Source organism: Streptomyces sp. NPDC046866 (genome assembly GCF_040704625.1).
Lineage (GTDB): Bacteria > Actinomycetota > Actinomycetes > Streptomycetales > Streptomycetaceae > Streptomyces.
Window position 1 is genome coordinate 285,471 of sequence record NZ_JBEYXN010000001.1, and the last position, 221,656, is coordinate 507,126.

Annotated in this window: 206 protein-coding genes, 1 tRNA gene, 2 pseudogenes and 1 riboswitch (2 of these 210 only partly in view); of the genes and pseudogenes, 114 read left to right on the forward strand and 95 right to left on the reverse strand. The window is 73.3% G+C overall.

All coding sequences use genetic code 11. The features are described from left to right. Nucleotides 1–642 carry the end of a PKD domain-containing protein gene (locus AB0953_RS01355; protein WP_366857281.1) on the forward strand. The gene continues 1,008 nt to the left of window position 1, outside the view, so the window shows 642 of its 1,650 coding nt (coding positions 1,009–1,650); its start codon lies off the left edge, out of view; it ends in the stop codon at nucleotides 640–642. Between the two features lie 91 nt (nucleotides 643–733). Here the strand turns inward: AB0953_RS01355 and AB0953_RS01360 are convergent, their stop codons facing one another. Beyond that, nucleotides 734–1,294, reverse strand: coding sequence for an Lrp/AsnC family transcriptional regulator (locus AB0953_RS01360; RefSeq protein ID WP_366857282.1), 561 nt, complete (start codon nucleotides 1,292–1,294; stop codon nucleotides 734–736). A gap of 179 nt (nucleotides 1,295–1,473) precedes the next feature. On the opposite strand from AB0953_RS01360, the gene pdhA (AB0953_RS01365) reads away from it, so the two are divergent. From pdhA (AB0953_RS01365) to AB0953_RS01375, 3 genes are read left to right on the forward strand one after another with little or no spacing between them, the layout of a single operon-like run. Further along, complete coding sequence (pdhA, locus tag AB0953_RS01365) at nucleotides 1,474–2,610, forward strand: pyruvate dehydrogenase (acetyl-transferring) E1 component subunit alpha (RefSeq protein ID WP_366857283.1); 1,137 nt, start codon at nucleotides 1,474–1,476, stop codon at nucleotides 2,608–2,610. Next, nucleotides 2,607–3,605 (forward strand): alpha-ketoacid dehydrogenase subunit beta, encoded by a 999-nt coding sequence (locus AB0953_RS01370; protein ID WP_366857284.1) that lies wholly within the window; start codon nucleotides 2,607–2,609, stop codon nucleotides 3,603–3,605. The genes pdhA (AB0953_RS01365) and AB0953_RS01370 overlap by 4 nt, the downstream gene beginning before the upstream one ends. Continuing rightward, nucleotides 3,605–4,948 carry a dihydrolipoamide acetyltransferase family protein gene (locus tag AB0953_RS01375; RefSeq protein WP_366857285.1) on the forward strand — a complete coding sequence of 448 codons (1,344 nt, stop codon included), beginning with the start codon at nucleotides 3,605–3,607 and terminating at the stop codon, nucleotides 4,946–4,948. The genes AB0953_RS01370 and AB0953_RS01375 overlap by 1 nt, the downstream gene beginning before the upstream one ends. 56 nt (nucleotides 4,949–5,004) lie before the next feature. Here the strand turns inward: AB0953_RS01375 and AB0953_RS01380 are convergent, their stop codons facing one another. Then, nucleotides 5,005–6,135, reverse strand: coding sequence for an FAD-dependent monooxygenase (locus AB0953_RS01380; protein WP_366857286.1), 1,131 nt, complete (start codon nucleotides 6,133–6,135; stop codon nucleotides 5,005–5,007). 101 nt (nucleotides 6,136–6,236) lie between these two features. Between AB0953_RS01380 and AB0953_RS01385 the strand changes: the two genes are divergently transcribed. Beyond that, nucleotides 6,237–6,794 carry a TetR family transcriptional regulator C-terminal domain-containing protein gene (locus tag AB0953_RS01385; RefSeq protein ID WP_366857287.1) on the forward strand — a complete coding sequence of 186 codons (558 nt, stop codon included), beginning with the start codon at nucleotides 6,237–6,239 and terminating at the stop codon, nucleotides 6,792–6,794. 7 nt (nucleotides 6,795–6,801) lie between these two features. Here AB0953_RS01385 and AB0953_RS01390 read toward each other — a convergent pair whose 3' ends face one another. From AB0953_RS01390 to AB0953_RS01420, 7 genes are all read right to left on the reverse strand, one after another. After that, nucleotides 6,802–7,779 (reverse strand): NAD(P)H-quinone oxidoreductase, encoded by a 978-nt coding sequence (locus tag AB0953_RS01390; protein WP_366857288.1) that lies wholly within the window; start codon nucleotides 7,777–7,779, stop codon nucleotides 6,802–6,804. A gap of 101 nt (nucleotides 7,780–7,880) precedes the next feature. Beyond that, nucleotides 7,881–8,951: a potassium channel family protein gene (locus tag AB0953_RS01395; RefSeq protein WP_366857289.1), complete on the reverse strand. Its 1,071-nt coding sequence runs from the start codon at nucleotides 8,949–8,951 to the stop codon at nucleotides 7,881–7,883. Continuing rightward, a complete protein-coding gene (locus AB0953_RS01400; protein ID WP_366857290.1) occupies nucleotides 8,939–10,258 on the reverse strand; it encodes a molybdopterin molybdotransferase MoeA in 1,320 nt (439 codons plus the stop codon). Before AB0953_RS01400 ends, AB0953_RS01395 begins: the two co-directional genes overlap by 13 nt. Then, entirely contained in the window at nucleotides 10,255–11,196 is a 942-nt protein-coding gene (locus tag AB0953_RS01405; RefSeq protein ID WP_366857291.1) for an NTP transferase domain-containing protein, read from the reverse strand. Before AB0953_RS01405 ends, AB0953_RS01400 begins: the two co-directional genes overlap by 4 nt. Nucleotides 11,197–11,713: 517 nt before the next feature. Further along, entirely contained in the window at nucleotides 11,714–12,253 is a 540-nt protein-coding gene (locus AB0953_RS01410; protein WP_366857292.1) for a bacterial proteasome activator family protein, read from the reverse strand. Nucleotides 12,254–12,363: 110 nt separating this feature from the next. Further along, complete coding sequence (locus AB0953_RS01415; protein WP_366857293.1) at nucleotides 12,364–12,846, reverse strand: hypothetical protein; 483 nt, start codon at nucleotides 12,844–12,846, stop codon at nucleotides 12,364–12,366. A 153-nt stretch (nucleotides 12,847–12,999) separates the two neighbouring features. Then, nucleotides 13,000–14,679, reverse strand: a complete 1,680-nt coding sequence (locus AB0953_RS01420; RefSeq protein WP_366857294.1) for a protein kinase — start codon at nucleotides 14,677–14,679, stop codon at nucleotides 13,000–13,002. 229 nt (nucleotides 14,680–14,908) lie between these two features. Here AB0953_RS01420 and AB0953_RS01425 point away from each other — a divergent pair, with 229 nt between their 5' ends. Further along, a complete protein-coding gene (locus tag AB0953_RS01425) occupies nucleotides 14,909–16,528 on the forward strand; it encodes a protein kinase (protein WP_366857295.1) in 1,620 nt (539 codons plus the stop codon). A 55-nt stretch (nucleotides 16,529–16,583) separates the two neighbouring features. On the opposite strand, the gene AB0953_RS01430 is transcribed toward AB0953_RS01425, so the two are convergent. Then, on the reverse strand, nucleotides 16,584–17,246 hold the full coding sequence (locus AB0953_RS01430) for a response regulator transcription factor (RefSeq protein ID WP_366857296.1): 663 nt from the start codon (nucleotides 17,244–17,246) through the stop codon (nucleotides 16,584–16,586). Nucleotides 17,247–17,572: 326 nt separating this feature from the next. Between AB0953_RS01430 and pdhA (AB0953_RS01435) the strand changes: the two genes are divergently transcribed. From pdhA (AB0953_RS01435) to AB0953_RS01455, 5 genes are all read left to right on the forward strand, one after another. Next, the gene (pdhA, locus tag AB0953_RS01435) at nucleotides 17,573–18,787 is read left to right on the forward strand and encodes a pyruvate dehydrogenase (acetyl-transferring) E1 component subunit alpha (protein WP_362169282.1); all 1,215 of its coding nucleotides are present in this window, start codon (nucleotides 17,573–17,575) and stop codon (nucleotides 18,785–18,787) included. Continuing rightward, a complete protein-coding gene (locus tag AB0953_RS01440) occupies nucleotides 18,787–19,767 on the forward strand; it encodes an alpha-ketoacid dehydrogenase subunit beta (RefSeq protein WP_366857297.1) in 981 nt (326 codons plus the stop codon). The genes pdhA (AB0953_RS01435) and AB0953_RS01440 overlap by 1 nt, the downstream gene beginning before the upstream one ends. 30 nt (nucleotides 19,768–19,797) lie before the next feature. Continuing rightward, on the forward strand, nucleotides 19,798–21,285 hold the full coding sequence (locus tag AB0953_RS01445) for a dihydrolipoamide acetyltransferase family protein (RefSeq protein WP_366857663.1): 1,488 nt from the start codon (nucleotides 19,798–19,800) through the stop codon (nucleotides 21,283–21,285). A gap of 422 nt (nucleotides 21,286–21,707) precedes the next feature. Beyond that, complete coding sequence (locus AB0953_RS01450; RefSeq protein ID WP_366857298.1) at nucleotides 21,708–22,391, forward strand: GNAT family N-acetyltransferase; 684 nt, start codon at nucleotides 21,708–21,710, stop codon at nucleotides 22,389–22,391. Between the two features lie 99 nt (nucleotides 22,392–22,490). Continuing rightward, a complete protein-coding gene (locus tag AB0953_RS01455) occupies nucleotides 22,491–23,255 on the forward strand; it encodes a hypothetical protein (protein ID WP_366857299.1) in 765 nt (254 codons plus the stop codon). Between the two features lie 381 nt (nucleotides 23,256–23,636). Here AB0953_RS01455 and AB0953_RS01460 read toward each other — a convergent pair whose 3' ends face one another. Next, nucleotides 23,637–24,053: a PPOX class F420-dependent oxidoreductase gene (locus AB0953_RS01460; RefSeq protein ID WP_366857300.1), complete on the reverse strand. Its 417-nt coding sequence runs from the start codon at nucleotides 24,051–24,053 to the stop codon at nucleotides 23,637–23,639. A 48-nt stretch (nucleotides 24,054–24,101) separates the two neighbouring features. Next, complete coding sequence (locus AB0953_RS01465; protein WP_366857301.1) at nucleotides 24,102–24,989, reverse strand: LysR family transcriptional regulator; 888 nt, start codon at nucleotides 24,987–24,989, stop codon at nucleotides 24,102–24,104. Nucleotides 24,990–25,106: 117 nt separating this feature from the next. Between AB0953_RS01465 and AB0953_RS01470 the strand changes: the two genes are divergently transcribed. Further along, entirely contained in the window at nucleotides 25,107–25,436 is a 330-nt protein-coding gene (locus tag AB0953_RS01470; RefSeq protein WP_366857302.1) for a carboxymuconolactone decarboxylase family protein, read from the forward strand. Nucleotides 25,437–25,446: 10 nt separating this feature from the next. On the opposite strand, the gene AB0953_RS01475 is transcribed toward AB0953_RS01470, so the two are convergent. Next, complete coding sequence (locus tag AB0953_RS01475) at nucleotides 25,447–25,647, reverse strand: hypothetical protein (protein WP_366857303.1); 201 nt, start codon at nucleotides 25,645–25,647, stop codon at nucleotides 25,447–25,449. 88 nt (nucleotides 25,648–25,735) lie between these two features. Between AB0953_RS01475 and AB0953_RS01480 the strand changes: the two genes are divergently transcribed. Continuing rightward, a complete protein-coding gene (locus AB0953_RS01480; protein WP_366857304.1) occupies nucleotides 25,736–27,160 on the forward strand; it encodes a hypothetical protein in 1,425 nt (474 codons plus the stop codon). Here the strand turns inward: AB0953_RS01480 and AB0953_RS01485 are convergent. Together AB0953_RS01485 and AB0953_RS01490 are read right to left on the reverse strand one after the other, a co-directional pair. After that, nucleotides 27,141–28,361, reverse strand: coding sequence for a DUF1266 domain-containing protein (locus tag AB0953_RS01485; protein WP_366857305.1), 1,221 nt, complete (start codon nucleotides 28,359–28,361; stop codon nucleotides 27,141–27,143). The genes AB0953_RS01480 and AB0953_RS01485 overlap by 20 nt on opposite strands. Before the next feature lie 11 nt (nucleotides 28,362–28,372). Further along, on the reverse strand, nucleotides 28,373–28,777 hold the full coding sequence (locus AB0953_RS01490) for an ATP-binding protein (RefSeq protein WP_366857306.1): 405 nt from the start codon (nucleotides 28,775–28,777) through the stop codon (nucleotides 28,373–28,375). Nucleotides 28,778–28,986: 209 nt separating this feature from the next. Here AB0953_RS01490 and AB0953_RS01495 point away from each other — a divergent pair, with 209 nt between their 5' ends. Next, a complete protein-coding gene (locus AB0953_RS01495; protein WP_366857664.1) occupies nucleotides 28,987–29,856 on the forward strand; it encodes a DUF5753 domain-containing protein in 870 nt (289 codons plus the stop codon). Between the two features lie 4 nt (nucleotides 29,857–29,860). After that, the gene (locus AB0953_RS01500) at nucleotides 29,861–30,118 is read left to right on the forward strand and encodes a DUF397 domain-containing protein (RefSeq protein WP_366857307.1); all 258 of its coding nucleotides are present in this window, start codon (nucleotides 29,861–29,863) and stop codon (nucleotides 30,116–30,118) included. On the opposite strand, the gene AB0953_RS01505 is transcribed toward AB0953_RS01500, so the two are convergent. Then, on the reverse strand, nucleotides 30,067–30,783 hold the full coding sequence (locus AB0953_RS01505) for an SDR family oxidoreductase (RefSeq protein WP_366857308.1): 717 nt from the start codon (nucleotides 30,781–30,783) through the stop codon (nucleotides 30,067–30,069). The two genes, AB0953_RS01500 and AB0953_RS01505, sit on opposite strands and share 52 nt — an antisense overlap. Nucleotides 30,784–30,936: 153 nt before the next feature. On the opposite strand from AB0953_RS01505, the gene AB0953_RS01510 reads away from it, so the two are divergent. After that, nucleotides 30,937–31,893 carry an AraC family transcriptional regulator gene (locus AB0953_RS01510; RefSeq protein ID WP_366857309.1) on the forward strand — a complete coding sequence of 319 codons (957 nt, stop codon included), beginning with the start codon at nucleotides 30,937–30,939 and terminating at the stop codon, nucleotides 31,891–31,893. A gap of 9 nt (nucleotides 31,894–31,902) precedes the next feature. Here the strand turns inward: AB0953_RS01510 and AB0953_RS01515 are convergent, their stop codons facing one another. Beyond that, nucleotides 31,903–33,087, reverse strand: a complete 1,185-nt coding sequence (locus tag AB0953_RS01515; RefSeq protein ID WP_366857665.1) for an elongation factor Tu — start codon at nucleotides 33,085–33,087, stop codon at nucleotides 31,903–31,905. A gap of 417 nt (nucleotides 33,088–33,504) precedes the next feature. Here AB0953_RS01515 and AB0953_RS01520 point away from each other — a divergent pair, with 417 nt between their 5' ends. After that, nucleotides 33,505–34,659, forward strand: a complete 1,155-nt coding sequence (locus AB0953_RS01520) for a transposase (protein ID WP_366857311.1) — start codon at nucleotides 33,505–33,507, stop codon at nucleotides 34,657–34,659. A gap of 21 nt (nucleotides 34,660–34,680) precedes the next feature. On the opposite strand, the gene AB0953_RS01525 is transcribed toward AB0953_RS01520, so the two are convergent. Further along, the gene (locus tag AB0953_RS01525; protein ID WP_366857312.1) at nucleotides 34,681–36,609 is read right to left on the reverse strand and encodes a helix-turn-helix domain-containing protein; all 1,929 of its coding nucleotides are present in this window, start codon (nucleotides 36,607–36,609) and stop codon (nucleotides 34,681–34,683) included. A gap of 297 nt (nucleotides 36,610–36,906) precedes the next feature. Between AB0953_RS01525 and AB0953_RS01530 the strand changes: the two genes are divergently transcribed. Next, nucleotides 36,907–37,647 carry a class I SAM-dependent methyltransferase gene (locus AB0953_RS01530; RefSeq protein WP_366857313.1) on the forward strand — a complete coding sequence of 247 codons (741 nt, stop codon included), beginning with the start codon at nucleotides 36,907–36,909 and terminating at the stop codon, nucleotides 37,645–37,647. Nucleotides 37,648–37,670: 23 nt separating this feature from the next. Then, nucleotides 37,671–39,848, forward strand: a complete 2,178-nt coding sequence (gene pabB / locus AB0953_RS01535; RefSeq protein WP_366857314.1) for an aminodeoxychorismate synthase component I — start codon at nucleotides 37,671–37,673, stop codon at nucleotides 39,846–39,848. Here the strand turns inward: pabB and AB0953_RS01540 are convergent. Then, nucleotides 39,775–40,803, reverse strand: a complete 1,029-nt coding sequence (locus AB0953_RS01540) for a transaldolase family protein (RefSeq protein ID WP_366857315.1) — start codon at nucleotides 40,801–40,803, stop codon at nucleotides 39,775–39,777. The genes pabB and AB0953_RS01540 overlap by 74 nt on opposite strands. Before the next feature lie 301 nt (nucleotides 40,804–41,104). On the opposite strand from AB0953_RS01540, the gene AB0953_RS01545 reads away from it, so the two are divergent. From AB0953_RS01545 to AB0953_RS01565, 5 genes are read left to right on the forward strand one after another with little or no spacing between them, the layout of a single operon-like run. After that, nucleotides 41,105–42,277: a 3-deoxy-7-phosphoheptulonate synthase gene (locus AB0953_RS01545; protein WP_366857316.1), complete on the forward strand. Its 1,173-nt coding sequence runs from the start codon at nucleotides 41,105–41,107 to the stop codon at nucleotides 42,275–42,277. Nucleotides 42,278–42,304: 27 nt separating this feature from the next. Next, nucleotides 42,305–43,078: a 2,3-dihydro-2,3-dihydroxybenzoate dehydrogenase gene (locus tag AB0953_RS01550; protein WP_366857317.1), complete on the forward strand. Its 774-nt coding sequence runs from the start codon at nucleotides 42,305–42,307 to the stop codon at nucleotides 43,076–43,078. A gap of 46 nt (nucleotides 43,079–43,124) precedes the next feature. Further along, complete coding sequence (locus AB0953_RS01555; RefSeq protein ID WP_366857318.1) at nucleotides 43,125–43,799, forward strand: isochorismatase family protein; 675 nt, start codon at nucleotides 43,125–43,127, stop codon at nucleotides 43,797–43,799. Beyond that, complete coding sequence (locus AB0953_RS01560; protein ID WP_366857319.1) at nucleotides 43,796–45,679, forward strand: anthranilate synthase family protein; 1,884 nt, start codon at nucleotides 43,796–43,798, stop codon at nucleotides 45,677–45,679. The genes AB0953_RS01555 and AB0953_RS01560 overlap by 4 nt, the downstream gene beginning before the upstream one ends. After that, entirely contained in the window at nucleotides 45,676–46,014 is a 339-nt protein-coding gene (locus AB0953_RS01565) for a hypothetical protein (protein ID WP_366857320.1), read from the forward strand. The genes AB0953_RS01560 and AB0953_RS01565 overlap by 4 nt, the downstream gene beginning before the upstream one ends. Nucleotides 46,015–46,042: 28 nt before the next feature. Here the strand turns inward: AB0953_RS01565 and AB0953_RS01570 are convergent, their stop codons facing one another. Beyond that, a complete protein-coding gene (locus tag AB0953_RS01570; protein ID WP_366857321.1) occupies nucleotides 46,043–46,546 on the reverse strand; it encodes an AtaL-like protein in 504 nt (167 codons plus the stop codon). A gap of 222 nt (nucleotides 46,547–46,768) precedes the next feature. Here AB0953_RS01570 and AB0953_RS01575 point away from each other — a divergent pair, with 222 nt between their 5' ends. The 5 genes from AB0953_RS01575 (at nucleotide 46,769) to AB0953_RS01595 (ending at nucleotide 51,583) form a co-directional block, all read left to right on the forward strand. Next, on the forward strand, nucleotides 46,769–47,470 hold the full coding sequence (locus AB0953_RS01575; protein ID WP_366857322.1) for an SDR family oxidoreductase: 702 nt from the start codon (nucleotides 46,769–46,771) through the stop codon (nucleotides 47,468–47,470). 116 nt (nucleotides 47,471–47,586) lie between these two features. Next, complete coding sequence (locus AB0953_RS01580; protein WP_366857323.1) at nucleotides 47,587–48,174, forward strand: hypothetical protein; 588 nt, start codon at nucleotides 47,587–47,589, stop codon at nucleotides 48,172–48,174. Beyond that, entirely contained in the window at nucleotides 48,171–49,460 is a 1,290-nt protein-coding gene (gene aroA / locus AB0953_RS01585) for a 3-phosphoshikimate 1-carboxyvinyltransferase (RefSeq protein WP_366857324.1), read from the forward strand. Before AB0953_RS01580 ends, aroA begins: the two co-directional genes overlap by 4 nt. 24 nt (nucleotides 49,461–49,484) lie before the next feature. Continuing rightward, the gene (locus AB0953_RS01590; protein ID WP_366857325.1) at nucleotides 49,485–50,681 is read left to right on the forward strand and encodes a 3-hydroxybenzoate 6-monooxygenase; all 1,197 of its coding nucleotides are present in this window, start codon (nucleotides 49,485–49,487) and stop codon (nucleotides 50,679–50,681) included. A 323-nt stretch (nucleotides 50,682–51,004) separates the two neighbouring features. Continuing rightward, nucleotides 51,005–51,583 (forward strand): DUF4291 domain-containing protein, encoded by a 579-nt coding sequence (locus tag AB0953_RS01595; RefSeq protein ID WP_366857326.1) that lies wholly within the window; start codon nucleotides 51,005–51,007, stop codon nucleotides 51,581–51,583. Here AB0953_RS01595 and AB0953_RS01600 read toward each other — a convergent pair. Together AB0953_RS01600 and AB0953_RS01605 are read right to left on the reverse strand one after the other, a co-directional pair. Continuing rightward, nucleotides 51,523–52,176, reverse strand: a complete 654-nt coding sequence (locus tag AB0953_RS01600) for a cysteine hydrolase (protein ID WP_366857327.1) — start codon at nucleotides 52,174–52,176, stop codon at nucleotides 51,523–51,525. The genes AB0953_RS01595 and AB0953_RS01600 overlap by 61 nt on opposite strands. A gap of 3 nt (nucleotides 52,177–52,179) precedes the next feature. Beyond that, nucleotides 52,180–53,127 carry an NADP-dependent oxidoreductase gene (locus AB0953_RS01605; protein WP_366857328.1) on the reverse strand — a complete coding sequence of 316 codons (948 nt, stop codon included), beginning with the start codon at nucleotides 53,125–53,127 and terminating at the stop codon, nucleotides 52,180–52,182. 130 nt (nucleotides 53,128–53,257) lie between these two features. Here AB0953_RS01605 and AB0953_RS01610 point away from each other — a divergent pair, with 130 nt between their 5' ends. Beyond that, nucleotides 53,258–54,289 (forward strand): aldo/keto reductase, encoded by a 1,032-nt coding sequence (locus AB0953_RS01610; RefSeq protein ID WP_366857329.1) that lies wholly within the window; start codon nucleotides 53,258–53,260, stop codon nucleotides 54,287–54,289. Between the two features lie 2 nt (nucleotides 54,290–54,291). Further along, on the forward strand, nucleotides 54,292–55,164 hold the full coding sequence (locus AB0953_RS01615; RefSeq protein WP_366857330.1) for an arylamine N-acetyltransferase: 873 nt from the start codon (nucleotides 54,292–54,294) through the stop codon (nucleotides 55,162–55,164). A gap of 206 nt (nucleotides 55,165–55,370) precedes the next feature. Here the strand turns inward: AB0953_RS01615 and AB0953_RS01620 are convergent, their stop codons facing one another. From AB0953_RS01620 to AB0953_RS01640, 5 genes are all read right to left on the reverse strand, one after another. Continuing rightward, nucleotides 55,371–55,856, reverse strand: a complete 486-nt coding sequence (locus AB0953_RS01620; RefSeq protein WP_366857332.1) for a hypothetical protein — start codon at nucleotides 55,854–55,856, stop codon at nucleotides 55,371–55,373. A gap of 222 nt (nucleotides 55,857–56,078) precedes the next feature. Then, nucleotides 56,079–56,933 (reverse strand): arylamine N-acetyltransferase, encoded by an 855-nt coding sequence (locus AB0953_RS01625; RefSeq protein WP_366857333.1) that lies wholly within the window; start codon nucleotides 56,931–56,933, stop codon nucleotides 56,079–56,081. Continuing rightward, nucleotides 56,930–58,318: an FAD-binding oxidoreductase gene (locus AB0953_RS01630; RefSeq protein WP_366857334.1), complete on the reverse strand. Its 1,389-nt coding sequence runs from the start codon at nucleotides 58,316–58,318 to the stop codon at nucleotides 56,930–56,932. The genes AB0953_RS01625 and AB0953_RS01630 overlap by 4 nt, the downstream gene beginning before the upstream one ends. Nucleotides 58,319–58,344: 26 nt before the next feature. Then, entirely contained in the window at nucleotides 58,345–59,571 is a 1,227-nt protein-coding gene (locus AB0953_RS01635) for an MFS transporter (protein WP_366857335.1), read from the reverse strand. A 57-nt stretch (nucleotides 59,572–59,628) separates the two neighbouring features. Continuing rightward, nucleotides 59,629–61,254: a carboxylesterase family protein gene (locus tag AB0953_RS01640; protein ID WP_366857336.1), complete on the reverse strand. Its 1,626-nt coding sequence runs from the start codon at nucleotides 61,252–61,254 to the stop codon at nucleotides 59,629–59,631. A gap of 279 nt (nucleotides 61,255–61,533) precedes the next feature. On the opposite strand from AB0953_RS01640, the gene AB0953_RS01645 reads away from it, so the two are divergent. The 4 genes from AB0953_RS01645 (at nucleotide 61,534) to AB0953_RS01660 (ending at nucleotide 66,280) form a co-directional block, all read left to right on the forward strand. After that, complete coding sequence (locus AB0953_RS01645; protein ID WP_366857337.1) at nucleotides 61,534–62,343, forward strand: arylamine N-acetyltransferase; 810 nt, start codon at nucleotides 61,534–61,536, stop codon at nucleotides 62,341–62,343. 120 nt (nucleotides 62,344–62,463) lie between these two features. Continuing rightward, the gene (locus AB0953_RS01650; protein WP_366857338.1) at nucleotides 62,464–63,567 is read left to right on the forward strand and encodes a phenazine antibiotic biosynthesis protein; all 1,104 of its coding nucleotides are present in this window, start codon (nucleotides 62,464–62,466) and stop codon (nucleotides 63,565–63,567) included. After that, complete coding sequence (locus AB0953_RS01655) at nucleotides 63,567–64,940, forward strand: aldehyde dehydrogenase family protein (RefSeq protein ID WP_366857339.1); 1,374 nt, start codon at nucleotides 63,567–63,569, stop codon at nucleotides 64,938–64,940. Before AB0953_RS01650 ends, AB0953_RS01655 begins: the two co-directional genes overlap by 1 nt. A 107-nt stretch (nucleotides 64,941–65,047) precedes the next feature. Further along, nucleotides 65,048–66,280: an acyltransferase gene (locus AB0953_RS01660; protein ID WP_366857341.1), complete on the forward strand. Its 1,233-nt coding sequence runs from the start codon at nucleotides 65,048–65,050 to the stop codon at nucleotides 66,278–66,280. 83 nt (nucleotides 66,281–66,363) lie between these two features. Here the strand turns inward: AB0953_RS01660 and AB0953_RS01665 are convergent, their stop codons facing one another. From AB0953_RS01665 to AB0953_RS01705, 9 genes are all read right to left on the reverse strand, one after another. Continuing rightward, complete coding sequence (locus AB0953_RS01665; protein WP_366857342.1) at nucleotides 66,364–67,569, reverse strand: FAD-dependent oxidoreductase; 1,206 nt, start codon at nucleotides 67,567–67,569, stop codon at nucleotides 66,364–66,366. Continuing rightward, nucleotides 67,566–68,972, reverse strand: a complete 1,407-nt coding sequence (locus AB0953_RS01670; RefSeq protein ID WP_366857343.1) for an FAD-dependent oxidoreductase — start codon at nucleotides 68,970–68,972, stop codon at nucleotides 67,566–67,568. Before AB0953_RS01670 ends, AB0953_RS01665 begins: the two co-directional genes overlap by 4 nt. Then, entirely contained in the window at nucleotides 68,969–71,149 is a 2,181-nt protein-coding gene (locus AB0953_RS01675; protein ID WP_366857344.1) for a molybdopterin oxidoreductase family protein, read from the reverse strand. The genes AB0953_RS01670 and AB0953_RS01675 overlap by 4 nt, the downstream gene beginning before the upstream one ends. Continuing rightward, nucleotides 71,142–72,539 (reverse strand): nitrate/nitrite transporter, encoded by a 1,398-nt coding sequence (locus tag AB0953_RS01680; RefSeq protein WP_366857345.1) that lies wholly within the window; start codon nucleotides 72,537–72,539, stop codon nucleotides 71,142–71,144. The genes AB0953_RS01675 and AB0953_RS01680 overlap by 8 nt, the downstream gene beginning before the upstream one ends. A gap of 73 nt (nucleotides 72,540–72,612) precedes the next feature. Then, on the reverse strand, nucleotides 72,613–74,085 hold the full coding sequence (locus tag AB0953_RS01685) for a lyase family protein (RefSeq protein WP_366857346.1): 1,473 nt from the start codon (nucleotides 74,083–74,085) through the stop codon (nucleotides 72,613–72,615). Then, nucleotides 74,082–76,070, reverse strand: a complete 1,989-nt coding sequence (locus AB0953_RS01690; RefSeq protein ID WP_366857347.1) for an FAD/NAD(P)-binding protein — start codon at nucleotides 76,068–76,070, stop codon at nucleotides 74,082–74,084. The genes AB0953_RS01685 and AB0953_RS01690 overlap by 4 nt, the downstream gene beginning before the upstream one ends. Next, on the reverse strand, nucleotides 76,070–77,317 hold the full coding sequence (locus AB0953_RS01695) for an FAD-dependent oxidoreductase (RefSeq protein WP_366857348.1): 1,248 nt from the start codon (nucleotides 77,315–77,317) through the stop codon (nucleotides 76,070–76,072). Before AB0953_RS01695 ends, AB0953_RS01690 begins: the two co-directional genes overlap by 1 nt. After that, nucleotides 77,317–78,912: an AMP-binding protein gene (locus AB0953_RS01700; protein ID WP_366857349.1), complete on the reverse strand. Its 1,596-nt coding sequence runs from the start codon at nucleotides 78,910–78,912 to the stop codon at nucleotides 77,317–77,319. The genes AB0953_RS01695 and AB0953_RS01700 overlap by 1 nt, the downstream gene beginning before the upstream one ends. Nucleotides 78,913–79,126: 214 nt before the next feature. Beyond that, nucleotides 79,127–79,678: an SRPBCC family protein gene (locus AB0953_RS01705; RefSeq protein WP_366857350.1), complete on the reverse strand. Its 552-nt coding sequence runs from the start codon at nucleotides 79,676–79,678 to the stop codon at nucleotides 79,127–79,129. A 206-nt stretch (nucleotides 79,679–79,884) separates the two neighbouring features. Between AB0953_RS01705 and AB0953_RS01710 the strand changes: the two genes are divergently transcribed. Beyond that, on the forward strand, nucleotides 79,885–80,538 hold the full coding sequence (locus AB0953_RS01710) for a TetR/AcrR family transcriptional regulator (protein WP_366857351.1): 654 nt from the start codon (nucleotides 79,885–79,887) through the stop codon (nucleotides 80,536–80,538). 290 nt (nucleotides 80,539–80,828) lie between these two features. Here AB0953_RS01710 and AB0953_RS01715 read toward each other — a convergent pair whose 3' ends face one another. Next, the gene (locus AB0953_RS01715) at nucleotides 80,829–81,755 is read right to left on the reverse strand and encodes a pirin family protein (RefSeq protein WP_366857352.1); all 927 of its coding nucleotides are present in this window, start codon (nucleotides 81,753–81,755) and stop codon (nucleotides 80,829–80,831) included. 237 nt (nucleotides 81,756–81,992) lie between these two features. Here AB0953_RS01715 and AB0953_RS01720 point away from each other — a divergent pair, with 237 nt between their 5' ends. The 5 genes from AB0953_RS01720 (at nucleotide 81,993) to AB0953_RS01740 (ending at nucleotide 88,070) form a co-directional block, all read left to right on the forward strand. Next, nucleotides 81,993–82,571, forward strand: coding sequence for an NADPH-dependent FMN reductase (locus AB0953_RS01720; protein ID WP_366857353.1), 579 nt, complete (start codon nucleotides 81,993–81,995; stop codon nucleotides 82,569–82,571). A 265-nt stretch (nucleotides 82,572–82,836) separates the two neighbouring features. Next, nucleotides 82,837–83,820 (forward strand): NADPH:quinone reductase, encoded by a 984-nt coding sequence (locus AB0953_RS01725; protein ID WP_366857354.1) that lies wholly within the window; start codon nucleotides 82,837–82,839, stop codon nucleotides 83,818–83,820. Between the two features lie 215 nt (nucleotides 83,821–84,035). Further along, nucleotides 84,036–85,532, forward strand: coding sequence for an MFS transporter (locus AB0953_RS01730; protein WP_366857355.1), 1,497 nt, complete (start codon nucleotides 84,036–84,038; stop codon nucleotides 85,530–85,532). A 231-nt stretch (nucleotides 85,533–85,763) separates the two neighbouring features. Further along, nucleotides 85,764–87,677 carry a C1 family peptidase gene (locus AB0953_RS01735; protein ID WP_366857356.1) on the forward strand — a complete coding sequence of 638 codons (1,914 nt, stop codon included), beginning with the start codon at nucleotides 85,764–85,766 and terminating at the stop codon, nucleotides 87,675–87,677. 21 nt (nucleotides 87,678–87,698) lie between these two features. Further along, nucleotides 87,699–88,070 carry a hypothetical protein gene (locus AB0953_RS01740; RefSeq protein WP_366857357.1) on the forward strand — a complete coding sequence of 124 codons (372 nt, stop codon included), beginning with the start codon at nucleotides 87,699–87,701 and terminating at the stop codon, nucleotides 88,068–88,070. On the opposite strand, the gene AB0953_RS01745 is transcribed toward AB0953_RS01740, so the two are convergent. Further along, the gene (locus AB0953_RS01745) at nucleotides 88,027–89,256 is read right to left on the reverse strand and encodes a DUF418 domain-containing protein (protein ID WP_366857358.1); all 1,230 of its coding nucleotides are present in this window, start codon (nucleotides 89,254–89,256) and stop codon (nucleotides 88,027–88,029) included. The genes AB0953_RS01740 and AB0953_RS01745 overlap by 44 nt on opposite strands. Before the next feature lie 145 nt (nucleotides 89,257–89,401). On the opposite strand from AB0953_RS01745, the gene AB0953_RS01750 reads away from it, so the two are divergent. Both AB0953_RS01750 and AB0953_RS01755 read left to right on the forward strand, forming a co-directional pair. Continuing rightward, the gene (locus tag AB0953_RS01750; RefSeq protein ID WP_366857359.1) at nucleotides 89,402–90,085 is read left to right on the forward strand and encodes a GntR family transcriptional regulator; all 684 of its coding nucleotides are present in this window, start codon (nucleotides 89,402–89,404) and stop codon (nucleotides 90,083–90,085) included. Beyond that, entirely contained in the window at nucleotides 90,082–91,443 is a 1,362-nt protein-coding gene (locus tag AB0953_RS01755; protein WP_366857360.1) for an MFS transporter, read from the forward strand. The genes AB0953_RS01750 and AB0953_RS01755 overlap by 4 nt, the downstream gene beginning before the upstream one ends. On the opposite strand, the gene AB0953_RS01760 is transcribed toward AB0953_RS01755, so the two are convergent. Further along, on the reverse strand, nucleotides 91,433–92,263 hold the full coding sequence (locus tag AB0953_RS01760; RefSeq protein ID WP_366857361.1) for a maleylpyruvate isomerase family mycothiol-dependent enzyme: 831 nt from the start codon (nucleotides 92,261–92,263) through the stop codon (nucleotides 91,433–91,435). The two genes, AB0953_RS01755 and AB0953_RS01760, sit on opposite strands and share 11 nt — an antisense overlap. A gap of 149 nt (nucleotides 92,264–92,412) precedes the next feature. On the opposite strand from AB0953_RS01760, the gene AB0953_RS01765 reads away from it, so the two are divergent. From AB0953_RS01765 to AB0953_RS01780, 4 genes are all read left to right on the forward strand, one after another. Then, nucleotides 92,413–93,186, forward strand: coding sequence for a carbon-nitrogen family hydrolase (locus AB0953_RS01765; protein WP_366857362.1), 774 nt, complete (start codon nucleotides 92,413–92,415; stop codon nucleotides 93,184–93,186). Nucleotides 93,187–93,349: 163 nt separating this feature from the next. After that, nucleotides 93,350–94,153 carry a hypothetical protein gene (locus AB0953_RS01770; RefSeq protein ID WP_366857363.1) on the forward strand — a complete coding sequence of 268 codons (804 nt, stop codon included), beginning with the start codon at nucleotides 93,350–93,352 and terminating at the stop codon, nucleotides 94,151–94,153. 28 nt (nucleotides 94,154–94,181) lie between these two features. Continuing rightward, nucleotides 94,182–94,748 carry a DUF4240 domain-containing protein gene (locus AB0953_RS01775; RefSeq protein ID WP_366857364.1) on the forward strand — a complete coding sequence of 189 codons (567 nt, stop codon included), beginning with the start codon at nucleotides 94,182–94,184 and terminating at the stop codon, nucleotides 94,746–94,748. Between the two features lie 34 nt (nucleotides 94,749–94,782). Beyond that, nucleotides 94,783–96,618 (forward strand): NHL domain-containing thioredoxin family protein, encoded by a 1,836-nt coding sequence (locus AB0953_RS01780; protein WP_366857365.1) that lies wholly within the window; start codon nucleotides 94,783–94,785, stop codon nucleotides 96,616–96,618. A 78-nt stretch (nucleotides 96,619–96,696) separates the two neighbouring features. Here AB0953_RS01780 and AB0953_RS01785 read toward each other — a convergent pair whose 3' ends face one another. The 4 genes from AB0953_RS01785 to AB0953_RS01800 all read right to left on the reverse strand — a co-directional run bounded on the left by AB0953_RS01785 (nucleotide 96,697) and on the right by AB0953_RS01800 (nucleotide 102,372). Continuing rightward, nucleotides 96,697–97,773 carry a hypothetical protein gene (locus AB0953_RS01785; protein WP_366857366.1) on the reverse strand — a complete coding sequence of 359 codons (1,077 nt, stop codon included), beginning with the start codon at nucleotides 97,771–97,773 and terminating at the stop codon, nucleotides 96,697–96,699. Nucleotides 97,774–98,177: 404 nt separating this feature from the next. Next, entirely contained in the window at nucleotides 98,178–99,470 is a 1,293-nt protein-coding gene (locus AB0953_RS01790; protein ID WP_366857367.1) for a M18 family aminopeptidase, read from the reverse strand. Between the two features lie 102 nt (nucleotides 99,471–99,572). Next, nucleotides 99,573–100,319, reverse strand: coding sequence for a hypothetical protein (locus AB0953_RS01795; protein ID WP_366857368.1), 747 nt, complete (start codon nucleotides 100,317–100,319; stop codon nucleotides 99,573–99,575). A gap of 226 nt (nucleotides 100,320–100,545) precedes the next feature. Then, nucleotides 100,546–102,372: an acyl-CoA dehydrogenase gene (locus AB0953_RS01800; RefSeq protein WP_366857666.1), complete on the reverse strand. Its 1,827-nt coding sequence runs from the start codon at nucleotides 102,370–102,372 to the stop codon at nucleotides 100,546–100,548. A 184-nt stretch (nucleotides 102,373–102,556) separates the two neighbouring features. On the opposite strand from AB0953_RS01800, the gene AB0953_RS01805 reads away from it, so the two are divergent. Further along, on the forward strand, nucleotides 102,557–103,015 hold the full coding sequence (locus AB0953_RS01805) for an SseB family protein (protein ID WP_361917679.1): 459 nt from the start codon (nucleotides 102,557–102,559) through the stop codon (nucleotides 103,013–103,015). A gap of 818 nt (nucleotides 103,016–103,833) precedes the next feature. Next, the gene (locus AB0953_RS01810) at nucleotides 103,834–104,829 is read left to right on the forward strand and encodes a pirin family protein (protein WP_366857369.1); all 996 of its coding nucleotides are present in this window, start codon (nucleotides 103,834–103,836) and stop codon (nucleotides 104,827–104,829) included. Between the two features lie 106 nt (nucleotides 104,830–104,935). Here the strand turns inward: AB0953_RS01810 and AB0953_RS01815 are convergent, their stop codons facing one another. After that, on the reverse strand, nucleotides 104,936–105,565 hold the full coding sequence (locus AB0953_RS01815) for a TetR/AcrR family transcriptional regulator (RefSeq protein ID WP_366857370.1): 630 nt from the start codon (nucleotides 105,563–105,565) through the stop codon (nucleotides 104,936–104,938). Nucleotides 105,566–105,649: 84 nt separating this feature from the next. On the opposite strand from AB0953_RS01815, the gene AB0953_RS01820 reads away from it, so the two are divergent. Then, the gene (locus tag AB0953_RS01820) at nucleotides 105,650–106,444 is read left to right on the forward strand and encodes an MBL fold metallo-hydrolase (protein WP_366857371.1); all 795 of its coding nucleotides are present in this window, start codon (nucleotides 105,650–105,652) and stop codon (nucleotides 106,442–106,444) included. A gap of 524 nt (nucleotides 106,445–106,968) precedes the next feature. After that, nucleotides 106,969–108,774 (forward strand): aspartate--tRNA ligase, encoded by a 1,806-nt coding sequence (gene aspS, locus AB0953_RS01825; protein WP_366857372.1) that lies wholly within the window; start codon nucleotides 106,969–106,971, stop codon nucleotides 108,772–108,774. A gap of 127 nt (nucleotides 108,775–108,901) precedes the next feature. Here the strand turns inward: aspS and AB0953_RS01830 are convergent, their stop codons facing one another. Next, a complete protein-coding gene (locus AB0953_RS01830) occupies nucleotides 108,902–110,581 on the reverse strand; it encodes a VWA domain-containing protein (RefSeq protein WP_366857373.1) in 1,680 nt (559 codons plus the stop codon). A 574-nt stretch (nucleotides 110,582–111,155) separates the two neighbouring features. Between AB0953_RS01830 and AB0953_RS01835 the strand changes: the two genes are divergently transcribed. Further along, nucleotides 111,156–113,258, forward strand: a complete 2,103-nt coding sequence (locus AB0953_RS01835; protein WP_366857374.1) for a PhoX family protein — start codon at nucleotides 111,156–111,158, stop codon at nucleotides 113,256–113,258. A gap of 69 nt (nucleotides 113,259–113,327) precedes the next feature. On the opposite strand, the gene AB0953_RS01840 is transcribed toward AB0953_RS01835, so the two are convergent. The 4 genes from AB0953_RS01840 to AB0953_RS01855 form a co-directional block, all read right to left on the reverse strand. After that, nucleotides 113,328–114,596 carry a HAMP domain-containing sensor histidine kinase gene (locus tag AB0953_RS01840; RefSeq protein WP_366857375.1) on the reverse strand — a complete coding sequence of 423 codons (1,269 nt, stop codon included), beginning with the start codon at nucleotides 114,594–114,596 and terminating at the stop codon, nucleotides 113,328–113,330. Between the two features lie 16 nt (nucleotides 114,597–114,612). Then, the gene (locus AB0953_RS01845) at nucleotides 114,613–115,344 is read right to left on the reverse strand and encodes a hypothetical protein (RefSeq protein ID WP_366857376.1); all 732 of its coding nucleotides are present in this window, start codon (nucleotides 115,342–115,344) and stop codon (nucleotides 114,613–114,615) included. Between the two features lie 77 nt (nucleotides 115,345–115,421). After that, entirely contained in the window at nucleotides 115,422–117,416 is a 1,995-nt protein-coding gene (locus AB0953_RS01850) for an FUSC family protein (RefSeq protein WP_366857377.1), read from the reverse strand. Between the two features lie 131 nt (nucleotides 117,417–117,547). Beyond that, complete coding sequence (locus AB0953_RS01855; RefSeq protein ID WP_366857378.1) at nucleotides 117,548–118,375, reverse strand: hypothetical protein; 828 nt, start codon at nucleotides 118,373–118,375, stop codon at nucleotides 117,548–117,550. Between the two features lie 199 nt (nucleotides 118,376–118,574). Here AB0953_RS01855 and AB0953_RS01860 point away from each other — a divergent pair, with 199 nt between their 5' ends. Together AB0953_RS01860 and AB0953_RS01865 are read left to right on the forward strand one after the other, a co-directional pair. Further along, on the forward strand, nucleotides 118,575–119,048 hold the full coding sequence (locus AB0953_RS01860) for an Rrf2 family transcriptional regulator (RefSeq protein WP_366857667.1): 474 nt from the start codon (nucleotides 118,575–118,577) through the stop codon (nucleotides 119,046–119,048). A 92-nt stretch (nucleotides 119,049–119,140) separates the two neighbouring features. After that, nucleotides 119,141–119,551 carry a hypothetical protein gene (locus tag AB0953_RS01865; RefSeq protein WP_366857379.1) on the forward strand — a complete coding sequence of 137 codons (411 nt, stop codon included), beginning with the start codon at nucleotides 119,141–119,143 and terminating at the stop codon, nucleotides 119,549–119,551. Nucleotides 119,552–119,661: 110 nt separating this feature from the next. Here AB0953_RS01865 and AB0953_RS01870 read toward each other — a convergent pair whose 3' ends face one another. The 6 genes from AB0953_RS01870 to AB0953_RS01895 form a co-directional block, all read right to left on the reverse strand. Then, nucleotides 119,662–119,919 (reverse strand): hypothetical protein, encoded by a 258-nt coding sequence (locus AB0953_RS01870; RefSeq protein ID WP_366857380.1) that lies wholly within the window; start codon nucleotides 119,917–119,919, stop codon nucleotides 119,662–119,664. A 57-nt stretch (nucleotides 119,920–119,976) separates the two neighbouring features. Beyond that, nucleotides 119,977–120,354 carry a hypothetical protein gene (locus AB0953_RS01875; RefSeq protein ID WP_366857381.1) on the reverse strand — a complete coding sequence of 126 codons (378 nt, stop codon included), beginning with the start codon at nucleotides 120,352–120,354 and terminating at the stop codon, nucleotides 119,977–119,979. A gap of 101 nt (nucleotides 120,355–120,455) precedes the next feature. Continuing rightward, nucleotides 120,456–121,088: a class F sortase gene (locus AB0953_RS01880; protein WP_366857382.1), complete on the reverse strand. Its 633-nt coding sequence runs from the start codon at nucleotides 121,086–121,088 to the stop codon at nucleotides 120,456–120,458. A gap of 139 nt (nucleotides 121,089–121,227) precedes the next feature. Continuing rightward, nucleotides 121,228–121,488, reverse strand: a complete 261-nt coding sequence (locus AB0953_RS01885) for a hypothetical protein (protein WP_366857383.1) — start codon at nucleotides 121,486–121,488, stop codon at nucleotides 121,228–121,230. A 21-nt stretch (nucleotides 121,489–121,509) separates the two neighbouring features. Beyond that, nucleotides 121,510–122,262 carry a CbtA family protein gene (locus AB0953_RS01890; protein ID WP_366857384.1) on the reverse strand — a complete coding sequence of 251 codons (753 nt, stop codon included), beginning with the start codon at nucleotides 122,260–122,262 and terminating at the stop codon, nucleotides 121,510–121,512. Between the two features lie 73 nt (nucleotides 122,263–122,335). Further along, complete coding sequence (locus AB0953_RS01895; protein ID WP_361915548.1) at nucleotides 122,336–122,548, reverse strand: CbtB domain-containing protein; 213 nt, start codon at nucleotides 122,546–122,548, stop codon at nucleotides 122,336–122,338. 38 nt (nucleotides 122,549–122,586) lie between these two features. Next, nucleotides 122,587–122,736, reverse strand: a riboswitch (cobalamin riboswitch). Between AB0953_RS01895 and AB0953_RS01900 the strand changes: the two genes are divergently transcribed. After that, a complete protein-coding gene (locus AB0953_RS01900; RefSeq protein WP_366857385.1) occupies nucleotides 122,736–123,230 on the forward strand; it encodes a histidine phosphatase family protein in 495 nt (164 codons plus the stop codon). Its footprint overlaps the riboswitch before it by 1 nt. On the opposite strand, the gene pucL is transcribed toward AB0953_RS01900, so the two are convergent. Together pucL and AB0953_RS01910 are read right to left on the reverse strand one after the other, a co-directional pair. Further along, nucleotides 123,199–124,116: a factor-independent urate hydroxylase gene (pucL, locus tag AB0953_RS01905; protein ID WP_366857386.1), complete on the reverse strand. Its 918-nt coding sequence runs from the start codon at nucleotides 124,114–124,116 to the stop codon at nucleotides 123,199–123,201. The two genes, AB0953_RS01900 and pucL, sit on opposite strands and share 32 nt — an antisense overlap. A gap of 237 nt (nucleotides 124,117–124,353) precedes the next feature. After that, entirely contained in the window at nucleotides 124,354–125,727 is a 1,374-nt protein-coding gene (locus tag AB0953_RS01910) for an aspartate aminotransferase family protein (RefSeq protein WP_366857387.1), read from the reverse strand. 261 nt (nucleotides 125,728–125,988) lie between these two features. Between AB0953_RS01910 and AB0953_RS01915 the strand changes: the two genes are divergently transcribed. The 3 genes from AB0953_RS01915 (at nucleotide 125,989) to AB0953_RS01925 (ending at nucleotide 131,153) form a co-directional block, all read left to right on the forward strand. Then, on the forward strand, nucleotides 125,989–126,774 hold the full coding sequence (locus AB0953_RS01915; RefSeq protein WP_366857388.1) for an SDR family oxidoreductase: 786 nt from the start codon (nucleotides 125,989–125,991) through the stop codon (nucleotides 126,772–126,774). A 73-nt stretch (nucleotides 126,775–126,847) separates the two neighbouring features. Beyond that, a complete protein-coding gene (locus tag AB0953_RS01920) occupies nucleotides 126,848–129,826 on the forward strand; it encodes a BTAD domain-containing putative transcriptional regulator (protein WP_366857389.1) in 2,979 nt (992 codons plus the stop codon). Between the two features lie 34 nt (nucleotides 129,827–129,860). After that, nucleotides 129,861–131,153 carry an FAD-dependent monooxygenase gene (locus tag AB0953_RS01925; RefSeq protein ID WP_366857390.1) on the forward strand — a complete coding sequence of 431 codons (1,293 nt, stop codon included), beginning with the start codon at nucleotides 129,861–129,863 and terminating at the stop codon, nucleotides 131,151–131,153. 82 nt (nucleotides 131,154–131,235) lie between these two features. Here the strand turns inward: AB0953_RS01925 and AB0953_RS01930 are convergent, their stop codons facing one another. Next, on the reverse strand, nucleotides 131,236–131,907 hold the full coding sequence (locus tag AB0953_RS01930) for a TetR/AcrR family transcriptional regulator (RefSeq protein ID WP_366857391.1): 672 nt from the start codon (nucleotides 131,905–131,907) through the stop codon (nucleotides 131,236–131,238). Nucleotides 131,908–132,015: 108 nt separating this feature from the next. On the opposite strand from AB0953_RS01930, the gene AB0953_RS01935 reads away from it, so the two are divergent. Then, nucleotides 132,016–132,936, forward strand: a complete 921-nt coding sequence (locus AB0953_RS01935) for an alpha/beta fold hydrolase (RefSeq protein WP_366857392.1) — start codon at nucleotides 132,016–132,018, stop codon at nucleotides 132,934–132,936. Between the two features lie 224 nt (nucleotides 132,937–133,160). Beyond that, on the forward strand, nucleotides 133,161–133,637 hold the full coding sequence (locus tag AB0953_RS01940; RefSeq protein WP_366857393.1) for a cupin domain-containing protein: 477 nt from the start codon (nucleotides 133,161–133,163) through the stop codon (nucleotides 133,635–133,637). 47 nt (nucleotides 133,638–133,684) lie between these two features. Here AB0953_RS01940 and AB0953_RS01945 read toward each other — a convergent pair whose 3' ends face one another. After that, the gene (locus tag AB0953_RS01945) at nucleotides 133,685–134,701 is read right to left on the reverse strand and encodes a helix-turn-helix domain-containing protein (protein ID WP_366857394.1); all 1,017 of its coding nucleotides are present in this window, start codon (nucleotides 134,699–134,701) and stop codon (nucleotides 133,685–133,687) included. Between the two features lie 135 nt (nucleotides 134,702–134,836). Between AB0953_RS01945 and AB0953_RS01950 the strand changes: the two genes are divergently transcribed. Then, on the forward strand, nucleotides 134,837–135,160 hold the full coding sequence (locus AB0953_RS01950; protein WP_366857395.1) for an antibiotic biosynthesis monooxygenase: 324 nt from the start codon (nucleotides 134,837–134,839) through the stop codon (nucleotides 135,158–135,160). Between the two features lie 35 nt (nucleotides 135,161–135,195). Here the strand turns inward: AB0953_RS01950 and AB0953_RS01955 are convergent, their stop codons facing one another. Continuing rightward, nucleotides 135,196–135,534: a MerR family transcriptional regulator gene (locus tag AB0953_RS01955; RefSeq protein ID WP_366857396.1), complete on the reverse strand. Its 339-nt coding sequence runs from the start codon at nucleotides 135,532–135,534 to the stop codon at nucleotides 135,196–135,198. A gap of 541 nt (nucleotides 135,535–136,075) precedes the next feature. On the opposite strand from AB0953_RS01955, the gene AB0953_RS01960 reads away from it, so the two are divergent. Continuing rightward, nucleotides 136,076–136,435, forward strand: a complete 360-nt coding sequence (locus tag AB0953_RS01960) for a hypothetical protein (protein WP_366857397.1) — start codon at nucleotides 136,076–136,078, stop codon at nucleotides 136,433–136,435. 460 nt (nucleotides 136,436–136,895) lie between these two features. Here the strand turns inward: AB0953_RS01960 and AB0953_RS01965 are convergent, their stop codons facing one another. Next, on the reverse strand, nucleotides 136,896–137,099 hold the full coding sequence (locus AB0953_RS01965) for a cold-shock protein (RefSeq protein WP_366857398.1): 204 nt from the start codon (nucleotides 137,097–137,099) through the stop codon (nucleotides 136,896–136,898). A gap of 562 nt (nucleotides 137,100–137,661) precedes the next feature. Here AB0953_RS01965 and AB0953_RS01970 point away from each other — a divergent pair. From AB0953_RS01970 to AB0953_RS01980, 3 genes are all read left to right on the forward strand, one after another. After that, nucleotides 137,662–138,120: a hypothetical protein gene (locus AB0953_RS01970; RefSeq protein WP_366857399.1), complete on the forward strand. Its 459-nt coding sequence runs from the start codon at nucleotides 137,662–137,664 to the stop codon at nucleotides 138,118–138,120. 93 nt (nucleotides 138,121–138,213) lie between these two features. Beyond that, on the forward strand, nucleotides 138,214–138,960 hold the full coding sequence (locus AB0953_RS01975; RefSeq protein WP_366857400.1) for a GAF and ANTAR domain-containing protein: 747 nt from the start codon (nucleotides 138,214–138,216) through the stop codon (nucleotides 138,958–138,960). Then, nucleotides 138,953–139,741: a GAF and ANTAR domain-containing protein gene (locus AB0953_RS01980; RefSeq protein WP_366857401.1), complete on the forward strand. Its 789-nt coding sequence runs from the start codon at nucleotides 138,953–138,955 to the stop codon at nucleotides 139,739–139,741. The genes AB0953_RS01975 and AB0953_RS01980 overlap by 8 nt, the downstream gene beginning before the upstream one ends. Before the next feature lie 77 nt (nucleotides 139,742–139,818). Here the strand turns inward: AB0953_RS01980 and AB0953_RS01985 are convergent, their stop codons facing one another. Together AB0953_RS01985 and AB0953_RS01990 are read right to left on the reverse strand one after the other, a co-directional pair. After that, on the reverse strand, nucleotides 139,819–140,580 hold the full coding sequence (locus AB0953_RS01985; protein ID WP_366857402.1) for an STAS domain-containing protein: 762 nt from the start codon (nucleotides 140,578–140,580) through the stop codon (nucleotides 139,819–139,821). Nucleotides 140,581–140,650: 70 nt separating this feature from the next. Continuing rightward, nucleotides 140,651–140,977: a helix-turn-helix domain-containing protein gene (locus AB0953_RS01990; RefSeq protein WP_366857403.1), complete on the reverse strand. Its 327-nt coding sequence runs from the start codon at nucleotides 140,975–140,977 to the stop codon at nucleotides 140,651–140,653. A gap of 213 nt (nucleotides 140,978–141,190) precedes the next feature. Here AB0953_RS01990 and AB0953_RS01995 point away from each other — a divergent pair, with 213 nt between their 5' ends. Together AB0953_RS01995 and AB0953_RS02000 are read left to right on the forward strand one after the other, a co-directional pair. Beyond that, complete coding sequence (locus AB0953_RS01995) at nucleotides 141,191–143,065, forward strand: SpoIIE family protein phosphatase (protein WP_366857404.1); 1,875 nt, start codon at nucleotides 141,191–141,193, stop codon at nucleotides 143,063–143,065. Between the two features lie 38 nt (nucleotides 143,066–143,103). Further along, nucleotides 143,104–143,421, forward strand: a pseudogene (locus tag AB0953_RS02000) (helix-turn-helix domain-containing protein); the annotation flags it as partial. A gap of 79 nt (nucleotides 143,422–143,500) precedes the next feature. On the opposite strand, the gene AB0953_RS02005 reads toward AB0953_RS02000, so the two are convergent. Then, nucleotides 143,501–143,574: transfer RNA gene (locus tag AB0953_RS02005), tRNA-Gly, on the reverse strand. Nucleotides 143,575–144,067: 493 nt separating this feature from the next. Between AB0953_RS02005 and dcd the strand changes: the two genes are divergently transcribed. After that, on the forward strand, nucleotides 144,068–144,655 hold the full coding sequence (dcd, locus tag AB0953_RS02010) for a dCTP deaminase (RefSeq protein ID WP_179172804.1): 588 nt from the start codon (nucleotides 144,068–144,070) through the stop codon (nucleotides 144,653–144,655). Further along, nucleotides 144,652–145,149 (forward strand): phosphoribosyltransferase, encoded by a 498-nt coding sequence (locus AB0953_RS02015; RefSeq protein ID WP_362167509.1) that lies wholly within the window; start codon nucleotides 144,652–144,654, stop codon nucleotides 145,147–145,149. The genes dcd and AB0953_RS02015 overlap by 4 nt, the downstream gene beginning before the upstream one ends. Before the next feature lie 88 nt (nucleotides 145,150–145,237). Here the strand turns inward: AB0953_RS02015 and AB0953_RS02020 are convergent, their stop codons facing one another. The 3 genes and pseudogenes from AB0953_RS02020 to AB0953_RS02030 form a co-directional block, all read right to left on the reverse strand. Continuing rightward, nucleotides 145,238–146,185, reverse strand: coding sequence for a Yip1 family protein (locus tag AB0953_RS02020; protein ID WP_366857405.1), 948 nt, complete (start codon nucleotides 146,183–146,185; stop codon nucleotides 145,238–145,240). Between the two features lie 748 nt (nucleotides 146,186–146,933). Then, nucleotides 146,934–149,141: pseudogene (locus AB0953_RS02025) on the reverse strand ((Fe-S)-binding protein); the annotation flags it as partial. A gap of 110 nt (nucleotides 149,142–149,251) precedes the next feature. Beyond that, nucleotides 149,252–149,827 carry a sugar transferase gene (locus AB0953_RS02030; protein WP_366857406.1) on the reverse strand — a complete coding sequence of 192 codons (576 nt, stop codon included), beginning with the start codon at nucleotides 149,825–149,827 and terminating at the stop codon, nucleotides 149,252–149,254. A gap of 376 nt (nucleotides 149,828–150,203) precedes the next feature. On the opposite strand from AB0953_RS02030, the gene dnaK reads away from it, so the two are divergent. From dnaK to AB0953_RS02050, 4 genes are read left to right on the forward strand one after another with little or no spacing between them, the layout of a single operon-like run. Further along, on the forward strand, nucleotides 150,204–152,045 hold the full coding sequence (dnaK, locus tag AB0953_RS02035; protein ID WP_366857407.1) for a molecular chaperone DnaK: 1,842 nt from the start codon (nucleotides 150,204–150,206) through the stop codon (nucleotides 152,043–152,045). Then, entirely contained in the window at nucleotides 152,045–152,761 is a 717-nt protein-coding gene (gene grpE / locus AB0953_RS02040; protein WP_366857408.1) for a nucleotide exchange factor GrpE, read from the forward strand. The genes dnaK and grpE overlap by 1 nt, the downstream gene beginning before the upstream one ends. Nucleotides 152,762–152,809: 48 nt before the next feature. Beyond that, nucleotides 152,810–153,991, forward strand: coding sequence for a molecular chaperone DnaJ (gene dnaJ / locus AB0953_RS02045; protein WP_366857409.1), 1,182 nt, complete (start codon nucleotides 152,810–152,812; stop codon nucleotides 153,989–153,991). 1 nt (nucleotide 153,992) lies between these two features. Further along, a complete protein-coding gene (locus AB0953_RS02050; RefSeq protein WP_366857410.1) occupies nucleotides 153,993–154,463 on the forward strand; it encodes a helix-turn-helix domain-containing protein in 471 nt (156 codons plus the stop codon). Nucleotides 154,464–154,586: 123 nt separating this feature from the next. Here AB0953_RS02050 and AB0953_RS02055 read toward each other — a convergent pair whose 3' ends face one another. Next, nucleotides 154,587–155,606 carry a helix-turn-helix transcriptional regulator gene (locus AB0953_RS02055; RefSeq protein WP_366857411.1) on the reverse strand — a complete coding sequence of 340 codons (1,020 nt, stop codon included), beginning with the start codon at nucleotides 155,604–155,606 and terminating at the stop codon, nucleotides 154,587–154,589. 102 nt (nucleotides 155,607–155,708) lie between these two features. Here AB0953_RS02055 and AB0953_RS02060 point away from each other — a divergent pair, with 102 nt between their 5' ends. Both AB0953_RS02060 and AB0953_RS02065 read left to right on the forward strand, forming a co-directional pair. Beyond that, a complete protein-coding gene (locus AB0953_RS02060) occupies nucleotides 155,709–155,996 on the forward strand; it encodes a hypothetical protein (protein ID WP_366857412.1) in 288 nt (95 codons plus the stop codon). Then, on the forward strand, nucleotides 155,993–156,307 hold the full coding sequence (locus AB0953_RS02065; protein WP_114053450.1) for a (2Fe-2S)-binding protein: 315 nt from the start codon (nucleotides 155,993–155,995) through the stop codon (nucleotides 156,305–156,307). The genes AB0953_RS02060 and AB0953_RS02065 overlap by 4 nt, the downstream gene beginning before the upstream one ends. A gap of 197 nt (nucleotides 156,308–156,504) precedes the next feature. On the opposite strand, the gene AB0953_RS02070 is transcribed toward AB0953_RS02065, so the two are convergent. Continuing rightward, entirely contained in the window at nucleotides 156,505–156,918 is a 414-nt protein-coding gene (locus AB0953_RS02070; RefSeq protein ID WP_366857414.1) for a TIGR03618 family F420-dependent PPOX class oxidoreductase, read from the reverse strand. A 116-nt stretch (nucleotides 156,919–157,034) separates the two neighbouring features. On the opposite strand from AB0953_RS02070, the gene clpB reads away from it, so the two are divergent. Next, on the forward strand, nucleotides 157,035–159,626 hold the full coding sequence (gene clpB / locus AB0953_RS02075; protein WP_366857416.1) for an ATP-dependent chaperone ClpB: 2,592 nt from the start codon (nucleotides 157,035–157,037) through the stop codon (nucleotides 159,624–159,626). 127 nt (nucleotides 159,627–159,753) lie between these two features. Continuing rightward, nucleotides 159,754–160,299, forward strand: coding sequence for a YbjN domain-containing protein (locus AB0953_RS02080; RefSeq protein WP_366857417.1), 546 nt, complete (start codon nucleotides 159,754–159,756; stop codon nucleotides 160,297–160,299). Between the two features lie 22 nt (nucleotides 160,300–160,321). On the opposite strand, the gene AB0953_RS02085 is transcribed toward AB0953_RS02080, so the two are convergent. Next, a complete protein-coding gene (locus AB0953_RS02085) occupies nucleotides 160,322–161,440 on the reverse strand; it encodes a hypothetical protein (RefSeq protein WP_366857418.1) in 1,119 nt (372 codons plus the stop codon). A 198-nt stretch (nucleotides 161,441–161,638) separates the two neighbouring features. Further along, nucleotides 161,639–162,835, reverse strand: coding sequence for a pyridoxal phosphate-dependent aminotransferase (locus tag AB0953_RS02090; RefSeq protein WP_366857419.1), 1,197 nt, complete (start codon nucleotides 162,833–162,835; stop codon nucleotides 161,639–161,641). A 717-nt stretch (nucleotides 162,836–163,552) separates the two neighbouring features. Between AB0953_RS02090 and AB0953_RS02095 the strand changes: the two genes are divergently transcribed. From AB0953_RS02095 to fbaA, 6 genes are all read left to right on the forward strand, one after another. Further along, complete coding sequence (locus AB0953_RS02095) at nucleotides 163,553–164,095, forward strand: DUF2617 family protein (RefSeq protein ID WP_366857420.1); 543 nt, start codon at nucleotides 163,553–163,555, stop codon at nucleotides 164,093–164,095. Nucleotides 164,096–164,236: 141 nt separating this feature from the next. Then, a complete protein-coding gene (locus tag AB0953_RS02100) occupies nucleotides 164,237–165,886 on the forward strand; it encodes a polyamine aminopropyltransferase (protein WP_366857421.1) in 1,650 nt (549 codons plus the stop codon). A 69-nt stretch (nucleotides 165,887–165,955) separates the two neighbouring features. Then, nucleotides 165,956–166,894, forward strand: coding sequence for an SRPBCC family protein (locus tag AB0953_RS02105; RefSeq protein WP_366857422.1), 939 nt, complete (start codon nucleotides 165,956–165,958; stop codon nucleotides 166,892–166,894). A 21-nt stretch (nucleotides 166,895–166,915) separates the two neighbouring features. After that, nucleotides 166,916–167,704, forward strand: a complete 789-nt coding sequence (locus AB0953_RS02110) for an aldose 1-epimerase (protein WP_366857423.1) — start codon at nucleotides 166,916–166,918, stop codon at nucleotides 167,702–167,704. Nucleotides 167,705–167,794: 90 nt separating this feature from the next. Continuing rightward, entirely contained in the window at nucleotides 167,795–168,337 is a 543-nt protein-coding gene (pyrE, locus tag AB0953_RS02115) for an orotate phosphoribosyltransferase (RefSeq protein WP_366857424.1), read from the forward strand. 258 nt (nucleotides 168,338–168,595) lie between these two features. Then, nucleotides 168,596–169,618: a class II fructose-bisphosphate aldolase gene (fbaA, locus tag AB0953_RS02120; protein WP_366857425.1), complete on the forward strand. Its 1,023-nt coding sequence runs from the start codon at nucleotides 168,596–168,598 to the stop codon at nucleotides 169,616–169,618. A 193-nt stretch (nucleotides 169,619–169,811) separates the two neighbouring features. On the opposite strand, the gene AB0953_RS02125 is transcribed toward fbaA, so the two are convergent. Continuing rightward, a complete protein-coding gene (locus AB0953_RS02125) occupies nucleotides 169,812–171,251 on the reverse strand; it encodes a transposase (protein WP_366857427.1) in 1,440 nt (479 codons plus the stop codon). A 326-nt stretch (nucleotides 171,252–171,577) separates the two neighbouring features. Between AB0953_RS02125 and AB0953_RS02130 the strand changes: the two genes are divergently transcribed. From AB0953_RS02130 to AB0953_RS02145, 4 genes are all read left to right on the forward strand, one after another. Then, nucleotides 171,578–171,991: a DUF3151 domain-containing protein gene (locus AB0953_RS02130; RefSeq protein WP_366857428.1), complete on the forward strand. Its 414-nt coding sequence runs from the start codon at nucleotides 171,578–171,580 to the stop codon at nucleotides 171,989–171,991. A gap of 291 nt (nucleotides 171,992–172,282) precedes the next feature. Then, nucleotides 172,283–173,128 (forward strand): tryptophan 2,3-dioxygenase, encoded by an 846-nt coding sequence (locus AB0953_RS02135; protein WP_366857429.1) that lies wholly within the window; start codon nucleotides 172,283–172,285, stop codon nucleotides 173,126–173,128. Further along, entirely contained in the window at nucleotides 173,121–174,386 is a 1,266-nt protein-coding gene (gene kynU, locus AB0953_RS02140) for a kynureninase (protein ID WP_366857430.1), read from the forward strand. Before AB0953_RS02135 ends, kynU begins: the two co-directional genes overlap by 8 nt. 242 nt (nucleotides 174,387–174,628) lie before the next feature. Next, nucleotides 174,629–175,531, forward strand: a complete 903-nt coding sequence (locus AB0953_RS02145) for an alpha/beta hydrolase (protein WP_366857431.1) — start codon at nucleotides 174,629–174,631, stop codon at nucleotides 175,529–175,531. Here the strand turns inward: AB0953_RS02145 and AB0953_RS02150 are convergent. Beyond that, nucleotides 175,456–175,818 (reverse strand): hypothetical protein, encoded by a 363-nt coding sequence (locus AB0953_RS02150; RefSeq protein WP_366857432.1) that lies wholly within the window; start codon nucleotides 175,816–175,818, stop codon nucleotides 175,456–175,458. The genes AB0953_RS02145 and AB0953_RS02150 overlap by 76 nt on opposite strands. 258 nt (nucleotides 175,819–176,076) lie before the next feature. On the opposite strand from AB0953_RS02150, the gene AB0953_RS02155 reads away from it, so the two are divergent. Then, entirely contained in the window at nucleotides 176,077–176,916 is an 840-nt protein-coding gene (locus AB0953_RS02155) for a helix-turn-helix transcriptional regulator (protein WP_366857433.1), read from the forward strand. After that, nucleotides 176,913–177,152 (forward strand): DUF397 domain-containing protein, encoded by a 240-nt coding sequence (locus AB0953_RS02160; RefSeq protein WP_366857434.1) that lies wholly within the window; start codon nucleotides 176,913–176,915, stop codon nucleotides 177,150–177,152. Before AB0953_RS02155 ends, AB0953_RS02160 begins: the two co-directional genes overlap by 4 nt. A gap of 197 nt (nucleotides 177,153–177,349) precedes the next feature. On the opposite strand, the gene AB0953_RS02165 is transcribed toward AB0953_RS02160, so the two are convergent. Together AB0953_RS02165 and AB0953_RS02170 are read right to left on the reverse strand one after the other, a co-directional pair. Further along, a complete protein-coding gene (locus AB0953_RS02165) occupies nucleotides 177,350–177,634 on the reverse strand; it encodes a hypothetical protein (protein WP_366857435.1) in 285 nt (94 codons plus the stop codon). A gap of 22 nt (nucleotides 177,635–177,656) precedes the next feature. Next, a complete protein-coding gene (locus AB0953_RS02170; protein WP_366857436.1) occupies nucleotides 177,657–178,079 on the reverse strand; it encodes a hypothetical protein in 423 nt (140 codons plus the stop codon). A gap of 113 nt (nucleotides 178,080–178,192) precedes the next feature. On the opposite strand from AB0953_RS02170, the gene AB0953_RS02175 reads away from it, so the two are divergent. Next, nucleotides 178,193–178,666 carry a carboxymuconolactone decarboxylase family protein gene (locus tag AB0953_RS02175; RefSeq protein WP_366857437.1) on the forward strand — a complete coding sequence of 158 codons (474 nt, stop codon included), beginning with the start codon at nucleotides 178,193–178,195 and terminating at the stop codon, nucleotides 178,664–178,666. A gap of 17 nt (nucleotides 178,667–178,683) precedes the next feature. Here the strand turns inward: AB0953_RS02175 and AB0953_RS02180 are convergent, their stop codons facing one another. The 3 genes from AB0953_RS02180 to wrbA all read right to left on the reverse strand — a co-directional run bounded on the left by AB0953_RS02180 (nucleotide 178,684) and on the right by wrbA (nucleotide 180,330). Beyond that, nucleotides 178,684–178,935: a hypothetical protein gene (locus AB0953_RS02180; RefSeq protein WP_366857438.1), complete on the reverse strand. Its 252-nt coding sequence runs from the start codon at nucleotides 178,933–178,935 to the stop codon at nucleotides 178,684–178,686. A 301-nt stretch (nucleotides 178,936–179,236) separates the two neighbouring features. Next, nucleotides 179,237–179,644 carry a RidA family protein gene (locus AB0953_RS02185; RefSeq protein ID WP_366857439.1) on the reverse strand — a complete coding sequence of 136 codons (408 nt, stop codon included), beginning with the start codon at nucleotides 179,642–179,644 and terminating at the stop codon, nucleotides 179,237–179,239. A 74-nt stretch (nucleotides 179,645–179,718) separates the two neighbouring features. Beyond that, a complete protein-coding gene (gene wrbA / locus AB0953_RS02190) occupies nucleotides 179,719–180,330 on the reverse strand; it encodes an NAD(P)H:quinone oxidoreductase (RefSeq protein ID WP_366857440.1) in 612 nt (203 codons plus the stop codon). 97 nt (nucleotides 180,331–180,427) lie between these two features. Here wrbA and AB0953_RS02195 point away from each other — a divergent pair, with 97 nt between their 5' ends. Next, nucleotides 180,428–181,021 (forward strand): TetR/AcrR family transcriptional regulator, encoded by a 594-nt coding sequence (locus tag AB0953_RS02195; protein ID WP_366857441.1) that lies wholly within the window; start codon nucleotides 180,428–180,430, stop codon nucleotides 181,019–181,021. A 57-nt stretch (nucleotides 181,022–181,078) separates the two neighbouring features. On the opposite strand, the gene AB0953_RS02200 is transcribed toward AB0953_RS02195, so the two are convergent. Next, nucleotides 181,079–182,362, reverse strand: coding sequence for an adenylosuccinate synthase (locus AB0953_RS02200; RefSeq protein WP_362167413.1), 1,284 nt, complete (start codon nucleotides 182,360–182,362; stop codon nucleotides 181,079–181,081). A 184-nt stretch (nucleotides 182,363–182,546) separates the two neighbouring features. On the opposite strand from AB0953_RS02200, the gene AB0953_RS02205 reads away from it, so the two are divergent. Further along, nucleotides 182,547–183,362 carry a diacylglycerol kinase gene (locus AB0953_RS02205; RefSeq protein ID WP_366857668.1) on the forward strand — a complete coding sequence of 272 codons (816 nt, stop codon included), beginning with the start codon at nucleotides 182,547–182,549 and terminating at the stop codon, nucleotides 183,360–183,362. Here AB0953_RS02205 and AB0953_RS02210 read toward each other — a convergent pair. The 10 genes from AB0953_RS02210 to AB0953_RS02255 all read right to left on the reverse strand — a co-directional run bounded on the left by AB0953_RS02210 (nucleotide 183,247) and on the right by AB0953_RS02255 (nucleotide 194,364). Further along, nucleotides 183,247–184,635, reverse strand: coding sequence for a hypothetical protein (locus AB0953_RS02210; protein ID WP_366857442.1), 1,389 nt, complete (start codon nucleotides 184,633–184,635; stop codon nucleotides 183,247–183,249). The two genes, AB0953_RS02205 and AB0953_RS02210, sit on opposite strands and share 116 nt — an antisense overlap. A gap of 114 nt (nucleotides 184,636–184,749) precedes the next feature. After that, nucleotides 184,750–185,949 (reverse strand): cytochrome P450, encoded by a 1,200-nt coding sequence (locus tag AB0953_RS02215; RefSeq protein ID WP_366857443.1) that lies wholly within the window; start codon nucleotides 185,947–185,949, stop codon nucleotides 184,750–184,752. Nucleotides 185,950–185,958: 9 nt separating this feature from the next. Beyond that, complete coding sequence (locus tag AB0953_RS02220) at nucleotides 185,959–186,756, reverse strand: MBL fold metallo-hydrolase (protein ID WP_366857444.1); 798 nt, start codon at nucleotides 186,754–186,756, stop codon at nucleotides 185,959–185,961. Between the two features lie 101 nt (nucleotides 186,757–186,857). Next, nucleotides 186,858–187,838, reverse strand: coding sequence for a helix-turn-helix domain-containing protein (locus tag AB0953_RS02225; RefSeq protein WP_366857445.1), 981 nt, complete (start codon nucleotides 187,836–187,838; stop codon nucleotides 186,858–186,860). A gap of 116 nt (nucleotides 187,839–187,954) precedes the next feature. After that, nucleotides 187,955–188,614 carry a response regulator transcription factor gene (locus AB0953_RS02230; RefSeq protein WP_366857446.1) on the reverse strand — a complete coding sequence of 220 codons (660 nt, stop codon included), beginning with the start codon at nucleotides 188,612–188,614 and terminating at the stop codon, nucleotides 187,955–187,957. Beyond that, entirely contained in the window at nucleotides 188,611–189,948 is a 1,338-nt protein-coding gene (locus tag AB0953_RS02235) for a histidine kinase (protein ID WP_366857447.1), read from the reverse strand. Before AB0953_RS02235 ends, AB0953_RS02230 begins: the two co-directional genes overlap by 4 nt. Before the next feature lie 88 nt (nucleotides 189,949–190,036). Continuing rightward, the gene (locus AB0953_RS02240) at nucleotides 190,037–190,717 is read right to left on the reverse strand and encodes a response regulator transcription factor (protein WP_366857448.1); all 681 of its coding nucleotides are present in this window, start codon (nucleotides 190,715–190,717) and stop codon (nucleotides 190,037–190,039) included. 9 nt (nucleotides 190,718–190,726) lie between these two features. Then, nucleotides 190,727–192,040: a sensor histidine kinase gene (locus AB0953_RS02245; protein ID WP_366857449.1), complete on the reverse strand. Its 1,314-nt coding sequence runs from the start codon at nucleotides 192,038–192,040 to the stop codon at nucleotides 190,727–190,729. Between the two features lie 10 nt (nucleotides 192,041–192,050). After that, nucleotides 192,051–193,364, reverse strand: coding sequence for an acyltransferase family protein (locus tag AB0953_RS02250; protein ID WP_366857451.1), 1,314 nt, complete (start codon nucleotides 193,362–193,364; stop codon nucleotides 192,051–192,053). Then, nucleotides 193,357–194,364: an alpha/beta hydrolase gene (locus tag AB0953_RS02255; protein WP_366857452.1), complete on the reverse strand. Its 1,008-nt coding sequence runs from the start codon at nucleotides 194,362–194,364 to the stop codon at nucleotides 193,357–193,359. The genes AB0953_RS02250 and AB0953_RS02255 overlap by 8 nt, the downstream gene beginning before the upstream one ends. Nucleotides 194,365–194,751: 387 nt before the next feature. Here AB0953_RS02255 and AB0953_RS02260 point away from each other — a divergent pair, with 387 nt between their 5' ends. From AB0953_RS02260 to AB0953_RS02270, 3 genes are all read left to right on the forward strand, one after another. Continuing rightward, nucleotides 194,752–195,168, forward strand: a complete 417-nt coding sequence (locus tag AB0953_RS02260) for an SRPBCC family protein (RefSeq protein WP_366857453.1) — start codon at nucleotides 194,752–194,754, stop codon at nucleotides 195,166–195,168. Then, the gene (locus AB0953_RS02265) at nucleotides 195,168–195,596 is read left to right on the forward strand and encodes a MarR family winged helix-turn-helix transcriptional regulator (RefSeq protein ID WP_366857454.1); all 429 of its coding nucleotides are present in this window, start codon (nucleotides 195,168–195,170) and stop codon (nucleotides 195,594–195,596) included. The genes AB0953_RS02260 and AB0953_RS02265 overlap by 1 nt, the downstream gene beginning before the upstream one ends. A gap of 173 nt (nucleotides 195,597–195,769) precedes the next feature. Next, a complete protein-coding gene (locus AB0953_RS02270) occupies nucleotides 195,770–196,255 on the forward strand; it encodes a diadenosine tetraphosphate hydrolase (RefSeq protein ID WP_366857669.1) in 486 nt (161 codons plus the stop codon). A gap of 10 nt (nucleotides 196,256–196,265) precedes the next feature. Here the strand turns inward: AB0953_RS02270 and AB0953_RS02275 are convergent, their stop codons facing one another. Together AB0953_RS02275 and AB0953_RS02280 are read right to left on the reverse strand one after the other, a co-directional pair. Continuing rightward, on the reverse strand, nucleotides 196,266–196,880 hold the full coding sequence (locus AB0953_RS02275) for a LysE family translocator (protein WP_366857455.1): 615 nt from the start codon (nucleotides 196,878–196,880) through the stop codon (nucleotides 196,266–196,268). A gap of 5 nt (nucleotides 196,881–196,885) precedes the next feature. After that, entirely contained in the window at nucleotides 196,886–197,287 is a 402-nt protein-coding gene (locus AB0953_RS02280) for a nuclear transport factor 2 family protein (protein WP_362167379.1), read from the reverse strand. A 242-nt stretch (nucleotides 197,288–197,529) separates the two neighbouring features. On the opposite strand from AB0953_RS02280, the gene AB0953_RS02285 reads away from it, so the two are divergent. From AB0953_RS02285 to AB0953_RS02300, 4 genes are all read left to right on the forward strand, one after another. Beyond that, on the forward strand, nucleotides 197,530–198,894 hold the full coding sequence (locus AB0953_RS02285) for an aspartate aminotransferase family protein (RefSeq protein ID WP_366857456.1): 1,365 nt from the start codon (nucleotides 197,530–197,532) through the stop codon (nucleotides 198,892–198,894). A 106-nt stretch (nucleotides 198,895–199,000) separates the two neighbouring features. Next, nucleotides 199,001–199,681: a GntR family transcriptional regulator gene (locus tag AB0953_RS02290; RefSeq protein WP_366857457.1), complete on the forward strand. Its 681-nt coding sequence runs from the start codon at nucleotides 199,001–199,003 to the stop codon at nucleotides 199,679–199,681. Next, entirely contained in the window at nucleotides 199,678–202,308 is a 2,631-nt protein-coding gene (locus AB0953_RS02295; protein WP_366857458.1) for a glycosyltransferase, read from the forward strand. The genes AB0953_RS02290 and AB0953_RS02295 overlap by 4 nt, the downstream gene beginning before the upstream one ends. Nucleotides 202,309–202,404: 96 nt before the next feature. Further along, nucleotides 202,405–203,061, forward strand: a complete 657-nt coding sequence (locus AB0953_RS02300) for a hypothetical protein (RefSeq protein ID WP_366857459.1) — start codon at nucleotides 202,405–202,407, stop codon at nucleotides 203,059–203,061. 275 nt (nucleotides 203,062–203,336) lie between these two features. Here AB0953_RS02300 and AB0953_RS02305 read toward each other — a convergent pair whose 3' ends face one another. Continuing rightward, a complete protein-coding gene (locus AB0953_RS02305) occupies nucleotides 203,337–204,089 on the reverse strand; it encodes an SLATT domain-containing protein (RefSeq protein ID WP_366857460.1) in 753 nt (250 codons plus the stop codon). A gap of 277 nt (nucleotides 204,090–204,366) precedes the next feature. Here AB0953_RS02305 and AB0953_RS02310 point away from each other — a divergent pair, with 277 nt between their 5' ends. From AB0953_RS02310 to AB0953_RS02320, 3 genes are all read left to right on the forward strand, one after another. Further along, entirely contained in the window at nucleotides 204,367–204,711 is a 345-nt protein-coding gene (locus AB0953_RS02310; protein WP_366857461.1) for a YbaB/EbfC family nucleoid-associated protein, read from the forward strand. A 79-nt stretch (nucleotides 204,712–204,790) separates the two neighbouring features. Then, a complete protein-coding gene (gene recR, locus AB0953_RS02315; protein ID WP_361918066.1) occupies nucleotides 204,791–205,390 on the forward strand; it encodes a recombination mediator RecR in 600 nt (199 codons plus the stop codon). Then, nucleotides 205,383–206,045: a DUF5063 domain-containing protein gene (locus tag AB0953_RS02320; RefSeq protein ID WP_366857462.1), complete on the forward strand. Its 663-nt coding sequence runs from the start codon at nucleotides 205,383–205,385 to the stop codon at nucleotides 206,043–206,045. Before recR ends, AB0953_RS02320 begins: the two co-directional genes overlap by 8 nt. A gap of 61 nt (nucleotides 206,046–206,106) precedes the next feature. Here the strand turns inward: AB0953_RS02320 and AB0953_RS02325 are convergent, their stop codons facing one another. Next, nucleotides 206,107–207,000, reverse strand: coding sequence for a hypothetical protein (locus tag AB0953_RS02325; protein ID WP_366857463.1), 894 nt, complete (start codon nucleotides 206,998–207,000; stop codon nucleotides 206,107–206,109). Between the two features lie 232 nt (nucleotides 207,001–207,232). Here AB0953_RS02325 and AB0953_RS02330 point away from each other — a divergent pair, with 232 nt between their 5' ends. The 4 genes from AB0953_RS02330 (at nucleotide 207,233) to AB0953_RS02345 (ending at nucleotide 211,668) form a co-directional block, all read left to right on the forward strand. Further along, nucleotides 207,233–208,513 carry an aspartate kinase gene (locus AB0953_RS02330; RefSeq protein ID WP_366857464.1) on the forward strand — a complete coding sequence of 427 codons (1,281 nt, stop codon included), beginning with the start codon at nucleotides 207,233–207,235 and terminating at the stop codon, nucleotides 208,511–208,513. Beyond that, nucleotides 208,510–209,586 carry an aspartate-semialdehyde dehydrogenase gene (locus AB0953_RS02335; RefSeq protein WP_366857466.1) on the forward strand — a complete coding sequence of 359 codons (1,077 nt, stop codon included), beginning with the start codon at nucleotides 208,510–208,512 and terminating at the stop codon, nucleotides 209,584–209,586. Before AB0953_RS02330 ends, AB0953_RS02335 begins: the two co-directional genes overlap by 4 nt. A gap of 169 nt (nucleotides 209,587–209,755) precedes the next feature. Then, nucleotides 209,756–210,556: a SigE family RNA polymerase sigma factor gene (locus AB0953_RS02340; RefSeq protein ID WP_366857467.1), complete on the forward strand. Its 801-nt coding sequence runs from the start codon at nucleotides 209,756–209,758 to the stop codon at nucleotides 210,554–210,556. Next, nucleotides 210,553–211,668, forward strand: a complete 1,116-nt coding sequence (locus AB0953_RS02345) for a hypothetical protein (RefSeq protein ID WP_366857468.1) — start codon at nucleotides 210,553–210,555, stop codon at nucleotides 211,666–211,668. Before AB0953_RS02340 ends, AB0953_RS02345 begins: the two co-directional genes overlap by 4 nt. On the opposite strand, the gene AB0953_RS02350 is transcribed toward AB0953_RS02345, so the two are convergent. Both AB0953_RS02350 and AB0953_RS02355 read right to left on the reverse strand, forming a co-directional pair. Continuing rightward, complete coding sequence (locus AB0953_RS02350) at nucleotides 211,634–212,446, reverse strand: SURF1 family protein (RefSeq protein ID WP_366857469.1); 813 nt, start codon at nucleotides 212,444–212,446, stop codon at nucleotides 211,634–211,636. The genes AB0953_RS02345 and AB0953_RS02350 overlap by 35 nt on opposite strands. A 55-nt stretch (nucleotides 212,447–212,501) precedes the next feature. Then, the gene (locus tag AB0953_RS02355; RefSeq protein ID WP_366857470.1) at nucleotides 212,502–214,295 is read right to left on the reverse strand and encodes a prolyl oligopeptidase family serine peptidase; all 1,794 of its coding nucleotides are present in this window, start codon (nucleotides 214,293–214,295) and stop codon (nucleotides 212,502–212,504) included. Nucleotides 214,296–214,396: 101 nt separating this feature from the next. Here AB0953_RS02355 and AB0953_RS02360 point away from each other — a divergent pair, with 101 nt between their 5' ends. The 8 genes from AB0953_RS02360 to AB0953_RS02395 all read left to right on the forward strand — a co-directional run. Further along, nucleotides 214,397–214,567, forward strand: a complete 171-nt coding sequence (locus AB0953_RS02360; RefSeq protein ID WP_366857471.1) for a hypothetical protein — start codon at nucleotides 214,397–214,399, stop codon at nucleotides 214,565–214,567. Nucleotides 214,568–214,691: 124 nt separating this feature from the next. Then, nucleotides 214,692–214,856, forward strand: a complete 165-nt coding sequence (locus tag AB0953_RS02365) for a hypothetical protein (RefSeq protein WP_366857472.1) — start codon at nucleotides 214,692–214,694, stop codon at nucleotides 214,854–214,856. Nucleotides 214,857–214,995: 139 nt separating this feature from the next. Next, on the forward strand, nucleotides 214,996–216,342 hold the full coding sequence (codA, locus tag AB0953_RS02370) for a cytosine deaminase (protein ID WP_366857473.1): 1,347 nt from the start codon (nucleotides 214,996–214,998) through the stop codon (nucleotides 216,340–216,342). Next, on the forward strand, nucleotides 216,323–216,913 hold the full coding sequence (locus tag AB0953_RS02375; RefSeq protein WP_366857474.1) for an HD domain-containing protein: 591 nt from the start codon (nucleotides 216,323–216,325) through the stop codon (nucleotides 216,911–216,913). The genes codA and AB0953_RS02375 overlap by 20 nt, the downstream gene beginning before the upstream one ends. Before the next feature lie 214 nt (nucleotides 216,914–217,127). Next, nucleotides 217,128–218,390, forward strand: coding sequence for an MFS transporter (locus AB0953_RS02380; protein ID WP_366857476.1), 1,263 nt, complete (start codon nucleotides 217,128–217,130; stop codon nucleotides 218,388–218,390). Nucleotides 218,391–218,710: 320 nt separating this feature from the next. Continuing rightward, nucleotides 218,711–219,493, forward strand: a complete 783-nt coding sequence (locus AB0953_RS02385; protein WP_366857477.1) for a hypothetical protein — start codon at nucleotides 218,711–218,713, stop codon at nucleotides 219,491–219,493. Beyond that, entirely contained in the window at nucleotides 219,493–219,783 is a 291-nt protein-coding gene (locus AB0953_RS02390) for a PqqD family protein (RefSeq protein ID WP_366857478.1), read from the forward strand. Before AB0953_RS02385 ends, AB0953_RS02390 begins: the two co-directional genes overlap by 1 nt. 83 nt (nucleotides 219,784–219,866) lie before the next feature. Continuing rightward, nucleotides 219,867–221,656, forward strand: partial view of a BTAD domain-containing putative transcriptional regulator gene (locus AB0953_RS02395; RefSeq protein WP_366857479.1) — the 5' portion only. It continues 187 nt past the right edge of the window; only the first 1,790 of its 1,977 coding nucleotides appear in the window; it begins with the start codon at nucleotides 219,867–219,869; the stop codon falls past the right edge of the window.

Genomic DNA, 221,656 nt, shown 5'->3' on the forward strand with positions numbered 1-221,656 from the left:
GGCGACATCACCGCGGTGGCGCTGAACGTGACCGTCACCAACCCGAAGGAGGCCGGCCACCTGACCGTCTTCCCGAGCGGCCAGTCGGCGCCCACCACGTCGAACGTGAACTTCACCGCCGGCCAGACCATCGCCAACTCAGTGATCGTCCCGGTCGGCCCGGACGGGCGGATCAACGTCCGCAACGGCGCCTGGGCCGGCACCGACGTCATCGTCGACGTCGTCGGCTACTACAGCCCCGCCAGCTCGGGCTCCTTCATGGCGGTCAAGCCGTTCCGCAGGTTCGACACCCGGACCTGGGACGGTCCGATGTACCCGCGCGGGTACATCTGGTCGGCCATCTCCCACGGCGAGGAGGGCATCGCCGGCTACGTCCTGAACGCCACGGTGACCAACACCAAGGACGCCGGTTTCCTCTCGGTCGCCCCCGACACCAACAGCCCGGACCAGTACCAGAACCACACCCAGGTCGAGCAGAGGCGGCCCACCGCGTCGACGCTGAACTGGACGGCCGGCAAGACCGTCCCGAACCTGGTCCAGGCGAGCTCCGGCGGCGTCAACGGCGTCATCGACTTCTGGAACCAGAGCTGGGACACCACCGACCTGATCGTCGACATGTTCGGCTACTACGAGACCAAGTGATCCGCCCGTAGGCGCCTCGCACAGCGCCCCGGAGACGGCCCTTCCAGGCCGGCCCCGGGGCGCTGTGTCGTTTCTTCGCGTGCGCCGCCGGCTACTCCTCGGCCGCGATCGCCGGTGCGCCGCCGGGCGGGCCCGGGTCGAGGAGGTCGGTCTCCTCGAAGACCAGCAGCGTGCGCGTGGAGAGCACCTCGGGGATGGACTGGAGCCGGGTCAGCACCAGCTCGCGCAGGGTGCGGTTGTCGGGGGTGTGGACCAGCAGCAGGACGTCGAAATCGCCGCTGACCAGGGCGATGTGGGCGGCGCCGGGCAGCTCGCGGAGCTTCTCGCGCACCGTGCGCCAGGAGTTTTGGACGATCTTCAGGGTGATGTACGCGGAGGCACCCTGGCCTGCGCGTTCGTGGTTCACGCGGGCCGTGAACCCACGGATCACCCCGTCGTCGATCAGCCGGTTGATCCGCGCGTACGCGTTCGCGCGCGAGACGTGGACCTGCTCGGCCACCGACCGTATCGACGCCCGGCCGTCCGCCTGGAGCAGCCGCATGATCGAACGGTCGATGGGGTCCAGGGGGCGGGGCGGGGCCTGTGGGGCGGAGGGTGCACCGCCCGGTGGGACCGGTGCGGAACCCGCTGCGGCCATTTGTTCATCCGGCATTGCCCACTGCCTCCCTGTCCTGGACGTCCTGCACCCATCCCAGGGCCCCGGCGCCACTTTGTCCACAGCCTGGAGGTGCCTGTAGCCAAATTGCGCCATCGACCGAACAATCGGTTGGTGAGGCGCCTCACAACCGGGGCTGCCGTCTGCCCGCTTCCCAAGAGGAGGTGTACGCCGCCATGACGGTCCAAGAGCTGCCCGGCGCCGGTGCGTCCCACCGATCCACCCCGCCGCCCGCCTGGAGCCCCCGTACGGATGCCGCGCCGCTGCTCCCGGACCCCGAGCCGTACCGGGTACTGGGCACGCCGGCCGCCGAGAAGCTCGACCCCGAGCTGATGCGCCGCTGCCACGCCGAACTGGTGCGCGGCCGCCGCTACAACGCCCAGGCCACCGCCCTCACCCGGCAGGGCCGGCTCGCCGTCTACCCCTCCACGGTCGGGCAGGAGGCCTGCGAGATCGCGGCCGCCCTCGTGCTGGAGGAGCAGGACTGGCTCTTCCCGAGCTACCGCGACACCCTGGCGGCCGTGGCGCGCGGCCTGGACCCCGTCCAGGCGCTGACGCTGCTGCGCGGCGACTGGCACACCGGCTACGACCCCCGCGAGCACCGGATCGCCCCGCTGAGCACCCCGCTCGCGACCCAGCTGCCGCACGCGGTGGGCCTGGCGCACGCGGCGCGGCTGCGCGGCGACGACGTGGTGGCCCTGGCCATGGTCGGCGACGGCGGCACCAGCGAGGGCGACTTCCACGAGGCGCTGAACTTCGCGGCCGTCTGGCAGGCCCCGGTGGTCTTCCTCGTCCAGAACAACGGCTTCGCCATCTCCGTCCCGCTGTCCAAGCAGACCGCCGCCCCCACCCTGGCCCACAAGGCCGTCGGGTACGGGATGCCCGGCCGCCTCGTCGACGGCAACGACATCGCCGCCGTGCACGAGGTGCTGTCCGAGGCGGTCCGGCGGGCCCGGTCCGGCGGCGGACCCACCCTGATCGAGGCGGTCACGTACCGCATCGAGGCCCACACGAACGCCGACGACGCGACCCGCTACCGCGGGGACTCCGAGGTCGAGGCATGGAAGGCGCACGACCCGGTGGAACTGCTGGAGCGCGAGCTGACCGCGCGCGGGATCCTGGACGAGCAGGGCATCGAGGCGGCGAAGGAGGCGGCCGAGCAGATGGCCGCGGCCCTGCGCGAGCGGATGAACGCCGACCCCGTCCTGAACCCGATGGACCTGTTCGAGCACGTCTACGCGGAGCAGACCGGCCGGCTGCGCGAGCAGGCGGACATGCTGCGGGCCGAGCTCGAAGCGGAGGAGCAGTCGTGACGACGGTGGCGGCGAAGCCCGCGACGATGGCGCAGGCCCTGAACCGGGCCATGCGCGATGCGATGGCCGCGGACCCGACCGTGCACGTCATGGGCGAGGACGTCGGCACCCTCGGCGGCGTCTTCCGCATCACGGACGGCCTGGCGAAGGAGTTCGGCGAGGACCGCTGCACGGACACCCCGCTCGCGGAGGCCAGCATCCTCGGCACCGCGGTCGGCATGGCCATGTACGGGCTGCGGCCGGTCGTGGAGATGCAGTTCGACGCGTTCGCCTACCCGGCGTTCGAGCAGCTCATCTCGCACGTGGCGAAGATGCGCAACCGCACGCGCGGCGCGATGCCCCTGCCGATCACCATCCGCGTGCCGTACGGCGGCGGCATCGGCGGCGTGGAGCACCACAGCGACTCCTCCGAGGCGTACTACATCGCCACGCCCGGCCTGCACGTGGTGACCCCGGCGACCGTCGAGGACGCTTACGGGCTGCTGCGCGCGTCGATCGCGAGCGACGACCCGGTGATCTTCCTGGAGCCGAAGCGGCTGTACTGGTCGAAGGCCGAGTGGAACCCCGAGGCCCCGGCGGAGGTGCCGGGCATCGGCAAGGCCCTGGTGCGGCGCACGGGCACGAGCGCGACGCTGATCACGTACGGGCCCTCGCTGCCGGTGTGCCTGGAGGCGGCCGAGGCGGCCCGCGAGGAGGGCTGGGACCTGGAGGTCGTGGACCTGCGCTCGCTGGTGCCGCTCGACGAGGAGACCGTCATGGCCTCCGTACGCCGGACCGGGCGCGCGGTGGTGGTCCACGAGGCGAACGGCTTCGGCGGACCGGGCGCCGAGCTCGTCGCCCGCATCCAGGAGAAGTGCTTCCACCACCTGGAGGCGCCGGTGCTGCGGGTGACGGGCTTCGACATCCCGTACCCGCCGCCGATGCTGGAGAAGCACCACCTGCCCGGCGTGGACCGGATCCTGGACACCGTGGCCCGCCTGCAGTGGGAGAACTGATGCCGCAGGTAATGGAGTTCAAGCTCCCCGACCTCGGGGAGGGACTGACCGAGGCCGAGATCGTCCGCTGGCTGGTGGCGGTCGGCGACGTCGTCGCCGTCGACCAGCCGGTGGTCGAGGTCGAGACGGCCAAGGCGATGGTGGAAGTGCCGTGCCCCTACGGCGGTGTGGTCACCGCCCGCTTCGGGGAGGAGGGCACGGAACTCCCCGTCGGAGCACCGCTGATCACGGTGGCGGTGGGCGTGAGTGCGGGTGCAGGCGCGGACGCGGGCGCGGGTGCGGCCGGGGCGGAGCCGGAGGCTTCCGGCTCGGGCAACGTCCTGGTCGGCTACGGGACGGACCACTCGCGCACGGCGCGTCGGAGGCGGGTGCGACCCGCCTCCGCGGCGGCTCCTGCTCCCGCCCCCGCCCCCGCTCCCGTGCCGGTGCCGGCTCCCGCGCCGGCCGCGGTGGTGCACACCGGCCCCGTGCCGGTCATCTCGCCGCTCGTGCGCAAGCTGGCCCGGGACCACGGGATCGACCTGCGCGCCCTGCGCGGTTCGGGACCCGAGGGCCTGATCCTTCGGGCGGACGTCACGGCGGCGATCGAGGCGCCCGCGGCCCCGGCCGCAGCTCCGGCTCCGGCGGCGCCTGCGGCGCCCGCCGCTCCGGCCGGTGCCGAGCGGATCCCGCTCAAGGGGCTGCGCGGCGCGGTCGCCGACAAGCTCTCGCGCAGCCGCCGGGAGATCCCGGACGCCACGTGCTGGGTCGACGCCGATGCGACCGAGCTGATGGCGGCGCGGGCGGCGATGAACGCCGCCGGCGGCCCGAAGATCTCCGTGCTGGCGCTGCTGGCCCGGATCTGCACGGCGGCGCTCGCGCGCTTCCCCGAGCTGAACTCGACCGTGGACCTGGCGGCGAAGGAGATCGTGCGGCTGCCGGCCGTGCACCTGGGCTTCGCCGCGCAGACCGAGCGCGGACTGGTCGTGCCGGTGGTCCGGGACGCGCAGACGCGCAACCCGGAGTCGCTGACGGCGGAGTTCGCGCGGCTGACGGAGCTCGCCCGGACCGGGAAGCTGGCGCCCTCGGACCTGACCGGCGGGACGTTCACTCTGAACAACTACGGGGTCTTCGGGGTCGACGGCTCCACGCCGATCATCAACCACCCCGAGGCGGCGATGCTCGGCGTGGGACGGATCACGCCCAAGCCCTGGGTGCACCGGGGCGAGCTGGCGGTGCGCCAGGTCGTCCAGCTCTCCCTGACGTTCGACCACCGGGTCTGCGACGGGGGCACGGCGGGCGGCTTCCTGCGGTACGTGGCGGACTGCGTGGAGTCCCCGGCCGTCCTGCTGCGCACCCTGTAGGCCGCTCACGGCCCGGTGGTCCGCCCCGCCGCGGTCACTGCCGGTCCGGGCGCGGGTCAGCGCGCCCGGGCCGGCAGCCGCGGCGGGGTCCAGTCCGCGTGGCGCAGAACGGCCCGGACCGTCGCCGCGGAAGGCGCCAGCCGCAGGGCCCCGTTGCGCAGGGCGACGGCCGCAGGGTGCGCCAGCCGGTGGCCCAGCCGGCCGGCCTGCCGGGCCGCGCGGGCCACGGCCTGGGCCCGCGGCCGGCGCACGGCGTCGTAGCGGGCCAGCGCCGTCTCCACGTCGGGGCCCGCGGCCAGTTCCGCGGCCAGGGTGACCGCGTCCTCCAGAGCCTGGCAGGCGCCCTGGCCCAGGTTCGGGGTCATCGCGTGCGCGGCGTCCCCGAGGAGGGCCACCCGGCCGGCGGTGAAGCGCGGCAGCGGGGTCCGCAGCTCGTGGACGTCGTGGTGCAGGACGTCCGCCGGGCGGGTCGCCGCCAGGAGGCGGGCGGCCGGCCCGTGCCAGTGCCCGAAGCGCCGCCCGAGCGCGGCGAGCGGGTCCGCGTGGCGCAGGCCCGCGGGGGCCGCCAGCACGGCGTGCCATTCCGCCCGGCCGTCGGCGAAGGCGATGTGCCCGAACTCCGCGCCGGGGCCCCAGGTCAGCTCGAAGTCGGTGTCGAGGCGGACCGGCCCGGCGGTGATGGCGCGCAGGACGGTGGAGCCGCTGTAGGCGGGCCCCGGGTGCTCGGGGAAGAGCTGCGCGCGGATGCCGCTGCGCACCCCGTCGGCGGCGACCACCACATCGGCAGCGGCCCGCGCCGCTTCGAGCGAGCCCGTCACGCCCGTGCGCAGAGCGCCCGGCGGGAGGGCTGCGCGCAGCAGGCGGTGCAGGTCCGCGCGGGGGATGCCGGCCATGGGGGTGCCGAGGGCGCGTTCCAGGGCGGCGCCGTCCATCCGGGACAGCCACCGCCCCTCGGGCGTGCGGGTGCCGCCGGTGTACTGGGGCCGGGCGGCCCCGCGGACGGCCGGACCCAGGCCCAGCACGTCCAGGGCCCGGATGCCGTTGGCGGCGAGCGAGATGCCGGCGCCCGCGTCGTCGGGGACGGCGGACCGCTCCAGGACGGTCACCTCCCAGCCGGTGCGGTGCAGTCCGATGGCGGCGGCGAGCCCGCCGATGCCGCCCCCGATCACCAGAGCGGTGCCGTTCATGACCGTCCCCCAGTCTCCCCGGGTGCCTCCGGGGTTTCTACAGATGTAGAAGCCGTCGGGTGCACCCTACTCCCAGGCTTCTACAGGTGTAGAAATGGGGGGTGAGTGAAGAACGACGCACCGTCCTGGCCGATGCCGCCATCGAGGTCCTCGCCGAGGCGGGGATGCGCGGGCTGACCCACCGCGCCGTGGACCGGGCGGCCGCCCTGCCCGCCGGCACCACCTCGGCCTACTTCCGGACCCGCGCCGCCCTGCTGACCGCCCTCGTACGCCGCCTCGTGGCCCGCGACCAGGCCGAGCTGCAGGCGGCCGGGGAGCGCACGCCGCCGCTGCGCACGTCCGCCGAACTGGTCGACGGCCTGGGCGCGCTGGCGCGGGCCCGGCTGACGGGCGAGGGGCGCCGGCGCTCGCTCGCCCGCTACGCCTGCGCGCTGGAGAGCGTCCGGGATCCGGAGCTGCGCGAGATCCTGGTGCCGCGCGAGAACGCCGGCCGGGAGCGCGTACGGGCCTTCCTGGCCGCCCGGGGCGTCCCCGACCCGGACGCCCGTACGCACGCGCTGCTGTCCTGCGTGGACGGCCTGGTCCTCGACCACCTGGTGGCGGGCACCGAGGTGCCCGCCGAGGCCCTGGAGGGGCTGGTGGCCGCGGCCCTCAGGTGACCGCCGCTCACAGGGCCAGCAGCACCTTGCCCACGTGGGTGGACGACTCGACCAGCCGGTGGGCCTCGGCGGCCTCCTGCATCGGCAGGACGCTGTGGACCACGGGCTTGACCCGGGCCGCCTCCACGAGCGGCCACACGTGCTCCCGCACGGCCGCGACGATCGCCGCCTTCTCCCGCAGCGGCCGGGCCCGCAGCGTGGTCGCCGCGATGGCCGCCCGCTTCGCCAGCAGGGTGGCGAGGTTCAGTTCGGCCTTCACCCCGCCCTGCATCCCGATCACCACGAGCCGCCCGTTCACGGCCAGGGCGTCCACGTTCCGGGCCAGGTACTTCGCGCCGATGATGTCCAGGATCACGTCCGCGCCCGCGCCGCCCGTCGCGGCCTTCAGCTCCGCCACGAAGTCCTGCTCGCGGTAGTCGATCAGGACGTCCGCGCCGAGCTCCTTGCAGCGGGCCAGCTTCTCCGGCCCGCCGGCCGTCACCGCGACCGTCGCGCCGACGGCCTTGGCGAGCTGGATCGCCATCGTGCCGATGCCGCTGGAGCCGCCGTGCACGAGAACCGTCTCACCGGGGCGCACGTGGGCCACCATGAACAGGTTCGACCACACCGTGCACGCCACCTCGGGCAGGGCCGCTGCCGTCACCAGGTCCACGCCCGCCGGGACCGGCAGCAGCTGGCCCGCCGGGACCGCGACCTTCTGCGCGTACCCGCCGCCGCTCAGCAGCGCGCACACCTCGTCGCCGACCGCCCAGCCCGACACTCCCGGGCCGACGGCGGAGATCCGCCCGGAGCACTCCAGACCGGGGTGCGGGGAGGCGCCGGGCGGCGGATCGTAGAACCCCTGCCGCTGCAGGAGGTCGGCGCGGTTCACGGCGCTCGCGGCGACGTCGACGAGGACCTCGCCCTCGCCGGCCACCGGGTCGGGTGCCTCGGCCCAGACGAGGGCCTCGGGGCCGCCGGGCTGATCGATGGTGATCGCATGCATGGCCCGGAGCGTACGCCAACGGCGGCCCGGGCAGGCCGACTCGGGCGGCCGCGTCCAGGAGGACGTCCGAGCGCCGTCGGCGGCGAGGCCGTGGAGTCGGTCTAGGCGGGCGGCGCGGCCCGCACGATGGTGATGAGACGGTCCGTCAGCTGGAGCGGGCTCGCGTGCGGGTCGTCGTACGGCAGCAGGCGGTGGCCGCGCAGCACGCTCACCACCAGGTCCTCGGTCTCCCGCACGCTCCTGCCCGCCTCGGACTTCCTCACGGGCCGTTCGACGAGGTCCAGCCCGGTGCCCTGGTGGATCAGGTCCTCCATGACCGTGCCCGCGCTGGGGCTCAGGACCGACAGGCCCAGCAGCCGGCCCGCCGCGCTCGCGCTCGTGATGACCGCGTCCGCGCCCGACTGGCGCAGCAGCGGGGCGTTCTCCTCCTCGCGGACCGCCGCCACGATCTTCGCGCCGCGGTTGAGCTGGCGCGCCGTCAGCGTGACCAGGACCGCCGTGTCGTCCCGCTGGGTGGCGATGATCACCTGACGGGCCCTCTGGAGCTCGGCGCTGAGCAGGACCTCGGAGCGGGTGGCGTCCCCCACGACGCCGGCGAACCCCTCCAGGCTCGCCGCCTCGATCACCTTGGAGCTGGGGTCGACGATCACCACCTGCTCCTTGGGCAGGCCCGTGGACAGCAGGGTCTGGAGGGCCGAGCGGCCCTTGGTCCCGAAGCCGACGACGACCGTGTGTTCGCGCACGCTCTTCCTCCAGCGGTTCAGCCGCCACTCTTCCCTGGTCTTCTCGGTCAGGACTTCCAGGGTGGTCCCCACCAGGATGATCAGGAAGACGATCCGCAGCGGCGTGATCAGCAGGACGTTGACCAGCCGTGCGCTGTCGCTGTACGGGACGACGTCGCCGTAGCCGGTGGTCGAGAGGGTCACCGTGGCGTAGTACAGGGCGTCGACGAAATCGACGCTGCCGTCGGCGTTGTCGTGGTAGCCCTCGCGGTCGAGCCACACGATCAGGACCGTCAGGGCCAGGACGAGCAGGGCCAGCAGCAGCCGTTTGCCGACCTGCTTCAGGGGCCGTTCCACCACCCGGCCGGGCAGGGTCACGCGGTGGGGGACGAGCTTCTCCTCGGCGCCGCGTGCCATCGCGTCCTGGCCGTGGAGTTTCACGTGAAACATCCTCCCGAGACCCACGGAAGGTCCAGGACCTCCAGGTCCTGCCCCGAGCGCGCCCCGCCCGGCGGTACGACGGCCAGCGCATCGGCGGCGGCGACCCCGCGCAGCATCGCCGGCCCGTGGTAGCGCAGCGGTACGGCGTGCTCGTCGGTCAGCAGGACGGGCACGAGGCGGGTGTCGTGCGGATGGCCCGGGACATCGCCCTGGACGGGGACGGCGTACCGGGGGCGCTGGCGGCGGCCGGCGAGGGCCCGCAGCAGCGGCTCGGCGAGCGTCAGCAGGCCGGAGACGGCGGCGAGCGGGTTCCCGGGCAGCCCGACCAGGTGGCGGCCGTCGGTGCGGGTGCCGAGCCGGGCGAGCAGCATGGGGTGCCCGGGGCGGACGGCGACGCCGTCGACCAGGAGCTCGGCGCCGGCCTCGGCGAGGACCGGGTGGACGTGGTCGACGGGGCCGGAGGCGGTGCCGCCGGTGGTGATGACCACGTCGGCGTCGGAGCCGGTGACGGCCTCCAGCAGGGCGGCCGCCCCGGCCGGGTCGTCGCCGATCCGGCGGGTGCCGGTGACCTCGGCGCCGAGCCGGTCCAGCCACGGCCCGAGCATGGGGCTCAGGGCGTCGCGGATCAGGCCCTCGCGGGGGCGGCCCTCGGTCAGCAGCTCGTCGCCGAGGACCAGGACCTCCACGCGGGGCCGGGGGCGGGTGGCGAGCTCGTCGTACCCGGCGGCCGCGGCGAGGCCCAGGACGGCCGGCGTCACCAGGGACCCCGCGGGCAGCAGCAGGTCGCCGGAGCGGCACTCCTGGCCGCGCGGGCGGATGTCCTGGCCGGTCTGGACGGGCCGGTCGGCGTACAGCTGGGTGCCGGCCTCGCGGGAGTGCTCGCTGCGGAGCACCGCGGTGGTGTCGGCGGGGATCCGGGCGCCGGTGGCGATCCGTACGGCCTCGCCGTCGCGGAGCGGCTCGGGCCGGTCCGAGCCGGCGAGGACGCCGCCGCCGGGGCGGACGCTCCACGGGCCGGGGCCGGCGACGGCCCAGCCGTCCATGGCCGAGGTGTCGAAGGACGGCAGGTCGGTGAGGGCTTCGAGGGGCTGCTCCAGCACCTCGCCGAGGGCGTCGGCCAGCGGAACGCAGTGGGTGCGCGGCCGGATCCCCGAGCCGGCGCGGGCAGCGGCCTCCCGGGCCCGCGGCCAGGCGGCGGCGCGGTGCCCGCCGGGGGCACCGCCCGCGCCGGGGCCTTCCCCCGCGGGGGGCCGGCTGACCAGCGCGAGGGCCTCGTCGAGAGCCTTGAGGGCGGGATCTGCGTCGGTGGGGGTCATCCCGGACCGTTCTCCGCGGAGGGGCCGCCTTCGGATCCGGGCTCGGATCCGGCTTCCGAGTCGGCCTTGGCTTCGGAGTCGGCCTCGGCCTCGGCGGCCCAGCGCAGGGCCAGGCCGGCGGCCTTGCGGGAGGCCTCGGCGACGGCGGCGGCCGGATCGGCCCCGGCGGCCTCGGCGCGGGCGGCCGCGTAGCCGACCAGGAAGGTGGTCAGCGGGGCGGCGGGCCGGGCGACGCCGTGGGCGGCGTCACGGGCGAGGTCGAGCAGGGTCTTGACGTCCACGTCGACGTCGATGCCCAGCTCGGACTTGGCAGCGGTGATCCATTGGTCCAGCACGTTTCCATGCTCCCTGATCCTGGCGCGGGCGGATGCGAGATCGTCCCAGGTGTCGCAGTCGAAGGAGGCGAGTGGCGCAGTATCGGTCACGTGGGCCAGCTCCAGCTCGGCGGTGAGGGCGCGCAGCGGCAGGCCGGTCAGCGTGCCGTGTTCGGCGGCGAGGAGGGCGATTTCGCGGCGCAGGGGCTCGGTGCGGTAGGCGGCTACCAGGGGCTGGTCGCGGCCCGCGGGGTCGCGGAGCAGGGCGCCGTCGGGGGTGGCGGGGGTGGCGGGGGTGGTGGGGGCCGTCAGGAGGGCTCGGACGGTGGCCCGGTCGAGGAAGGGGAGGTCGGCGGAGAGGACGAGGACCAGCTCGGCGGTGGTCTGCCGCAGGCCCGCGGCGAGGGCGGCCACGGGGCCCGCGCCGGGCGGGTCCTCCCGCGTCCAGCGGACCGGTCGGGCGGTGGGCCGGCGGTCTCCGACCACGACGGTGGCGGCGGCGTCGGGGCAGGCGTCGAGGACGCGGTCGAGGAGGGTGCGGCCGCCTACGCTCAGGCCGGGCTTGTCCGCCCCGCCGAGGCGGCGGGCGGCGCCGCCGGCGAGGACGATCGCGTCGTAGGTCATGCCCTTGAGTATGCGCGGAGCATGTTCCCTGCGGGGAGGCGGATTTGCCGGGGGTGGGTGCGGCCGCTGCGCGGAGCTTCTCCCCGCCCCGCCCTTTCTCCGTATCCCGGGGCTGCGCCCCGGACCCCGCCGACCGGGCGCTGCGCGCCGGCGGGGCTGGAGAGGCGGCGGGGCTTCGCGGTTCGGGGCTCCGCCCCGGGCCCCGCGCCTCAAACGCCGGCGGGGCTGGGTGGTTCCGGGCGGGGTGGGTGGCTCCGGCCGGGCTGGGTGGTCCGGCGGGGCTGGGTGGTTCCGGGCGGGTGGGTGGTTCCGGCGGGGCTGGGTGGGTGCCGGTCGGGGTGGAGGGGGCGGGGGTGGTTCGGGGCTCCGCCCCCGGCCCCGCGCCTCACACGCCGGCGGGGGCTGGAGAGGCGGCCGGGGGCGTGGTGTGGGCTTCGCCCCCGGGAGCCGTGCCTCAAGCGCCGGGTGGGTGGGTCGGGGAGGGGGAGGGGCGGGGCGGGTGGCCCCGCCTGGGGGTTTACAGGTACGGGCCCGAGCGGACTGCGCCGTGGGGGCCGTCATCGTCGTCGTCGTTCGGGGCGCCGGGGGGCAGGGCGCGGCGCATCTGCTCCAACTGGGCCCGCGCCGCCATCTGCTGGGCGAACAGGGCGGTCTGGATGCCGTGGAACAGGCCTTCCAGCCAGCCCACCAACTGGGCCTGGGCGATCCGAAGTTCCGCCTCGGACGGGACGGCCTCCTCGGTGAACGGCAGGGAGAGCCGCTCCAGTTCCTCGACGAGCTCGGGAGCCAGGCCGTCCTCCAACTCCTTCACCGAGGCGGCGTGGATGTCCTTGAGACGGACCCGGCTGGCCTCGTCCAGAGGCGCCGCACGGACCTCTTCGAGAAGTTGCTTGATCATGCTGCCGATCCGCATGACCTTGGCGGGCTGTTCGACCATTTCCGTCACTGGGACCTCGCGCGACTCGTCATCGGCGCCGCCGACCGCCATCCCGTCCTGTCCCACGATCAGGACGTGCGGGGGACTGTCCTGCGACCGTTCACTCCTCGGCATCTCCATGCCGGCCATTCTCTCGCACACCTCGTACTCACTCGGTGTGCCCCCGTACGGGCGTGATCCACCCTGTGCGCGGCCGGCAACGCTCCGTGAGCGTCGCCCGGCCGGACCGCTCAGCCGCCGCGGCGCAGCCGGACGCCGAGGTAGCCGAGGCCGAGGCCCATCAGGGCGAATCCGGTGCCCAGCGGCAGCAGGTGGGCGGCGAGGTCGGCGGCCCGCTCGTTCGGCTCGGTGCTGAAGGCGGTGACCGAGTGCGGCGGGCGGTGGCTCGGCCGGGCCGGCGGCGGGCCGACGGGCCGGGGGTGGCGGCGTACGGGGTAGGGGCGGGAGGCGAGCACGGCCCCGTCCGGGTCGGCGGGCTCGGCCGCCGGCTCGGCGGCGGGGCGTCCGGGCCGCTCCCGCCCGGCGCCGGGGACGCTGCCGGCGAGCTCCTCGTACTCCTCCTCGGGTACGGGTGCCTCGTCCTCCGCGACGGCCCGGCCCGCGGCGTGCGGCCGCGCCGTGGACGCGGCCGCTCCGGAGGCGGCGGGAGACAGGGCCGCGGCGGCCAGCGCCATCGCGGCCAGCAGGCGCCGCGCGCGCAGGCGTCGATTCACGGGTGCCCCTCCCGTCCCGAGCGGGCGATCTCCCGCTCAGGTTCACATGGTGGGGCAAAACAGGCATCCCGGGCGCCTCATAGGGGTGGCCCGGGATCATGGTTCGCGCAAAGGGCCGTACGCCGGCTCTCCGCCGGCCCTCCGCGCGGCCTGCTACTGGGGGTCGCCGGTGGAGACGATGAGGGTGAACTCGGGGCTGCCACCCTTGTCGATCTTGCTGCCGGGCTCCGGGGTCTGCGAGAGCACCGTGTCCTCCCCGTAGACCGCCTCGTCCTTCTTCTCGACCTTGTAGCGCCAGCCCGCCGCCTGGATGCACTCCTTCACCGAGCGGACGTTCTTGTAGCGGAAGTCGGGCGCCTGGACCTTGGACGCGTCGCTGTAGTCCTTGTACGGCTCCTTGCACTTCGCCGGGTCGATCGTGCGGGTGATGTCCGGGCCCTTGTGGCTGGGCTTGGAGGCGGACGGGTTGGCCGCCTGGCCGCCCGTCGTCTGCTGCTTCGCCTGGTTGCCGGAGTCCTTGCCGCCCTCGTCGTCCCCGCTGCCGGAGATGGCGTAGATCAGGCCGCCGACGGCAACCAGCGCCACCGCGATCGCACCCACGACCACCGGCATGTTCTTCCGGCTGCTCCCGCCGCCCGCACCGCCCGAGCCGGCCGCGGCCGCGCCCTGCGCCGCGAACGGCGGCGGCGTCGGCGCGTACCCCTGCTGGGCCGGGGCCTGCGGCGGGTAGGCGTAGCCGCCCTGCTGCGGGTGGGTCTGCGCCATCGGCGGCGGCGTCGGCGCGTACCCGGCCGGCGTGTAGGGCTGCTGCACCGTCCCGGCCGGCGCGGCCCCCTGGAAGCCGGAGTCCAGCGGCGGGAACACGGCCGAGCCCACGCCCGCGCCGCTGCCGCCGATGTGCACGCCGGGGACGATGGCCGGCGCACCGGTCTGGCCGGCGGACATCACCCGGGCGATCTCGTCGCGCATCGCGGCCGCGGTGGGGAAGCGCTCGTTCGGGTTCTTCTTCAGGGCCCGCGCGACCAGCGCGTCCATCGCCGGGGTGATCGACCGGTTGATGGTCGAGGGGGCGACCGGCTCCTCCTGCACGTGGGCGTACGCGATGGCGAGCGGCGAGTCGGCGTCGAAGGGGATCCGGCCCGTCAACAGCTGGAACAGCATGATGCCGACGGAGTACAGGTCGGAGCGGGCGTCGACCTGCCGCCCGAGGGCCTGCTCGGGCGAGAGGTACTGCGGGGTGCCGACGACCATGCCGGTCTGCGTCATGGAGGTGACGCCGGACTGCATGGCGCGGGCGATGCCGAAGTCCATCACCTTGACCACGCCGCGCTTGGTCATCATGACGTTGCCGGGCTTGATGTCGCGGTGGACCAGGCCCATCTCGTGGCTGGTCTCCAGCGCGGCCAGCACGTCGGCCGTCACCTTCAGCGCCTTGTCGGCCGGCATCGCCCCGTACTGGCGGATGTCCGCCTCCAGGACGGAGCCGAGCGGCTGGCCCTCCACGTACTCCATGACGATGTACGGCATGACCGCCGCGTCGCCCCCGCCGCCCGGGAACGTGACCTCGCCCTCACCGGTGTCGAAGACCGAGACGATGTTCGTGTGCGACAGTTTCGCTACAGCCTGGGCCTCGCGGCGGAACCGCTCGCGGAAGGACTGTTCGCGTCCGAGGTCGCTGTGCAGGGTCTTGATGGCGACCTGCCGGTCGAGCGCCGAGTCGTACGCCAAGTACACCGACGCCATGCCGCCCGCGCCCAGCAAGTCCCTTAGCTGGTAACGGCCACCGGCCAGAGAGCCGCCTGCGTACTGGCCCTGAGTGCCGTCCTGGCTCATGACTGTTGCTTCCCCTCGGGGTGTGTCCGTACGCGTCTGGCTGAGCGCATTTGGGGCCCAGTCTGCCGGAGCGCAAGGACACGTCAAGCCAGGTGCCCGTTCCGTGACCACCGGGCCACCGCGAGCCATTGTCCGAACGGCGACCTGTTCGGAGGCTGTAGCGTTCATCGGAGCACCCGAAAAGGACCTACCGCTCAGCGGCGGCCGAGAGAGACGACGGCGAGGACTCATGGCACCCGAACCCGAGGGAAACGGCGCCGGGATGGCAGAGAGTCCTGAGCACTGGGGGGCCGGCGGACTCGTCGGCGACGGCCGCTACCGGCTGACCCACCGCCTGGGCCGCGGCGGCATGGCGGAGGTCTTCGCCGCCGAGGACGTCCGGCTCGGCCGCACGGTGGCCGTGAAGCTGCTGCGCCCCGACCTCGCCGAGGACCCGGTCTCCAAGGCCCGCTTCACGCGCGAGGCCCAGTCGGTCGCCGGGCTCAACCACCATGCCGTCGTCGCCGTGTACGACTCCGGCGAGGACACGGTCGGCCAGAGCACCGTCCCGTACATCGTGATGGAGCTGGTCGAGGGCCGCACCATCCGCGACCTGCTGATCAGCGCGGAGGCCCCCGGGCCCGAGCAGGCGCTCATCATCGTCTCGGGCGTGCTGGAGGCGCTCGCCTACTCGCACCAGCACGGCATCGTGCACCGCGACATCAAGCCGGCGAACGTGATCATCACCGACGGCGGCGCGGTCAAGGTCATGGACTTCGGCATCGCGCGCGCCCTGCACGGCGCCCAGTCGACGATGACCCAGACCGGCATGGTCATGGGCACCCCGCAGTACCTCTCGCCCGAACAGGCCCTCGGCAAGGCCGTCGACCACCGCTCGGACCTGTACGCCACCGGCTGCCTGCTGTACGAACTCCTCGCGCTGCGTCCCCCGTTCACCGGCGAGACCCCGCTGTCGGTGGTCTACCAGCACGTCCAGGACGTGCCGGTGCCGCCCTCGCAGCTGCCGGAGGGCCACGACATCCCGCAGGAGCTCGACGGCCTGGTCATGCGCTCCCTCGCCAAGGACCCGGACGACCGGTTCCAGAGCGCCGAGGAGATGCGCGGGCTGGTCCAGTACGCCCTGCAGATGCTCCAGGACCAGGGGCCGAACACCGGTACCTGGAACACCGGCCCGGTCACCATGGCCCTGCCGCACGGCCGCGGCGCCGCGCCGACCGCCGCGATGCCGGTGGCCCAGCCGCCCGGCGGCCGGCCGGACTACTCCGCGCACGCCTCGACCTCGCAGTTCCAGCAGCCGATGGTGCCGCCGCTGAACCCGGACGACGGCTCGGCCTTCCCGGGCGGCGGGTACGACGGCCACGGGCGCGTCCCGGCCCAGGGCCACGGGGGGCCGCACGGGCACGGCCCGCACGAGGGCTATGACGGCTACGACGCGTACGACAACCGCGGCGGCGGGCGCTGGAAGCTGTGGCTGTTCGCGGTCCTCGCCATCGTCGCGATCGCCGGCGGTGTCGCGTACGCCGTCAAAACGGTGAGCCACAAGGGCAGTGACGGCAACAAGCCGGCGACCGTGCAGAGTTCCTCGAGCGGCCAGCCGAGCGCCCCGTCCGCGCAGCAGAACACCCCGTCGCCCGAGACGTCTTCCTCGCGCTCCACGGACGAGTTCTCGGCGCCGCCGACCCGCAAGTACTCGCCGAGCTCCTCGCCGTCGTCCTCGCCGTCGGCCAGCCCCTCGCCCTCGGTGACGAAGTCGAGCCCGGCGCCCACGAAGTCGAGCAACCCGGCGCCGACGAAAAGCTCCTCGGGCGGAGTGGTCGACCCGCCGAACCCGCTCGGCGACTCGAACTGACGAAATAGCGGGCGGAAGGCGCGCCGATAACCGGATTTAATAAGTCCGGTTCAGTTCAGGCGCGCCTCTCCGCCTGCAGGCGGGCGACGTACGCGGCGGCCTGCGAGCGGCGCTCCATGCCCAGCTTCGACAGCAGGCTCGACACGTAGTTCTTGATGGTCTTCTCGGCGAGGTGCAGCCGCTCGCCGATGGCGCGGTTGGTGAGCCCCTCGCCGATCAAATCGAGGATCTTCCGCTCCTGCTCGGTCAGGTTGGCCAGGCGGTCGTCGCCCCTGCCGCCGGAGCCGTCGCGCAGCCGCTCCAGCACCCGCGCCGTGGCGACCGGGTCCAGCAGCGACTTGCCGGCCGCCACGTCCCGTACCGCGCCGAGCAGCTCGTGGCCCCGGATCGCCTTGAGGACGTAGCCCGAGGCGCCGGCCATGATCGCGTCGAAGAGGGCCTCGTCGTCGGCGAACGAGGTCAGCATCAGGCACTTGACGTCCTCGTGCAGCGAGCGGACCTCGCGGCAGACCTCCACCCCGCTGCCGTCGGGGAGGCGCACGTCCAGAACGGCGACGTCCGGACGGGTGGCGGGGATGCGCACGAGGGCGTCCGCTGCGGTACCCGCCTCGCCGACGATCTCGATGTCCTCTTCGACCGACAAGAGCTCATGCACCCCGCGTCGTACCACTTCGTGGTCGTCCAGGAGGAATACCTTGATTTTTCCGTCTTCGCGCACGAACTCAGTTTCACACACTCACCCCTTCCCTGCGGTCGTTACCCGGGATAACGTGCCGTTGTTCCGGCCCCCTGCAAGGCTGTGACCAGTGCTTGTTCCCGGCTCTGCGGATTTACTTGGAAATCCAAGCAAAAACGCAGGTCAAGTGGGGTTTCGCAGTTATGCGGTGCACTGGGTAACGTGCATTGCGCAGGGCAAGTCGCCGGGGCACCTGTCACGCCTGAATCCCTACACGACGCGCACCCACCCCGTGTGCGGGTACGGACCCAGGTGAGCCGCACTGGACCCCGGAGAACCCGGGAGCCGGACCGACGGAGGAGCAACACGTGACCGTGGAGAGCACTGCCGCGCGCAAGCCGCGACGCAGCAGCGGCACCAAGCGGGCGGCAGGCGCGGCGAGCGCCGCCAAGGCCCCCGCCGCCAAGGCTGTCGCCACCGCGCAGAGCGCCGAGCCCCAGCTCGTACAGCTGCTGACCCCCGAGGGGGAGCGGGTCGGCGCTGCCGAAAACCCTGACAACGCAGAGTTCCTGTCCTATGTCGAGGACATCACCACCGAGGACCTGCGCGGGCTCTACCGCGACATGGTGCTGACCCGCCGTTTCGACGGCGAGGCCACCGCCCTCCAGCGTCAGGGCGAGCTGGGCCTGTGGGCCTCCCTGCTGGGCCAGGAGGCCGCCCAGATCGGCTCCGGCCGCGCGCTGCGCGACGACGACTACGTCTTCCCGACCTACCGCGAGCACGGCGTGGCCTGGTGCCGCGGGGTCGACCCGACCAACCTCCTCGGCATGTTCCGCGGCGTGAACCACGGCGGCTGGGACCCCAACAGCAACAACTTCCACCTGTACACGATCGTCATCGGCTCGCAGACGCTGCACGCGACCGGCTACGCCATGGGCGTGGCCAAGGACGGCGCCGACTCCGCGGTCATCGCCTACTTCGGCGACGGCGCCTCCAGCCAGGGCGACGTGGCCGAGGCGTTCACCTTCTCGGCCGTCTACAACTCCCCCGTGGTGTTCTTCTGCCAGAACAACCAGTGGGCGATCTCCGAGCCGACCGAGCGCCAGATGCGCGTCCCGCTGTACCAGCGCGCGCAGGGCTTCGGCTTCCCCGGCGTCCGCGTCGACGGCAACGACGTCCTGGCCTGCCTCGCGGTCACCCGCTGGGCCCTGGACCGGGCGCGCCGCGGCGAGGGCCCGACGCTGGTCGAGGCGTACACGTACCGCATGGGCGCGCACACCACCTCCGACGACCCGACGAAGTACCGGCGCGACGAGGAGACGGCGGCCTGGGAGTCCAAGGACCCGATCCTGCGCCTGAAGACCTACCTGCTCGCGAGCGGCGGCGCCGACGAGGCCTTCTTCGAGGAGCTGGAGGCCGAGAGCGAGGCCCTGGGCAAGCGCGTGCGCGAGGTCGTGCGCGCCATGCCCGATCCGGACACCATGGCGATCTTCGAGAACGTCTACGCGGACGGGCACGCGCTCGTCGACGAGGAGCGCGCCCAGTTCGCCGCCTACCTCGCGTCCTTCGAGGAGGGTCACTGATGGCTGTCGAGAAGATGTCGATCGCGAAGGCGCTCAACGAGTCGCTGCGCAAGGCCCTGGAGACGGACCCCAAGGTCCTGATCATGGGCGAGGACGTCGGCAAGCTGGGCGGTGTCTTCCGCATCACCGACGGCCTGCAGAAGGACTTCGGCGAGGAGCGGGTCATCGACACCCCGCTCGCCGAGTCCGGCATCGTCGGCACGGCCGTCGGCCTGGCCCTGCGCGGGTACCGGCCGGTCGTGGAGATCCAGTTCGACGGGTTCGTCTTCCCCGCGTACGACCAGATCGTCACGCAGCTCGCGAAGATGCACGCCCGCGCGCTGGGCAAGATCAAGCTGCCCGTCGTCGTGCGCATCCCCTACGGCGGCGCGATCGGCGCGGTCGAGCACCACTCGGAGTCCCCGGAGGCCCTCTTCGCGCACGTCGCGGGTCTGAAGGTGGTCTCGCCGTCGAACGCGAGCGACGCCTACTGGATGCTCCAGCAGGCGATCCTCAGCGACGACCCGGTGATCTTCTTCGAGCCGAAGCGGCGCTACTGGGACAAGGGCGAGGTCGACACCGAGGCCTTCCCGGACTCCCTGCACGCGGCTCGCGTGGCCCGCGAGGGCAGCGACATCACCCTGGCCGCGTACGGCCCGATGGTGAAGGTCTGCCTGGAGGCGGCGGCCGCGGCGGCCGAGGAGGGCAAGTCGGTGGAGGTCGTCGACCTGCGGTCGATGTCCCCGGTCGACTTCGACGGCCTCCAGGCCTCGGTCGAGAAGACCCGCCGGCTCGTGGTCGTCCACGAGGCCCCGGTCTTCCTCGGCCTCGGGTCGGAGATCGCCGCTCGCATCACGGAGCGGTGCTTCTACCACCTGGAGGCGCCGGTGCTGCGCGTGGGCGGCTTCCACGCCCCCTACCCGCCGGCCCGCCTGGAGGAGGAGTACCTCCCCGGTCTGGACAGGGTGCTCGACGCCGTCGACCGCTCGCTGGCGTACTAGGAGAGCCCCGTGACCATCCGCGAATTCAAGATGCCCGATGTGGGCGAGGGCCTCACCGAGGCCGAGATCCTCAAGTGGTACGTCCAGCCGGGTGACACCGTCACCGACGGGCAGGTCGTCTGCGAGGTCGAGACGGCGAAGGCGGCCGTGGAGCTGCCGATCCCGTTCGACGGCACCGTGCACGCGCTCCTGTTCGAGGAGGGCACCACGGTCGACGTCGGCCAGGTGATCATCTCGGTCCAGACCGGTACGGGAGCCGACGAGGCCGTCGGCGCCGCCGGCGCCGCGGCTCCGGCCGCCGCCGCCCCGGCTGCCGCACCGGCCCCGGCCGAGGAGCCGGCGCCCGAGGGCCGCCAGCCCGTGCTGGTCGGCTACGGCGTCGCCCAGTCCTCCACCAAGCGCCGCCCGCGCAAGGCCGTGCCGGCCGCGGCTGCGGCGGCCCCGGCGGCCCCGGCGGCTGCGACTGCCCCGGCGGCCCCTGCCCCGGCTCCGGTCGTCCCGGCTCCGGTCGTCCCGGCTCCGGCCCAGGCGCCCGGGTCGCTGAACGGCTCCGGCCACGCCCCCGCCGGAGGCGAACGGCCGCTGGCCAAGCCGCCGGTGCGCAAGCTCGCCAAGGACCTGGGGATCGACCTGGCCTCCGTGGTGCCCACCGGCGAGGGCGGCATCGTGACCCGCGAGGACGTGCACGCCGCCGCCGCGGCCGCACTCGCCCCGCAGGCCGCCGCTCCGGCGCAGGCCCCGGCACCGGCCGCCGCGGCGGCCCCCGTGGCCGAGGCCCCGGCCGCGGTGCCCGCCGCACCGGCGGCCGACGCCGGCGCGCGGGAGACCCGTATCCCGGTCAAGGGCGTCCGCAAGGTCACCGCCCAGGCCATGGTCAGCTCCGCCTTCACCGCGCCGCACGTCACCGAGTTCATCACCCTCGACGTGACGCGCACGATGAAACTGGTCCAGGAGCTCAAGGAGGACCCGGACCTCGCCGGGCTCCGCATCAACCCGCTCCTGCTCATCGCCAAGGCGGTCCTGGTCGCCATCCGCCGCAACCCGGACGTCAACGCGTCCTGGGACGAGGCGGCCCAGGAGATCGTGCTCAAGCACTACGTCAACCTGGGCATCGCGGCGGCCACCCCCCGCGGGCTGATCGTCCCGAACATCAAGGACGCCCACGCCAAGACCCTCGGCGAGCTGTCGGAGTCGCTGTCCTCCCTGGTGGCCACGGCCCGCGAGGGCAAGACCTCCCCGGCGGACATGCAGAACGGCACGATCACCATCACCAACGTCGGCGTCTTCGGCGTCGACACCGGTACGCCCATCATCAACCCCGGCGAGTCCGCGATCCTCGCGGTCGGCGCGATCAAGCTCCAGCCGTGGGTCCACAAGGGCAAGGTGAAGCCGCGCCAGGTCACCACGCTGGCGCTGTCGTTCGACCACCGCCTGATCGACGGCGAGCTCGGCTCGAAGTTCCTGGCCGACATCGCCGCGGTGCTGGAGCACCCGCGCCGCCTGATCACCTGGTCGTAGCGGGCAGCACACCGCCCCGACGACGACACCGACGGCCGGCCCTCCTTCCGGGGGGCCGGCCGTCGGCGTGCGGGCACCGGTCGGCGGGCCGGCGAGGCGGGCCCGACCCCGGCCTGCGGGCGCCGAAACTCCATGGCCACAGGGGCCGCCGCTGCTGATCATGGGCGGATGCGCTTCCGTCCTGCCACAGCAGGTCCGCCGACCTGGACCGTGCCGCCGCCTACCCGGCCGACGCCGACGGCCCCGTCGCCGCCCTGTCCCCCGAGAAGATCCGCGAGGAGCTCGCGGCCCGCCGGCTCCGCCCCGCATGGACCTGGTTCGCCGAGGACGAGAGCGGTGAGGTCCTCGCCCGCGCCCTGTGGTGGGGCCGCGCCGACAGCGAGCGGCCCCTCGCGCTGGACTGCCTCCAGGTCCGGCCCTCGGTGGCCGACCCGGCGGCCCTCGCGGCCGGGCTGCTGGCCGCCGGGCACGAGGCGTTCGGCGCGCTCCCCGAGTACAACATGTCCCTGCCCGCCGACTGGAAGGACCGCCCCGAGGCCGTCGCTGCGGTCGCCTGGCGCCGGGAGGCCGCCGAGCGGGCGGGCCTGGCCCGCGCGATCGAGCGCCTGCGCTACGAGTGGACCCCGGCCGCCGGCACCGCCGGTCCCACCGGCCGGCTGGTCTTCCGGGACGGCACGGACGAGGAGTACCTGCACGCCTTCGCCCGCCTGGCCGAGGGCAGCCTGGACCTCCACACCCAGCAGGAACTGCGCTCCACGGACGCCGAGCAACTGGCCCGCGCGGACATGGACTTCTACCTCGACTGCCCCGGCGAGCGCTCCTGGTGGCGCCTCGCCGAGCTGCCGGACGGCACCCTCGCGGGCCTGGCCGTACCGTCGGCGACGCCGTACTACCGCAACGTCGGCTACCTGGGCGTCGTCCCGGAGCTGCGCGGGCGCGGCCTGATCGACGAGATCCTGGCCGAGATCACCCGCTTCCACGCGGCCGAGGGCGCCGACCGCATCACCGCCACCACCGACACCGCCAACGTCCCGATGGCCGCCGCCTTCGCCCGCGCGGGCTACGAGGTCACGGAGATCCGGCTGATCATGGAGTCCGCCGCGTAGGCGCGGGGCGTCCCGTCGAACCCGCTGTCCCGCCGTCCCGCCGGGCTGCCCGGTGCGCGTGCGGCGCGGTAGCCTCCCCGCCGGGGAAGGGGGGCCGGGGTGTCCATCGCCGCGTTGCAGGTGTACTCCGTCGAGGAGGCCGGCGCCGGGGGCGGCGTGTGCCTCGTGCGGTGCATAGGCGGGGTCGCCCGGACCGGGCAGGTGTACGCCGCCGGGGACTTGCGGCTCGGGCTGCGGCGGATCGAGCGGTACGGGAGCCGGGTCGCCTTCTGCGGGGCCGGGCACACGGCCCGGGTGCACCTGGCCGGGACCGTGGCCGGGCTGCTCGGGCGGGGGCAGGTGCTGACCGCGGTGCCGCCCGGCGGGCATGCGCTGGACGGGCTGGAGGCCTGGCTGGCCACCGGCCCGCCGCTCGGCGACGAACCGCACCCGGCTGCGCTCCAGGCCATGGCCGCGCGCGGGATGCGGGATGCGGGGCTGCGGGGCGCGGTGCGGCTGCGCTGGGGCCGGGTGGCGCTGGCGGCCGCCGAACGCAGGGCCGCCTGGGAGGGATGGGACCCGCTGGACCGTGCGGCCGAGCTGGCCCGCGTACGGGGCTACCTCATACGGGAGTTCGGCGCGGGGCCCGGCGGGGACCCGGTGGCGCTGTGCCGGGAGCTGCTCGGGCTGATCGACCTGACGCCGGCCGAGGCGGTCCGGCAGGCGGGGGCCTGGCGGGAGCTGCCGCGGGCCCGGATCCGCCATCTGCGGCGCATCAAGCTCCTGTTGGACGGGATGGCCGCCGTGCGGCCGCGGCTGCCGGAGGGGGACCCGGTGGTCGAGGCCGTCCGGGCCTGGGCGGGGGTCCGGTCCCTGCTGCCGTGACGGCCCGTGCCGTGCCGCTGCCGCTGTTCCGCTGCGCGGAGCCTGTCCCCTCCCCGCCCCTTCCCGAAACCGGGCTCCGCCCGGACCCGGATCCGGGCGCTTCGCGCCCGGTGCGCTCAAACGCCGCGCGGGCTGACATCAGCCGCGCCGGCGTTGAGGCTCCGCGCAGCGGCGGCGGCCCGGAGTCCGATCTGTGGTCGCTCGGGGCGCTGCTGTGCGCGGCGGTGACGGGGCTGCTGGAGCGGGATCCGCAGCGGCGGACCGGGGCCGCCGAGGCGCGGCTGATGCTGGCCGCGTGCGCGGCGGCCGGCGGCAGCAGCAGCGTGGCGGAGCTCCTTCCTCGCCTTCGAGCGCTGACGGCCGACGGCCGGCGCAGGCCCCTCAGCCGGCCCGGGCGGCGTTGCCGAGGATCTTGGTGGGAGTGATGCGGAGGACGACGCGGACGTCCTGCGCCGGGGCCTCGCGGTACTCCTTGCCTCCGCCGGGACCGAGGTACTCCTCGGCGATCCGGGCGGCGACGGCCCGGCCGACGTCCTCGGTGACAGTGGCGGTGCCGCGGATCTCCGCGTAGAGGTAGGGGTTCGCCAGGTCGAACACCGTCAGCCCGACGCGCGGGTCGGCCAGCACGTTCCGCGCCTTGCGCCGGCCCTGTTCGGTCGAGACCAGCAGCTCGCCGCCGTCCCGGGACACCCAGACCACCGAACTCTGCGGGCTGCCGTCGGGATTGAGCGTGGAGAGCACCGCCGGATGCGGGGCGTCGAGCAGGCCGCGTACGGTGTCGTTCAGCTCCAGAGTCATGCGGCCGAGGCTAGTGGGACACCGGCGGGCCGGTACAGAAACCGGCCCCTACTGCGCGAGGTCGGCGGGCGGGCGGCCGGCGAAGGCTTCGCCGAGGGCCTGCGCGAGGGCCTCGGCCCGCGGGTCGGGCGCGGCGGCGCGGCGGGCGGTGACGATGCGGCTCGGCGGGTGGCCGTCGACCGGGACGAAGGCGATGCCGGGGCGGGCGTGCCGCCGTGCGGCGCCGGCCGGGAGCAGGCCGACCGTACCCTCCCAGAGGACGGCGTGCAGGCACTCCTCGGCGGAGGACACCACCGGGCCCGGGGCGTCGTCCGGGGCGCCGAGCCAGTACGCCCGCCACCGCGCGTCCGTACCCGGCGGCAGCCGGAAGCGCGGCCGGCCGGCGAGCTCGGCGACGTGCAGCCGCGGGCGGCCCGCCAGCGGATCGTCCGCCGGGAGCACGGCCACCAGCGGCTCCTCGCCGAGCAGGCGGACCGTCAGGCCGGAGGTGTCGAAGGGCAGGCGGGTCAGCGCCAGGTCGACCCGGCCCTCGCGCAGGCCCGCGCTCGGATCGGTGATCGGCGCCTCGCGCAGCCGCACCCGGAACCCCGGCCGCTCCCGCCGCAGCGCGGCCAGCGCCGCCGGGCCGACGTCCAGCCCGGCGCCCGCGACGGTACCGAGGACGAGGATCCGCTCGGACTCGGCGCCCCGGACCCGTTCACGGGCGCGCTCGGCGCGCTCCAGCAGGTCCCGCGCCTCCGCGAGCAGCACCTCGCCGGCCGGGGTGAGCCGTGCGCCGGTCGGGATCCGGTCGAACAGCCGGCACCCGAGGTCGGCCTCCAGCTCCCGGATCCGGCGGCTCAGCGGCGGCTGCGCCAGGTGCAGGCGTGCGGCGGCCCGGCCGAAGTGGCCCTCCTCGGCCACGGCGACGAAGCAGCGCAGTGCCCGCAGGTCCATGACCGGCCACGATACCGAGACCGGACCCGACCCCCCGAAACCGGTCTTGGACGCGGCCGCCCCCGCCGCGGTGGGGTGGACCACGGAAGATCCACCTCACCGCTCGAGGAGCCCGCCGTGTACACGGACCCCCATGACCTGCACCGCGCCCGTTCGGTCGGCGCCAACGCCCCCGCGGAGTTCGCGGCGTGGCGCGCCTTCCAGGAGGCCGTGGACCGGGAGGACGGCGCGGTCCCGCGCCGCTACCGCGAGCTGATCTCGGTGGCGGTGGCGCTGGTGACCCAGTGCGCGTACTGCCTCGACGTGCACACCGCCGCCGCCCGCCGGCACGGCGTCACCGCCGAGGAACTGGCCGAGACCGCCTTCGTCACCGCCGCGGTCCGCGCGGGAGGATCCCTGGCCCACGCCCTCATGGCCGACCGCCTGTACGAGGGGCACGGCCACTAGCGGAACGGGGTCAGGAGATGGCGGCGCCGTCGTACGTGCCGCCGATGCAGGTCCACAGGCCGGTCGAGGAGTCGTACTCCACCGATCCGCCGCCGGTGGCGCAGGTCTGCGCGTCCACAGCGGGTGCGGCGGCGTGTGCGGCGGCGGTGGACACGGCGCCGAGAACGGAGAGGATCGCGGCCGCGATAAACCCGAGAAATTGTTTACGCATGGATGACCTCCTGTGAGGGCGGGCCCGGTCACGACGCTACGCCCATGGGGGCTGGCAGCGCACACCGGCGCTGTAGCAGACTGGAGTTATGGCGAAGGTAGCCGTGAGTCGGCCGGATCGCCTCGGCTGGCGACGCGTCACCATCGACGGCCATCCCATCGGCAAGGCCCGCTCCCCCAAGGGGTTGAAAGCACTCCTCCTGCGCGCCCCCAAGGTGCCGCCGAAATACGAAATCAAATGGGACGGCGGGGACGAACACGTCTGGATGTGCCAAGTGGTGTGGCGGCACATCGAAGCCACTTTCATGGTTCTGGGCCTCGGGTTCACCGCCTACTTGCTCACGAAGATCGGTGCAAAGGATGCCTTCAGCGCCCTTACCTATGCCGGGCGCATGACAGGAATCACCCTTCTCGTCGCGGCGGCCCTGGAAGTGGTCGCCGTGGGTGCTGCCATCGAATACTGGCATTGGGGCAGAGAAGACTTCTCGGGAATGATCGTCCTGATCGGGACCTCCCTCTCCTTCATCGTCGGCATGGTCCTGCTCGCCGTGCAGAGTTGGTGCTGGTCCTACACGGCCCATCTCTGGCTGTGGATATGCCTCACCCTGTGGTCCGTCCTGGCCATGGTCATACTCGTCCGCAGGCGCGTGTGGAAGGGGGTCCCGCATCCCCGGCGCGTCGCGCTGGGTGCGCTGGTCACCGGCCTCCTCACCGTCACCAATCTGGTGTACACGCAGGTGTACGTCCCCTATGCGACGTCGCCGCTGGTGCAGAGCTCGGCGGTCTTCGGGAAGCCGACCCTGGACGAGAAGCGGAGGGAGATGTACGTGCCGATCCGTCTCTTCGTGAAGAACGAGGGCCGAATTCCCGTCTACATCCTCGGCAGCATCTACTGGGTCCACGGCGGTGCCGCGAATGTCGGGTCGCGCAATGAATTGATCCACGACGGTGAGTTCGTCAAGCCGCCCGGACGGTCGCTGAATCCTGGAGAGGAATTCGTGGACGACGAGCTCATCGAGATAAGAAAACCGAACTGGGGTAGGTACGAGGCGCTGCAGATGCAGACGGAGCTGTACACCATCAGGAAGGACAGAATGACGATAGTCGGTGACTACGAGCGTTCGGGGGCGAATCTGGCGACGCTCAAGAAAGAGGGCAAGGAAAAAGACCCGCAGGGGCCGAACGAGGATTATTTCCGCTATCAGGCCGATATCTCGAACAGCAGCGAGATCCTCAATATGACCCGCGGCCCGGAGCGGGTGACGCTGTGGTACACGCACCGCAAGAACTGGCCCTACCTGTATGTGGACGTGGCACCCCCGGGGGAGCGGATCGCGTTCGACCCCTGCAAGCGCGATGCGAACAAGGAGGCCATCACCCGGTACGGCCTGGAACGCGTGCGCGGCTCCACGGTGCAGAAACCTCTCGCGGAACTCCTGGAGGGGGCCGAGGTCGAACCGTCGAGCCAACCGTTGAAGCCTGAACCGAAGCCCTCTACCCCCAAGGGATGTTGAGCCAGGGGCTGCCGGGGTCGGACATCAGGGCGCGGTGGGTGGCCACCATGTCGGTGTACCAGTGGCCGTACTCCTCCTCATCGAACTGCAGGCACCGGCCCAGGATGAAGCCGGCCGAGAGGTCCTCCCACGACCGGTACGCCAGCCGGCACATCCGGCCGGCCCGGACGACGGCGTCCTCGGTCTCCTCGATGGTGCCGAAGCGGGCGCCGAGGCCCCAGCGGGCCATCTGGGAGGCCCGCCCGTAGTCCCAGGCCTCCACCGACCGCACGTACTTCCCCTCGCCGAGGATGCCGTCGGCCCGGAAGCGCTGCTCGTAGCGGGCTATCCGGCCGATGACCCGCTGCACGCCCGCGATCTCCCCCTCGATCTCCGCCGTCGAGCGCGGCCGGGCGACCGTCACCCCGTCCGGGGTGATGCGCGGTTCGGCGGCGCGTTCGGCGTTGGCCCGCAGCGTCGCCTCGGTGGCGTGCCGCCAGTGCTCGATGTCCACCGGTCCCGCGAACTCCTTGGCCAGGGCGACCCGGACGCGGAGCGTGAACTCCCACACCGAGCTCACCATGTCCGCCGCCAGCAGCCGCTCGGTCGCCTCCAGCCACTGCTCGCGGGTGGTCACGCCCCACCACTCCCGGAGCTTCTCCCGCTCCTTGAGGTAGCCCTCGCCGTGGTAGCCGAGGGCGTTCCAGAAGAGCCCGTTGCGGACGGACAGGTGCGCGCCGCAGGCCAGCCCGAAGGCGACCGGCCCGTGCAGGGGTCCGCCGACGTGCAGGGCGTGCACCGTGTCCTGGGGCAGCCCGTACGCGGTGGCCCGGTTCCAGTGGAACTTCCACACCTCGCGGTCCGCGGGCGTGGTCGGAAGGAACGCCTCGCAGGGCGTGCCGGGATTGATCGCCAGGTACGGGGGGTCGCTCGGGTCGATGCGCTGGGCGAACCAGTTGAGGCTGTGCTTCGAGAACACCTGGTCCGCGGTGGGGACGGGGAGCACGCCCTCGGTGTAGGCCACGTAGCAGTGGGCACGGGCCTGCGGGAACCAGACGGGCTGCAGGAACACGGACGTCGGGTTCGCGTCCTGGTAGGCGCGGCCCTGCGGAACGAAGAGCCAGGCGCGGGCGAGGGCGTCGAAGTACGCGGGCCAGTCGTTGCCCGTCTTGGCCTCGTACAGCTCGCGTTCTATCGCACTCGGCGCGATCCAGTTGCCCATGTGGCAGAAGATTAACGGTGGTCTCCGAGGGCCAGTTCGGCCCATACGGTCTTGCCGACGACGCGGTCCGTGGCGCCCCACTGCGAGGCGAGGGCGCTGACGATCTGCAGGCCGCGGCCGTACCGCTCCTCGGGCGAGGGGGAGCGGGGTACGGGCCAGCGCTCGCCTTTCGGATCGGTGACCTCGACGCGGAGCACTGCTCCGGTGAGGCGGACCTCGACCCGGAGGTACCGCTCCCGCAGCGCGCCGTGCAGCAGGGCGTTGGTGGTGAGCTCGCTGGTCAGCAGCGCGAGGTCCGCCGCCGCCCCGGGCTGCCCCCACGCGACCGCCAGCCAGGCCGATCGCCGCCGCGCCGCCGGAACCGAATCCTGCCGGGGCGGATAGTTCCGCACGTCCCGTCGCATCGGCTCGTCCATCTGTACGCACCTCCGGTCGGGCGGTGGCTCCGCCGTGCGGGCAGCACGGTGCACTTCCGCCAACTGGTTCTGGGCAGTGAGCAGTTCGTCACCGAACGTAGGGCTCGCGCATTCCCGGGGGCAAGGGCTTCGGGGAATATCTTCCCCGAAGGAGTGGCGGGTCGACTTCTGTCAGCGGCTGGCGCGAGACTGGCCCGGTGAACCGTGGGATGCGACAAGGCCAGGGCAACCGGGTGTCAACGGTGCTGGGGCGCAGGCTCGGTGGCGAGCTGAACAAGCTGCGCACGGCGGCGGGCAAGACCCAGGCCCAGGCGGCGCAAGCGATCAGCGCCACCTCGACGAAAATCGTGAAGATGGAGAGCGGCTGGGTCCCGATGCGCGATCCGGACATCCGCGTGCTGTGCGAGTTCTACGGCGTGACCGACGCCCAAGTCGTCCAGCCGCTCCTGGATTTGGCGCGGCTGGACCGCGAGCGCCGCAAGGCCAAGGGCTGGTGGACGGAACTGCCGAGGGTGGGCACCTTGGCGGAGTACGTCGCGATGGAGGAAGTCGCGACCCAGATCCGCACGTGGCAGCTCGCCCTGGTGCCCGGACTGCTCCAGACAGCGGACTACATGAGAGCGCTGGGCGTCACGTCGGACTGGTCCCACCCCGACGAGATCGAGTTGCTGGTCACGACACGCACGAAGCGCCAGGCGCGGCTGCGGGGCGAGAAGCCGCTGGAGTTCCACGCCGTCCTGTGGGAAGCCGCTCTCCGGCAGCAGGTCGGCGGCGCCGACGTGATGCGAGGACAGTTGGAGCACCTGCTGGACATGGCGCGACTGCCCCATGTCCACGTGCAGGTGCTGCCCTTTCGCGCGGGAGCGCACCACGCGGCAGCGGGCGCATTCAACGTGCTCTCGTTTGCTGAGGCCGGTGCGTTGGACGTCGGCTATTCGGAGGGCGTCGCGTCTAACGTGTGGGCAGAGGGCACGGAGGCCAGCGCGGTGTTCACCCACGCCTTCGAGCGGGTGTCCCGTGCGAGCCTCGCGCCTCATGATTCGTTGACCCTGATCGATGCCATCAGCAAGGGGATGTAGGCGGATGCACGACTTCGACTTCCGGACGTCGAGTTACAGCAAGGGGCAAGCCGACCAGGAATGCGTCGAGGTGGCCACGAACGTGGTCGGGACCGTGGCCGTCCGGGACAGCAAGAGGGGCGCGGGCCCCACGGTCCAGGTGAGTGATGCCGCCTGGGCCGTGTTCCTCGGGGCCGCGCGCGCTCCGTCGGCTGTGGGGAGACGCCCGTGTCAGACCAGTGCCGCGCCGCCGTCCACCGCGACCGTGGTGCCGGTGACGTAGCCGTTGGCCAAGACGAAGAGATAGGCCGCCGCGGCCTCCTCGGCCGTGCCGACGCGGCGCGTGAGCAGCTCGGACCCGGCGCCCTGGAGGAAGGCCTCCGGGTCCGGGACACTGCCGTCCCACAGCTCGGTGCGGATCACACCGGGCTGGACCACGTTGACGCGCAGAGGGGCGAGTTCGACGGCGAGTGCCCTGGACAGGGCCTCGACGCCCCCGGTGATCCCTGCCGTGAGCGCGGTTCCGGACAGGGGGCGGACCGAGAGGACGCCGGAGCTGAAGGTGATGGAGCCGCCCTCGCGCAGCCGCGGTGCAGCGTACTTGGCGGAGAGGAACGCGCCCCAGAACCGGCGCTCGAAGACGGCCCTGGCCTCCTCGGGGGCGGTGTCGACCAACGGCTTGATCAGCAGGGATTCGCCCGCGGTGTAGACGAGGTGGTCGAAGTCCCCGACCTCCTCGAAGAACGCGGCGATGGCGTTGCCGTCGGCGACGTCCAGGCGGCGGCCTTCGGCCGGCTCGCCCAACCGCTTCGTCGCGGCGTCCACGCGGTCCTGATTGCTGGAGGCGACCACGACGTCCGCGCCGGCAGCCGCGGCCTGCCGGGCCACCGCGAAGCCGATGCCGGAGGTTCCGCCGATGATCACGATCTTCTTGCCGGCCAGAGACATGGGACCCGTTCCTTCGTCGTTGCTGTTCACCGCGGGCGCCGGGTGCGGCAGCCGCCATGGCAAGAACGTAGGGCTCTCCTCCGAGACGGTGAATGGCCGAAGATCTCGATTTCCTGTCCTGTCGTCTCGCGGCACAGGCGCTAGGGTGCCGGAATGGACATCCTGAGCGACACCCTCGAAGTCCTGCGCACGGGACGCCCGATGGTGACCCGCACCGACGCGCACGCCCCGTGGTCCCTGAGGTTCCAGCCCATCTCGGGAGCCGGGTTCCACGTGGTCGTGGAAGGACGCTGCCACCTGCTGCCCCCGCACGGCCGACCGCTCGCGCTCGGGCCCGGCGACATCGTCTTCCTGCAGCGCGGCAGCGGGCACACCCTGTGTGACGCGCCGGGCCGCGAGCCGGTGGACTTCGTACCGGAGCGCGTGGACCGGTCCTCGCCGATCGGCCAGGTCACCGTGGACGGAGCGGGGCCGCGCACGGTGCTGGTGTGCGGCGCGTACGCGATCGACGTCGACCGCCCGCATCCCCTGTTCGGCGATCTGCCGGAGGTCATCCACCTCCCCGCGGTTCCCGGCCGCCACCCGGTGCTGCGCTCGGCGGTCGACCAGCTGTGCGCCGAGTTCCACGCGCCGCAGCCGGGCTCGGACGCGGTCGTCACGGCGCTCATCGACCTGCTGCTGCTGTACATCCTCCGGTCGTGGTACGCCGAACTGCCCAAGGAGCGGACCCGCGGGTGGGCGGCCGCGCTGACCGACCCGGCGGTCGCCCCCGCCCTGAAGGCGATCCACGACGATCCCGGCCGTCCCTGGACCGTGGAGTCCCTGGGCGCCCGCGCCGGGCTGTCCCGCGCGGCGTTCGCCCGCCGCTTCGCCTCGGTGGTCGGCGAGCCGCCGTTGACCTACCTGACCAACTGGCGGATGGCCACCGCGGCGCGGTTGCTGCACCGCTCACCGGCCCCGCTGGGCACCATCGCGCAGCGCACGGGGTACACGTCGGAGTTCGCCTTCGCCAAAGCCTTCAAACGGCACTTCGGATCGCCGCCGGGGGCCTACCGCAAGCAGGTCAGGACGGCAGGCGGCGAGCCGCGCCGATACAGCGGCCGCACCTGACGGTCCGTCCTAGTCGGTGATCCGGGACACGCGGCCGAACGCGACCGTCCTGCCGCTCTCCCGTACGGCGAACCGCTGTCCGCGTTCCAGGGCGATCGGGGACATCAGCTCGATCCGGACGGTGTGGTTGCTGCCGGGCGGGAGCTCGTCGGGGTCGAAGTCCAGGGTGCCGGTGACGTCCGCGGTGTGGAAGAAGAACTGCGGGCGGTAGCCCTGGGAGACGGGGGTGTGCCGGCCGCCCTCCTCCTGCGACAGGAAGTGGACCTGGGCCTCGAAGGCCCGGTGCGGCGTGAGCGAGCCGGGCGCGGCCAGGACCTGGCCGTGCACCACCTCGTCCGGCTCGACGCCGTGGAGGAGGAGCCCGACCTCCTCGCCGGCCCGGCCCTCGTCCGCGGTCTTGCGGAAGATCTCGATGCCGGCGACGGTGGCCGTGCGGGTCGGCCCGAGGCCCACCACCTCGACCGTGTCGCCGGCCTTGACCACGCCCCGATCGATCTTCCCGGTGACGACCGTCCCGTTCCCGTCCCGCGCGTGGGCGCTCTCCACCGGCATGTACAGCGGCTGGTCCACCGCCCGCTGCGGGAGCGGGAGGCCGGCCTCCATCTCCTTGAGGAGGTCGGACACGCTCTCGCGCCACCGGGCGGCGCCCTGGAGGGCGCCGAGGGCCGACACGCGCACCACGCGGACGCCCTCGCCCGGGTAGCCGTTGTCGTCCAGCAGGTCGCGGACGGCGGCCTCGACCCGCTCGAGGGCCTGGTCGTCCTCGACGAGGTCGCACTTGGTGATCGCCACCACCAGGGACGGCACGCCGACCCGGCTCGCCAGGAGCACGTGCTCCCGGGTCTGCTCCTGCACGCCGTCGGCTGCGGAGACCACCAGGATCGCGGCGTCCATCTGGACCGTGCCGATGATCATGTTCCGGATGAAGTCGAGGTGCCCGGGGCAGTCCAGGTGGGCGTAGTGGCGCTCGTCGGTCTGGTACTCGATGTGCGCCACGTCGGCGCTGCCGTGGCGGGCCCGTTCGTCGGGGGACTTGTCGATCTCCTCGACCGTGTGGGCGCGGTTGGCCTCGGGGTCGCGGTCGTGGAGCAGGTGGGTGATCGCCGCCGTCAGGGTGGACTTGCCGTGCTGGTGGTGGCCGATGGTGCCGATGTTGATGTGGGGCTTGGTGCGCTGGTAGGCCTCGCTCGCCATAACGGCTCCCATCCGCTGACCGTCGGTCACTGTGTCACGTCGTCCTGTCGCTCACGGTAAGCGCCGTCGGCCCGTCCCGGCCGGTCGGATGGTCCGTCCGTGGTGGCCGCACCACCATGCGCGGCTTCCGCGATGGTGGTCCCGCCACCATCGCCGGGCCGGCGCCGCCTCGCAGCCCAGTGGTCCACCCGATCCCCCGCCGGGCCGCGTGAGCGGGGGGAAAGCCTCTGACCAGGCCAAGGGCGCCCACCACAGTTCGTCAAATGATCATTCGGGCCGATTGGTCCGTTCGGGGCTGATGGTCCGCCGTGCATCCGCAGCCGAATGTGTGTGACGGCTCCACCTGGGCTTCCCACTACCCCCGGACGCAGGGTTGATGCGCTGGAGAGGGAAGCCGGGGGAAGGGATGGATCCATCATGAGCGCACCGAGTCTCGAACGACTGGAGACCCTGAGCAGCCGGTTCGTGCCGGACCTGGTCGTGGACGAGCTCTGCGCCGAGTTGTTCGCCTCGCTGCCGCGCAGCGACCAGCGCCGCAAGGGGGAGGTGTACCTGCGCGGTCTGCTCCAGGCCGAGGGCCGCAAGTCGATACGGAACATCGCGGCGCACGTCGGGGACCGTGCGGCCGAGCAGAGCCTCCACCACTTCGTGGTGTCCTCCACCTGGGACTGGGGTCCGGTACGGGCCGCCCTCGCCCGGTACCTGGAGCGCGCCCTGCGCCCCCGTGCCTGGGTCGTCCAGCCGGTGGTGATCTCCAAGGCCGGGACCGAGTCGGTGGGGGTGGCGCGGCGGTTCGTGCCCGAGCTCGGGCAGATGGTCAACAGCCAGGTGGCGTTCGGGGTGTGGTCCGTCGGCGAGGAGCAGAGCAGCCCGGTCAACTGGCGGCTCGGCCTCACCCAGAAGTGGCGCGACAGCGTCGGCCCGCTGTCGCCGAACGTGCACGAGTCGGAGCTCGCGACGAGCCCGCTGGAGTGCGCGGCCGGGGCGGTCGAGGAGCTGCGGGACTGGGTGGGGCAGCCGCACCGCCCGGTGGTCTTCGACCTGCCGGACGTCGAGCCGGCGGCGGTGGCGCGACGGTTCGGGCCGGACGGGACGCACTTCGTGGCCTCGGCGCGCGGCTCGATGCGGGTGCGGTGCGTGGACCCGGTCCTGGCGAGCAGCGGCAACCGTGAACTGGCCGCGCACCAGCTGCTGCTGATGGCCCGTACGCTGCGCCGCCCGGTCAGCTGGCTGGACCCGTACACCCGCCGGCCGCGGACCTCGCTGGTGGTCGGCGTCCGGGTGGAGCTGCCGCACGTGGCGGCGCCGGTGCTGCTGTTCGGGGAGTGGAACGACCCGCGCGGCTGGCCCGAGCGGTGCTGGATCAGCGACATGACCCAGGCGCCGCCCGGGGCGCTGCTGCGGCTGGCGAAGCGGGCGCAGAACGTGGAGCACGACTTCGCGACCGTCTCGCAGCAGGTCGGCATGACCGATTTCGGCGGCCGGTCCTTCGGCGGCTGGCACCGGCACACCACCTTGGCCTCGGCCGCGCACGCGGTCCGGATGCTCACGGAGCGGGCCGTCGAGCGGTGAGCGGGAACCGGCGGCCCCCGCTCAGCCGATGGTGTGCCGGGAGGTCGTGCGGCGGCCCTGGTTGAGGGCCTGGCGGGTGCGCTGGAGCTGGAGCGCGAGCTGCACCTGCAGGGCCTGGGTTGGCTTCTGCCAGTCCTCGCCGAGTATCTCGGTGATGCGCTCCAGGCGCCGGGAGACCGTGTTGGGGTGGACGTGCAGGGACTCGGCGGCGCGGGAGGGGCTGTTGGCGGAGGCGAAATAGGCCTCCATGGTGCGGACCAGCTCCGTGTACTGCTGGTCGTCGTAGTCCAGGACGGGGCCGATGGTGTCGTTGATGAAGCGGTCGATGTTCGGCTTCTCGGAGAGCAGGACGCCGAGGAAGCCCAGCTCGTCCGGGGAGGCGGTGCTCCCGGCACCGGTGAGGGCGGCCACCGCGTCCAGGCAGCGGCGGGCCTCCTGGTACATGTGGACGATGTCCGCGGGATCGTCGACGGGCCCGGCGGATCCGGCGGTGACGGGCTTGCCGAGGACCGCGGAGAGCTCGCGGGAGGCGGTGCGGGCGACGGCTCCGGCCGCGCTCCCCGGCAGCAGCAGCACCACGTCGTCGCCGTCGATGCTCTTGAGGCCCTGCTGCCGGTTGGCGTACGAGGCGGCCCAGGCGGCGACGCGGCCCTGGACCCCGCCCTCGGGTCGGGCGATGACGATGACGTGGGGCTCGTCGAGGTTGAGGTCGAGCCGGCGGCTCTGCTCGGCGATCTGCGCGGGGGAGAGCTTGGTGCCGCGCAGCAGGTCCTGGAAGAACTCGTCCCGCATGTGGCCCTCGGCGGCCGCCATGCCCTGCTCCATCAGCAGGACCACGGCCGTGACCTGCGCGATGAGCGCGAGCAGCTGGACCTGGAGGTACCCGGCGGGCTCCTCGGTGGCCAGGATCACGGTGCCCAGCATCTCCTCGCCGGCGGCGATGGAGGCGATCCACACCCCGTCGCGGGTGCTGCGGGGCTGGCGGTCGGTGTGCGCGTCGAGCAGGACGGTGTGGACCTCGGCCTCGTCCAGCTCGGGGATCTCGCCGGTGGGGCAGGCGAGGGTGCGGCCGGCGGCGTCGCGCACGACGAGGGTGCCGTCGAGCCCCTTGACGGCCTCGGCGGCCAGGCTGCCGAGGCCGGCGCCCTGCAGGACGAGGTCGAGGAGGCGGCCGTGGGTCTCGCGCAGCCGGCGGGCGGTGGTGGAGGAGTCCAGGGCGCGGGAGGTGTCCTGTTCCAGCTCCTCGACCTCGAACCGGGTCTGCTCCAGCAGCCTCGCCTTTTCGATCGCAACGGTTGCGAGGTCGGCGAGGGAGCTCATCAGGGAGACCTCGTCGGGGGTGAAGTGGCGGATGTGCCGGTCGGCGACGTACAGGGCGCCGAGGCTGGAGCCGGCGTGCCGCAGCGGGACCGCCATCACGGCGTGCAGGCCCTCGGCCTGGACCACCTCGTCGATGACCGGGCTGTGCGTGAAGCTGGTGTCGTTCATGTAGTCGGCCGACCAGAAGGGCGCTGAGCCCTCCAGGGCGCGCTTGCCGACGCCGCCGTCCTGGAGCGGGATGGCGAAGCCGATCGTGAGGGCCGAGGCGTGGCCGTCGGCCGAGCGCACCCGGGAGCAGCCCTCCTCGAGGTCGTCGAAGCTGACCCAGGCCATGTCCAGGCCCAGCAGGAGGCGGGCCCGGCGGGTGATGACCTTCAGCAGCTCGTCGAGGTCGTAGGGGAGGGTGAGGTCCCGGGCGGTGTCGACGAGGGCGGCGAGGCCGGCCTCGCGCTGCTGGCGGCGGACGAAGAGCGCGCGGATGCCCAGGCTCTGGTCGCGGGCCCTGGTCAGGCGGTCGAGGGCGTCGCCGGACAGGCCGGACTCACGCGCTTTGCGGACCACGTCATCGAAGGCGGCGGCAGGCGCCTCTCTGTTCAGCAGTTCCAGCATTTCGTACGCGTGGTCCACCACGACTTCTCCCCCGACCCCCGCAATAAGCCGTTCACGTTTGCACCAACCGTTGTGCAATCAATCCCTGGCCCGCCTGAAAGTATCTCTTGGGGCAAGAACCGGTCAAGAAACACTTGAGATGCAGTCCAGGTCAGACAGGCAGAGGGTGATCGGATCACCACAGTCCCCGAGTGATGCTGTCATCTGGGCACCTTCTGGTCGAGGACCACTCGAGGGCAGGCTGATCACCGAGCGTTCCGGTGGTGCCACCACACACCGCCGGCGACACCCGTCACCTTGGTTCCTTGAGGAGTTCGCATGTCTCCGCTGGCCCAGATGTCCCAGCTCCAGAGCTACGAACGGTCGCTGCTGCGCAGCCGCCTGTCCCTGACCAGGGCCGATCGCCCCCGGGTGTTCAGCCTCGCGGGCCGCGAATGGGACCTGTTCGACGAGGTCTTCGCTCCCGTGTACTCGCCGTCGACGACCGTGGCGCTGGAGCTCCTCGGCCTCAACGACCCCGATGCGGGGGGTCGTTCGGGCTCGTTCCTGGAGATAGGCTGCGGCACCGGAGTGATCGCCGTCACGGCGGCACTGGCCGGATACGACCGGGTCGTCGCGGCCGACATCAGCCCCTCGGCCGTCGAGAACGCCGCCGTCAACGCCGAGCGCCACGGGGTGACGCACCGTCTGCAGGCGCTCCACAGCGACCTGTTCTCGGGTCTGCGCGAGCAGGAGCGGTTCGACACCGTCTTCTGGAGCTCCAACTACGTGATGGGGCCGGAAACCTACGAGTACAAGTCGGTGCACGAGCGGGCGTACGTGGACGCCGGCTACCGGGCGCACCGCCGCTTCGTGGAGCAGTCCGTGCACTGGACGGCCCCGGGCGGCCGGGTGTTGCTGCACTTCAGCGACCGGGGGGACCTCGAGGAGCTGTACCGGATCGCGGACGCCTGCGGGCGGGAGCTGTCGGTGGCGGCCGCCCGGCGGGTCCGCGAGGGGGAGTACGGCGAGGACATGGTCGAGCACATGCTGATCGAAATCAGGCCACTCTCGGCTTGATTTGAATGGGGGGATATTTCGCCGTGCGTACGCTACTTGTCGACAATTACGACTCGTTTACGTACAACCTCTTCCACTATCTGGCCGAGGTCAATGGCCGTGAGCCGGAAGTCGTCCGAAATGACGACCCGAACTGGAAGATCGCACAACTCGCGGCGTTCGACAACGTCGTCGTCTCGCCCGGTCCGGGAACGCCGCTCCGCGCCGCCGACTTCGGGATCTGCACCGAGATCATCGAGCGCGCGCAGCTGCCCCTGCTGGGCATCTGCCTCGGCCACCAGGGCATCGGCCACGTCCACGGCGCCACCGTCGACCGCGCGCCGCAGCCGCGGCACGGCCGCACCTCGCAGGTCCTGCACGACGGCACCGGCCTGTTCGCCGGGCTGCCCTCGCCGATGGAGGTGGTCCGCTACCACTCCCTCGCCGTGACCGACCTGCCCGAGGCGGTCGAGGCCACCGCCTGGACGCCGGACGGCATCCTGATGGGCCTGCGCCACCGTACGCGGCCGCAGTGGGGTGTCCAGTTCCACCCCGAGTCTATTTGCAGTCAGTACGGGATCGAGCTGCTTGCAAACTTCGCCCGGCTGACCGGGGAGCACCAGGCGGCGGCGCGGACCGCCCGCCCGGCCCCCGCCCGCCCGGCGGCCGCCCGCCGGAGCGCCGAGCCCGCCGCCGCACCGGCCGAGCCCGCCGCCGCACCGGCCGGGGCGCCCGCGCGCCGGCTGCGCCTCGTCGCCCACCGGCTGCCGACCCGCTGGGACGCCGAGGCCGCCTACGACGAGCTCTTCCGCGGCAACGACCACGCCTTCTGGCTCGACAGCAGCCTGCCCGGCGGCGACCGCGGCCGGTTCTCCGTCATGGGCGACGCCACCGGACCGCTCGCCCGCGTCGCCACCGCCGACGTCTGGAGCAAGGTCGTCACCGTCTCCTCGGCCGACGGCAGCAGCGAACTGGTCGCCGCGCCCTTCCTGGAGTGGATCGACCGCGACCTGCGCGCCCTGCGCGCCGAGCTCGCCGACCCGCCCGCGCTGCCCTTCGACTTCACCCTCGGCTGGGTCGGCTACCTGGGCTACGAGCTCAAGGCCGAATGCGGCGGCGACCTCGTCCACCGCTCGCCCGTCGCCGACGCCGCCATGGTCTTCGCCGACCGCGCCCTGGTCTTCGACCACGTCGAGGACGCCACGTACCTGCTGGCCCTGGTGGCCGAAACCGCAGCGGACGCAGCCGGTGAAGCGAACACCGCAGCCGCCGCCGCGGCCGACGCCTGGCTGATCGGCACCGCCGAACGCCTCGCCGGGCTCGCGGGCCTGCGCCTGCCGGCCCCGCTCCCGCACGCACCCGGCGGTGAGATCCGCCTGCGCCACGACCGCGGCGCCTACCTGGACCTCATCGACGACTGCCTGGAGGAGATCGCCGCCGGCGAGACGTACGAGGTCTGCCTCACCAACATGGCCGAGGCCGAGACCTCCCTCGACCCCTGGACCGCGTACCGCACGCTGCGCCGCATCAGCCCCGCGCCCTTCGCCGCGCTGCTGCAGTTCGGGGAGCTGTCGGTGCTGAGCACCTCGCCCGAGCGGTTCCTGCGGGTCTCCCCGGACGGGCTCGTGGAGTCCTCGCCGATCAAGGGCACCCGGCCGCGCGGGGCCACCCCCCAGGAGGAGGCGGCCCTGATCGAGGACCTGCTGAGCGACGAGAAGGACCGCTCGGAGAACCTCATGATCGTGGACCTGGTCCGCAACGACCTCGGCCGCTGCGCCGTCCCCGGCACCGTCGAGGCCGAGGAGCTGTTCCGCGTCGAGAGCTACGCCACCGTGCACCAGCTGGTCAGCACCGTACGGGCGCGGCTGCGCCCGGAGCTCACCGCCGTGGACTGCGTGCGCGCCGCCTTCCCCGGCGGCTCGATGACCGGCGCCCCGAAGATCCGCACGATGCAGATCATCGACCGGCTGGAGGCCGGCCCGCGCGGGGTGTACTCCGGCGCCATCGGCTACTTCTCGCTCTCCGGCGCAGCGGACCTCAGCATCGTGATCCGCACCGCCACCGTCACCGCCGACCGGGTCGCGTACGGGGTGGGCGGGGCCGTCGTGGCCCTGTCCGACCCGGACGCCGAGTACGAGGAGACCGCCGTCAAGGCTGCTCCCCTGCTGGCCCTGACGAATACCCGCTTCCCGGAGAGGCGGCCGGCACCGACCCCCTCCTGACCGCCCGCCCGTGCTGGAGGCGCGCGACCTCCTGCGCCTCCAGCACGGCCGCGAGCTCGGGCACCCGCACGCCGAGCCGCTCCAGGGCCCGCAGCGCGCACGCCGCCTCGGCCTCCGCGCTCAGCAGGGTGTCCCCGGTGAGCGCCGGGTCCAGGGCGGCGGACTCCAGGGCGTCCAGGGACAGGGCCAGGGCCGTGTTCCAGCCGATGAGGGCGCCCACCCCGCCGTCCGCACCGGGGCCCCACAGCAGCCGCGGCTGCGGCGCCCCGTTGGCGCGCAGCACCCGCCACCAGTCCCCGGACAGCCGCTCCTCGCGGATCCGGTACATCCGGCGGGCCACCGCCAGGCCCGCGGCGCCCCGTACGGCGTGGTCGACGGCCACGCCCAGCTCGTCCAGCCGGGCGTCGACCTCGCGGTCGAAGACGGCCGCCGGGAACGAGGCCACCATCGGGGCGCTGCCCAGCGCCCGGCCCGAGGCCAGGGACCGCTCCAGGCCGGCCACGTACGCGTCGAGCACCTCGGCGTACCGCTCGTCCGAGAAGACCAGGCACGCGTGCACCCCGATGCCCTCCGCGAGGCAGTCCGCGAGCACCGCGAGCCCGGCCGGGGTCATCGGCATGCGGACCAGCGCATTGGGCCGCCCCACCGCCCGGTGCAGCGCGCGGGCGGCCTCGAGAAGGGCCGGCGCGTCGTGGGCCCAGCGGGGGGCCACGGGCACGGAGACGTGGCCCACGGTGCCCCTGCTCGCCTCGAACACGGGCAGCAGGAGATCGCAGGTCCGCCGCGCCTGCGCGGCCGTGGTGCCCGCCGGGGCGAGGGCGTTGTGGAAGTGGCCTCCCAGCGTCGGATACCGGGCGGCGGAGGCGAACTCCTCCGGGTCCCGCGCGCTGAGCCACGGGGAGACCCCCTCGGACACCAGTTGCCTCAGCAGCGCTCCAGCTCCTTGACTAACCACGGTACGACCTTAGAACGTCACGACATACCTCGGAAACAATAAGGTGATGGTGTGTCAAGTGCGGACCGCCCGAACCGCCGCCCTTCACGCCGCCGCGAGCGGACCGTAAAGGGTTTCCGGCCCGGCGCCGTTATTCCGTCCGCTGATGCGTCAGGTTTATTTCCGAATCCGCCGCCGAACCTGACCTAACGCACCCCCACCTGACGAAGTGGGGAATCTCTGGTGGTTCACCCGATTCCCTGTTTCACAGACTTCTCGCTGCATCTGATGTCACGGCAGGTACACCACTGGGAGGTGCCGCATGCACGGTGTTGCACGCTGGAAATCATTGCCCGCGGGCCAGCAGCCCGTTTGGCCGGACGAAGAGGCCCTGGAGCACGCCAGGGCCGAGCTCGCGGACTCGCCCGCCCTGGTGCGCCGTGAGGACGTCGATGCCCTGCGCGCCCTGCTCGCGGCGGCCGCCCGGGGCGAGGTGCAGATCGTCCAGGGCGGCGACTGCGCCGAGGACCCCGCCGAGTGCACCCCCGGTTACGTGGCGCGCAAGGCGGCCCTCCTGGACGTACTGGCCGGCGTCATGAAGACGCGCTCGCTCAAGCCCGTCATACGGGTCGGCCGGCTCGCCGGGCAGTTCGGCAAGCCCCGCTCCAGCCCGACCGAGAACATCGGCGGCATGGAGCTGCCGGTCTACCGCGGCCACATGGTCAACAGCCCGGAGCCGGACCCCGAGCTGCGCCGCCCCGACCCGCGCCGCCTGGTCGCGGGCTACCGGGCCGCCTCCCGCGCCATGGCCGCCCTGGGCTGGCACGGCGAGGGCCGCCGTCCCTCCCCGGCGGAGGCCCCGGTGTGGACCAGCCACGAGGCCCTGCTCCTCGACTACGAGGGCCCCATGCTGCGGACCCAGCCCGACGGCAAGGTGCTGCTGACCTCCACGCACTGGCCGTGGATCGGCGAGCGCACGCGCGAGCTCGACGGCGCCCACGTCGAGCTCTTCGCGAGCATCGCCAACCCGGTCGCCACCAAGGTGGGGCCGACCATGAGCCCGGACGCCTTGGTGGAGCTGTGCGGCAAGCTCGACCCGGGCATGGAGCCCGGCCGGCTCACGCTGATCTCCCGGATGGGCCAGGGCAAGGCCGCCGAGAAGCTGCCCGCCCTGGTGCGCGCCGTGCGCGACGCGGGCCACCCCGTGCTGTGGATGTGCGACCCGATGCACGGAAACACCGTCAGCGCCCCGGGGAACATCAAGACCCGTTACGTCGAGACCGTGGTGCGCGAGGTCGAGGAATTCCAGAAGGCCGTCACCGACAACGGCGGAGTCGCCGCCGGCCTGCATCTGGAGACGACCCCCGACCAGGTCCACGAATGCGTCAGCGACGAATTCCACCTCGACGAGCTGGGTGAGAAGTACACCTCGTTCTGCGACCCGCGCCTCAATTCCGACCAGGCAATCGAAGTCGCCTCCGCCTGGCGCGGCTGAGGCCATATACAAGGGGGTTACTCCATCATGGAAGGAAAGATCGCTCTCGTCACCGGGGCGGCCGGCGGCATAGGCGAGGCCATCGTGCGCTCACTGGCGTCCCGGGGCGTCCGGGTGGCCGCGGTCGACCGGGACGCCGAGCGCCTGCGCGACGTGGCCAAGGCCATCGAGGAGGAGGGCGGCGCCCGCGTCGATCCGTTCGCGGCCGACGTCACCGCCAGCGCGGACGTGGAGAAGCTCGTCGACGACGTCGAGGCGCTCGTCGGCCCGCTCGACTTCCTCGTCAACGCGGCCGGCGTGCTGCGTCTCGCCGAGGCGCGCAAGCTCACCGACCAGGAGTGGAGCACGACGTTCGCGGTCAACACCACGGGCGTCTTCTTCGTCTCCCGGGCGGTCGTCAACCGCATGGTGCCGCGCCGCCGGGGCGCGATCGTCACGATCGCCTCCAACGCCGCCGGCACCGCCCGTACGGAGATGTCCGCGTACGCGGCCTCCAAGGCGGCCGCGACCATGTTCACCAAGTGCCTGGGCCTGGAGGTCGCCAAGTTCGGCATCCGCGCCAACCTGGTCGCGCCGGGCTCCACCGACACCCCGATGCTCAACTCGATGTGGACCGACGACAGCAGCGCCCGGGCCTCCATCGACGGCGTCCCGGACGCCTACCGCGTCGGCATCCCGCTGGGGAAGCTGGCCCGCCCCGAGGACGTCGCCGAGGCGGTCGTCTTCCTGCTGTCCGACAAGGCGTCCCACATCACCATGCACGACCTCACCGTGGACGGCGGTGCGGCGCTCGGTGTCTGAGACCGGTGCAACCAGTCAGCGAACCGTGAACGAGAGGGAGAAAGGCATGGCAGGCATACCTGCGATCACCCCCTACCCGATGCCGTCGGCGGCCGACCTGCCCGCCTCCGCCGTCGACTGGGAGGTCGATCCCGACCGCGCCGTCCTGCTGGTGCACGATCTGCAGAAGTACTTCCTGGCCGCGTTCCCGCAGGGCGAGCAGCCGGTCCTGGACCTGTCCCGCAACGCCGGCGAGCTGCGCGTGCGCGCCGCCGAGCTCGGCATCCCGGTCGCCTACACGGCCCAGCCGGGCGGGATGACGCCCGAGGAGCGGGGCCTGCTCAACGACTTCTGGGGCCCGGGCATGAAGCCGAGCGCCGAGCACCGCCAGGTCGTGGACCCGGTGGCGCCCGCCGCGGGCGACTGGATGCTCACCAAGTGGCGCTACAGCGCCTTCTTCAAGACCGACCTGCTGGAGCGCATGCGCGCCGCGGGCCGCGACCAGCTGATCATCTGCGGCGTGTACGCCCACGTGGGCGTCCTGATGACCGCGGTGGACGCCTTCACCAACGACATCCAGCCCTTCCTGGTCGCCGACGCCGTCGCCGACTTCAGCTGGGAGGACCACCGGATGGCCCTGGAGTACGCGGCCGGCCGCTGCGCACGCCTGACCACCACCAAGGAGCTCCTCATGGCCCTGCCCGACCGGGTGGCCGCGTACGCGGGAGGCGAGTCGGCATGACCGAGGACCTGCTCGGCCGGATCCTCGGCCCCCGGCCGCCGGCCTTCGCGCTGATCCACCGCCCGGAGACCGTCGTCACCCGCCACCTGGACCTGTTCCTCGGCGAGTTCACCGAGGCGGCCACGCTGGCCGACATCCCCCTCGCGGACACCGTCCCCGGCGCCGGGGCCCGCCAGGACGTGCTCACGCTGGTCCCGTACCGCCAGCTCGCCGAGCGCGGCTTCGAGGCGCCCGACGACGGCACGCCGCTGCTGGCCATGGCGATCGCCGAGCAGGCGCGGGTGCCGCTCGCGACCGTGCTGGACCGGATCCCCGACGCCCCCGTGCAGCTCGTGCCGGGCGGCGACTTCGACATCGACGACGAGGCGTACGCCGAAACGGTCCGCCGCGTCGTCACCGACGAGATCGGCACCGGCGAGGGCGCGAACTTCGTGATGAAGCGCTCCTTCGTCGCCGACATCAGCGACTACTCCGTCGCCGCCGCCCTGCGCTTCTTCCGCCGCCTGCTGGAGCGCGAGACCGGCGCCTACTGGACGTTCATCGTCCACACCGGGGACCGCACCCTGATCGGCGCCTCCCCCGAGCGGCACATCAGCGTCTCCGGCGGCCGCGCCGTGATGAACCCCATCTCCGGCACCTACCGCTTCCCGGCCTCCGGACCGGAGCTGCCCGGCGTCATGCAGTTCCTCGCCGACCGCAAGGAGGCCGACGAGCTGTACATGGTCGTCGACGAGGAACTGAAGATGATGGCCCGGATCTGCGAGTCCGGCGGCCGGGTCGTGGGCCCGTACCTCAAGGAGATGGCCCGCCTCGCCCACACCGAGTACTTCATCGAGGGCCGCACCACCCGCGACCCGCGCGAGATCCTCCACGAGACCCTGTTCGCCCCGACCGTCACCGGCTCCCCGCTGGAGAGCGCCGGCAAGGTCATCAAGAAGTACGAGCCCCAGGGCCGCGGCTACTACAGCGGCGTGCTCGCCCTGATCGGCCAGGACGAGGACAGCGCACGCACCCTGGACTCCGCCATCCTCATCCGCACCGCCGACATCGACGCCTCCGGCCGGATGAGCATCGGCGTCGGCGCCACCCTCGTGCGCCACTCCGACCCGCTGTCGGAGGTCGCCGAGACCCGCGCCAAGGCCGCGGGCCTGCTCGCCATGTTCGAGCAGCCGGGACCGCGGCGCTTCGGCGACCACCCCGAGGTCCGGGCCGCGCTCGACGCGCGCAACGCGACCATCGCCGGCTTCTGGCTGGACGACGACAGCGCCCGCACCCGGCCCGTCCCGCTGCTCGTGGGCCGCAAGGTGCTCGTCGTCGACGCGGAGGACACCTTCACCGCGATGATCGAGCACCAGCTGCGGGCCATGGAGGCCGACGTCACCGTCCGCCGCTTCGACGAGCCGTACAGCTTCGCCCCGTACGACCTGGTCGTGATGGGGCCGGGGCCGGGCGACCCGCGCGAGACCGGCCACCCGAAGATCGCCCACCTGCGCGGGGCGATCGACACCCTCCTCGCGGAGCGGCGGCCCTTCCTCGCGGTGTGCCTGAGCCACCAGGTGCTCAGCACGAAGCTGGGCTTCCCCCTCAAGCGCCGCGAGCAGCCCAACCAGGGCGTGCAGCGCGAGATCGAGCTGTTCGGGCGGCGCGAGCGCGTCGGCTTCTACAACACCTTCGCCGCGCAGAGCGCCGCGGACACCGTCGAGGTGCCCGGCGTCGGCACGGTCGAGGTGTGCCGGGAGGCGGAGACCGGAGAGGTGCACGCGCTGCGCGGGCCCGGCTTCCGCTCGATGCAGTTCCACGCCGAGTCGGTGCTCACCGAGGACGGCATCCGCATCGTCAGCGACGCCCTGTCCGGACTGCTCAGCGAGAGCCTCGTATGAGGGCGACGGTGGCCTGGTGGGACCTGAAGGGGTCGGGGCACACCATCGAGTCCCTGCGGGCCTACCTGCGCGACGAGGCCGTCGACCGGTTCGCGGCGGTCGAGGGGCTGCGGCTGAAGTTCTGGATCGCGGACCCGCAGACCGAGCGCTGGGGCGCGGTGATGCTGTGGGAGACCGCCGAGGCGGCGGCGCGCCCGCTGGCCCCGCGGGCCGCCGAGCTGATCGGGCGGCGGCCCGTGCAGTACACGGTGTTCGAGGTGGAGGCCACGGTCGAGGGCGTGCACACGCTGCCCGGGCTGCCGGGCCTCGACCTGATCCGGGAGGCCGCGGCGTAGCCCGTACAGCCCGTACGCGAACGGCCCCTCACGACCCGTTCGGGTCGTGGGGGGCCGTCGTCGTGGCCGTCTCGCGCATCATGACGCGGTGCAGGACCTCCGTCATGGCGTTCAGCGTGCCGTGGAAGTCGCAGTCCAGCTCCCGCAGATAGGTGTTCTGCGCGAGGATCGCGGCGGCCGGGCGGTCCGTGAGGGTGATGCTCAGCGTGAGCGTGAGCCGCCCCTCCTCGTCCTCGCCGATCTCGTTGCGTATTTCGGCGATGTCGGTGTCGTCCAGGTGCCGGTAGGTAATGCGCCCCGCGCTCTCCTGCGGTGTCACCCGCTGTAGGAAGGTGAGGGGTCCGCGTCGGATTTCGCGCAGAAATCCATCCGGGTAGCGCTCGTTGATCCGGCATTCCGTAATGGCCGGAACATAACCTGTGGGGAACTCCGCCTTGTGGAGCAGAGCCTGCCACAGGCTCTCCCTCGTGGGAGCCGGACACCCATCCTGACCTGCGCCGACAACCGGGCGCGTCCATGAAAGCGTCAGCATTGATCTCCCTTTTCCGCCGGTGGGCCGGCGTGCAGCATCGGTCGGCCGAACGACTGTGTCAAAGGCGGCCGCATTACTACGTCAGATGGGCGGAGAACCTGACGAAGTGACCCTAACCCACTGCCCGTCTCCGCCCTTTTTATTGCAGGGTGACGGTTGGTCGATGGCGTTCCGAAGAGCGCCTTCCCGATAAATCCGACGCGGAGAATCAGGAGAACGCTGATGTCTGAACGGTTCGACGGCCAGGTCGTCCTCGTCACCGGAGGAGGCGAAGGCATCGGCCGGGCAGCGGCGGTTGCCTTCGCCCGGCTCGGCGCCCTCGTGGTGGTCGCGGGCCGCCACCCCGAGACCCTCGAGGGAACGGTCAAGCTGATCCGCGACGCCGGCGGGCAGGCCGACTGCCTCGTCGCCGACGTGTCGGACACCGCCCCCGACGCCGAGGCCGGCGCCGGGTACGCGGTCGCCGAGACGGTGCGCCGCCACGGAGCCCTGAACGTGGCCTTCAACAACACCACGGAGCTCGGCCCCCACCAGCCCGTCGCGGACATCGACGAGACCGTCTGGGCCCACACCCTGACGGCCAACCTGACGGGCGTGTGGCTGTCGATGAAGCACGAGATCGCCCACATGGAGACCGCCGGCGGCGGCGTCATCGTCAACACCGCCAGCAACATCGGCGCGCAGGGCATGCTCCCGGGGCTCGGCGCCTACGCCGCCTCCACCGCCGCCGTCAGCGCCCTGACCCGGACCGCGGCCCGCGAGTACGTCTCGAAGTCCATCCGCATCAACGCCATCAGCCCCTGCCCGCTTGGCCGGGGCGCCACCGTCGAGGAGATCGCCGACACCGTGGTGTGGCTCGCCTCCGACGCCGCCTCCTACATCGTCGGCCACGACCTCGTGCTCGACCGCAAGACCGGCGAGTGACCGGGCCGGCCCCCCTCACCGCCCCCGCTCCCCCGTCCCCCTCCCCATCCCCGTCCCGTACCGCGTCCACCCCCGCACCCCACCGGCGGCCGAGCGAAGGAGCCCTGAGCAGAGCGGTGAGCAGTCCCATGCAGACCTCCCCCCGTCCCCAGCGGCTGATGCGGCACGACCCGGGCGACCCGGGCTGGTCGAACCGCGACCGCTTCGCCCTGTCCTGCCGCCCCTGGTACGGGCCCGCGCCGCGCCGGCCGGGACGGCCCGCCCGCCTCGCCGAGGACGTGCGCGGGCGGACCCGCGGCGGCTACGTCCTCGCCGAGGCCGACGGCGGCGCCCCCCGGGTGGTGCTGATCTGCGCCGCCGGCGAGGCCGACGTCGCCCTCGACGCCCGCGCCATCCTCCAGCGCGACGGCATCGCCGCCCGGGTGGTGGCCATGCCGAGCCTCACCCGCTTCCGGCAGCAGAGCCCCGAGTACCGCGAGCAGGTCCTGCCCGCCCGGGTCCGCGCCCGCGTCTCGGTGGAGGCCGGCTCCGCGCTCGGCTGGTACGAGCTGCTCGGCGAGGCGGGCCTCCAGGTCGGGCTCGACCAGTACGGCTCCGGCGCCCCCTGCACCACCCTGCACCGGCAGCACGGCTTCACCGCCGAGCGCATCGCCGCGACCGCCCGGGCCGCACTGGCCCGCGCCGGACACCGGGAGCACGCGTGAGCACCGTCCTGACCGCCCGGATCCCGGGCTCCAAGAGCATCACCAACCGGGCGCTGCTGCTCGCCGCCGCGGCCGACGGGGTCTCGCTGCTGCGGGCCCCGCTGGTCAGCGAGGACACCGTCGCCTTCCGCGAGGCCCTCGCCGGGCTCGGCGTACACGTCGAGACCGTGGCCGGGGCCGGCGACGCGGGCGGGGAGGTCTGGAAGGTCACCGGCGCCGGCCGCCCCCCGGCCGGCCCCGGCACCGTGTGGTGCGAGGACGCCGGCACCGCCGCCCGGTTCCTGCCGCCCTTCGCGGCCGCCGGCCGCGGGGAGTTCGCCTTCGACGGCACCGACCAGCTGCGGGCCCGCCCGCTGCGCCCGCTGGCCGAGGCGCTCGGCCGGCTCGGCGCCCGGGCCCGGGTCACCGAGCCCGTCGGCGGACTGCCGCTGACCCTCACCGCCGACGGCCTCGCCGGCGGCGAGCTGACCGTCGACGCCAGCCTGAGCAGCCAGTACCTCACCGGGCTGCTGATGGCCGGCCCGCTCATGCGCCGGCCGCTCACCGTACGCGGGGAGGGCCTGGTCAGCCGGCCGTACATCACCATGACGCAGCAGCTGATGCGGCACTTCGGGGCGTACGTCGACGAGTTCGGCGGGGCGATCCAGGTGCTGCCCGGCGGCTACGCGGCCGCCGAGCTCGACGTCGAACCCGACGCCTCCACCGCCTCCTACTTCTTCGCGGCGGCCGCCGTCACCGGCGCCACCGTCACGGTGCCGGGCCTGGGCCGCTCCAGCGTGCAGGGCGACCTCGGCTTCGTGGAGGTGCTGCGGAGGGCCGGGGCGCACGTCGAGATCGGCGACCACTGCACCACGGTCACCGGCGCGCCCTCCGCCGAGGGCCTGCTGCGCGGCGGCTTCGCCGTCGACATGGGCGACATCTCCGACACCTTCATGACCCTGGCGGCGATCGCCCCGCTCGCGGACGCCCCCGTCACGGTGCACGGCATCGGCCACGCCCGGCTGAAGGAGTCCGACCGGATCGCCGCCGTCGAGGAGAACCTCCGCGCCCTCGGCATCCGCACCGCATCCGGACCGGACCGGATCACCGTTCACCCGGGCCGCCCCACGGCCGCCCGGATCGCCTGCCGCCGGGACCACCGGATCGCCATGGCGTTCTCGGTGCTGGGCCTGCGCGTGCCCGGCATCACGCTCGACGACCCGTCCTGCGTCGGCAAGACCTTCCCCGGCTTCCACGCGGAACTGGGGCGCCTCTTCCCGGCGCACTCGAGCAGCAACAGTCACTGACAACGAAAGGGATGTGAGACACCCATGGCCGACATACTCATCGCCGGCGGAGGCATCGGTGGACTCGCCGCGGCGCTCGGGCTCGCCAAGCGAGGGCACCGGGTCACCGTCCTGGAGCGCCGGGACGTCTTCACCGAGGTCGGCGCCGGCATCCAGCTCGGCCCGAACGCCTTCCACGCGCTGGACCTGCTCGGTGTGGGCCAGGAGGTCCGCAACCGCGCCGTCTTCATCGACGAGCTCACCTTCATGGACGGCACCACCGGCGAGAAGGTCGCCTCGATGCCGGTGAAGGACGACTACCGGGCCCGCTTCGGCAACCCGTACGCCGTCGTCCACCGCGTCGACCTGTACCTGCCGCTGCTGGAGGCCGCCCGCCGCCACCCCGGCATCGAGCTGCGCGGCCGCCACCACGTGGTCGGCTACGAGCAGCAGGCCGGCTCGGTCACGGCGCTGCTGGCCGACGGCCGCCGCCTCACCGGCGACGCGCTGATCGGCGCCGACGGGCTGCACTCGGCGATCCGGGCACAGCTGGTCGGCGACGGCTCGCCGCGGGTCTCCGGCCACACCATCTACCGGTCGGTGATCCCGATGGAGGCGGTGCCGGAGGACCTGCGCTGGAACACGGTCACCCTGTGGGCGGGCCCGAAGTGGCACTTCGTGCACTACCCGATCGCGGGCGGCGAGACCTTCAACCTGGCCGCCACGCGCGACAACGGCGCCACGGAGGCCGTGGCGGGCGTCCCCGCCGACCACGACCACGTCCTGAACTCCTTCCCCGAGCTGTCGGGTGCGGCGCGGCGGCTGCTGGAGCTGGGCCAGGACTGGAAGACCTGGGTGCTGTGCGACCGCGACCCGGTCGACCGCTGGACCGAGGGCCGCGTGGCGCTGCTCGGCGACGCCGCGCACCCGATGCTCCAGTACGCCGCCCAGGGCGCCTGCCAGGCCGTGGAGGACGCGGTCCTGCTGGGCGGGCTGCTGGACGGCTGCGCGGCCGACTTCGAGCAGCGGCTGGAGAAGTACAGCGCGGCCCGGCGCGAGCGGACGGCGCAGGTGCAGCTGGTGGCCCGTGAGATGGGCCGGCAGCTGTACCACGCGGCGGGCGACGCGCGGGTCGAGCGGAACGCGATGCTCTCTTCCCTCTCGGCCGGCGACATGTACGACAAGGTGGCGTGGCTGCACGGCGCGTACGACTTCGACGCCTGGACGTCCCCCTCCGCCTGACCGGCCCTACCCCACCGCTGCGCGGAGCCGTTCCCCCTCCCCGCCCCTTCTCCCCCAGCTACCGCTGGGAGGTGCCCCCAGAAACCGGGGCTGACGCCCCGGACCCCGTTCCGTGCGCTCCGCGCCCGGTGCGCTCAAACGCCGCGCGGGCTGAAATCAGCCCCGCCGCGGCGAGGTGCGGGGCGCAGCCCCGCAGCGGGGCCGGGGCCGCAGGCCACGGTTTCGGGAAGGGGCGGGGAGGGGGAACGGCTCCGCGCAGCGGCAAGCGGCCGCGGCGGCAAAACGGTTCGCGGCGGGGGCGAAGGGCTGGCAGGGTCGGCGGCATGGCACCGCTGTACGAGATACGGGCCGCCTACGACGCCCGGACCATCACCGTGTACCAGGCGTACGCGCCCGCCGTCGCCGAACCGGCCCTCGCGGCAGGACGGTTCGTGCCGCCGTTCTCCTTCGGCCGCATGACCTGGATCAAGCCCTCGTTCCTGTGGCTGATGCACCGCAGCAACTGGGCGCGCAAAGCCGGCCAGGAACGCGTCCTGGCCGTCCGGATCACCCGCGAGGGGTGGGAGGAGGCGCTGTCGCAGGGGGTGTCGACCACCTCGGCGCCGGACGCCGTCGCCGCGGCCGCGGTGCACGTGCAGTGGGACCCGGAGCGGTCCCTGCGCGGGGCGGCGCTGAACCACTACAGCATCCAGGTCGGGATCGGCCGCGGGCTCATCCGCACCTTCGCCGAGGACTGGGTGGTCGAGCTGACGGACCTCACCGCCCGGGCCCGCAGGATCGGGGAGCTGGTGCAGTCCGGCCGCGCCGCGCAGGCGCAGCGGCTGCTGCCCCCGGAGCGGCCCTACCCGTTCAGCAGGGCGGCGACGTCCGATGTCGTACGGACGTCGCCGAAGCTGCGGTAGACGGTGGTCAGGGCGGCGTTGTGGGCGGCGTCGCTGCGGGTGGCGCTCGCGTCGGCGACGAGCACCGTGCGGTAGCCGAGCGTCGCGGCGTCGCGCACGGTGCCCGCCACGCACACGTCGGTGACCAGCCCGCACACGACGACCGTGTCGATGCCGCGCTCCTGCAGCAGCCCGGGCAGCGGGCAGCGACCGGGGAAGAAGGCGGAGGGTGCGCTCTTCTCCACCACGAGGTCGCCGGCGGCCGGCACCAGCCCCGGCGCCAGCCGGTCCGCGGGCCCGCCGGTGCCGCCGGCGCGCCGGTAGGACTCGGCGGCGGCGTGCCCGTAGAACTCGACCGCCCACGGGTCGGGTTGCGACGCCACGGCGGGGAGCACCCAGGCCACCGTGCCGGCGGCCGCCCGCACCGCTTCCGCGAGCCGGTGGACCCGCGGCACGATGCCGGGGCCGTACGGGGTGCCCTCCACGAAGAAGCGCACCATGTCCACCGCGACGAGGGCCGTCCGCCGCCCGGACAGCCGTCCGTAGGCGTGGCGGCGGCCCCGCCGCCGCTCGTGGCGCGCGTACTCGCGCGGTTCGATCCGCCAGTCGTGCACGGATCAGATCGTAAGGACGATCTTGCCGGTGGTGTGCTTCGACTCGCTCAGCTCGTGCGCCTTGCGGACGTCCTCCAGGGGGAAGGTCTCGGCGATCAGCGGGCGCAGCCGGCCCGCGTCGACCAGGGCGGCGAGCTGTGCCAGGTCGGCGTGGTCGGGGGCCACGTTGACGGTGGCGCCGCGCACGCCCAGGGCCTCGGCCTTCGCCTTGATCTCCGCCTCCGCGAGCGGGTTGGTCGCGCCGACGTAGATGCCGCCGGGCCGCAGGACGCGCAGCGAGCGCTCCTCGTAGTCGCCGCCGATCAGGTCGAAGACGACGTCGATGCCGGCGTCCTTGACCGCCTCGGCGAAGTCCTCGGCCGTGTAGTCGATGACCTCGTCCGCGCCGAGCTCGCGCAGCACCTCGTGCTTGGCGGCGCTGGCGGTGCCGATGACGTACGCGCCGCGGGCCTTGGCGATCTGCACGGCGAGGTGGCCGACGCCGCCGGCCGCCGCGTGGATGAGCACCTTCTGGCCGGCCTGGACGTCCGCAGCGGTCACCAGGGCCTGCCAGGCCGTCAGGCCGGCCAGCGGCAGGGCGGCCGCCTTGACGTGGTCCAGGGACTGCGGCTTGGGCGCGAAGTGGCGGGCGGACGCGGCGACGTACTCGGAGTACGCGGCGGCCTCGTTCGGGAAGGAGGGCAGGCCGAAGACCTCGTCGCCCACCTTGAAGCGGTTCTCGCCGGGCGAGACGGCCACCACGACACCGGAGACGTCCCAGCCGACCCCGAACGGCGGGGTGAGCCACAGACCGAATTCGCGGATCTTCCAGTCGATCGGATTCACGCCTGCCGCATGCGTCTTTACCAGAATTTCCGAGGCGTTGGGCGTGGGAATCGGGGAATCTGTCAGGTTGAGGACTTCACTGGTGCCGAGGGTTTCCTGGCGTACGGAGCGCATGGTTTCTGTCATGCGCCGCATCATAGGCATCGGGTGCGCAACCCCCCGTCGATATTCGGACATTCATGTCAGGTGGGGTGACCTGACAGAACGGGCCGGGAATTCTTTCTGCTTCGCAGAACGCCGCTCGATGCTGTGCCATATGACTCAGCTGCGATCACTTGGTTCGGTCGGCCCCGAGGTTTCCGCCCTCGGTCTCGGCCTGATGTCCATGTCCGACTTCTACGGCCCCGCCGACCGGGCCGAGGGAGTCGCCACCGCGCACGCCGCCATCGACGCCGGCATCACCCTGCTCGACACCGGCGACTTCTACGGCAGCGGCCACAACGAGCTCCTCCTGCGCGAGGTGCTGCAGAGCCACGACCGCGAGCAGCTCACCCTCAGCGTCAAGTTCGGCGTCCTGCGCGACCCCGCCGGCGGGATCCTCGGCGTCGACAACCGCCCCGAGGCGGTCAAGAACTCCCTGGCCCAGACCCTGCAGCGGCTCGGCACCGACTACGTGGACGTCTACCGCCCGGCGCGCCTCGACCCGAGCGTGCCGATCGAGGAGACCATCGGCGCCATCAAGGAGTGCATCGAGGCCGGCTGGGTCCGCCACATCGGCCTGTCCGAGATCGGCGCCGAGACCCTGCGCCGGGCCTCCGCCGTGCACCCCATCGCCGACCTCCAGATCGAGTACTCGCTGCTCTCCCGGGCCATCGAGGACGAGATCCTGCCGACGGCGCGCGAGCTCGGCACGGCCATCACCGCGTACGGCGTCCTCGCCCGCGGCCTGCTGTCGGGCCGCTGGAACCACCAGCGGGCCACCGCCAAGGACGACGGCCGCAGCAACTTCCCGCGCTTCAGCGGCGAGAACCTCGACCGCAACCTCCAGCTCGTCGCCGCCCTCGGCAAGGTCGCCGAGGCCAAGGGCGTCACCACCTCGCAGCTCGCGATCGGCTGGGCGATGGCCCAGGGCGTCGACATCGTCCCGGTCGTCGGCTCGCGCCGCCGCGACCAGCTCACCGAGGCGCTCGGCGCGCTGTCGCTGGAGCTGACCGCCGAGGACGTCGCCGAGATCGAGCGCGCCGTCCCGGCCGAGGAGGTCGCGGGCACCCGCTTCGACGCCGAGGGCATGGCCATGCTCGACAGCGAGAAGAAGTCGGGCACCTCCGGGCGCGGGCAGGCGGGCTGAGCATGGCCGACAACGTCAGCATCGGCAGCCCCGCCCAGTGGCAGGCCGACCGGCTCGACGTCCAGGCCTACCTCGACCGCCTGGGCATCACCGGGCCCCTGGAGCCGACCGCGGAGACCCTGCGCAGGCTGCACCGGGCGCACGCCCTGACCATTCCGTTCGAGAACCTCGACATCCTGCTGGGGCGGGGCATCGACCTCGACGTGGACGCCATGCAGGACAAGCTGCTGCGCCGGCGGCGCGGCGGCTACTGCTACGAGCACAACATGCTCTTCGCGGTCCTGCTGGAGCGGCTCGGGTACGAGGTGACCCGCCTGTACGCCCGCCCGCTGCTGAACGCGCCCAAGCCGCTGCCGCGGACCCACCTCGTGCTGAGCGTGGCCGTCGGCGACGAGACGTACCTCGCCGACGTCGGCTTCGGCGACGACGGCCCGCTGGAGCCGCTCCTGGTCGCCGACGGCACGGTCTGCGACCAGGGCGGCTGGGTCTACCGGCTGGCCCGGGTGCAGGGCTCGGACAAGGAGTGGGTGCTCTCGCTGCGGCGCGAGGACGACTGGTTCCCGCTGTACTGGTACGCCACCGAGCCCCACCACCACATCGACTGCGTGGTGGCGAACTGGTTCATCTCGACGCACTCCCACTCGCCGTTCACCGGCAGGGTCTTCCTGGAGCACATCGCCGAGGACCGGCGGCTCAACCTCAACCACCGCAAGCTCACGCTGACCCGGGCCGACGGCACCACCGAGGTCCGGTACGTGGCGGACGAGGAGGTCCGCGGGCTGCTGGACCGGGAGTTCGAGATCGAGCTGACCGAGGACGAGGCCAAGGTGGTCGTGGCGGCCCTCCCCGAGCCCGGCGGGGACGCCGGGGCCTGACCGCCCGCAGGGGCCCGTGGCACACACCGGACCGGTGCGCGCCACGGGCCCTTTCGTTTCGCGTGGGCCGCGTACGAGGCCGGCAGCCCGGCAGCGCAGAAGCGGGCGGCCCCGTCGGAAAAGCCGTACGGGCCCGGCGGGGGGATCGCCGGGCCCGTACGGGGGCCTCACAGGGGGAAGGGAAGGCCGCAGGAGAGGTGGTGCGGTCAGCGGGGCTGGACGGCGATGCGGGTGGCCTTGCCGGTGGAGGCGCCGGAGGTGACGTACGAGCCGTCCAGGTTGTTGATGGTGAAGGCGAAGTCGAAGTTGGCGGTGTTCTTGCCGGTCACCGTGATGTTGGCCTTGAAGGTGATGGTCGAGGCGGCCTTGCCGTCGGTGCCGATCAGGAAGGCGACGTCGGTGTCGGAGTAGGTGCCGCAGCCGGTCTGGCGCCACTCGCCGTGGGAGGCGGTCGTGGTGTTGTTCGGCGAGGTGAAGTTGACGACGCCGGAGGTGGCGGTGGCGCTGCCGTAGTAGCTGCCGAGGAAGGTCTCGTGGGTGTTGTCGTCGACGACCTTCCAGCTGCCCGGCAGGGTGTAGCAGGTGCTGCCGCCCTCGACGGCGGCGTTCGCGGAGCCCGTGACCGCCGTGGCGGTGGCCAGCGCGGCGACACCGGCGAGGACGCCGACCTTGATACGGGTGCTCTTGCGCATCTGAATTCTCCCAGGAAATCGTCAATGGGGGTGGATTGCCGGGGCCGGCGTATCGCACGGCGGCTTCGATTCCATGATGGCCGCGTGAATTCCCCCGCGGTACGGACCGGCTTTCGATTCGTCAGGTCGGCCGGATTTCTATTCGGCGGCCTGAAAAAGCCCCCGTTCCGCACCGGAATGCGTGCAGAACGGGGGCCCGTAGGAAAAGGGGCGAACGGGAAATCAGTCGATCTGCATGATGATGCGGACCGCCGGATCCACCTCCGGCTGCTTCGGCATGACGCCGGGCTCGAGCACGATCCCGAAGTGCTCCTCGTACGCGGCGCGCAGGGCCGCGTCGTCCGCCAGCTCCACCGTCCGCGTGCCGCCGGCGTCGGTGAGGACCAGCTCCCGGCCGTTGACGGTGGCCCGGCCGGACTCCTTCTGCATCGAGGCGATCAGGTTGTGCAGGAACACCGAGTCCGGCGCGGTGCGGTACCACCACAGGGTCGGGTAGAAGTCCTCGATCCGCACCGGCCGCTCGTCCAGCCGGTACTGGATGCCGCCGTCGAGCACGACCTGGATCCCGCCCTCCTCGGGCGTCACCACCTCGAACTCGCCGTGCGGGTCCTTCTGCACCCCTTGCGCCCCGATCTCCAGCGGGAAGCGGCTGCCCTTGCCGAAGCCGACGTCGACCAGCCAGTCCTTGCCGTCCGCGTGGACGCGCAGCGCCAGGTGGCACAGCGGGGCGCCGAACTCGCCGCCGAGGAAGACCTGCCCGGCGAGGATCTCCACCGAGTAGCCGAGGGCCTCCAGCAGGTGCCCGAAGGACGGGTTCAGCTCGTAGCAGCCGCCGCCGCGGCGCCGGCGCACGATCTTGTCGTGGAGGAAGTCGCGCTCCAGGCTCAGCTCGGCGCCCTCCACGTGGTAGTCGATGTTCTCGAAGGGCACCGAGAGCACGTGCCGCTCCTGGAGGTGCCGCAGCCCGTGGAGGTCGGCCTTCTCCGGCCGCCGGGCGCCGATGCGCTCCAGGTACGCGTCCACCATCGCATCGCTGAGCATGTTCTCCGCCGTCTCCTCACTCGTCCTGCTGGTCATGACTTCCACCCGCTCGGCGGGATGTTGTGGTTCACCCGGAACACGTTCTGCGGGTCGTAGGCGTCCTTGACGGCCACGAGCCGGGCGTACGTCTCCTCGTCGTACGCCGACCGCAGGTACTCGGGGGTGCTCTCCAGGGCGCTGATGAAGCTCAGGAACGGGCCGCCGATGCGCCAGGGCTGCATCGTCTCCATCAGCCGCTCCTGGAACTCCCTTACGTCCTGGACGTGTTCGGGCCACACCGGCGCCCCCGCGAACAGCGTGTACGCGGTCTCCCGGTACGGCAGCGCGTTGGGGTGCTCGGGCTGCCGGCCCAGCGCGCCGCCGAGGTGGCGCAGCTCGATGCCGGGGCGGACCCCCTCCGCACCCTCCTTGATCAGCGGCAGCAGGCTGTCGATCGCCGCGTCGTCGAGCTCCCGGATGCGGGCGGAGCGCTCGAAGTACACCGCCGGGACGGTCGGGTCCATGTTGATGTCGGCGACGTTCGTGTACGGCATGTCCGCGACGGTGTCGAGGACGGCCGGCGCGATCGCGCGCAGCGGGCGCAGGAGCTCCTCGCCCTCCTCGTTCGAGCCGTTGAACGCGATCCGGATGTGCGCGAGGAAGCGGCCGCGGACCGGCTCGGGCAGCACGTCGATGTCGGGGAAGCGCATCACGGCGATCGAGGACTGCATGGCGTCCGGGACGGTGCGCGTCCAGTCCCGCCAGGTCCGCAGGATCTCCTCGATGTGCTCGCCGGGCAGGAACAGGCCGCCGCCGTAGAGCCGGGAGACCGGGAAGAGGCCGATCTCGATCGAGGTCACCACGCCGAAGTTGCCCTTGCCGCCGCGCAGCGCCCAGAACAGGTCCGGGTGGTCCTCGGGGGAGACGTGGCGCAGCTCGCCGTCGGCGGTGACGACGTCGGCGTTCTTGACGTGGTCGGCGGAGTAGCCGTACGAGCGGCCCAGCGGGCCGAGGCCGCCGCCGAGGGTGTACGAGACGACGCCGACGCCCGGGGAGGCGCCGTTGAGCGGGGCCAGGCCGAACGCGGCGGCCTCCTGGATGACCCGGCTCCACTGGACGCCGGGCTCGACGCGGGCGGTGCGGCTGCGCGGGTCGACGCGCACGCCGGTGAGGTTGCGGGTGTTGATCAGGATCGCGCCGTCGGCGAGCCGGGCGACGCCGTGCCCGGTCGCCTGGACCGCGACCGGCAGGCCCGCCCGGGCGGCGAAGCGCACGGTGGCGATGACGTCGGCGGTGCCGTCGGCGAGGACGACGGCCGCCGGCCGGGATTCGGACAGGATCCGGTTGAACCCGAGGGTCTCCTCCTTGTACGCGTCGGTGCCGGGCAGCAGGAGCGGCCCGCGCAGCTCGGCGCCGAGCGCGGACAGGTCGGTGGGGGACACGGACGTTCCTTCCTGTAACGGGTGGCTCACGGGGCTGCCTTGGCGGGGGTGCGCAGGCTCGGGAGGGTGGCGGCGGTCAGCAGGACCACGGCGCCGCCGATCCAGGCGACGGTGGTCAGCTCGATGTTGTCGACGATGAGACCGCCGACGAGCGCGCCGAGGGCGATGGAGAGGTTGAAGACGGACACCCACAGCGCGGAGGCGGCCTCCATGGCGTCGGGCGCGTACTTCAGCATCCAGGTCTGGAGGCTGACCGAGACCCCGCCGAAGGCCAGGCCCCACAGGACCAACAGCGCGATGCCGCCGGCCTGGCTCTTGCCGAGCAGCGGGAACAGCAGCATCGCGGCGGCCAGCGCGAGGATGATGACGGTCATGGTGCGGCCCAGGTTCTTCGCGACGGCCGCCCCGGCGACGAAGTTGCCGACGATGCCGGCGACGCCGAAGCCCAGCAGCAGCACGCTGATCAGGTCCTCGTCGATGCCGGAGACCTGCTGGAGCATGGGGCTGACGTAGGTGTACGCGGCCAGGTGCCCGGTGACGATCAGGGCGGTGGCGATGATGCCGGCGCGCACGCCGCGGTTGCCGAACTGGCCCAGCAGCTCGCGGACGCTGACGGGCTTGGTGGCGGGCAGCGGCGGCAGCAGCACCAGCAGGGCGACGAGGACCACGAAGGCGAGGACGCCGAGGGTGGCGAACGCGGTGCGCCAGCCGGCGAGGCCGCCGATCAGGGTGCCGGTGGGCACGCCGAGGACGTTGGCGGCGGCGACACCGCCGAAGATCAGCGCGGTGGCCCGCGGGATCGCCGCCGGCTGGACCAGGCGGAAGGCGAGGCCGCCCGCGATGGCCCAGAAGCCGCCGATGGTGATGCCGACCAGGATGCGGGAGGCGAGCAGGACGCCGAAGTTGGGCGCGAGCACGGTGATGGCGTTGGCGACGGCCATCACGGTCATCAGCGCGACCAGCAGGAAGCGGCGGTCCATGCGGCCGACGAGCACCGGGATCAGCGGGGCGGACACCGCGGCGACCAGGCCGGGCACCGTCACCATGAGGCCGGCGGTGCCCTCGGAGACGTCCAGGGCGGAGCCGACGGAGGTGAGCAGGCCAATGGGCAGCTGCTCTGCGGTGACCAGGGTGAAGATGCCGACGGCGACGGAGACGACCGCGAGCCAGCTCTTGAGGGAGGTGGGCTCGGCGGCCTCGGCGCCGGCCTGCGGCGGGGCGCCGGTCTCGGCGGGCGTTTCGAGTGTTGTCATGGCAGGAACCTCATTCGTGTCGGACGGGGGCGGGGCAGGCCGCGGCGGGCCGGCAGCTCAGGGGCGGGGGACCCAGCCGGACTCGTCCCAGAACCGCAGCTGCCGCGCCTTCGAGGTCGGCGCGATCTGCGCGATCCGCTCGCCGCCGAGGACCAGCGTGCTGGGGCGCTCCGGGTCGAAGACCGGCCACTCGGGGACCGCCGGCGCGGCGGGGGCGCCGCCGCGCGCGAACGCGGCCACGAGGTCCATGAAGGTCTCGGAGACGGCGCGCTCGGCCGGCCCGTCGTGGAACAGCGGCGTGGACTGCGGCACGGGGTAGGTGGCGGCGATGGCCGCGGTGTCGGCGTACGTGCCGAACAGGAACGGCGAGGTCGCCTCGTGCGGGGTGCCGTGGTGCGGGGCGCGCACCGGGTGCGCGAACTCCATCACGTACTGCGGGGTGCGGCCCTCGCGGGCGTGCCGTTCCGACAGCCGCACGATCTGGTAGCGGAACAGGGCGTCGCCCCAGACCTCCGTCCACAGCGACAGCGGGTCCTGCGGCAGTCCCTCGGCCTCGGCGGCCTCGCGGTAGGCCGCCAGGCAGGCGTCGACCAGCTCGTCGGTGACCTTGGCCGAGCCCTTGTCCAGGACGCCGCGCACGGCCTCGCGCAGTTCCGCCGCGTCGGTGGGCGGCGGGGTCGGGGTCGGCTGCGGGGGGCAGGGGCCGGTGTAGAAGGAGCCCTCGGTCCGGGTGTGGATCGCCATGATCGGCACGTCGGGGGTGGGCAGCTGCCAGTCGAAGGCGGGCACGTGGCGGCCGTCGACCACCGGGCCGCGGAACTCGCGGCCGCTGCCGATCTCGCGCTCGCCGGGCAGGCCGCCGAACAGCTCTTCCCAGGCCTGCATCAGCGTGGCCGCCGGCACCTCGCGCAGCCCCGCCACCGTCGTGCCGAGGCGGACCGCGATGCTCTCGTACGCGCGGCGCGCGTCGGCCGGGGTCAGCGAGGTGGACGGGTCCCACACGTGGCAGGCGCTGATCGGGACGATCCGGCGGATGATCGGCCGCAGTTCGGGCTGCAGGGCGAGCTGCCAGGTGCTGGCGCCGCCCGCGGAGGTGCCGGCGACGGTGATGTTGCCCGGGTCGCCGCCGAAGGCGGCCGCGTTGGCGTGGACCCAGCGCAGCAGCGCCGCCTGGTCCTGCAGGCCCCAGTCGGCGAAGTCGCCGGTCTCGGGATCGGCGTACTCCTCGTGGAGGCCGAACCCCAGCGCGCCGAGGCGGTAGTTGAAGGTGACGACGACCAGGTCGCCCCGGTCGGCGAGGCGTGCGCCGTCGTAGACGGGCAGGCTGCCGCCGCCGACCATCCAGCCGCCGCCGTGGATGTAGACGAGGACCGGGCGCAGGGTCTCCGGGGCGGTGCCGGGCGTCCACACGTTGGCGTACAGGGAGTCCTCGGAGCTGCCGGGGATGATCGGCTGGAGCGACTCGGGGGCGAAGGCCTTGGCCTCGCGGACCCCCTCCCAGGGGGCGGGCGGGCGCGGCGAGGCGAAGCGCAGGTCGCCGACCGGCGGGGCGGCGTACGGGATGCCGCGGAAGACCGACAGCCGGCCGGCGCGCTCGCCGGAGATCACGCCGGCGGTCGTGCGGGCCAGGACGTCGTCCCCGGGCTCCGGCGAAGGGCTGTGGTCGGAAGATGGGGCCAGCACGTCGAATTCTCCGTCGTCATCGGCGGGCGGTCAGTCACACCGACTTTTCTGATGCGCAGCGTCGGATGACTCTGGACCATCCGATGCTGGTAACCGCGCAAGAGGGCGGCAAGCCGTGCCGGGGCACTGTGTCAGGTGCCGGATTATCCGTCAGATCGGAGATCGGGCAAGGGGTGGCCGTGTATTTTTTTTGCGGCGTATGCTGCCGGGTTCGAATGCCCGGGTGCCCGCACGCGGGAATGGGCGAACGGTAATGGCTGCAAGGTCAAGGAGAATGCGATGCTGGACGACGCGCAAGTGGCCGGATATCTCGACCGGATCGGCGCGCAGAGGCCTGCGGTCCCCGGCCTCGAAGGGCTGCGCCACCTCCAGGAGCGGCACGTGCTGTCCGTTCCCTTCGAGAACATCGACTACCACCTGGGGCGGGACATCCACCTCGGCGCGCAGGCCTTCGACAAGATCGTGCGGCAGCGCCGGGGCGGCGGCTGCTACGAGGTCAACTCGGCCTTCGGGGTCCTGCTGGCCTCCCTCGGCTACGCGGTCGAGGTGCTGCCGGGGCGGGTCCACCGCCCCGAGGGCCTGGGACCGGCCATGTGCCACCTGGCGCTGCGGGTGATGCTGGACGGCGAGGCGTGGCTGGTCGACGCCGGCTTCGGCCGCAACAGCCGCCACCCGCTCCGGCTGAACAGCCCTGACCTGCAGGAAGACCCGCACGGAGGCTACCTGGTCGCGCAGGCGCAGGACGGGGTCGGCGGGTTCGACGTGTCCCTCGACGGCCGGCCGCTGTACCGGATCGACGACCGGCCCTGCCGCCTGGAGGACTTCGGGCCCACGCTGTGGTGGTGGCGCACCGCCCCCGACTCGCCCTTCCTCCAGGAGCTGTTCTGCTCGCTCCCGCTCGCCGACGGCGGCCGGGTCACGCTGAAGGACAGGCGCCTGGTCAGGATCGAGGGCGGCACGCGCACGATCGAGAAGCCCGAGACGGACGCGGACCTGCTCGCCGCGTACCGCACCCATTTCGGCATGGACCTCGACGAACTCCCGACGGGCGAGGGCGCGGGCCGCACGCTCGGGATCAGGCTGACCTGACAGGGGCAGTTGACGGATCGCGGGCAGTTGACGGACTCATCCGAATTACGTGGACCGGCTCCGCCGGCCCGGCGCACGATGCGAAGAGTACGGCGTAACTCCGTACCCGGAAGGAGCATTGTGTCCACCGTTGATCCCTTGCTGGAATTTCCACTCGACACCCAGCCGGACCCCGATGAATTCCTGCGCGCCGCCCTGCGGTGGCATTTCTCCCCGGAAACGGGTTCGCCGTTCTGGCTGGAGCGCGCGGAAAAGCTCGGATTCGACCCGCTGACCGACATCGGCGGATTCGAGGACCTGCGCCGGTTCCCGAACCTCGCGAACGAACTGCGAGACGTCCGGGCCGAGGACCTCATACCCCGCGGCTACGGCGACCGGCCGGACGTCGTGGGCGTCTACGAGAGCGGCGGCACCACCGGCGCTCCCAAGCGCATCGTCCTGCTCCAGGAGTGGCTGGACCGCCTGCTGGCCTGGAGCAGCGCCCAGCTGGACCGCCACGGCGTCCCGCAGGGCGTCAACTGGCTGGTCGTGGCCCCGACCGGCCCGCACATGGTCGGCGACGTGATCAAGCGGCAGACGGCCTTCCGCGGCGGTCTGGCCTTCACCGTCGACCTCGACCCGCGCTGGGTCAAGAAGCTCATCGCCGACGGCAAGACCGCCGAGGCCGGCGCCTACGCCGAGCACATCGTCGACCAGGTCGCCTTCCTGCTCCAGACCCAGGACATCGGCGTCCTCATGTGCACCCCGCCGGTCCTGGAGCGCCTCGCCCGCCGCGAGGACCTGGCCAAGCTCATCGACGAGAAGGTCAAGGCGATCAACTGGGTCGGCACCCAGATGGACGCCGACACCCGCTACCTGTACCGCACCGAGGTCTTCCCCAAGGCCCACCTGTACAGCGGCTACGGCTCGACGATGATCCTCGGCAACGCCAGCGAGCGCCCCGGCCTGACCGACGACGACCCGTGCATCTACGACCCGTTCGCCCCGCACATGGTCTTCGACGTCGTCGACCCCGAGACCCGCGAGACCGTCGCCTACGGCGAGCGCGGCCAGGTCGTCATGCACCACGTCAGCAAGGCGCTGTTCATGCCGAACAACCTCGAGCGCGACCACGCGACGCGCGTGCCGGGCCCCGAGGGCGGGTGGCAGATCGGCGACTCCGTCGCGGACATCGCCCCGGTCCAGGAGTTCGACAACGAGAAGGTCATCGAGGGGGTGTACTGATGGGCGACGGCCTGATCACGCTGGACGCGCTCGGGCCCGCCGGACCGTTCCGCGCGCGCAAGCGCACGACGGTGGCCGATGTGACGGGCGCGCCCGTCGCCGAACTCAGCCTGGTGCCCAAGCTGTTCGTCACCCGCGCGATGGACGCCCTGCGCAAGGCGCGCACCATGCCGGCCGCCGAGCGCACCGAGGCCCTGGCCCGGGCCGGGCGCATCTTCGCCGAGGAGACCATCGACGGCCTGACCTTCGCCGAGTACGAGCGCACCGTCGCCCGCGTCTCGGGCGTGCCGATCGGCGTCGTGCAGGCGGCGACCGCCGCCATCATCGAGGCCACCGAGGTCGCCCCGGTGGCCGCGTACCAGGCCCGCCCGGTCGGCGCGGTGGCCGACTGGCGCGAGGACGGCACCCGCGGCGGCAGCGCCGTGTGGACCCGCAGGGGCGACGTCTTCGCGGTGCACGCCGCCGGCAACCACCCCGGGCCGCACTCCCTGTGGGTCGAGGCGCTCGCCATGGGCTACCGGGTCGCCGTACGGCCCTCGCGCCGCGAGCCGTTCACCCCGCACCGCCTGATCTCCGCGCTGCGCGCGGCCGGATTCGGCAACGACCAGGTCGTCCTGCTGCCCACCGACTACGAGGCCGCGGACGAGATCCTGCGCAGCGCCGACTACGGGCTCGTGTACGGCGGCGACGAGGTCGTCCGCAAGTACGCCGGCACCCGCGTGCTGCCGCAGGGACCCGGCCGTTCGAAGATCCTCGTCCCGGCGGACGCCGACTGGCGCGACCACCTCGACACCATCGTCGACTCCATCAGCCACCAGGGCGGGGTGGCCTGCATCAACGCCACCACCGTGCTGGTCGACGGGGACCCGGCGCCGCTGGCCGACGCCATCGCCGAGCGGCTCGCGACCATCCCGAGCCTGCCGCCGCAGGACGAGAAGGCCGTGCTCGCGGTCCAGCCGGTGGAGGGCGCGCGCAAGCTGGAGAAGTTCCTGCTCGCCCGGGCCGAGGGCACCGTGGCCCACCTGGGCGGCGAGGGCATCGTGGAGGAGCTCGGCGACGGCAGCGCCGTACTGCGCCCGGCGGTGCACCGCCTGGAGCGGCCGGACGCCGAGCAGGCCGGCATCGAACTGCCCTTCCCCTGCGTGTGGGTGGCCCCCTGGACCCCCGCCGACGGGATCGGGCCGCTGCGCAACTCGCTGGTGCTCACGGCGTTCACGGACGACGAGGAGCTCATCGAGGAGCTCCTCCAGGAGCCCACGATCAGCAACGTCTACCTGGGCGACCACCCGACGTACTGGATCCGGCCGGGCGTCCCGCACGACAGCTACCTCGGCGAGTTCCTGATGCGGACCAAGACCGTCATCCGCGACTGAGACCGCCGTACCCCTGCGGGCCGCGGCCGCCGACGCCCGCCGCGGCCCGCAGCGGCGTACCCACGCGCCGCCCCACCCACCGACCTCCCGAGAAGGGCACACCTGCCATGCCTGCCACGCCCACGCACGAGACCGGAATCGGAATCGGAGGATCCGGCCCCAGACCGGGGAAGCTCCCCAGACTCGACTCCCTGACCGGCCTGCGCTTCCCCGCGGCCCTCCTGGTCTTCCTCTTCCACGCCTCCCTCGGCGTCCCGTGGATCCGGCTCTTCGAGTCCGACACGGCCAACGACCAGTTCGCCAAGTACGTCTCCCAGGCCGGCGCCCTCGGCGTCACCTTCTTCTTCGTCCTCAGCGGCTTCGTCCTGACCTGGTCGGCCCGCGAGAAGGACACCTTCCGCGCCTTCTGGCGCCGCCGCTTCGTGAAGATCTACCCCAACTACGTGATCACCTGGGCGCTGGCCCTCGCCACGTTCGCCGCCGTCATGACCAAGCCCTGGCAGGCCGTGGTCAACCTGCTGATGGTCCAGGTGTGGGTGCCCGACTTCGCGACCAACTTCAGCGTGGACCCGCCCAGCTGGTCCCTCGGCGCCGAAGCGATCTTCTACCTCTCCTTCCCGCTGCTCTACCTGCTCATCAAGAAGATCGATCCGGCGAAGCTGAAGTACTGGATCGCCGGCACCATCGCCGCCGTGTTCCTCACGCCGACCCTGACCTACGCGGTCATCCCGGGCGGCGGCATGCAGATGCCCGGCGCCGACGGCACCTCGACCGTGCAGTACTGGTTCGCGTACGTCCTGCCGCCCGTGCGGCTCCTGGACTTCGCCCTCGGCATCCTCGTGGCGCGCGCCGTGATGACCGGCCGCTGGCGCAACATCGGCATGACCTGGTCGGCGCTGCTGCTGGCCGTCAGCTACGCGGTCGCCATGAACGTGGAGCACCTCTACGGGCAGCGCGCCGTCACCCTCGTCCCGATCGTCCTGCTGATCGCGGCCGTCGCCTCGCGCGACGCGGAGGCCAAGCCGACGCCGTTCAACAACCGCTTCATGATCTGGCTCGGCGAGGTCTCCTTCGCCTTCTACCTGCTGCACTACATCGTCCTGGCCTACTCCCGGGACCTCCTGGGCGACCGGCTCTTCTCGACCCCGGTCGGCGTGGCCCTGATCGCCGCCCAGGCGGTCGTCTCGGTCCTGCTGTCCTGGGCCCTGTACGCCTGGGTGGAAGCCCCCCTGACCCGCCGCTTCTCCACGTCCCGCAAGGCAAAGGCCGCACGGGCCGCAGCCGCGGCGGCTGCCGCCCCCTCCACCGCGGAGGACAGCAAGGTCGCCGAAAGGGTCTGACCCGCTCCTGCCCGGTTCCGCGAGGCCCCCGTCCCCCGGGACGGGGGCCTCGCCCCGTCCGCGCCCGGCCCGCGCCCGGCCGGTCAGGCCGGGGCGGTGAGGAGCCGGTGGGCCGCGGGCGGGAGGGGGCGGCCCAGGAACGGGTGGAGATCGGGGTAGGCGCGGGCGTCGCCGACCAGGATGCCGCCCAGGAGGGTGTGCGCGGGGGAGAGGACCAGCTTGGCGTAGGTGCCCGAGGCGTCGTCCAGGCGGGTCAGGGTCATGGAGCCCGGCGTGGCGGCGTGGGCGTCGCCGAAGCTGGCCACCTCCACGCCCAGGAGCTTCAGGCTGGTCGACAGGTCGGGGTCGGCGAACGGTTCGGCCGGGCAGTCCGTCAGCTGGCGGGCCACCGATTCCGCCATGCGGTAGCCGGGGGCGGCCAGACCGTAGGTGCGGCCGGAGACCGCTGCGCATTCGCCGATCGCCCAGATGCGGTCGTCGGGGGTGCGGCACAGGGGGTCGGTGAGGAAACCGCCCCGTTCGCCCGTGGGCAGGCCGGCCGGGCCGGCCAGTTCGTCGCGGGGGCGGACGCCCGCCGAGAAGACCACCACCGCCGCCTCCAGGGCGGTGCCGTCGGCCAGGACCACCGCCGAGGCCCGGCCGTCCGGGCCCGCCTCGATCGAAGCCGTGGCGGCGCCGCAGTGGACGCGCAGCCCGTGGTCCTCCACGCGCCGGCCGAGGACCGCGCCGCCGGCCGCGTCGACCTGTACCGGCATCAGCCGCGGCGCGAGCTCCACCACGTGCGGCTCCATGCCGAGCAGGCGCAGCGCGTTCGCCGCCTCCAGGCCGAGCAGGCCGCCGCCGATGACCACACCGGGGCGGCCCGGTACGGCCGCCTCGCGGATCGCGTCGAGGTCGGTGAGGGAGCGGTACGCGAAGCAGCCCGGCAGGCCGTGGCCGGGCACGGGCGGGACGAACGGCTTCGAGCCGGTGGCCAGGACGAGGGCGTCGTAGCCGATCGCCTCCCCGGTCGCGGTGGTCACGGTGCGGGCCCCCCGGTCCACGGCCGTCACCCGCGTGTCCAGGCGCAGGTCGACCAGGGGGTCGGTGTCCGGCGACGGGCCGGGCAGGGCCAGGTCGGCGGCGCTGCGGCCGTCCAGGTACGAGGAGAGCCCGACCCGGTCGTACGCGGCGTGCGGCTCCTCCGCGAGGACCACCACCCGCCAGGAGCCGGCCGTGTCGAGGGCGCGGAGCTCCGAAACCAGGCGGTGGCCGGCCATCCCGTGGCCGGCGACGGCGAGCGTCTTCACGACGGCGTGCTCCCTTCGGTCCGGGCGGGGACGCCGCACAGGGCGCGGACGGCGCCCGTGCAGCCGCCGCAGCCGGTGGTGGCGCGGGTGGCCGCGGCGACGGCGGCCACGTCGGCGGCGCCGCTGCGGCAGGCCTCGGTGACGGCGTGCTTGGTGACGTTGTTGCACCGGCAGACGACGGCGTCGTCGGGCAGCTCCCCGGCGCCCGGCGCGGCCGGTGCGATGCCGAGCAGGAACTCCAGCCGCCCGGCGGGCACCGGGAGGTCGCGCTCGTGGAGCCGGGTCGCGGCGGCGATCGCCTTCGGCATGCCCAGCAGGACCGCGTCGGTGATGCGCTGCCCGTGCAGGGTCAGCCGGGCGTACCGGCCGCCCGCGGGGTCGCAGAAGGTGACCACCTCGCCGCCCGGCCGGGCGGAGGCTCCGGTGCCGCCGAGGCGGACCAGGTCGATGCCGGGCACCCGCAGCCGGATCACCCGGCGGCTCCCGCGGTGCTCCCCGCCGGCCCCGGTGAGCTGCCGGGCCAGGGACTCCGCCTGCTCCCAGGCGGGTTCGAGGTGCCCGGCCGCGTCGCCGGGGTGCTCGGCGCAGTCGCCGAGGGCGTGGACGCGCGGGTCGGAGGTGCGCAGGGCCCCGTCGACGAGGACGCCGGTGCGGACGGCCAGCCCGGCCCGCCGGGCCAGGTCCGTCTCGGGCACGGCCCCGGTGCACAGCAGCAGCGTGTCGGCGGCGAGCACGGCGCCGTCGTCCAGGGTGAGCTTGCCGGAGCAGTACCCGGCCGCCTCGCGGTCCGCGTGGACCTCGATGCCCAGGCCGGTCAGGCTCCGGGCCAGCAGCTCCCCCGCGGCCGCGTCCAGGTGCCGGCGCAGCGGGTGCGGCCCGCGGTGGACGAGGGCCACCTCGTGCCCGGCGCGGCGCAGGGCGGCGGCCGCCTCCACCCCGAGCAGCCCGCCGCCCAGCACGACGGTGCGGCGCGCGTCGGGCGCGGCCCGGCGCAGGTGCCCGGCGTCGGCGAGGGTGCGCAGGGCCACCACCCCGTCGGCGGGGCCGAGCCCGGCGAGCCCGGGGAGGGGCGGCAGGGCCGCGCGGGAGCCGGTGGCCAGGACGAGGGTGTCGTAGCGGTGCGCGGAGCCGTCGGCGGTGTGGGCGAGGCGCCGGGCGCGGTCGATGCGGGTGACGGCGGTGCCGGTGTGCAGGCGGACGCCGGCCGGGAGCTCGGGCAGGGCGAGGGCGCCGGCCGGCAGGGTGCCGTCCAGGACGGAGGTCAGCAGCGTGCGGTGGTACGGGGCCTGCGGCTCGGCGGCGAGCAGGGTGATCCCGCCCCGGTGGCCGTGGTGGTGCAGCCGCTCCGCGAACCGGTGCGCCGCGGCGCCGCCGCCGACCACCAGCACCTCGCCCGCGGTCACCGCCCGGCTCCCTCGGACGCCGCGGCCGGGCCGGTGGCGGGGCCGGCGGCTTCGGCAGCCGCGTCGACCGGTTCCACCCGTACCGCACACACCTTGAACTCCGGCATCCGGCTGCGCGGGTCCAGCGCCGCCGAGGTGATCAGGTTGGCCCGCCCGGCCCCGGCGAAGTGGAAGGGCAGGAACACCGTGTCCGTCCGCAGCGAGTCGACGAGCCGGACCCGCGCGACCGTGCTGCCGCGGGCCGAGGTCACCCGGGCGGCGGCGCCCTCGGCCAGCCCCAGCCGGCCGGCGGTGTCGGGGTGGACCTCCAGGTGCGCCTCGGGCGCGGCCGCGGCCAGCTCGGGGACGCGCCGGGTCTGGGCGCCGGACTGGTACTGGGCCAGCACCCGGCCCGTGGTGGCGTACAGCGGGAACCGCGCGTCCGGGGTCTCGGCGGCGTCGCGGTGCTCGACCTCGGCGAAGCGGGCGAGCCCGTCGGGGTGCGCGAAGGCGTCGAGGAAGAGCCGCGGCGTGCCCGGGTGCGGGGCGGCTCCGTCGGGGGTCGCGGGGCAGGGCCAGTGCAGGGCCTCGCCGGAGTCGAGGCGCTCGTAGCTGATGCCGGAGTAGTCGGCGCGCCCGCCGCGCGAGGCCCGGCGCAGCTCCTCGAAGACCTCGCGGGGCGCGGCGGGGAAGCGGGCGGGGTCCTGGCCGAGGCGGACCGCGAGGCCGCGGAGCACCTCCAGGTCGCTGCGGGCCGCGCCGGGCGGGGCCAGCAGCGGGCGGCGGCGCAGCACCCGGCCCTCCAGGTTGGTCATGGTGCCCTCCTCCTCCGCCCACTGGGTGACGGGCAGGACGACGTCGGCGAGTTCGGCGGTCTCGGACGGCACGAAGTCGGCGACGACCAGCAGGTCCAGCGAGGCCAGCCGGGCGCCGATCCGGTCGGCCCGCGGGGCGGAGACCACCGGGTTGGAGCCGAAGACGAGCAGGGCGCGGGGCCCGCCGTCCGTACCGAGGGCGTCGAGCAGCTCGTACGCGCTGCGGCCGGGGCCGGGCAGGGAGTCGGGCTCCACGCCCCACACGGCGGCGACGTGTGCGCGGGCGGCGGGGTCGGTGAGCATCCGGTAGCCGGGCAGCTGGTCGGCCTTCTGGCCGTGCTCGCGGCCGCCCTGGCCGTTGCCCTGGCCGGTGAGGCAGCCGTAGCCGCTGCCCTCGCGGCCGGGCAGGCCGAGGGCGAGGGCGAGGTTGATGAACGCGGCGACGGTGTCGGTGCCCTTGCTGTGCTGTTCGGCGCCGCGCCCGGTCAGGACGTACGCCCGCCGGGCGCCGGCCAGCAGCGCCACGGCCTCGCGCATGTCGGCGACGGGGACGCCGGTGACCCGCTCGACGCGCTCGGGCCACCAGGCGGCGGCGCGCCGCCAGGCGGCGTCGAAGCCGGTGGTGCGCTGCTCGACGTACTCCCGGTCGGTGTGGCCCTCGGTGACGGCGAGGTGCAGCAGGCCGAGGGCGAGGGCCAGGTCGGTGCCGGGGGTGGGCTGCAGGTGCAGGGCGGCGGTCTCGGCGGTGGGGGTGCGGCGCGGGTCGATGACGATCAGGGCGGGGGAGGCGAGGTGGCGCATCAGCGGCGGCATCGTCTCGGCCGGGTTGGCGCCGGCGAGGAGGACGACGTCGGCGCCGGCGAGGTCGGTGACGGGGAAGGGCAGGCCGCGGTCGAGGCCGAAGGCGGCGGAGCCGGCGGCGGCCGCCGAGGACATGCAGAACCGGCCGTTGTAGTCGATCTGGCTGGTGCCGAGGGCGACGCGGGCGAACTTGCCGAGCTGGTAGGCCTTTTCGTTGGTGAGGCCGCCGCCGCCGAACACGCCGACCGCGTCCGGGCCGTGCTCGGCGCGGATCCGCTGCAGCCGGTCGGCGATCAGGTCGAGGGCCGCGTCCCAGGTGGCCGGGGCGAGCCGGCCGTCGGCGCCGCGGACCAGGGGCCGGGTGAGGCGGCCGGGGGTGTCGAGGAGGGCGGGGGCCGTCCAGCCCTTCTGGCACAGGCCGCCCCGGTTCGCCGGGAACTGCGTGGGGGCGACGGTGGTACGGCCTTCGGCGTGGGTGAGGCGGGTGCCGCACTGGAGGGCGCAGTAGGGGCAGTGGGTGGTGGCCTCGGCTGTTGCGGCTGCGGGGGCGGCCGCGGCGGTTGCGGTGGGGGCCTCAGACACGGGAGGCCTCGGTACGGGATGCAGCGGCGCCGGCGGCCGGGGCGGCTGCCTCCGGTGCCGGGCGGCGCCGGAGGTAGACCGCCCAGGTGACCAGCACGCACACCACGTAGAAGCCGAGGAAGGCGAGGAAGGCGGGCTCGCCGGACTTCGCCGGCCCGCTGTAGGCGCTGCGGAAGACCAGGTTGATGCCGACCCCCCCGAGGGCGCCGACCGCGCCGGCGATGCCGATGACCGCGCCGGAGAGCCGGCGGGCCCGGGCGAAGGCCTCCTCGGCGTCGTGCCCGGAGGTGACCGCGTCCTGGGCCTGCCGGGCGAAGACCGCCGGGATCATCTTGTACGTCGAGCCGTTGCCTATGCCGGTCAGTACGAACAGGGCGGTGAAGCCGCCGATGAAGAGCCCGTAGGAGCCCTGCGCCGAGGCCAGCAGCAGCACACCGGTTCCGGCGGCCATGGCGCAGAAGGCGGCGAGGGTGACGCGGGCGCCGCCCCACCGGTCGGAGAGCAGCCCGCCCACCGGCCGGAACAGCGAGCCGAGCAGCGGACCGAGGAAGGTGTACGAGGCGGACTCGAGCGGGGTGGCGCCGAACTGGCTCTGCAGGACCAGCCCGAAGGCGAAGCCGTAGCCGATGAACGAGCCGAACGTGCCGACGTAGAGCAGGGAGATGACCCAGGTGTGCGGGTTGCGGGCGGCCTCGCGCTGTGCGCCGGGTGCACTGCGCACGGCGGCGAAGTTGTCCATCTTCCAGGCGGCGAGGAGCGCGGCCAGCACGATCAGCGGGAGGTAGGCGCCGACGACGTACGCGGGATGGGTGCTGCCGGCGGTGGCGATGACGAGCAGGCCGACCAGCTGGATCGCGGCGACGCCGAGGTTGCCGCCGCCGGCGTTGATGCCGAGGGCCCAGCCCTGCAGGCGCTGCGGGAACAGGGCGGTGATGTTGGTCATCGACGAGGCGAAGTTGCCGCCGCCGACTCCGCCGAGCGCTCCGATCAGCAGGAACACCCAGAGCTCGGTGCCCGGTTGCTGCACGAACCAGAAGGCGGCGAGGGCGGGCAGGAGCAGGACGGCCGAGGCGAACACCGTCCAATTGCGGCCGCCGAAGCGGGTCACCGCGTAGCTGTAGGGCAGGCGCAGGGCCGCGCCGACGAGCGTGGGGACGACGACGAGGAGGAACTTCTCGGCGGGGGTGAACCCCAGGCCGATCGCCGGCGACATGAAGAGCACCAGGACGGACCACATGCTCCACACCGAGAAGCCGATGTGCTCGGAGAGGACCGAGAGGATCAGGTTGCGGCGGGCGATCCGCCTGCCGGTCCGCTGCCAGAACTCCTCGTCCTCGGGGTCCCAGTCCTCGATCCAGCGTCCGGTTGCGGGACGTGCGGGCGACGTCATGGCTCCTCGGCTTTCTGTTCGACGGGCTCAACTGACTTGAACTATACAGTTCAGTTCAGTTGCACTCAAGGGCTCAGTGCCGCCGGGCCAGCGCGCCGTCCACGAGCGGCCCCGCGCCCCCGGTGTACGTGCCGGGATCGCACAGCTCTGCGAGCTCCTGCGTGCTCCAGCGTCCGTCAAGTCCGGGGTGTTCCGCCAGGAGTTCGGGCAGCGGCCTGCCGCTCGCCTCGGCTTCGGCCGAGACCTCGGTCAGCAGCTGCTTCGCGCGCACCTTGCCCAACTCCGGTGCCAGCACGGCCGCGATCCGCTCCGATACGACCTGGCTGCCGGTCAGCAGCAGGTTCTCCCGCATCCGTTCGGGCCGGGGGGTGAGTCCCTCCGCGAGCTCCACCGCCGTGTGGGCGGCGCCGCCGACCAGGCGCAGGGCCTCGCGCAGCAGCTGCCATTCGGCGTGCCAGGCGCCGGCCGAGCGCTCGTCCTCCGAGACCAGGCACTGCACCAGCCCGGTGGCCAGCACCGGCACCTGCAGCGCGGCGCTGCGCAGCAGCGTGCTCAGGACCGGGTTGCGCTTGTGGGGCATCGCCGAGGAGCTGCCGCGGCCGGCCGCGGCCGGTTCGGCCACCTCGCCGACCTCGGTGCGCGACAGGTTCTGCACGTCGACGGCGATCTTCCCGAGGGCGCCGGCGGTGAAGGCGAGGGCCGCGGCCAGATCGGCGATCGGGGTGCGCAGCGCGTGCCAGGGCAGGACGGGGCGGGCGAGCCCGGTCTCGGCGGCGAAGGCGCCGACCAGCCGGTCGAGGTAGGCGCCGGGATCGCGCGGGCCGTCCTGCTGCCCGCCGTCCGCAGGGCCCGCGCCGTCCGCGCCGTCGATCCGTGCGTACTCCAGGTACCCCGCCAGGGTCCCGGCCGCACCGCCGAGTGCCACCGGGAGGCCGCCGTCCGCGACGCGGGCCAGCCGCTCGTCCGCGTCGAGCAGCAGCTGCCGCCAACCCGCCGCCTTCAGGCCGAAGGTGGTGGGAACGGCCTGGAGGGCGAGGGTCCGTCCCGCCATCGCCGTGTCCCGGTGCTCCCCGGCCAGGCGGCCCAGGGCGGCGGCGGTGCGCGCCAGGTCGGCGCGGATCAGGCGCAGCGTGCGGGCGGCCACCAGCATGGCCCCGGTGTCCAGGATGTCCTGGCTGGTGGAGCCCCGGTGCACGTACTCGGCGGCCTGCGCGTCCTCGGCCGCGACCACCCGGGTCAGCGCCTGGACCAGGCCCACCACCGGGTTCGCGGTCTCCCGGGCGGCCAGCGCCAGCTGCCTCAGGTCCAGGTTCTCGGCCCGGGCCAGCCGGGTGATGGTCGCGGCGGCCGCCGCGGGGAGGGTGCCGAGCCCGGCCTGCGCGCGGGCCAGGGCGGCCTCGGCGTCGAGCATCGCCTGCAGCCAGGCCAGGTCCGAGACGGCCTCCTCGGCGGGGGTGCCGGCCCGTACCGGCGAGAGCAGCCCGGCGTCGGTGAGCGGCCCGTGGCCCTGGTGCGCCCCGTACCCCGCGGTGTCGGCGGGGCTCATACCAGCACTCCCGTCAGGTCGGTCTCGGCCGGCAGCGGCGCGACACCGGTGGGCGCCACCGAGGCGGGCCGCAGGGCCAGGACGGAGCGGGCGATGGCGTCGGAGTCGCCGAGGGTGACCGAGTCGACGCCCGGGCGGATGCCGGCCGCGGTGACCCAGTGCACGGACTCGGTGGGCACCCCGTACGCGAACCGGCGCGGGTGGGCCCGGCCGCGCGCGTCGAGCAGCCGGTACGGGCGCTCGGTGACCGCCAGGCCGCCGGACTCGTACGAGGTGCCGCCGGGGCCGGAGATCCGGTACGTGGTGCACTGCTCGGTGTCGAGGAGGTGGCGCAGCAGCGGGTCGTCGGTGCGCCGCAGGTCGGGCTCGGGCAGCCGGGCCTCGATCAGCACGGTGGCGCGGACCGCGGGGCCGGGCACCGTGCGGGACTGGGCGATGAAGGTGGCCCCGTCGCCGGCGGCGGTGTCGACGCGGATCTCGGTCCCCGGGCCGGTCAGGACGAGCACCCCGGCCTCGATCAGGGCGATCATCTCCTCGATGCGGGAGGCCGGCGGGCCGATGGACAGGAAGGCGTTGAGCGGCGTGTACCAGCCCTCGAGGTCGTCGCGGTGCGAGTCGCCGTGGAGGCCGCCGTGGTCGACGGCGAGGCGGATCTCGTTGCGCAGGTCGCGCATGACGTCCAGGGCCGCCTTGAGCGGGCCGCTGAGGTTGCCGGCCCTGGCCTCCTTGACGTCCTGCTCCAGGTAGCCGACCAGCCAGGCCTGGAAGTCCTCGCGGTCGGCGAAGACGCGGTCGCCGTACGGGCGGGAGAGCTGCTGCCAGTCCCAGCGCAGCTCCTCGCCGATGCCGTAGGCGTCCAGCAGGGCGAGCCGGTCGGCCTCGTGCTCCCGGGCGAGGTAGCCGGTGGTGAACTCCTCGCGCTCGTCGCCGCGGCCGAGGGTCTGCAGGAGGGTGCCGTAGTAGACGCTCTCGGTCTCGCGGGAGATCAGCGGCCACAGGTCCTCGTTGAAGCTGATGCCCTCGCCGCCCCGGGAGCGCTCGCGCATCCCGGCGATGGCCTCGGGCGTGAGCAGGCGCGGCAGGTAGCGTCCGTAGGCGCCCTTCTCGTTCTCGCCGCGGGCGTGGTACGGGATGCCGCGGCGCGAGCTGGCGTACAGCTTCGGCTCGTTGCCGGAGGGCCGGTAGACGAGGCGGCCGTCCTCGCGGCGGTCGAAGGTGCCGCCGCGGCCGGCGGTGAAGAGCGCCATGTGGTCGAAGAAGTTCAGGCCGAGGCCGCGCAGCAGCACGTTCTCGCCGGGCTTGACCGCGTTCAGGTCGAGGTCGGCGGGGTTGGCCGGGGTGACGTAGGTGAGGTGGTGGATCCGGGCGATGCTCGCGGTCTTCGCCTCGCGGGGCGTGAGCCGCGCCGGGACGTGGCCCTGGGCCATGACGATGGCGTCCAAGGCGTTCAGGCGGGTGCCGTCCTCCAGGCGGATGCCCTGCCGGCCGCCCGGGGTGCCCTCGGTGTCGGCCATGGCCACGGCGCGGGAGCGGTGGACCTCGACGGTGACGTGGGCGGGGGCGTTGGCGACGACGTGCTCGAAGGTGGCGCGCAGGTAGCTGCCGTAGAAGGCCCGGGTCGGGTAGGTGTTCGGGCCGAGCCGGCGGGCCTCGGCGGTGGTGGCCTCGTCCGCGGCGCCCAGGGCTGCCACCTCCCGGGCCCACTCGTACAGGCTCGGGCCGGGCTCGATGGGGCCCTCGGTGCGGACGCTGTCGTCGGTGAAGACGGTGATCTGGGAGGCGACCGTGTTCATCAGCAGGTGCTGGGACTGGTCGGAGCGCCAGACCTGGCCGGCGCCCGGCGCCGAGGGGTCGACCACGTGGACGGTGACCGAGGCGTGGGAGGGGTTGTGGCGCTCGTTGGCGCACAGCCGCTCCAGGACGGAGAGGCCGCGGGGGCCGGCGCCGATGATGGCGACCTGGAGGGTCGAGGAGGCGGCGTTCATCACTTCACTCCGTTCTGGGCGGTGGTGGCGGTGGCGGTGGCGGTGGCGGTGGCAAGGGGGGCTGCCTGGTCGGGGCCCGCGGTGCGGTGGCCGTGCATCCAGGCGACGTAGTCGTGGAGTTCGTCGCGGGAGAAGCCCTTGAGGACGGCGTTGCGGTCCGAGGCCGCGGTGCCGGAGGTGTGCCAGAGCTTGATGGACTCGCGGGCCAGGAGCTGGATCCGCCCGGTGCGCTCGCGCCGCTCGGCGCTGAACTTCTCGAAGCGCTGCGGCAGTTCGTCGGAGCCGCAGTCGAGCAGGTCGCCGAGGACGAGCGCGTCCTCCAGGCCCTGGCAGGCCCCCTGGGCGACGTAGTGGAGCATCGGGTGGGCGGCGTCGCCGAGCAGGGCGACCCGGCCGTCGGTCCAGGTGTCGACCGGGTCGCGGTCGACCAGCACCCAGGACTTCCAGCCCTCGCCGAGTGCCAGCAGCCGCTGCGCGTCCTCGCCGAGCGAGGCGAACTCGCGGCGGATGTCACCCTCGGTGGCGGGGACGCCGGCGATCGCCTCGGTGGGCTTGTTGTCGCTGGAGGCGGCGAGGTTGAGGTACTTGCCGCCGGCGATCGGGTAGTGCACGAAGTGGCAGCCGGGGCCGGTCCACCAGGTGACCGAGGTCAGGTGGCGCAGCTCCTCGGGGACCCGGTCCATCGGGATCAGGGCCCGGTAGACGGTGATCCCGGAGTTGCGGGGCGCGCCGTCGCCGACGAGCTGGGCGCGGATGGCGGAGTGGATGCCGTCGGCGCCGATGAGGGCGTCGCCGGTGATCCGCTCGCCGTCCTCCAGCAGGACCGTGGCACCGGCCGCGTCCTGCTCGTAGCCGACGGCGGTGGCGGCGCTGCGCAGTTCGATGGTGTCGACGGCCCGGCAGGCCTCCAGCAGCTCGGTGTGGAGCTCGGCGCGGTGGACGACGGCGTAGGGGTTGCCGAAGCGCTCGCGGTAGTGCTCGGTCAGGTCGAGGCTGACGACGTGCTCGCCGGTGACCCCGTCCATGAAGCGCAGCTCGTCCATCTGCACGGCGGTGGAGCGGACGGCCTCGCCGAGGCCGAGGCGGTCGAGGGCGTGCAGGCCGTTGGGGGCGAGCTGGATGCCCGCGCCGATCTCGGCGAACTCGGGGGCGCGCTCGAGGACGAGGACCTCGTGGCCCTGCCGGGCGGTGGCCAGGGCGGTGGCCAGGCCGCCGATCCCGCCGCCGACGATGATGAGCTTCGACATCAGACCTTCTCCTCGGTGAGCTGCGAGCCGGCGCCGGCGCCGGAGGCGATCAGACGGGCGAGTTCGAGACGCTTGATCTTGGTGGTGGCCGTCTGCGGCAGGTCGGACTGGCGCCACTGGACGGGGTCGGCCATCGGGGGCAGGCCGGCGGTGGCGGCCTTCCAGGCGGCGGGGTCCAGGGGCCGGTCGTCCTTGGTGCAGACGACGGGGACGGCGCGGCCGGTCTCGTCGGGGATGATGATGACCTCGGCCAGCTCCTCGAGCCGGGTGAAGAGGGTGTCCTCGGCGGCGAGGGTGGAGCCGAAGCCCTCGATGAGGTCGACCTCGCGGTCCAGCAGGTGCACGCAGCCCCACTTGGTGCGGTAGCCGACGTCGCCCATGCGCCACCAGCCGTCGTTGACCTGCTTGTCGTAACGTTCCTGCTCGCCGAGGTAGGTGACGATCCGGCCGTCGCTCCTGACCTCGATGAAGCCGGGGTTGGTCTCGGAGACCGGCAGGCCGTTGCGGCTGACGACGCGGACGTCGGTCATGCCGGGGAAGGGCATGCCCACGCAGCGGCCGTCGGCGTCGAGCCCGCGGCGCTTGGAGAAGGACCGGGCCACGGCCGGGCCGATCTCGCTCTGCCCGTACAGCTGGCCGAAGATCGGGGCGGTGCGCTCGGTGGCGGCCAGGAGCCGCTGCACGGTGCGCGGGTGGATGGCGTCGAAGGTGCTGCTGAACAGCTTGACGTTGGCCAGCGGCTTGCGCGGGTCGTCGGCGAGTTCCTCCCACTCCATGAAGGAGTTGGGGTGGGCCTCCAGGATGCCGGGCCGCAGCTGCGCGAAGAGGTCGGCGGCCTTCTTGGGGTCGGAGTCGGCGAGCACGGCGATCGGGTAGCCGCGGAAGAGGGAGATCGCGAGGGCGGTGATCAGGCGGGAGTGCACGAAGGAGACGTGCATCGCGATGGTCTCGCGGCCCGGGAGCAGCGGCTTGGTGATCGCGGCCTGCGGGCGGTAGCGGGCCTGGAGGGTGGCGCCGGTGTGGACGGCGAGCTTGGGGGTGCCGGTGGTGCCGGAGGTGTGCGTGATCAGGGTCGGGTGCTCGGGCGGCATGGTCACGGCCGGCACGCGGGGGGAGCCCGCGAGCGAGGCGAGCTCGGTGGCGTTGCGGTAGCTGCCGGAGGTCAGCAGGACCTGCTCGGCCTCCTCGAAGACGGAGGCGGGCAGTTCGGTCTCGAGCTTGTCCTGGTCGGTGAGCAGGTAGGGCTGGTCGGTGCGGCGCACCAGCTCGGCGACGGTCTCGCCGTCGAGCTTCGGCGACAGCAGGACCGGTACGGCGCCGATGCGGACCACCGCGCAGGCCAGCAGGGTGATGTCGAAACCGTCGGACTTGTAGACCACCACGCGGCGGCTGGGGCGGACGTTCGCGGCCCAGAGCCGGGCGGCCATGTCGTCGATCAGGTCCGCGACCTCGGCCACGGTGGCCCGGCGGCCGAGGCCCGGGGCTATGTCCAGGTCGTGGTCGAGGATCACGACGTTCGCCGGGTGCTTCTTCGCGGCCCGCTCGAAGAGCGTTCCGAGGCGTATGCCCTTGTTGCCGATGCGCTGAAGAATCATCGCCTTGCCTTTCTCACGTCACGGGGTGGTGGGGCCGGTGGTCGGTGGTCCGGCGCGGGTGGGCGTGGTGCGGGGTCCCTCCGGGGCCTGCGGGGCCTGCGGGGCCTGCGGGTCCTGCGGGGCCTGCGGGTCCTGCGGGTCCTGCGGGTCCTGCGGGTCCTGCGGGTCCTGCGGGTCCTGCGGGTCCTGCGGGGCCTCCGGGTCCTGCGGCGTCCTACTGCTCGTCGCGGACGAGGTCCTTCTCGATGACGGCCTTGATGCGGCCGAGGGTCTCGGCGAGGTCGCCGGCGACCTTGTCGCCCCACTCGGCGAAGAACTGCTGCTTCTGCGCGTCGTCCATCTCGGCGGTGATGCCGCGGATGCCCTCGGTGGGGGTGCCCATCCGGAAGTGGTGGACCAGCAGGCTGCCGTCGCCGTCGGCCTCGATGGTGAAGCCCCAGACGCTGTCCTGCTTCTCGCCCGAGCTGTTGTGCATGGCCCACTGGAAGGTCTCGCCGGGGACCGCCGCGACGACCTCCGCGTACGTCGTCCAGCGGCCGCGGACCACCGGCGCCCAGGCGACGACGTTCTCGCTGCGCTCGTTCTCGCCGCGGAACACCGAGCCGACCGCGCCGGGGGCGCCGGTGGTCCACTCCCCGCCGAGGCACTCCGGGCTCCACTCGCCGCTGCGGGCGAGGTCGCTGACGACGGCGTAGACCTCGGCCGGCGTGGCGTCGACGTGGATCTGGGCCCGGGACCGGAAGAGGGGGGTCTGGGTGCCGCTCATGGGATGTCCTCCTGCGCTGCTGCTGCTGGCTTCCGGCTGCTGCCGGCTGCTGCTGCGGATGTGAAAGGGCTTCAACTACCGCTTCCGGGGCCTTGCTTCGCGGCCCGGCTAGATGAACCATACAGTTCAGTTCAATTGAACGCAACGGTACAGTTCAGTTGGGTTCTAGACTGGGCCCGCAGCCGAGGAAGTAGGGATCGATCGCCATGACCGCACGGACCAGCCCCGCCGAAACCCAGCCCGTCCCCACGGGCGCACGCGCCGCGCGCAAGCGGCAGGCCATCCTCGCCGCGGCCCGGACGGTCTTCCTGCGCGAGGGCTTCGGCGCCGGCGTCGACCAGCTCGCCGCCGAGGCGGGCGTCTCCAAGGTCACCGTCTACAACCACTTCGGCAGCAAGGAGAACCTGTTCAACGCCGTCATCGGGCAGACCCTCGACGAGGCGCTGGAGGTGGCCCAGTCCGTCATCCAGGCCAAGCTCGCCGAGTCCGACGACGTCCGCGCCGACCTGCTGGAGGCCTGCCGCACCTGGGTCGCCGGCCTGACCACCCCCGACGTCCTCGCGCTGCGCAACGTCATCGCCGGCGAACGCCACCGCATGCCCGAACTCGGCCACACGTGGCAGGAGGAGGGCCCGGGCCGCCAGCACGCCGCCCTGGCCGCCGCCCTGGGCCGCCTGGACGAGCGCGGCCTGCTGCGCATCCCGGACATGGAACTGGCCGTCCTCCAGCTCTCGGGGCTGGTCCTCTCCCCCCACCTGGTCTACGGCGTGTACGGCACGACCCTGGACGAGGACCTCCGTGAACGCCTCCTCCAGGGCGGCGTGGACATGTTCCTGAACCAGTACGGCGTCAACCCGTAGGCCGCCGGGCGTCATCCGCAGCGCGCGGCCCGCAGGCCGTGGCCCGCATCGCGTGGCCCGCTCCGCCCGGCGTGCGCCGCTCTCCCGCCGCCGACTCGGCGCGGCGGGGGCGCGTCCGGGCGGGGCGGGAGGTCCCGCGCCCGGCCGGGGCCCCGCCGGGCCGGTCCGTCGGCGCCGCCGCGGCGCTGCGTGCGGGCCGTCGGGCCCCGCCCGGCCGCGGGCACGCCGACCGCCCCGCGCCGTGGTGCACGGGGCGCGGGGCTGGGCGGTGGCAGGGGTGCGGGGGCGGGTCAGTCCTCGTAGCGGCCGAGGCGGTCCGCCGCGTAGTCGTCGAAGGCCTGCTCGATCTCCTCGGCGGTGTTCATCACGAACGGGCCGCTGCGGACGACCGGTTCGCCGATCGGCTCGCCGCTCAGGAAGAGGAAGTCCGCGCCGATCGGGCCGCCGGTCAGCGTGACCGTGTCCCCGTCGTCGGCGAGGACGGCCAGCTCGCCGTCGGTCACCTCGGCCGAGCCGACGCCGCCGCTGCCCGACAGGACGTACACGGCCGCGTTGCGCCCGGCCGGGGCAGGCAGTTCGGCGCTCTCGCCCGGCGCGACGGAGGCGTGGACGACGGTCACCGGGACCTGCGTCTCGAAGGGGCCGGTGGCGCCGTGCGCCGTGCCCGCGATGACCTTGAACCAGGAGCCGTCGGGCTTGCGGACCACCGGGATCTGTTCCGCGGTCGCGTTCTGCGTGCGCGGGCGCAGCCCCTTGAGCGCCGCCGGGAGGTTCACCCAGATCTGCAGGTTGTGCTGGAGGCCGCCGCGGGCCCGGAAGGCGTCGGTGGGCTGGGCGGAGTGGACCACGCCCGCACCGGCCGTCAGCCACTGGACGGCTCCCGGCGGCACGACGCCGCGGCTGCCGGTGGAGTCGGCGTACTCGATGTCGCCCTCCAGGACGTACGCGATGGTCTCGAAGCCGCGGTGCGGGTGGTCCGGGGCGCCCTTGGGCTCGCCCGGGCCGAGGTCCACCGGCCCGACCTGGTCGACCATCAGGAAGGGGTCCAGCTGCGGGATCTGCGGCGTCGGGAAGGGGCGGCGCACGGGGAAGCCCTCGCCCTCGAGGGTGTGCAGCGGCTGGAGGACGTCGACCACCGAGCGGGCCGCCGCGGGGGAGGGCGCGGCGGTGGCGGGGCGGCCGCCGGGGGCGGCGATGGCAGGGCCGAGCGTGGTCATGATGCTGCCTTCTCTCGTCGTGCGGAGCGGGTCGTGTCCCGTCGATGACATGAACTATACAGTTCAGTTCAGGTGAAGGGGAAGGGGGTCCGGCCACATCCCGCGCACGGTCCCGTGCCCAACTCCCGCCGACAGATGACAGATACCGCCTCGCGCGGTTGTAGGCGCATCCCCGGCCCGGCCAGACTCCTGGTCATCCACTGACGCCACCTCGCAGCCCCTGCGGAAGGACCGTCCATGTCTCAGCTCAAGATCCTCGCCATCTCCGGCAGCCTCCGCGAGGGCTCGTACAACACCGCCCTCGTGCGCGCCGCGCAGAAGTTCGCCCCCGGTGACCTCGACATCGAGATCTACGAGGGCCTGCGCGACATCCCGCCCTACGACACCGACCACGACGTCGACCCCGCCCCCGTCGCCGTGGCCGACCTGCGCCGCCGCATCATCGAGGCCGACGGCCTCTTCATCGCCACCCCCGAGTACAACTACGGCGTCCCCGGCGTCCTGAAGAACGCCCTCGACTGGGCGAGCCGTCCGGCGCTGAACTCCTCGCTGACCGGCAAGCCGATCGCGATCGCCGGCGCCGCGCCGACCAACTTCGGCACCGTCCGCGCCCAGCTGTCCCTGCGCCAGTCCTTCCTGTGGACGGACTCCAAGGTCGTCGGCAAGCCCGAGCTGTGCATCTTCCGCGCCAACGAGCGCTTCGACGAGGCCGGCAACCTGACGGACGAGACCACCATCGAGATCCTGCACCAGCTGCTCGCCACGCTGGGCCAGAAGATCCGCGAGAACCGCGCGATCGCCAACGGCACCGTCTGATCCACCGCGCCACTGCGCCACCGCGCCACCGCGCCACCGGGGCGCCGCGCCTCCGCGCCACCGGGCCACTGGACCGCCGGACCGCCCCCACCGGCCGGAGTCGCCAGCTCCTGTTGTTCCCCCCTCTCCGAAGGGCCGCTCACACCCCCGTAGCGGCCCTTCGGCATGTCCGGACCCCTCGACCGGCTCCCCCCCCGCCGCCGAAGGTGACGAAGCCTGCCGCGGGCGCTGCCGGCCCGGCCCGGGCCCTTGCGAGGATCGGGCCATGCGTGCAGCCTTCATCGAAGAACTGGGCCCCGCCGAGAACATCCGGTACGGCGACGTGGTCCCCCCGATCCCCGGCCCCACCGACGTCCTGGTCGACGTCGAGGCCGTGTCCGTGAACCCCGTCGACACCTTCGTGCGGTCCGGGCTCTTCCGCACCCCGGTCGAGTTCCCCTTCGTCGTCTCCCGCGACCTCGTCGGCACGGTCGTCTCCGCCGGTCCCGGCGCGCCCGGCTTCGCCGTCGGCGACCGCGTCTGGTGCAACAGCCTCGGCCACGGCGGCCGCCAGGGAGCCGCCGCCGAGCAGGCCGTGGTCCCGGCCGACCGGCTCTACCACCTGCCGCCCGGCGTGGACGCGGCCGAGGCCGTCGCCGTCGTGCACCCCGCCGGCACCGCCTACCTCGCGCTGTTCACCCACGGCCGGGTGCGGCCCGGCGAGACCGTCCTCGTCGCCGGCGCCGCCGGGAACGTGGGCAGCGCGCTGATCACCATGGCCGTCGAGGCCGGCGCCCGGGTCGTCGCCACCGCGAGCGCCCGCGACGCCGCGCACTGCCGCGCCCTCGGCGCCGACGAGGTCCTCGACTACAAGGACCCCGAACTCGCCGCCCGCATACGGGAGGCCAGCCCGCACGGCATCGACGTCCACATCGACACCTCCGGCACCAACGACCTGTCCACCGCCGTCGAGGTGCTCGCCCACCGCGGCCGCATCGTCCTCCTCGCCGGCGCCCGCTCCCGGCCCGTGCTGCCCGCCGGGCCGCTCTACATGAAGGACGGCGCCGTCGCCGGCTTCGTCATCTCGCACGCCACCACGGCCGAACTCGCCGAGGCGGCCGTCGCCATCAACCGCCTGCTCGCGAACGGCCGGCTGCGGGCCCGCTCCATCGAGCGCGTCCCCCTCTCGCAGGCCGCTCGGACGCACCGGCGCATCGAGGACGGCGAACTCCACGGCAGCCGCGTCGTCCTGCTGCCCAAGGAGTCGTAGGCCACCGGCCCGCCCCGGCCGCCCCACGACCCCGAGGCCGCCGGCCCCGGCGGCGGGGGCGCGCGGACCGCACGCACCGCGCCCCCGCCGGGCCCGCCCGGCCGCCGACCCCCTGCGCCGCTGCCCCCGGCCCCTGCACCCCCGTCACCGCCGAACCTGACGGACTGACAGGAGCCCTCCTCCGCCTCCTGTCAGCGGCTGCCAGACTTCGCGGCATGGACGACTTCCCGCAGACCGCGGCCCCTGTGGAGACCGAACCGTCCGGCACGGGGGTGCGCTTCGCGCTCCTCGGCGCCGTGCAGCTGCTGCTGAACGCCTCGGTGTCGGTGACCTTCGCCGCCGGCCCGGCCATGCAGCGGGAACTCGGCCTCAGCCGCATCGACCTCATCCTCGACAGCGCCGCGTACGGCCTCGCCTTCAGCGGGCTCCTGCTGCTCGGCGGCCGGCTCACCGACCGCGTCGGACAGCGCCGCCTGTTCTCCCGCGGAACCGCCCTGTTCGCCCTGGCCTCGCTGGCCGCGGCCCTGGCGCCCAGCTCGCCCTTCGTCCTCGCCGCCCGCTTCCTGCAGGGGTGCGGCGCGGCGCTCGCCGCCCCGGCCGCCATGGCCCTGCTGCGGGTCGTCTTCCCCGGCGGCCGCGCCCGCGCCACCGCCCTGGCCCGCTGGGGGCTGCTGGCCAGCCTCGGCGCCGCCGTCGGCATCGTGCTCAGCGGGGTGCTGGTGGCCTGGCTGAACTGGCGGTGGAGCTTCGGCGTCCTCGCCGCCGTCGCCGCGGCCGTCCTGGTGCTCTCCCCCCGGGCCCTGCCGGCCGGCCCCGCGCCCGTCCGGGTCCCGGTCGACGTCCTCGGCGCCGTCCTGGGCACCCTCGCGCTGTCCACCCTCGGCTACGGGCTCGTGATGGTCGGCCCGCACGGCTGGGCCGCCCCGGAGGTCCTCGCCCCGCTCGCGCTCGGCGGCATCCTGCTCGCCGTCTTCGCCGCCGCCCAGCGCCGGGTGCGCGCACCGCTGCTGCCGCCCGGCTTCCTCGGCTCCCGCTACCGGGCCACCGCCCTGGTCTGCGCGCTGCTCGGCCCGGCGATCGGGGCGAGCACCGCCTTCCTGCTCGCCCTGTACGTCCAGCAGGAGCGCGGCTACTCGGCGCTGGAGAACGCCCTCGCCTTCGTCCCGTACAGCGCGGTGCTGCTGGGCGTCGGCTTCGTCGCCGGGCGGATCGTCGCCCGCATGGGCGTGCGCGCCGTCGCGGTGGGCGGGCTGGCGGTCATCGCCGCCGGGCTGTTCCTCATCGGCGCGGTGGGTCTGCGCACCGGCTCGATGCCCGCCGTCCTCACCGGGCTGATCGTGCTGTCCGCCGGGATCGGCACGCTGATGTCCGCGGCCGTCGTCGGCGCCGTCGCCGGGGTCCCGGAGGAGCAGTCCGCCCTCGCCGGCGCCGTGGTCAACACCGCGATCCTGGCCGGGCCGACCATCAGCCTCGCCCTGATCACCTCGGCCGCCGACGCGCGCACCGCCTCGCTGCTCGCCGCCGGCGACCCGGCCGCGGCCACCGGCGGGTACGCCTTCGCCTTCGAGGCCGCCTGCGGGGTGTTCGTGCTCGCCATCGGCCTGGCGCTGTACGGGCTCGCCCCGGCCCGGCGGGGCGCGGCCGCGGTGGCCGCCGTGTCCGCGGCCGCCACCGCCGCCCGGCCGGCGCAGCGCTCCTCCACTCCGGCCTGACCAAGGGGGGCAGGCCGGGGTGGAGGCACCGGGCCGGGCCCGGACCCTCCCCCGGACGTCGTCCGGGGCCCCCGCGCGCGCCGGCGGGGCCGGACGAGCCGGCACGGTCCCGGCCGCCCCCGTACGACCCTCCGCGCGACGGCGCGACCGTGCCCACCCCCTTGACGCCCGGCCGTACCAGGTGGACGCTCCCGCGGTCTCGATCCAAACGGGTGCAGCTGGGGGGCCGCCATGCCGGAGCAGTCTGTCGAGCCGATCCAAACCGCAGGGGAACTGCGCGCGCAGCTCGCGCAGCGGGGGGCGCGCTGGACGGTGCTCGAGCACCTCGCCGACGACGAGCCCGTACCCCGCCCCCCGCTCGGCATGGAGCCGGGGGCGAACCTGACGCCGGCGCACGAGGCCGCCCCTCTCGATCTGCGCGCGCTCCTCGGCCACCCGAGCGGCAATCCGCACCTGACCCGCCGCCGGGCCGCGCACGGCCTGCTGCCCGGCACCGCGGGCCCGGCCGCCGCCACGCGCACCGCCACGGCCCGGCCCGCCGCCGTGGACTGGCGGGTCCGCTGGGGCCGGCCGTGGATCACGAAGGTCAAGGACCAGAACCCCTGCGGCTCCTGCTGGGCGTTCGGCGCCACCGCCCTGGTGGAGTCCATGGCCCGGATCGAGCACGGCGTGTGGGCCGAGCGCTCCGAGGGCGACGTCCACGACGGGCTGCGCTTCACCTGCGGCCAGGGCTCCAACCCGGAGACCGCCCTGGACTGGATCAAGGCCAACGGGGGCCTCGCCGACCCGGACTGCTGGCCGTACTCCCCGCCCCCGCCCTCCGTCCCCGCCGACCGCCGCGACGGCTGGCGCGCCGAGTACACCCCCAGCTGGGACCGCTCCGGGCGCACCGTCCGCATCGCCGACTACGTCCGGCTCGGCGACGTGGAGCAGCAGAAGGTGTGGCTCGACACCGTCGGCCCGCTCACCGCCTGCTTCGACGTGTACGACGACTTCTTCGGTCTCGGCTCGGGCGTCTACCACCGCACCAGCGACCGCCTCGCGGGCGGCCACTGCGTGCTGATCACCGGCTACGACGACGCGGCCGGCTGCTGGCTGTTCAAGAACTCCTGGGGGACCGGCTACCACGTCGGCGGCCACGGCCGGATCGCCTACGGCGAGGTCAACATCGACTACTGGGCCAAGTGCGGCCTGCGCGGCACCAACGTCGACCCGTGGAGCAAGCGCCGCCTGCACACGGGCAACGTCTACGAGAGCGGCAACGGCCGCGCCCACCGCAACTTCGAGCTGCTCGCCACCACCGCCGGCGGCCGCCTCCAGCACTGGTGGCGCGAGGGAGACGCCCCCTTCGCGTGGACGCGCGCCGCGGTCTTCGCCGGCGACGCCTGCGGCCAGCCCGCCTTCACCGGCACCACCTACAACCGCAACATGGAGTCCCTGCACGTGACGACCGGCGGCCGGCTGCGCCACTGGTACTACGAGCAGTCCGCCGGCACCTGGCGCGACGGCGGCGCCTTCGGCCCCGGCGACGCGGCACCCGGCTCGACCCCCGCCTTCATCCAGAGCGACTACGGCAAGCCGGGCAACTTCGAGGTGGTCGTGCGCACCGCCGACGGCCGCCTGAACCACTGGTGGCGCATCAACGGCGCACCCTGGACCTGGAACGACGGCGGCCGCTTCGCCTCGGGCATCGCCCACTTCGGGCCCGCCCTCGTCCAGACCCGCAGCCGCCACCTCGACCTGGTCGCCACCCGTACGGACGGCCGGATGCAGCTGTGGTGGCGCGACGACCCGAACGGCTTCGCCTGGCGGCCCGGGGAGGTCTTCGGCAGCGGCGCCACCTCCGCGCCCTGCCTGATCGAGGCCCAGTACGGGGCCGCGGACGAGGACACCGCCGGGAACTACGAGCTGTGCGTGGCGGTGTCCGGCGGGCGGGTCGAGCACTGGTGGCGGGGCAACGCCTCGGGCGCGGGGTGGAGCCGCAGCGCGGTCTTCGGGCACGACGTGCTCGCCGTCACCGGGATGCTGCAGGGCAGCTTCGGGTTCAACCTGGAGGTCGTCGTGCTGCGCACCGACCGCATGCTGCAGCACTACTGGCGCGACGGCGCGGGCTGGCACGAGGGGGCCGTGATCGGGCCCGCCTGAGCCGGGAAGGAGCCGCAGCGGGTGGAGGAGCGCAGGGTGGTCCTCGCCGCCGGCGCGTCGTACGAGGTGCGGCTCGCCGGGCGCGGCGCGCTCGGCTACGTGTGGACCTGGCAGGTCACCGGCGACACGGCCGCGGTGGCGGTCGCCCCGGGGCCGGGGCCGGGCCCGGTCCCGGGGCCGTCCGCGGCGGGTCCGCCCGGGCCGCCGCAGCTGCCCGGCGCACCGCTGGAGCGGACGTACGTGGTCACGGGCCGCCGCCCGGGCGGGCGGGCCCGGATCCGCTTCGCGCAGGTCCGCCCGCCCTACCCGCAGGAGGCCCCGTACGACGAGCTCGTCCTGGAGGTGGAGGTCACCGCCGGTCCGCCCGCCCCGCCCGCCCCGCCCGCGCCGTGAGCGCCCGGTGCTGCACGGCCTCCAGCGGTCCCCGCGCGTATCGGCGCAGCCACAGCCGGGACCCGGCGGCCAGGGCGAGCGAGACCGCCGCCCACAGCCCCATCACCCACCAGGGGCCGCTCCCTGCGAACCGGTCGGCGAGGCCCAGCCCGATCCCGTAGCAGAGCAGCATGCACAGCAGGTTCTGGCCCACGTAGGAGGAGAGGGCGGTGCGGCCGATGCGGCCGAGGGCGGCGGCCCCGGGGAGGGCCGGGCAGCGGTCGAGGAGGCAGCCGATCAGGCCGATGTAGCCGAGGGCGATCAGCGGGGCCAGACCGTAGCGGCCCAGCACGAAGAGGTCCGGCCCGCCGAGCGCGGCGGCGGCCCCCAGCGGCAGGCCCAGGCCCAGCCCCCAGGCGGCCATCCGGACCCGGATGCGGTGGCCGGCGGCGGTCGGGGCGAAGGCGCCGGCCCGGTACAGCCGCACGCCGAGCAGGAACAGGAACACGAGCAGGCCGAAGGAGAAGACGGGCTCGATGCGCAGGGCGAGGGCGTGCTCGAGGCGGAAGCGGATCTGGTCGGGGTAGCCGCCGTGGGCGTAGAGCGCGACGGCAGCCGCGTCGGGCGCCTCGGGGCCGGCGTCGGGTCCGGCCAGGTCCGCCACGGTGACCAGCCCGACGAGGGCCAGGTGGAGGCTGCCCGCGGTCCACATCGCCACCCGCCGCACCCGCTCGGAGCGGGCCAGCAGCCAGGCCGTGAGCAGCGCGGTGACCGCGTACCCCATCAGCACGTCCCAGGCGAAGACGAGGACGAAGTGGACGGTCCCCTCCAGGAGGAGGAACGCGGCCCGCCGCGGGTAGCGGCCGGGCCAGGGCTCGCCGCGGCGCGCGGCGGAGTCGTACTGGATGGCCAGCCCCACCCCGAACAGGATCGTCAGGAGGGAGAGGAACTTGCCGTCGGCGAGGAAGCGGAAGACGGCCTCGGCCACGGTGGCCGGGGACGGGTCGGAGAGCGGGTCGGGCAGGGCCAGGCCGCCGCGGAGCACGCTCGCCTCGGAACCGGGCGAGGCGAAGATCCAGACGTTGGTCATGAGCGTGCCGAGGATGGCGGCGCCGCGCAGGACGTCCAGGAGCGGGATCCGGTCGGCGGCCGCCGGCCGGGCGGCCGGGCCCGTACCGCTGCTGCCGGGAAGGGTGGTGTGGGCCATTCATCCAGCGTCCCGGCGCACCGCGGCGGTTGCGTCCTGCGGCCGGACGAGGCCGCGGTACATCCTTGGATGCAGCGGCCGGGGTCCGGGGTCCGCATCCTGGACCCGGGAACGTGTGCATCCCTCATGTATCTATGCTGTGCGCATGTCCGCCCCGCCCCTCGCCGCGCTTCGTGCGGCCCCCGCCGCCGCTGCCGCCCCGACCGCCGCCGACCGCGTCTACCGGCACGTCAAACAGGGCGTCCTGGAGCGCCGCTACGAGGGCGGCGCCCTCCTCACCGAGGGCGGGCTCGCCGAGGCCGTCGGGGTCTCCCGCACGCCGGTGCGCGAGGCGCTGCTGCGCCTGGAGACCGAGGGGCTGCTGAAGCTGTACCCGAAGAAGGGCGCGCTGGTCCTGCCGGTCTCCGTGCAGGAGATCGCCGACGTCGTCGAAACCCGGCTGCTGGTCGAGGAGTTCACCGTCCGCAGGGCCGTGCCCGCCTCGCCCGCCCTGCTGGAGCGGCTCGCCCACCTGCTGGAGGAGCAGCGCCGGCACGCCGATGAGGGGGACCTCGCCGCGATGACCACCGCCGACCGCTGCTTCCACGCCGAGATCGTGCGCACCGCCGGCAACCAGATCCTGGCCCGCCTGTACGACCAGCTCCGCGACCGGCAGCTGCGCATGGGCGTGGCCCTGCTGCACGCCCACCCCGAGCGGATCGAGCGGACCCTCGCCGAACACGCCGAGATCCTGGACGCGCTGCGCGCCGGCGACGCCGAGGCGGCGGCCGCGGCCGTACGGGGCCACGTGGGCCGGGTCGGCGAACTGGTGCGGGGGCCGGTCCGATGACGGGCCCGGCGACCGGGCCCGCCACCGAGGACCCGCCGGGCGGCCGGCGGGCGGTCGCCGTCTGGTGCATCGGCGTCGCCGTCTACTTCGTCGCGGTCATCTTCCGTACGAGCCTGGGCGTGGCCGGACTCGAGGCCGCGGACCGCTTCCACGTCAACGCCTCCGCCCTGTCCACGTTCTCCCTGCTCCAACTGCTCGTCTACGCCGGCATGCAGGTCCCCGTCGGCCTGATGGTGGACCGGCTCGGCACCAAGCGGGTGCTGACGCTCGGCGCGGTGCTGTTCACCGCCGGACAGGTCGGCTTCGCGCTCTCGCCGACGTACGGGACGGCGCTCGCCGCCCGCGCCCTCCTCGGCTGCGGCGACGCGATGACCTTCATCTCCGTCCTGCGATTGGGCACCCGCTGGTTCCCGGCCCGGCGCGGGCCGCTGATGGCCCAGCTCGCGGGCCTGGTCGGCATGGCCGGCAACCTGGTCTCCACCCTCGTCCTCGCGCCCGTCCTGCACGGCTTCGGCTGGGTCCCCGCCTTCGCGGGCAGTGCGGCGGCCGGGCTGCTGGTGCTCGTCCCGCTGGTGCTGTTCCTGCGCGACCACCCGGAGGGCCACGAGCCGGCCCCGGCGGCGCCGGCCGCCGGCGGGGCGGGCTTCGTCCGCAGCCGGATACGGGACTCCTGGCGCGAACCCGGCACCCGGCTCGGGCTGTGGGTGCACTTCACGACCCAGTTCCCGGCGATGGTGTTCCTGTTGCTGTGGGGCATGCCCTTCCTGGTCGAGGCGCAGGGGCTGCAGCGGACCACCGCGGCCGGGCTGCTGACCCTCGTCGTCGCCTCGAACATGGGCTTCGGCCTGGTCTACGGCCAGATCATCGGCCGCCGCCAGGCCGCCCGGATCCCGCTGGCCCTCGGCACCGTCGGGCTGACCGCCGCGCTGTGGGGGTCGGTCCTGGCCTACCCGGGCCAGCGGGCGCCGATGTGGCTGCTGGCCGCGCTGTGCGTGGTGCTGGGCACCTGCGGGCCCGCCTCGATGATCGGCTTCGACTTCGCGCGCCCCGCGAACCCGCCCGAACGGCAGGGCACCGCCTCCGGCATCACCAACATGGGCGGCTTCCTCGCCTCGATGACCACGCTGCTGGCGGTCGGCGTCCTGCTGGACGCCACCGGCGACGACTACCGGATCGCCTTCTCGTCCGTCTTCGCCGTCGAACTCCTCGGCCTCGCCCAGATCCTGCGGCTGCGCGGGGCCGCGCTCGGCCGGGAGCGCGAGCGGGAGCACCACCGCGCGCGGGGCGCCGCCGCCGACGGCGGACCGGCGGCCGCCCGGGCCGCCGCGGCCTGCGCGCAGGGCCGCCCTACGGGGTGACCGCGAAGTGCGCCAGGATCGCCTCCGCCAGCTCCCGGTCGCCCTCCACCTTCACCCGGTCGGCCACCGCGTGCGGCCGGACCCGGCCCGCCGCCAGCCGGACGTACGTCTCCCAGTCCATCGCCAGCGTCACGGCCGGTCCGAGCGAGGGCGTGGCGTCGATCGAGCCCTGCCCGTCGCCATCGACCCGTACCGTCCGCAGGAACTCCACCGGCCCGTGCACGTCGATGACGACCGTCGAGTGGGCGGGCGCCCCCGCCAGCTTGGCGACCACCTTCGGCAGGCCCGACAACAGCACGTCCCGCGCCACGTACGCCCCGGGTGAGTCCCAGTTGCCCGGCACGCCGAGCGCCGCCCGCAGGTCCTGCTCGTGGATCCACACGTCGAACGCGCGCAGCCGCGTCGCGAGTTCCAGGGTGATCTGGTCGCCGAGCGGGCCGCGCACCAGCGTGGCCGGGTCCCGCTTCTCGTTGCGCAGCTGGCGCGACCGCCGGATGACCGTGTACTCCAGCTCGGAGGTCATCTCCGGCGCCGTGTGGTGGCGCCGGACGTCGACCTGGACCTCCATGTACCGGGTGAACTCGTCCACCACGTGCCGCAGATCCCGCGGCAGCGTGTGGATCGGCCGCGGATCGCCGAGCATCTCGGTCTCTATGCCGATGACGTGTGACACGACATCGCGCACCGACCAGCCGGGGCACGGCGTCGCCCGGTTCCACTCGCCCTCCGTCAGGGGGAGGACCAGCTCGGATATCGCCTCGATGGAATGCGTCCACGCTTCGGCATAGGGCTGGAGGCTGGGATGCGGATGGACGGTCAACGGGACCCCTCGCGTGCTGTTCAGTGGCGCGTTTTCACGGAAGCGTGTGGACTGATTCCCAAACTACGCTGCCGGTGAGTACCCCGGCAGTGCTTTCGGGTGACGATCGTAGGCCGAGTTGACGGCTTCAATGCCAGAACGGTGGTAGTGTGCGCGCCTCACTGATCCAAATCGCGGTGACGGACGGGGAGTCGGTGTCCCACCGGCGGTCCCGGGTGGCCGATCTCGTACGGGAGCAGGCGGGCGCGGACCTCGTCGTGCTGCCCGAACTGTGGACCGTGGGCGCCTTCGCCTACGAGCAGTTCGAGACCGAGGCCGAACCGCTGGACGGACCCACCTTCGATGCGATGTCCAAGGCGGCGAGCGACGCCGGGGTCTGGCTGCACGCCGGCTCGATCGTCGAGCGCGCCGGCGACGGCTCCCTCTACAACACCGCCCTCACCCTCTCCCCGGCCGGCGAGCTGGCCGCCACGTACCGCAAGATCCACCGCTTCGGCTTCGACCAGGGCGAGGCCGTGCTGATGTCCGCCGGCGACACCCTGACCACCGTGGCGCTGCCCGAGCAGACCCTCGGCATCGCCACCTGCTACGACCTGCGCTTCCCCGAGCTGTTCCGCGGCCTGGTCGACGCGGGGGCCACCACGCTGGTCGTGGCCGCCGGCTGGCCCGCCCGGCGCCGGGCCCACTGGACCCTGCTCAACCGGGCGCGCGCCGTCGAGGACCAGGCGTACGTCCTGGCCTGCGCCCTGGCCGGCACCCACGCGGGCGTCGAACAGGCCGGCCACAGCCTGGTGGTCGACCCCTGGGGCGAGGTCCTCGCCGAGGCGGGCCCCGGCGAGGACGTCCTCACCGTCGAGCTCGATCCCGCCAGGGTCGCCGAGACCCGCGAGCAGTTCCCGGCCCTGAAGGACCGCCGCCTGTAGCCGCCGCCCGGAGCCGGCGCCCCGTCCGGCGACTCGGGCGGGGCGACCCGGGCGGGGCGACCCGGGCGGGTCGCCGGACGGGTGGGACGGGAGGGGGCGGAGGGAGGTCGGGGACGCCTCCGGGAGCCGCCCCGGGAACGACCTCGGGGGATACCTTCCTCCCATGGCCCTGCTCTACGTGACCGACCTGGCGTACCCGGCGCGCGGCCGCCGGTACGGCGACGAGGACACCTTCCTCACCTCCCGGCTGCGCGACCGCTTCCCGCTGGCCCTGTGCCACCCGCTCGACGCGGCCGGCCTGATGGGCGCCTTCGAGGCCGTCGTCGTCCGCAACAGCGGCCCCGTCCTGCACTACCAGGACGCGTACGACCGCTTCCGCGCCGCCGCCCTCGCCGCCGGGACCCGCGTCTACAACCCCCTGACCGGCCGCGGGGACATGGCGGGCAAGCAGTACCTCCTCGACCTGACCGCCGCCGGCCTGCCGGTCATCCCGACCGTCGACGACCCGGCGCACCTCGACCGGCTCCCGCAGGTCCCGCTGTACGCGGTGAAGCCCAAGCAGGGGGCGGACTCCATAGGCCTGGAGTTCACCGCCGAGCCCGCCGGCCCGGCCGGCGCGGTCCTGATCCAGCCGAAGATCGACTTCGCGTACGAGGTGTCCTTCTACTTCGTCGACGACGCCTTCCAGTACGCCCTGTACGCCCCCGACCCGGCCCGCCGCTGGGAGCTGCGCCCGTACGAGCCGACCGCGGCCGACCTGGACTTCGCGCGCTCCTTCATCGCCTGGAACACCCTCGACCACGGCATCCAGCGGGTCGACGCCTGCCGGGCCCCGTCCGGGGAGCTCCTCCTGGTCGAGCTGGAGGACCTGAACCCGTACCTGTCCCTGGACCTCCTCCCGCCCGACACCCGCGACGCCTTCGTCACGGCCCTGACCCGGTCCCTCGCCTCTTTCCTGGCGGCCTGATGTCAGAGGCGGGTGCGAGGCTCGCCGCATGGACAAGCAGACGTTCTGGAAGCTGATCGAGTCGGCCCGCGCCGACGCCGGGCCGGACGGGGTCGCGGAGCGCGCGGCCCGCCTGCTGGCCCTGCGGCCCGCGGCCGAGATCGCCGCCGCCCAGCAGGTGCTGTGGGACCTGCTGGCCGAGTCGTACCGCAGCCCGCTGTGGGCCGCGGCGTACGTGATCAACGGCGGCTGCTCGGACGACGGCTTCGACTACTTCCGCGGCTGGCTGCTGACCCAGGGAGAGGAGGCCTTCACCCGGGCCCTGGCCGACCCGGACTCCCTGGCCGACCACCCCGCGGTCCGCGAGGCGGCGGCCGACGGCCTGGAGCTGTGGGACGAGCAGGCCCTGTCGATCGCCTGGACCGCGTACACCGAGGCCACGGGCCGCGAACTCCCGGCGGACTCCTTCACCATCGGCTACCCGCCCCTGGATCCGGCCTGGTCCTTCGACTTCGACGACACCACGGAAACCGCGGCCCGCCTCCCCCGCCTGACCGCCCTGTTCGACCAGAGCCCGCCGGTGTACCCGAGCCGCCCGGGCCCGGAGAGCTGTTGATCCGCCGTTCATACGTGAATGGCAAGCTTGAAGGATGAACGATGCTGCCCCGGCGCCCACCCCCGCGCCCGCGCCCCGCCGTGCCCGTCTCCGTGCCCCCGAGCTGATCGGCAAGGGGGGCTGGCTGAACACCGGAGGCAAGGAACTCACCCTCGCCGACCTGCGAGGAAAGTGCGTAATCGTTGATTTTTGGACGTTTTGTTGCATTAACTGCCTGCACGTCCTCGACGAGCTGCGCGAGCTGGAGGAGAAGCACCGGGACACCGTGGTGGTCGTCGGCGTGCACTCGCCGAAGTTCGTGCACGAGGCCGAGCATGCGGCCGTCGTCGACGCCGTCGAGCGGTACGAGGTGCACCACCCGGTGCTGGACGACCCCGAGCTGGCCACCTGGAAGCAGTACGCCGTCCGGGCCTGGCCCACGCTCGTCGTGATCGACCCCGAGGGGTACATCGTCGCCCAGCACGCCGGCGAGGGGCATGCGCACGCCATCGAGCGCCTGGTCGAGGAGCTGGAGGCCGAGCACGAGGCCAAGGGCACCCTGCGCCGCGGCGACGGCCCGTACGTGGCGCCCGAGCCGGTCGCCGGGGCGCTGCGGTTCCCCGGGAAGGCGGTCGTCCTGCCGAACGGGAACCTGCTGGTCTCCGACTCGTCGCGGCACCAGCTCGTGGAGCTGGACGCCGACGGCGAGACCGTCGTGCGCCGCATCGGCAGCGGCGAGCGCGGCTTCGGGCCCGACGCCTTCAGCGAGCCGCAGGGGCTGGCGCTGCTGCCCGACGGGCGGGTCGTCGTGGCCGACACCGTCAACCACGCCCTGCGGGTCTTCGACCCCGCCACCGGCGCCGTCGAGACCGTCGCCGGCACCGGCCGCCAGTGGTGGCAGGGCTCGCCCACCTCCGGGCCGGCCCTCGACGTGGACCTGTCCTCGCCGTGGGACGTGGCCTGGTGGCGGGGCAAGGTGTGGATCGCCATGGCCGGTGTCCACCAGCTGTGGACCTGGGACCCCGCGACCGGGACCGTCGCCGTCAGCGCCGGCACCACCAGCGAGGGGCTCCACGACGGCCCCGCCACGGAGGCCTGGCTCGCGCAGCCGTCGGGCCTCGCCGCCGCCGGCGACCGGCTGTGGATCGCGGACTCCGAGAACAGCGCCCTGCGGTACGTCGAGCCCGACGGGGACGGGTACGCCCTGCGCACCGCCGTCGGGACCGGGCTGTTCGACTTCGGCCACCGGGACGGGGACGCCGCCCAGGCGCTGCTCCAGCACCCGCTCGGGGTGACCGCCCTGCCCGACGGCTCGGTCGCGCTGTGCGACACGTACAACCACGCCCTGCGTCGCTACGACCCCGCGACCGGCCAGGTCACCACGCTGGCCACCGATCTGCGCGAGCCCAGCGACGCGGTGCTGGCCGGCGAGGACATCGTGGTCGTGGAGTCCGCCCGGCACCGGCTGACCCGGCTGCGGCTGCCGGAGGAGGCCGTACGGGTCGACGCCGTCGCCCACCGCACGCAGCGCGCCGCGACCGAGGTCGCCCCGGGCACGCTCCGGCTGGACGTGGTCTTCCAGGCGCCGGGCGGGCAGAAGCTCGACACCCGGTACGGGCCGTCCACGCGGCTGCTGGTGTCCTCGACCCCGCCGGAGCTGCTGCTGTCGGGGGAGGGGAGCGGCACGGACCTGTTCCGCGAGCTGGAGCTGAACCCCGAGGTCACCGAGGGCGTGCTGCACGTGTCGGCGATGGCGGCGTCCTGCGACGACGACCCGGCGAACGAATACCCCGCCTGCCACGTGCACCAGCAGGACTGGGGTGTTCCGGTGGCGGTCACCGCGGGGGGTGCGAACCGGCTCCCGCTGGTCCTCGCCGGCCTCGACGCGTAGGCGGGAGCGGTTCGTTGACGGGGCCCGGCGCCGGGTGCGTTCCGCCGGCGCCGGGCCCCTGCCGGGAGCCCGGGCGGGTCAGCCGCCGAGGGCCTCGCCGACTTCCTCTCCCTTGCGCAGTCCGGGTCCGGCCTCTCGGGGCTCGCCGGGCTGCGCGGGGGCGGCCGGCTTCGCGGGGGCGGCCGGCTGTTGGGCTTCGGCCGGCTTGACGGGCGCGGCGGGCTGCTGGGGCTTCCCCGGCTGTGCCGCTTCGCCCGGCTGTGCCGCCTCGGCCGGCTCTTGCGCGGCGTCCTCGCCCTTTTCGATGTCCGCGGTCAGCAGGTCGGGCTTCTTCACCTCCGCCACGAAGGACGCGGAGGTCACGTACGCCTTCTGGCCCCGGACGCCCACGGCCGTCGGGCCGGCCAGGCCGTCCTTCGCCGACAGCACGGTGGTGTGCGTGCCCTCGGGCCGTACGAGCACGACCTCGTTCGGGCCGTGCAGGGCGGCGAGCACCGTCTCGTCGTGCCCGGGGAACGTGAAGTCGTCGATCCCGTCGAGCCCCAGGGCCCGGGTCTCGATCGCAGCGGCCGTCCCGTCGTCCTGGATCGGGATGCGCAGCAGGGTGCCGGCGTCGGTGTTGGAGGCCCACACGGCGTTGCGGTGCACCTTGATGCCGTTGGCGCCGGCGAACGAGGTCGGCCGGAGGGCGGGGCCGCCGGCCCAGGGGATCACCGTGCCGTCGTGCGTGGAGATCCGCCAGACCGTGCCGAGGGCGGAGTCGGCCGCGTAGAGGAAGCCGAGGCGGCGGTCGAACGCGAGGCCGTTGGGGAAGGCGTCCGCGGGGAGGTCGGCGAACTTGGAGACCGCGCCGTCCGCCGTGATCCGGTAGACGCCGTTGGCCTCCGTTCCGGTGGCGTAGTTGACGTAGAGGGTGCCGTCGTAGGTGCGCACGATGCCGGTGGCGAGCGGCCCGCCGAGCGGTGTGGCCGCATCGGCCACCTCGGGGAGCGTGGCGAGGTCGTGGGCGGTGCCGTCCTTGGCGATCCGGACGACCTTGTGGGCGAGGGCGAAGGTCACGAGGGCGGAGCCGTCGGGCTCCAGGGCGATGTTCTCGGCCGTCTCGCCCTTGTCGTAGTCGAACTGCGCGAGGGTCCGCGGGTTCGTCAGGTGCAACCAGTCCCCTGTTGCCGGAGTGGCGTCCGAGGGCACGGGGGAGGGCAGCGGGGACGGCGGCGGTGTGTCCAGGGCCGCGGCGGGGGACGCCGCTAGCAGGGCGACGGCGAGGGCCAGGGCGGCCGTGCCCGCGCCGCGGCGCGGCGTGCGGGACGCGCGTGGCGTGCGGGGTTCGCCGGAACTATGGGAATCGGTGGTGCGGCGGGCGCGGGCGTGGGGGGTGCGCAGCACGGGACTCTCCTTCTCGGCCGGGCGAGCAGCCGGGCGTGACGGGAGAGTCCAGAACAGCATGACGCGGTGTCACCATCGTTTCATCACACCGCAGACCGGGCGGAGATCCCCCGCCCGGCCGACGCCGCGCGCCCGCACCCGGCGCCGCAGGCCTCGGCGCCGCGCGCCCGCACTCAGCCCTCGAGGAAGGCGAGCAGCGCGTTCGCGAGGTGGTACGGGTCCTCCGCGCCGCACAGCTCGCGCGCACTGTGCATGGAGAGGATCGCGACGCCGATGTCCACCGTCTGGATGCCGTGCCGGGCCGCGGTGATCGGGCCGATCGTCGTGCCGCAGGGCATCGAGTTGTTCGAGACGAAGGTCTGCCACGGCACCCCGGCCCGCTCGCAGGCCGCCGCGAAGACCGCGCGGCCGCTGCCGTCGGTCGCGTAGCGCTGGTTGACGTTGACCTTCAGGATGGGGCCGCCGTTGGCCCGCGGGTGGTGCGTGGGGTCGTGCCGCTCGGCGTAGTTGGGGTGCACGGCGTGGCCGGTGTCGGAGGACAGGCAGATGCTGCCCGCGAAGGCCCGCGCGCGGTCCTCGTACGAGCCGCCGCGCGCGAAGACGGAACGTTCCAGCACGTTCCCCAGCAGCGGGCCGTCCGCCCCGGTGTCGGACTGGGAGCCGTTCTCCTCGTGGTCGAAGGCGGCCAGCACCGGGATGTGGTCGAGCCGCTCCGAGGCCGAGGCGGCGGCCAGCGCGGCGACGCCCGCGTGCACCGAGATCAGGTTGTCCATGCGCGGCCCGGCGACGAGCTCGCGGTCGCGGCCGAGGTACGCGGACGGCTCGATCGAGTGGACCATCAGGTCCCAGCCGGCCACCGACCCCTGCGCAAGGCCCTCTTCCTCCTCCAGGAAGGCGATGAGGTCGCCCTCCTGGACCTCGCCCAGGCCCCAGATCGGCTGCATGTGGCGCTGCTTGTCGAGCTTGAGGCCGTCGCTGTTGACCGACCGGTCCAGGTGGACGGCCAGCTGCGGGACGCGCATCAGGGCGCGGTCCACGTTGACCAGCTGCTCGCTGCCGTCGCGCAGCGTCAGCCGCCCGGCCAGGCCCAGGTCGCGGTCCAGCCAGGTGTTGAGCAGGGTGCCGCCGTAGATCTCGACGGCGATCTGGCGCCAGCCGGCCGCGCCGGTGTCGGGCAGCGGCTTGACCCGCAGGTTGGGCGAGTCGGTGTGCGCGCCGATGATCCGGAAGGGCATGTGCGCGGCGGCGCCCTCCGGCACGAACCAGGCGATCAGCGCGCCGCCGCGGAGCACGTACCGGCCCCCGCTGCCCGCGTCCCAGGCGTCCGTTTCCGACACCTGCCTGAACCCTGCCTTCTCCAGCCGCTCGGCCGCATTGGCCACGGCGTGGTACGGCGACGGACTGGCCGTCAAAAAGGTCATCAGATCGTCGGTGTGGCCGCGGTCGAAGCGGGCTGGAGAGCTCATGTGGTTCACCTTAACGACGGTCGTGTTCGCCTTGGCCGGGCTGCGGCGGATGGCCGAAACGCCGGTCCGGCGGGCTGTGTGGTCCGCGGGTCCGGCGGCTTCTCAGCCCGGCGGCCGCTCGAATCGGCGCTGCAGCTGCCTGCGCTCGCCCCGGCGGATGCGCGGGAGCATCTCCGGGGTCGTCGCGGAGCGCTGCGCGCGTCTCTTGCGTCCGGCGCAGAAGATACAGGCCTCGCCGGGTGGCGCGTCCGGATCGATCGGGGCGCCGGGGTGCTCGGAGCAGCCGGTGGCATTGCGCGGCCGGGACAGCTCGCGGGCCACGATGAAGGCCTGGTGCAGATCGTCCGCGATCCGCACGAAGTCGTCCGCGGGGGAGGAGAAGCCCAGGTGGAAGCGGCGCTCCTCCACGTTGCGCAGGTGCTGGCGCAGGGCCTGGAGGGTGTACGGCGGGCCGGGCACCGGGTAGCCCAGGCGGCGCTGCTCCCCGGTCGGCGGGGCCGCGGGCGCGGGCACCCCGCGCCGGCCGCGGTCGCGCAGGCCCAGGCGGCGCCGGTTGTTGCAGAGCAGGCAGCGGCCCCAGCCGTCGGGCGCCTCGGGGTCGAGGGCGCCGTTGGGGTGCTCGGGGCAGCCCGTGTAGCTCTTGGCGGGGGCCAGCCCGGCCGCGGTCTGGAACGCGGCGTAGAGGGCGTCGGCCACGGCCTCGTACTCCGCGGGGTGCGCGCCGTCGTACAGCTCCCGCAGGTGGTCGCCCAGGCTGCCCAGGGCAGCCTGCAGCTCCTTGAGGGCGTACGGCCGCCCCGTCGGGACGGAGTACCCCCTGCTGTTGCCGTGCTGCTCCTGTGGACTCATGCCTACGAGCGTCCCATGAACGACTGACAAGGAAGGAATCGCGAGGTCAGGACGGCGGTAGTCGGCGCGCGGCGGCGGCCGGGGCCGCCTGCGCCTGCCCCTGCGCCTGCGCCGGCCCGCCCGGCCGCGGGGGCCGCGTACACCGGCGGCCGGATCCCCGGGCGGGGGATCCGGCCGCTGTCGTGCACCGCGTACGGGTGGTACCGGGTGGTACCGGGTGGTCCGCTTAGAAGGCGGCCTCGTCGAGCTCCATCAGGGAGTTGTCGACGGCCTCGGCGAGCTGGCGCGCGACCGAGACGCCCGGGAGGATCTGGGACGCGAAGAACTTCGCGGCCGCGATCTTGCCCTGGTAGAAGGGGACGTCCTTGCCGGAGGCGGTCGCCAGCTTCTCGGCGGCCACGGCCGCGCCCTTGAGCAGCAGGTAGCCGACGACGACGTCACCGGAGGCCATGAGCAGGCGGGTGGTGTTCTGGCCGACCTTGTAGATGTTCTTGACGTCCTCGCCGGTGGCGGTGAGGTCGACGATCATCTGGCCGACGATGCCCTCGAGGTCGACCGCGGCCTTGGCCAGCGCGTCGCGGGCGCCGGCCAGCTCCTCGCCGCCCTCGGCGCCGGCCAGGAACTTCTTGATCTCCTCGGAGAGGAGGTTCAGGGAGGCGCCCTGGTCGCGGACGATCTTCCGGAAGAAGAAGTCCTGGCCCTGGATGGCGGTGGTGCCCTCGTACAGGGTGTCGATCTTCGCGTCGCGGATGTACTGCTCGATCGGGTACTCCTGCAGGAAGCCGGAGCCGCCGAAGGTCTGGAGCGACTGGGCGAGCTGCTCGTAGCCCTTCTCGGAGCCGTAGCCCTTGACGATCGGGAGCAGCAGGTCGTTCAGGCCGTGCAGCGCCTTGGCGTCCTCGCCGGCCGCCTCCTTGACCGCGATCTCGTCCTGCACGGAGGCCGTGTAGAGGACGAGGGAGCGCATGCCCTCGGCGTACGCCTTCTGCGTCATCAGCGAGCGGCGGACGTCCGGGTGGTGCGTGATGGTGACCTTGGGCGCGGTCTTGTCCATGAAGTTGGCCAGGTCCTGGCCCTGCACGCGCTCCTTGGCGTACTCCAGGGCGTTCAGGTAGCCCGTGGAGAGGGTGGAGATCGCCTTCGTGCCGACCATCATGCGGGCGAACTCGATGATCATGAACATCTGGCGGATGCCGTCGTGCTTGTCGCCGATCAGCCAGCCCTTGGCGGGGTGCTTGTCGCCGAAGGTCATCTCGCACGTGTTGGAGGCCTTCAGGCCCATCTTGTGCTCGACGTTGGTGGCGTAGACGCCGTTGCGCTCGCCCAGCTCGCCGGTCTCCCAGTCGAAGTGGAACTTCGGGACGAGGAAGAGGGACAGGCCCTTGGTGCCCGGGCCGTGGCCCTCGGGGCGGGCGAGGACGTAGTGGAGGATGTTCTCCTCCATGTCGTGCTCACCGGACGTGATGAAGCGCTTGACGCCCTCGATGTGCCAGGAGCCGTCCTCCTGCTGGATGGCCTTGGTGCGGCCGGCGCCGACGTCCGAGCCCGCGTCCGGCTCGGTGAGGACCATGGTGGAGCCCCAGCGCTTCTCGACGGCGATCTGGGCGATGCGCTTCTGCGCCTCGTTGCCCTCCTCGTACAGGACGCCGGCGAAGGCCGGGCCGGAGGAGTACATCCAGACGGCCGGGTTCGAGCCGAGCAGCAGCTCCGCGTAGGCCCAGATCAGGGAGCGGGGCGAGGTGGTGCCGCCGATCTCCTCGGGCAGGCCGAGCCGCCAGTACTCCGACTCCATGAAGGCGTTGTAGCTCTTCTTGAAGGAGGCCGGGACCGGGGCGGTGTTGGTGGCCGGGTCGAAGACCGGCGGGTTGCGGTCGGCGTCCGCGAAGGACTCCGCCAGCTCGTTCTCGGCGAGGCGGGCGATCTCGGACAGGATGCTCTTGGCGGTCTCGGTGTCCATCTCGCCGAACGGGCCGGTGCCGTACAGCTTGTCGCGGCCGAGCACCTCGAAGAGGTTGAACTCGATGTCGCGGAGATTCGACTTGTAGTGCCCCATGGCGACGGCTCCGTTAAGGCTCGGGAAGACGGGTTCCTCGTACATACCAATCGGTAACGTCATGATGCTACCCGCCGGTAATAAGACGCAACCCTTGCCCGACCACTGTGACCAGCGTCAAGCGGCGGGAGCCTGGCGGGAATGCGTGTCCACGGGGCACGGGGCGATCGGTAGGCTTCGGTCCATGTACGGCTACGACCAGAACGTGAGCGCAGGGCAGCAGTACGCCGCCCCGCAGCAGATGGCCGGCGGGTACGGCGAACAGCCGCTGTACCCCGAGCCCTCGCCGCCGTCGCTCGCCGACGCCGTGCGGGCCTTCACGACCGGGTCGCTGTCCGCCGAGGACTTCCAGCAGATCTTCGCCACCTCGAAGGTCTACTGCCCGCGCGGCGACACCCCGGGCTTCCTGGCGCTGCACAACACGCAGCAGCCGGTCATCCCGATGTTCAGCACCCTCAAGGAGCTCCGCCGGTACGCCGGCAAGGAGTCCAAGTACTTCGTGATCACCGGCGCCGAGGTGATCGACCTGCTGCCCACCGGGTACGGCTTCGTCCTCGACATGGAGGGCGACCACCGCATGGTCTTCGACGCGAAGGCGGTCGAGCAGATGGTCGACTTCGCGATGCGCCGCATGTACGGCTAGCCGGGGCCCGGGCGGGGCCCGGGATCCGCTGCCCACCGCCCCCGCCGCTGGAACCGGCCCCCGCCACCGCCCAACGCTCCGCCGGTTTCCGGCCACCGGCGCATCCGGATCTGCCCGAACGGCCGCCCGCGCCGCCCGCGGTTCGACAACCCGCCGCTCGCCGAGCCGCTCCGGTGCTCCGCCCCAGCCCCTGCGCCTCAAGCGCCGGCGCGGCTGGATGGTCGGGCTCTCGTTCCAGGTGCGGGCGGTTCCGCCCGGGCTTCCGGGGCGCTGCCCCGGACCCCGCGCCTCAAGCGCCGGCGGGGCTGGTGGTGCCGGAGCCGCGGGTTCGGCACATCCAGCCCGCGCGGCGTTTGAGCGCACCGGGCGCGGAGCGCCCGGAACGGTGCCGGGCGAAGCCCGGGCACCCGGCGGGGGCCGGGGCCGCAGGCCCCGGTTTCGGGAAGGGGCGGGGCGGGGAACGGCTCCGCGCAGCGGCCCCCGGCCCCCGTGCCAGTCCCCTGCGCCCAGCCCGCCGCCTCCGCTCCAGCCCCCGCGCCCGGCCCGCGGCTCCCGCGCCAGGCCCCCCGCCCCTGCCCGCGCCGGCTTCGCCGCAAGGCCCCCGGCCCGCCCGCGCCCGGCCTCCGCGTCAGGCCGAGCCGCTCTGCCGGGCGGCCGGGCCCGGGTGGGCGGCTCGGGGCGCTCCTTCGGGGGGACGCCGTACCGCCAGGTCGGGCCGCACGGGGCCCGGGGGAATGCCCCCGGTGCCCCCGCCGTTCTGTACGGGTGGCAGGAAGTTCGAGTTTCAACTAAACTCGAGGCAGAAGGAGGTCCCGACCATGCCTGCAGTGACTGTGGAGAACCCGTTGACGCTCCCCCGCGTCGCGGAGCCCGCCCCGGAGACCGCCGCCCGCAAGGTGCTGGCCGTCGCCACCGCCCCGGGCGGCTTCGAGGGCGAGGGATTCCCGGTGCGCCGTGCGTTCGCCGGGATCAACTACCAGTACCTGGACCCGTTCATCATGATGGACCAGATGGGCGAGGTGGAGTACGCGCCGGGCGAGCCCAAGGGCACCCCCTGGCACCCCCACCGCGGCTTCGAGACCGTCACGTACCTGATCGACGGAACCTTCGTCCACCAGGACAGCCACGGCGGCGGCGGTGTCATCAACGGCGGCGACACGCAGTGGATGACCGCCGGCTCGGGCCTGCTGCACATCGAGGCCCCGCCGGAGTCCCTCGTCGTGTCCGGCGGCCTCTTCCACGGCCTCCAGCTGTGGGTGAACCTCCCGGCCTCCGACAAGATGATGCCCCCGCGCTACCAGGACATCGGCGGCGGCAAGGTCAAGCTGCTGACCACCCCGGACGGCGGCGCCCTGCTCCGCGTGATCGCGGGTGAGCTCGACGGCCACGCCGGCCCGGGCATCACCCACACCCCGATCACGATGATCCACGCGACCCTCACCCCGGGCGCGCAGCTCACCCTGCCGTGGCGCGAGGACTTCAACGCCCTCGCGTACGTCCTGGCGGGCCGCGGCAGCGTCGGCACCGACCGGCGGCCGATCCACACGGGGCAGACCGCGGTCTTCGGCGACGGCGGCTCGATCACGCTGCGGGCCGACGCCTCCCAGGACTCCCACACCCCGGACCTGGAGGTCGTCCTGCTCGGCGGCCGCCCGATCCGGGAGCCCATGGCGCACTACGGGCCGTTCGTCATGAACAGCCGCCAGGAGCTGCAGCAGGCGTTCGACGACTTCCAGGCGGGCCGCCTGGGGGTCATCCCCACCACCGCCCGCACGGGCCTGGGCCACCGCGGCACCGGCTCCGCGGAGGACTGACCGCACGGCCCGCGGCCGGCCACGGCCGGCCCCGGGCCGGATCACGAGGCGCGCCCCCGGTGCGAGCTCCGCGCTCGCCGGGGGCGCGCCTCGTTCCGTCGCCCCGTCAGCCGCGGGGCGCGGCCTGCCGGGCGGCGGGCCGGGCGGCGTCAAGGGCGGCGTGCATCAGCCGGCCTGCGCGGGCCGCGGCCGTGCCGTCCCCGAGGAGCTGGATCTCCTGGTTGGCGGCCATGGCGATGCCCGCCAGGATGGAGACGAGGTCGTCGGCGTCACGGTGCGCGGCGATGTCCCCGGCGGCCTGGGCGGCGGTGACCTCCTCGCGCAGGAAGCGCCGCCAGCGCGCCACCGCATCGCGGATCAGGTCGCGCAACTCGCCCGGCTGCCCGTCGAGTTCGCAGGACACGGCCGTCACGAAGCAGCCGTGGGGGAACGGGCCGTGGGCCAGGTAGCCGCACCAGGCGTCGACCACCGCGGTCAGGCGGGGCAGGCCCGGATCCTCGGCGCGGGCCGGGACCACCACGGCCTGCGTGAACATCTCCACCGCCCGGGTGAGAGCGGCCCGTTGCAGGCCGGCCCGGGAACCGAAGGGGCCGACCACGCCCGCCTTGCTCATGTCGAGCGCCTCGGCGAGCGAGCCGATGGTCAGTCCGGTCAGCCCCTGTCCGGACGCCTGCGTCACCGCGGCGCCGATGATGCGGTCGCGGGTGCGCTGCGCCTCTTCGGCCGACTTCCTCATGGGTCCATCTTAGCGAACGGTCGTCTGCTATTTTGGCGAACGATCGTACGCTAAAGCGCTCCACCGAAACGAGAGGACAGCCGCATGCGGATCCGCTGGCTGGGATGGGCCGGAGTGGAACTGGAGGCACGGGGGGAGAGCCTGGTCATCGACCTGCTCGGGCGGCCCGAAGGGGTCCTGGAGGGCACCCCGCTCTCGGCACCCCTGCCCGCCGTCACCCCGCCGCGTTCGCAGGGCCACGTACTCGCCGGGCTCTGCACCCACCTGCACCGCGACCACGCCGACGCCGGCGCCCTGGCCGAGGCGCTGCGCCCGGGCGCCCCGGTCCTGCACCCCGAGTCCTTCGGCGGCGACGACCACGAGAACCTGTGGACCCTCAAGGCCGAGGCCGAGCTCACCGCCCACGCCCTGCCCCGACGGGCCATGGGGCTGTGGGAGACCACGCGGATCGGCCCGTTCACCATCGCCGCCGTCCCCGCGGTCGACACCCTCGGGGACCCGCAGGTCTCCTGGGCGGTCGAGGCCGACGGCAAGCGGGTGCTCCACCTGGGCGACAGCATGTTCCACGGCTACTGGTGGCGCGCCGCCCACCGCCACGGCCCCTTCGACGCGGTGCTGACCCCCATCAACGGGCCGACGGTCTGCTTCCCGCACTGCCAGCCGCCCAGCCCCTTCCCCGCCGCGCTCGACGCCCGGCATGCGGCCGTGGCGGCGCGCCTGCTCGGGGCGAGGACCGCGATACCGATCCACTACGACGGCTTCCACCTCGACGGCTTCTACGCCACCGAGCCCGGCGAACTCGCCCGCTTCCTGGACGCGGCCGCCGACGAGCCCTACACCGTCCTCACCCCGGGGCTGGGCGAGGCCGTCGACCTCTGACCCGGCCACCGGCCATCGGCGCAGGGCTTCGGCGGCCTGGGTGCGGGAGGCCCCCGGGATCCCGGTGACCAGGCCGCCACCGCGCCCTGCGCGGCGGATTCCGCCAGAACCGCGCGGTGACGTGCCGCCCGCGCGCCCCGAGCGCCCGTCGCCGGCCGCGATGCCGGTCACGGTGAACGGGGGGCGCCGATGAACACCGCCGGGCGGCTCTCCGGCGTGGTGCTGCCGAGCCGGGACGCCGTCGCCGCGCCGGGCACCGCGACCTGCTCGGCGCGCCCGTCGTGGAAGGCGTCGTACGCCCGCGGGTGAGGGCCGCCCGCCGGTGCCGGCGGCCGGACACCGGGTCGGCAGCGTCCGGCGCCGGCTCGGACCGCCGGCGCGGCCGGCACCCGATCGGGCCCGGCGTCCGCCGCCCCGCTGCGCGGCCGCCGCCCCCGGCTCGCCCACACAGCGCGGGCCCCGGCCCGGACGGTAACCTTGTGAGGGTTGAATCCACCCTGGTATCGCGAAGAACTGGATGACTGATGCATCGGTACAGGTCCCACACCTGCGGCGAGCTCCGCGCCTCTGACGTCAACACCGACGTCCGGCTGAGCGGCTGGCTGCACAATCGTCGAGACCTGGGCGGCATCCTCTTCATCGATCTGCGCGACCACTACGGCATCACGCAGCTCGTCGCCCGGCCCGGCACCGCCGCTGCCGAGGCCCTGGACAAGCTCTCCAAGGAGACGGTCATCCGCGTCGACGGCAAGGTCGTCTCCCGCGGTGCCGAGAACGTCAACCCCGACCTGCCGACCGGCGAGATCGAGATCGAGGCCGCCGAGGTCGAGGTGCTCGGCGCGGCCGGCCCGCTGCCCTTCACGATCAACACCGACGACGGTGTGAACGAGGAGCGCCGCCTGGAGTACCGCTTCCTCGACCTGCGCCGCGAGCGCATGCACCGCAACATCATGCTGCGCTCCGCGGTGATCGCCGCGATGCGCCAGAAGATGACCGCCCTCGGCTTCAACGAGATGGCGACCCCGATCCTGACCGCGACCTCCCCCGAGGGCGCGCGCGACTTCGTGGTGCCCTCCCGCCTGAACCCGGGCAAGTTCTACGCCCTGCCGCAGGCCCCGCAGCAGTTCAAGCAGCTGCTGATGATCTCCGGCTTCGACCGGTACTTCCAGATCGCGCCCTGCTTCCGCGACGAGGACGCCCGCGCCGACCGCTCGCCGGGCGAGTTCTACCAGCTCGACGTGGAGATGTCCTTCGTCGAGCAGGAGGACGTCTTCCAGCCGATCGAGAAGCTGATGACCGAGCTCTTCACCGAGTTCGGCGGCGGCCGCGAGGTCACCTCGCCGTTCCCGCGGATCCCGTTCCGCGAGTCGATGCTGAAGTACGGCAACGACAAGCCCGACCTGCGCGCCAAGCTGGAGCTCGTCGACATCACCGACGTCTTCGAGAACTCCGAGTTCAAGGCGTTCGCCGGCAAGCACGTCCGCGCCCTGCCGGTCCCGGACACCGCCGGCCAGCCGCGCAAGTTCTTCGACGGCCTCGGCGACTACGCCGTGTCGCTGGGCGCCAAGGGCCTGGCCTGGGTGCGCGTCGGCGAGGACGGCACGCTGACCGGCCCGATCGCGAAGTTCCTCACCGAGGAGAACGTCAAGGTCCTCACCGAGCGCCTCGGCCTGGCCGCCGGCCACGCCGTGTTCTTCGGCGCGGGCGAGTTCGACGAGGTCTCCAAGATCATGGGCCCCGTCCGGGTGGAGGCCGCCAAGCGCGCCGGCCACTTCGAGGAGAACGTCTTCCGGTTCTGCTGGATCGTCGACTTCCCGATGTACGAGAAGGACGAGGAGACGGGCAAGATCGACTTCTCCCACAACCCGTTCTCCATGCCGCAGGGCGGCATGAAGGACCTGGAGGAGAAGGACCCGCTCGACATCCTGGCCTGGCAGTACGACATCGTCTGCAACGGCATCGAGCTGTCCTCCGGCGCCATCCGCAACCACGAGCCCGAGGTCATGCTGAAGGCCTTCGAGATCGCGGGCTACGACGCGGAGACCGTCGAGCGCGAGTTCGCCGGCATGCTGCGCGCCTTCCGCCTCGGCGCCCCGCCGCACGGCGGCATCGCCCCGGGCGTGGACCGCATCGTCATGCTGCTCGCGGACGAGCCGAACATCCGCGAGACCATCGCGTTCCCGCTCAACGGCAACGCGCAGGACCTGATGATGGGCGCGCCCACCGTCCTGGAGGAGTCCCGCCTGCGCGAGCTGAACATCGCGCTGCGCAAGCCGGTGGAGACGAAGACCTCCGAGCCGGTCGAGAAGTCGGTCAAGCCGCACCAGTAGTCGCCCGCTCCGGCCGCGGCCCCTCGGCCGCGGCCGGAACGGCAAGGCGCCCCCGCCCGGGATCCCGGGCGGGGGCGCCTTCGGTTGGGGCGCTTCGGTCGGAGCGCCTTCGGTGGGGGCGGCCGCGTCAGAACCGCTCGAGGAGGCCCTTGAGGAGGGCGGCGGAGGTCAGCTCGCGGGGCGCCGGGCCGGCGTGGAAGAAGCCGGCGTTCTCGGCGTCCAGCTTGCGCAGGAAGTCGAAGGCCTTGGCGTCGTGGTCGCCGAACGCGACGAACTGCCAGTGCACGCCGGGCGCGGAGGCGGCGGCGTCGGCGAGCGCCTGCTTGGCGGGCCGGACGCTGTCGGGGGCGCCGTCGGTCTGGAACACGACGAGGGCCGGGCCCTCGCCGCCGTCCTTCTGGTACCGCTCGACGACGGCCTCCACGGCCACGTGGTAGCTGGTGCGGCCCATGCGGCCGAGCTCGGCGTGGCGGGCCTCGACCCAGGTGGCGTCGTGGGCGTCGAGGGTCAGGTCGGCGGTGCCGTCCAGGTCCGTGGAGAAGAACACCGTGTGCACGGTGGCCTCCTCGTCGAGGTGTGCGGCGAGGGCGAGGGCGTGGTCGGCGAGGTGCTGGGCGCTGCCGTCCTTGTAGAACGGGCGCATCGACCCGGACCGGTCCAGGACCAGGTACACCTTGGCCCGTGCGCCGGTCCGGCCCCTGGCGCGCAGCACCTGCCCGGCCGCCTTGTACGCCGCGGCCACCCCCGGGGCCCGCTTGCGCACGGCGGCGGCCGCGTGCGCGGGCCCGGCCTCGGCGGCGACGGGCTCGGCCTCGGCGGCGACGGGCTCGGCCTCGGCGGCGACGGGCTCGGCCTCGGCAGCGACGGGCTCCGCCTCGGCCTCGGCAGCCTCGGGCTCGGCTGCGTCGGCCTCGGCAGCCTCGGGCTCGGCCACGGCCTCCCCGGCGTTGGGTGCCGGCTCGTCCTCGGCGGCGGATGCGGCCACGGGTTCGGCCGCGGCTTCCTCGGTGACGGCCTCGGCCTCGGCAGCGGCCGCCACCGGCTCCGCCACGGGGGCGGCAGCGGCCTCGGCCTCGGTGGCCGCTTCCTCGGTGGAGGGCTCCGCAGCGACGGGCTCCGCAGCGGCGGCCACGGCAGTGGTGTCCTCGTCGGCGGCGGGCGCGACCGGCTCCTCGGCCACGACCGGCTCCTCGGCGGCGACCGGCTCGACGGGCCCGGCCTCCGCGGCCGGGGCGGCCTCGGGCGCCGGCTCGGCCTCGGCGGCCGCTTCCTCGACGGCGGTGTCCTCGGCGGCGGTCGGCGCGGCTTCCGGCCCAGCGGCGGTGGCCGCCGCGGCAGCCGGTGCGGCCGTCTCGGCCGGGGCTTCCTCTGCAACGGGCTCCGCCGCAGCCGGTTCGGCCGACACGGCCTCGGCAGCAGGCTCTTCAGGAGCGGCAGCCGCGGCGGCGGCCGGCTCCTCGGCCGCGACGGGCTCCGCCTGGGCCGCGGCGGACGTCGGGCCGGCGGTGCCGTCGGCCGCGGTGTCCTCGGCGGCCGCGGGCTCTGCTGCGGCCGGCTCGGACGCGGCGGGCGCGGGCTCGGCATCGGGCGCCGCCGGCTCGGGGATCTTGTGGTCCGCGGCCGGCGAAGAGGGCGGTTGCGGGCGGCGGGCCTCCGGGACCGTGGGGTCCGGGAGCGTGGCCGTGAGGAGGGCGCCGGCCTCGCGGTCCCGGGGCGCGGACTGCGGCGGGACGGTCGGGTTGTCGAAGGACGCCGCCACCAGCTCGGCCGCCGCGTCCAGCGGCGTCCGTTCGGCCTGGTTCGGCACGGCTGCCCCGGTGGCCTCACTCGTCTCCGGAACCGGCTCGGCGGACCGTCCGAAAACCTTGCGCAACAAGCTCCGAATACCCATGGGCCAGGCCTTTCGCATGAGTGCGTGCGTCATTTGTCCGTGCTGCGCGGTTGATCCCTGCCCAGAGTGGACACGTAAGGTTATCGACCCCTCGGCTGGAACGTCGGCAGGGGCGCTCCCGTTGCGCCAGGCCCTTTCCGGCCTCCCCTCCCGGCCGGTCCGCCCCGGCCGCCGGACAGTGCCACCGGAACCGCGTAGTCCGGAACCGTATCCCGTCCTTCTCCCACCCCGGCACCGCCCCCTGCCCGTAGCCGAACCGCCCAAGTACGCCCCTCGATGGGGGATTTGCGTCTCACGCCACCCCGCGCACGGCTCCCCGCTGCTCCCCGGCGCCCCGCCCGTAGCCCGCAGGGACGCGAACTCCCGCCCCGACGTGACCGGTTCACCGGCCGTTCATCCCTCCGCCGCCGGTTCGGCGTCGCCCGCCCCTACCGTCGCGGCTGGATTCGGCCGCACCCGGCCGGCGCCCGTGCATCTACGGAGGACACTCGTGCGCAAGCTCCTGCCCCTCATAGGCAACCCGCATGGGGGCGGCCGTTCCGCCCTCACCTGCCGCTACCGCTGTGGCGACGCCTGCTTCCACGAGGTGCCGAACACCAGCGACAACGAGTACGTCGGCGACGTCATCGCCCGCGCCTACTCCCGCCGCGCGATGCTCCGCTCCGCCGCCGTCGTCACCGTCGCCACCGCCGCCGGTACGGCCGTCACCCTCGGCGGCAGCGGTACCCCGGCCACCGCCGCCCCCGCCGCCGACGCCCAGGGCGCGGCCGACGCCGCTGCCAACGCCCAGGGCGCCCGGGGCCTGCGCTTCACGCCGGTCGCGCCGAACACCGACGACCGCGTCACCGTCCCCGAGGGCTACGAGCAGAACGTGGTCATCCGCTGGGGCGACCCCATCGTCAAGGGTGCTCCCGCCTTCAACGCCGACCAGCAGACCGCCGCCGCCCAGGCCGGCCAGTTCGGCTACAACAACGACTTCCTCGCGCTGCTCCCGCTCGGCAGCGGTTACGAGCGCCAGCAGCTCCTCGTCGCGAACCACGAGTACACCGACGAAAACCTGATGTTCAAGGGCTACGACCCGGCGAACCCGACGCGCGAGCAGGTCGAGGTCGCCTGGGCCGCGCACGGCCTGGGCGTGGTCGTCGTCCAGGAGGACCACCGCAGCGGCAAGCTGACCGCCGTGGCCCGCCACCAGCTCAACCGCCGTCTCACCGCGACCAGCGAGTTCCGCCTCTCCGGCCCGGTCGCCGGCAGCGCCCTGGTCAAGACCTCCGCCGACCCCACCGGCACCAAGGTCCTCGGCACGCTCAACAACTGCTCCGGCGGCACCACCCCGTGGGGCACGACCCTGCACGGCGAGGAGAACTTCAACCAGTACTTCGCCAACGCCGGCCAGGTCACCGACCCGGTCCAGGCGGCACGCCTCAAGCGCTACGGCGTCTCCGCCGGCGCCACGGAGCGCAAGTGGGAGCGGTTCGACAAGCGCTTCGACACCGTCCAGGAGCCCAACGAGCCGAACCGCTTCGGCTACGTCGTCGAGCTCGACCCGTACGACCCGGCCTCCACCCCGCGCAAGCGCACCGCGCTCGGCCGCTTCAAGCACGAGGGCGCGCAGCCCCGCCTCACCGAGGACGGCCGCCCGGTCGTCTACATGGGTGACGACGAGCGCTTCGACTACTTCTACAAGTTCGTCTCGTCGAAGCAGATGAAGAAGGGCAGCTCCCGCGCGGTCAAGGAGCACAACCTGACCCTTCTGGACGAGGGCACCCTGTACGTCGCCAAGCTGACCGGCGACTCCCCGGCCGCCGAGGTCGACGGCTCCGGCAAGCTCCCCTCCGACGGCCAGTTCGACGGCTCCGGTGCCTGGATCAAGCTCGCCACCGCCTCGCCCGCCGGCAACGTCTCGCACGTCGAGGGCATGAGCGCCGAGGAGGTGTTCGTCTTCACCCGCCAGGCCGCCGACAAGGTGGGCGCCACCAAGATGGACCGCCCCGAGGACATCGAGCCGTCGCCGCGCACCGGCCGGGTCTACGTGGTCCTGACCAACAACGCCGACCGCGGCAAGCCGGGCAAGGCGGGCGCGGACGAGGCCAACCCGCGCAACCTCAACAAGCACGGCCAGATCCTGGAGCTCGCCGAGGACTTCGACGACCCGGCGGGCGACGGCTTCGCCTGGCGCCTCTTCCTCGTCGCCGGCGACCCGAAGGACCCGGCGACCTTCTTCGCCGGCTTCCCGAAGGACAAGGTCAGCCCGATCTCCTGCCCGGACAACGTGACCTTCGACCCGCACGGCAACCTGTGGATCTCCACGGACGGCAACCAGCTCGGCTCGCACGACGGCCTGTTCGGCGTCGCGACCGCCGGTGAGCGCCGCGGTGAGCTGAAGCAGTTCCTGACCGTCCCGCGCGGCGCCGAGACCTGCGGCCCGCTGGTCCAGGACAAGCGGGTCCTGGTCGCGGTCCAGCACCCGGGTGAGATCGACGGCGCGACCGTCGAGAAGCCCGAGTCGGTGTGGCCCGACGGCCCCGGCAGGATCACCCGCCCGGCGGTGGTGTCCGTCTGGCGCAAGGACGGCAGGAACATCGGCGTCTGAGCCGGACGGAGCCCCCCCGAAGCGGGCGGTGTTGCACGTGGTTTCACGTGGAACACCGCCCGCTTCCTCCTACTCGCGATCGTCCACCAGCCGCCCCACCGGCAGCCGGAGCGTCGTGACCGCCCCGCCGTCGGGGGCGTTGGCGAAGGTGAGGGTGATGCCCAGGACGGCCGCCTGGCCCGCCGCGATGGTCAGGCCCAGCCCGTGGCTGCGTCCCCGGCCCGGCTCGCCGGTGCGGAAGCGCTGCGGACCCTGGGCGATCAGGTCCTCGGGGTAGCCGGGCCCGTGGTCGCGGACCGTCACCACCGGGCCCTCGACCCGGACCTCGATCGGCGGGCTCCCGTGCTTGTCGGCATTGACCAGCAGGTTCGCCAGGATGCGGTCCAGGCGCCGCCGGTCGGTGAGCACCACCAGGTCCCGGACCACCTCCACCGTGACGGGGAGGCGGGTGGCGGCGGCCGCCCGGCGCACCGCCCCGCCGAGCTCGACCCGGGCGAGGTCGGCGCGCTCGACCCCGGCGTCCAGCCGGGAGATCTCCAGCAGGTCCTCGGTGAGCCGGTGCAGTGCGCCCAGCCGGTCGTTGATCATCTCCTTGGGGCGTCCCTCCGGCAGCAGCGCGGCCGCGGCGAGCGAGCCGGTGAGCGGGGTGCGCAGCTCGTGCGCCACGTCGGCGGTGAACCGCTTCTCCGCCTCCAGCCGCTCCTGGAGCGACCTGGCCATGGAGTTCAGGGCCTGGGCCACGTCCCGCACCTCGTCGCGGTAGCCGCCGCCGTCGGCGGCCTCCGGCTGCTCCGGCGTGGGGAAGTCGACGCGGGCGTCGAGGTCGCCGGCGCTGATCCGGCGGGCCACGGCGGCGGTGGTGGCCAGGCGGCGGCTGATCCGGTCGGCGAGGAACACGCCGGCCAGTGCGACGACTCCGGCGGCGAGCGCGGAGGAGGCGAGGATCGCGGTGTCGAGATCGCGCAGCCGGGCGCGGGTGCTCTCGTACGGGACCCAGGCGGCGAGGGCGTGGTGGTCGGCGGGTCCGGCGGCCCACATGACGGGTTTGCCGTCGCGCTCGCCGACCATGCTGCCGGTCATCCCGCGGGCGACGAGCCGGCGCAGCGGCCCGGGCAGCCCGGCCGGGTCCAGGGCGGTGTTCACGTGGCCGTGCGCGGTGCCGTACTGGTATTCGCCGAGGGCGTGTTCCAGGTCGCGCTGCACGTCCTTGCGGACCTCGCCGACGACCTGCCGGGCGACCACGTTGTGGACGAGGATGCCGAGCGCTGCGGCGACGGCGCAGCACACGGCCGTGGTGGTCAGGGCGATCTTCCAGCGCAGACTGCTCGTCACCCGCATGGCGGCCGCGTCCCCTTCAGTCCCGCGTCGCCGTGCACGCGGTGGAGCCGGTCTTCGGGGTGGGGCATTCGTCGAGGCTCAGCTCGGACAGGTTCATGATCCCCGCCTCGGGGTCCCACACGTAGTCGGAGACGGAGACCTTCTTCGGGTTCGAGCTCGGCTCGCGCACCGCCAGGTGCTCGCCGGCCACCTCCACGCCCTCCAGCACCCCCCGCCGGGACAGGATCCGGGTGATCGACCCGTCGTCGCGGACGGTGTAGACGCGCAGTTCGCTGACGCGGCCGTCGACGTCGAGGGCGGTGATCAGCTCCTCGCGGCCGTTGCCCGTCACGTCGTGCAGGACCGGCGGCCGGACCGGGCACTTCGGACCGCCGTCCACAGACTGTGTACAGAGCGCGAGCCGCTGCACGGCGCGCGGGTCGACGAGGCGTCCCGTCCCGCCGTCCTCCCGGGCGGCGGCGGTGATGTCGGCCCGTACGACCTCCAGCGCGTTCACCCCCCGCATGCCCGGCCCCGGCGCCTTGGGCAGGCCGGGGACCACGGCCGCAGTGCCGGGCTGCTGGCCGGGGCCGGGCGGCTGCGGATGGAGGTCCTTCCACAGGGTCTGCGGGGCATGCGCGGTGCCGAGGTCGCCGTCGTTGCGCAGTCCCTCCACGTCGGCGCACCCGGCCGATGCCGCCAGAAGGGCCGCGAGGACCGCAGCGGCCGCGGCGCGGCGGTGCGGGCCGCGCGGGATGAGGGGCCTCATGCCCCGATGCTCCCCCGGCGGCCCCTCAGCGGCCCGGGCACAGGACCGTTCGGGGGAACCCGCCCGGGGCGCCCCGGTCAGTGCTCCGCGGCGATCCCCCGGGCGGCGGCCACCTCCTGGCGGACCGGGCCGAGTACGGAGGCCTCGTCCCCCGCCCGCACCGCCGCAGTCCCCAGCCGGTCGGGGCTCCGGGCGGTGCGCACGCACTCGGCCAGGCCCCGCAGGTCGGCGGTGAGCGCCGACACCTCCTCGGCCCGGGGCGGGGCCGCCCCGTGGTTGACGCGGACCCGGGCGGCGGTGGTGGCGTCCACGATCCGCTCGACGGCGACGACGAGCGGCCACCAGGCGGCGGCCCGCGCCCCGGTCGGCGGCGGCTCGGTCAGGGCCCGCTGGAACTCGCTGCGCACCCCCGACAGGTCCCGGTAGATGCGCCGCCGGGCCTGGAGCCGGGCGGTGCGCGCCGCCCCCGGCGCGGCGTCGGGGTCCGGGGCCGGGCCGAAGGCGCGCTCCACGTAGCGGGCCGCGTCGTCGACGGTGTCGGCGAGCCGGTCGCCGATGCGGCTGTGCCAGCTCTCGGGCCACAGCAGGTAGCCGAAGACCAGGGTGATCGCGCAGCCGATCAGGCTGTCGACCAGCCGGGGCCGGATCAGGTCGAAGCCCTGGTGGTTGAGGAGGTCCGACAACAGCAGGATGACCGGGGTGATCGCGGCCGTCTGGAAGGCGTAGCCCTTCGCGGAGAACGCCGGGATCAGCGCGGCGAGCACCGCCATCACGGGCACGTCCCACCAGCCGCGCGGCACCTCCGCGAGCACGGCGGCGGCGATGACCAGCCCGCCGGCGGTGCCCAGCGCGCGCAGCACGGCCCGGGAGAACACCGAGCCGAAGTCGGGCTTGAGGACGAAGGTGACGGTGAGCGGGACCCAGTACGAGCGCTCCAGCGGCACCAGCGAGACCAGCGCCTGGGCGAGCCCGATGCACAGCGCGAGCCGCAGCCCGTACCGCCAGGAGCCCCCCGACAGCATCATGTCCCGCACGGCGCGCCGGGCCCGCACGCCCAGGGCGGCCGGACGGCCGAGGCGGTCGTCGACGGTGCGGAGCTCCGGCTCGGCCAGGTGCACGACCGTCACCGCGTGCCGCAGGGCCGCGTCGAGGGCCCGTTCGGCGGGGGTGTGCGGTGCGGGCAGCTCCAGGGCGGGCGCCTGGGTGCGGCCCTCCTCGACGGCCTCGGCCAGATCCCGTACGGCCGCCGGGATCGCGGGCGGCAGCGGCCGTCCGCGCAGGTGCGCGGCGGGTGCGGCCTCGACCAGCGGGACCACCACGTTGAGCTGGGCCAGCATGCGCACCAGGGCGGGGCTGCGGCCGTGGACGCGGGCCCGCCGGCCCAGGATCAGGTCGTACGCCTGGTTCAGGCTCTGGGTGAGCGCGCGGCGGCGCTCGTCGTAGTCGGGCCCGCCGGCAGCGTCCAGGGCGTCGGCGAGGGCCCGGTAGGTGGCGGCGACCGCGGCGCGTTCGGGCTGCCGGCCGCGCAGCGGCCAGCCCAGCAGGGTCAGCAGCAGGACGAACAGCCCGCCCGCGGCGAGCAGCAGGGGCGCGGTCCACCAGGGCCGCGGCAGCGGCAGGCCCGCGCCGACGACGGCGTTGAGCAGCAACAGCAGACCGGAGACGGAGGCGACCGTGCCGATCGAGGAGATCATCCCGGAGACCAGTGCGATCAGGGTGAGCGCGCCGACGGCGAACCAGCCGTGCCCGAACACCAGGGTCCCCAGGGCGACTCCCACCGCACCGAACAACTGCGGCACGGCGATGTTGAGGATCCGCATCCGGTAGGCGTCGGCGGTGTCGCCGATGACCCCCGACAGGGCACCCATCGAGACGAGGGCCCCGTACTCCGGTTCGTCGAGGGCGAAGCCGACGGCGAGCGGGGCCGACAGGGCGATGCCCGCGCGCACGACGGCAGCCCAGGGGATGGGGGCGGAGGCCGGCCGCAGCCCCCTGAGCAGCCAGGCCGGAGGAGCCAGCGGATGCGGCCGGGCCCGCCCGGACGGTATGTGGTCGGTGCGTTCGGTGCTCATTGCCGCTTCCGTGCCGCCGCTCGAGAGTCGGTTCTTCGGTTCTTCTGTACGGTTCTGGGTTCTTGCGGGCTTCTGAGCCCTCTGAGCCGTTCTGCGCGCTTGGTACCTTCCGAGCTTATGGGGTGCGGCGCTCAGGGCGTGCGGCGCACCCGGCCTGTCACCCATGCGGCCAGTGCGGCCGCCAGCCCGATGGCCAGGACGACCCACGCGGTGGTGCGCAGGAAGGCGGTGAGCGCGTCGTACACCGCACCCGCGGCGGCGCGGTCGATGTCGGACGGCAGGTCGTCCAGGGTGAGCCGGCGGCAGACGACGACCGCGATCCACAGCAGGACCGCGCCGGCCGCGAGCCCGAGGCCGGTGGCGGCCACGGCCCGGCGGCGGTGGACCGCGACGGTGATCGCCGCCGCGGCCAGGACCACGGTCAGCACCGGCAGCCAGACGCCCGCGATCTCCAGCATGCGGAACTCCTTCCGGAGGACGCCGAGGTTGTCGTACTCCATGACCTTCACCTGGACGTGGGTCACCGGGATCCGCTCCGCGAACGGCGTGTCGTCGGCGACGAGCTCCGCCTTGATCTGCGCGATGACGGGCGCCAGGTCGATGGTGACGGCGTCGCCGTGGCCGGTGGTGAGCGCCTGGAAGAACGCGGCGTGCGCGGCCCGGTTCGCCGCGTCCCAGGCGGTGCGGTAGGCGGGGGTGCCGACGAAGGAGCGCAGCGCCTCCCCGAGCAGGGCGTCGATCGCCCCCTGGAAGGGACCGGCGTCGATCTGCCCGGACAGGGCCCGGGCGGCCTGCGTGACGACGACCTCCTGGACGGCCGGGTCGGAGGCCAGCGGGGACATGGCGGCGGTGTACCGGTCGGCGTCGCCCAGCTCCCGGTCGGCCCAGTACGCGACGGCGCTCGCGGGCACCAGGAGTGCCACGAGCACGATGAGGACCGCCGACAGCCAGGTGCGCACGTCACCAGGGGAATCCGCGGCGGCGGCCCGCGCGAGCGGGGTTGGTGCGGTCGGGTGGCGGAGCGGGCGCACGAAGCCTGCCGCGGGCCGGGCGGGGGCAGGCGGGGGCGCGCGCTGCCGGCCGCGGGCGCGCCGTGCCGACCGGGGGCCGACCGCGGGCGCGCCGTCGCCGGTTCGGCGATCCTGGACTTCCATGAGGATGAGCGAGGGCGTCGAGTGGGCGCTGCACAGCTGCATCAACCTGGCCTGGATCGGCCCCGAGCGCGCCGTTCCGGCGGCCCGGCTGGCCGCCTGGCACGAGCTCCCCGCCGCCTACCTGAACAAGCAGCTCCAGGCCCTGGCCCGGGCGGGCATCCTGGCTTCCACCTCCGGCCCGAAGGGCGGGTTCCGGCTGGCGCGCCCGCTCGCCGAGATCTCGCTCATGGACGTGGTCGTCGCCGTCGAGGGCACTGCGGGGGCCTTCCGGTGCGCCGAGATCCGCAGCCGGGGCCCGGGCGCCGTCCCGACCGCCGGCGACGGCCCCGCCTGCGTGATCGCGCAGGCCATGGGCCGGGCCGAACTGGCCTGGCGCCGGGCGCTCGCCGAGCAGAACCTCGAAGAGCTCCGCCAGCAGGCGGAACGCCGGACCCCGCAGGCCCCGGAGCGCCTGCGCACCTGGTTCCACGGGCCCTGACAGGGGCGCGCCGCACGCGCCGTCGGCGCCTGATCCACTTGCCGCCCGGGAGAGCCGGGTGTGCCCTGGTGGAGGGGAGAGAGGAGCCCGTCATGGCACATGCGGCACCTGCCGCCCACGGGCGGCACCACCGGCGGATGGCGGCCCCGCGGACCGGGGACACCACGGGCGCGCTGACGCGCGCGGTGCTCCTCGGCCTCGTCTACGGGGTCTGGGCGGCCTACATCAACCGCCAGCAGGGCCCCGTCGATGCGGGCAACGTGTTCTACGGGATCCTCTGCGGCGTGCTCTTCGCCGGGATCATGTACGGCCTCGCCCGCGTCGGCCCCCGCATGAAGCGGGAGGCCCGCGCCACGGCGTACGGCGCGTTCGGCGGGATCGCCGTCGGCTACCTCAACAGCCTCACCGACCACTCGGTTCTGCACTCGGGTTGGATCGGCCTCGTCACGGGCGTGGGCGTCGGCCTCGTGGCGTACTACCGGTACTACACCCGCGAGCCCTGAGCGGAGGGCAGGGGCGCCGCACCCCGCGACCGTCACCGACGGCCGCGGGCGCGGCGTCCGGCCCCTGCGCCTCTGCGAGTCAGCCCCGGCCGGGGCAGTCGCGGCCGGGGTCAGGCCTGGCCGGGGTCCTCCCCGCCGGCGTCAGTCCCCCCTGCGTCAGTCCTCGCTGCGTCAGTCCTCGGACGCGGCGCGGCGGACGGGGTGTCGCGGACCGCGGCCGCCCCGGGCTCGGCCGGCCGCGCGGAGAGGGCCTCCTGTACGGGGATCTCCGGCGCGGAGGGCTCCCGCGCCGGCCGCGGCGGCGGAGTGAAGCGGGCGGCCTCGGCGCGGAGCATGGCGTTCAGTGCGGCGAACGGGTCGATGGGCATGCCGGAACCTCACGGTGTTCGGGGGAGTGTGGGGGTGGGTGCTGCTGCTCGGACCGCTCAGCAGCGCAGCACCACGCTCCGCACCGGCTCCCCCGCCGGCACCGGCCCCTCCACCGCCCACGCGGCGGCGCCCGCCGCCGGACCGTGGGGATGTTTCACGTGGAACACCGGCCGCGGCAGCTCCCGGGCACCGGGCAGCCCCCGGACCACCGGCCGTACCGCGGCCCGTACTTCCGGCTCCCCGGCCGGGTCCGACTCCCGCTCGGCGGGAGCCTCCGGCTCGCCAGGAGCCCCGGAGGCGCAATGCCGCCCGGCATCCGCCTCCCACGCCGCGGACGCGGCGGCGGGACCGGCCGCGAACAGGCACAGCAGCGCGACGAAGGCCGCCGCGAGGGCCCTGGTCACCGCCGTCCGCGCATGCCGTGTCCCGCTCATGCGGGGGGTCTGCCCCGACACGTCGGCGGCCTCCCCGCCCCGGCGGCAGAAGCCCCCGACCGGGGGAGGAAGACACCCCCCACGGCTGACGCGCGCCGCGCTCAGTCGGAGCGGTGCCCGGCGTGGCGCCCGGTGCGGCGCTGCCCGGTCAGCCGGGCCAGGACGGTGGTCTCACCGCTGACCAGCCTGAGGTGGGAGCGCCCGGGCCGCTGCCCGTGGCCGGTCACCCCGTTCGGCGAGACCGCGTCCACGGTGAAGACGGCGGTACGGCCGTCGGCGCGCGCGATCTCGACGGTCAGCCCCCGCCGCAGTTCGGCGAGCCGCAGGTCCCCGGCGCTCACCACGGCCGTGCCCGCCGCACCGGGAGCCGGGCTGCCCGCCTCCCAGCAGGCCTCCCCGTCACCGGCGTCCGCCCCGCTCGGGCCGCCGGGCTCGCCGAACGGCAGCTCCGCGCCGAGCGCGGGGATGTGCAGCCGCAGCGGCCGCGCAGCCCGCAGCGGGGTGATGGCCGGGGCCCGGGCGGGACGCGACCCCTTCCCCGAGGCGTGCCGCCCCGCCTGCTCCAACTGCTCGACGAGCCGCCGGTGTCCGGACAGCCCCAGGGCCCGGGACGGCAGGGCGTCGGCGGCTCCGGCGGGCGCGGGGCGGGCGCCCTCGGTGCTCCGCAGCAGCCCTATCCCCGTGCCCAGCAGAACCGTCGTCAGCACGCCGACCATCCACTTGGCGCGGAGCATGGAATGTCCTCCCGGTCCGATGCACCGGCTCCGGCGGCCGGTCCTCCTCAGAGCAGTGGACTCCGTCCCGGCCCCTCGGCACCGGTGACAACGCCGGGGACTGACGTTGCGTCACACGCCCGACGGCGGCCGGGCCGTTTCAGACCACCACGAACGCCACCGCCGCCGCCCCCATGAGGGCGGCGGCGAGGTGGATGGCCGGGTGGCCGTAGTCGCCGTACCAGAGGTGGCGCACCAGGCCGCCGACCGCGGCCAGGGCCGCGATGATGCCGATCTGGGCCAGCAGCGTGACGGCGGTGAAGGGGGCCAGCAGCAGGACGACGGAGTTGAGCCAGAACGGGACCGCGCCGGTCCACCCGCGCCATCGGCAGAACGCCGTCCGGCAGAACGCCGTCTGCATGTATCACCGGCCCCTCACTGGTCAACTCGTCAGCTGAACAGCCTCCTTGGGGGCGGCGGCGGGTACAAGGGCCCGTTCGGCAAGAAAACCGAAGGCCAGGCCGAAAGTCGTCCACATCGCGGTCTGGATGCCCAGGGTCGCGAGGCGGAACTGCCAGACGAGGGTGGCCGGGAAGTCCTCGGGGACCTCGTTGACGGCCGGCAGGAACGCGTACGCGATCCCGACCGCCGCGACGAAGGCCAGCGAGGCGACCACCGAGGCGTTCCAGTTGCCCATCCCGGGCGCCAGCCGGCGGCCCAGGATCAGCGCGCCGGCGCCCAGCAGCACGCTCAGCGCGATCATCAGCACGAAGAGCGTGGTCCTGGTGACGACGGTGTCGGGGTCGCCGACGGCCGGCGGGTTGGACGGGTACTTGAGGAACGGCACCAGGTTGAGGGTGACGAACAGGCCGCCGGAGACCAGGGCCGCCGTGGCCCGCGGGCCGAAGCGGCCGATGCGGCCGAGGGCGTAGCAGAACACGAGGGCGGCGATGCCGCCGAACGCGACGCCGTACAGCAGCGTGCCGGTGCCGAGGCCGGCCGTGGCCTGCAGGGCCCGGCTGACCGGGCCCTCATCGGCGTGGTCGTGCCCGGCGGAGGCGGCTTCCTCGAGGGCGATGGCCGCGTCGACCTTGGACTCGCCCAGGACGTACGCGACGAGGAATGCGGCCACACCGGCGAACAGGCCGGCGAGCATGCCCCGCACCAGCAGGACGCGGGGGGAGATGGGGTTCATGGGCTTCCCTTGCGGATCGCGGGGACCGGCGGTCCTCCGGGGCGGCGGACCGCCGGATCGGTGGACCGGCGGATCAGTGGCAGGGGAACCCGAGCAGGTGGCGGCCGTCGTGCATCCACTCGTGGACGGTGTCGCCCTCGAAGAGGGCGGTGGCGCCCTGCTCGGCACCGACGAGGTAGAGCAGGACGAGCATCAGGATGCCGGCGAAGACGGCCCACGGGGCGAGCGCGGAGAGCGAGATCGGGGCAACGGCAGGGGCCGAAGCGGGCACGGCGGGGTTGGCCATGGCAGGTACCTCCAGAGGGAACACGCGTCCCGGTCAGTGGTGCTCGCAACGACGGTGGCGGGTCTGACTTCCCTCCCTCGCGGGCGGGTTCACAGTGGCGCGACCGTGCCGGATTTCCACCGGCTTCCGTCGTACCGTCGTCTTGTTTGGTTGTCGTCCGAGACGGTACCCCTCTTATGCTGCCTTTATGAAGAGCGGCGTCGTACGAGTTCAGTTCGTCACACCGCCGTTCGACGACTCCGTCCGGCAGGTGAGATTCGGCCACGGCCGCCCCTGCCCCGGGTACGAGGGGCTCCGCGGACAGGACACCGGCCGCTGGGCGGGCCGCACCCTGGACGACGTGGCCGCCGAGGATCCCGACGGCCTCCGGCGCTGGCTGACCGATCCCGCGTACGCCCCGCCCGGCGGGGAGTCCCTCGCCGCCCTGACCGCCCGCGTCGGCGCCGAACTGGCCGGCCTGGCCCCCGGCACGCACCGCGCGGTCGTCGAGCAGGCCGTCGTACGGGCCGCCGTGGTGCACGCCCTGGACCTGCCGGCCACGGCGTTCTGGCGGCTCGACGTCCGGCCCGGCCACGTCACCGTGCTCACCGGGCGGGCCGGGCGCTGGAACCTCCGCCTCGGCGAACCCGAGGCGGCCGGCCAGGCGGCGGCTAGGCCACGATCCAGTCGCTCGTCGCGATGACCGGCTGTACGCCGTCGCGGTGGACGGTGCCCTCGATGAGGCCGTACATGCGGTCCGCCGCGAAGTAGACCTCGTTGTCGTTCTTGAGGCCGAACGGCTCCAGGTCCACCAGGAAGTGGTGCTTGTTGGGGAGGTTCAGCCGCACCTCGTTGACCCGCGGGCAGTTGTCGAGCACCCGCTCGGCCATCTGGTTCAGGGTCTGCTGGAGCGAGTAGGAGTACGTCTCCGCGAAGGCCTCCAGCATGTGCTTGCGGACCTTCCTGTACGACCGGTCCCAGTCGAACGCGGCGTCGTCGGCGGCGAGCGCCGAGTGCGCCCAGCGCGCGGTGACCTTGGTCGCGAGGATGCGGTCGTACGCCTCCTTGAGCGTGGTGTACCGGTCCTTGATGTAGCCGTGGAACTCGGAGTCCGTCGAGTTCATCACGGTCAGGTCCTTCAGGCCCGAGATGACCTGGAGGCCGGTGGTCTCGCTGTACGTGATCTGCGCGGTGCGCACCTCCTGGCCCTTGCGCACGAAGGAGTGCTGCTCCTTGCGCGTGGGCACCGGGATCCGCTCCCAGGCGAACTCCTCGATGCGGATCTGCGCCTCGCGGATCGGCGCCTGCGAGGAGACGAAGTGCTTGGCCAGCAGGATGCCGAAGGCCTCGGGGGAGTCGATGCCGTGCTCCTTGCCGAAGGCGTACACCGTGTTCTTGGTGGTGTCGGTCGGCAGGCAGTTGGTGTTGTCGCCCGTGAGGTGGACGTCGCGGAACTCGCCGCGCAGCGCGACCGAGACGTTGAGGTCGCGGATCTCGTGCCAGGACCCGTCGCCGCCCTTGCGGGTGACCTTGACGATGCGGTTCTCGGCCTTGCCGTACTGGTTCTGGGCCAGGACGTGCTTGCTCATGCGCTGTCTTCCTTCGGGTACGCGGAGTCCGGCTGGCTGGATCCCGTACGCCCGGCGTCCGGCGGGCCCGCGGCCCGCCCCCCGCCGTTCAGTCCCCCGGGGACCGCCCCGGGACTGACGTGCATCCCGGTCCGTAGGTGCTCTGTCGGATTTCAGCACGTTCACGTGGTGTCCGTAAGGGCGCGGATCCTCCGAGAACGGGCACCCAAGGCTTGGGCGTCCCTCTGACGGTGCAGGTCAGACGGTGTGCGCATCGGCCACGGCGAGGGCCTCGCCGAGGACGGCCAGGCCCTTGGCCACGTCGTCGGCGGCGATGTTGCACGGCGGGGCGACGTGGATGCGGTTGCCCGCGGTGAGCGGCCACAGGCCGCCCTTCTTGCAGGCGGCGGCGAACTCGGCCATCGGCGCGTTGTCCGCGCCCGCGGCGTTGTAGGGCACGAGCGGCTCCCGCGTGGCCCGGTCCCGTACGAGCTCCAGCGCCCAGAAGGTGCCCAGGCCCCGGACCTCCCCGACCGAGGGGTGCCGCTCGGCGAGGGCGCGCAGGCCCGGACCCAGCAGCTCCGCGCCGGTGCGGGCGGACTGCTCGACGATGCCCTCCTCCTCCATCACGTTGATCGTCGCGACGGCGGCGGCGCAGGCCAGCACGTGTCCGGAGTACGTCAGGCCGCCGGGGTAGGGGCGCCGGGCGAAGGTCTCGGCGATGGCGCCGGAGATCGCCACGCCGCCGAGGGGCACGTAGCCGCTGTTGACGCCCTTGGCGAAGCAGAGCAGGTCGGGGATGACGTCCCAGTGCTCGGCGGCGAACCACGTCCCGGTCCGGCCGAAGCCGACCATGACCTCGTCCAGGACGAAGACGATCCCGTACCGGTCGCAGAGCTCGCGCACGCCCGCCAGGTAGCCCGCGGGGTGTACGAGCACGCCCGGGGCACCGCCGACGGTCTCCAGGATGACCGCGGCGATGGACTGCGGCCCCTCGAAGACGATGGTGTCCTCCAGGTGCGCCAGGGCGCGCTCGCACTCCTCGGCCTCGGAGGCGGAGTAGAAGGGCGAGCGGTAGGCGAACGGCCCCCAGAAGTGCACCACGCCGGCGGTCGCGCTGTCGTTGCCGAACCGGCGGGCGTCACCGGTCAGGTTGATCGCGGCGGAGGTGGCGCCGTGGTACGAGCGGTACGCGGACAGCACCTTGGGCCGGCCCGTGTGCAGGCGGGCCATCCGGACGGCGTTCTCGACGGCCTCGGCGCCGCCGTTGGTGAAGAAGATCTTGTCCAGGTCGCCGGGGGTGCGCCGCGCGATGAGGCGTGCCGCCTCGGAGCGGACGTCGACGGCGAAGCCGGGCGCGAGGGTGCACAGGCGGGCGGCCTGCTCCTGGATCGCGGCGACGACCTTGGGGTGCTGGTAGCCGATGTTGGTGTAGACGAGGGCGCTGGAGAAGTCGAGGTAGCGCCGGCCCTCGTAGTCCCAGAAGTACGAACCCTCGGCCCCGGCGACGGCGAGCGGGTCGATGAGCTCCTGCGCCGACCAGGAGTGGAAGACGTGCTTGCGGTCGGCGTCCTTGACGGCGGCGAGCGAGCCGGCGGCGCTTGCGTTCACGGCCTGAGCGTAGATGTCCATGATGCGGACTCCTGGGAGGGTCGAGGGCACCTGGGAGGCTGGCCAGTCTATCGCATATCGGAATGCTGTTTCCGCCTTGCGAAATTGCCGGGGGTGGTGAGGGGCACATGAGCGGCGGTGAGCCGGACGTGAGGCCGCGGTGAGCGCCCCCGCCGAAGGTGGGTCCACCGCCGGGGCGCCGCGACCCGAGCAGCGCGAGCGCACCGAACGAACCGAGCGCACCGAACGAACCGAACGCACACGCAACCGAGGGGTACGGACATGGGCGAGCAGCAGCTGACCGGCAGGACCGCACTGGTGACCGGCGGGTCGCGCGGCATAGGAAGGGCCGTCGCGCTGCGGCTGGCCGCCGAGGGCGCGCTGGTCGCGGTCCACTACGGCGGCAACGAGGCCGCCGCCCGGGAGACCGTCGCCCGGATCGCCGCGGCCGGCGGGCACGCCTTCGCCGTCCGGGCCCGCTTCGGGGAGGCCGGCGCGGTGGACCGGCTGTTCGAGGGGCTGGTCCGCGGACTGGAGGAACACGGCGCCGAGGGACTGGACGTCCTCGTCAACAACGCCGGCATCATCTCCGGCCACTCGATCGGCCAGGTCACCGAGGAGGAGTTCGCCCTGCTGATGGCCGTCAACGTGACCACGCCGTTCTTCGTCATCCAGCGGGCGCTGCCGCTGCTGAACGACGGCGGCCGCATCGTCAACATGGGCTCGACCGCCAGCCGCTTCGCCGTCTCCACCCAGATCGGCTACACGGTCAGCAAGGCTGCCCTGGAGGCCATGGGGCCCTCGCTCGCCAACGAGCTGGGCCGGCGCGGCATCACCGTGAACACGGTCGCGCCCGGCGCCGTGCGCACCGATCTGACCGCCGGCTACACCGCGATCCCGGAGGCCGTCGCGGGTCTGGAGGCGATCAGCGCGCTCGGCCGGATCGGCGAGCCGGAGGACGTCGCCGACGTGGTGGGCTTCCTGGCCGGCCCGCAGGGGCGGTGGGTGACCGGCCAGACCGTCGACGTGTCCGGCGGTACCTGGCTCGGACCGATCGCCGCCGGCTGAACTGCCGTCGTGCGACCGGAGATCCGGGCCGATCGGGCCGATCAAGTGGATCACCGGGTGGATAATCGCCCGCATGAGGTTCGGCATCCTCGGTGAGACGCAGGCACGGCACGACGACGGAACCGAGGTACCGCTCGGCGGACCCGCGCGGCGCGCCCTGCTGGCGCTGCTGCTGATCCGCCCCGGCGCGGTCGTCTCGGCCGAGCGGCTGGCCGAGGAGATCGAGCCGGGCGGGAACGTTTCCGCGCACGCGCTCCAGTCGCAGGTGTCCAGGCTGCGCACGGTCCTGGGGCACTCGGCCGCCATCGAGCGGGTCGGCGCGGGCTACCGGATCGTGGTCCCGGACGGGGCGGTGGACGCCGCGCGCTTCGAAGCGCTGGCCGCCGAGGGCCGCACCGCCCTCGCCGACGCAGACCCCGCACGGGCGGCCGCCGTACTGCGCCGGGCGCTGGAGCTGTGGCGCGGCCCCGCGCTCGACGGGCTCGACGGGAGCGAGACGGCCCGCGCCGCGGCGGGCCGGCTGGAGGAAGCCCGGCTCGCGGCCCTGGAGGACCGGATCGAGGCGGAGCTGCGGCTCGGGGAACACCGCGCCGCCGTACCGGAGTTGCGCGAGCTGGTCGGCCGGCACCCGCTGCGGGAGCGGCTGGCCGGGCTGCTGATGCGGGCCCTGTTCGCCCAGGGCGGCCAGGCCGAGGCGCTGCTGGTGTTCGAGGAAACCCGGCGCCACCTGGCCGAGGAGCTCGGCGCCGACCCGTCGGGCGAACTGCTGGCGCTCCACCGCGAGCTGCTGGAGCCGGCCCCGGCGCCCTCGCCCGCTGCGCCGCCCGCCCAGCTGACCTCTTTCGTGGGCCGGGAGGAGGAAGCGGCCGAGGCCGCAGCCCTGTTGCGGGCGGCCCGGCTGCTCACGCTGACCGGGCCCGGCGGTGTCGGCAAGACCCGGCTGGCGGTCGAGGTCGCGGGCACCGCCGTCGCCGACGACGACGTCTGCTTCGTGGAACTGGCGCCCCTGGGCTACGGAGGGCCTGCGGGGCCTGTGGGGCCTGTGGGGTCCGGTGTGCAGCCGATGCAGGCCGCGCAGGCCGTGCTGGGTGCGCTCGGACTGCGCGAGAACGGCCTCCAGATGGGGGACGGCCCCCCGCGCACGGCGGTCGACCGCCTGATCGCCGCGCTGTCCGACCGGGCGCTCCTGCTCGTCCTGGACAACTGCGAGCACCTCGTCGACGAGGCCGCCGCCCTCGCCGCCCGCCTGCTGGCGGCCTGCCCCCGGCTGCGCGTCCTGGCCACCAGCCGCGAACCGCTCGGCGTCATCGGCGAGCACGTCCATCAGGTCCGGCCGCTGGACGAGGCGGCCGCGGTACGGCTCTTCGCCGACCGCGCCCGGGCGGTACGCCGCGGCGGCGCCGGCGACCCCGAGGTCGTACGCCGGATCTGCACGGCCCTCGACGGCCTGCCCCTCGCGATCGAACTCGCGGCGGCGCGCCTGCGCACCCTGGACCCCGAGGACCTCGCCGGCCGGCTCGACGACCTCCTCGGCATCACCGCCCGCGGCAGCCGCACCTCCGCCGAACGGCACCGCACCATGCGCTCGGTGGTCGCCTGGAGCTGGGAGCTGCTGACGCAGGAGGAACAGCGCGCCGCCCGGCGGTTCACGGTCTTCGCGGGCGGTGCGACCGCGGCCGCCGTGCGGGAGGTGTGCGGCACGGACGCCGACACCCTGGAGTCGCTGGTGGACAAGTCCCTGGTGGAGGCGGTCGGGGCCGGGCGGCACCGGATGCTCGGGACGATCCGCGCGTACGGCGCCGAGCGGCTGGAGGCGGCGGGCGGGGCGGAGGCCGGGGCGACCCGGCGGGCCCACGCCCGGCACGTGCTGGAGCTGCACCGCGAGGCCGATCCGCACCTGCTGCGGGCCGAACAGCTGCAGTGGCTGCCGCGCGTCGCGGCCGTACACGACGACCTCCTGGCCGCACTGCGCTGGGCGATCGGCGCGGGCGAGGTGCACACCGGTATGGAACTGCTCGCCGCGGCCTCGACCTCCCTGTGGATCCGCGGTGCGTCCGCCGCGGTGGCTCCGGAGGCGACGGCCCTGCTGGAGGCGGCAGACGCCGCGGCCGGCGCCGGCGCCGGCGTCGGGCCGGGCGAGGAGTACGCCGCCTGTGTCCTGCTCGCGGCCTCGACCGCAGCCGGCCGGCCGGTCTGGCAGCGCCACCGCGCCGCGGCGCAGAAGGCGCTGGCCGCCGCATGGCCGGGCGACCGCCCGGGGCGCCACCCGGTGGTCCTGCTGCTCTGGATGATGCGCCACGCGGGCGAGACGGAGGCCCGGGACGCGCAGGAGGCCCTGGCCGCGTTCGAGCTGGTCTCCTCCCAGCGGGACTGCCCCGACCCGTGGGCGCGCGCGGCGGCCCGGTACGTGTCCGGCTACGCGGCGCTCGGCCGCCGCGACCCCGAGGGCGCCGAGCAGGCCTTCGAGGCGGCGTCCGAGCAGTTCCGCACGCTCGGCGACCGGTGGGGCACCGCGCTGGCCCTGGATGCCCTCGCCGGCCTCGCGGGCGCCCGCGGCGACGGGGCGCGGGCGCTCGCCCTGACCGACCGGGCCCTCACCCTCACCGAGGAGCTCGGAGCCGCCGAGGACTCCGCGGACCTCCTGGTCAACCGCGGCGACCACCGCCTTCCCGGCGACCCGGCGGCGGCCCGCGCGGACTACACCGCGGCCGCCGCCCTCGCCCGCGCCGGCGGCAGCCCCGCCGCCCTGGCCGCGGCCCTGCGCGGCCTCGGCGACCTCGCCCTGCGGGAGGGTTCGGCGCAGGAGGCGGAGCGGCTCTACGCCGACGCGCTCGACCGGATCGACCCGCACTGGGTCAAGAGCCTCGGCAACCGGGTCCGCTGCCTCGCCGGGCTCGGCCGGATCGCCGAGGCCCGCGGCGACCGGGGCGCGGCCCGGACGTACTACCGCCGGGCCGGCGCATGTGTGGCCGCCCTCGGACCCTCCGTGCCGGACACCCTGCGCCTGATGGGCCTGCCGGAGGAGCTCGTCACGGCGGTGAGCGGGCGGTGAGCGCCCCGTAAGCGCACCCCGGCACCCTCACCGCATGACGAACACGAAGCCGAACACGAAGCCGACGCCGAACCACACGAAGCCGAAGAACGGCCCGCACGCGCACCGCAACCTCCGCATCCTCATCTCCGGCGCCTCGGTCGCCGGCCCCGCGCTGGCCCACTGGCTCCACCGCTACGGCTTCACCACCACGATCGTGGAGCGCGCCCCCGCCCTGCGCGACGGCGGCTACGCGGTCGACTTCCGGGGCGGGGCGCACCTGTCGGTCCTGCGCCGCATGGGCCTCCTGGACGCCGTCGAGGCCGCCCGCACCGGCACCGGCTCGATGGCGTACGTCAACGAGCTCGGCAAACCGGTGGCGAAGCTGCCCGCCGACCTCTTCGCCGGGGACGTGGAGATCCTCCGCGGCGACCTGGCCCGCATCCTCCACGACGCGACCGCCGGGCACACCGAGTACGTCTTCGGCGACTCGGTCACCTCGCTGGAGGAGGACGCGGACGGCGTCCACGTCACCTTCGAGCGCGGCGCACCCCGCCGCTTCGACCTGGTGATCGGCGCTGACGGCCTGCACTCCGCCACCCGCCGCCTGGCCTTCGGGCCCGAGGAGCGGTTCGTCCGGCACCTGGGCGTGTACTGCGCGATCTTCACCACCGGCAACCACCTCGGCCTGGACCGCACCGGCCACGCCTACCGCACCGCGAACCGCCTGGTGGCGATGTACAGCGCCCGCCACAACACCGAGGCCAAGGCCGTCTTCTACTTCGGCTCCCCGGAGCTCGGCCTCGACCGGCGCGACGTGGTGCGCCAGCAGGCCGTGCTCACCGAGCAGTTCACCGGCAACGGCTGGCAGAGCGACCGGCTGCTGCACGACATGCGGTACGCGCCGGACTTCTACTTCGACTCCGTCGCCCAGGTCGCCATGGACCACTGGACGCGCGGCCGCGTCGCGCTGGTCGGCGACGCCGCCCACTGCCCCTCGTCGCTCTCGGGCATGGGCACGGGCCTCGCCCTGGTCGGCGCGTACGTCCTCGCGGGCGAACTGGCCGCGGCGGGCGGCGACCACCGCCTCGCGTTCGCACGCTACGAGGAGGAGATGCGCGCGTACGCGGAGGGCTGCCGGAAGATGGGCGACGGCGTCGCCAGGCTCATGGTCCCCGGCAGCCGCTTCACGGCAGGCCTCCTCAACCGCTACTACAAGCTCATGCCGTACCTGCCGGGCAAGGACATGGCCGCGAAGATCGCCCGCAGGGCCGCCGAGAACATCACCCTCCGCGACTACACGGCGGCCGAGGTCCGCACGGCCCCCGCCGTCCGTGCGGGCCGCTGAGCGCGGCCGCGCCTCGGGGTCGTCCCCGGCCCCGGCCCGGCCCGGGCCCGGAGGCCGGTTGATCAGGCCCCCCCCCGACCCGTCACGACCTCCCCGGGGCTCCGCTCGTCCCCTGCGAACCCGCCGCGGGAGGCGTGAAGATCCGGTCCAGGTGGTGCCGCAGGACGGCGGTGGCCGACTCGGGACCCCGCTGGCCCACGAGGATGCTCGTACCCATCGCCGCCGCCATGGCCAGCAGGCCGATCGCCTCCGTGCGCGCGTCGGCCCCGGGGTCGGCCAGGCCCGCGCCCTGCGCCCGGCCGATCAGCCCGGCCAGGGCGTCCTCGGCGGCGTCGGGGTTGTCGATGAAGGGCTGGGCGGCCAGTGCCTCGTCGGTGACGGACAGGATCGCGTACGAGGTGTAGAGGAGGTGGAAGGTGCGGCTCTCCTCGTCGGTCGGGAGCGACGCGAGCAGCAGCGCCTCCGCCATCGCCCGCGGTCCCGGCCCCTCGCCCGGCTCCTGCCCCGGCTCGGGTCCGGCGGCGGCGAGGCGGGCGCCCACGCGGGCGGTGAACCGGTCCGTCAGGTGCTGGAGCCCGTACAGGAGCAGCTTCTCCTTGGTCTCGAAGTAGTACTGCACCAGCCGGAGCGACACCCCCGCCTCGGCGGCCACGTCGCGCATGCCGACGGCGTGCAGCCCGCGCCGCCCGGCGACCCGCACGAGCGCGGCGGCGATCTGGGCCCGCCGCTCCTCGTGGTCCACGCGCTTCGGCATGCCGCGCCCCTCTCGGCCGATACGGAAAGGAAAGAAGGCAATGGTACGCCCGTACCATCAACGTGATACGGTCGTACCACAAAGAGAGCGATCTCCAGGAGGTGCCCCGTGCCCCACCCCACCGCCCAGGCCCCCGTGCGCCGGGACGTAGGCCGCTACGTCAACGACACCTTGCGCGACCGGTACTTCGCGGCCTGCGACGCCCTCTACGCCCTGGGCGCGCCCGCCCGCTCCGAGACGGACGTGGAGACGAGCTTCGGCACCACCCACGTCTACCGCTACGGCCCGGCCGACCCGGCCGCCGAGTCCCGTACGCCGGTGGTCCTCCTCCACGGCGCCGGCTACTGCTCCGCGATGTGGTACCCCAACACCCCGGCCCTCAGCGCCGAACGCCCCGTCTACGCCCTCGACACCCCGGGCGACGCCGGCCGCAGCGTCCACCGCGAGCCCATGTGGCAGCCCGAGCGCGCCGCCCAGTGGCTCGACGAGGCCCTCGACGCCCTCGGCCTCGACCGCGTCCACCTCGTCGGCGCCTCCTACGGCGGCTGGCTGGCGCTCAACCAGGCCCACCGCCGCCCCGGCCGCCTCGCCTCGGTCACCCTGCTCGACCCGGGCGGCCTGGAGAAGGTCGGCCTGCGCTTCTTCGCCTGGGTCTTCGTCAGCCTCTTCGCCAGCTTCGCCCCCCAGGCCCTGCGCCCGCGCCTGGCCAAGTGGCTCGAGCAGCCGGTCCTGGTCGTCCCCGAGTTGCGCGCCATGGTCCACGCGGGCGCCCGTGCCTTCCGCATCCGCCGCCCGGCCCCGCGCCCCCTCTCCGAGGACGCGCTGCGTTCGATCACCACCCCGCTCTACCTGGTCATGGGCAAGCGCAGCCTCCTCGTGCACCCGCAGCGCCAGCGCGAACGCGTCCCCCGCCTGATCCCGACGGCCCGGGCCGACATCCTGACCCGCACGGGCCACGGCCCCCAGATCGACCACGCCCCTGTGGTCAACGCCCGCATCCTGGCCTTCATGGACCGGTCCGAGGCGTAACGCCTCCCGTGGACGGGCGTCTCGGCGTCCGGCAGCGGCCGCACCCGCGCCGGTGCTGCTGTGGGCTCGCACGGCCGGGGCGCGCGGGGCGGTGCGGGTCGCCGGCGAGTGGTCGGCCGCGGGGTTCATGGCGGTGTCGCGCCGGAAGAGCGGAGGGCTCTGGGAATGTGGGCATGAGCGCAAGACCGAGACCGCGTACCGCCTTCGTCGACCGGGAGAGAAGCATGACCATCAGGGACATCGGGCCGGAACCCCAGAGCTTCGACCTCGAAAAGGCGGTGCTCGACAACACGGACTACCGCGCCGTCGCCTGGTCGGGGAAGTACCTCCAGCTGACGCTCATGTCGATCCCGGTGGGGGAGGACATCGGCTTGGAGGCGCACCCGGAGACCGACCAGTTCCTGCGGCTCGACGCAGGCCGGGGCCGCGTCCAGATGGGCCGCACGAAGGACGGCCTCGACTTCGACCGGGAGGTCGGGGACGGCTGGGCCGTCTTCGTACCGGCCGGCACGTGGCACAACATCACCAACATCGGCGACGAGCCCCTGCAGCTCTACGCCGTGTACGCGCCGACCCACCACGCGGCGGGCAAGATCCACGCGACGGCCGCCGACGCGGAGCGGGACGAGGAATCAGGCGGCGACGAGCCGGCGGCCTGGTCGGTCCAGCCTCCCCGCCACCGCCCGGACCAGCACGCCTGACCGCCGACCCCGGGCACGGTGTGCTTGCGGAGATGCCGACACGTCCTTCATCCGGTCGCCGGGCCGGACTCCTTCCGGGCTGCCTCCCCCGTGCCGGCGGGCGCGGTTCCGCGCCGGAGGTGGCCGGGGGTGGTGCCCAGGCGCCGGCGCAGCAGGGTGGTGAGGGTGGAGGCGTTCTCGTAACCGACGCGGCGGGCGACGGCCTCGGTGGGGAGGTCCGTGGTGCGCAGCAGGTGGGCGGCCTGTTCGAGCCGGATGTTCTGGGCGAACCGCAGGGGCGAGACGCCCAGGACCTTGTCCACGGCCCGCTGGAGGGTCCGCTCGCTCGCCCCGACCGCCCGCGCCGCATCGACCAGCCGCAGGGGCTGGTCCATGTGCGCACGCACCCAGCGCTCGAAGGCGCTGACGGTGGGATCGGTACGGGCGAGGTGACTCGTGATGGCGTAACCGGCCTGGGTGGGGCGGTGGTCGACCACCAGGTAGCGGGCCGTGAGGTCCGCGAGCGCCGGGCTGGCCTGCCGTACCACGGAGAGGGCGAGATCGAGGTGTGCCATGGCGGCCCCCGCGGTGGTCACCCCTTCGGCATGGACCAGCATGTGGCTCTCGTCCAGGGCGACGTGGGGGTACGCCTGCCGGAAGGCCGGGGCCAGCCACCAGCTGGTGGTGGCGGCGAGCCCGTCCAGTACCCCCGCCTCGGCGAGGAGGAACGTACTCGTGCAGGCCGCGGCCAGGGGAACGCCCTCGGCCCGGGCCCGCCGGAGCGCCTCGCGTTCGGGTGCGCGTCCCGGGGCGGCCACCCAGTCCAGCAGGGGTGCGGGCTGCTTGGGGCCGGCCCCGGGCACGACGAGGAGATCGGGCCGCGGTGCGTCCCCGGTGGTCCGGGCCTCGACCACGTGCCCGGAAGCCGTCCGGACGGCCCCTCGCGCGCCGACGCGGGTCAGCTCCCAGCGCGGCGGGGGGTGGGGCAGTTCCTCCCGCAGCTCGTTGGCCATCTGCAGGACGTCGAGGACCGTGGCCAGTCCGGAGTCGAAGAGGTCATCCAAGACCAGTACGGAGATCCTCATGTCGGAAACGGTAAAGCATCAGGCGGATCCGCCACTGACTTCGGCCCAGCGCTCGCTCATACGGTGATCACATCGCACGGCGGCGCGACACCCCACCGGGTCGCGCCGCACCAACCACCCACCGAGGAGCGCTCCATGGCCACCACCCTTGTCCCCGACACCACCCGCGTCGGCCTGCTCGCCCGCATCGAGGCCAAGCCGGAGTACGTCCGCGAGGTCGAGGAACTGCTCACCGGCGCCCTCGCCCTGGCCAGGGAGGAGGCCGGCACGACCCTCTGGTTCGCGCTGCGCCTGGGCCCCACCGCCTTCGGCATCTTCGACACCTTCGGCACGGACGCGGACCGCACCGCCCACCTCCAGGGCCGGATCGCGGCGGCGCTCATGGAGAACGCCCCCAAGCTGCTCGCCGAGGCTCCCGAGATCCTGCCCGTCGAGGTCCTGGCCGCGAAGCTCTCCTGACCCGCCGACCGGTGCCGGCACGGGGCGCACTCGCCTCAGGCCTGCTCCGGGGGTGTGCCGGATTCGGCGGCGCGGCGGTACTCGGCGTTGATGCGCTGGGCCTCCTCGAGCTGGTCCTCGAGGATGATGATGCGGCAGGCGGCCTCGATCGGGGTCCCCTGGTCGACGAGTTCGCGGGCACGGGCGGCGATGCGGAGCTGGTAGCGGGAGTAGCGCCGGTGGCCGCCCGCGGAACGCAGCGGAGTGATCAGGCGGGCCTCGCCGATGGCACGGAGGAAGCCCTGCGTGGTGCCGAGCATCTCGGCGGCTCGGCCCATGGTGTAGGCGGGGTAGTCGTCGTCGTCGAGACGGTCGTACGAGTCGCCTGCTGTCATTTGCACCTCTCCGTGGAACGCATGGAGGGCCCTGGTGCCAGTACCGGCACCAGGGCCCTGAAGGAACTACTACACCACCTGCCGGCCCTGACGAAGCGCCGGCTTTCTGTGTCCGCCCACCCGGCCTGACCGCTGCCGGGGGCGCGGGGATCGAAGTTGTTTGACCGAAGACCACCTCGCTTGGGTCGATGTCCTGCGGTTCTCGTTGCTCAACCTCTTGCCCTGCGGATACTGCGTACTGCTGGTGATGCGTACTGCTGTGATGCGTACTGCTCAGCGGCCCGGGGGAGCGCCGCTGCTACCGCGCCCCGGTGCGTGCGCCCGCAGCCCGACGCCTTCACCAGGGGTACTGCCTACTGCTCTGCTTGCCGGCAGTTCGTCTCTGCCAGGCCTTGCCGTCTCTTCTGGTTACGCCAGAAAACATAGCCCTCCCACTTCCAAATGTCTACTGCGGCGAACATAGATTTTCGTGGGCGGGCTCGGAAGGCACCCCGCAGTACGGTCTGTGAACGGGGCGGGGCGACCCGTAGGATCGGCTGTCATGTCGAAGATGGACGAGCTGCTCGTTGACGTCGCCAGGTTGGTGGAGTCCGGGCAAAGCAACCAGATGTCCCTGACCGTCGTCACCGGAGGCTCTGTCATCACAGGTCGGCTGGCACCCGAAGCGGTGTGGCGGCAGCGGGTCTCGGAGGTCTTGGCGGACTCCGACCGGCTGGCCGAGTTCGCCGCAGTCTTCGCCCCCGAGGCGGTGAAGGAGGGGCCGCCCACCCACCTGCACTTCCACCTGGCGCGGATCCTTCAGGGCACGGTGGGGATCCCGGAGACAGGTGGGATGTACCGCGTCTCGATCGCGGACATCAGCGCCTGGACCATGGGCGACGTCAGCTACTCCGATCACTGACCCGTCTGCGCACGGGATCCACCCGTCGATACACGAGGGGCCCCGACCGGCGAGTGCCGGTCGGGGCCCCTCGGCTGCCCGGATGCCAGCTCATGCCTGCCCCCGGACGGCGGCCGGCGAGGGCCGGCGCGGGGGCGCCCGGGGCGTGGCCCTGGCCGCCCACGACGGACGGGGCGTCGCCCCTGCCCGGCTGGGAGGCCTGTCCGGTGCGGGCCGCAGCCTTTCTCGATACGGCACGTACCGAGAATTTCCGACAGCGGTGATCGGTGTCGGTGCTTACGGGAACGGGTCGAATGGATGCGAGAGCCGGCCGGCTCGGGCCGGGGCGCAGAATTATCGTGCGGAAAGGCGGTTGAAAGGGGCGGCGGGGATCGGAGTGCGCGTGGAAGCCTGCGAGAGAATGCAGCTGGGGCCCGCACCCCGAAGGATGCGGGCCCCAGCTGCGTATGACGCGTCAGAGTCAGGCGGCAACGATGTTCTCGGCCGTCGGCCCCTTCTGCCCCTGTGCGATGTCGAAGGAGACCTTCTGTCCCTCACGGAGCTCGCGGAAGCCCTGGCTGGCGATGTTCGAGTAGTGGGCGAACACGTCAGGGCCGCCACCCTCCTGCTCGATGAAGCCGAAGCCCTTTTCCGCGTTGAACCACTTCACGGTGCCAGCGGCCATGTCATGTCTCCTTCGGCAGTGCAGCGGAATCCGCACTTTACGGACGCCGTGTCGCCGCGATGATGCCCTGCCCGGAAAATGACCGGAATGCAAAACGCTTCCGTACGGCATGCGGCCGGCGGGGCGCCTGAAATTTTCGGGTACCAAAATTGCGGCTGATCGGACCGTAGCATGCCCACGCAGTCCGTGCGCGTTCCCGTTTTACTCCTGCGCGTGGCCGATAAAAATTCTCCCTGCGGTGACGGCCAAAACCTCTGCCCGCGAAGGCAGATCCGCGCATTCGGGAACGCCGTCGGGAGCGAGCAGCCCCGGAGAACGACGACTCGGTCGGTGGGGTCCCCTGCGGCAGAGTTGTGGGATGGTGGAGGGGATGGACCGTTCTGGTTCCGTCGCTTGAGGCTCCGCCGTCCTGTGCGGACGGGCAGCGGCATGTGTGCGGTGCTGTGGTGGCTTTGATCGCCGGACATGAACACGCCCCGCCCATGGGGCTGTGTTCCGCGCAGCCGCAGCACAGCTGCCTCCATTGCTTCCAGGGCTGGTACCCCGTGAGGGGGAGCCCGCTATGCAGTCCTACACGGTTCAGGTACACCTCTACGGATCCGTGGCGGTGGTGACGCTGTGCGCGACCCTGGACCCCGTCGGCCATGCCGGCTGTGCGGAGGTTTTCGTGCGGGCGTTGGACGGGCTCGGCGTCGGCGTTGCCTCGGTGGTCCTGGACCTCGACTGCGCCCCGGATCCGGCTCCCGCCCAGGTCTTGGACGCCGTCGACGCGTGGGCGGCCGAGCGGGAGGCCGCGGTGGTCGTCCTCGCCTCCACCCTCAGCGCACGCTTCGCCCGCGGCGGAGGGCGCCGGCCCGGCGTCCCGGTGCTGCGTATGGGCCTCGCCGGCGGCACCCCGTCCGGAGCGGCCGGGGAGGCAGCCGTGGTGCGGGGTCTTCGCCGGGCTGTTGCCGGGCGCGCGCTGGCCTCTCAGGCGGTCGGGATCCGGCGGGCCCGAAACCGGGCGCACCCTTGTTCCTGACGGCCCTTGGCGTGGGGTGTCGCGGCGTGCCGGGCGGGTAGCGGCTGGGTGAGAATGGAAAGCCGGGGCGGCCGGGTGGGAGGTGAGGTGCCCGTGGATTCTGCGTTCCCGGAGGATGCGGGTGCCCCGTTCGGTGCCGAGGACCTCAAACGGCTCTCGCGGGTGCTGGCGGATTCCCTGGCGGGCACCGCCGGCATCGACGCCCCGGCTGTCCTGTGCAGGGCCTGCGTGGACCTCCTCGACGTCACAGGCGCCTCGGTGTCTCTGAGCGGCGACAACGATGCCCAGACGCTGTGGTGGTCCAGTGACCCGGTGGCAGGGCGGCTCGCCGAAGCCCAGTACACCCTCGGCGACGGCCCCTGCCGGAGCGCCCTGGTCCTGGCGGCACCGGTCCTCGCGGCGGACCTGACCGGCGGCACCGATGCCCGGCGCTGGCCGGTCTTCGCCCAGCAGGCCGTCGCGCTCGGCGTCCGGGCGGTGTTCTCGATCCCCCTGGCTGCGGCCGGTCTGGCGGTGGGCACCCTCGATCTCTACCGCGACCGCCCCGGCCCCCTCTCGGAGCGGGACCGCTCCTTCGCGTTCCCCGCCGCCGACGCGATCACCACCGCGCTGCTCGCCCTGGAGGCCCAGGCGCTGCCCGGTGGTGAGGCCGCCTGGCTGGACGCGGCCGAGAGCGACCACGAGGAGGTCCACCAGGCCACCGGCATGATCATGGTGCTGCTCGACCTGAACCCGCAGCAGGCTCTGTCCCGGCTGCGGGCCCACGCCTTCACCCAAGGGCAGAGCGTCAGCGAGGCGGCGCGCGAGGTCCTGGCCGGAAGGGTCAGGTTCGATGACTAGGCACACCCCGGACGGGCGGGCCGGAGCAGAGAAGACGGTGACGACGCACATGAACCGCGAACAGGCGATCACCGAGGCCTTCGTCAGCCTCACCGATACCGTCGCCGACGACGTGGACCCCCTCACCCTCCTGCGCCGTCTGGTCGACCACTGCGTCGGCCTGACCCCCATGGACGCGGCCGGCGTCATGCTCGCCAACGCCCGCGGCCGGCTGCAGTCGGCGGCCGTCACCGAGGAGCGGGTCGAGATCACCGAGATGTTCCAGGCCCAGGCCGACGAAGGCCCCTGCATCGACGCCTACACCACGAGCGAGCCGGTGTACGCCGACGACCTGGCCGCGAGCGAGGGCCGCTGGCCCGTCTTCGCGCCCTTGGCCCGGGCCGCCGGCTTCGAGGCCGCACACAGCTTCCCCCTGCGGCTGCGCGGCGAGACGATCGGCGCCCTGAACCTCCTCGCCCGCACCCCCACCTCCATCCCGCCGCACGACGCGGGCCTCATGAAGGCGCTGGCCCGGGTGGCCGCGACCTCCGTGCTGACGTGGAACCGGGAGCCGCTGCGCCCGTATGACATCGTCACCCGCACCCAGGCGGCCCTCTCCTCGAAGGGCGTACTGGACATCGCCACCGGCATGCTCGCCGCCACCGCCGCCATCAGCCCGGCCGAAGCCGGAGCGCGGCTGCGCTCCTACGCCGCCGTCCACCGTCAGCGGCCCGCCGACATCGCCGACGCCCTCGTACGCAGGACCCTCACCCCTCAGGAGGTCCTCACGCCGGCACCCTGACCGGCGCGGCACCCGCCGGTCGCCCCCGAGAAGACCGCGCCCACGGCGGAGCCGGGCGGTGGGCGCGGCAGGGCGTCTTACACGCGGGGCCGCAGGCGCCCGGGCCCGGCGCAGCCGGCTCCCGGCCCGGTCCGGGGCTCGCAGGCGGCCTTGGCCGCTCCGGCCGTGCGGGCGGCGGCGGCGAAGTCCTGCAGCCGACGCAGCAGCCGGGTGGGCCTCTGGGCCCGCGGGTACTGCCGGTCGACCAGGTCCAGGAGCTCGCGCGGCTGGGGCTGCCAGTTGTAGACGAAGAACGCGATTCCGCGCGCGTTCAGCCGGCGTGCGAAGCCGATCAGCGCGTCCAGGCCCGTGACGTCCATGAGGGTCAGCTCCTGCATGTCGCAGGCCACCACGTCCACGCCCTCGAGGCCGGCCGTCGCCTTCTCGAGCACCGCTCCGGTGGTCTCGTCGAGCTGGCCGACCGGGGCGAGGTGCACGGTGGGCCCGTAGCGGCGGTGCTTCACCCACAGGACAGGGGGGCGGACGGTGAGCACCCGCTCCACCCCGGACAGGTGCAGCAGGCGGGCCACCGGCGGGCTGAGCGCGGTCAGGACGAGCGTCTTGCCGGCCTGCACGGCCAGCTCGTTCAGTTCCAGCAGGACGTGCAGTCCCGTGCTGTCGCAGAAGGTGACGGCCGCGAGGTCGACGTCGAGTCCGGTGTGGCCGGCTTCCAGGGCTGCGGTGAGTTCCTCGCGCAGGCCGACGGCTTCGTCCATGTCGATCTCGCCGCTCACCCGGGCCAGGACCCTGTGGGGGCCTGATTCGCAGACCACGGCGACGCGTTCGGGTTGAGACGTCATGGCCTTGCTCCCTTCGCGACCCGAAGTCGGGTAATGCCTTTCGGGACAGAGGCGGCGCGCGGTCCGCGGGTCAGCCGCTCCGGGCGCGCGTGCCGGCCTTCGAGGTCAGGTCGGCCAGGAGGTGCAGAAGGTCCGCGACCTCGTGGCCGCCCTCGGCAGGGTGGCGGAAGAGGGTCCCGGGCGTGACCTTGTAGAGGTTCCGGCGGCCGTTGCGCACCCGTGTGAGGTACCCGGCGCTCTCCAGGTCCGTCACGATGGCTTGGGCCGCCCGCTCGGTGATCCGGCACGTCTCGGCCATGTCCCGCAGCCGCATGTCCGGAGCCCTGAGGATCATGGCGAGGATCCGGGCGTGGTGCGTGACGAACGTCCAGCTGGTCCGAGGCCCCAGCGGTTCCATGCCCCAATCATACGATTTGCGATTCAGGTCACACCAGACCGGAACCCGAAAGCCTGTACGCGGCCGGGCGGGGCATCCGTGTGAAGCCGGGAGGTACGTGCTTCTTGTTCGGCGCGGTGCCATGCTCGATTTGTGACGGAGGAAGCTGCTGGCCGGCCTTCCAGCGACGAGCTCCGGACCATGGCGAGGGTCGTGGCCGGGTTGCGGAGCGAGTTGGCACGGGTACAGGCCGGGGTCGCGGATGGGGCGGCCATCGAGCAGGCCAAGGGCGTGCTGATGGCCCGTGACGGCCTGAGCCCGGAAGCTGCCGGTGAGGAACTCGCCGCGCTCGCCCGGGCCGACGGCCTGCCACGGGCCGACGAGGCACGGCGCATCCTCGACCGCATGGTCAGCCGGCCGCGCGCACAAGCGTCTGGCCCGAGTCGCGGGGCGCGGGAGCCCTCGGCCTCCTCCTTCTCCTCCGCCCGGTATCTCGGCGAACCCGTGCCCACGGTCGCCTCCTCGCCCACAGAGGCGGCCCTGCGGGCCCCTACCCGGCAGGGGGCCCGCCGGACACGAGGCCGGCGCGCTCTTGCCAGGGAGCAGGAACTCGTGCAGCGGTTGCCGGGCTCCGTGGTCGTCTTGACCCCGGTCCGCGGCCCCGCCGGGGAAGTGGAGGACTACCGCATCGACAGCGCCTCTCCCGGCGCGCGGGACGTCGTGGGCCGCGCGGGAAGGGACCTCATCGGGCTGCACGTCCTGGAGGCCTATCCGATGGTGCTGGGCACCGCCTTGTGGGAGGGCTACGGCCGGGCGCTGGAGAGCGGCGAGGTATGGGTGGGCGAGCCGTTCGAGTACGAAGAGGTCGTATCCGGCATCCCCCGCCTCTCCCGCTTCCACGTCCAAGTGCAACCATGGCGCGGCCGACTGGTGGTTTCCTGGGTGCGCCTGGACGCCGGGGAGCGCGAGGAGCGCCGCCTGGCCGTGATGCAAAGGATCGGGAACCTCGGCTGGGCCGACTGGGACCTGATCACCCACACCATCACCTGGTCCGAGCAGGTGTACACGATCTTCGGCCGCGACAGGCGGAACGGGCCGATGACCCTGGACGAGCTTCCCCGCCACGTGCCCGCCGAAGACCTGCCGGCCCTTGGCCACAGCGTTGAGCGGCTGCTCGGCGAGGGCCGTCCCATCGACCACTCCTTCCGGATCGCCACCCCGGCCGGCCTGATCCGTCACGTGCGGCTCGTCGCTGAAGCCGATTGCGACGCCGAGGGAACGCCGCTCGGGGTCCACGGCTTCTTCCAGGACGTCACCGAGACGAAGGAGTTCGAGCGCGAACTTCTCGAGCGCCGGATCGCCGCCATCGTGCAAGACAGCCAGTTGGAGGCCGAGCGCGGGCTCGCGGACCGGCTGCGGCAGGCCCTTCTGCCCCTGCCGCAGCAATCCATGGACATGGACGGGCTTCATGTCGAGATCGCCTACGAGCCGGCGCAACAGGGGCTCAACGTAGGCGGCGACTGGTACAGCGCCATCGAGCTCCCCGACCACAGTGTCCTGCTCGTGGTCGGGGACGTCGCGGGGCACGGCATGGAATCGGTGGGCACCATGGCGCAGCTCCGGTTCACCGCCAAGGGCATGGCCGTCACCGGCACCCCCCTCACGCACATCCTCGCCCGGCTCAACGTGCTGCTCCTGCACAGCGACGCGGGCCACGTCGTCACCGCCACCGTGATCATGGCCCGCTACCACGCGAAGTCCCGCCGCCTGACCTGGGCCCGGGCCGGCCACTGCCCGCCCCTGCTCATCCGGCAAGGCGAGGCCTGCTACCTGGACAGCCCAGAGGGCATCCTGCTGGGCGCGACACACGATGCCCAGTACGCAGAAGCCACCGTCCTCCTGGACGCGGGCGACCAGCTCCTGCTGTACACGGACGGCGTGGTCGAAGAACCGGGAGAGGACATCCAAGACGGCCTGAACCGTCTTGCCGACTTGGCGACAGCACATGCCGCCGACGGCCGGGTCCTTCTGGACACCGTCCTGGCCGCCCTACCCGACCGCAGCAGACGCCGTGACGACGTCTGCCTCGTGCACGTCACCGCCCGCTAACGGCTGAGTGGGCACATGACGGGCATGCCTCGACAGGCGGAGACGACGTCTTCCTGCGCTTCCAGCACGAGCTGGAACGCTCCTTCGCTGCCACCCGTGCCGCCGCCGATTACGCCGCCCGGGTCGGCTACTCGCCGCGCACGCTCAACCGCGCCTGCTTGGCGGCGACCGGCCGCACGGCGAAGTCCCTGATCGACGCGCGAGTCGCGCTCGAGGCCAAGCGTCTCCTGGCCCACACCGACCTGCCCGTCGCGGCCATCGGCCGCCGCCTCGGCTTCACCGAACCCACCAACTTCGGCACGTTCTTCTCCCGGGAGACCGGTACCTCACCGGGCACGTTCCGCTCTCACCAGCGCCCCCGGGCACGTGGCTCGCGGGCTCCGACAGGCTCGGGACAACGAACAAGCCCCAGGTCGCTGACCTGGGGCTTTGTCATGGAGCGGATGACGGGAATCGAACCCGCGCTATAAGCTTGGGAAGCTCATGTTCTACCATTAAACTACATCCGCAAAGCGGTCCAGTTTCCTGGATCCGTATCGTTGCATACTGTACCCCATGATCGACCCCCGGTGAATCCACCGCGGGGTCGTTGTTGTGTGTGGGGTGCACCGGGGGTCGTGGGCACGGGAGTTGGGGCGTAACGTACGGGTGCGGAGTGCCGCTGGAGTGGCGGCTGGAGCGGGTTCCGTACATCCCCTAATGTGGCGATTCGTCGCAGTCGCAGTACGGCAGGTTGGGGAAAGGGACTCGATGGAGAACACCGTCGTCCGTTGTGCCGAAGGGCATGTTTTCAGTACCGCTTCGTTCCCGCTGCAGCACCTCGGTGCCGGTCGGATCGGGCCCGGGCGGCTCCTGCGGTGTCCGCGGTGCGCACGGCTGAGGCACGCCGTGCCCGTGGGGGACGCCGCCAAGCGCTAGCGCGGGCGCGGCGTCGGCCGGGGAGGCGCGCGGGGCGCCCGCTCTCGATTGGGGGTGGCTCGCGCGCCTGCGTATCCTCGGGGCGTGCTTCTCTCTGACAAAGACATCCGGGCCGAGATCGACAGCGGACGGGTACGCATCGACCCGTTCGACGAGTCGATGGTGCAGCCCTCCAGCATCGACGTGCGTCTCGACCGGTACTTCCGGGTGTTCGAGAACCACCGCTACGCCCACATCGACCCCGCCATCGAGCAGCCCGACCTGACCCGCATGGTCGAGCCCGAGGGCGACGAGGCGTTCATCCTCCACCCGGGCGAGTTCGTGCTCGCCTCGACGTACGAGGTCATCTCGCTGCCCGACGACATCGCCTCCAGGCTGGAGGGGAAGTCCAGCCTGGGCCGCCTGGGGCTGGTGACGCACTCGACCGCCGGGTTCATCGACCCCGGCTTCTCGGGCCACGTCACGCTCGAGCTGTCGAACCTCGCCACCCTTCCGATCAAGCTCTGGCCCGGCATGAAGATCGGGCAGCTGTGCATGTTCCGGCTCAGCTCGCCCGCGGAGTTCCCGTACGGGAGCGAGCGGTACGGGTCGCGGTACCAGGGCCAGCGCGGCCCGACGGCCTCGCGCTCCTTCCAGAACTTCCACCGCACCCAGGTGAGGCACGAGGCATGAGTGTTGTACGCGAGAACCTGAGCTACGAGGGCTTCGGCCGCGCCGTGCGCGAGCTGGCCAAGACCATCGCCGACGACGGCTACGAGCCCGACATCATCCTGAGCATCGCCCGCGGCGGCGTCTTCGTGGCGGGCGGCCTGGCCTACGCGCTGGACTGCAAGAACATCCACCTGGTGAACGTGGAGTTCTACACGGGTGTGGGCACCACCCTGGAGATGCCGGTCATGCTGGCGCCGGTCCCGGACGCGATCGACTTCTCCGACAAGAAGGTCCTGATCGCGGACGACGTCGCCGACACCGGCAAGACGCTGAAGCTGGTCCACGACTTCTGCGTGGGCACCGTGGCCGACGTCCGCTCCGCCGTGATCTACGAGAAGTCCCACTCGCTCGTGAAGTGCGAGTACGTGTGGAAGCGGACCGACGACTGGATCGAGTTCCCGTGGTCGGTCGAGCCGCCCGTCGTCAAGCGGGAGGGGCAGGTCCTCGACGCCTGAGGGCCCGCCCGGGAGGTCTGGTGGCCCCGTGTGAAGCGGCCCCGGTGCACGTGCGTGCGCCGGGGCCGCTTCGTGTCGTCTGCCGCCGTTACAGCGTGCCCAGCTTGATGATCGACAGCAGGGCGATCAGCTGGATCGCGGACGCGCCCAGCGCCTTCGGCCACGGCAGGTCGTGCGACTTGCTCACCAGTGACGTGAACAGGGCGCCCGCCACGAGCCAGGTGGCCCAGCCCAGCACCTGTACGAACATGTTGTCGCCGCCCAGGAACACCGCGACGAGCAGCCGCGGCGCGTCCGTGATGGACATGACCAGCATGGACAGGCCCACGGTCGGCTGCCACGCGCCTTCGCCGCCCATCTGGCGGGCCAGCGTGTGCGTGACGGCCCCGAGCAGCAGGCCGCAGATGACGAAGGCCACGCCGGCGCTCAGGACGATCGGGACGGCGTTGGCGAGGGTGGCGTTGATGACGTCCTTGCGGGCGTCGTCGAAGCCGAAGACCGCGAGCAGCCCGTACAGGAACGTCACGATCAGCGCCGGGCCCCAGACGGGGTAGTCCCGCATCTGCAGGAACGTCGGCCCCGGGCGCATCACGATGCCCTTGAGCAGCTCCTTCCACGGCAGGCGCGGGCCGACCGGCGCCACGGCGCCCGCGCCCCCGCCGCCCGCCTGGTACGTCGCGCCGCCCTGGTAGCCCCCGGCCGCGGCCTGGCCGTACGGGTCCTCGCCGAACGCGAAGACCTGGGTGTGCCCCGGGTTGTCGTTCGCGTACGAGCCGCCGCCGCCTCCTGCGTGCCCGTACGGGGGCTGCTGCGCCGCGTGCGGCGGTTGCTGCTGCTGTCCGTACGGGTCGAAGTACTCCGGCTCGCCATGGCCTCCGGAGCCGGCCTGCTGCTGCGGCCACTGCTGCTGGGGAGGGTAGGGCTGCTGGCCGTACGGCGCCTGCTGCGGTTGCTGCTGACCGTACGGCTGCTGCCGCGGGGGTTGTTGCGGCGCGCGGTTGTCGTCCCGTCCGCGTCCGATCCTGAATCCAGCCACGTGATCGAACGTACCTGGTCCGGCGGGCGGTGGTGGTCGGGGTGCCGGAATGGGGGGGCTTTGCGGCCGACCTGTGACATCCCCTAGGGGAACCCCTGGGGGATGGGAGGGGGGAAGGAGGGAGTCCGGTTTGGGGGGCGGGGCGAGTGCTGGGGGCTGCGCCCCCCGGCCCCCGGAACGCGGAACGGCCGGTCCCCCGTGCGGGGGACCGGCCGTTCCGGCTCGTGGGTTACTTGGCGTTCTCGCCCAGCGGCTCGGCAGCCGCCGGCTTCGCCTCGGCTTCGCCACCCTCGGGCTCGGCTTCCGCCGTGGCCTCGGGCTCGGCGTTGGCCTCGGCTTCCGCCTTGGCCTCGGGCTCGGCGTTGGCCTGCGCCTTCGGCTCCGCCTCGGCTTCCGTCTCCGCCTCGGGCTCGACCTTGGTCTCGGTCTTCGGTTCCGCCTCGGGCTCCGCCTTGGTTTCCGGCGTCGGGTCGGCCTCCGGCTTGGCCTCCGTGGGCTCCGCCTCGGGCTTCTCCTGGGCGGCGGCGGCAGCTTCCGCTTCGGCTTCGGTCTCCGCCTTGGCCTTGGCCTTCGCCTCGGCTTCGGCGTCTGCCTTGGCCTTGGCCTCCGCCTCGGCCTTGGCCTTTGCCTCGGCGTCCGCCTTGGCCTTGGCCTTGGCTTCCGCTTCCGCCTTGGCCTTTGCCTCGGCCTCCGCGGCCGCCTTCGCCTCTGCCTCTGCCGCCGCGGCCAGTTCGGCCTCCGTCGGGCCCGGGGTCTTCACCGACTCCAGGAGCAGCTGGGCCACGTCCACGACCTGGACGGACTCCTTGGCCTGGCCCTCGTTCTTCTTGCCGTTGACCGAGTCGGTCAGCATCACCAGGCAGAACGGGCACGCCGTGGAGACGATGTCCGGGTTGAGGGAGAGGGCCTCGTCGACGCGCTCGTTGTTGATGCGCTTGCCGATCCGCTCCTCCATCCACATCCGCGCGCCGCCGGCGCCGCAGCAGAAGCCGCGCTCCTTGTGGCGGTGCATCTCCTGCTGGCGCAGGCCGGGGACCGCGCTCATGATCTCGCGCGGCGGCGTGTAGACCTTGTTGTGCCGGCCCAGGTAGCAGGGGTCGTGGTACGTGATCAGGCCGTCGACCGGGGTCACCGGCAGCAGCTTGCCCTCGTCGATCAGGTGCTGGAGCAGCTGCGTGTGGTGGATGACCTCGTACTCGCCGCCGAGCTGCGGGTACTCGTTCGCGATGGTGTTGAAGCAGTGCGGGCAGGTCGAGACGATCTTCTTCGCCGACTTCGGCTTCTTCGTCGACTCGTCCTCGTCGTCCTCGCCGAAGGCCATGTTCAGCATGGCCACGTTCTCCTGGCCCAGCTGCTGGAACAGCGGCTCGTTGCCCAGGCGGCGCGGCGAGTCACCGGTGCACTTCTCCTCGCCGCCCATGATGGCGAACTTGACGCCCGCCATGTGCAGCAGCTCGGCGAAGGCCTTGGTGGTCTTCTTCGCGCGGTCCTCCAGGGCGCCGGCGCAGCCGACCCAGTACAGGTAGTCGACCTCCGTCAGGTCCTCGACGTCCTTGCCGACGATCGGGACCTCGAAGTCGACCTCCTTGGTCCACTCGACGCGCTGCTTCTTGGCCAGGCCCCAGGGGTTGCCCTTCTTCTCCAGGTTCTTGAGCATCGTGCCCGCCTCCGACGGGAACGCGCTCTCGATCATCACCTGGTAGCGGCGCATGTCGACGATGTGGTCGATGTGCTCGATGTCGACCGGGCACTGCTCCACGCACGCACCGCAGGTGGTGCAGGACCACAGCACGTCCGGGTCGATGACGCCGTTCTCCTCGACCGTGCCGATCAGCGGGCGCTCCGCCTCGGCGAGGGCCGCGGCGGGGACGCCGGCGAGCTGGGCCTCGGTGGCCTTCTCCTCGCCCTCCATGGTCTTGCCGCCGCCGGCCAGCAGGTACGGGGCCTTGGCGTGCGCGTGGTCGCGCAGCGACATGATCAGCAGCTTCGGCGACAGGGGCTTGCCCGTGTTCCACGCGGGGCACTGCGACTGGCAGCGGCCGCACTCGGTGCAGGTGGAGAAGTCGAGGATGCCCTTCCAGGAGAACTGCTCGACCTGGGAGACGCCGAAGACGTCGTCCTCGCCCGGGTCCTCGAAGTCGATCTCCTTGCCGCCGCTGGTCATCGGCTGGAGCGCGCCGAGCGCGCTGGCGCCGTCGGCGTTGCGCTTGAACCAGATGTTCGGGAAGCCGAGGAAGCGGTGCCAGGCGACACCCATGTTGGTGTTCAGCGAGACCGTGATCATCCAGATCAGCGAGGTGCCGATCTTGATCATCGCGGTGAAGTAGATGGCGTTCTGCAGGGCGGCCGTCGACATGCCCTTGAAGGCCAGGACCAGCGGGTACGACACGAAGTACGCCGGCTCGTACGAGTCGACGTGGTGGATCGCGCCTTCGAGGCCGCGCAGGGCCAGGATCGCCAGGCCGATGGTGAGGATCACGTACTCGACGAAGTACGCCTGCCAGGCCTTGGAGCCCGCGAAGCGCGACTTGCGGCCGGCCCGCGAGGGCAGCGACATCAGGCGGATGGCCATCAGCACGACGATGCCGAGGACCGTCATCAGGCCGATGAACTCGATGTACAGCTCGAACGGCAGGAACCCGCCGATGATCGGCAGGGTCCAGTCGGCCTGGAACAGCTGGCCGTACGCCTGTGCCAGCGTGGGCGGCAGCGTCAGGAAGCCGATCGCGACGAACCAGTGCGCGAAGCCGACGATGCCCCATCGGTTCATCCGGCTGTGGCCCAGGAACTCGCGGACCAGGGTGAGCGTTCGGGCCTTCGGGTCGTCCGTGCGGCTGCCCGCCGGCACGGGCTGTCCGAGCTTCACGAACCGGTAGATCTGCGCCACGGCTCGGGCGAGCAGCGCGACGCCGACCACGGTCAGGACCAGCGACACGATGATCGCGGCGAGTTGCATGGGAGGGCTCCTCGGGCGGGACTTACTAAGCAGTAACTTATTGAGTCAAGGCTTGAGGTTACCCATTCTCCGCGCCGCAATGTAGGTGAGCGTGCGGTGATCTGTGTCGCTCAGGCATGCCTGTGTGTACGGGCCGCCCGAGGGGTCTGCGCCAGGATTGCGAGATCCATCCCCAGCCAATGGCTCTCCACATAGTGCCGGTCCACGAGCGCCATCTCCTCCCAGGGGAGGTCGGAGCGTGCGCCGACCTGCCACAAGCCGGTCATTCCGGGCCGTACGAAGAGCCGGTCGGGCCGGTCCGTGCGGTTCTCGGGCCGCGGCCCGACCAGGGACATCTCCCCGCGGACCACGTTCAGCAGCTGCGGCAGCGCGTCCAGGGCCCAGCGGCGCACGGCCCGCCCCGTCCGGCACGCCGGGTCCGCGTGCAGCCGCCAGGTGCGGAACGGGCGCCCGCCCAGCCCGGCCGCCGGTGCGCGGTCGAGGACCCGGCCGCCCTGGGCCGCGTACAGCAGGCCGGCCAGCGCGAGCAGCGGCAGCAGGAACGCGCCGAGCAGCACCACGGCCCCGACGAGGTCCACCACCCGCTTGGCCGAGCAGTCGGGCAGGCATGGCCGCCGCGGGAGCCGGGGGAGGGGCAGGGGCTGCGGGAGGCGCGGGAGGCGCGGGAGTCGCGGGAGCTCGCGCATTCGCGGGAGGTGCGGGAGGTGCGGGAGTCCCCGCGGGCGGCGGGCCGGCCTGCGTGCGGGGCGCCGGACCGGCGGACGGGTGGGCGGCGGCAGCGGCATGCAGGCACCGTGCCCTGCGACCGCAGCGCTTCCGGGGCCGCCACGCGCGGCGCGCCGACGCAGCATCCCCCACTCGGCCCCGCCGCGGCCCGTCGCGATCCGCCCCCTGCTCCGACAGCCCCCGCCCCCGGGACCCCGCCACCACCGCTCAAGATCGGCTCGCGTGAGCGTAAGGGCGCGATAAAAGTTGAGTCGACTCCACTCAGCTCTGTTGACGCGGTCCTGGGCGTCGGGCATCCTTGAGTCTGTTCCACTCAAGTCACCTGGAGGCATCGAAATGGCACGTGCGGTCGGCATCGACCTGGGCACCACTAACTCCGTCGTCAGCGTTCTCGAAGGCGGCGAGCCCACCGTCATCACCAACGCCGAGGGCGCCAGGACCACGCCGTCCGTCGTCGCCTTCGCCAAGAACGGCGAGGTCCTCGTCGGCGAGGTCGCCAAGCGCCAGGCGGTCACGAACGTGGACCGCACCATCCGCTCGGTGAAGCGCCACATGGGCACCGACTGGAAGATCAACCTGGACGGCAAGGACTTCAACCCGCAGCAGATGAGCGCCTTCATCCTGCAGAAGCTGAAGCGCGACGCCGAGGCCTACCTGGGTGAGAAGGTCACCGACGCGGTCATCACCGTCCCGGCGTACTTCAACGACTCCGAGCGCCAGGCCACCAAGGAGGCCGGCGAGATCGCGGGCCTGAACGTCCTGCGCATCGTCAACGAGCCGACCGCGGCCGCCCTGGCCTACGGCCTGGACAAGGACGACCAGACGATCCTCGTCTTCGACCTCGGTGGCGGCACCTTCGACGTGTCCCTCCTGGAGATCGGCGACGGCGTCGTCGAGGTCAAGGCCACCAACGGTGACAACCACCTCGGTGGTGACGACTGGGACCAGCGCGTCGTCGACTACCTGGTGAAGCAGTTCCAGAACGGCCACGGCGTCGACCTGTCCAAGGACAAGATGGCCCTGCAGCGTCTGCGCGAGGCCGCCGAGAAGGCGAAGATCGAGCTGTCCTCCTCCACGGAGACCACGATCAACCTGCCCTACATCACGGCGTCCGCCGAGGGCCCGCTGCACCTGGACGAGAAGCTCACCCGCGCGCAGTTCCAGCAGCTGACCGCGGACCTCCTGGAGCGCTGCAAGACCCCGTTCCACAACGTCATCAAGGACGCCGGCATCTCCCTGGGCGAGATCGACCACGTCGTCCTGGTCGGCGGCTCCACCCGCATGCCCGCCGTCGCCGAGCTCGTCAAGGAGCTGACCGGCGGCAAGGAGGCCAACAAGGGTGTGAACCCGGACGAGGTCGTCGCCATCGGCGCCACCCTCCAGGCCGGTGTCCTCAAGGGCGAGGTCAAGGACGTCCTGCTCCTCGACGTCACCCCGCTGTCCCTCGGCATCGAGACCAAGGGCGGCATCATGACCAAGCTCATCGAGCGCAACACCACGATCCCGACCAAGCGGTCCGAGATCTTCACCACGGCCGAGGACAACCAGCCGTCCGTGCAGATCCAGGTCTACCAGGGCGAGCGCGAGATCGCGGCCTACAACAAGAAGCTCGGCATGTTCGAGCTGACCGGCCTGCCGCCGGCCCCCCGCGGCGTCCCGCAGATCGAGGTCTCCTTCGACATCGACGCGAACGGCATCATGCACGTGACCGCCAAGGACCTGGGCACGGGCAAGGAGCAGAAGATGACCGTCACCGGCGGCTCCTCGCTCGGCAAGGACGAGGTCGACCGCATGCGCCAGGAGGCCGAGCAGTACGCGGAGGAGGACCAGCGCCGCCGCGAGGCCGCCGAGACCCGCAACCAGGCCGAGCAGCTCGTGTACCAGACGGAGAAGTTCGTCAAGGACAACGAGGACAAGGTCCCGGCCGAGGTCAAGACCGAGGTCGAGTCCGCCGTCGCCGAGCTGAAGGAGAAGCTCAAGGGCGAGGACACGGCCGAGATCCGCACCGCGACCGAGAAGGTCGCCGCGGTCAGCCAGAAGCTCGGCCAGGCGATCTACGCGGACGCCCAGGCCGCCCAGGCCGCCGGCGGTGCCGGTGACGCGGGCCAGGCCAAGGCGGACGACGACGTCGTCGACGCCGAGATCGTGGACGAGGACAAGCCGAAGGGCGCGCACTGATGCCGGAGGAGACCGCGGGTTTCGAGGAGAAGCCCGAAGTCCCCAACGGCGCCACCCCTGACGACGCCGCCGAGCCGAAGACCGCCGACTCCTCCTCCGAGGAGGCGGCGGCCCCGGCCGGGGACTCCGGAGCACAGTCCGCCCAGCCGTCCGACCGGGCGGACCGGGACGACCGGGATGCGGCCCTGCTGGCCCAGCTGGACCAGGCCCGCACGGCGCTCGCCGAGCGCACCGGCGACCTCCAGCGCCTCCAGGCGGAGTACCAGAACTACCGCCGCCGGGTGGAGCGGGACCGGGTCGCCGTCAAGGAGATCGCGGTCGCGAACCTCCTGACGGAGCTGCTCCCGACGCTGGACGACATCGGCCGGGCGCGGGACCACGGCGAACTGGTCGGCGGCTTCAAGTCGGTGGCCGAATCGCTGGAGACCGCCGCCGCCAAGATGGGGCTGCAGCAGTTCGGCAAGGAGGGCGAGCCCTTCGACCCGACGATCCACGAGGCCCTGATGCACTCGTACGCGCCGGACGTCACCGAGACGACCTGCGTGGCGATCCTGCAGCCGGGGTACCGGATCGGCGAGCGCACGATCCGCCCCGCTCGGGTCGCGGTGGCCGAGCCCCAGCCGGGCGCGGCCCCCAAGTCCTCCGGTTCCGACTCGGCGGTCGCGGAGGGCGACACGCCGTCGGACAAGGACGCGGATGCAGCCGACCAGGGCTGACGTCCGCAGGACCGGGTACGCAGGGGCACGGGAGGAGGGACACCGGGGATGAGCACGAAGGACTTCGTCGAGAAGGACTACTACAAGGTCCTCGGTGTCCCCAAGGACGCCACCGAGGCAGAGATCAAGAAGGCGTACCGGAAGCTCGCGCGCGAGTTCCACCCGGACGCCAACAAGGGCGACGCCTCGGCCGAGGCGCGCTTCAAGGAGATCTCCGAGGCGAACGACGTCCTCGGCGACGCCAAGAAGCGCAAGGAGTACGACGACGCCCGCGCGCTGTTCGGGAACGGCGGCTTCCGCCCCGGTCCCGGCGCGGGCGGCTCGTTCAACTTCGACCTGGGCGACCTCTTCGGGGGCGCCCAGGGCGGCGGCCCGGGCGGCGGCTTCGGAGGCGGCCTGGGCGACGTCTTCGGCGGCCTGTTCAACCGGGCCGGCGGCGGTGCGGGCACCCGCACCCAGCCGCGCCGCGGCCAGGACATCGAGTCGGAGGTCACCCTCTCCTTCACGGAGGCGGTGGACGGGGCCACGGTCCCGCTGCGGATGTCCTCCCAGGCGCCCTGCAAGGCCTGTTCGGGCACCGGCGACAAGAACGGCACGCCCCGCGTGTGCCCGACCTGCGTGGGCACCGGCCAGGTCTCGCGCGGCAGCGGCGGCGGCTTCTCGCTGACCGACCCCTGCGCGGACTGCAAGGGCCGCGGGCTGATCGCGGAGAACCCCTGCGAGGTCTGCAAGGGCAGCGGGCGCGCCAAGTCCTCCCGCACCATGCAGGTCCGGATCCCGGCGGGCGTCTCCGACGGCCAGCGGATCCGGCTGCGCGGCAAGGGGGCGCCGGGCGAGCGCGGCGGCCCCGCGGGCGACCTGTACGTGGTGGTCCACGTGGGCAGCCACCCGGTCTTCGGCCGCAGGGACGACAACCTGACGGTGACCGTCCCCGTGACGATCGCCGAGGCGGCTCTCGGCGCCGACATCAAGGTCCCCACCCTGGGCGGGCCGCCGGTGACGCTGAAGCTGCCCCCGGGCACCCCCACGGGCCGCACCATGCGGGCCCGCGGCAAGGGCGCGGTCCGCAAGGACGGCACCCGCGGCGACCTGCTGGTGACGGTCGAGGTCGCGGTCCCGGCCCCGTCCGAGCTGACGGACAAGGCCCGCGAGGCACTGGAGATGTACCGCGACGCGACGGAGTCGGACGACCCGCGCGCCGCGCTGTTCGAGTCCGCGAAGGGAGCATGACATGGACGGCCGCCGACGACAGTCCCGGTTCGGGGGCGCAGGATACGAGCTCACCGACGAGACTCCGGTCTACGTGATCTCGGTGGCCGCCCAGCTCTCGGGCCTGCACCCGCAGACCCTGCGCCAGTACGACCGCCTCGGGCTGGTCTCCCCGGACCGCACGGCCGGGCGCGGCCGGCGCTATTCGGCCCGGGACATCGAACTGCTCCGCACGGTGCAGGCGCTGTCCCAGGACGAGGGCATCAACCTGGCCGGGATCAAACGGATCATCGAGCTGCAGAACCAGGTCGAGGCGCTCCAGCAGCGCGTCGCCGAGCTCTCGGCGGCGGTGGACGGCGCGGCGGCGGTGCTCCAGCAGCGCGAGGCCCAGGTGCACGCCTCGTACCGGCGGGACCTGGTGAAGTACCAGCCGCCGGTGCAGGGCAACGCCCTGGTCGTCTGGCGGCCCGCTCCCAAGCGCCAGAGCGACTAGTTCCGGCCAGACGCGGAGCGCGCGCAGAACGCCGTGAAGGCCCCGCCCGGGAACCCGGGCGGGGCCTTCACGCGTTCCCGTAGGCGGGGCGGCCGCGTCGGCGGTGCCGGCCCGCGGGCGGCCTCAGCCGGCCGCCGCGTCGTCGTCCAGGATCCCCGAGCGGGCGATGAGGAAGCCGAGTTGGGCGCGGCTGCCGCTGCCCAGGGTGCTGGCGAGCTTGGCGATGTGCGCACGGCAGGTCCGTACGTTCATGCCCAGCCGGCGGGCTATGGCCTCGTCCACGTGCCCCTCCACCAGGAGTTGGGCGATGGAGCGCTGCACGCCCGAGATTCCGCCGCGGGTGGGCTGGTACGTGACCTCCTCCTGCAGCGGCACGGCGCGGTGCCACAGCTGCTCGAACACCTTGATGAGGTAGTCCACCAGCCCCGGGTGGCGCAGCTCCAGGGCGACCTGGCGGTCGTCGCTGGCCGGGATGAAGGCGACGGTGCGGTCGAAGATGATGAGCCGCTCGAACAGCTCCTCCAGCGTGCGGACTTCGACCTTGCCGGCCTTGAGGATGTCCACGTACGCGAGCGTGCCGCGGCTGTGGCGGACCGTGTGCTGGTAGAGGGTCCGGATCCGGACACCGCGGTCGGTCAGCGGCTGGTCGCGCTCCAGGGCTTCCGTAAGCTCCAGGCTGGGGCGGGCGCCGCCGGGCTGGATCGTGAGCATCTCGGTGTGGCACTCGGCGGTCGCGAGGTTGAGGGCCGCGTTGATGGGATCGAAGCCCTCCAGCACGGTGATGGCGTGGGTGCTGGCCGGAGTCTGTGCACTGATGGCGAGAAACGGCTCGAAGGCCTCGGACAGTTCGAGAGAATCGCGGTGCCGCTCGCGGATCTCGCGTTCGATCGGATGCAGCCGCTGTGCGAGCGCGACCGCCGGTGGAACCGGACGGAGTGAATTGACGTCATCAGGGTCCGGCTGCAACAGGGCCAGATCGAGCAGGCAAGGCGCCGTTTTCACGTCCCCACGTGCAATGCGACCGGTCCGCAGCGCGCTCGTGTAGAGCCGCGCCCCCTCACTGCACAGGTCGGTGACCGAGTGGGGATGTGTCGCTTTTGTTGTGTTTATGGTCAAATCTCCACCCCCCAGGGTCCTGAACATGCAAGAACATGATGCATCGTCCCTGTGGCAGCGACGTGCCTGAATGAGCCATCGTCTGACAGGCGGGGGAGAGGATTTCATCAAGTGAGGACGAAGCCGACCATGAACAAGAGAATGCTTCGCTCGGCGCTTGCCACCGTCATCTTCTCGGCTGTGGCCGGTCTGGGACTTGCCGGAGCCACTCTGGGGGGCGCCGGAGGGGGTGCCGCGGACAGCCGGACGGCGCCGCTGGACGACAGCGGCTGGCGTGCGGCCCCGCTGGAGGACAGCGGTTGGCGTGCCGAGCCGCTGGACGACAGCGGTTGGCGTGCGGCCCCGCTGGACAGCGGCTGGCGTTCCGCCCCCGTCGATGCCGAATCCGCCACCCCTGCTGCGGAGAGCGCGGCATGACCCCCGACGACCGCGGCTTCCGCCGCGAAATGGCTTCCGCTTACCGCTCCGGCTGGCAGTTCATCGACCTCGCCACGGCCATCCCCCAGGTCGGCGATTCGCTGATGGTCACCCTCTTCGGCCAGCCGATCGTCATCACGCGCGAGGAGGACGAGGACGTGCGGGCGTACCGCTGCCTGCGCCGCCCCCGCGGCGCGCCGCAGCCGGTCCGCTGCGAGGTGCGCTACGGCATGGTCTTCGTCAACCTCGATCAGCGCGACCACCAGCTCTTCGAACCCGATATCACCACCGCCACCCCCCGCAGTGCCTGAAGCGATTCCCCCGTCGTTGCAGATCGCTCCAGGTGCTTCCCCCACACAACGGCGCCATCGTGGACCTGACCACGATGGCGCCGTTGTGATGTCCGCGTCCAGTAGTCGAACCGGACAAAGGTGAAGGCTGAACGGTCCGCCGGGCCGAACGGTCCGCCCGGACGGTCCGCCCGGACGGTCCCCCGAACGTCCGCCGCTCAGGCGCGCCCCATCGCCCGGTCCAGTGCGATCTCGATGACCACCCGGTCCGGATTGGGCGAGGGCGTCCGCCCGTACCGCTCCGCATAGCGCGCCACCGCGTCGGCGACGGCGGCCTCGTCCGTGCGGATCACCGCGCGGCCCTCGAGGGTCGCCCAGCGCTTGCCCTCCATCTGGCACACCGCGACCCGCGCCGCGCCCGGAGCCGTCCCCTGGGCGGCGAGCACGTTGCGGACCTTCTTGCTGTGCTTGTTGCTGATCACCCGGGCGAGGCCGGCCTCCGGGTCGTACGTCACGCCCACGGGCACCACGTGCGGGGTGCCGTCCGGGCGCGGGGTGGTCAGGGTGCAGACGTGCCGCTCCCGCCAGAAGGCGAGGTACTCGGGCGTCGGGTGGAGTACGTCATGGGACATGCGCAGAGCGTACGACTCCGGCCTTGAGTGGAATAGACTCAACTTTGCGCACGTTGACCGTGTCAGAGTCATGGAGCCATCGGTATTCGGGCTGCACCCGAGAGGAGAAGTCGAACGTGGACGCCGAGCTGACCAACAAGAGCCGGGAAGCGCTGAACGCCGCCACCGGCCGCGCCGTCAAGGACGGCCACGCGGACCTGACCCCGGCCCACCTGCTGCTGGCCCTGCTCGCCGGCCAGGACAACGAGAACCTCACCGACCTCCTCGCCGCCACCGACGCCGACCAGGTCGCCGTCCGCGCCGGCGCGGAGAAGCTGCTCGCCGCCCTGCCCAGCGCCACCGGCTCCACGGTGGCGCCCCCGCAGGCCACCCGCGACCTGCTCGCCGTCCTCGCCGAGGCCGACCGGCAGGCCGCCGAGCTGGGCGACGAGTACCTCTCCACCGAACACCTCCTCATCGCCCTCGCCGCCAAGGGCGGCGCCGCCGGTGAGGTCCTTTCCGCCCAGGGCGCGACGGCGAAGAAGCTGCTGGACGCCTTCCAGAACGCACGAGGAGGACGGCGGGTGACCACCCCCGACCCGGAGGGCCAGTACAAGGCCCTGGAGAAGTTCGGCACCGACTTCACCGCTGCCGCGCGCGAGGGCCGGCTCGACCCGGTCATCGGCCGCGACCAGGAGATCCGCCGCGTGGTGCAGGTGCTCTCGCGCCGCACCAAGAACAACCCGGTCCTCATCGGCGAGCCCGGCGTCGGCAAGACCGCCGTCGTCGAGGGCCTGGCCCAGCGCATCGTCAAGGGCGACGTCCCGGAGTCCCTGAAGAACAAGCGCCTGGTCTCCCTCGACCTCGGCGCGATGGTCGCCGGCGCCAAGTACCGCGGCGAGTTCGAGGAGCGCCTCAAGGCCGTCCTCGGAGAGATCAAGTCCAGCGACGGCCAGATCATCACCTTCATCGACGAGCTGCACACCGTCGTCGGCGCGGGCGCCGGCGGCGACTCCGCCATGGACGCCGGCAACATGCTCAAGCCGATGCTGGCCCGCGGCGAGCTGCGCATGGTCGGCGCGACCACCCTCGACGAGTACCGCGAGCGGATCGAGAAGGACCCCGCCCTGGAGCGCCGCTTCCAGCAGGTCCTGGTCGCCGAGCCGACCGTCGAGGACACCATCGCCATCCTGCGCGGCCTCAAGGGCCGCTACGAGGCCCACCACAAGGTGCAGATCAACGACAGCGCCCTGGTGGCCGCGGCGACCCTCTCCGACCGCTACATCACCTCCCGCTTCCTGCCCGACAAGGCCATCGACCTCGTCGACGAGGCCGCGTCCCGGCTCCGCATGGAGATCGACTCCTCCCCGCTGGAGATCGACGAGCTGCAGCGCTCCGTCGACCGCCTGCGGATGGAGGAGCTGGCGCTGAAGAACGAGTCCGACCCGGCCTCGATCGAGCGCCTGGAGAAGATCCGCAAGGACCTCGCCGACAAGGAGGAGGACCTGCGCGGCCTGACGGCGCGCTGGGAGAAGGAGAAGCAGTCCCTCAACCGCGTCGGCGAGCTCAAGGAGCGCCTGGACGACCTGCGCGGCCAGGCCGAGCGCGCCCAGCGCGACGGCGACTTCGACACCGCCTCCCAGCTGCTCTACGGGGAGATCCCCGCCCTGGAGCGCGAGCTCGCCGAGGCCACCGAGGCCGAGGCCGCGGTCGAGGCGTCGAAGGACACCATGGTCAAGGAGGAGGTCGGCCCCGACGACATCGCCGACGTCGTCGGCGCCTGGACCGGCATCCCCGCCGGCCGGCTCCTGGAGGGCGAGACGCAGAAGCTGCTGCGCATGGAGGCCGAGCTGGGCCGCCGCCTCATCGGCCAGGGCGAGGCCGTCCGCGCCGTCTCCGACGCCGTGCGCCGCACCCGGGCCGGGATCGCCGACCCGGACCGGCCGACCGGCTCGTTCCTCTTCCTCGGCCCCACCGGCGTCGGCAAGACCGAGCTGGCCAAGGCCCTCGCGGACTTCCTCTTCGACGACGAGCGGGCCATGGTCCGCATCGACATGTCGGAGTACTCCGAGAAGCACAGCGTGGCCCGCCTGGTCGGCGCCCCGCCCGGGTACGTGGGCTACGAGGAGGGCGGCCAGCTCACCGAGGCCGTCCGCCGCCGCCCGTACTCCGTGGTGCTCCTGGACGAGGTCGAGAAGGCCCACCCCGAGGTCTTCGACATCCTGCTCCAGGTCCTCGACGACGGCCGCCTCACCGACGGCCAGGGCCGCACGGTCGACTTCCGCAACACGATCCTGATCCTCACCTCGAACCTGGGCAGCCAGTTCCTGATGGACCCCGCGGCCTCGGAGCAGGACAAGCGCGACCGCGTCCTGGACGTGGTCCGCGCCTCCTTCAAGCCGGAGTTCCTCAACCGGCTCGACGACCTGGTGGTCTTCTCCGCCCTGACGCAGGACGAGCTGGCCCGCATCGCCGAGCTCCAGGTGGGCCGCCTGGCCCAGCGCCTCGCCGAGCGCCGCCTGACCCTCGACGTCACCCCGGAGGCCCTGGCCTGGCTCGCCGACAAGGGCAACGACCCCGCGTACGGTGCGCGGCCGCTGCGCCGCCTGATCCAGACGGCCGTCGGCGACCGCCTCGCCAAGGAGATCCTGGCCGGCGAGGTCCGCGACGGCGACACCGTCCGGGTCGACGTGGCCGGCGACGACCTCCTGGTCGGCAAGGCCCTGTGATCCGGCCCCCGGCCCGGCCCCGCACGGCACGCGGTTGTCCGCCCGGAGCGGATCGCACGTGTGGGGCTGGACACGGGGTAGGAGCCATGGGGGAGGATGGCATCATCCGCACGAAGGGAAGAACACGGTGAGCATCGACCCGGCCTCGATTCCGAATTTCGGAGGGCAGCAGCCCGAACCGCAGGCCACAGGACCGGCGGGCCCCGTGGTCCCCGACCAGGATCTGGTCAAGCAGCTGCTGGAGCAGATGGAGCTCAAGTACGTCGTCGACGACGAGGGTGACCTCGCGGCGCCGTGGGAGGAGTTCCGCACGTACTTCATGTTCCGCGGCGAGGGCGAGCAGCAGGTCTTCTCGGTGCGGACGTTCTACGACCGCCCGCACCCGATCGAGGAGAAGCCGCAGCTCCTGGAGTCGATCGACGACTGGAACCGTCGCACCCTGTGGCCGAAGGTCTACAGCCACACCCACGACGACGGCTCCGTCCGCCTGATCGGCGAGGCGCAGATGCTGATCGGCACCGGCGTCAGCCTGGAGCACTTCGTGTCCTCCACGGTCAGCTGGGTCCGCGCCTCCATCGAGTTCGACAAGTGGCTCGTGGAGCAGCTCGGACTGGAGAAGGACCTCGACGCCTCCGACGGCGACGACAACGACAAGGACGGCGAGGGGGAGTAGTCCCCCTCGAAAGCCGTCGGCATCACGGTGGCATCCTGGCGATGACCATCAGGTACACCCCATAGCCGTACGAGAGCCCGGCCAGCACCGCGGTCACCGCGACCGCGGTGCGCGGCCGGGCTTTCGCCATGGCGGCGGCGAGCGGCAGCAGCAGGGGGAACGCCGGCAGCAGGAACCGCGGCTTGGACTCGAAGTACCCGGCCCCGCCCACCGTGATCACCAGCAGCACCGCGGTGTACACGAGCAGCGGCAGCGGCGGCCGGTCCAGCAGCAGCCGCCCCGCCAGCAGCAGCGCCGCGCCCAGCACGGCGGCCGACACGGTGGTGGCCAGCGGCACCGGCCCGCCGGTCAGTACCTCCGAGACGGTGAGCAGCGTGGCCCGGCCCCCGTCGAAGCGGGACCCCCAGTGCTGCTGCACGGTGAAGTACCCGCCCGGATGCCCCCTGCGCGCCCCGACGGCGGCGACGTACGCCAGCCATCCGGCCGGGGCCAGCAGCCCGGCCGCCCACACCGCGGGGGCCCGCGAACGCCGTACGAGCACGGCGTGCAGGGCGGTGGCGGACACGGCCGCGGCGACGGCGATCCCGGTCGGCCTGGTCAGCCCGGCCGCCACGGCCAGCCCCGCCGCCCACATCCACCGGCCGCGCAGCAGCGCGTACAGCGACCAGGCGGCCAGCGCCACCAGCAGCGGCTCGGTGTAGGCGAGGGACAGCACCACCGCGTGCGGCACCACCGCCCACAGCGCGACGAGCAGCACCCCGACGCGCCGCCCGGCCACCAGCTCGCCGACCCGGTACACCCCGACCGCGGCCACTGCGGCAGCCGTCCAGGCCACCGCCAGCGCGCCCCACTCGCCGCCGCCGGCCAGCCGCACCAGCACCGGGTACAGCGGGAAGAAGGCGTAGTCGCTCTGCACCAGGCCGGTGACGGGCCAGATCTGCGTCCGGCCGTAGCCGTGCCGGGCGACGGCCAGGTACCAGACGGAGTCCCACGAGTGCCCCAGCACCCGCACCGGGCTGCGCCCGGCCCACCACGCGGCGGCGGCGACGACCATCGCCCCGACCCCGCGCACGGCGGCGAACACCCCGAGCGCGACCGCGGCCGCGGGCACGCCGGCGGCCCGGAGGTCCTGCGGCCGCACGGAAACCGGCGTACTGTCCGTCGCCGTCATGGACCCCGTCTTTCGCGAAGCGGTAACCGGCTGGTGGGTGGGACCCCCCGATGATGGGAAGAACCTCGCCCCCGGACAAGACCGCGTGCGGCCGTCCGCAGGAAACCCGCACGGAAGCTTGGGTGAAGACGGGGCCGCGCGCCCGGCGCGCCCGCGGACCCGCCGCGCCTACCCCGCGAGCCGCCCGAGCCGGGCGACCGCCTCCTCCAGGACCTCCGTGCGCTTGCAGAAGGCCCAGCGGACCTGCGCGGCGCCGGCCTCCCGGTCGTCGTAGAAGACCTGGTTCGGGATGGCGACCACGCCGCAGCGCTCCGGCAGCGACCGGCAGAACGCGAGCCCGTCCTTCTCCCCCAGAGGGGTGATGTCGGTGGTGATGAAGTACGTGCCCTGCGGGCGGTACACCTCGAAGCCGGCCGCCGCGAGCCCGTCCGCCAGCAGGTCCCGCTTGGCGGCCAGGTCGGCGCGGAAGTCCGCGAAGTAGGCGTCGGGCAGGTCCAGGGCCTCGGCGATCGCGTACTGGAACGGGCCGGACGAGACGTATGTCAGGAACTGCTTCGCCGAGCGGACCGCCGCGACGAGCTCCGGCGCGGCCGTGATCCATCCGACCTTCCAGCCCGTGAACGAGAACGTCTTGCCGGCCGAGGAGATGGTGACGGTGCGCCCGCGCATGCCCGGCAGGGAGGCCAGCGGGGTGTGGACCCCGTCGAAGACCAGGTGCTCGTACACCTCGTCGGTCACGACCAGCAGGTCCCGCTCGACGGCCAGCTCGGCGACGGCCGCGAGCTCGGCCGGGCCGAGGACCGTCCCTGTCGGGTTGTGCGGGCTGTTCACCAGCAGCAGGCGGGTGCGCGGGGTGACCGCGGCGCGCAGCTCGTCTAGGTCGAGGGTGAAGGAGCCGGCGTGCGGGCGCAGCGTGACGGGGACGCGGGTCGCGCCGGCCATCGCGATGCAGGCCGCGTACGAGTCGTAGTACGGCTCCAGGGCGACGACCTCGTCGCCCGGCTCCAGCAGCGCCAGCAGCGCCGCGGCGATGGCCTCGGTGGCGCCGGCGGTGACCAGGACCTCGGTGTCGGGGTCGTGGTCCATGCCGTAGAACCGCCGCTGGTGGCGGGCGATCGCGGCGCGGAGCTCCGGGACGCCGGGCCCCGGCGGGTACTGGTTGCCCAGGCCGCCCAGGACGGCCCGGGAGGCGGCCTCGGCGATCTGCGCCGGGCCGTCGGTGTCGGGGAAGCCCTGGCCGAGGTTGATCGACCCGGTGCGGGCGGCCAGCGCCGACATCTCCGCGAAGATCGTCGTACCGAAGGACGCCAGGCGGCGGTTCAACAGGGGGCGGCGGCCGGCCGCGGGTGCGCTCATGGGCGCCATCCTGCGGCGAACCTCTGGACTTGCTCAAGTGCGCTTTGGCCGGTGTGGCGCGCGGGAATCCCCCCTGCACGCGGGACGAGGGGATCCCGCTCCTCGGGGGACCGAGGCCTAGTCAAGGGGGGGTCGAGGACCGTGTTCCTGGCCTTTGCCGTCGTGTTCGCCGTGTTCGCCGTTGTCGTTGCCGTCGCCGTGCGGCGCGCGGCCTCCCGCAAGCGGACCGCGAGGCGCGTCTCCCTGTCCAAGCCGCGGAACTCCCGTCGGCTCTCCGGGCGCAGCAGCTCCGGCAGCTGGTGGTCGGGCGGCGGCGGGGCCGGCTGCGGCTCCTCGTCCTCCTGCGGCTCCTCGTCCTCCTGCGGTTCCTCCTCGTCGTGCGGAGGGTCGTCCTGCGGAGGCGGGGGGTGCGGCGGTTCCAGCTGACACGGGGCAGCTGGCGCCGCGTACGCGGGGCGCCCGGCGGTGCTGCGCGCCGCCGGGCGCCCTCGCGTACGGGGGTCCCGGTGAACACCTGAACTGTTCAGCCCCCGCGGGGATGTAAACCCAACCAAGTTGGGTAAAAACGCTGTGAGTGCCGTGCCTTTCATGATTCCCTCGGTTGAGTAGACCAGTCCCCGGACCACCCGGGACTTCCTGTGGACCCGAGCCGGTGACCCCCCACCCGTTGAACCGACCGCTGGCGGGGTCCGGCCCCTCTTCCTCGCGCGTTTGCGGAGCCGACTCATGCTCACGACCCTCCAGACCACCTACACCGACACGCGTGCCGCCGACCTCGCCTGGGCCCTGGGTCGCGACCGCCTGCCCGCCCTGGCCGTCCTCAACCTCGAACTGGCGGGCGCCCGGGTGGAATTGCGCCTGCTCGGAGCCTCGCACCAGGTGCTCCTGGAGGAGGGCGCGGTGCTCTGCTCGGAGACGGTCGCCTGCATGCCCGGCAGCAGCACGCCGCTGCCGCTCGGCGTGGCCAAGCGGATGAGCGGCTGGGAGTACGAGTTCGCCGCCCGCGTCGAGACCCTGTCGCAGGGCTCCTTCGCCGGGCGCGCGCAGGAGCTGCTGGCGCTGGTCGCGGATCACCCGAACGGATTGGCCGGAACCTTCCCCGGCAGCCCGCACGCCTTCACCGCGATGCTGGCGCAGCGCCACGAGGGCCAGGTGCGGTGGCGGACCTGGCACGCGTACCCGCAGGAAGGCCAGTTGGTGGCCACTCGTACGAGGGTCGGTGTGCGCACGGGCGCACCCGCCGGCGCCCTGGAGCCCGCCCCGCTCTAGTGCCCGCAGCCGCAAGGCGGGCGGCCGTGCGCAGGGTGGGTGCAGGGTTCGCACGCGTTGCGCCAACCGGGTGGAGCGAAACGCCACTTGCACCCATGTGGGTGACCTGATGCAAGTGGGCGGTGACGTACGGTTCGCTGCATGATCGACCGTTCCGTCCCGCGCCGGGTGCTCCCGGCTCCGGAGCCGCGGGGCGCGGCGGCCGTCCCGCCCGCCCTTCCCGTACGGCCCGGGACCGGCCGACTCCTCGTCCTGGCCACCGTCTTCGTCTGCGCCGCCTGCGGACTCGTGTACGAGCTGGAGCTGCTCGCCCTCGGCTCCTACCTCATCGGGGACTCCGTCACCCAGGCGTCCGTTGTGCTGTCCGTCATGGTCTTCGCCATGGGCGTCGGCTCCCTGCTCGCCAAACGGCTGCGCAGCCGGCCCGCCTTCGGATTCGCCGCCATCGAGGCCGGACTCGCGCTGCTCGGCGGGCTCTCGGCGATGGCGCTGTACGCCAGCTTCGCCTGGCTGGGCGAGTCCCGGCCCGCGCTCGTCGCGTTCTCCCTGGTGATCGGCGTGCTGATCGGCGCGGAGATCCCGCTGCTCATGGTCCTCATCCAGCGGATCCGCCGGCAGGACGCGGGCGGCGCCGTCGCCGACCTCTTCGCCGCCGACTACGTGGGCGCCCTCGTCGGCGGGCTGGCCTTCCCCTTCCTGCTGCTGCCGGTCCTCGGCCAGCTCACCGGCGCCGTGCTGACCGGCACCGTCAACGCGGTCGTCGGGGCCGGCCTCGTGCTGTTCCTCTTCCGCCGCGACCTCAGCCGCCGCTCCCGCTGGCTGCTGATCACGGCGCACGCCACCGTGCTGGCCGTCCTCGCCTGCGCCACCGTCCTCGCCGACGACTTCGAGCAGGTCGCCCGGCGCGCCGTCTACGGGGGCGAGGTCCGCGTCGCCGAGCAGACCGGCATACAGGAGCTGGTGCTGACCGGCCCCGCCGCCGGCTCCCCCCGCTCCCTCGACCTCTTCCTCGACGGGCGGCTGCGCGTCAGCGGCTACGACGAGTACCGCTACCACGAGGCGCTGGTCCACCCCGCCATGACCGGCCCCCACCGCCGCGTCCTGGTCCTCGGCGGCGGCGACGGCCTCGCCGCCCGCGAGGTGCTGCGCTACCGCGACGTCGCCTCCGTCACCGTCGTGGACCTCGACCCCGGCGTCGTCCGCCTCGCCCGCACCGACCCGATGCTGTCCGCGCTCAACGGCCGCGCCTACGAGGACCCCCGCCTCGGCGTCGTCACCGCGGACGCCTTCCGCTGGCTGCGCGGCCCGGCCTCCCGGCGCCGCTTCGACGTGATCGTCTCCGACCTCCCCGACCCGGGCATCACCCCGAGCACGAAGCTGTACTCCCAGGAGTTCTACGGGCTCGCCGCGCGCGCCCTGGCCCCCGGCGGGCGGCTCGCCGTGCACGCCGGCTCCCCCGCCACCCGCCCCCGCACCTACTGGACCGTCGAAGCCACCCTGCGCGCCGCCGGCCTGCGCACCGCGCCCTACAGCGCGGGTGGCCGGCTCTCCGGCTTCGCCGCCGGGCCCGATCGCAGCCCCGGGGTGAGCGACGGGCCGCCGCAGGACTGGGGCTTCGTCCTGGCCGGCCGCGGGCGCGCCCCCGAGCTGCGCGTCGACCGCGACACGCCGGGGGCGCCGGGCCTGCGCTCGCTGTCCACGCAGTCCCTGCGGGACGCCGCGCGCGACGCCGAGCGGACCCGGATGGCGGGGCTCCCGCCGTCTACGCTGCCGCATCCGCGCTACTCCTGACCGAAGCCCCCGCATTCGGGTTGTGCCGGACCGGGTACGGGAGGGGGTCGCCTCGGTAGGCTCGAGCGCATGGAGCATCAGGTGTTCGTTCCGGTACCGGCCGACAGCCTCCGCGCCGTGCTGCGCGACCCCGCCCGGGTGGCCCGCTGCGTCCCCGGGCTCCAGCAGGACGCGGCCGCGGGTGCGGAGTCCGGGCCCGTCGCGGGCCGGCTGAAACTGCGCGTCGGCGGGAACACCGTCACCTACCGCGGCGGCCTCTCCGTCACCGAGCAGGACCCGGACCACTTCGCCGTCGCCGGCGAGGGCGCCGAGATCCGGGGCAGCGGGACGGTCACCCTGACGGTCGCACTGCGGCTGACCCCGGCCGAGGGCGGCACCACCCTCGACCTCACCGCCCGGGGCACCGCCGGCGGGCGCACCGCCGGCTTCGCCCCCGAGGCCGTGGAGGGCGCCGTACAGCGGCTGCTGGAACGGGCCGCGGGCCTGCTCGCCGCCCAGGCGGGCGGGCGGGCCGACGCCGGGGCGGGGGAGGACCGGCCGGCGACCGGCTCCGCGTCCGTGTTCGACACCGAGGTGCCGCCGTCCGCCCTGGAGCCCTCCCAAGACCCCTCCCAGGGCCGCTCCCCGAGCCCCTCCCAAGAGCCCGGCCCGTCCCCGGACCCGTCCCCGGAGCCGGCCGGGGAGCCCGACCTGGACCCCTTCCTCGACGGCGACTTCGGCGACATCTCCGACTTCACCGACCTCGGGGACCTGGACCGCCTGCGCGAGGTCGACGCCTTCACCTCCGGTGCCGCCCAGCCCCCCGCCGAGGCCGCCCACGCCCGCCGCACCATGATCGGCCGCAGTGCCGAGGAGGTCGACCACGCGCCCCCGCGCGGCCGCTACGCCCCCGTGCCCGCACCCGACACCGCCGCCGGAGGCGCCGGCCTGCGCTGGATCGCCCCGGCCGCCGCCTTCGCCCTGGCCTCGGCGGTCGTCCTCGGCCGAGCCCTGCGCCGACGGCGCTGACCCCTCGTTAGGCTCGACGCCATGAGTACCCAACTGAGCGCCGGCGGCGCCGAGGTGACCGTCGACCAGGACAACGGCTGCCGCATCAGCAGCCTGCGCATCGACGGGACGGAGCTGCTGCGCCAAGGCGCCCACTACGGGTGCTTCCCGATGGTGCCGTGGTGCGGGCGCACCGCGTACGGCGAGTTCCGCGACGGGGCCTCCGTCCACCGGCTGCCGGTCAACCAGCCGCCGCACGCCATCCACGGCTTCGGCCGCGACCACCCGTGGCGCCGGGCCCGCGCCACCGGCACCGAGGCGGCGTTCACCTACGACCTCGCCGAGCCGTGGCCGTACCCCGGCCGGGTCACCCAGACCGTCGAGCTGGGCGCGGACAGCCTGACGCTGACCATGGGAGTGGAGACGTACGGCGACTCCTTCCCCGCCCAGGCCGGCTGGCACCCCTGGTTCCTGCGCAACCTCGGCGCCGGCGGCGAGGACGTGCGCCTCGACTTCGACCCCGTCTGGCAGGAGGAGCGCGGCGACGACCACCTGCCCACCGGCAAGCGCATCGACCCGCAACCCGGCCCCTGGGACGACTGCTTCGGCATGCCGTACGGCGTCGAGGCGACCCTGACCTGGCCCGGCGAGCTGGAGCTGAAGGTCACCAGCCGGGCCGAGTGGCTCGTGGTCTACGACGAGCAGCCCGAGGCGGTGTGCGTGGAGCCGCAGTCCGGCCCGCCGAACGGGCTGAACACGCTGCCCCGGCTGGTCACGCCCGTGGACCCGCTGGAGGTGGCGATGACCTGGACGTGGCGCCGACTGGGGTGACGGGCCGGCGGAGCGACGGGCGGCGGCGGGGTGACGGGCGGCGGGTGCCGGGTGGCATGGCCGCCACCCCGGCGCAATTAAGCTCGGAGCATGACTGACGACGTACGCGATGCGCTTCTGCAGCAGATCAAGGACAAGGCCGTCGTGCACGGCAAGGTGACCCTCTCCTCCGGCAAGGAGGCCGACTACTACATCGACCTCCGCCGGATCACCCTCGACGGAGAGGCGGCCCCCCTGGTCGGCCAGGTCATGCTCGACCTCACCGCCGACCTCGACTACGACTGCGTCGGCGGCCTGACCCTGGGCGCCGACCCGGTCGCCACGTCGATGCTCCACGCCTCCGCCGCGCGCGGCAGCCGCCTGGACGCCTTCGTCGTCCGCAAGGCGCAGAAGGCCCACGGCATGCAGCGCCGCATCGAGGGCACCGACGTCAAGGGCAAGCGCTGCCTGGTCGTCGAGGACACCTCCACCACCGGCGGCTCCCCGCTGACCGCCGTCGAGGCCGTCCGCGAGGCGGGCGGCGAGGTCGTCGCCGTCGCCACCATCGTGGACCGCGGCGCCTCCGACGCCATCGCCGAGGCGGGCCTGCCGTACCTGACCGGCTACCGGCTGTCGGACCTCGGCCTGGCCTGACCCGGCGGCCCCCGGGCAGCCGCCCACCGGGCCCGTTCCGCATTCCGGAACGGGCCCGGGGTCGGGCGGCGGGGGTGCGGAACCCTTGAAACGACCTCTGACCTGCCGGTTCACTCTCCGGTGGCGCAGATTCCGGAATTCGTCCCTCCCGGCACGGGTCGAGGGTCGTGCGGAGTCTGGAAAGATAGGCGCGACGGTTACGTCGCCCCCAGGTCAGGGTTCAATCGCACACTCCCCGCACATCCAAGGAGCGGACAGATGCCCATCGCAACCCCCGAGGTCTACAACCAGATGCTCGACCGGGCGAAGGCAGGCAAGTTCGCCTACCCGGCCATCAACGTGACCTCGAGCCAGACCCTGCACGCTGCCCTGCGCGGCTTCGCGGAGGCCGAGAGCGACGGCATCATCCAGATCTCCACGGGTGGCGCCGAGTTCCTGGGCGGCCAGTACAGCAAGGACATGGTCACGGGCGCGGTCGCCCTGGCCGAGTTCGCGCACGTCGTCGCCGCGAAGTACGACATCACGGTCGCGCTGCACACCGACCACTGCCCCAAGGACAAGCTGGACGGCTACGTCCGCCCGCTGCTCGACATCTCCGCCGAGCGCGTGGCCAAGGGCCAGAACCCGCTGTTCCAGTCGCACATGTGGGACGGCTCCGCCGAGACCCTGGCCGACAACCTGGCCATCGGCCAGGAGCTCCTCGCCAAGGCCGCCGCCGCGAAGATCATCCTCGAGGTCGAGATCACCCCGACCGGCGGCGAGGAGGACGGTGTCAGCCACGAGATCAACGACGAGCTGTACACCACCGTCGAGGACGCCATCCGCACCGCCGAGGCCCTCGGCCTGGGCGAGAAGGGCCGCTACCTGCTGGCCGCCTCCTTCGGCAACGTGCACGGCGTGTACAAGCCGGGCAACGTCGTCCTGCGCCCGGAACTCCTCAAGGACCTCCAGCAGGGCGTCGGCGAGAAGTACGGCAAGACGAACCCGTTCGACTTCGTCTTCCACGGCGGCTCCGGCTCCACCGAGCAGGAGATCGCCACGGCGCTGGAGAACGGCGTCGTGAAGATGAACCTGGACACCGACACCCAGTACGCCTTCACGCGTCCGGTCGCGGACCACATGTTCCGCAACTACGACGGCGTCCTGAAGGTCGACGGCGAGGTGGGCAAGAAGTCCACCTACGACCCCCGCACCTGGGGCAAGCTGGCCGAGGCCAGCATGGCCCAGCGCGTGACGGAGGCCTGCGCCAACCTCCGCTCGACGGGCACGAAGCTGAAGTAACCACCCCGGCCGGGGGCACCGCCCCCGACCCCGAAAGGGCCCGGCACACCCCACGGTGCACCGGGCCCTTCCCCATACCCGCCGGCGTTTGAGGCGACTCCTCAGCCCCGCCGGCGTTTGAGGCGGACGGGGTCCGGGGCGGAGTCCCGGGATACGGAGAAAGGGCGGGGCGGGGAGAGGCTCCGCGCAGCGGTCACCGAGCCCCGGACAGCGACGCCGTGCCCACGTGGCTCCGGGGGACCCCACCCGCACCCCGCCGCGTGGCCAGCCGAGCCCTACCCCCCACCGGGGCGGCCACCGAGGCCGGAGCCGGAGCCGGAGCCGGCGCCAGGGCCGAGGCCGCGGCCGAGCCGGCGGCCGAACCCCAGAGAACCGAATCCCCACCCCCAAGGCACCGCACCGCATGCGCCACCGAAGCCAACGTCACATGCCGGTGCCACCCTGCCAGCGACCTCCCCGAGAAGTCCCGCAGCCCCACGTCCTGCCCACTCACCGCGGACGCCGCCGACACCCGCAACGCCGTCTTCGTCATCCGCACGAGCGTGCCGGGATCCGTCCGCACCATGTCGGTCACCCACAGCTGCGTCGGCAGCCGCCGAGCCGCCTCCCACTCCCCGAACAGCAGCACCTCGCGCCGCCGCCCCGGCGCCGGATCCGGCACCATCACCCGCACCGCCGCGACCAGCGAGGTCCGCCGCGCCCCCGGCACCGCAGGGTCGGGCCACTCGACCGGCATCCGCAGCCCCCGCACGTTCTGCAGGATGTCCCGCGCGGCCAGCGTCCCCGCACCGAAGCCGGGGAGCCGCGGGTCGGTCACCAGCAGCCGCGCCTCGGGGTTGATCCGCCCCACGACCGGCACCCGTGCCTCCGCGAACCGGTTCAGCGTGGCCCGGGTGGCGATGTCGCGGATGTCGAGGACCACCGGACGGGTGGGCATGCCGGCCTCCCGCACCGAGTTCAGCACGCCGGTGACCGCGCAGCCCTCGTACGACTCCTGCGCCGACTCCTCGTCGAGGAACAGCCGCCACCCCGCCGGCGTGACCACCGACGCGGAGGTGTACCAGACCCCGAACGCCTGCTGCCCGCGGAACATCTGCCCGCGGTGCGGGTCGAAGCGGTGGCCGGCGCCGACCGAGTGCTCGCCGCCCTTCGGTATCGCCATGGGCTGCGCCACCCACGCGTTCAGCGGCGCCGACTGGCCGAGGTACTGCGACAGGGCGGTCCGGATCGGCTGCCAGTCCCAGGTCGAGGCGGCGATGAAGTGGTGCAGGCTCTGCTCGACGGCGGCGGAGCCGCTGCCGTCTCCGCCGCTGAGGTGGTGGGCGATGTTGCGGATCGACTTGCGGCCCTCGGTGGCGAGCAGCCCGCGTACGTACTGGCGGCCGCGTTCGCGCTGGTCCTTGCGCCGCAGAGAGGTGAACACCGCCGAGCACAGCTCCTCGACCGCACCGTCGAGGTCGACGCCGACGCCGGAACCGATCCCGGCACCGAGGCGGGCACCGGCACCGGCACCGCCACCCGGCACGGTGGCGCCTGCGGTGGACCGGACGGCGCGGGCGGCACGGGCGGCGGCCGCGCCGGACAGGGCGGCGGCGGGTGCTGTGGCGGTGGCGGGTGCGGTGGCGGTGTTCACGACTTCCCCCTTCGTCGATGGCCCTTCTACGGTCCGCCGGAGCCCCCTGCCGGGGGGAGGTGTGCCGGGCACACGGCTGGGCCGCCCGGTGGTGGGGCGCCCACCACCCCCCGCCCACGACCGGGAGCGCGGTGGTGGGACCACCGCCGGACACCCGGTGGGGGCGGTGGGGGCGTACGCACACGACACCGGAGGCCGGAGCCGGAGCCACGGAGCCGGGCCACGGCCCCGGTGTCGCCACACCGCCGCGACACCGCGCCGGGAACCCGCGACACCGCCCCGCGACACCGCCCCCGCTGCGCCGCCCGATGCCCCAGACTTGATCCATGTCCATTCACCAGAACCTGCTCGGGGGCCCCGCCCCCACCCACCTGCCCGACGAGCCCGGCCGCGAGGCCATCGCCGCGGGCACGCCCGCCGTCGAGGTGGCCGCCGCCCACCCGACCTCGTCCCTCGCCTGGGCGGTCCTGTCCGACGAGGCGTTCGCCGCCGGCCGCCCGGTCGAGGCGTACGCCTACGCCCGTACGGGCTACCACCGCGGCCTCGACGCCCTGCGCCGCGCGGGCTGGAAGGGCCACGGCCCGGTGCCGTGGGAGCACGAGCCCAACCGCGGTTTCCTGCGCGCCCTGTACGCCCTGGCCCGGGCGGCCGAGGCGATCGGCGAGAAGGACGAGTACGAGCGCTGCACGACGTTCCTGCGCGACTCCTCGGAGACGGCGGCGCAGGCGCTGGGCGCCTGAGCAGGCCCCGACGGCCGGACCGGCACCGGAGGCCCGTGACCCGGCAGCTTGCCGGGCGCGGGCCTTTGCGGGCGCGGGCCTTTGCGGGCACCGGTCTCCGCGGGCAAGGGCCTCCGCGGGGCAGGGGCTCCCGCGACCCCATCGTGTCCGAAAAGTGTCTGTGAGCCCGGTCACGCATCATTGGAGGCGGCCCGGGAAGCAGTTTTATGATGCGGGCAGGGGACCGGGGCTCCACATACCCATTCGGAAGGAGCGGACCGCTACCCGGAAGCACGTGTCGAGGAGACAGCGATGTCTAACACCCTTGATGCCTCCGGAGCCGGTTCGGACACCCCGAACCTCGACTTCGACGGCACGACCCCGTACGAGGACTACGTCCAGGCGGACGTCCTCACCCACCTCCAGCACCCCCGCTCGGACGATCCCGGCGAGATGGTCTTCCTGGTGACGACCCAGGTCATGGAGCTGTGGTTCACCGTCATCGTCCACGAGTGGGAGACGGCCGCGAAGGCGCTCCGCGAGGACCGCATTCCCGTGGCGATGGACGCGCTGAAACGATCCCTCCGCGAGCTGGAGGCCCTCAACGCCTCCTGGCGCCCGCTCGCCCAGCTCACTCCGGGCCAGTTCAACTCGTACCGCGCCGCGCTCGGCGAGGGCTCCGGTTTCCAGTCGGCGATGTACCGCCGGATGGAGTTCCTGCTCGGCGAGAAGTCGGCCTCCATGCTGGTGCCGCACCGCGGTGCGCCGCGCGTCCACGCGGAGCTGGAGAAGGCCCTGCACGAGCCGAGCCTGTACGACGAGGTGCTGCGCCTGCTCGCGCGGCGCGGCCTGCCGGTGCCGCCGGCCGTCCTCGACCGGGACCTGTCCCAGCGGTACGAGGCCTCCGCCGAGGTCGAGGCCGTCTGGACCACCCTGTACGAGGACCCCGAGCTGCATCCCGACCTGCACCGGCTGGGCGAGGTGCTGACGGACGTGGCCGAACTGGTGTGGCGCTGGCGCAACGACCACCTCGTCGCCACGCGCCGCGCGATGGGCGCGAAGACGGGGACGGGCGGCTCGGCCGGGGTGACCTGGCTGGAGAAGCGGGCCGCGAAGAACGTGTTCCCGGAGCTGTGGACGGCGCGCAGCCATGTCTGACGTCTCCCTCGCTTCCGTTCGGGCGGACCTCGCCGCCCGCGCCGCCGAGCTCGACGCCGCCGACGACCTCGGCAAGCTCCGCGAGCGCTTCACCCTCCCCGACGGCGTCGTCTACCTCGACGGCAACTCCCTCGGCGCCCTCCCCGTCGGCGTGGCGGAACGCGTCGCCCAGGTCGTCACCCGGGAGTGGGGCACCGACCTGATCCGCTCGTGGAGCTCCGGCACCTGGTGGACCGCGCCCGAGCGGATCGGCGACCGGATCGCCCCGCTCGTCGGCGCGGCGCCGGGCCAGGTCGTCGTGGGCGACTCCACCAGCGTCAACCTGTTCAAGGCGCTGGTGGGGGCTGCTCGGCTGGCCGCTGGGTCCGCTGGGGTGGCTGAGTCGGCTGGGTCGGCTGACGGTGGTCGAACCGAGATGCTGGTCGACGCCTCCACCTTCCCGACCGACGGGTACATAGCCGAGTCCGCGGCCCGGATGACCGGTCTGACCGTGGTGCCGGTGGATCCGTCCGAGGCGCGTGCGGTGCTCGCCGCGCGGGGCGAGAGCGTCGCCGTGGTGCTGCTGAACCACGTCGACTACCGCACCGGCCGGCTGCACGACCTGCCCGGACTCACGCGGGCCGCGCACGCCGCGGGCGCCGTCGTGGTGTGGGACCTGTGCCACTCGGCCGGTGCCCTGCCCGTCGGCCTCGACGAGCACGGCGTCGACCTCGCGGTCGGCTGCACGTACAAGTACCTCAACGGCGGGCCCGGTTCGCCCGCGTACCTCTACATCGCCGAGCGGCACCAGGCGGCGTTCGACTCGCCGCTGCCCGGCTGGAACGGGCACGCGGAGCCGTTTGCCATGACCTCCGAGTACACGCCTTCGGTGCAGGGTGCCGTACGGGGCCGGGTCGGCACGCCGGACATCCTGTCCATGCTGGCGCTGGAGGCGGCGCTCGACGCGTGGGAGGGGGTCGACGTCGGAGCGGTGCGGGCCAAGTCCCTTGCGCTGACGGACTTCTTCCTGGAGTGCGTGGCCGCGTACGTGCCCGAGGGGAAGGTGGAGTCCGTCACCCCGGTGGAGCACGAGCGGCGGGGGAGCCAGGTCTCGCTGCGGTGCGAGAACGCCCGTGAGGTGATGGACGCGCTGATCGGTGTCGGCGTCATCGGGGACTTCCGGGCTCCGGACGTGCTCCGGTTCGGGTTCACGCCGCTGTACGTCGGCTTCGCCGATGCGGAGCGGGCGGCCCGGACGCTGGGTCACATCTTCGGGTGACGTTCGGGTGATGTTCGGGTGACTGCGGGTGGGGCCGTGGTGAAACGTCACGGCTAGGGGCGGGCAGGGTGTGATCCCTGCCCGCCGCCATCCGTTTCCATGCCTGGGGTTGTGGTGTGCAAGGGCCCCAAGGGACAGGCGGGTTCCGGCCTGATACGGTCCGGCTCTGCCGGATCACCAGAACACCGGATCACCGGAACACCAGTGCCCCACGTGCCGTGCGTTACCGAGAGGTTGAGCCGATGACGGACCCCGCAGTCGAACGGGACGCCGCCGAGGCGGCCTCGGCCTTCTCCCACCCGCCGGTCGCGCCGGATGCGACTGCTGCGTACGGGGATCACCCGGATCATGTGATCGATTTTTATGCGCCTCGGGGTGGGGACGCGGGTGCGGTCGGTTCCGCGCCGCTGGTGGTGCTGCTGCACGGGGGTGCGTGGCGGGCTCCGTACGACCGGCAGCACGTGTCGCCGTTGGCTGATTTTCTGGCTCGGTGTGGGTTTGCCGTGGCCAGTGTCGAGTATCGGCGGGGGAGTTCGGGGTCGGTGCCTCGTCAGGCCTCGGGTGAAGGCGGCCCGGTGGCGGGGCGGTGGCCCGAGACGTTCGATGATGTTGCCGCTGCGATGGATGCGTTGCCCGCGCTTGCCGCTGCCGCCGTTCCGGCCGCTGATCCCCGGCGTACGGTCATTACCGGGCACTCGGCCGGTGGTCACCTCGCTCTGTGGGCCGCCGCCCGGCACGTGCTGCCGGCTGGTGCCCCGGCCGGGTGGAAGCTGCCTTCCCCGCCGCTGCTGCGCGGCGTGGTGGCGCTGGCCCCCATCGCGGACTTCGAGGTGGCGGAGCGGCTCGGGGTGTGCGGCGGGGCCTCCGCGCAGCTGCTGGGCGGCGGGGCGCACTGGGCCGAGCGGGTGGCGTACGCGGATCCGGCGGCGCTGGTGCCGACGGGGATCGCCACGACCGTGGTGCACGGGCGGGAGGACATCGTCGTGCCGAGCGAGGTGGCCGAGTCGTACGTGGCTGCGGCAGCCAAGGCCGGGGAGACGGTCGGGCTGACGCTGCTGGACGGGGTCGGTCACTTCCCGCTGATCGATCCGGCCGCGGATGCGTGCGCGGTGGTGGCCGAGGAGATCTCGCAACTGGCTTGGTAGAGGCCGGCTGCGCGGTACAGCAGCAGCGCGTGCACGAACCGGTCTTCGGCGGTGGGCGGGCAACGCCAGGCCAGGGGCCAGGATCCTTCCAGGGCGGGGATCGGGAGGTAGGTCGTGCGACGGGGGCCTGAGGTGAGGCGCGTGAATCCGGGCGGCCAGACGCGGTAGGCGGCGCTGCCGACGGGGACGAGGAAGTAGACCGGGCGTCGGCCGTTGGCTTGGGTGATGATCGGACCGGGGTCACCGCCTGTGAGCGTCGCGAGGAGGTCGGCGAGCTTCCGTCCCATGTCACCGTCTACGCGTACGGCGTCAAATAGCACTCCTGCCTTGCGAATTCCGATGCCGGTGGAGGGAACCCAGCTCGGGGGGAGGGAGTTGGGGGTGCCGGTGGGAGTGCCGGTGGGGTGACTTTCTGTGTTCATGGGTCCAGGGTGGGGGGTGCGGTCTACGGTTTTCTAGGGCTCGGACTCAAGAGCCCGAAACGGTAGAAACTCGGCCTGCGCTGGTAGAGCCTGGTTGAGTCCGGTTGAGTGGGGGTGCACTCCATGGCCAAGGCCGCCAACAAGGAGACTGCGGGCGGTGTGATCCGCATCGTGTCCCACCTGGCGAGGGCGCTGCGCGAGCGGGAGAAGCTGACCCAGAAGGAACTGGGCAAGATGCTCGGGTACTCGGCGGCAGCCATCAGCGCGGTCGAAACGTGTGCGCAGCCTGCGAGTGACGAGATGCTGATCGGGCTCGAAGCGACCATCGGTGGTGGGCTGGGGGTGTTCGAGGTGGCGCGGGAGCTGGTGCCTCTGGAGCGCTATCCGGCGCAGTTTCAGGACTTCATCATGCTCGAACAGAAGGCCCTGAGTCTTTGTTCATTCGAACCGCAGGTGATCTATGGGCTCTTCCAGACCGAGGCCTATGCACGTGCGCTGATTGCCGGTGGCTACCCCGTGCTGTCGGAGCAGCGGGTCGAGGAACTGGTCGAGGCGCGCATGGCGCGCCGGGTCCTCTTTGACCGAAGGCCTGAAGCGCTCATCGAGTTCATCCTGGACGAGTCGGCTCTGCGGCGGGACATTGGAAGTAAGGGGCTTATGCGGGACCAGTGCCGCCATCTTGCGGAACTCGCGCGGCGCCGCAATGTGACAGTGCAAGTGCTCCCGCTGGATTGCGGACTGTCAGGCGAGCACGCAGGCGTCCGAGGGGGCGGCATGCACCTCATCGAGACCCCTCGACACGAGAGGTTGGTCTACATGGAGGTGCAGGACGAGAGCCTCCTTCTCAGTGCTCCGGCGAAGGTGAGCATGTACGCACAGCGATATGCGAAGATCCGCGCACAGGCCCTTGGTCCGCGTGAATCGTTGGGCCTCATCGAGCAGCTGGCGGGAGATCGGCGATGAACACCACGCTCCGGTGGAGAAAGTCCAGCCACAGCAGCGATGCGGGCGGTGCTTGCGTCGAGGTGGCGTACGAGTGGCGTAGGTCGAGCTACAGCGACCAGAGCGGTGGTGCGTGCGTCGAGGTAGCCGCCTGCCCGCACGCCGTGCACATCCGGGATTCCAAGGACCTCGGCGGCCCGACCTTCGCCGTGGCCCCCGCGGCCTGGGCGGACTTTGCCGCCTGGGCGGCGCGCTGAGCCGTAGACGCCGGTTCGGCAGCAGAGAAGTACCCCCCTCCCGCCGAGGGCCGGGCCCGGACGGTCCGTGGCGGGAGGGGGGAGGGACGGGCAGGGCGACGGACCGGCCGTGCCCACTGTCCGTACCTCCCTCGCCGTCCGTGCCCGCTCCCGGCGCGTCGGATCGCTACGTGCTTCCCTGGTCGGGCGTCTGCGGGTCAGGGGACGAAGATGCTGCGATTGCCGTTCGGGTGGTAGGTCTCGCCCGGGACGATCACCCATTCGACCTGGCCCGCGCAGTCGTAGTCGGACCAGACTGCGATGACGGAGTCGGTGTGGTTGGAGACCACGGGTGGGACGAAGTCGCCCAGGGGGTAGCAGCCGCTGGGCGAGTGGTGGGCTGCGCCGTCGATGATCAGGACGCCGTGGGCCGCGTAGGCGGAACTGGGGGTGGCGAGGGCCAGGGCCGCTGCCGTTGCGCAGACTGCGAGTGCCGTCTTCATGCGACGTACGGTAGGGGATTCGTCACGTCAGGTGCTGGAGGTCGCCGACTGCGGCCAGAAGTTGCAGGGGAAGCTCCTTGTCCCACTGGGCGATGGTGAGGCCGAGCCAGCGGCCGTCAGGGAGCGGCCAGGCCTGCAGGGTGGTGGCCTGCTGGCAGAGCTCGTCGAGCGGGGCGGGCGGCTCCTCGCCGTCGAAGCCGGCCTGGAGGTGGGCGAACAGGTCGATGGTGAGGTGGGCGCCCCAGCGGGTGGTGAGTGCTGTGGTCAGGGCCGCGAGGTGGGACTGCATGTCCGCTTCGGCTGCGAACCAGGCCTGGTAGTCCTCGACCTCCCAGAAGTCCTGGCTGGTGCGCAGGACGCGTATGGCCTCGTCGTCGGTCGGGGCGGCTTGAGCGAGCAGGGCCTCGATGGATGACAGGTGCTCCTGGAGGGGGTCGGTGGTCATGAGGGGAGGGTAGGGGCGATCGCCGACAAGAGACGCAGGTCACATTTTCGGGTGTCACATTCGGTGGGGCGGGGCCGTCATATGGGCGTAGCCATCGACTGGAGGAGCACACCATGAACGCTCGTCTGAACCTCTTCGGCAGCCCCGTGGCCGGCAAGGCCCTGAAGCACTTCGTGTCGGCGGGCAAGGCCATCTCGGACTCGGCGCTGCCTGCTTCGACGCAGGAGCTCGTGAAGATCCGTGCCAGCCAGATCAACGGCTGTGGGTTCTGCCTCGACATGCACACCAAGGACGCCGCTGCGGCCGGGGAGACCTCGGTGCGGCTCCACATGGTGGCGGCGTGGCGGGAGGCCACCGTCTTCACCGATGCGGAGCGCGCGGCGCTGGAGCTCGCGGAGCAGGGCACCCGCATTGCCGATGCGGCCGGCGGGGTGAGCGAGGAGGCGTGGGAGAACGCCGCCAAGCACTACGACGAGGAGCAGCTTGCCGCTCTCGTTTCGCTGATCGCCCTCATCAACGCCTTCAACCGGATCAACGTCCTGGTTCAGCAGCCCGCGGGCGACTACCAGCCCGGGCAGTTCGGCTGACGGGTGGTCGGGACGGCCTAGCGGGCCGCGCGACAGGCGCCGCCCGCTTCGTTCGCGGAGACGCCGGCCTGCTGGAGGCTCGCGACGCAGCTGGTCTGGTTGCCGATGGAGCCCTCGTAGCAGGCCTGGGCGGCGCCCGACACGGACTGCTTGCCGTGCGAGGCGAGGTACTGCTGGCAGTCCTGGACGCTGGCCGACGCGGCCGGGGCGGCGAAGGCGGCGAGGGCCAGGGCGGCGAGGACGCTGGGGACACGGGCCGACGGACGCATGCTGCACCTGCTCTCTCGGGCGGTCACGCGATCCGCAAGCGTGCCGAACCGCGGGCGGGGGGCGCGGAGCGGGCCTGACGGATATGACCGGCTCGACGCATCGGTCACCCCCGCCCTTCCGACGCTAGAACACCGCACCGACACCCGCACCACGGCCGTTCCCCTGCTCCTGGCGACTCCCGCCCGGGCCGGCCTCAACGGCTTCTTGCGGCCTGCTGTTCCGGGAGCTCGACCATGGGGCATGACCGGGAGGGGCGGGGCCGGGTTGCGGGCCGCCCGGGATCCCGCGCCTCCGCGTACCTCATGGCTGCGGGGGGCCGTCCAGGACGGCGTCGACCTCGATCTCGACGAGCCAGTCGGGGTCGATGAAGCGGGAGACCTCCACGAACGTGGTGGCCGGACGGACGGCTGCGAGCCGTTCGCCGTGGGCCTTGGCCGCTTCTCGCCAGCGGGTCACGTCGGTGAGCATGATGCGGGTCCGGACCACGTCCCGGAGCGAGGCACCCGCCTGGTGCAGGGCCTCTTCCGCGATGTCGAGGCAGCGGACGGTCTGGGCGTAGACGTCCCCCGGTGCTGTGGTGGTGCCGTCCGGGCCTATGGGGGCCGTACCGGCGACCGCGATGTGCTGCCCCTTGCGGACCGCTCGCGAGAAGCCGATCTGCGGCTCGAGCGGTGAGCCGGAGCTGACTGTTTTTCGGGCGTCTTCCATCGCGACATGCTCGCAGGTCGGCGGCCGCCGGGCCCGTCCCGGGTGTGCCGCGGGACGGGGCGCGGGGTCGGCGGTCAGACCAGGTCGGTCGTGGCTGCCAGGCGGGCGGCGAACTTGGCGAGGCGCTCACCCTGGTAGCGGGCCGCGGCCAGGGTCTCCTCGGTCACCTCGCCGCTGCTGCCCGGGTGCGAGGTGCCGTAGGGGTTGCCGCCCGCGGCGAAGATCGCCGGGTTGGTGAAGCCGGGGGCGACGATGACCGAGCCCCAGTGGTGGAAGGTGTGGTAGAGGGCGAGCAGCGTGGACTCGTTGCCGCCGTGGGCGTTGTGCGCGCTGGTGAAGCCGGTGGCCGGCTTGTCGGCGAGGGCGCCCTTCTGCCAGAGCCCGCCGGTGGTGTCGATGAACTGCTTCAGCTGGCCCGCGATGTTGCCGTAGCGGGTGGGCGAGCCGATCGCGTAGGCGTTGGCCCAGACCAGGTCGTCGAGCGTGGCGACCTCGACGTCCTTGGTGGCCTCGACGTGCTCGCGCCAGGCGGGGTTGGAGTCGATGGCGGCATCGGGGGCGAGCTCGGGCACCCGGCGCAGGCGGACCTCCGCGCCCGCCTTCTCGGCGCCCTCGGCGACCGCGCTGGCGAGCGCGTGGACGTTGCCGGTGGCGGAGTAGTAGATGACGGCGACCTTGGCGCTCATGGCGGACCCTCCGGTAAGTGGATTGCTATCCGGTTCGACGGGAGTGAGTTAACCGGATAGGAATCCGTTTTGCAAGGGTGTCCGGTAGCCTCGTTCCATGAGCCGCATCGAACTCCCCGTCGCGGGCCAGGCCCCGCCGGAGCGGGCCGACGCCGCGCGCAACCGGCGCAAGATCCTGGACGCGGCGGCGCAGCTGGTCGCCGAGCACGGGCCGGACGCCGTCAGCATGAACGCCGTCGCGCACGCCGCATGCATGGGCGTCGGCACGGTCTACCGGCGGTTCGGCACGGTCAGCCGACTGCTGTACGCGCTGCTCGACGAGGACGAGAAGAGGTTCCAGCAGGCCTTCCTGAGCGGGCCGCCGCCGCTCGGCCCCGAGGCGCCGCCGCGGGAGCGGCTGCGGGCGTTCCTGCACACCCAGGCCGAGCGGCTGGTCGAGCACCGCGCCGTGATGGCCGCCGCCGAGGCCGCCGCACCGGGCGCCCGCTACGCCAGCGGCGCGTACCTGACGATGCACACGCACGTCACGGTGCTGGTGCGGCAGATCTGGCCGCAGGCGGACGCTTCGGTCATGGCCCATCTGCTGCTCGCCCCCTTCGCCCCCAGCCTCTTCGAGCACCTCACCGTGGGCCGCGAGGTGTCGGTCGAGCGGATCAAGGGCGCCATCGACGCCCTGCTCGGCATGGAGTGAACGAAAAAGGGCGGTGCGCCGTGGCGCACCGCCCCCTTCGGGACGTTCCGGCTCGTTCTACAGGAACGAGTTGATCTCGATCGTCTCGTCGCGGCCCGGGCCGACGCCGATGGCGGAGATGGGGGCGCCCGACATCTCCTCGAGGGCCTTCACGTACGCCTGGGCGTTCTTCGGCAGGTCCGAGAACGACTTGGCCTTGGTGATGTCCTCGGACCAGCCGGGCAGGTTCTCGTAGATCGGCTTCGCGTGGTGGAAGTCCGACTGCGAGTACGGCAGCTCCTCGACGCGCTTGCCGTCGATCTCGTACGCGACGCAGACCGGGATCTGCTCCCAGCCGGTGAGCACGTCCAGCTTGGTCAGGAAGAAGTCCGTCAGGCCGTTCACGCGGGTCGCGTAGCGGGCGATCGGGGCGTCGAACCAGCCGCAGCGGCGGTCGCGGCCGGTGGTCACGCCGCGCTCGCCGCCGATGCGGCGCAGGTCCTCGCCGTCCTGGTCGAACAGCTCGGTCGGGAACGGGCCGGCGCCGACGCGGGTGGTGTAGGCCTTCAGGATGCCGATGACGCGGCTGATCTTGGTCGGGCCGACGCCGGTACCGGTGCAGGCGCCGCCCGCGGTCGGGTTCGACGAGGTCACGAACGGGTACGTGCCGTGGTCGACGTCGAGCAGGGTGCCCTGGCCGCCCTCGAACAGCACGACCTTGTCCTCGTCCAGCGCGTTGTTGAGGATCAGCGTGGTGTCGGCGACGTACGGCTTGATCTGCTCCGCGTACTGGAGCATCTCCTCGACGATCTGCGCGGCGTCGATCGCGCGGCGGTTGTACAGCTTCGCGAGCAGCTGGTTCTTGCCCTCGAGGGCCGCCTCGACCTTCTGGGTCAGGATCGACTCGTCGTACAGGTCCTGGACGCGGATGCCCACGCGGTTGATCTTGTCCGCGTACGTGGGGCCGATGCCGCGGCCGGTGGTGCCGATCTTGCGCTTGCCGAGGAAGCGCTCGCCGACCTTGTCGAGGGTGACGTTGTACGGGGTGATCAGGTGGGCGTTGCCGCTGATCAGCAGCTTGGAGGTGTCGATGCCGCGCTCGTTGAGCCCGCGCAGCTCGGAGAGGAGTACGGACGGGTCGACGACGACGCCGTTGCCGATGACCGGGGTGCATCCGGGGGAGAGGATGCCGGACGGGAGAAGGTGCAGCGCGTACTTCTGGTCGCCTACGACGACCGTGTGGCCGGCGTTGTTGCCGCCCTGGTAGCGCACCACGTAGTCAACGGATCCACCGAGCAGGTCGGTGGCCTTTCCCTTGCCCTCGTCACCCCACTGAGCTCCGAGCAGCACAAGAGCGGGCACAGGCGTACACCTCTTCCGGATGGGGCATGTCCTGGGTCAGGGGGCGTACGACGATGTACACCGCAGGCTGAGCCGTCGGACCGGTACCCCGGAATAGACGAAGGCCCTGGCGCAATAGCGCAAGGGCCTCTTGCACAAAGATGCTACCCGAGGAAGGACCGAGGTGTCGGCTCCAGAGCCCACCATGAGCCCCGCGGGCGCGCCGGTAGGCGGCCTGCTCGTGCTCGTCGACCCGGTCGCCCGCCGTCTTGACGGCGAGTCCGTGCGGATCGCGAAAGATGTCCTGTCGGCGGGGGCGGCGGCGAAAATCTGCCTCCCGGATTCGGCCGAGGAGTTTGCGCGGGCACTTGCCCGCCGGGGCCATCGGCGGCCGGTCATCGTGGGCGACGACCGGGCGCTGGTGCGGGCCGTCGGACTGCTGCACCGCGAGCGGGGGCTCTCCGAGGGGGCCGTCTCGCTGATCCCGGTGGGTCAGGCGGGTTCGCTGGGGCTCGCGCGGCTGCTGGGCGTTCCGCTGTCGGCGGTGGCCGCCGCCCGGGCGGCTCTGGACGGGGTCGTCGGCGTCCGCGACCTGCTCGTCGACGACAGCGACGGGGTCGTGCTCGGGAGCCTGCGGATTCCACCCGTTCGGCCGTCCGTGCCGCGGCCGGCCGGACCCTCGGTGCGCAGCGCCTACCGCTCGCTGGTGCGCACCCTGATCCGGCCGCCCGCGGCGGCGTCCGGCGGGGGCGGCGGGCACCGGCTGCGGGTCGAGGCCGACGGGGTGGTGCTGGCCGACGTGGACCGGGTGGTGCAGGACGTCTCGGTGGCGCCCGCGGACGGCGGGCTGGCCGAGGTGGCGGTCCGGGCGGACGGGAGCGTGGTGCGGGCGCGTGCCGGGGTGGTCACGGTGTCGGGGGCGGACTTCCGCTACCGGGCCGACGCCGCCGTCGCCGGTCCGGTCCGCAGACGGACCTGGACCCTGCGTCCGGCGGCGTGGGGGCTCGTCCTCCCGCGGTGATGCCTGCGGCCGGGGCCGCGCCGGTCCTCGCCGCCGCGCCCTCGCGCCGTACGAAGGGGCGGGAGGCGACGGTGACGAGGACCGACACCGCGGCCAGGGCGTTGATCGCGACCGCCGGTCCGGCCCACTGGGCGGTGGCGCCGGCGAGCGCGGCGCCCAGGCCCTGCCAGGTCATCCGGCCGGCCGACTCCACGCCCTGGACCTGGCCGCGGACCGGGTCGGGGGTGAGGGCGAGCAGCTGCTCCTGGAGCGGCAGCGTCGCCGCGAAGCCGGCCCCGGCGGCGCACACCGCGACCGCGGCGAGCGGCAGCGGCGGGTGGAAGGCGAACACCAGGTACGGCGCGGCCAGCAGCAGTCGCAGGCCGAAGGCGGCGCGGCGCCGGCCGTCGGCGGTGAGCAGCCGCCCGACGGCGAGGTCGCCGAGGAGCAGTCCGGCGGAGGCGGCGGCGAGGAGGGTCCCGGCATGGTCGGGGGCGTACGGGATGAACAGGGCCTCGCAGCCGACGACGAGCCCGTTGGGCACCCACAGGTTCAGCAGCAGAGCGCGCCGGCCCGGCCGGGCGAGGAGCTCGGCGTTGGCGGACAGGGTGGTGCGCAGCCCGGGGCGGCGGGTCGGCCGGATCGAGCGCTCGCGCACGGTCGCCGCGACGACGGCGAGTCCGAGCCCGGTCAGGGCCGCGGCGAGGGCGAAGACCCGGTAAGGGCCGAGGCGGTCCAGCAGCAGGGCTCCGGCGGCATAGCCGAGGACGGACATGCCGCCGGCGGTGATGTTCATGAGGGAGCGGGCGAGGGCGTACGAGGACTGCGGCAGGACCTCGGCGAGCAGGCCCATCCGGGTGCCGGTGCCCAGCGACTGGAAGAAGCCGGCCACCAGGAGCAGGCCGAACCGGGCGGCCAGCGGCAGCCCCGGCACCGCCTGGGCGGCGGCACCGGCGAGCGCGATGCACTGGAGGAGGACCAGGGTCCGGCGGGGCCGGCTGCCGTCGGCGACGGACATCAGGGTGAGCGCGCCCAGGACGGTGGCGAAGGTGGCCCCGTACATGCTGACGGCGGTCAGGAACGGAGAGTGGACGCGACGGTCGACGAGCGTGCCGAGCGCGAAGCCGGACAGGGTGCTCGCGGCCACGGTCAGGGTGAGGCTCGCGTACAGCCCGGCGAACTCGCGGTGGCGCAGCAGGGCGCGGTAGCCGGCGGGGGCGGTGGGCGTCGCGGGGCTTGCCGTGGAGCGTGCGGCGGGGCTTGCCGTTGGGGTGGAAGAGGCGTCGGAAGGCATGAAAAAAGCCTCCGAACGCTCCGCTGGGGGCGCCGAAGGCAGCGGATGCAGGTTAGCAGCCCGACGCGGGCCCCGGGAAGAACTCCCCCCGGGGCCGGGCGAGATGGCCGGGCGTCAGAACTCGACGAGCAGTTCGCGCAGGCCGCGGATGACGTAGCCCTCCTGCCACTGCGGCTCGCGCACGAGCTTCAGCGGCGGGACCCCCTCCGCCAGCAGCGCCCCGAAGGAGGCGGTCAGCTCGCGGCGCGCCAGGGGAGCGCCCAGGCAGTAGTGGATTCCGGCGCCGAAGCTCAGATGGGGGTTGTCCACCCGGTCGAGGTCCAGGGCGTCGGGGTTCTCGAAGCGCGCCGGGTCGCGGTTGGCGGACCCGAAGAGGAGCGCGACCTCGGCCCCGCGGGGGACGGTGGTGTCCCCGATCCGGATGTCCTCGAGCACCCAGCGCTCGAACATCTGCAGCGGCGTGTCGTAGCGCATCAGCTCGTCCACAGCTGTGGACAACTTTTCGGGACGGAGTGCGGCGAGCTGCTCGGGGTTGCGGAACAGCGACCACCAGCCGTTGACGGTGGTGTTCACCGTCGCCTCGTGCCCGGCGTTGAGCAGCAGGACGCAGGTGGAGATCATCTCCTGCTCGCTCAGCCGCCCCTCGTCGTCATCGTGGGCGGCGATCAGCGCGGAGATCAAATCCTCGCCCGGCGCCTTGCGGCGCTGCGCGATCAGCTCCCGCAGGTACGCGCTGAACTCCACGCTGGCCCGGACGGCCCGCCGCGCGGTCTCCTCGTCGGGATGCAGCTCGAACATCCCGCAGATCGCCGCCGACCAGGGCCGCAGCAGCCCCCGGTCCGCCTCCGGCACCCCCAGCAGCTCCGCGATCACCGCCACCGGCAGCGGCTCGGCGACCACCGTGAGCAGATCGCCGCCGCCCTCGGCCAGCAGCCGGCCCACCAGCTCCCCGGCCAGCCGGTCCACCGCGGGCGCCAGCCGCTCCACGGTCCGCGGCGTGAACGCCTTCGACACCAGGCGCCGGACCCGGCCGTGCGCCGGGTCCTCCAGGTCCAGCAGGCCGTTGTCGTTGAGCACGTGGAACGGCTCGTGCTCCGGCGGCGGCGCCTGCCGCCCGAACTCCTCGTGCGAGAAGCGGTGCAGGTAGGTCCGCCCCAGCCGCCGGTCGCGCAGCAGCGCGCTCACGTCGGCGTGGTGCGGCACCAGCCACTGCCCGGTTGCCTCGCACCAGACGGCCCGGCCCTGCTCCCGCAGCTCCCGGTAGGCGGGGTACGGATCGGCGACGAATGCGGCGTCCCACGGATCAAAGCCCATGGCCGCAGCCTAGGCGGTGGGGTGCGGATCCTGCCGGTGGACCGGGGCGTCCGCCGCAGGGTCCGCCGGGCGGGTGCGGAGCCGTCCGGCGGCCCGGAGCCGGGCCAGCCGCCGGTGTTCCCGGGCGGCCCAGCGCCGGACCCGGTCGGACTCCAGGGGGCTGCCGTGTCCCACGTGGAGCCTGGTGGCGCCCAGGTCGAGCATCCGCTGCAGGCTGGCCAGATTGCCCAGGGGGTCGTCGTGGAAGGGAGGGTTGGCCGGCCTGCCCGGGATGAGGCCCATGAAGGAATTGGCGATCAGGTCGCCCGCGACGAGCTCGCCCTCGTCGGTGAGGACCGAGACCGAGCCCGCGGTGTGCCCGGGCGTGGGCATGATGCGCCCCGCGATCCCGAAGCCGGACAGGTCGGTCTCGCCCCGGACCAGCACCTGCGGTTCGAGCGGCTCGGCGCGGACGTGCAGCTTCCCGTTGCGCGCCATGAGCCGGCCCATCGGCCCGGTGGGCAGGTACGGTTCGCGGACCCGGCCGGTGCGGTACGGCAGGAGGTCGGCGATGTGGCCGGCGACGGGCGCCCCGGTCAGGCGGGCGAGTTCCGCGGCGGAGCCGAAGTGGTCGATGTGGCCGTGGGTCAGGACGATCAGCGCCACGTCGGCCGGGTCCACGCCGTGCGCGGCGATCGCGTCGTGGATCCTGCGGCCGCTGCCGGGCGTTCCGGCGTCGACGACCACGGGGCGGCGGCCGAGCAGCAGGTAGGCGTTGATGCTGTGCCGGCCCATGACCGGGATCGGGATGATGCGGGTACGGGACACGGTGTGTTCTCCCTGGTGTGGGTGGGATGTGCCGGGCGTGCGGGCACGACCGTGTGCCGCCGGGCGGCGCGGGGCGCGGGGCGGTCACGGGACGGGCGGGGTCAGCGGAAGCGGCGCCGGTACTCGGCGGGGGTCGTCCCCAGGCGGCGCCGGAAGGAGCGGTGCAGGCTCTCGACGGAGCCGAGGCCGCTGCGGGCGGCGATCTCCGCGAGGCCGTGGTCGCTGTCCTGCAGCAGCCTGCGGGCGGCTTCGAGCCGGACGGACTCGACGTAGACGGCCGGCGTGGTGGCGGTGCGGCGGCGGAACAGCCGCGAGAAGTGGCGCACGCTGAGGTGCAGCCGCGCGGCCAGCGCCTCCGCGGACAGGTCCTCGGTGAGGTGCTCGCCGATCCATACGCGCAGCTCGTCGACCGGGTCGCCGGCGGCGCCGTCGGGCAGCGCGAGCGGAACACTGAACTGGCTCTGACCGCCGGCGCGTTTGACGTACATCACCATCATCCGGGCCACTGACAAGGCGAGTTCGGGCCCGTTGTCCTCGGCGACCATCGCCAGCGCCATGTCCATCCCGGAGGTGATGCCGGCGCAGGTCCACACGCGGCCCGCCCTGATGAAGATCGGATCCGGATCGACGGTGACGCGGGGGTGGTCGGCCGCCAGGCGGGCGGCCGTGAGCCAGTGGGTGGTGGCACTGAGCCCGTCCAGCAGCCCCGCCGCGGCGAGCAGGTGCGCACCCGCGCAGACCGAGCCCACCCGCTCGACCCGCGGCGCCGCCTGGCGCAGCCAGTCGACGACCACGTCGTCGAGCACCGGCTCGACGCCGCCCTCGCCGACCTCGACCGCACCCGACACCAGCAGGGTGTCCACGCGTCCGTCCACCTCGTCCAGCGCCAGGTCGGCCATCAGCCGCAGGCCGCCGGAGGTCACCACCGGAGCTCCGTCGGCCGTCGCGATCCGGACGGTGTAGCCGGGCCGGCCGGGGCCGGCGACCCGTGTGGCGACCGAGAACACCTCGGCCGGACCCGTGACGTCCAGCAGCTCGGCCCCCGGGAAGGCGACGATGACGATCCTGTGCGGTGGGAGCATGTCCCGATCATTTCGGCCCCGCCCGATGGCCGCAATGACCTGCTTCTGTCACATCCGGCCATCCCGGTGCCCCCGGTGCCGCCGGTGCCCCCGGTGCCGCCGGACGGGCTGGCTCCCTAGGCGGGCGTGACCAGGCGGGTCTCGTACGCGAACACCGCCGCCTGGGTCCGGTCGCGCAGGCCCAGCTTCACCAGGATCCGGCTCACATGCGTCTTGATCGTGGACTCGGCGACCACGAGCCGGTCCGCTATCTCCGCATTGGACAGCCCCTGTGCGATCAGCACCAGCACCTCCGTCTCCCGCTCCGTCAACTCCTCCACCGCCGCCGAGCCCGCGAGCTTCGGCGCGGCCGAGAGCCTGGAGAACTCCACGATGAGCCGCTTGGTGACGGTCGGGGCCAGCAGCGCCTCCCCGGAGGCGACCACCCGCACCCCCTCCGCCAGTTGCCGGGCCGAGGCGTCCTTGAGCAGGAACCCGGAGGCCCCGGCCCGCAGCGCCTGGTACACGTACTCGTCGAGGTCGAAGGTCGTCAGGACCAGCACCTTCGCGTCCGTGTCCGCGGCGACGATCTCCCGCGTGGCCTCCAGCCCGTTCATCACCGGCATCCGGATGTCCATCAGCACCACGTCCGGCCGGAGCGACGCCACCCGGTCGATGGCCTCCCGGCCGTCCACGGCCTCGCCGACCACCTCGATGCCCTCCATCGCGTTCAGCAGGACGGAGAAGCCCTCGCGGACCATCATCTGGTCGTCGACGATGAGCACCCTGATCGTCATGCCGTGGCCTGCGCCGTCTCCGCGGCCGGCTCCTGCCGCCCGCGCACCGGTATGAACACCGCCACCTCGTATCCTCCCGCGGCCGTCCGCCCGGCCGTCATCTCGCCTTCCAGCATGGCCACCCGCTCCCGCATCCCGGTGATCCCGTGCCCGGCGCCCGGCGACGGGCGCACGTCCTCCGTCGCCGCCCCGTTGACCACCCGTATCCCCAGGCCGCCCAGCACGTACGACACCTCGACCTCGGCCGCAGCCCCCGGCGCATGGCGCAGCGTGTTGCTCAGCGCCTCCTGGATAATCCGGTACGCCGACAGCTCCACGCCCGGCGGAAGCTCCCGCACCGCACCGGTCACCGTCTTGTCCACGCTCAGCCCGGCCTCGCGCACATTGGCCAGCAGCCCGTCCAGCGAGGCCAGCGTCGGCTGCGGCGCCTCCGGCGCCTCGTAGTCCGCGGAGCGGACCACGCCCAGCACCCGGCGCAGCTCCGTCAGCGCCGCCACCGCGTTCTCCCGGATGGTGGCGAACGCCGCCTCCAGCTCCGGCGGCGGATTCTTCACCCGGTACGGCGCGGCCTCCGCCTGGATCGCCACCACCGACATGTGGTGCGCCACCACGTCGTGCAGTTCCCGCGCGATGGTGGTGCGCTCCTCCAGCAGCGTGCGCCGGTCCCGCTCGGCGGCCGTCACCTCGGCCTGGGCACTGACCTCCTGCTCGGCCTGCCGGCGCGTGTGGCGGACGGTCACCGCCAGCAGCACCACCGCCAGCGTGAAGGCCATCGGCGCGACGTTCGCCAGACCGCCCCGCCCGAGGACGACCGGCGCCAGGATCCCGAACGCCACCGTGACCAGCCACATCCAGCCGGCAGCCCGGGGCCGGGTCCGCATCGCCACGATGCCCACCGTGACCAGGTACGAGGCGAAGGCGCCCGGCGACCACGGCCACGCCGGCTCGCTCGCCCCCGCAAGCCCCAGCACCACGGCGGCCACGAGGGCCACCCAGAACGCACCCACCGGCCTGACCAGGGTCATCAGCACCGGGGCGGCCGCTATCAGCCCGAGCACCAAGGACCCCGGCGGCCACACCAGCCCGCTCGACGTCGCCGCCAGCAGCAGCACGAACAGTGCGGCCCCGGCGACCGACGCATGCGGCAGATAGGCCGCCCGCGCCCGCATCCGATCCGGGAGCCGCCGCGTCAGCCGACCGTCCGTGCGCATCGGCGGCAGCGGCCGGTACGCGAAGGCATCCGTGATCAGCTCTCGGCGCAGGCTCTCCAGCAGGCCCGATGCCAGCCGGATCTCGGGTGTCCGGGGGGCCGCCCCGGAAGTCGTCTCGGTCATGTTCCCCACGGTAGGTGCGCGACTTCCTCGTCCGCGTCGCCGCCGAAGGGGATTTCCCCGCCTCCCTCTCAGGTACTACCCGGGGCCCTCAGTAGCCCGTCGGACGGACCAGACCCGTCTCGTACGCGAACACCGCCGCCTGCGTGCGGTCGCGCAGGCCCAGCTTCACCAGGATCCGGCCCACGTGCGTCTTCACCGTCTGCTCGGCCACGATCAGCCGCGCCGCGATCTCCGCGTTCGACAGGCCCTGCGCGATCAGCGCCAGCACCTCCGTCTCCCGCTCGGTCAGATCGGCGATCCGCGCCTTCGACGGCGCCCGCGGCGCCCCCAGCCGGGAGAACTCGGTGATCAGCCGCTTGGTGATGTTCGGCGAGAGCAGTGCCTCACCGGCCGCCACCACCCGCACCGCCTCCGCGAGCTGGTCGGCCGAGGCGTCCTTGAGCAGGAAGCCCGAGGCTCCGGCACGCAGCGCCTCGTACACGTACTCGTCGAGGTCGAAGGTGGTCAGGACGAGCACCTTCACCGCGCAGTCCGGGACGGCGGTGATGACGGAGGTCGCCTCGATGCCGCCCATCCCGGGCATGCGGATGTCCATCAGGACCACGTCCGGGGCGAGTTCGGCGGCCTTCGCCACCGCCTGCGCACCGTCCACGGCCTGGCCGACGACCTCGATGTCGGGCTCGGCGTTGAGGAGGACGGTGAATCCCTGCCGGACCATCATCTGGTCGTCGGCGATCATCACCCTGATCGGTGCGGCGGGAGCGCTCATGCGTCCTGTTCAGCCCTTCTTCGTCTCGGGATCCATGGGGAGCACGGCGCTCACCTCGTACCCACCGCCCGGGCGCGGGCCGGCGGCGAGTTCGCCCCCCAGCATGCCCGCCCGCTCGCGCATCCCCAGCAGCCCGTGCCCCGCACCGTGCGAGGGCGGTGCCGGGCGGGTCGGCGCCGAGTTGGCGATGCACAGGTGCAGTTCGCGCGGCCCGTACGCGATGCCCACCTCCACACGGGAACCGGGCGCGTGGCGCAGGCAGTTGCTCAGCGCCTCCTGCACGATCCGGTACGCCGTCAGCTCGACGCCCGGCGCGAGCGGCCGCCGTATACCGGCGACCTCGGTGGTGACGTCCAGGCCGGCGCTGCGCACGTTGTCGACGAGCCCCTCCAGTTCCGCCAGCGTGGGCTGCGGGTGGTGGGGGCCGGCGGGATCGTCGGGATGCTCGGAGCGCAGCACGCCCAGGACCCGCCGCAGCTCCGTGAGGGCCTCCAGCGCGTTCTCCCGGATGCCCGCCAGGTTCTCCTTGAGCTCCTCGGAGGGGTTCTCCACCAGGTGCGGGGCGACCTGCGCCTGGATGGAGATCACCGACATGTGGTGGGCGACGACGTCGTGCAGTTCGCGGGCGATCCGGCTGCGCTCCTCCAGCAGGGTGCGCCGGCTGCGCTCCTCCTCGGTGAGCGTCTCCTGCTCGACGAGCTTGTTGCGGGCCAGCCGGGTCGCGCGCAGCGCGTACCCGAGCACGCCGATGAAGCCGAACAGCAGCAGGTCGACGAGGGTCACGCTCTGGGCGCCGGGCGGCTTGAACAGCAGCTCGGCCAGACCGGTGAAGCCGACGGAGAGCCCGACGACCGCGGCGGTCACCCGGGGCGGCACCCGCAGGGCGACCAGCATCAGCACGATCCCGAACCCGATCACCCCGCCGGGCATCCACGGCCAGCTCTGGCCCTGTCCCACGTGTCCGTGGATCTGCACGGCCACCAGGGCGCCGGCCACCAGCGCCAGCCACCAGGCGGCGATGGGCCGGAACATGGCCAGGAGGATGGAGGTGCCCGTCGCCAGCGCCGCCAGCAGCGGATAGCCGCCGGTGACGTGGTAGTGGTCGCCCATCTGCTCGGTGGTCAGGAAGGTGAAGAGCACCGCGAGATAAGTGATGAACACATGAGGCAGCCAGGCCAGCCAGCGCGGCCGCGACAGCCGGGGGAGCGGGTTCCGCTCCAGGGTGAACAGGTCGGCGGCCAGGCCCCGCAGAAAGGCAGTCAGGTGCGGGGCTGACTGCGGGGCTGAGGGGTCGGCGGCCGGTGGCCTGCTCTGCTCGGTCATGCCGCCCAGCCTAGGCATGGATGATCACCTCTTCTCCGGCCGCCGAACGGCTGCGAGGCCGACCCTGCCCACCCGGTGCACGGCCGGGACCGGCGAGGCCGGCCGAGGCGAGGGAACCGGGGGAGCCGGCGGAACCGGCGGAACCGGGGGAACCGATGGGGCCGGGGGAGCCGGCGACCGCATGCGAGGGGGCGGGGCGCCGGCGCCTCACGCCCTGCTCGTACGCGCGGAAGGCGGCCCAGCAGACGGCCAGCGCGGCGGCGAAGACCGGCAGCCACAGCAGCCGGGCGGCCATCCACTGCGGGGAGTCCGGCACCGTGTGCAGTCCGGGCAGGTCGGCGGGCGCCTGCAGCCCGAGGGCGGTGACGGCCATCATGGCGGTCTGGTGCCACAGGAAGACCGTCATCGCGGACAGGTTGAGCAGGGCCACCGCGGCCCACGCACCGGGCCGGCGCATCGCCCGCGCCAGCGGCCCGCGCAGCAGCAGCGCCAGCCCGCACTGGGCCAGGCCGAAGGCGGCCGCGGCCAGCGTCGGCGGGTTCAGGTTCGATATCGGGGCCCCGGGGACGCCCACCATGGACGCCGGATACCCGCACCACAGGACCAGCGCCGCCGTGGCGGCCGCACCCCCGGCCAGCAGCAGGGCCGCCGGAGCGCGCCGGGCGAAGGCCCCGCGGGACCAGGCAGCGCCGAGGGTGTAGGGGACGAGCCAGCCGGCGGCCACATTGACCCAGCCGATCCATGCGGGACCGTCCAGCCCGAACCGCCACAGGTCCACGGCCGCCACCAGGCCCAGCGGCCACAGCGGGCTCATCCGGGCCACCAGCGGCGTCGCGGCCGTCAGGGCGGCGAAGACGAGGAGGAACCACAGCGGGGACAGCACCAGCCGCACCAGCGTGTGCACGGTGGCCGGTTCGGCCCCGCCCAGCAGCATCCCCGCCGCGGCGACGGCCCACACCGCGAGCACCGCCGCGACCGGCCGGAACAGCCGGGCGAGCCGCTGCCCGACCCACGCCCCGTACGACACTCCTCGCTCCCGCGCCGCCGCATACGACCGGGCACCGACCTGCCCGCCGACCAGGAAGAAGACGGCCAGCGTCTGGAGCACCCAGGACACCGGCGCCAGCCACGGCATGTGGGACAGCGGGCTGGTGGTGCTGAGGCCGCCGTCTGCGGTGGTGAGGGCGGTGACCAGCCAGTGCCCCAGCACCACGCCGAGGATGGCGAAGGCCCGCAGCGCATCCACCGCCCGGTCCCGGCCGGCCGGGGTGGCGGCCTCCACCCGCCGGGCGACGGCGGACCAGCGGGCGCGGAGCTTACGCATGGGGGACCTCCGCGGCGGCAGGGGCGTCGGTGCCGAGGACGATGCGGGCCAGGCTGTCCAGGGACTCGGTGCCCGGCTTGAGGTAGTCGCTGTGGCCGCCGGGCCCGGCCTTGAAGGGCCGGGCGCCGAAGGCGGGGGAGACCGGGTCGGTGCCGAAGCCGATCCCGCCGAGCCGGACGTGCGGAACGCCGGAGATCCAGTCGCCGGCGCCGCGGCCGGCCCAGACCCGGGCACCGGTCGGCAGTTCGGCGGCGGAGTCGGCGCCCGTGCCGGGGCTGCCGAACAGGGCGATGTCGCCGACCTTGGGGCCGGTCCCGGTGCGGGCGCAGACCACCGATCCGTAGGAGTGGCACAGCAGCGAGAGCCGGGCGTCGGGCGCGCCGGCCTGCTCCAGGCGCCGCAGGAACGGGGCCAGTTCGGCCGCTCCCTCGGCGGCCCGGTCGGCGGTCAGCACGGTCGCGCTGACCGTCGCGGGCGTCTCGTACCCGAGCCAGGCGACCACCGCGGAGCGGGGGTGCTCGGCCTTCAGGCGCTGCTGCAGGGCCAGTGCCCCGGATCGAAACCGCTGGTAGGTGTCGAGCGAGGTGTCGGAGCCGGGCACCAGGACCGCGATCCGGTCGGCGGTCTCCAACTCGCCGAACACCTCCACCGCCCGCCCCTTGCCCCGGCCGTCGAAGGCGAGGAACTGCGCCGTCCCGCCCGCCTCCATCGCCCGCAGCTTCCCGGCGCGGCCGGTCCGCCCGGCATGCTGCGCCATGCGGGCCGCCTCGGCGAGGTTGGCGCGGTTGGCGGCATACCTCGCCTGCGGCGCGTCCTGCTCCCCGAACGCCACCGGTATCGGCGCGGGCACGTCCGGCGAGGCGGCGGCGGAGACGGGGAGGGCGACGGCCGCGGCGACGAGGCCGGCGAGCAGGGTGCGGCGCAGACGCCCGTGCCGACGGCGGGCGTCGTCGCGGCATCCTTCGGGGCGGCCTTCGGGGCGTCCGTCGAGGTGCGTCATGGCGGTCCCTGCTCCTTCGCTGGTGCGGCGGCCTGGGCGGCCGGTGCGCTCGAAGCGCGTTCTCCGGTATCGAAGTTAGGAACCGCCACCCCTGGTCGGCGTCCCGCTGCGGAGCCGCCTTCGCGCATAGCTCCCAGGTATGACAGGGGCAACCTGCGAGCTACACCACGGCCTCCCCGAGGAGGACCGGCCCCTCCTGCGGGCCGCCTCGCGCACGGCCGACGCCCCCTCCCGACGCCCACTCCCGACGCCCCGCCGCACCTCCCCGCACGCCTCCGCCGCGCCACCCGCCCCGCAGGCATGCATGCATGGACAGATAGTCGCCGCAGAGATAATCTGTGCACAGAAGTTTTCGAGAGCCGAGACTTCCGATCCGGGGAGGCGCACATGTGGACCTATGAGCACAGCATCGAGACGGACGCCGCGCCCGAGGCCGTCTGGCGGCTCTGGGCCGACGTCGAGAACTGGGGCACCTGGAACGCCGACATCGAGCACATCGAGCTCGACGGACCGTTCGAGACCGGCACCGCCATCGTCATGACGCCCGCCGGCCAGGACCCGGTGCACCTGCGCATCGCCGAAGCGCAGCCCGGCGAACTGTTCGTGGACGAGGCCCGCTTCGACGGCCTGCTGCTGCGCACCGTGCACCGCCTCGACCGGGGCCAGGACCTCCGTACCCGCGTCGTGTACCGGATGGAGATCACCGGCGACGGCGCCGACGCGCTCGGCCCCGAGATCGGCCCGGCCGTCACCGCCGACTGGCCCGAGACGATGGCCGCGCTCGTCGCCCGGGCGGCCGGCTGATGGCCCTGACGCCCGGCGAGAGCCCCGGCTTCCTGCTCTGGCACGCCACCCTGCGCTGGCAGCGCGGCATCGCCGCCGCGCTCGCCCCGCTCGACCTCACGCACGTGCAGTTCGTGCTGCTGGCCTGTACGTGGTGGCTCAACGAGCAGGGCGAGCAGCCCAACCAGCTGGCCGTCGCCCGCCAGGCGGGCACCGACGTCAAGATGGCCTCGCAGGTCCTGCGCACCCTCGAGGCCAAGGGCCTGATCCGGCGCGAGGTCGACCCCGCCGACACCCGTGCCAAGCGGCTGCGGGTCACCGAGGCCGGCGCCGCGCTGGCGCCGCGCGCGATCGCCGCCGTCGAGGAGGCCGACGCCCGCTTCTTCGAGCCGGTCCCGGTGGCCGAGGCGATCGCCCTCCTGGGGCGGCTGGCGCGCCCCGAGTCCTGAAGGCCCGCCTCCCGGACCGGCTGCGAGCCGCCCGCCGGACCGGCTGCGAGCCGCCCGCCGGACCGGCTGCGGCCGCCTCCCGGACCGGCTGCGAGCCGCCCGCCGGACCGGCTTGTGGCCGCCCGCCCATCCGCCCACTGCGGGCCGCCCGCCGCCGCTACGTTGGGGTGATGATCAACGACAGCTGGCGCAACGACCGCATAGGCAGCGCGCACCGGGGCGAGAACCCCACCGTCCTGCGCCGCCTCGACCAGGGCTTCGCCGTGATGGGGGACCGGCAGTTCCTCCCCGGGTACTCGGTGCTGCTCACCGACGACCCGTCCGTGACGCGGCTCTTAGACCTGCCCCGGGCGCGCAGGGCCGCGTACCTCGGCGACATGGAGCGGCTCGCCGAGGCCGTCGAACGGGCCTGCCGCCGGCTCGACCCGGCCTTCCGCCGGGTGAACATCGAGATCCTCGGCAACACCGACCCGTACCTGCACGCCCACGTCTGGCCGCGCTACGACTGGGAGCCCGCCGACCTCGTCCGGCTGCCCGTCTGGTTGTACGAGGAGGAGTACTGGAGGGGGACCCGGTACGAGCTCGGCCCCCGCCACGACGGCCTGCGCACGGCCATCGGGGAGGAGCTGGACCGCCTGGGCGGCGGCGCCGGGGCCTGACGCGCCCCGGTCACGGGGTCGTGGCCACCCGGATCCCGAAGCCGATCAGGACCACCCCGGTCACCCGGTCCAGGGTCCGGCGCACCCGCGGCCGGGCGAAGAACCGCCGGGCCCGCGAGAGCAGGTACACGTACGTGCCCAGCCAGACCACGGTCAGCACGACGTGGACCAGCACCAGCAGCGCCATGCCCGCCGCCGGGCGCAGCCCCGGCGGGGCGAGCGCGGGCAGCAGGCCGGTGTAGAACACGGCGATCTTCGGGTTGAGCGCGTTGCTGACGAGCCCGGTGCGCCAGGCGCTGCCGCCGCCCTCGGGGGCGCCCGCTGCCGGCGGGTGCGGCTCGGCGCCCGGGCGGCGCAGCGCCTGCACGCCGAGGAAGCACAGGTACGCGGCGCCCGCGAGCTTCACCACGAGGTAGACCTCGGCCGAAGCGGCGAGCAGGGCCGCCAGCCCGGCGACCGTGAGCACGCCCCACAGCAGCAGGCCGGCGGTGATCCCGCCGACGGTGCGCAGCCCGTCGGCCCTCCCGCGGGCCACGGCGCGCCTGGTCACGACCGCCATGTCGGGCCCCGGCACGAGGGTCAGCAGGGCCAGGACGCCGGTCGCGGTGACGAGTGGGGTGAGCACGCGGCTCAGTCTGCCACCAGGGGCTCGGCCAGCGGCTCGACATAGCCCGCGCGCCAGCGGGGCGCCGGGTCCTGGCCGGGGCTGGTCCAGTACTCGCGGGCGCCGACGATCTCTCCGTCCTTGACGGTCCAGAGGGAGACGGCCCGGTAGACGACGTGGTCCTGGGGTATCTCCACCTCGGTGACGACGAGGTCCCCGTCGGCGAGGATCCGCAGCACCTCGACGGATCTCTCGTCGGCGTATGCATCGTCGCTGTTCACGGCGATGAAGTTGGCCCGGCCGACGATGCGCTCGCCGCTGACCGGCCATTCGATGACGGCGTCCTCGGCGATGAGGCGGGACACGCCGTGCCAGTCGCGTGCGTCGATTCGCTCCCACAGTTGTGCCACTACCTTCAACGGCTCCATGGGCGGCAGTCTGCGACGGCCGCCTCAGACGTAACAACCTTTGCTTGCAGGCTTATTGACTTCGACACAAAGCGCGGCGCGGCGGGTGGGCCGGGGTGCGCCCCGCGGACCCCCGCCCGCTCGGGCCCGTCCTGCCCGGACCCGCGCCGCGCCCGGCTCACGACAGAGTGCCGAGGGCCGGGTGCCGGGCCCATACAGTCCGCCGATATCCCTTCCCACCTGCGCACTTCTAGCGTGGCCGTATGACCCCTCATCTCCCCTTCGAGGCGGACGGCGCCGCCGTCAAGGCCGCTGACCGCGCCCACGTCTTCCACTCCTGGTCCGCCCAGGCCCTGATCGACCCGCTCGCCGTCGCCGGGGCCGAGGGCTCGTACTTCTGGGACTACGACGGCAAGCGCTACCTCGACTTCTCCTCCCAGCTGGTCAACACCAACATCGGCCACCAGCACCCCAAGGTCGTCGCCGCGATCCAGGAGCAGGCCGCCCGCCTGTGCACCCTCGCGCCCGGCTTCGCCGTCGACGTCCGCTCCGAGGCCGCACGCCTCATCGCGCGGCGCACCCCCGGCGACCTGGACAAGATCTTCTTCACCAACGGCGGCGCCGAGGCCGTCGAGAACGCCGTCCGGATGGCCCGCCTGCACACGGGCCGCCAGAAGGTCCTGTCGACGTACCGCTCCTACCACGGCGCCACCGCCGCCGCGATCAACCTGACCGGCGACCCCCGCCGCTGGCCGTCCGACACCGGGGCCGCCGGGGTCGTGCACTTCTGGGGCCCGTTCCTCTACCGGTCCCCCTTCCACGCCACCACCGAGGCCGAGGAGTGCGAGCGCGCCCTCGCCCACCTCGCCGACACCATCGCCTTCGAGGGCCCGGCCACCATCGCCGCGATCATCCTGGAGACGGTGCCCGGCACCGCCGGGATCATGGTGCCCCCGGCGGGCTACCTCGCCGGCGTCCGCGAGCTCTGCGACCGCCACGGCATCGTCTTCATCCTCGACGAGGTCATGGCCGGCTTCGGCCGGACCGGCGCGTGGTTCGCCGCCGAGCACTGGGACGTCACCCCCGACCTGATCACCTTCGCCAAGGGCGTCAACAGCGGCTACGTGCCCCTCGGCGGCGTCGCGATCTCCGCGGCCATCGCCGAGACCTTCGCCACGCGCCCCTACCCCGGCGGTCTGACGTACTCCGGACACCCCCTGGCCTGCGCGGCCGCCATCGCGACGCTCAACGTGATGGAGGAGGAGGGCATCGTCGAGCACGCCGCCCACCTCGGGCAGAACGTGATCGGGCCGGCCCTCGCGGAGATCGCCGAGCGGCACCCGTCGGTCGGCGAGGTACGGGGCCTGGGCACCTTCTGGGCCGTGGAGCTCGTGCGGGACAAGGAGACGCGCGCGCCGCTCGTCCCGTACAACGCCGCGGGCGCCGACAACGCGCCGATGGCCGAGTTCGCCGCCGCCTGCAAGGCGTCCGGCCTGTGGCCGTTCGTCAACATGAACCGCACCCACGTCGTTCCGGCCTGCAACATCACCGAGGCCGAGGCGAAGGAGGGCCTGGCCCTGCTCGACGAAGCGCTGACGGTCGCCGACCGGCACACCACCTCGGCCTGACCGCGGCCCCCGGTGGCGTCCGCCCGCAATCGGCCGCGCACCGATCGGTTTCGGCCGCGCTGCCTGGCCTAAGGTGTCCGAAGCTCACCTAAGGAGACGGACCCCTATGCCAGGCAGCGCCGCTGTCACCCGCAACACACTTCGTCAGCAGATCGCGGACGCGCTGCGCGACGAGGTGCTCGCGGGACGCCTGCCACCGGGCACCGAGTTCACGGTCAAGCAGATCGCCGAGCAGTACGAGGTCTCCGCGACCCCCGTCCGCGAAGCGCTGGTCGACCTCTCCGCCCAGGGGCTGCTGGAGTCGGTGCAGCACCGGGGCTTCCGCGTGCGCGTCTACACCCTGGACGACTTCCGGGGCATGATCGAGGCCCGTACGCTCGTCGTCGACGGGATCTTCCGGCGGCTCGTGGAGCGCGGCACCGCGCCCGGCTCGAGCGACCTGCTGGTGTCGGTGCGCCGTCGGGCCGAGGAGGCGGGCCGGGCTGCGCAGAGCGGCTCGCTCGAAGTGCTGATCGGCTACGACCTGCGCTTCTGGAGGGAGCTGAGCGGGCTGGTCGGCAACACGTACATCTCTGACTTCCTGCACCGGATCCGGGTGCAGTGCTGGGCCTTCACCGTGCCGTACCTGAAGGCGGCCGCGGACCTCCACGCGGCGCTGTGGTCGGGGCACGGCGAGCTGATCGACGCCGTGGCGCGGGCGGACGCCGACGAGGTGCGGCGCCTGGTGCTCGCGTACAACCAGCACGCGCTGGACTGGGCCGCGACCTTGAAGCCGGTCGCGGCGTGAGCGACGCGAGCGTGGACCGCCACGCCGCCGCCATCGCCACCGCCGCCTGGGCCGCGACCGCCTCCTGCGCACCCGCTGCCCAGCCCGCCGCCGTCCCCGCCTCCCGGGCCGGGGCCGAGGGCCCCGGGCTGTCCGTCGTCATCCCCGTGCGCGGGGAGCGGGACCGCATCGGGGCGACGGTCGCCGCCGTCCGCGAGCATCTGGAGGGCCGCCCCGGGGGCTGGGAACTGGTCCTCGTCGACGACGGCGGCGCCGAGGAAGGGGCCGAGGGCGGGGCCGAGCACGCCCCGGACTCCCGGGTCCGCACGGTCCGCCTCGACGGTCCCGCGGGCGAGGGCGCGGTGCTGCGCGCCGGAGTACGGGCGTGCGCCGGCCGCCGGATCCTGCTGCTGACCGACGCCGGGGCCGGCACGCCCCTGGACGAGCTCGCCCGCCTGGAGCAGGCCCTCGGCCGGGCCGAGGACGGTCGCCCCGGCGAGCCCGATGGGGCCGGCGGGCCCGATGGGGCCGGCGGGCCCGATGGGCCCGGCGAGCCCGATGGGGCCGACGGGGTCGGCGGGCTCGGCGGGCTCGGCGGGCTCGGCGAGCAGGGCACCGCCCGCCGGCCCGTCGCCGTGCTCGGGCGGAGCCGGAGCCGCCTCGGCCGCGCCCTCGGCATCCCCGGCGTGCCGGGCTTCCGCACCGGCACCTTCGGCTTCGCCCTCTTCGACGGGGACGCGGCGCGCGCCGCCTTCGCCGCCTCGGTCCTCGACGGCCCGGCCGTCGACGCCGAGGTCACCCGCCTGCTGCGGCGCGGCGGCGGCACGGTGGCCGAGGTGCCGGTACGCCGCACAGCCGGAGGCCGCGGGCCCGGCCCCGCCGCAGGCGCAGCCGGCCACGGCCGCGGGCGCGGCCGCAGGCGCGCCCTCGTCGAGCTGCTGCGCCTGAACGCGGGCGGCCTCGCCGTCGCCGCCGTCTTCCTCGCGCTCTCCTTCCACGTCTTCCACGGCCTGTGGGCGGACCTCGACGGCCGGTACCTCAACGACGCGCTCCAGGACCAGAACCAGTGGGAATGGTTCGTCGGCGTGGCCACCGACAACATCACCCACCTGCGCAATCCGCTCTTCACCATCGCCCAGGGCATGCCCGACGGCGTGAACCTGATGGCCAACGCGACGATGCTCGGCCTGACCGTGCCGCTCATCCCCGTCACGCTCGCCTTCGGCGAGACCGTCACCTTCGCCCTGGTCCTCACCCTCGGCATGGCCGCCAGCGCCTGGACCTGGTACTGGATGATCCGCCGCCGGTTCGTCGAGAGCCGCTGGGCGGCCGCCGCGGGCGGGGCGCTCGCCGCGTTCGCGCCGCCGATGGTCTCGCACGCCAACGGCCACCCGAACTTCGTCGTCCTGTTCATGATCCCGCTGATCGTCGACCGGGCCCTGCGGCTGTGCGAGGGGCGCAGCGTGGTGCGCGACGGGGTGCTGCTCGGGCTGTTCGCGACGTACCAGATCTTCCTCGGCGAGGAGCCGCTGCTCATCGCCGCGCTCGGCATGCTGGTCTTCTGCCTGGCCTACCTGCTGGTGGACCCCCGGCGCGCCCTCGCCGCCGTGCGGCCGCTCGGCCGGGGCCTGGCGGTGGCGGCGGCCGTCTGCCTGCCGCTGCTGGCCGTCCCGCTGTACTGGCAGTTCTTCGGGCCGCAGAGCTACCACTCGGTCCTGCACGGCGACAACGCCGGCAACAGCCCGCGCGCCCTCGTCGAGTACGCCGCCCGCTCCCTGTTCGGTGACCCCGAGACGGCGGGCCGGCTCGCGCTGAACACCACCGAGCAGAACGCCTTCTACGGCTGGCCCCTGCTGGCCTTCGGCGCGGCCGTGTGCGTGTGGCTGTGGCGGCGCCCGGCCGTGCGCGCGCTGGCCCTGACGGGGGCCGCGGCGCTGCTGCTGTCCCTGGGGCCGCGGGTGCCGGTGCCGCACAGCGGGATCGTGCTGCCCGGACCCTGGTGGGGGCTGGGGAAGCTGCCGCTGTTCGAGTCGGTGATCGAGGGGCGCGTGGCGATGGTGTGCGCCCCCGTTCTGGGCGTGCTGCTGGCGCTCGCGCTGGACCGGACCCTCCGGGTGCGGGCGCGCGAGCTGCGGACGCTCGGGCTGTTGGCGGCGGCCGCGGCGCTGCTGCCGGTGCTGCCGCTGCCGCTGACCGTGCGGGAGCGGGCGCCGGTGCCGGCGTTCATCACCTCCGGGGCCTGGAAGGGCTACGTCAACGAGGGCGAGGCACTCGTTCCGGTACCGCTGCCGGACCCCGGGCAGGCCGATGCCCTGCACTGGCAGGTCGAGGCGGACTTCGGCTTCCGGCTGGCCGGCGGCTACTTCAACGGGCCGTGGGGGCCCGACCGCATCGGGATCTACGGGGCGCCCCCGCGCCACCTGTCGAACCTGCTGCGGGACGTCCGCTACGGGCAGGAGCCGCCGGAGATCACCCCGCAGTGGCGGGAGCAGGCCCGGCAGGACCTGGAGTACTGGAAGGCGGGCGCGCTGGTGCTGCCGGACCAGGACCGGGCGGACGTGCTGCGGCAGCTGGTGAGCGGGCTGGTGGGCCGGCAGCCGGAGCGGGTGCGGGACGTGTGGGTGTGGAAGGTGGGGGCTCAGGGGTAGCCATCTGGGGCGCAGGAGGTTCTGCGCAGGCCTTCGCGGAGGGTGTCCGGAGCATTACGCTGGCGGGATCGGCGGCAACGAATGATCGGAGCCCGCGTGGCCTGTGACCTGTGGCTGGTCCCCCTTGTCGACGTGCTGTGCCACAGCCCCGACAACCCCTTCGCGGAAGAGATCGCCTCGTACGACAAGGCGCTGGGCGAGGCCGGACTGCCGTCCGTGCCGGTGTTCGCGTACATGCCGGGGCTGAGCGGGGACGTGGCCCCCGTCGCCGGCTTCGACTACGACGCCCTGCACTTCCTGCGGCGGGCGTACCTGCTGCAGATCTGCGGGCTGCCGGTGACGCCGGTGGACGAGCTGGGCGGCGACTACGAGCAGCTGCTCGAGATGTTCGAGTCGACGGCGCAGCAGTCGCACCTGGTGTGGCACTACGACCACGCCGGGGCGTACGTGCCGGTGGACTTCGCGGTGCCGCTGGCGAACGAGGAGCTGTTGGCCGGGGGCGGGCCGCTGGGGTCGGCACAGGGGCTGCTGCGGGAGCTGGTGCTCGTGGCGCCGTCGATCGGGATCGACCCGGGGAATCCGCCGGTGGCTCCGCCGGCGCCGGGGAGGCCGACGGCGCTGGAGGAGCCGGCGGGGCCGATCCCCTCCGGGGAGGCCGGCGGGCCGTTCGCGCGGGAGCGGCACGTGTGGCTGGGGCTGCATGCCGCTGCCACCCGGAGCCTGGGCCAGGGCTCGATGATCGTGTTCAGCTGAGCCGCGTCCCGTCCCGGTCGGTGTCGATCCCGCCCGGGAGGGGTGCGGCCGCTGCGCGGAGCCTTCTCCCCGCCCCGCCCTTTCTCCGTATCCCGGGGCTCCGCCCCGGCCCCCGTCCGCCTCAAACGCCGGCGGGGCTCAAAAGATCGGGGCTCCGCCCCGGACCCCGCGCCTCAAACGCCGGCGGGGCTCAGCAGTCCGGCCGGGCTGAGAAGTCCGGCGGGGCTGAGAAGTCGCCTCGAAGGCCGGCGGTGCCGAGACGGGGAGTCGGTGGGTCAGCGGGGTTGTTCCGGGGGGCGTTGGCGGGGCATGTTCGGGCGGGTGCCCGGGGGGAGGGGGTAGCGGGGCGGAGGGGTGGAGCCCGGCTCGCCGGCGCGGGGGGAAGGGGTCGACAGGGACTGCATGACCACCGGGGCGGGCCCGGAGGCGAACTCGATCATCCACTCCGCGGTCTCCGACCGCACGAGCTCCGTCACGTCCTCAGAGAACCTCCGCAGCACCCCGAGGCACCGCTCCGCCGCCTCGCTCGCGGTCCCCTCCGTCGGCCCCAGCACCTCCCGCACGTTCTCGGAGGCCCAGTCGAACTGCAGGGTCTGCAGTCGGCGCTGCACGGCCTGGGCGGTCGCGACGTCCCGCATCCACCCCGACGTGAGCCCGAAGAACCGGTCGCACCCCACGCAGGCCGCCCCCAGCAGCAGGGCCAGGTATCCGTACGACGTGGCGCCCGGGGCGGAGCCGGTGAGCTCCAGCAGCGGCATCGAGGCGCCGATCACGGCTCCGGCGGCGGCCCCCGCCCGCAGGATCCGGGCCCCCAGCCGCTTGCGGGCCCGGTCGGACATGTACCACTCGGCGGTGCGCAGCGCATCCGCCTCGACCCGCCGGTAGAGCTCGTCCAGCCGCTCGGCGGGCTCGCCCCAGTCCCCGAGGGGGAACGGTCCGCCGGTCAGATCGCCCGCCGCCATCGGCCCGCTGCCCTCCTCCCGGGGATCCCGGGGTGGCCCCTCGGGCTGCATCTCCGGTTGGCTCACCCGGCACTCCCTCTGCCTGCGCTGACTGTGGTGGTGCGCGTGTGCGCAATGATGCGCATGCCCTTCCTACCTTCGAATGGCGGCGGATGGGCGTCGAATCCCCGGATTTCCGCCCGCAAGGAGGTCTCCATCAGGGACGCGCACGCCCCGCCTCTCACTCGAAAGAGTTGGTCCTCACGGCGTAGGGCGCTGCGCGCGGCGACCACGTAGGCTCGGATTGACCAAGCGTCCAGACGAAGCGTCCAGACGCGTTCCGACGGTACGGAGTGAATGACCTGTGTTTCCCGGTGGCGGTCAGCCCAACATGCAGCAGTTGCTCCAGCAGGCCCAGAAGATGCAGCAGGACCTCGCGGCGGCCCAGGAGGAGCTGGCGCGCACCGAGGTCGAGGGCCAGGCCGGCGGAGGCCTGGTGAAGGCCACCGTCACCGGCGCCGGTGAGCTGCGCGCGCTGGTGATCGACCCGAAGGCCGTGGACCCGGAGGACACCGAGACCCTGGCCGACCTGGTCGTCGCGGCCGTGCAGGCGGCCAACGAGAACGCCCAGGCGCTCCAGCAGGAGAAGCTGGGGCCCCTCGCCCAGGGCCTGGGCGGCGGCACCGGGATCCCCGGCCTGCCGTTCTAGCCCCCGGCGCCGCGGTACCTTCCGGTACCTTCCCCCATCCCCCTTCCCCTTCCGTTTTCCCCGAGAGTTAGGCAGTCCGTTGTACGAAGGCGTGGTCCAGGACCTGATCGACGAGCTGGGCAGGCTGCCCGGCGTCGGGCCCAAGAGCGCGCAGCGGATCGCCTTCCACATCCTCCAGGCGGAGCCCGCCGATGTCCGCCGCCTGGCGCACGCGCTGCTGGAGGTCAAGGAGAAGGTCCGGTTCTGCGCCGTGTGCGGGAACGTGGCGCAGGAGGAGCGGTGCGGCATCTGCCGCGACCCGCGGCGGGACGCCACTGTGATCTGTGTGGTGGAGGAGCCGAAGGACGTGGTCGCGATCGAGCGGACGCGCGAGTTCCGGGGCAAGTACCACGTCCTGGGCGGCGCGATCAGCCCGATCGAGGGCGTGGGTCCGGACGACCTGCGCATCCGCGAGCTGCTCGCGCGCCTCGCGGACGGCGAGGTGACCGAGCTGATCCTGGCCACCGACCCGAACCTGGAGGGCGAGGCGACGGCCACGTACCTCGCGCGCATGATCAAGCCCATGGGCCTGAAGGTCACCCGCCTGGCCAGCGGGCTCCCCGTCGGGGGAGACCTGGAGTACGCGGACGAGGTCACGCTGGGGCGGGCCTTTGAAGGAAGGCGACTTCTCGATGTCTGACGCAACGCTGAACATCCTGGGCCAGGATCCGGACGACTTCGCCGTCTCGATCGCGGACCAGATCGAGTCCTTCATCGTCGCGGTCACCGAGGTGGCCAGGGGCGAGGACCCGGACAGCGCGGTGCCCTTCCTCCTCCTGGAGTTCTCCCAGCTGCTGCTCGCGGGCGGCCGGCTGGGCGCCTACCAGGACGTCCTGCCCGACGAGCGCTACGAGCCGGACCTCGGCCCGGAGCCGGACGTGGACGAGCTGCGCGAGCGCTTCGCGTACCTGCTGGAGCCGGTCGACGTGTACTCCGAGGTCTTCGACCCCTACGAGCCGCGCAAGGCGCCGGTCGCGCACCGGATCTCCGACGACGTGGCCGACGTGGTGGCGGACCTGCGGCACGGCCTGGCGCACTACGGGGCGGGCCGGACGGCCGAGGCCCTGTGGTGGTGGCAGTTCTCGTACTTCTCCAACTGGGGCTCCACGGCCTCGGCCGCGCTGCGCGCCCTGCAGTCGCTCGTGGCGCACGTACGCCTGGACCAGCCGCTGGAGGCCCTGGACGGGCTGGACACCGACGAGGACCTGGCCGAGGACGACCTCGCCGAGCAGGCGGGCCGGGTCATGGCCGAGGAACTCGGCCCCCTCGGCCGCCGCCCGGCCCGTCGGCCGTAGTGACGTGTTGAGCGGTCCGCCGTCCGATGCGGCGGGCGGACCGTTCAGGTGAACTTCGGGCTCAGGAGCACGTCAGGTCGAACGTCGCCTGGTTGGACTTCATGAGGACGTTGGGCTTCAGGATTTCGACCTGCTCCCAGCCCGTCAGCTTGGTGCCGGCGGCGCCTGACCTGGTCCAGTCGTTGGTGACCGTCTTGGTTCCCGGGGCATCGAAGGTGACGACCTCGGACTGTCCGGCTGCGCCGTCGTCCCGGGTCCAGCGGTAGATGACCTGTCCCGCACTTGTGGACGTGATGGTTGCGCTGAAGTTGATCACTGTCACCGGGGTGCAGGGCACCGTGCCGGTGGCCGGGGTGGCCGTGGCGGTCACCGAGGTGACTTTCGCGGCCGAGGTGTTCGGCTCCTGCGGCTTCGTCCCGCAGAACGTCTTGAGGGCCTCCGCCGAGCCGTCGTTGTACCCCTTCTCGAAGTTGGGGTCGACCGCCGCCAGGCCGGGCGCCTTCGGCGGGGTCTCGCAGCTGGCCTTCGTCGCGTCGAATCCGGCCTTGCGGCCCGCGGCGTACTGCTCCTCGGGTGTCTTGGTCTTGTCGGTCTCTCCGGCCGGCTTCGCCGGCGAGGTGCACTTCACCGCAGCACCCTGGCCCGGGGTGGCGCTGTACTGGCCGTAGGGCAGGTTCTTGGCCCGGAAGTTCCCCGACTTCGACACGCCGACGGTCATGCTCTGGCCGGTGTCGGAAGTGATGGTGACCTTGCCGGCCCCGTTGAACCCGGAGCCCGTGAGCGTGTAGCGGGCGCTGCTGGCGGACTGGCCCCCGCTCTTTTGGAGGGCGCATTGACCGTCCGCGGGTGCGGCGGCCGTTCCCGCCGTGGTCCCCAGAGCGGCCGCGGCCGGGGCGAGGGCCATGGAGGAGGCCAGCAGGGTGGCCAGGAGCGTGATGCGACGCGTGCGGTTCATCGTTCTTTCCTCCTGTCGGAATGGGAACCGAGACAGGGTGGACGGGCAGGAGAACCTTGCGTGGCATGCCGCAGATCATTTTACGCCGGACGGGCCCCCCGGTCACGGGACGGCGGCCACGCCATGATCACGGGATGAACGGGATGTCTCATGATGCGGTACGCGTCGGCCGCATCGCGGGCGCTCGTTACACTGGCCCGCGACCGAGTACTGGATTGAGCGAGGAGCGCACGTGGGCCTTGTCGTGCAGAAGTACGGAGGCTCCTCCGTAGCCGATGCCGAGGGCATCAAGCGCGTCGCCAAGCGGATCGTGGATGCCAAGAAGAACGGCCACCAGGTGGTCGTCGTGGTTTCCGCGATGGGCGACACGACGGACGAGCTGATCGATCTCGCCGAGCAGGTATCGCCGATGCCTGCCGGGCGTGAATTCGACATGCTGCTGACCGCCGGAGAGCGGATCTCCATGGCCCTGCTGGCCATGGCGATCAAAAACCTGGGCCACGAGGCGCAGTCGTTCACCGGCAGCCAGGCAGGCGTCATCACCGACTCGGTCCACAACAAAGCGCGCATCATCGATGTCACGCCGGGCCGTATCCGCACCGCGCTGGACGAGGGCAACATCGCCATCGTCGCCGGGTTCCAGGGCGTGTCCGCCGACAGCAAGGACATCACCACCCTGGGCCGCGGCGGCTCGGACACGACCGCCGTCGCGCTCGCCGCGGCGCTGGACGCCGAGGTCTGCGAGATCTACACCGACGTCGACGGCGTCTTCACCGCCGACCCGCGCGTGGTGAAGAAGGCCCGGAAGATCGACTGGATCTCCTCCGAGGACATGCTGGAGCTCGCCGCCTCCGGCTCCAAGGTGCTGCTGCACCGCTGCGTGGAATACGCGCGCCGTTACAACATCCCGATCCACGTCCGTTCGTCCTTCTCCGGACTGCCGGGTACCTGGGTCAGCAACGAGAAGCCCGAGTCGCAAGGGGACGATCAGGTGGAGCACGCCATCATCTCCGGAGTCGCCCACGACGTCTCCGAAGCCAAGATCACTGTCGTCGGCGTCCCGGACAAGCCGGGCGAGGCCGCGGCGATCTTCCGCGCCGTCGCGGACGCCGAGATCAACATCGACATGATCGTGCAGAACGTGTCCGCCGCGGCCACCGGCCTGACGGACATCTCCTTCACCCTCCCCAAGACCGAGGGCCACAAGGCCATCGACGCCCTGGAGAAGGCGAAGGCGCAGATCGGTTTCGACTCCCTGCGCTACGACGACCAGATCGGCAAGATCTCCCTGGTCGGCGCGGGCATGAAGACCAACCCGGGCGTCACCGCCTCCTTCTTCCAGGCGCTGTCCGACGCGGGCGTCAACATCGAGCTGATCTCGACCTCCGAGATCCGCATCTCGGTGGTGACCCGCCAGGACGACGTCAACGCGGCCGTCGTCGCCGTCCACACGGCCTTCGGCCTCGACTCCGACAGCGACGAGGCGGTCGTCTACGGAGGCACCGGACGATGACGCCGGCCCGGTCGACCCCGGCTCCGGCGCTCGCCGTGGTCGGGGCGACCGGAGCGGTCGGATCCCTCCTGCTGCGGAACCTGTCCCGGCGGGCGGACGTCTGGGGCGACATACGCCTGATCGCCTCCGCGCGCTCCGCCGGCCGCATGCTGGCCGTGCGCGCGGAGGAGACCGAGGTGCTCGCCCTCAGCGAGGACGCCTTCGACGGGCTCGGTGCGGGCGACGTCGTGCTCTTCCTCACCCCGGCCGAGGTCTCGGCCCGCTGGGCGCCCGTCGCCACTGCCCGCGGCGCGGTCGTCGTCGACCAGTCCGCCGCCTTCCGCGAGGACCCCGAGGTGCCGCTCGTGGTGCCCGAGGTCAATGCGCCGGCCGTACGGAACCGGCCGCGCGGGATCGTCGCGAGCCCGGACTGCGTCACCGCCGCCATGAGCGCGGCGCTGGGCGCGCTGCACACCGAGTACGGGCTCGCCGACCTGACCGTGTCCTCGTACCAGGCGGCGAGCGCCGCCGGACGGGCCGGGTCCGAGGCGCTGCGCCGGCAGCTGTCGCTGGTCGCCGGGACCTCGCTGGGCGAGATGACCGGGGACGTGCGGCGCGCGGTCGGCGAGGACACCGGGCCCTTCGCGGGGCCGCTCGCGCTGAACGTGGTGCCGTGGTCGGGGGAGCTGCGCGAGGGCGGCTGGTCCTCGCACGAGCTGGCCGTACGGGCGCAGACGCGCCGGATCCTGCGGCTGGAGGCCCTGCCGGTGGCGGTGACCTGCGTGCAGGTGCCGGTGCTGACCGGGCACTCGCTGAGCGTGCGGGCCCGGTTCGAGGCCGCGGTGGACGCCGGGCGGGCGCGGGAGGTGCTGGAGGCGGCGCCGGGCGTGGTCGTCGTGGACGATCCCGCGGCGGGCGAGTTCCCGACCCCGGTCGACGCGGCGGGCACGGACCCCGCGTGGGTGGGGCGGCTGCGGGGCTCGCTGGACGATCCGCGGTCGCTGGAGTTCTTCGTGTGCGCCGACAACCTCCAGGGCGGGGCCGCCCTGAATGCCACTCAGATCGCGGAACTGATCGCTGGTGAATTCGCGTAATTCACTTTGTAGGATCAGTGTCTGATCCCTTGATCAAGGTGATGTCCTGACTGCCGCCGGCCGGACGGGGCCATCAGGAAGAGCGAGTACGCATGAGGGCAATGAAGACATTGCTGGTGAAGCCGCCTCGCGCGTACAACCCTGGCGGGGGGACGCGTGTCCAACTGGCGTGGCAGAGGCACTTCTCGAATACGCCGGCGTTCCGGTGCGCAGCACGATCGCTGTGCCGCGCCGGCCGTCCCGCACGCCCGGCGGCTTCCCGGTGATCGTCCCGGTTCCGCCGACCGTGCCTCCGGCCGCCCTGACCGCCGTGCCCACCCCGGGCGGCCGCGTGCCCGCGCCGCGCGGTAGCGCCGAGGCCTCCGGGAGCGCCGAGGCCTCCGGGAGCGGCGAGGCCTCCGCAGCCGGTGAGGAGGCGGCGGGCGCCGCCGGAGCCCCCGCCGACGCCGCCGACGGGGCGCGCGAGGTCGTCGCCGGCACGACCGTCGACCACCTCACCGAGACCTACCGGGCCCACTACCGCTCCCTGCTGGGCCTGGCCGCACTCCTCCTCGACGACACCGCCTCCTGCGAGGACGTGGTCCAGGAGGCGTTCATCCGCGTCCACTCGGCCCGCAACCGGGTCCGCGACCGCGACAAGACCCTGGCGTACCTGCGCCAGACCGTCGTCAACCTCTCGCGCTCCGCGCTGCGCCGCCGCATCCTCGGCCTCAAGCTGCTCTCCAAGCCGATGCCGGACATGGCCAGCGCCGAGGAGGGCGCGTACGACCAGCTGGAACGGGACGACCTCATCAAGGCCATGCGGGGGCTCCAGCGGCGGCAGCGCGAGGTGCTGGTGCTGCGGTACTTCGCGGACATGACCGAGGCCCAGGTCGCCGAGACCCTCGGCGTCTCCCTCGGCTCGGTCAAGGCGTACGGATCGCGGGGCATTGCCGCGCTGCGGGTGGCGATGGAGGCTGCGCAGTCATGATGGACGACCACACCGCGCCGGGCGGCACCGCCGAGGAGCAGCGGCTGCGGATCCTCTTCCACGGCGCGGTCGCGGGCCTGGAGCCCTCCGACGGCGCGCTGGAGCGGCTGCAGGCCGCGGTCCCCGCCCGCCGCACCCGCAGGCGGCGGGCCCTGGTCGGTGCGGCCGCGGCGGTCCTGCTCGCCGGCGGCGCCGTCCCGACCGCCCTGCACCTGCGCACCACCGGCGGCGAGGGCGGCGTGGAGCACTCCGCCATGGCGGGCCACGGCGAGGACCCCGCCGCCGCGGAGCCGGGCGACGGTCCGGCGCACCACCCGGGCCCCGGCGGGGGGCCCCACCCGCCCCAGGCGCCCGGCCACGGCATCGGCCCCGGAGGCACCGGCGACCGCCCGGACCCCACGGCCGGCGGCTCCCCCGAGGGGCGCGCGACCGGGGAGCCGACCGGGGGCGCCTCGGCCGGGCCCCGAACCGGCCTCGGCTCCGGGCCCATGCCGCCGGTGGCCGCGGCCGGGGTCCCGGCCTGCGGGGCGGAACAGCTCGGCGTGCAGGGCAGCGCCCGCGCCCCCGAGCCCGACGGCAAGGTCTACGGGAGCTTCAAGGTCACCAACGTCTCGGCGCGCGGCTGCGCCGTCGTCGGCCCGGACACCGTCACGGCGTCCTCCGTGAACGCCTCCGCACCCGGCAAGACCGCGGGCGTCACCGTGGTCGGCCACACCGCGGGAGACCCGGCGGCGGGGCTGCTGCCCGACCCGTCGGCGGAGGCCTCGGTGATGCTGCTCCAGCCGTACACGGCGTACGAGGTCCGCTTCGCCTGGGTGCCCTCGGACGGGTCCTGTCCGGCGGCCACGCCCGATCCGGCCGCGAAGACCCCCGCGGGCGACGCCCCCAAGGACGAGCAGCGCACCGGCGGCACCTCGGGCGCGTCGGGGACCACCGCCCGCACGGACGGGCCCGCCCCCGACCCGGCGGCCGGGGTGGCGGTGACCCACACCCCGAACACGGCCGTGCCCGGCGCCGCGCCGACCACGCAGGCCACCATCCCCGCGGCCTGCGGGGGCACCGTCTACCGCACGGGCGTCATTCCGCTGGAGACGCCGGCGCCGAAGCCGTGACCCGGGCCGGCTCCGCGGCCTCGGCCCCGGCCAGCAGCCCGGCCTCGGCGTCGCGCAGGGTCTCCACCTCGCGGCGGTACAGCCGGAACCACATGAACAGCACGAACGCGACGAAGACGAACCACTCGCCGGTGTAGCCGAGGTTCTGGAACGCCTTCAGGTCCAGCCCCGTGTCGGTCGGCGCCTGCGCGGGCACCGGAGTCATCCCGTCCGCCGGGGTCTGCACCGTCAGCCAGGCGTCGTACAGCTCGTACGGCACCAGGTTGACCAGCGAGGCCGCCCCGATCACCCCGAGCTGCCCGGCCGGCAGACCGCCCTGCGCGTGCACGCCCTTGCTGCTGGAGGTCTCCGAGGCCTGGAGTGCCCCGGTGACCTCGACCCGCCCGGCCGGCGCGGCCGGCGCCCGGCCCGCGTCCGGCGCGCCCGGCAGCCAGCCGCGCACCACCGGGACGGCCTTGCCGGAGTCGGTCTTCAGCAGGGTCAGGACGTAGAAGCCGGTCCTCCCGTCGAGCTGCCGCTGCGGGACGAGCAGCTGGTCGGCGTACCGGCCCGACACCGAGGCGAGCCGGCCGGAGGTCTTCTTGTCGACCGGGAGCAGCGACTCCAGCGGCGCGGCGGCCTCCCCGGCCGGGTGCCCCTCGGCCGCCTCCCGGTGCGTGGCGACGCGGTCCTCGAACCGGCCGAGCTGCCAGCTGCCCATGAACAGGCAGAAGGGAACGGCGAGCGCGACGAAGACGTTGATCCCCCACCAGCGCGGGGTCAGGAGAAACCGGTGCACCCCTCCACCGTACGGGGGGTGCACCGCGATCACCGTGGCGGGGTTCGGCGCGCTCTCAGCGCGGGAGGTGCTTCAGCGCGAACTCCAGCTCCATCCGGACCTGCTTGATCCGCTCCTCCACGACGAGCGAGCCGTGCCCGGCGTCGTAGCGGTACACCTCGTGCACCGCGCCGCGCGCCGCGAGCCGGTCGACGTAGTGGTCGATCTGCCGGATGGGGCAGCGCGGGTCGTTGACCCCCGCCGCGATGTGCACCGGCGCGGTGACCGCGTCCACGTACGTCAGCGGCGAGGACGCCTCGTAGCGCTCCGGGACCTCCTCCGGAGAGCCGCCGAAGAGCGTGCGGTCCAGCGCCTTCAGCGCCTCCATCTCGTCGTGGTACGCCGTCACGTAGTCGGCCACCGGCACCGCGGCCAGGCCCACCGCCCAGGCATCCGGCTGCACGCCCAGCCCCAGCAGCGTCAGGTACCCGCCCCAGGAGCCGCCCGAGAGCACCAGCCGGGCCGGGTCGGCCAGCCCCGAGGCCACCGCCCACTCCCGGACCGCCGTGATGTCCTCCAGCTCGATCAGCCCGACGCGGTGCTTGAGGGCGTCGGTCCACTCCCGGCCGTACCCCGTCGAGCCGCGGTAGTTCACCCGCACCACGGCGAAGCCGTGGTCCAGCCAGGCCGCCGGACCCGCGGCGAACGCGTCGCTGTCGTGCCAGGCCGGGCCGCCGTGCACCTCGAACACCGTCGGGAAGGGGCCCTCGCCGTGGCCCACCGGCCGCTGCGCCAGCGCGTGGATCCGGCCGCCCGGGCCCTCCACCCACACGTCCTCCACCGGCACCGAGGCGGGCGGCCGGAAGCCGGGCGGCTCCAGCACGACCCCGCCCGCCGTCGACCTGATGGCGGAGGGCTCGGCCGCCGAGGACCACTGGTACTCGACCGTCCCGTCGGGCCGGGCCGTCGCCCCCGAGACCGTCCCCAGCGGCGTGTCCACGCGCACCAAGTCCCGGCGGGCCAGGTCGTAGCGCCACAGCTCGCTGCGCGCCTCGAAGCTGTGCACGACCAGCAGCGCGGAGGCGTCCGGGTACCACTCGGCGCTCACGTCGCCCGGCAGGTCCAGTGCCAGGTCCTCCTGCGCGCCCGTGGCCACGTCCCACACCATCGGCTCCCAGCGGCCGCGCCGCTGGTGGCCGACGAGCAGCCGGGTGTCCCCGGCGACCGGGGCGAAGCCCAGGACCTCCAGGCCGAGTTCCTCCGTGCCCCCCTTGGAGTCGTCCAACTCGGCGACCGTGGCGCCGTCCAGGGTGAGCACGCGCAGGGAGGCGTGCATGGCGTCGCCGTGCTCGGTGTGCTCGATCGCCAGCAGCGTCCCGTCCCGGGACAGGTCGCCGACGCCCGCCGACTCGCGGTGCCGGTAGATCACCACCGGCTCGGCCCCGCCCGGGCGCACCACGTGGACCGTCGAGCCCTCCTCGTCGGTGGACCGGCCCACGACCGCCGTGCCGTCCCGGCCCAGCGCGAGGCCGGATGGGTACGAGGGCTCCAGTCCGGGCGTGGCCGGCTCGTCGGGGCCGCCCGCGAAGGGCTGGCGCACCCAGGTGCCGAACTCGTCGCCGTCGGTGTCCGAGAACCACCAGATCCACTCGCCGTCGGGGGAGAGCGTGCCGTCTGTGGTGCCGTTCGGCCGGTCGGTGGCCTGCCGCTGCGTGCCGGCGGCGCGGTCCCAGGCGTACAGCTCGTACGTCCCCGTCGCGTTCGACACGAACAGGGAGCGGTCCGGGGCGTCCTCGGCCCATTCGGGCAGTCCGACGCGCGGCGCCCTGAAGCGCTTCTCCCAGTCGGGCATGGCCGTGTTCTCAGTCATACCCCTATGTAACCCGATTGGCGCTGTCGGATGGTCGGGCCGGGCCGGAGGGAGGAGCGTGGGCACCGTCCCACCCAGCCGTATTCCCGTGAGGAGTGATCATGGCGAAGCAGCGCAAGGAACCCGCGCAGGACACCCGCCGAGCGTCGCAGTCCGGGTCCGGGCAACGGCAGCAGCCGGGGCGGCTGGTCGAGGACATCGGAGAGGCGCAGCGGCTGGCCATGGAGGAGGACCGGATGCGCGAGCAGCGCAGGAAGGGCGGTCGCGGCTGAACCGCGCCCCGGGCCCCGGCCGGCCGGCGGCCCGGGCCCGCACGCCCTGCGGATGCCGCCCGCGCCGAACGGGAGGACAGTGGAGGGACGTACGCCCTCCGGTGTGCCCCGAGGAGGAGTGACCATGGCCAAGAAGGACCGCGCCGGCACGGCACAGGCCGCCGAGCGCGAGCGCGAGCGGGCGAAGAACACCGCGGCCGAGGCCCGCGCCAAGTCCGCGGCGCGCGAGGCGTCCCTGTCGGCGAAGACGAGGGGGATGCAGCAGAAGGCCCAGGCCAGGCGCGGCTGAGCCGGCGTCCGCCCGGCCGGGTGCCCGGCCCGGTGGCGCCCGGCCCGGTGGCGCCGGGCCCGGTGGCGCCCGGCCCGACGGGCCCGCGGTCTCCCGCCGATTCCCGGGAAACCGCGGGCCCCGCCCGTAGGCTGGCCGCATGCGGATGATCGTTCGGGGGGCCCGCCTGCAGGCGGCCGACGGCCCTGTGCTGCGCACCGGCCTGTACGACGTGGAGGTCGCCGAGGACGGCCGGATCGCCCGGGTCCTCCCGTATGACGACCAGAAGGAGCCGCCGGCCACCGGTGTGCGCATCGAGGCGCACGGCGGACTGCTGACCGCGCCCTTCGTCGAGCCGCACATCCACCTCGACACCGCGCTCACCGCCGGGCAGCCCCGGCCGAACGCCTCCGGCACCCTCTGGGAGGGCATCGCCTGCTGGAGCGAGCGGAAGCGCACCCTGACCCGCGAGGACGTGGTCGCGCGCGCCACCGAGGTGCTGCGTTGGCAGGCCGCCCAGGGCGTGCTGCACGTGCGGACCCACTGCGACGTCACCGATCCCGCGCTGACCGCGTTGGACGCCCTGCTGGAGGTGCGCGACCGGGTCCGGGGCGTCATGACCCTCCAGATCGTCGCCTTCCCGCAGGAGGGCATCGTCTCCTTCCCCGGCGGGGAGGCCCTGCTGCGCGAGGCGGTGGTCCGCGGCGCGGACGTGGTCGGTGCGATCCCGCACTTCGAGGACACCCGTGAGGACGGCGTCGCCTCCCTGGGGATCGCGTTCGCCGTCGCTGAGGAGCACGGGCTGCGCGTGGACGCCCACTGCGACGAGATCGACGACGAGCAGTCCCGGTTCGTGGAGGTGCTGGCCGCGCACGCCCTGCGCACGGGGCTGCGGGAGCGGGCGACGGCCTCGCACACCACGGCCATGGGCTCCTACGGCGGCGCCTACAGCTTCAAACTCCGGCGGCTGCTCGCGCGCTCCGGCATCAACCTGGTCGCGAACCCCTTCGCCAACCTCAACCTCCAGGGCCGCTTCGACTCCTATCCCAGGAGGCGCGGCCTCACCCAGGTGAAGGAGATGCTGGCCGCGGGAGTGAACGTCGCCTTCGGGCACGACGACGTCATGGACCCGTGGAACGCGCTCGGCACGGGCAACCCGCTGCAGACCGCCCTCGTGGGCCTGTACGCCGCCCAGCTGACCGGCGCGGACGAGATCCCCGTGGCCTTCTCCATGGTGACCGACCGCGCCGCGCGCGTGCTGGGCCTGACGGAGACGGAGTACGGCATCACCGAGGGCGCGCCCGCCTCCTTCGTCCTGCTGCCGGCGCCCTCGGCGACCGAGGCGATCCGGCTGCAGGTGCGGCCCCGGTACGTCGTCTCCCGCGGGACGGTCATCGCCGAGACCCCGCCCGCGCCGGCCCGGCTGAGCTGGCCGGGCGAGCCGCCGGCGGAGGTCGGCTTCGGCGGGTCTCCTACCCTGAACCGTCATGAGCACCTGGATACGTGACACTGCATCGGGCCGCGCCGCCCTGGAGATCGCCTCGGAGTACGCGGACCCCGCGCTGCTGAACCACTCCGTCAGGTCGTACGCCTTCGGCGCCGAGTACGCGGCCCGGCACGGCCTCGACTACGACGAGGACCTCCTCTACGTCAGCGCGCTGGTCCACGACCTCGGCCTGACCGCGCCCTTCGACAGCCACACCCTGCCCTTCGAGGAGGCCGGCGGGCACGTCGCGCGCGTCCTGACCGCCGGACTGGGTTGGCCGGCCGAGCGGCGGGCCCGGGCCGCGGAGATCATCGTCCTGCACATGCGGGACGACGTCACCGCCGCCGAGGACGTCGAGAGCCACCTGCTCCAGGTCGGCACCAGCGCCGACGTCTCCGGGCTGCGGGTCGGGGAGTTCGACCCCGGCTTCGTACGGGCGCTGCTCGCGGAGCACCCGCGGCTCGGGTTCGGCAAGGCCTTCACCGCCCTGTTCGAGGAGCAGGCGGCGCGCAAGCCCGGGTGTGCGGCCGCGGGCTGGGTCGCGAGCGGCGGCGCCGGGCGCGCCGGGAGCAACCCGCTGGACCGCATCTAGCCGCGGCCGGCCCGCCGGCGGCCCGCGCGCTGCCGCGGGCTCCCGGGCACCCGCGCCCGGTGCCTGCCGGGCACCTGCGCCGGGTGCCCGGTGCGCGGCGCGCCCGAACGCCGCGCGGGCCGATCGCGCCGCACCTCCGCCGGACCTCCACCGCACCACCGGTCGCCCCCATGCTGTGCTCCGCACTCGGGGGATGAACAGGGGAACCGCACGCATGTTGCTCGCGCAGTCCACGGCGCCGACCGCGCCGCCGCCGGAGCGCGAGCGCTCCGCCACGCGCTGGGTGGTCTTCGGGGCGACCGTGGACTCGCTGGGCACCGGGCTCAGCACCGTCACGGTGCTGCTCTACTTCGTGACCGTCATCGGCTTCGACGCGGTCTCCGTGGCCGCCGCGATGTCGGTCGGCGCCGTCCTGGGGCTGCTCAGCCCCGTCCCCACCGGCTGGCTGGCCGACCGGGTCGGGCTGACCCGGATCTACTGCGGTGCGCTGATGCTGCGCGGCCTCGGCTTCCTCGCGTACACCGTGACCGGCACCTTCGGCTGGTTCTGCGCGGTCACCCTGGTGCTGATGACGCTGGAGACCACGACGACCTCGCTCCAGCAGACCCTGGTGGGGGCGATCTTCTCCGAGGAGACCCGGGTCCGCGCCATGTCCCGGATCAGCGCCGGCCGCAACGCCGCCCTCGGCGCGGGCACGCTGCTCGCGGGGCTCGCGCTCTCCACGGGGTCCAAGCCCCTGCTGGTCTCGCTCCTGGCCGCCAACGGGCTCTCCTTCTTCGTCTTCTCGCTGATCGTGCTGCGGCTGCGGCGGCAGATGCCCGAGGCGCCCGGGGAGGCGGCCGCCGCCGACGACGACGGTGCCGGTGCGGCGCCGTCCGTGCCGGTGTTGCGCAACGTCCGGTTCCTGGCGCTCTCGGCCTCCAACGGACTCCTGTTCCTGCACGACGCCGTCCTCTTCGAGCTCCTTCCCCTGTGGACGGTGACCCAGCTGCACGTGTCGGCGGGCGTGATGTCCGCCCTGCTGGTGCTGAACACCGTGCTGAGCATCGGCCTGCAGGTCCTCTTCGGGCGCATGGAGGCGATCACCCGCAATCCCCGCCCGGTGCTGGCGGTCGCCGTCGCGCTGCTGGCGGCCGCCTGTGCGGCCGGGGCGTGGACCGAGCAGGGGCTGCCCCGTTTCGCGGTGGTCGGCGGCTGCGTCCTCGTCGTCGTCCTGCTCACCGTTGGCGAGAACCTGCACTCGCTCGCGGGCTGGCAGGTCTCCTTCGACCTCTCGCCGGAGGACCGCCGCGGCGAGTACACGGCCGCGTTCAACATGAGCTACGGGCTCCAGCGCGCCATCGGACCGGTGCTGACGGTCGGACTCGTCCTGGGACACGGCATTCCCGGGTGGCTCGCCCTGTCCGCCGTCTTCGGGGCGGGATGCGCCGGATTCCTGGCATTCTCCCGGAGAGCCACCAGAGCGCCGCATCTGTAAAGTCCAAATTTCGCCATTGGGTAAATCTGGACGGAGCTGAGTGGCCGTCAATATGCTGGCCTGCACAGAACTTCAAGATGTCTGTACTGTGACTGACGTCGCATCAGTCGGACTGCCGCCGCGTTAACGATCATTGCTAGAGTCCAAAACTGGCCAGCCGTTATTTTCGGGTGTGCCGGAATTCGCCACGGAATCGGTGATCGCCTTTCCGTGGCACACCGCCCGCTCGAACACCGCGGCGGCGACCGAAGTGGAACCAGAGCGCGTGCCGCCCGACGACCTCGGGCGGGGCGGGCCGAGACGGGGAAGGGCCGTGCCTCATGACCTATGACACCTCCGGGGTAATCGCCGAGCTCAAGAGCCGCAACCTGCTGCCGGACGCGTACGAGACGGTCTTCGCGAGCGGCTCGCTGATCAGAGGCTGGGGCAACCCGACCAGCGACCTCGACGTCCACGTGGTCACCGAGGAGCCCTGGGCCAGCACGATCGACGAGACCAACCACGTGGCCCTGGAGCCCAACACGCTCCAGTACGAGGGCACGTTCGTCGACGGCCGCCGCTGGGACGTGGAGTACTGGACGTCCTCCCAGATCGAGCAGGTCCTCGCGAAGATCTCCACCGAGCAGTTCGCCGACGACCAGGGCGCCTGGCGCACCCTCAGCTACCACGAGATCGCCATGCTGGAGCGGCTGCCGTACGCGGCCGCGGCCGACGACGGCGCCTGGCTGGAGCGGACCCGCGAGCGCCTCGCCGCCTCCGCGCACCGCTCGGTGCTGATCGTCAACTCCCTCAAGCAGGCGGACAGCTACACCGAGGACGCGGCCGGCCAGATCGCCCGCGGCGACCTGCACAGCGCGGTCATCGCCACCCGCAACGCCTTCAGCCACGCCGTCGACGCGCTCACCGCGAGCCTGGGCCAGTTCGGCAGCCTGTGGCCCAAGTGGCGGGCCCGGCGGATGCAGATCCTCGACCCGGAGCTGCTGCCGTTCGACGCGTACTGGGCCATCGAGACGATGCGCTCCTTCGACCCGGACCACCCGCAGAAGTGGATCGAGGAGACCATCGCCGTCTGCCAGCGGATCTCCATGGAGGTGTCGGTCTGATGCCGGTCGACGACAACATCGCGGTGGGCCCGGACTCGGTCGCCTCGCTGCCGCTGAACGTGAAGATCCGGAACCACCGGGGCGTGATGGTGGTCGGCGGGTACGAGCACTTCTTCGAGCTGACCGGCCCCGCCGTCTCGATCTGGCGCGGGATCGACGGGAAGCGGACCGTGCTCGAGATCGCCGCACTGATCGCCGAGGAATACGACATCGACCGGGAAACGGTCGTGCCGGACATCGTGGAACTCTTCACGGAACTCGCCCGGCACGATGTCGTGAAAATCGCCTGAGGCGGTTCACCGGCGGTCCGGGCGTCAAGGGGTCACCCCCTCATGCTCCATTGCCCGTGAATTTGAAATATCGGGGGCATTACATGCTGGACGATCTCCAGTTCGATGTATTCGGTCCGCTCGCCGTTCGGCGGTCCGGAAAATCCATAGAAATTCCGCAGGCAAAACACCGGGTCCTCCTGGCGTCCCTGCTGCTGCGGGCGGGACGCACCCTCACGGCAGAGGAGCTCATCCAGCAGCTCTGGGGCGGTGAGCCCCCGCTGACCGCACGCAAGACCCTGCAGGGCTACATCGCCCGCCTGCGCAAGGTCCTGGGCGCCGACGTGCTCGTCAGCCGCGCCTCCGGCTACGCCATCGTGGCCGGGGGCGGGCAGCTGGACCTCGACCGCTTCAACACCCTGCTGCAGAAGGCCGAACAGTCGGCCGAACCGGTCGAGCGGGCCCGGCTTTTCCGCGAGGCCCTGGAGCAGACCAAGGGCACCCCGCTCGTCGACATCCCCTCGGAATACCTTCAGCAGGGGGACGGCGCCGCCCTTCTCGAACGCTGGTTGAACGCCACGGAAAACTGGGCCGACGCGGAAATGGCGGTCGGGCGGTACGCGGACGTGCTGCCCCGTCTCAGGGCCCTGGTATCCGAACACCCTTTCAGGGAAAGCGCATGGGCCCGGCTGATGACGGCCCTGTACCGGGCGGGGCGCCAGGGCGAGGCCCTCAGCACCTATCAGGAGGCCCGCCGGCTGCTGTCGGAGGAACTCGGCGTCGAACCCGGCGCAGAACTCCGCGACGCCCACCGCCTGATCCTCGCCGGACCCGCCGGGCCCGGCCCCGCCGCGGAAGCGGAACCCGCGCCGGCGGTGCCCGGGGCGCCCGCCCCGGCCGGCGGCCCCCGGCCCGCCGCCGCCCCGTACACCCTCCCGCCGCGCTTGGCGGAGTTCGCCCGGCCCGGCATCGAGGCCGACCTGATCCGGCGGCTGCGCGAGGTCTCCCGGGACGGCGCCGAGCGCACCGTGCCGCAGACGCTCAACCTGTACGGCGCCGTCGGCGTCGGCAAGACGACCATGGCGGTCCGCATCGCCCACGCCGTCAGCCCCCTCTTCCCCGACGGCCAGCTGTACGCGGAGCTGCAGAGCGGAGACCGCTTCCGCGAACCCGCGGACGTGCTCGGCGAGCTCCTGCGCGCCCTCGGCGTCGCACCCGAGGCCCTGCCCTCGGAGCTCGGCGAACTGGTGGCCCTGTACCGGGGGCTGCTCTCCCACCGGCGGCTGCTGATCGTGCTCGACGGCGCCCGCGACGAGGCCCAGGTACGGCCCCTGCTGCCGCCCGCGCCGACCTGCGCGGCCGTGGTGACCAGCCTGGAGATGCTCTCGACCCTCGGCGGCACCCGGCACGTGCGGCTCGGCCTGCTCTCGGAGGCCGAGTCCCTCGAGATCCTGGGCCGGATCGTCGGCCGGGAGCGCCTGGCCGCTGAGGAGGGGGCGGCGAAGGACCTCGTGCGGTACTGCGGCCGGCTGCCGCTGGCCATCCGGATCGTCGGCGCGCGGCTGCTGGAGCGCCCGCACTGGAGCCTGGAGCAGCTCGCGCGGCGCCTGGAGTCCGAGCGCCGCAGGCTCGACGAGCTGGTGGTCGGCGACCTCGGCGTCCGCGACAGCCTGGCCCTCGGCTACGCCGCCCTGACCGCCCCCGAGCAGCGGGCCTACCGCCTGCTGAGCCTGCTGGAGATGCCGTCGGTGTCGGTACGGGTCGCGGCGGCCGCGCTGGGGCTGCCCGAGGACCGCACCGAGGAGATCCTGGAGCGGCTCACCGACCGGCACCTGCTGGAGGCGGACTTCGTCAAGGGCAGCGGGGTGCGCTTCTCCTACCACGGGCTGGTCCG

What these genes read in the sequence shown, in the direction of transcription:
- AB0953_RS01500 (WP_366857307.1), top strand. Translation starts at nt 29,861, where the DNA reads ATGCACGACTTCGACTTCCGGACGTCGAGTTACAGCAAGGGGCAAGCC.
- AB0953_RS01695 (WP_366857348.1), bottom strand. Translation starts at nt 77,317, where the DNA reads ATGTCGAAGCTCATCATCGTCGGCGGCGGGATCGGCGGCCTGGCCACC.
- AB0953_RS01495 (WP_366857664.1), top strand. Translation starts at nt 28,987, where the DNA reads ATGCGACAAGGCCAGGGCAACCGGGTGTCAACGGTGCTGGGGCGCAGG.
- AB0953_RS01445 (WP_366857663.1), top strand. Translation starts at nt 19,798, where the DNA reads ATGCCCGATGTGGGCGAGGGCCTCACCGAGGCCGAGATCCTCAAGTGG.
- AB0953_RS01750 (WP_366857359.1), top strand. Translation starts at nt 89,402, where the DNA reads ATGTCCGCCCCGCCCCTCGCCGCGCTTCGTGCGGCCCCCGCCGCCGCT.
- AB0953_RS01950 (WP_366857395.1), top strand. Translation starts at nt 134,837, where the DNA reads ATGGCCACCACCCTTGTCCCCGACACCACCCGCGTCGGCCTGCTCGCC.
- AB0953_RS01715 (WP_366857352.1), bottom strand. Translation starts at nt 81,755, where the DNA reads ATGACCACGCTCGGCCCTGCCATCGCCGCCCCCGGCGGCCGCCCCGCC.
- AB0953_RS01550 (WP_366857317.1), top strand. Translation starts at nt 42,305, where the DNA reads ATGGAAGGAAAGATCGCTCTCGTCACCGGGGCGGCCGGCGGCATAGGC.
- AB0953_RS02180 (WP_366857438.1), bottom strand. Translation starts at nt 178,935, where the DNA reads ATGCGTCCGTCGGCCCGTGTCCCCAGCGTCCTCGCCGCCCTGGCCCTC.
- AB0953_RS02195 (WP_366857441.1), top strand. Translation starts at nt 180,428, where the DNA reads ATGAGCCGCATCGAACTCCCCGTCGCGGGCCAGGCCCCGCCGGAGCGG.
- AB0953_RS01960 (WP_366857397.1), top strand. Translation starts at nt 136,076, where the DNA reads ATGTCGAAGATGGACGAGCTGCTCGTTGACGTCGCCAGGTTGGTGGAG.
- AB0953_RS01400 (WP_366857290.1), bottom strand. Translation starts at nt 10,258, where the DNA reads ATGACCCCCACCGACGCAGATCCCGCCCTCAAGGCTCTCGACGAGGCC.
- AB0953_RS02165 (WP_366857435.1), bottom strand. Translation starts at nt 177,634, where the DNA reads ATGAAGACGGCACTCGCAGTCTGCGCAACGGCAGCGGCCCTGGCCCTC.
- AB0953_RS02090 (WP_366857419.1), bottom strand. Translation starts at nt 162,835, where the DNA reads ATGGCGCCCATGAGCGCACCCGCGGCCGGCCGCCGCCCCCTGTTGAAC.
- AB0953_RS01615 (WP_366857330.1), top strand. Translation starts at nt 54,292, where the DNA reads ATGGCCGACAACGTCAGCATCGGCAGCCCCGCCCAGTGGCAGGCCGAC.
- pdhA (WP_366857283.1), top strand. Translation starts at nt 1,474, where the DNA reads ATGACGGTCCAAGAGCTGCCCGGCGCCGGTGCGTCCCACCGATCCACC.
- AB0953_RS02155 (WP_366857433.1), top strand. Translation starts at nt 176,077, where the DNA reads ATGGCCAAGGCCGCCAACAAGGAGACTGCGGGCGGTGTGATCCGCATC.
- codA (WP_366857473.1), top strand. Translation starts at nt 214,996, where the DNA reads ATGCGGATGATCGTTCGGGGGGCCCGCCTGCAGGCGGCCGACGGCCCT.
- AB0953_RS01940 (WP_366857393.1), top strand. Translation starts at nt 133,161, where the DNA reads ATGACCATCAGGGACATCGGGCCGGAACCCCAGAGCTTCGACCTCGAA.
- AB0953_RS01480 (WP_366857304.1), top strand. Translation starts at nt 25,736, where the DNA reads ATGGCGAAGGTAGCCGTGAGTCGGCCGGATCGCCTCGGCTGGCGACGC.
- AB0953_RS02360 (WP_366857471.1), top strand. Translation starts at nt 214,397, where the DNA reads ATGGCGAAGCAGCGCAAGGAACCCGCGCAGGACACCCGCCGAGCGTCG.
- kynU (WP_366857430.1), top strand. Translation starts at nt 173,121, where the DNA reads ATGTCTGACGTCTCCCTCGCTTCCGTTCGGGCGGACCTCGCCGCCCGC.
- AB0953_RS01870 (WP_366857380.1), bottom strand. Translation starts at nt 119,919, where the DNA reads ATGCCCATCGACCCGTTCGCCGCACTGAACGCCATGCTCCGCGCCGAG.
- AB0953_RS01710 (WP_366857351.1), top strand. Translation starts at nt 79,885, where the DNA reads ATGACCGCACGGACCAGCCCCGCCGAAACCCAGCCCGTCCCCACGGGC.
- AB0953_RS01575 (WP_366857322.1), top strand. Translation starts at nt 46,769, where the DNA reads ATGTCTGAACGGTTCGACGGCCAGGTCGTCCTCGTCACCGGAGGAGGC.
- AB0953_RS01985 (WP_366857402.1), bottom strand. Translation starts at nt 140,580, where the DNA reads ATGACGTCTCAACCCGAACGCGTCGCCGTGGTCTGCGAATCAGGCCCC.
- AB0953_RS02265 (WP_366857454.1), top strand. Translation starts at nt 195,168, where the DNA reads ATGGCCCTGACGCCCGGCGAGAGCCCCGGCTTCCTGCTCTGGCACGCC.
- AB0953_RS01820 (WP_366857371.1), top strand. Translation starts at nt 105,650, where the DNA reads ATGCGGATCCGCTGGCTGGGATGGGCCGGAGTGGAACTGGAGGCACGG.
- AB0953_RS02345 (WP_366857468.1), top strand. Translation starts at nt 210,553, where the DNA reads ATGATGGACGACCACACCGCGCCGGGCGGCACCGCCGAGGAGCAGCGG.
- AB0953_RS01425 (WP_366857295.1), top strand. Translation starts at nt 14,909, where the DNA reads ATGGCACCCGAACCCGAGGGAAACGGCGCCGGGATGGCAGAGAGTCCT.
- AB0953_RS01610 (WP_366857329.1), top strand. Translation starts at nt 53,258, where the DNA reads ATGACTCAGCTGCGATCACTTGGTTCGGTCGGCCCCGAGGTTTCCGCC.
- AB0953_RS02280 (WP_362167379.1), bottom strand. Translation starts at nt 197,287, where the DNA reads ATGGAGCCGTTGAAGGTAGTGGCACAACTGTGGGAGCGAATCGACGCA.
- AB0953_RS02160 (WP_366857434.1), top strand. Translation starts at nt 176,913, where the DNA reads ATGAACACCACGCTCCGGTGGAGAAAGTCCAGCCACAGCAGCGATGCG.
- AB0953_RS01380 (WP_366857286.1), bottom strand. Translation starts at nt 6,135, where the DNA reads ATGAACGGCACCGCTCTGGTGATCGGGGGCGGCATCGGCGGGCTCGCC.
- AB0953_RS02255 (WP_366857452.1), bottom strand. Translation starts at nt 194,364, where the DNA reads ATGACGCACCTCGACGGACGCCCCGAAGGCCGCCCCGAAGGATGCCGC.
- AB0953_RS02135 (WP_366857429.1), top strand. Translation starts at nt 172,283, where the DNA reads ATGTCTAACACCCTTGATGCCTCCGGAGCCGGTTCGGACACCCCGAAC.
- AB0953_RS01510 (WP_366857309.1), top strand. Translation starts at nt 30,937, where the DNA reads ATGGACATCCTGAGCGACACCCTCGAAGTCCTGCGCACGGGACGCCCG.
- AB0953_RS01420 (WP_366857294.1), bottom strand. Translation starts at nt 14,679, where the DNA reads ATGAGCCAGGACGGCACTCAGGGCCAGTACGCAGGCGGCTCTCTGGCC.
- AB0953_RS02385 (WP_366857477.1), top strand. Translation starts at nt 218,711, where the DNA reads ATGACCTATGACACCTCCGGGGTAATCGCCGAGCTCAAGAGCCGCAAC.
- AB0953_RS02175 (WP_366857437.1), top strand. Translation starts at nt 178,193, where the DNA reads ATGAACGCTCGTCTGAACCTCTTCGGCAGCCCCGTGGCCGGCAAGGCC.
- AB0953_RS02185 (WP_366857439.1), bottom strand. Translation starts at nt 179,644, where the DNA reads ATGGAAGACGCCCGAAAAACAGTCAGCTCCGGCTCACCGCTCGAGCCG.
- AB0953_RS02065 (WP_114053450.1), top strand. Translation starts at nt 155,993, where the DNA reads ATGACCCCCGACGACCGCGGCTTCCGCCGCGAAATGGCTTCCGCTTAC.
- pyrE (WP_366857424.1), top strand. Translation starts at nt 167,795, where the DNA reads ATGACTGACGACGTACGCGATGCGCTTCTGCAGCAGATCAAGGACAAG.
- AB0953_RS02375 (WP_366857474.1), top strand. Translation starts at nt 216,323, where the DNA reads ATGAGCACCTGGATACGTGACACTGCATCGGGCCGCGCCGCCCTGGAG.
- AB0953_RS01490 (WP_366857306.1), bottom strand. Translation starts at nt 28,777, where the DNA reads ATGGACGAGCCGATGCGACGGGACGTGCGGAACTATCCGCCCCGGCAG.
- AB0953_RS01440 (WP_366857297.1), top strand. Translation starts at nt 18,787, where the DNA reads ATGGCTGTCGAGAAGATGTCGATCGCGAAGGCGCTCAACGAGTCGCTG.
- AB0953_RS01410 (WP_366857292.1), bottom strand. Translation starts at nt 12,253, where the DNA reads ATGGAGATGCCGAGGAGTGAACGGTCGCAGGACAGTCCCCCGCACGTC.
- AB0953_RS01795 (WP_366857368.1), bottom strand. Translation starts at nt 100,319, where the DNA reads ATGAGTCCACAGGAGCAGCACGGCAACAGCAGGGGGTACTCCGTCCCG.
- AB0953_RS02060 (WP_366857412.1), top strand. Translation starts at nt 155,709, where the DNA reads ATGAACAAGAGAATGCTTCGCTCGGCGCTTGCCACCGTCATCTTCTCG.
- AB0953_RS02030 (WP_366857406.1), bottom strand. Translation starts at nt 149,827, where the DNA reads ATGCGCGAGCTCCCGCGACTCCCGCGCCTCCCGCGCCTCCCGCAGCCC.
- AB0953_RS02365 (WP_366857472.1), top strand. Translation starts at nt 214,692, where the DNA reads ATGGCCAAGAAGGACCGCGCCGGCACGGCACAGGCCGCCGAGCGCGAG.
- AB0953_RS02015 (WP_362167509.1), top strand. Translation starts at nt 144,652, where the DNA reads ATGAGTGTTGTACGCGAGAACCTGAGCTACGAGGGCTTCGGCCGCGCC.
- dnaK (WP_366857407.1), top strand. Translation starts at nt 150,204, where the DNA reads ATGGCACGTGCGGTCGGCATCGACCTGGGCACCACTAACTCCGTCGTC.
- AB0953_RS01690 (WP_366857347.1), bottom strand. Translation starts at nt 76,070, where the DNA reads ATGAACGCCGCCTCCTCGACCCTCCAGGTCGCCATCATCGGCGCCGGC.
- AB0953_RS02225 (WP_366857445.1), bottom strand. Translation starts at nt 187,838, where the DNA reads ATGCTCCCACCGCACAGGATCGTCATCGTCGCCTTCCCGGGGGCCGAG.
- pucL (WP_366857386.1), bottom strand. Translation starts at nt 124,116, where the DNA reads ATGAGCAAGCACGTCCTGGCCCAGAACCAGTACGGCAAGGCCGAGAAC.
- AB0953_RS01735 (WP_366857356.1), top strand. Translation starts at nt 85,764, where the DNA reads ATGCCGGAGCAGTCTGTCGAGCCGATCCAAACCGCAGGGGAACTGCGC.
- AB0953_RS01660 (WP_366857341.1), top strand. Translation starts at nt 65,048, where the DNA reads ATGCCTGCCACGCCCACGCACGAGACCGGAATCGGAATCGGAGGATCC.
- AB0953_RS01655 (WP_366857339.1), top strand. Translation starts at nt 63,567, where the DNA reads ATGGGCGACGGCCTGATCACGCTGGACGCGCTCGGGCCCGCCGGACCG.
- AB0953_RS01875 (WP_366857381.1), bottom strand. Translation starts at nt 120,354, where the DNA reads ATGAGCGGGACACGGCATGCGCGGACGGCGGTGACCAGGGCCCTCGCG.
- AB0953_RS01970 (WP_366857399.1), top strand. Translation starts at nt 137,662, where the DNA reads ATGCAGTCCTACACGGTTCAGGTACACCTCTACGGATCCGTGGCGGTG.
- AB0953_RS02070 (WP_366857414.1), bottom strand. Translation starts at nt 156,918, where the DNA reads ATGTCCCATGACGTACTCCACCCGACGCCCGAGTACCTCGCCTTCTGG.
- AB0953_RS01645 (WP_366857337.1), top strand. Translation starts at nt 61,534, where the DNA reads ATGCTGGACGACGCGCAAGTGGCCGGATATCTCGACCGGATCGGCGCG.
- AB0953_RS01860 (WP_366857667.1), top strand. Translation starts at nt 118,575, where the DNA reads ATGAGCGAGGGCGTCGAGTGGGCGCTGCACAGCTGCATCAACCTGGCC.
- AB0953_RS01955 (WP_366857396.1), bottom strand. Translation starts at nt 135,534, where the DNA reads ATGACAGCAGGCGACTCGTACGACCGTCTCGACGACGACGACTACCCC.
- AB0953_RS01925 (WP_366857390.1), top strand. Translation starts at nt 129,861, where the DNA reads ATGACGAACACGAAGCCGAACACGAAGCCGACGCCGAACCACACGAAG.
- AB0953_RS01605 (WP_366857328.1), bottom strand. Translation starts at nt 53,127, where the DNA reads ATGACAGAAACCATGCGCTCCGTACGCCAGGAAACCCTCGGCACCAGT.
- AB0953_RS02335 (WP_366857466.1), top strand. Translation starts at nt 208,510, where the DNA reads ATGACGCCGGCCCGGTCGACCCCGGCTCCGGCGCTCGCCGTGGTCGGG.
- AB0953_RS01465 (WP_366857301.1), bottom strand. Translation starts at nt 24,989, where the DNA reads ATGGACCTGCGGGCACTGCGCTGCTTCGTCGCCGTGGCCGAGGAGGGC.
- AB0953_RS01885 (WP_366857383.1), bottom strand. Translation starts at nt 121,488, where the DNA reads ATGCAGACGGCGTTCTGCCGGACGGCGTTCTGCCGATGGCGCGGGTGG.
- AB0953_RS01945 (WP_366857394.1), bottom strand. Translation starts at nt 134,701, where the DNA reads ATGAGGATCTCCGTACTGGTCTTGGATGACCTCTTCGACTCCGGACTG.
- AB0953_RS01800 (WP_366857666.1), bottom strand. Translation starts at nt 102,372, where the DNA reads ATGGGGCACTACAAGTCGAATCTCCGCGACATCGAGTTCAACCTCTTC.
- wrbA (WP_366857440.1), bottom strand. Translation starts at nt 180,330, where the DNA reads ATGAGCGCCAAGGTCGCCGTCATCTACTACTCCGCCACCGGCAACGTC.
- AB0953_RS02205 (WP_366857668.1), top strand. Translation starts at nt 182,547, where the DNA reads ATGAGCCCCGCGGGCGCGCCGGTAGGCGGCCTGCTCGTGCTCGTCGAC.
- AB0953_RS01520 (WP_366857311.1), top strand. Translation starts at nt 33,505, where the DNA reads ATGAGCGCACCGAGTCTCGAACGACTGGAGACCCTGAGCAGCCGGTTC.
- AB0953_RS02290 (WP_366857457.1), top strand. Translation starts at nt 199,001, where the DNA reads ATGCCAGGCAGCGCCGCTGTCACCCGCAACACACTTCGTCAGCAGATC.
- AB0953_RS01890 (WP_366857384.1), bottom strand. Translation starts at nt 122,262, where the DNA reads ATGAACCCCATCTCCCCCCGCGTCCTGCTGGTGCGGGGCATGCTCGCC.
- AB0953_RS01680 (WP_366857345.1), bottom strand. Translation starts at nt 72,539, where the DNA reads ATGACGTCGCCCGCACGTCCCGCAACCGGACGCTGGATCGAGGACTGG.
- AB0953_RS01910 (WP_366857387.1), bottom strand. Translation starts at nt 125,727, where the DNA reads ATGGACATCTACGCTCAGGCCGTGAACGCAAGCGCCGCCGGCTCGCTC.
- AB0953_RS01595 (WP_366857326.1), top strand. Translation starts at nt 51,005, where the DNA reads ATGGCACCGCTGTACGAGATACGGGCCGCCTACGACGCCCGGACCATC.
- AB0953_RS02380 (WP_366857476.1), top strand. Translation starts at nt 217,128, where the DNA reads ATGTTGCTCGCGCAGTCCACGGCGCCGACCGCGCCGCCGCCGGAGCGC.
- AB0953_RS02150 (WP_366857432.1), bottom strand. Translation starts at nt 175,818, where the DNA reads ATGGGACGGAAGCTCGCCGACCTCCTCGCGACGCTCACAGGCGGTGAC.
- AB0953_RS01845 (WP_366857376.1), bottom strand. Translation starts at nt 115,344, where the DNA reads ATGAGGCCCCTCATCCCGCGCGGCCCGCACCGCCGCGCCGCGGCCGCT.
- AB0953_RS01775 (WP_366857364.1), top strand. Translation starts at nt 94,182, where the DNA reads ATGGACAAGCAGACGTTCTGGAAGCTGATCGAGTCGGCCCGCGCCGAC.
- dnaJ (WP_366857409.1), top strand. Translation starts at nt 152,810, where the DNA reads ATGAGCACGAAGGACTTCGTCGAGAAGGACTACTACAAGGTCCTCGGT.
- AB0953_RS02100 (WP_366857421.1), top strand. Translation starts at nt 164,237, where the DNA reads ATGATCGACCGTTCCGTCCCGCGCCGGGTGCTCCCGGCTCCGGAGCCG.
- AB0953_RS01460 (WP_366857300.1), bottom strand. Translation starts at nt 24,053, where the DNA reads ATGACTCTGGAGCTGAACGACACCGTACGCGGCCTGCTCGACGCCCCG.
- AB0953_RS01850 (WP_366857377.1), bottom strand. Translation starts at nt 117,416, where the DNA reads ATGAGCACCGAACGCACCGACCACATACCGTCCGGGCGGGCCCGGCCG.
- AB0953_RS02235 (WP_366857447.1), bottom strand. Translation starts at nt 189,948, where the DNA reads ATGACCGAGACGACTTCCGGGGCGGCCCCCCGGACACCCGAGATCCGG.
- AB0953_RS01915 (WP_366857388.1), top strand. Translation starts at nt 125,989, where the DNA reads ATGGGCGAGCAGCAGCTGACCGGCAGGACCGCACTGGTGACCGGCGGG.
- AB0953_RS01475 (WP_366857303.1), bottom strand. Translation starts at nt 25,647, where the DNA reads ATGCGTAAACAATTTCTCGGGTTTATCGCGGCCGCGATCCTCTCCGTT.
- AB0953_RS01565 (WP_366857320.1), top strand. Translation starts at nt 45,676, where the DNA reads ATGAGGGCGACGGTGGCCTGGTGGGACCTGAAGGGGTCGGGGCACACC.
- AB0953_RS01705 (WP_366857350.1), bottom strand. Translation starts at nt 79,678, where the DNA reads ATGAGCGGCACCCAGACCCCCCTCTTCCGGTCCCGGGCCCAGATCCAC.
- AB0953_RS01570 (WP_366857321.1), bottom strand. Translation starts at nt 46,546, where the DNA reads ATGCTGACGCTTTCATGGACGCGCCCGGTTGTCGGCGCAGGTCAGGAT.
- AB0953_RS01730 (WP_366857355.1), top strand. Translation starts at nt 84,036, where the DNA reads ATGGACGACTTCCCGCAGACCGCGGCCCCTGTGGAGACCGAACCGTCC.
- AB0953_RS02130 (WP_366857428.1), top strand. Translation starts at nt 171,578, where the DNA reads ATGTCCATTCACCAGAACCTGCTCGGGGGCCCCGCCCCCACCCACCTG.
- AB0953_RS01745 (WP_366857358.1), bottom strand. Translation starts at nt 89,256, where the DNA reads ATGGCCCACACCACCCTTCCCGGCAGCAGCGGTACGGGCCCGGCCGCC.
- AB0953_RS02390 (WP_366857478.1), top strand. Translation starts at nt 219,493, where the DNA reads ATGCCGGTCGACGACAACATCGCGGTGGGCCCGGACTCGGTCGCCTCG.
- AB0953_RS02170 (WP_366857436.1), bottom strand. Translation starts at nt 178,079, where the DNA reads ATGACCACCGACCCCCTCCAGGAGCACCTGTCATCCATCGAGGCCCTG.
- AB0953_RS02325 (WP_366857463.1), bottom strand. Translation starts at nt 207,000, where the DNA reads ATGAACCGCACGCGTCGCATCACGCTCCTGGCCACCCTGCTGGCCTCC.
- AB0953_RS01930 (WP_366857391.1), bottom strand. Translation starts at nt 131,907, where the DNA reads ATGCCGAAGCGCGTGGACCACGAGGAGCGGCGGGCCCAGATCGCCGCC.
- AB0953_RS01725 (WP_366857354.1), top strand. Translation starts at nt 82,837, where the DNA reads ATGCGTGCAGCCTTCATCGAAGAACTGGGCCCCGCCGAGAACATCCGG.
- AB0953_RS02320 (WP_366857462.1), top strand. Translation starts at nt 205,383, where the DNA reads ATGTCTGACGCAACGCTGAACATCCTGGGCCAGGATCCGGACGACTTC.
- AB0953_RS01840 (WP_366857375.1), bottom strand. Translation starts at nt 114,596, where the DNA reads ATGCGGGTGACGAGCAGTCTGCGCTGGAAGATCGCCCTGACCACCACG.
- AB0953_RS02210 (WP_366857442.1), bottom strand. Translation starts at nt 184,635, where the DNA reads ATGCCTTCCGACGCCTCTTCCACCCCAACGGCAAGCCCCGCCGCACGC.
- AB0953_RS01485 (WP_366857305.1), bottom strand. Translation starts at nt 28,361, where the DNA reads ATGGGCAACTGGATCGCGCCGAGTGCGATAGAACGCGAGCTGTACGAG.
- AB0953_RS01815 (WP_366857370.1), bottom strand. Translation starts at nt 105,565, where the DNA reads ATGAGGAAGTCGGCCGAAGAGGCGCAGCGCACCCGCGACCGCATCATC.
- AB0953_RS01920 (WP_366857389.1), top strand. Translation starts at nt 126,848, where the DNA reads ATGAGGTTCGGCATCCTCGGTGAGACGCAGGCACGGCACGACGACGGA.
- AB0953_RS02145 (WP_366857431.1), top strand. Translation starts at nt 174,629, where the DNA reads ATGACGGACCCCGCAGTCGAACGGGACGCCGCCGAGGCGGCCTCGGCC.
- AB0953_RS02110 (WP_366857423.1), top strand. Translation starts at nt 166,916, where the DNA reads ATGAGTACCCAACTGAGCGCCGGCGGCGCCGAGGTGACCGTCGACCAG.
- AB0953_RS01620 (WP_366857332.1), bottom strand. Translation starts at nt 55,856, where the DNA reads ATGCGCAAGAGCACCCGTATCAAGGTCGGCGTCCTCGCCGGTGTCGCC.
- AB0953_RS02240 (WP_366857448.1), bottom strand. Translation starts at nt 190,717, where the DNA reads ATGAGCGCTCCCGCCGCACCGATCAGGGTGATGATCGCCGACGACCAG.
- fbaA (WP_366857425.1), top strand. Translation starts at nt 168,596, where the DNA reads ATGCCCATCGCAACCCCCGAGGTCTACAACCAGATGCTCGACCGGGCG.
- AB0953_RS02230 (WP_366857446.1), bottom strand. Translation starts at nt 188,614, where the DNA reads ATGACGATCAGGGTGCTCATCGTCGACGACCAGATGATGGTCCGCGAG.
- AB0953_RS01635 (WP_366857335.1), bottom strand. Translation starts at nt 59,571, where the DNA reads ATGACAACACTCGAAACGCCCGCCGAGACCGGCGCCCCGCCGCAGGCC.
- AB0953_RS01965 (WP_366857398.1), bottom strand. Translation starts at nt 137,099, where the DNA reads ATGGCCGCTGGCACCGTGAAGTGGTTCAACGCGGAAAAGGGCTTCGGC.
- AB0953_RS01755 (WP_366857360.1), top strand. Translation starts at nt 90,082, where the DNA reads ATGACGGGCCCGGCGACCGGGCCCGCCACCGAGGACCCGCCGGGCGGC.
- AB0953_RS01395 (WP_366857289.1), bottom strand. Translation starts at nt 8,951, where the DNA reads ATGTTTCACGTGAAACTCCACGGCCAGGACGCGATGGCACGCGGCGCC.
- AB0953_RS02285 (WP_366857456.1), top strand. Translation starts at nt 197,530, where the DNA reads ATGACCCCTCATCTCCCCTTCGAGGCGGACGGCGCCGCCGTCAAGGCC.
- AB0953_RS01405 (WP_366857291.1), bottom strand. Translation starts at nt 11,196, where the DNA reads ATGACCTACGACGCGATCGTCCTCGCCGGCGGCGCCGCCCGCCGCCTC.
- AB0953_RS01700 (WP_366857349.1), bottom strand. Translation starts at nt 78,912, where the DNA reads ATGATTCTTCAGCGCATCGGCAACAAGGGCATACGCCTCGGAACGCTC.
- AB0953_RS02260 (WP_366857453.1), top strand. Translation starts at nt 194,752, where the DNA reads ATGTGGACCTATGAGCACAGCATCGAGACGGACGCCGCGCCCGAGGCC.
- AB0953_RS01590 (WP_366857325.1), top strand. Translation starts at nt 49,485, where the DNA reads ATGGCCGACATACTCATCGCCGGCGGAGGCATCGGTGGACTCGCCGCG.
- AB0953_RS01895 (WP_361915548.1), bottom strand. Translation starts at nt 122,548, where the DNA reads ATGGCCAACCCCGCCGTGCCCGCTTCGGCCCCTGCCGTTGCCCCGATC.
- AB0953_RS01390 (WP_366857288.1), bottom strand. Translation starts at nt 7,779, where the DNA reads ATGCATGCGATCACCATCGATCAGCCCGGCGGCCCCGAGGCCCTCGTC.
- AB0953_RS02055 (WP_366857411.1), bottom strand. Translation starts at nt 155,606, where the DNA reads ATGTTCAGGACCCTGGGGGGTGGAGATTTGACCATAAACACAACAAAA.
- AB0953_RS02245 (WP_366857449.1), bottom strand. Translation starts at nt 192,040, where the DNA reads ATGACCGAGCAGAGCAGGCCACCGGCCGCCGACCCCTCAGCCCCGCAG.
- AB0953_RS02250 (WP_366857451.1), bottom strand. Translation starts at nt 193,364, where the DNA reads ATGCGTAAGCTCCGCGCCCGCTGGTCCGCCGTCGCCCGGCGGGTGGAG.
- AB0953_RS01880 (WP_366857382.1), bottom strand. Translation starts at nt 121,088, where the DNA reads ATGCTCCGCGCCAAGTGGATGGTCGGCGTGCTGACGACGGTTCTGCTG.
- AB0953_RS01555 (WP_366857318.1), top strand. Translation starts at nt 43,125, where the DNA reads ATGGCAGGCATACCTGCGATCACCCCCTACCCGATGCCGTCGGCGGCC.
- AB0953_RS01790 (WP_366857367.1), bottom strand. Translation starts at nt 99,470, where the DNA reads ATGAGCTCTCCAGCCCGCTTCGACCGCGGCCACACCGACGATCTGATG.
- AB0953_RS01810 (WP_366857369.1), top strand. Translation starts at nt 103,834, where the DNA reads ATGCCTGCAGTGACTGTGGAGAACCCGTTGACGCTCCCCCGCGTCGCG.
- AB0953_RS02050 (WP_366857410.1), top strand. Translation starts at nt 153,993, where the DNA reads ATGGACGGCCGCCGACGACAGTCCCGGTTCGGGGGCGCAGGATACGAG.
- aspS (WP_366857372.1), top strand. Translation starts at nt 106,969, where the DNA reads ATGCATCGGTACAGGTCCCACACCTGCGGCGAGCTCCGCGCCTCTGAC.
- AB0953_RS01625 (WP_366857333.1), bottom strand. Translation starts at nt 56,933, where the DNA reads ATGACCAGCAGGACGAGTGAGGAGACGGCGGAGAACATGCTCAGCGAT.
- AB0953_RS02355 (WP_366857470.1), bottom strand. Translation starts at nt 214,295, where the DNA reads ATGACTGAGAACACGGCCATGCCCGACTGGGAGAAGCGCTTCAGGGCG.
- AB0953_RS01990 (WP_366857403.1), bottom strand. Translation starts at nt 140,977, where the DNA reads ATGGAACCGCTGGGGCCTCGGACCAGCTGGACGTTCGTCACGCACCAC.
- grpE (WP_366857408.1), top strand. Translation starts at nt 152,045, where the DNA reads ATGCCGGAGGAGACCGCGGGTTTCGAGGAGAAGCCCGAAGTCCCCAAC.
- AB0953_RS01805 (WP_361917679.1), top strand. Translation starts at nt 102,557, where the DNA reads ATGTACGGCTACGACCAGAACGTGAGCGCAGGGCAGCAGTACGCCGCC.
- AB0953_RS01685 (WP_366857346.1), bottom strand. Translation starts at nt 74,085, where the DNA reads ATGAGCCCCGCCGACACCGCGGGGTACGGGGCGCACCAGGGCCACGGG.
- AB0953_RS01530 (WP_366857313.1), top strand. Translation starts at nt 36,907, where the DNA reads ATGTCTCCGCTGGCCCAGATGTCCCAGCTCCAGAGCTACGAACGGTCG.
- AB0953_RS01980 (WP_366857401.1), top strand. Translation starts at nt 138,953, where the DNA reads ATGACTAGGCACACCCCGGACGGGCGGGCCGGAGCAGAGAAGACGGTG.
- AB0953_RS01505 (WP_366857308.1), bottom strand. Translation starts at nt 30,783, where the DNA reads ATGTCTCTGGCCGGCAAGAAGATCGTGATCATCGGCGGAACCTCCGGC.
- AB0953_RS01375 (WP_366857285.1), top strand. Translation starts at nt 3,605, where the DNA reads ATGCCGCAGGTAATGGAGTTCAAGCTCCCCGACCTCGGGGAGGGACTG.
- AB0953_RS02215 (WP_366857443.1), bottom strand. Translation starts at nt 185,949, where the DNA reads ATGGGCTTTGATCCGTGGGACGCCGCATTCGTCGCCGATCCGTACCCC.
- AB0953_RS01360 (WP_366857282.1), bottom strand. Translation starts at nt 1,294, where the DNA reads ATGCCGGATGAACAAATGGCCGCAGCGGGTTCCGCACCGGTCCCACCG.
- AB0953_RS01770 (WP_366857363.1), top strand. Translation starts at nt 93,350, where the DNA reads ATGGCCCTGCTCTACGTGACCGACCTGGCGTACCCGGCGCGCGGCCGC.
- AB0953_RS01560 (WP_366857319.1), top strand. Translation starts at nt 43,796, where the DNA reads ATGACCGAGGACCTGCTCGGCCGGATCCTCGGCCCCCGGCCGCCGGCC.
- AB0953_RS01720 (WP_366857353.1), top strand. Translation starts at nt 81,993, where the DNA reads ATGTCTCAGCTCAAGATCCTCGCCATCTCCGGCAGCCTCCGCGAGGGC.
- AB0953_RS02105 (WP_366857422.1), top strand. Translation starts at nt 165,956, where the DNA reads ATGGAGCATCAGGTGTTCGTTCCGGTACCGGCCGACAGCCTCCGCGCC.
- AB0953_RS01545 (WP_366857316.1), top strand. Translation starts at nt 41,105, where the DNA reads ATGCACGGTGTTGCACGCTGGAAATCATTGCCCGCGGGCCAGCAGCCC.
- AB0953_RS01900 (WP_366857385.1), top strand. Translation starts at nt 122,736, where the DNA reads ATGAAGAGCGGCGTCGTACGAGTTCAGTTCGTCACACCGCCGTTCGAC.
- AB0953_RS01865 (WP_366857379.1), top strand. Translation starts at nt 119,141, where the DNA reads ATGGCACATGCGGCACCTGCCGCCCACGGGCGGCACCACCGGCGGATG.
- AB0953_RS01780 (WP_366857365.1), top strand. Translation starts at nt 94,783, where the DNA reads ATGAACGATGCTGCCCCGGCGCCCACCCCCGCGCCCGCGCCCCGCCGT.
- AB0953_RS02095 (WP_366857420.1), top strand. Translation starts at nt 163,553, where the DNA reads ATGCTCACGACCCTCCAGACCACCTACACCGACACGCGTGCCGCCGAC.
- AB0953_RS01515 (WP_366857665.1), bottom strand. Translation starts at nt 33,087, where the DNA reads ATGGCGAGCGAGGCCTACCAGCGCACCAAGCCCCACATCAACATCGGC.